This is a genomic window from Kitasatospora sp. NPDC088391 (assembly GCF_044753345.1).
Classification (GTDB): Bacteria; Actinomycetota; Actinomycetes; order Streptomycetales; family Streptomycetaceae; genus Kitasatospora.
The window spans coordinates 441405-669997 of record NZ_JBIVNB010000001.1 but is presented as its reverse complement, the minus strand read 5'-3'; the positions used below and the strand labels follow the sequence as shown (position 1 = coordinate 669997).

The following is a 228593-nucleotide window of genomic DNA, read 5'->3' as shown; positions in this document are numbered from 1 at the left end:
CCCACCTCGACGGCGTCTACTACGACGCCGACTGGAACCCGCTGCCGCAGGAGAAGTTCGCTGCTCTCCAGGAGGATCTCGTCGCCCGACCCCGCTGGGTGATCGACGGGAACTACGCCTCCACCCTCCCGATCCGCCTCAAGCGGGCCGACACCGTCATCTTCCTCGACATTCCCCCGGTCGTCTGCCTGCTCGGCATCCTGCAGCGACGTTGGCGCTACCGCGGTGGCCAGCACACCTCCCAGGGCGTCTTCGACCGCATCACCTGGAGCTTCGTCCGCTACATCCTCGGCTACCGGCGCCAGATGCGGCCCAAGGTCCGCGCGCTGATCGCCGAGCACGCCGGCCACGCCCGCGTGGTCACCCTCACCAGCCGCCGGGCCGCCCGCCGCTTCGTCGCCGCCACCCCTCCACAGACATGACCTGACCCACTTCGCACCGGGAAGGCTCCACCTGTCCATGACCGCCAACCCGTTCCTCGACACCGACCGCGTCCGCCACGACCTGTACGCCGACGCGGGCCGCATCGCCCAACGAACCGGCGTGCTGTCCCGTGCCAAGACCGCCGGTCCCCACCCCGCCACCGTCGTCGCCGACCTCGCCGCCACCGGCCTGCGCGGTACCGTCCTCGACATCGGCTGCGGACGCGGCACGACCACGCTCGCCCTGGCCGAGCGGCTCGCCCCGCCGAGACTCATCGCCTTCGACCAGTCCACCGCCCTCCTCGCCGAGGCCCGGAGCCGGCTCACCGGCCGCCTGGGCGTGGAGTTCCTGCGCGGCGACTTCCACGCCATCGACCTGCCCAACGCCTCCGTGGCCGTCGCGGTGGCCGCGTTCTGTCTCTACCACTCGCCCCGGCCGGCGACGGCGATCGCCGAGATCGCCCGCTGCCTGGCGCCCGGCGGGCTGTCGATCACCGTCACCAAGTCGCCCGACAGCTACCGCGCGCTGGACGAGGTGATCGTCGCCAGCGGCCTCGACCCCGAGGCCACCAGCCGGCCGAGCCTGTACGAGACCTTCCACAGCCACAACCAGGCCGACATCGTCGCCACCTGCCTCGACGTGCAGCAGGTCGTCCACCACGAGCACCGCTTCCGCTTCGCCGACGCCGACCACATCGCGGAGTACGCGGCCACCAACCCGAAGTACCGACTCGGTGGTGACGTCGAGGAGATCGCCCACCGGCTTCGGGAGACCGTCGGCAACGGCCCGCTGGAGACCACCTCCACCGTCACCTACGCCGTGGCCGCCCGCCGATGAAGACCTTCACCAAGACGTACCTGAGCGCCCGGGCCCAGCAGCAATCCCTGGCCCACCACCGGTGGATCGCCCGTGCCAACCCCGACGTGCGCATCCCCCGGATCGTCCAAGTCCGCTCCACCGAGATCGACTTCGAGCACCTCGAAGGACGACACGGCGGTCCCGACGACCTGGTGGCTTTGGCCAACCTCCTCGGGCACCAGCACACCAGCGCCCACACCCGCGAGCTGCACGCAGCCCGCCTCGACACGCCGCACACCCACGACACCATCACCATCACCGGTTTCGCCGACGGCCGCCGCGAACGCCTGCACCAGCTCCTGGCCTCCGGCACCGTGCCGGAGCCGGCCCTGACGCCCGAGGCCGCCGACGACTGGCTGAAGCGGGCCGCGGCCATGCCGGCCGCCTTCTACAAGGACGCCAACCCGCGCAACTTCCTCATCGCCGACGCCGATGTGGCCGTCATCGACTTCGACTCCCTCACCCTCGCACCGTTCGGCTACGACCTCGCCAAGCTCGTCGTCAGCACCGCCATGACCACCGGCCCGCTGTCCGACGACACCGTCCGCCGGGCCGTGGACACCTACAACCACCACCCCCGTCGGCGCGGCCTGCCCGGATGCTCCTGGCGCGAGTTCGCCGCATGGTGCGAGTTCCACCACGTCCTCACCACGCCCTACCTCGGAACCAACGGCTACCGGTTCAGCTGGCACACCACCAGGCCCTCCTGGATCACCGGCATTCTCCGGCACCTCGACAAGGAGTCCGCCCCGTGACACAGAACGACCTGGGCACTCAGGGGGTTTCGTGGCGGGCGCAGAGGGTGGCGCGGGCCAGGGCGTGGAAGGCGAGGGTGCCGCCGATGGCGGCGGCCGGGGTGTCGGGGGACAGGCCGAGGGTGTCGACGGCGAGGGCGTGGACGGTGAAGACGTAGCGGTGCGGGCCGTGGCCCGGGGGCGGGGCGGCGCCGCCGAAGTCGTTGGTGCCGTAGTCGTTGCGGCCGTGCACGGCCTTCGCGGGCAGGCCGGGGAAGGGGACGGTGCCCGCGCCGGCGGGCAGGGCGGTGCAGTCGGCGGGGAGGTCGAACAGGAGCCAGTGCCACCAGCCGCTGCCGGTGGGGGCGTCCGGGTCGAAGCAGGTGACGGCGAAGCTCCGGGTCTCCGCCGGAAAACCGGACCAGGCCAACTGCGGCGAGACGTTGCCTCCTTCGTACGTCTGCTCCGGCAACAGGTCGGCGCCCTCCGACAGTTGGTCACCGGTGACGGTGAACGACGGTACGGGGCGGAGGAATTCGTGCGGCAGCGGCGGCCGGACGGTCATGGCGGGATCTCCCGGGAGGTCGGTGTACGGGGTGACGGGGGAGGACGCTAGCGCGGACGGACCGCGGCACGCCCAGGTCCTTCGAATACCCGTTCCTGCGGGGGCGGGCCGGTAGAGTGGAGACCTGGAAAACCACGGCCCGCCCCCGTCGGCCGCCGGTCAGCCCGTGACCACCTCCAGCAGTGGCGGGAAGGCCGCGTTCTCCCGGCTGTTCAGGTTCACGGCCAGACCCGCCCGGCCCGCCGGCTCACCGACCGTCAGGGTCAGCAGCGGCGCCGCCACCACCGCCGCCGTCACGTCCAGCCCCACCCAGTCCGCCGTCCCGGAGATCCGCCCCGTGCCGAGCGCGGCCCCCGGCGCCGGGCAGCGGTTCCAGGTCGCCGCCGTCTCCTGCCAGGCCGCCGTGCCCGTCCCGAACGCCTGCAGGTCCGTCTCGGTGCCGCCCGAGTCCGCGACCGCCCCGCGCACCCACAGCACCGCCCGCCGCACCGGCCCCGCCAACGCCGAGGTGTCGAACCCCAGCAGCGCCCGCCGCGCGTACCCCGACCCCGACGTCCCGGTCTCCTTCACCGTCAGCACCGACGCCGTCCCGTAGTTGGCGTCCGCGTACGAGCCGTCCCGCACGTACGTGTCCTGGACGGGCGACAGCAGCACCGCCGACCCGCCCACCGCCGGACCGGACGGACGGAGCGTCACCGTCCGGGACGCCCCCTGGGTGCCGCCCAACTCGGCCAGCAACTGCACCGACGGGCCCGCCGCCAGCACCGCCACGCCCTCCGCCGGGTCCGCCGACAGGTACCCCGGACGGTCCACCGTCACCCGCACCGCCGCCACCGTCCGCGCCGGATCGGCCACCGACACCGTCAGCACCCCGCCCGCCTCCCGCACCAGCACCGAGCACGGCGCCGACACGGTGATCCCGCCGACACTCCCCGCCGCGTGGAAGTTCGCCGCCACCACCCCCGAAGCCGCGTCCGAAACCGCCTGCACCGAAGCCGAGTTGGCGAGCACCGTGACCGTCGGCGCGGCCGCCCGGGCCGCCGTCGCCGCCGCGTCCGCCCCCGGCAGCAGCAGGTAGGAGTACGAGGCACCCGCCGGGTCCGTCCCGTGGTCGAACCAGAGCGTCACGTACCGGCGCGTCAACACGTCGGTCGTGCCACCGGAGTTGACGTCGTGCCAGCTCCCGCTGCGCGCCTCCCGCAGCGCCCGCACGTTCGCGCCGCCCGGGAACACGTACCCGCCGAAACCCGCCAGCGCCACCGACCGTGCCCCCGTGAACTGCTGCGACCAGCCCAGCGTCGCCGGCTGCACCACCCCGTCCACCGTCAGCGCGTGCGTGCCCGCCGCCCCCAGGTTCCGGTTGTCCACCACCGTCTCCACCGGCACCCCGTCCGCGCAGGACAGGCCCGCGCCCAGGCAGACCACCGAATCGTCCAGCAGGAACCAGGACTTGCGGCCCGACAGCGTCGAGGACAACCCCCGCACCGCCTGCCCGACCGCCGCGTACCGGCCGTCCGTCGCCCCGCCCGCCCACACCGTGTCCGGCCGGGCCGCACCCCACGCGCCGCCCGCCCCGTCCGCCAGCCGCTTCGTCGACACCGTGGTCCCCGGCAGCCGGTACGGGTCCACCGTCGGCCAGAACGCGTCCGAGTACTGGCCGTTGCCGCTCGTCGCGTTCCACCACGACAGCAGACCGCTGTTCGTGTGCCAGCCCCGCAGGTTCTCCCCGTTGCCGGTCTCGTAGAACGTCGTCCGCGCCGAACACATCGACACCGCCGCCGCCCAGCCCGCCCGACGCACCACCGCCCGGTCCATCGCGAACACCCGCACCCCCGGCGGCTCCGGCGCCGCCACCACCCCGCCGTTCGCCAACAGGGCCTGCGCCCGCGCCAGTTCGGGCACGTCCACGGCCGCGTCCGACAGGTACGGGCGGTACACGTCCCGGGCGATCCAGCCCTTCACCGCCGCCCGCCACGCCGCCGACTGCCCCGCCGGGGCCGCCCCCGACTCCGCCAGCCGCAGCACGTGCCCGATGATCGTGTGCCCGCGCCCGTGGTCGTCCTGCTGCAGCTTCAACAGGTCCGAACGCTGCACGCCCCGACTGATCGCCCGCCCGCTCACCGCGTCCATCACCAGGCCGTTGAACAGGAACGGCGCGTACGCCGCGTCCACCGCGTCGAACACGTTCTGCCGCTGCGGGTCCGACACCGCCCACGCCGACCCCGCCAGCAGCGCGAACAACCGGCTCAACCCGCCCAGCAGCACCTCCCCGTACGAACCCGTGTACGGCACCCAGGTGTGCTGCACGAACGAACCGTCCCGGTACAGGCCGTCCCCCGCCAGCACGAACGGGAACACCGGCGACAGCGCCCCCGCCGCCAGCGCCAGCTTCGCCGAACTCCGGCCCAGCACCCCGCGCAGCGCCAGCACCCGGCACAGGTCCACCCGGTTCGCGCCCGTGCTCGTCCCCGAGTACGCCGCCACCCGCGAATCCGGCACCGAACGGTCCACCGCCGCCCCGTACGACGCCGACTGCGCCGCCGACAGCAACGGGAACACCAGCACCGCCGCGTCCAGCAGCGCCTGCGGCGAACCGATCTGCCAGTCCCACCAGTTGTCGTACGCCGTCGCGGTCGCCGTGTACGCCGTCGCCACCAGGTGGTCCAGGCCCGCCAGCACCGCCGCGCCCAGCGCCGCGTCAGCGGTCAGGCCCGTCCCCGGCTGCGCCCAGGCCAGCGCCATCGTGCGCAGCCGGACGAAACTGCCGGTGATGTTCGCCGACACCGACCCCAGCGGCAGGTCCGGCCAGAGCGAACCCGCCGCCGGGGCCATCGTCTGCTGCTGCGCCCGCGCCCGGTCGCCCAGCGCCCGCAGCGCCCCGGCGAACGGCTCGGCCGCCGGGTCGAAGCCCGTCCCGGTGAGCAGCGCCAGCCAGCGCAGCCGCAACGCGTCGTACGGGTCGGGGTCGGCGGCGGACGCCGGTCCGGCGAGGGTGCTGGTGGCGGCCAGCGCGAGGGCGCCGGCGGTGGTGGCCTGGAGCAGGTGGCGGCGGGACAGTGCGGGCAGGGGCACGACGTCTCCGGGGGGTGGGGGAGGGATGGGGCGGGGTGGGGCGGGGCGAAGGGGCGGGAAAGCGCTTTCCGTGGGCTGACGGTAAGCGCTTTCCGAAGGGGGCGTCAACGGGTCGGACGGCAGTTTGGCAAGCGCTTTCCCGCTGCTCCGGGCAGTCCTCCGGGGTTACCGTGGAGAGAAGACGGAGCCCGGCCCGGGAGAGGGCGCGGCCCGCCCCCGGCCCCGGTCGGCGCGGCCGGGGAAGAACATCGGCCCCCGGAGAGTTGATCACTCGTCAGGACGCACTCGGCTAGGGTGCGTTCGAGTTCGTCGATCTGACGTGGGGATGGAGCAGGAACAATGCGGATCGGAATCATCGGCACCGGAACGGTCGGGCAGACCCTGGGCAGCAAGCTGGTCTCGCTCGGCCACGAGGTGACCCTGGGCTCGCGCGGCAAGGACAACCCGGCCGCCCTGGACTGGGCGCAGCGCGCCGGCGAGGGCGCCCACGCGGGCACCTTCGCCGAGGCCGCCGAGTTCGGCGAGCTGGTCGTCAACGCCACCAGCGGCACGGTCTCGCTCGCCGCCGTCGAGCTGGCCGGCCCGGAGCGGCTGGCGGGCAAGACCCTGCTGGACGTGTCCAACCCGCTGGTGTTCTCCCCCGAGGGCGAGGTCACCCTCAATCCGGTCAACGACGACAGCGTCGGCGAGCAGCTGCAGCGGGCCCTGCCGGAGACCCGGGTCGTCAAGGCGCTGAACACCGTGAACAACGCGATCATGGTCGACCCCGGCAGCGTCCCCGGCCCGCACCAGCTCTTCGTGGCCGGCCAGGACGCGGACGCCAAGGCCCAGGTCAAGGCGCTGCTGGTGGAGTTCGGCTGGCCCGCCGAGGACATCCTCGACCTGGGCGGCATCGACGCCGCCCGCAGCCTGGAGATGCTGATGCCGTTCTGGCTGCGCCTGATGCGCCACTACGGCCACGCCGACTTCAACTACTCGATCCGCACCGCGCGTTGACCCCCGCCGCGCCCCGCCCCGGGGCGCGGCACCCCGCCGGGCGGCCCCGGTGGCCCCGAGCGGCTGCGGGCGGCTGTGGGCGAGGTCGGACGAGAACGAGAGGCAGCACCATGAACGACTCCACCGCAGCGGCCCCGTCCGCACCGGCCCTCTACCTGCCGCTGGACGAGGACTGGGAGAGCGCGCTCGCCGTGGTCGCCCACCCCGACGACATGGAGTACGGCGCGGCCGCCGCCGTCGCCCGCTGGACCGGCCAGGGCAAGCGGATCTCCTACCTGATGGTCACCAGCGGCGAGGCCGGCATCGACGGCATGGACCCCGCCCAGTGCCGCCCGGTCCGGGAGCGCGAGCAGGTCGAGTCCGCGGCGGCGGTCGGCGTCGACACCGTCGAGTTCCTCGGCTACCCGGACGGCATCGTGGAGTACGGCCTGCCGCTGCGCCGCGACCTGTCCCGGGCGATCCGCCGGCACCGGCCCGACATCGTGATCACCACCAACTTCCGCGACACCTACGGCGGCACCTTCCCCAACCAGGCCGACCACATCGCGGTCGGCCGGGCGGCGCTGGACGCCGTCCGCGACGCGGGCAACCGCTGGGTGTTCCCCGAGCTGACCGCCGAGGGCCACCGCCCGTGGAACGGCGTCCGCGAGCTCTGGGCGGCCGGTTCGCCCGACGGGCTGCACGCCGTCGACATCACCGACACCTTCGCCGCGGGCGTGGTCTCGCTGGAGGCCCACCGGGCCTACCTGGCGGGCCTCGGGGGCGAGATGGCCAACGCCGCCGAGTTCCTGGAGTCGATGGGCCGGGAGGCGGGCGCCCGCCTGGGCACCCGGTTCGCCGCCGCGTTCGAGGTGATCTCGCTCCGCTGACGGTCCGTCAAGTGTGGTGCGGTGAGGGCGGGTTGCCGAAGAGTGGACGTCAGTCGGCGGCGGGCGGCGACCCGGGGCCGCCCCCGTCCGCGGCATCGTCCGTGCCGTTCCCGCTGCTGCCGCCGCCCCCGTCGTCCTGGTGCGGGATGCGGGCCGCGCCGTCCCGGGGCGGGCGACGGCGGCGGCGGCGCAGCCAGGCCCGGACGGCCAGCAGCAGCACCAGCGCGGCGACCACCGCGAACAGCAGTACCTGGTAGCGGACGGCCTGCCGGTACAGGGTGTCGATGTTGCTGCCCGCGAAGTACCCGACGGCCGTCCACACCCCCGCCCAGAGGGCCGCGCCGACCGCGTTGGCCAGCATGAAGCGGCGCCACGGCATCCCGGTGGTGCCCGCGACCAGGCCGTTGGTCTGCCGCAGCCCGTCGACGAAGCGGGCGCCGGTGACGACCAGCCCGCCGCGGCGGCGGAAGAACGAGTCGGCGCGCTCCATCCGTTCCGGGGTGAGCCGGACGTACCGGCCCCAGCGGTGGACGAGCGCCAGGCCGCCGGTCCGGCCGATCACGTACGCCAGCGCGTCGCCGGCGGTCGCCGCCGTCACCGCGACCAGCAGCAGGACCGGCAGCGAGAGCTGTCCCGCGCCCGCGTACACCGCCGCCAGCACCAGGATGGTCTGGCCGGGCACCGGGAGCACGCAGTTGTCGAGGAACACCAGCACCCCGACCGCGAGGTACCCGTAGTCGTCGAGCAGCGGGGCGAGCTGGGCCAGCGGGCCGGGCAGGGGCGTGGCCAAGGGCGGCTGCTCCTCGGGTCGGGTGCGTCGGGCGCGTCGGCGGCGGGGGCTTCGGGCAGGTCGGACGGATCGGACGGGTCAGGTGCGGCGGGTCGGGTACGGCGGGTGCGGCGCCCGGGTCAGCGCTGCTCGGTGCCGGTGCCGGTGCCGGTGCCGGTGTGGTGCTCCACCAGGCAGTCGGGGCCGGGGTGGACGAGGCCCTGGTGGCCGTCCTCGAAGCGGACCAGGTACGGCGGTCGGCCGTCGGCGCCGCGGACCTCCAGGATCTCGCCCCGGCGGTCGGGCATGCCGACGGACCTGCTGAACATGTGGACGTGGTCTCCTGCGGTGGCGTGCATCGCTGCTGCTCCCTGTCGACCGGTGGGGCGGAAGGGGCTGCCCTTCCCGTGCTCCTTCCACTGTGCGGCGGGGCCCCGGGCGTGGCAACGGTGGACGGCGTCGGCGTGTCGGGCCACGGTACGGGCGGGGCGGGGGTCAGTCGGCGGCGGGGACCTCGGCGAGGTAGCTGCACACCAGGCGCTTGCATTCGCCGATCAGCGCCGGGTCGCCGTCCGGGTCGGCCCGGAACGCCAGCTTCAGCACGGCGTCCGCGCACTCCATCGCGACCCGCAGGGCCAGCGCGTAGCCGGGCGCGGCGAACAGTCCGCCGCCGATCGTGCGCAGCCGGACGGCGACGGCCGCGTTGTTGTCGAGTTCGGCGTCCAGCAGGTGCAGGTCGTCGACCTCGGCGGGCACGGCGTCGACCAGGCCGAAGTCGAGGTGGCCGAACCCGGCGACGGTGCGCTTCATCGCCACGAACTCCTCGACCGCGAGGTCGGTGAACCCGGCCACGTCCGGGTGCCCGGCGGCCGCGACCCGGCGGGTCAGCCCGTCCAGGAAGCGGGCCAGGTTCCGTTCGGCGAGGGCGGCCAGCAGGCCCTCCTTGCCGGCGAAGAACTGGTACAGGGTGCCGATCGGCACCTCGGCGCGCAGCGCCACCTCCTTGGTGGTCAGCCCCGCCGTCCCGACCTCGTCGAGCAGGCCCGCGCAGGCGTCCAGCAGGCGCTCGTACCGCTCCTGGCTGCGCTGCTGCACCGGTCGGCGGCGCGCACCGGCCGCGGGGGCGCGGGAGGCGGGAGCGGACGGCGCGGCGGGCTGCGGGGTCATGGCGGACACTCTGCCGCATCGGTGCGGGCCGCCGCGAATCCCCGCGCGCACCGGTGTGGTTGGGTGGTCGGCGAAGATCGCGGACGGGACGGCGGCCGCGGCGCGGACCGGTGGAGGTGACGGGCGTGGACGGGTTCCCGATGGCGGTGCGGCGGGCCGGGCGGATCGAGGACGGGGCCTGCCGGCACCTGCTGGTGTGGCGGGCCGGGCCGGGCTGGCGGATGGTCTCCTCGGGCGTCCTCGGCGGCGGCCTGGGCGAGCGGGAGTGGGTGCTGAACGCGCAGGTCCGGGCCGGGTACGGGCGGATGGACCCGGCGGCGCACCTGGCCGAACTCACCGCCGCGCAGGGCCTGTCGGGCCCGGGCGTGGGCCTGATGACGGCCGCCGAGGTCGACCACTGCACCCGGTCCGCGGACGGCGGTGTGCAGGCCCTGGTCACCACCGGCCTGGGCGTCCCGACCTGGGCCGCCGCCCCGGCCGCCCCGGCCGCCCCGGCCGCCCCGGTGCCCGCTGCGGGGCCGGTGGCCCCGTACGTGCCGGGCACGGTCAACATCCTCGCGGTCGTCCCGGCCCCGGTCTCGGACGCCGGGCTGGTCAACCTGCTGGCCACCGCGACCGAGGCCAAGGTGCAGGCGCTGCTGGACGCGGGCCTGGACTGCTCGGGCACCCCGTCCGACGCGGTCTGCGTCGCGGTCCGCACCCCGACCGCCGACGAACCGCCCGAGCCGTTCGGCGGCCCGCGCTCGCACTGGGGCTCCCGGCTGGCCCGCGCCGTCCACCGGGCGGTCCTCGACGGCGCGTCGATCGACCGGGAGCGGCGCGCCGGGTGGGACGGCCCGCCGCTGCACCCGGTGACGGTGCCGGGCTGCGCGGTGGCGGACGTCCGGGGCGCGCGGGCGGGGGCGGACCGAATCTGATTGTTTGTCAGTTTCCTTCTGTGCCTGCCTGGTTGGCCCCGCTAGCCTTCGGCCATGGGGTGGGTGGAGATCCTGTTGGTGTGCCTGGTCCAGGTGGTGGCCCTGGTGGCCCTCTGGTACGCGCTGATCATGATCGCCGACATGATCAGTACCGGGCCGGACGACGAGAACGTCCCCGGCGCCCTGATCCCCATGGCGTTCGTGCTGTTCGACGCCCTCGTGCTCTGGGCGGCCTGGCCGATGGGCGGGCGGCTCGCGCTGGAGATCCTGCTCGGACTGGCCGTGCTGGGGCTCGGCATCGCGTGTGCGTCCCTGGTGAGCGACAGCGAGGGCGGACGGGCGGTCGTGGCGGGCCTGCTGTTCCTCGCCGCGCTGACGCTGGAGATTCTGATGTGGTGCGGCGTGATCTACCCGCACGACTCGACGGACCGCAAGCCGTCGCCCGCGCCGTCCCCCTCGGCGACGCTCTCGCCGTCCGCCACTCCCGCGCCCACGCCCTCTGCCTCCATTTCCCCGTCTGCCGCGATGCGGAGCCCGGCTCCCGTCGTCACGGTGACCGTGACGGCGCCGCCGCCCTCGGCGGCGGCCTCTCCGGGCCTGTCGCCGGCCGCCGGTCAGGTCGTTCCGGCGGCAACGGTGACCGCGACCACCACGGTGACCGCGACCACGACCGTGACGGCGACGGCGACGGTCGGTGCGACCGCGACGGTCACCGCGCCTCCGGTGCAGGTGGCGGGTGGCGACTCGAACGGGCTGGTGGCGCTGGTCGCGGCGATCGGCGGTCTGCTGGCCGGGATCGGGGCGACGGTGGCGGCGTACGCGGCGGTCCGGACGGCGCACCGGGCGGGCAACGGGTGACGGGGCGGCCGGGGCGGGTCAGGTGCCCGGCAGGCAGTCCTGGTCGATGACGTAGACACGGGTGCGTTCGGGGGCGTCGGCGCAGTGGCGGCCGAGCTTCTCCCAGCGCGACTCGGGGGAGTGCAGCGGGCGGTGGCAGCGCCGGCAGCGGACCACCGGGGCGGGGCGGCGGTCGACGGCCGTCCCGGGCAGCGGGGGTTCGGTGCTCTGCTGATCGTTGCTCACGGTCACAGTTCATCATCGGCGCCCGGCGGACGCGCGACGGGGTCACCCCCGGGAGGCCCGACCGGGCGGCGCGGCGCAGGTCGCGGGGTGTTTGACGGGGCGTCAGCCCGGCCGCCCGCGGGGGAGGGGCCCGACACCCGCCGACACCTGCCGACGCCTGCCGACACGTGCCGCGCGGTTCCGTCGGCTGTCGTCCCGGCGCGGCAGACTGCCCGGCATGACAACGATTGATCACGACGTCCCGGACTCCTGGCAGCGGATCGGCGGCTGGCTCGCCGCGCACACCCGGCAGGGCCCGGTGCGGGCGGCGGCGGACGCGGCCCGCCTGGACGCGCTCGAGGCGGAGCTCGGCCTGCCCCTGCCCGCCGATCTGCGCGCCTGGTGGCTGCTGCCCGGCGTCACCAGGGGCGACTGGATTCCGCAGGCGTTCGCCCCGGTCCCGCTGGAGGAGTCGCTGGATACCCGCGGGGTCTGGCTGCTGGTCGCCGAGCAGGAGCAGGAGTGGCGGGAGCAGCAGGAGCGGGAAGGGGACGGGTCCGGTGGGGCCGGGCGGGTCGAGGACCGTTTCCTGCCGGAGTTCCTGCCGATCGCGTCGGACCCCGGTGGCGACGGGCTGTTCGTCGACCTGCGCCCCGGTGGCACCCACGGCGCGGTGTTCCGGTGGGACCACGAGAGCTGGGTCCTGGACGTTCCGCAGTGGGGCTCGGTGGCGGCGATGCTGCGCGACGTCGCGCACGCGTTGGAGGCCGGGGCGCCGGTGCTGCTGGGGCACGCGGCGCTCGGTGGTGCGGAGGAGCCCCGGACCGCCGCGGTCGACGGGGAAGGCGCGCTCGCCTGGCGTTCCGCCGCCGCGGAGGGCTGAGGGGCGCGGCTCGGGGCAGTGTCCGGGTGATCTTCATTCGGTCGTCCGTGCGAGGGCGGCGGTTGTTCATCGGTTGTCTGCGAACGGGTCATCTCGGGGGATGAATCTCCTCCGGGCGAAGGCGAGGTTCCGCTTCCGCATCAGTCGATCGTTCATTGAATGGGGATATCCCGTGGACCTTCCCGGCTTCCGGGTGTCGCGCCGCCGGGCCGACGAGATGACCATCGCCGAGCAGTACGAGTACTGGCAGGACGTCCGCAAGGGCGTCTCGCGGCGCAGCGTGCTGCGGGCCGGGATCTTCGGTGCGGCGGCCGTCGCGGCGGGCCCGATGCTGATGACCCGGGCCGCGTACGCGGACACCCCGGGGTCGGCGGTGGTGCCGTTCGGCCGGCACCTGGCGTTCGGCAACGACCCGGCGACGCAGATGCGGGTCGGCTGGCAGGTGCCGTCCGCGGTGTCCAACCCCGTTCTGCGGCTGGGCACTTCGCCGACCGACCTGAGCCAGACCGTGCAGGCCGAGATCCGCAACCTGCACAGCGACTACGGCACCGGCGCCCCGCTGGAGCAGTACTACGGGCACGCCGCGCTGGACAAGCTCAGCCCCAACACCACGTACTACTACGCGGTCGGCCACGAGGGCCTGGAGGCCGCGTCCGGCCCGGTGAACTCCTTCACCACCGGCCCGACCGGCAGCGGCTCCGCCCTGCAGCCGTTCACCTTCACCGCGATGGGCGACCAGGGCGCCAGCGCCCAGGCCGCGCTGGAGAACGCCCAGATCACCGCGCAGAACCCGAAGTTCCACCTGCTGGCCGGCGACATCTGCTACGCCGACCCGAACGGCCAGGGCAAGCTGACGGACAGCTACAACCCGGCGGTCTGGGACAGCTACCTCAAGCAGATCGAGCCCGTCGCCCAGTCCGTGCCGTGGATGGTCGCCACCGGCAACCACGACATGGAGGCCTGGTACTCGCCGAACGGCTACGGCGGCCACCAGAAGCGCCTGGACCTGCCGACCAGCGGCCCCACCGAGTGCCCCAGCGTGTACGCCTTCACCTACGGCAACGTCGCGGTGCTGTCGCTCGACGCCAACGACGTCTCCTACGAGATCAAGGCGAACCTGAACTACTCGAACGGCGCCCAGACCAGCTGGCTGGAGCAGACCCTCGCCAAGCTGCGGGCCGACCCGACGATCGACTTCGTCATCGTCTTCTTCCACCACTGCGCCTACGCCGTGACGACCAGTCACGTCTCCGACGGCGGCGTGCGGGAGAAGTGGGCCCCGCTGTTCGACAAGTACAACGTGGACCTGGTCATCAACGGCCACAACCACATGTACGAGCGCACCGACCCGATCCGCGGCGGCAACCCGACCCGCGCCGCGGCCGTCGGCGACACCGTCAACCCGGTCGCCGACGGCACCACCTACATCGTGGCGGGCGGCGGCGGCGCGAGCCTGTACAGCCTGCCGTCGAACGGGCCGGAGAGCTACGCGGGCAACGTCAAGGACGTCTCCGGCGTCACGGCCGGCTACTTCGGGGCCGGCGGCAAGGTCAGCGAGGCCGTCAACTGGTCGCGGGTCCGCTACCGCGGGCACAACCTGCTCGCCGTGGACGTCAAGCCCGCCGCCCCCGGCGGCACCGCCACCCTGACGGTGCGCGGCATCTCGGTCGAGGGCGCCAAGGCCGGCACCGAGATCGACCGGATCACCATCAGCCGCACCGCCGCCACCGTCGACACCCCCGCCTTCGGCTCCGGCGCGCTGCTGGCCGGCGCCGCCCTCGCCGCCGGCGCCGGGTACGCGGGCTACAGCGCCTGGCAGAAGCACCGCAGCGGTCTCGAGGTCCCCGCCTCCTGATGAGCGCCGCCCCGCAGCAGGCCCCGGCCGGGACGCCCCGTCCCGGCCGGGCGCCGCAGATCACCGTCTTCGCCGGCACCCGGCCCGAGATCGTCAAGCTCGCGCCCGTGGTGCACGCGCTGCGCTCCGCCGGGGCCGCCGTCCGACTGGTCGCCACCGGCCAGCACCACGACCGGCGGATGGCCGGCGACTTCTTCGCCGACCTCGGCGTCCACCCCGACGAGCGCTGGGAACTCACCGGCGACGAGGCCGCCCGCACCGGCGGCCTGCTCACCCACGCCCTCGGCCACTTCGCCGCCGGGCCGCGCCCCGACCTGGCCGTCGTCCAGGGCGACACCTGGACGGTGTCGCTGGTCGCGCTCGCCGCCCGCCGGCACGGCATTCCCGTCGCGCACGTCGAGGCCGGGCTGCGCTCGCACAACCCGCTCTCCCCGGAGGAGAGCAACCGCACCGTCGCCGCCGACCTCGCCACCGTCCACCTCGCCCCCACCGCCGGGGCCCGCGCCAACCTGCTGCGCGAGGGCGTCCCCGCCGACGGCGTGCACGTGGTCGGCAACACCGTGCTGGACGTGCTGCGCGCCTCCGGCGTCGACCCCGTCCCCGTGGCCCGGCGGCGCGGCGTGCTGGTCACCGCGCACCGCCCCGGCACCGTCGACGCGCCCGGGCGGCTGGCCGCACTGGTCGCCACCGTCCGCGCGCTGGCCGACAGGTGCGGGCCGGTGGTCTTCCCGCTGCACCCGCGCACCGCCGACCGGCTCGCCGCGCACGGCCTCGCCGACGCGCTGCGCCACCCCGGCGTCGAACTGCTCGACCCCCAACCGCACCGCCGCATGCTGGAGTTGATCGCCTCCTCGGCGCTGGTCGCCACCGACTCCGGCGGACTCCAGGAGGAGGCCGGCTGGTTCGGCGTCCCCGCCGTCGTGCTGCGCGAGAGCACCCCGCGCCCCGAGGGCGTCGCCCTCGGCCAGGCCGTCCTGACCGGCCTCGACCCGGACCGCGCGCTCGCCGCGGCCCGCCGCCTGCTGCACCCCGCCGAGCAGGCGCGGATCGCCGAACTCCCCTGCCCCTACGGCGACGGGCACACCGCCGAGCGGATCGCCGACCTGCTGCTGCGCCTGCACGCGGCCGACCGGCTGGCGCTGCGCGAACCCGGCCCAGGTCCGGGCTCCGGCCCCGGCCCCGGCCCGGTGCCCGCTGCGCCGCAGGAGGCCCGGCGATGAGGATACTGGCGATCGGCGCCCACCCCGACGACATCGAACTCGGCTGCGGAGCAACCCTGCTGAAGGCCCGTCAGGACGGTGCGGCCGTCGGCCTGCTGGTGCTCACCGACGGCCGCCTCGGCCCCGGCGACCCCGAACTGCGCTCCCGCGAACAGCGGTCCGCTGCCGACCACCTCGGCGCCACCCTCTACCGGGGCGGCTTCCGGGACGGCGAACTCGTCCACGACGCCGCGCTGACCGGCCGGATCGAGCAGGTCCTCGCCGAGTTCCGGCCCGACCTGGTCCTCACCCACGCCCCCGCCGACTCGCACCAGGACCACCGGGCCGCCGCCGACGCCACCGTCGCCGCCGCCCGCACCCACCCCCACCTGCTGCACTACGAAGGCCCCACCACCTTGGACTTCCACCCCACCGTGTACAGCGACGTCGCCGGCCACGTCCCCGGCAAGCTCGCCCTGCTGCGCCACCACCTCTCCCAGGTGGTCGGCTCCCGCCGGGTCGACCTCGACGCGCTGGCCGCCCAGGCCCGCTTCCGCGGCTTCCAAGGACGGTTGGAAGCCGCGGAAGCGTTCACCGCCACCCGCAGCCTGCTCACCGTCCGTCCGCAGCAAGGAAGTTCGGACGCCGCCGTCGGCGCGGCCGCGACCCGGCAGGTGGGCGCGTGACCCGCCGCCGCCCCGCCGGCCTGATCGTCGACCTGGACGACACGCTCTACCCGCAGGCCGAGTTCCTCGCCGCCGCCTGGGACGCCGTCGCCGACGCCGGGGCCGAACTCGGCCAGGACCGGGCCGCGTTGCGCGCCGCCCTGGACCGGATCTGCGCCGAGGGCAGCGACCGGGGCCGGATCGTCGACCGGGCGCTGGCCGCACTCGGCTGCCACGAACCCGGGACGGCCCGGCAACTGGTGGACGTCTTCCGGGCGTTCCGCCCCCGCACGCTGACCCCGTACCCCGGTGTCGCCGAACAGCTCGCCCGGCTCGCCGAGTCGGTCCCCGTCGTCGTGCTCACCGACGGCAACCCCGAGCAGCAGCGCGCCAAGCTCGCCGCCACCGGACTCGCCCCGCTGGTCTCGCACCTGGTCTGCACCGACGCCCTCCCCGGCGGCCGGTCCGCCCGCAAGCCCGCCCCCGACGGCTTCCGGCACGCCCTCGCACTGCTCGGCTGCCGCCCCGTCGACGCCTTCGTGCTCGGCGACCGCCCCGACAAGGACGTCCTCGGCGCGGCCCGGCTCGGCATCCCGGTCTTCCGGGTCCGGCAGGGCGAGTACCGCGAACTCCCCGACCTGCCCGAGGCGTTGACGGCACGGGAACTGACCGCCGTCCGCGGCGTCGACCGGACCCCGGACGCGCTCGCCCTGCTGCTCGCCCACGTGGAGGGCTTCGCCGCGAGCCGCGCCGAGGAGGAACGGCCGTGAAGCCGGAGCAGCGGAAGCCGGAGCCGGTGAAGTCGGAGCCGGTGGAGGCGGGGCGCGGAGGAGGGGCGGGGGTGTTCGGGCGGGCGGGGGCCGTCCTCCGCCGTGCGCGGGCGTGGCGGCTGCTGCCGCTGCTCGCCGCCGTCGCGCTGCTCTGGCGGCAACCGCAGTGGGCGCACCACGCGCTCGCCGGGTTCCTCGCCGCCGTCTTCGGGCTCTACCTGCTGCGGCACCTGGTGCTGCTCACCAGTGCGCTCCACCCGAAGGCCGAATTCCCTCGCCCTAAAAGGGAGTTGCCAACCGTCACGGTCCTCGTCCCGTGCCACAACGAGGCCCGGGTGGTGGACGGGCTGACCCGGGCGCTGGCCGCGCTCGACTACCCCGCCGACCGGCTCGACGTCGTCTTCGTCGACGACCGCTCCGCCGACGCCACCGGCGACCTGCTGGAACGCGCCGCCGCGGACCGGCCGCGCTGGCGGGTGCTGCGCCGCGCCCCGGACGCCGTCGGCGGCAAGTCCGCCGCCCTCAACGAGGTGCTGGAGTCGGTGCGCGGCGAGATCACCGTGGTCTACGACGCCGACCACCAGCCCCGCCCCGACTCGCTGCGCGCCCTGGTCCGGGTCTTCGACGACCCCGCCGTCGCCGCCGCCCAGGGCCGCTGCGTGGTCCGCAACCCCGGCGACAGCCTGATCGCCCGCCTGGTCGCCGTCGACTACCTGTGCGGCTACCTGGTCAACATGGCCGGCCGCCGGGCCGCCTTCGGACTGCCCGCGTACGGCGGCGCGAACTGCGCCGTGCGCACCTCCGTGCTGCGCGAACTCGGCGGCTGGAACACCGACTCCGTCACCGAGGACACCGACCTGACCGTCCGGGTCTGGCTCAGCGGCCGCAAGGTCGGCTACGCGGAGGACGCCGTCGACACCGAACTCGCCGTCACCACCCTGCGCGGCTACTGGCGCCAGCGCTACCGCTGGGCGCGCGGCCACCAGCAGGTCTGCGCCGACTACCGGGGCGCGCTGCTGCGCTCCCGGCACTTCGGCCCGCTCGGCAAGGTCGAGGCGACGCTGTTCCTGTACCTCTACCACGTCCCCGTGCTGTGCGCGGTCGCGCTGCTGCTGGCCGCGCTGGAAGCCTCCTGGCCCGGCCTGGCGCTGACGGTCCCGCTCTGGCCGGTCGCCCCGCTGATGCTGGCCGGGCCGGTGCTGGAGATCGGCGGCGGCCTGATCCGGGCCGGGACGCGCCGCCGCGAGGTCCTCCTGCTGCTGCTGTTCCCCGCCCTGTTCGTGGTCTCGATGCTGCTGTGCACCCGCGCGCTGATCGACCGCCTGGCCGGCTCCGGCTACTCCTGGGTCAAGACCGAACGGACCGCGACCCGCCCGAACGCGGCCGCCGCGGCAGCGGGGAGCGAACTGTGACGGCCCGTCCGCTCGCCCCGCTGCTGCGGGTCCTCGCCGTGATCGCGGGCACGCTGGCGCTCGGCCACTGGGCGACCGGCCCCGTCACCCGGGCCGAGGCCGCCGCCACCGCGACGATCGCCCGCTGGTGCGGACTCACCATGGTCCGCCAACTCCCCGGCACCGACCTGGTCCACGGCTTCCACGGCCACCAGCCGTTCTTCATCCGGATCAGCCCGTCCTGCTCCGCGCTCACCGTGGCGGCGGCCTGCGCGGGCGTCTCCCTCCTGCTGCTCGGCGGCACCTGGCGCCGCCGCCTGGTCGGCGCGGGCGTCGCGGCAGGGGTCTTCGCCGCCGCCAACCTGCTCCGGCTGGCCGCGGTCCTGTGGGTCGGCAACGACTACGGCATCCCCGCGATGGTCGCCTTCCACGACTGGGGCGGCACGCTCTGGTCGTACCTGATGCTGCTGCTCGTGGTGCTGCTCATGGTCGCCCTGCGCATCCGCCGCAAACCGGAGTAGACCCCCGCCCGGCCCCCGGCCCTGCCGGCCCCCGGGCCCCTGAAGTGTTCCCCCGTCGGTTTCGTTCTTCGAGAGTTGGAGTGGTGATGGTCGACAGCGGGCCCCTGGTGGGGCGGCGGGTCCTGGTGACCGGGGGCGGGGGGCCGGCCGGGGTGGTGGTGGCGCGGGAGGTGGCCCGGGCCGGGGCGGTGCCGGTGGTGGGGGACGTGGACCCGGAGGGGGTGGGGCTGCACCTGGGGTTCGAGTCGGTGCTGCTGCCGGGCGCGGCGGAGGAGGGCTTCGCCGAGCGGCTGCTCGCCCTCGCCGTGGAGCACGCCTGCGCGGCCGTCGTCGTCACGGTCGGCGAGGAGCTCGAACGACTCGCGGGGCGGGAGCGGGAGTTCACCGACAAGGGGATCGCCGCCTGGTTCCCGGAGCCGGCCACCGTCACCGCCTGCCTGGACAAGTGGGCGTTCGCCGAGGCCGTCGCCCACGCGGGCGTCCCCGCGCCGGGGACGGCCCTCGCGGGGCCCGGCGCGCTGCCGGGCCCGTGGATCGTCAAGCCGCGCCGGGGCCGGGGCTCGCGCGACGTGTTCGCCGTCCACGACCCGGCGGACTTCCCGACGCTGCTGCGCCGCGTCCCGGAGCCGATCGTGCAGACCCTGCTGCCGGGACGGGAGTTCACCGCGGACTGCCTGATCGGACGGGACGGCACGGTGCTGGCCGCGGTGCCGCGCTGGCGGACCCAGGTGCGCGGCGGGATCGCCACCCGGGGGACGACGTTCGCGGACGCCCGGGTGGACGCCCTGGTCGGCGTGCTGGCGCGGGCGTTCGGGCTGACCGGGCTGGTCAACGTCCAGGGGTTCCTGGCGGAGGACGGGCCGGCCCGGGTGGTGGAGGTCAACCCGCGGTGCGCGGGCGGCCTGCCGATCTCGCTGGCGGCGGGCGCGGACCTGGTCGGCCAGTACCTGCGGGCGCTGCTGGGCCTGCCGGTGGAGCCCGCCCGGCTGCGGTACGCGCCGGGCGTGACGACGGCGCGCAGCTTCGTCGAGCACCGGGTGACGGTCGGTCCGTAGCCGGGTCCGCCGGTGGTCCCGTCCGCCCGTGGCCCCGTCCGCCGGTAGCCCGGTTCGGGCCAGATCGTCGGACGCGGAAGGTGAGTTGACGAACCGTCGGTCCGGCGGGGGCGCAGGTCGGGGCGGGGGCGGACAGTGGCCCGAACCGGACGGCCCTGACCCGCACTTGGTTGTGTGATGCATCCAACGGGCCTAGCGTCGTGCCGCCGGCGCGGCCGTACGGGAGACGGCCCCGCCCCCGCCACCACCCCCGGGGCGGCGCGGCGCCGGTCCCGTAGAGGAAGGGCCACCCACACATGTGCGGGATCACCGGATGGGTCTCGTTCGACCGGGACCTGAGCACCGAGCACGCCACCCTCGCCGCGATGACCCGGACCATGGAGTGCCGGGGACCGGACGCCGCCGGCGTCTGGCTGGACACCCACGTCGGCCTCGGCCACCGCCGGCTCGCCGTCATCGACCTCGACGGCGGCCGCCAGCCGATGGCCGCCGAGCACGACGGCCGCACCGTCCTGGTCACCACCTACAGCGGCGAGATCTACAACTACCGCGAACTGCGCGCCGAACTGCGCACCCGCGGCCACGCGTTCCGCACCGACAGCGACACCGAGGTCGCCCTGCACGCCTACCTGGAGTGGGGCGAGGACTTCACCGCGCACCTCAACGGCATGTACGCCTTCGCGCTCTGGGACCCGCGCACCGAGGAGCTGCTGCTGGTCCGCGACCGGATGGGCATCAAACCGCTGTACTACTGGCCCACCCCCGACGGCGTCCTGTTCGGCTCCGAGCCGAAGGCGATCCTCGCCCACCCCGCGACCCGCGCCGCCGTCGACGCCGAGGGCTTCGCCGAACTGCTCGCCATGGTCAAGGCCCCCGGCCATGCCGTCTACCGCGGCATGCGCGAACTGAGGCCCGGCCACACCCTGCGGGTCCGCCGCGGCGGCCTCACCGAGCGCCGCTACTGGGCGCTGGAGGCCCGCGAGCACACCGACGACCTGCCGACCACCGTGGCCACCGTCCGCGAGCTGCTCGACGACATCGTGGCCCGCCAGCTGATCGCCGACGTCCCGCTGTGCACCCTGCTCTCCGGCGGCCTCGACTCCTCGGTGATCACCGCGCTCGCCGCCCGCGGCCTGGCCGCCGCCGGACAGGGCCCGGTCCGCTCCTTCGCCGTCGACTTCACCGGCCAGGCCGAGAACTTCACCCCCGACGCGCTCCGCGGCACCCCCGACGGCCCCTACGCGCACGCCCTCGCCGAGCACGTCGGCGCCGCGCACCGCGACATCGTCCTCGACACCGCCGACCTGATCGACCGTCGCAACCGGGACGCCGTGCTCGCCGCCCGCGACCTGCCGATCGGCCTCGGCGAGGGCGACACCTCGCTCTACCTGCTGTTCAAGGCGATCCGCGCACAGTCCACCGTCGCGCTGTCCGGCGAGTCCGCCGACGAGGTGTTCGGCGGCTACCTGTGGTTCCACGACCCGCGGGCCGTCGCCCACGACGGCTTCCCCTGGCTCTACACCCTCGCCCACGCCTTCTCCGGCCGCGGCGCCCCCGGCGGCCCGCAGGCCCTGCTCGCCCCCGGCCTGCTCGACCGGATCGACCTGCCCGGCTACCGCGACGCCCAGTACCGGCAGGCCCTCGCCGACGTCCCCCGACTGCCCGGCGAGGACCCGACGGAACGCCGGATGCGCGAGATCGGCCACTTCCACCTCACCCGCTTCGTCCAACTCCTGCTCGACCGCAAGGACCGCGCCTCGATGGCCGTCGGCCTGGAGGTCCGCGTCCCGTTCTGCGACCACCGCCTGGTCGAGTACGTCTTCAACACCCCCTGGACGATGAAGACCTTCGACGGCCGGGAGAAGTCGCTGCTGCGCGCCGCCACCCGCGACGTGCTGCCCGAGGCGGTCGCCCAGCGGGTCAAGAGCCCCTACCCGTCCACCCAGGACCCGCGCTACGCCGAGGCGCTGCGGGCCGAACTGCGCGACCTGCTGGCCGACCGGGACGCGCCCGTCCGCGACCTGCTCGACCTGCCCGCCGCCACCAAGGCCGTCGCGCACGCCCCGGGCGACGAACTGCGCGGCAGCGGCGAGCTGGTGCTCCTGCTGGACGGCTGGCTGCGGCAGCACCGGGTCACCCTGGAGCTGTGACCCGCCGCCCGGCCCCGGAGCGAACGGTGTGCCGGGTGGGCGGGGTGCCGGGTGGGCCGGGTGCCGGGTGGGCGGGGGCGCCCGACGAGGGCACCGCGCCGGGCGTGCGAGAGTGGCCCGATGAAGACCATCGGACTGCTCGGCGGCATGAGCTGGGAATCCACCGCCGCCTACTACCGGCTGCTCAACGAACTCGTCCGGGACCGCCTCGGCGGCCTGCACTCCGCGAAGTGCGTGCTGTACTCCGTGGACTTCGCCGAGGTCGAGCGGCTGCAGGCGGCGGGGGAGTGGGCGGCGGCCGGCGACCTGCTGGCCGCCGCCGCCCGCGCCGTCGAGGCGGCCGGCGCCGACCTGCTGCTGATCTGCACCAACACCATGCACAAGGTCGCCGGGCAGGTCGCCGACGCCGTCGACATCCCGCTGCTGCACCTCGGCGACGCCACCGCCCGCGCCGTCCTGGCAGCCGGGGTGCGGCGGGTCGGCCTGCTCGGCACCGCGTTCACCATGGAGCAGGACTTCTACCGCGACCGGCTCGCCGCGCACGGCCTCGACGTGCTCGTCCCCGACGCGCCCGGCCGGGCCGCCGTGCACCGGATCATCTACCAGGAGCTGTGCCTCGGCGTGGTCCGCGAGGAGTCCCGCGCCGCCTACCGCGCGGTGATCGCCGACCTGGTCGCCGCCGGGGCGGAGGGCGTGATCCTCGGCTGCACCGAGATCGAGCTGCTGATCGGCCCCGCCGACAGCCCCGTCCCGGTCTTCCCCACCACCCGCATCCACGCCGAGGCCGCCGTCGAAGCCGCCGTCAACCCATAGGGAGAACAAGTCTGTTGACGGGCCGTCAGGAGTTTCCGTCCGCCGCCGGCAGGTCGGTGTCCACCAGCGATGCGGCGCGGGACGGGTCCGCGCCGGCGCGCTGCAGCAGGTGCGGGACCGAGTAGCGGGCCGGGTCCGGCGCGCCGGGCAGCAGCAGGTCGACGTTCGGGGAGAAGCGCTCGGAGCAGAGCGCGGCGGCCAGGTCCGGCCGGAGCGCGTCCAGGGCCTCGACCAGTTGCCAGCCGTCGACGGCCAGTTGCTCCCGGCGCTCCGGGTCGCAGGCCGCCAGGGCCGCCGTGACCAGCGGCTGCGCGGCGGCCGACTCCCGCAGCGCGGGCAGCAGTTCGGGACGGCCGAGGGTGGCGGCGGCCCGCAGCGTGACCGGGTGCGGATCGTCGGCCTCGTCCGCCAGCAACTCGGCCAGCAGCTCCGTCACCGCGCCCTCCTGACGGCGCGCCAGCCCGCGCACCGCCTCGTCGACGACGTCCTCGTCCTCGTCGTCCAGCCGCTCGTGCAGCGCCGCCCGGATCGCCGGACCGTACGCCGTCAGCTGGCTGCCGAGCGCGAACACCGCCCACTCGCGGACCTCCGGGTCGGTGTCCCGGGCCAGCGCCAGCAGGGCCGCCACGTCCGGGCCGTCCGCCCGCTCGGTCTCCAGCGCGGTCAGCGACTCGGCGACCGCCCGCCGGACCGCGGCGTCCGGATGCCTGGCCAGCCCCGTCAGCACCGGCAGCGCCCGCGGGTCGTAGGTGGCCGCGAGGGCCCGTACCAGCGCGGGCAGCACCCGGACGTCCCGCTCCCGCCCGGCCAGGGCCAGCAGCGGGGGTGCGATCAGGGCCTTCACCTCGTCCTCCGCCGGGTCGGCGATCCGGCCCAGCCGGAGGCACGCCGACTCCCGTTCGGCGGCAGAACCGGCCGTCAGCAGGCCGGTCAGGGTGCGGAGTTGGTCGTCCAGGGCGGTGGCGCTCGTCTCGGTCACCCGGCGAGTCTGACCCACCGCGACCGGCCGACGCCACCCGGTTCCGGCAGGCGGATAGGGTACGACCGTTCACGCGGCCGTTCGCACGGCCGTTCACATGGCCGTCCACGCGACCGTTCACGGCGCCGCCCACCGGAACGAGGCGGTGGGCCCGGAGGAAGGAACAGCCCGATGCTGGTGCGGATCGACTGGCGGACCGTCACCGAGGAACACGTCGCCCCCGGCGGCATGCTGCGACTGGACCCGGCCGCCGCGGCCCGGCTCTGGCCGCACCACCCGGACGCCGCCCGGTTCGCCGCCGAGGTTGGAATCCCGCACGCGGACGGCCTGTTCCGGCTCCTCGCCGGACTCGCGGCCGCCCCGTCCGGCCGGACCGGCGCCCCCGCGAGGGCGTTCACCGACCCGTACGGGGACGGCGAACCGGTCGACACCCCGCACGGGCGGCTGCGCCAACTCGGCGAGGTCTACCAGTCCACGGTGTACGTGCACGCCGACGACGGCACCATCTGGATCTCCGACCCCGACCACGAGGTCGAGTACGAGCGGGTGCACGGCGACCTCTCCTCGTTCTCCTACCTGGTCTACAAGACCGCCGTCGAACGCCCGGGCCCCGAGGAGAGCCCCACGCCCTACGACTGGGCCGACATCGACGAGATCATCCGCGAAGGCATGGACCGCTGGGACCCGCTGCCGTTCGGCGGCACCACCCACTTCTGGGAGATGTTCCTCGACTCCTATCCGATGCTCTGACCCGACGCTCCGACCCGGCCCTCCGACCCGACGCTCCGGTCCGGCCCGGTGCCCGCCCGGCCCGTGCCTGCCGGCGGGCTAGACTGGGGCGCGGTCACCGACGCGCCGGGCGCGTCCGGAACGCGAGGAGGTGGGGGCGGTGGAACGCAGCAGTCCGGGTCGAAGTCGGCCCCGCACCGGGACGTCACCCCGCCCTTCCGGCCCCCGGCACCCCCGCCCGCGCACCGCCCGCTGAACCTCCGCGTTCCCCCGGGCCCGCGCGCCGCGCACGGACGCCGCCGGGCCCGCGGCCCGCCCACCGGGCCGCCCCGAACCCTGCGAGAGGTACCGCCGTGTCCGACTGGCGTGTGCGCGCCGTGCGCGCGAGCAAGCGACCCTTCACCCGGACCACCGCCCGGCCCGCCGACCGCGGCTCGGCCCCGGAGCACTCCATGGACCCGCGGTCCGATCAGCACCCCGACGACGGCCCCGCGGACTCCGTCGAGCACTCCGTCGTCGACGCCGCTGTCTACCGCGACGGCCACCGGATCGACAGCCCCGCCACCCTCGCCGAGATCCACCGCGAACTCCCCGACAAGCCCGGCACCATGGCCTGGATCGGCCTCTACCGCCCCGCCGAGTCCCAACTCGTCGAAGCCGCCGAGAAGTTCGACCTCCACGAACTCGCCCTGGAAGACGCCATCGTCGCCCACCAGCGCCCCAAGCTGGAACGCTACGGCGACACCCTCTTCGTCGTGCTGCGCGCCGCCCGCTACCTCGACGACGTCGAGGAGGTCGACTTCGGCGAGATCCACCTCTTCGTCGGCCCCGACTTCGTCCTGACCGTCCGCCACTCCCAGTCCCCGGACCTCTCCGCCGTCCGCAGCCGCCTCGAAGCCGACCCCGAACTCCTCGCCCTCGGCCCCGAAGCCGTCCTCTACGCCGTCCTCGACGCGGTCGTCGACGGCTACGCCCCCGTCATCGCCGGCCTCCAGCACGACATCGACGAGATCGAGACCGAGGTCTTCGGCGGCGACCCCCAGGTCTCCCGCCGCATCTACGAACTCTCCCGCGAGGTCATCGAGTTCCAGCGCGCCACCGGCCCGCTGCTGGAGATCATGCGGGCCCTCGAGTCCGGCTTCCAGAAGTACGGCACCGACGAGGAGCTCCAGCGCTACCTGCGCGACGTCGCCGACCACGCCACCTACGCCGCCGAACGCGTCGACGGCTTCCGCCAGATGCTCCAGAACATCCTCACCGTCAACGCCACCCTGGTCTCCCAGCGCCAGAACGAGGAGATGAAACAACTCGCCGAGGCCGGCCACGCCCAGAACGACGAGATCAAGAAGATCTCCTCCTGGGCCGCCATCCTCTTCGCCCCCACCCTGATCGGCACCGTCTACGGCATGAACTTCGAGGAGATGCCCGAACTCCACTGGGCCTTCGGCTACCCCTTCGCCATCGGCCTGATGGGCGTGGTCTGCGTCAGCCTCTACCTCGTCTTCAAACGCCGCAACTGGCTCTAACCACAATCGGGTTGCGGCCCGGACCCGCAACGGGCCCGGGCCGCCTGCGGAGCGGGGCTGTCACTCCTCGTCGGACGGCAGCAGCGAACGGGCCCGGTCGGCCCACGCGCCGATGCAGGTGATGGCCGATTCCAACTCTTTCGCCGCACCGGACATGTCCTGCAGCGGCTTCCGCAGGTACCGGCTCATTCGAGTCATGTTTCCTGCGGCCGTACCGAAACGGGTGAGCTCAGCCAACCCGGTCGCGGCACTCGTTTTCAGCGTGACGAGCTGATTGAGGAACAAGGCGGTCCTGTCGTCGCGCTTCTCGGCCGGAATGTCCTGCACGAGAGCGAGTGCCGTACGGACACCGCTGTCCGAACGATTCATCCGTTCCACGAAGTCCCGAGTGGTGGAACGTATTTCTCCAGCCGGACGGCCGAGCGCGTGCGCGAACCGCATCATCACTGCGAGTTGTGCGTTCGCCGGTGCGCCGGCCCGCGCGAGATCGAGGGCCTCGGTGTGGTGCTTCTCGGTCAGCGACCCGATGGTCTCGACCGTCTGCACGATGGAGACCAGTTGCGCGGTCAGCTCGCCCAGTCCGTCTTCGACAGCGGCGATGTCGTCCAGCAGGCCCGGGCGATCCTCTTGGGTCTCCTCCGCGGCAGCCGGGTCCGGGGGACGGCGGGTGTCGGGTTGGATCTCTCGCAGGACACGGGCCGGGGTGAGGAGCTCGAAGCCGTCGCGGAAGCCGGCTTCCAACGCACTTTCGATCCGGCGGCGGGCCGTGGCGAGCATGCTGCGCGACCGCTGGTACTTGATCGTTCGCACCGAGGCGATGTCGAAGGGGAGTTGACCGTCCTCCCCGATGTGGATGGTGGGACCTCCGTTGAGATGGCGCAGGCCCAGCTCGTACATCACGTTGGGATTGCCGCCGCTGACATCCGCGATGACCAGGTCGGAGCCGATGACGTGTCGGCAGATCTGTTCGTTGATGTCACCGGCGTCGGCGATGTCGTCCGCCCGCAGCGCGGTGACGTCGAACTTCTCGCAGGCGGGGGCGATCACCTGCTCGAAGATCGTGAGGTGGTGCTCGTACGCATCCCGTTCGGGGCTGCCATGCGCGGCGTACGGGTTTCCGATGGGGCCGATGACGAAGCACTGCCGGGGGGTGTCGGGCCCCGGCGTCCGGAGCGATGCAGTCATGAGCGGCCCTCCCGCCCCGGGGCGTCGGTGCCGTCGAGTCGGGCGGCATGGATGGCGCCGGCCTCCAGATCGTCCGAGTACACCGGGCGTTCCTCGATGCCGAGCGCTCGAAGCAGGTCGGTGGTGGCGACGCGGTACTTCCGGCCGACACGGAGCACGGGACACGGAAAGGCCCCCAGCCGGATCAGCTTGTACGCGGTTCCGGGGCAGACACCGACAGCGCGGGCAGCCGTCCGCAGGTCGATGCTCAGCGGCAGGTCGAAGGCCTCCGCGAATCCCATCGGCGGACCGGACCTGGTGGTGGTCATCGCGGACCTCCGGTCGGACGGAGCGCCAGGATGGCGACTCGACGGTTTCCTTCGTGCCGCCGGGCACGGAAGGCGAGTTCGGGCAGGCCCACGTTGTGGGCGAGCGCGCCGAGCCGTTCTCCCTCGAGGCAGTGCGATGTATCGGCGGGCCGAGGTGTCTCGGCCGACCGGGCAGTCCGTTGCGGCGGGGCGACGCACAGCTCCCACAGTTGGGCCTGGGCCCGGTACGGGACTCCGGACAGCGTGGAGGCGCGGGCCCGGGTGAAGCGGCCGAGGTTCACCCTGGGGACTTCCTTCCTGACCCGGCCGGCGTACATCCACATCTGCCGGATGCCGGCCCCGATCAGCCGTCCGCCGATCTCCGGCGCGTCGGGGTCGGCTTCAACGAGAGCGGCGAGCACGCCCACGACGGCCTCCGACTCCAGATCGGAACGGTCGAGCCGCCAGAGATCCAGGAGCCGGTTCACCTGCCGGTTCATCCCGGGAGCGGCCAGCCAGACGACGAGGAGCGAACGGACGCCCGCGCTGTCCCGGGACTCGCTCCGGGCATCGGAGACGGCCTGCCGCCAGATTGCGCGGCGCAGTGCAGGATCACGCGGCTGCCCGTACAGGGCCGTCCTGCACGCCGAGGGGGAGAGTCGCAGCTCGCACCCGTCGAACTTCAGGTCGAGGTGGGGCTGAGTGTCCTCGGGTGCCGAGAGCAGGGCCCGGCCGAGACGTGTGAATGTGTGGAGCGGGGGTGCGGTGCAACTCATCGCTTCTCCTCCCGGAGCAGATCGGGCCCGGCGCTCTCCAGGGCGCTACTGGTTCGGTCGCAGGCCAAGGTCAGACGCTGGAGTGCCGACCTCAGCGCGCCGGTCTGCAGAGCCGGTGGGGCAAAGGGAGGTGCCGGACGGAAGCCGGAGGGCCCGACCTGGGGCTCCGGCGGGTGGATGTGGATGTCGCCGTACATGGCGTGGCCGACGTTCACGCCCCGGTCCATCCACTGGAGACGGCCCCCGTCGCCGATGCGGGGCGTGCCGTCCTGGGCGGGCGTCATCGGGCGTACCGGAGGCTGTTGCGCGGAAAGTGCGCGGGCGCCCCGATCGTGATCGTGCCGTGCACATCCCGGCCCACGGCGGCACCGTGCTTGACGTGCTGGGTGAGCGGCATCGGAGCTGCGGCCACGGCGATCGCCGTGGCCGCGGCCGGTGGCACGGGCCACGGATTCGTCGGCCCGTCCACGAACTCCCGCATCTCGTCCGGTCCGTGACCCGGCACCAGGATCCAGGCATAACCCAGGAATTCCTTGACCCGGACGTGGACACGCAGGTACTGGCCGGGGTCGAGATCGGGGTGTCCGGACCGGACGACGTCCTGGTACAGCCGATCGGAGATCATGACGGCCAGATCCGCGGTGGGGAGCCCGGTCAGCGTGGCCTTCAATTGGGCCGAGTTGATGTACCGGGCCACGGCCACCGGCGCCGGCCCCGCGTGGCCGAGTGCGGAGCCGGCGGCGATACCGGCGTCGACGGCGAGCCTGAGCCGGATGCGAGGAGCGGCCACACGGGCGTTGAAGACGCGGAGGCAGGCGGTGAGGTGCTGCACGAAAGGGCCGAGGACGGCCGTTTCCGGTGTGCTCTCGGGGAGGACCGCGAACTCGGAATCGCCCTGGGGCTGCCGCTCCCAAGTCGTGCGGTCCAGCCCGGAGAACGCGGCCGCCTCGTCCAGCAGCCGGACCAGGTCGGCCTGCACAGCCGACTGGGCCCGGGTGTCGAGGCAGCTGTACTTCTCGACGTCTGCCCCCATGCAGATCCGCTGCCCCTGGGGACTCTCCGGGTTCCGGAGGGAGACCTGTTCGATCACAACAACTCGCCACCTTCCATCAGTGTTGGGTGCGGTGCACGCCAACTGTGGGAGATTCGGTGGCAGAGAGTCCAGAATCCCGAATTTATGCGGAATACTTGACCGGGCGCAGGCTGGTGTGCCCCTGAGCCACCCTGCGCAGGCCGCTCTTGCTGCGGATGTGAGTCCGTTTTTCGCCAGTTTCGATCAGGCCGTTCCTCCCCAGTTCTGCGAGTGCTTTCTGTACGGTGCCCGTCTTCGCGCCGACGAGTGAGGCCAGCTCGGAATGGGTCATGTTCACATCGATGCGCGCCGTTTCCGCCGTCGATGTTCCATGTGCTTCGGCGAGTTCCAGTAACACCCGGGCCAGTCGAACCAGGACCGGATACCTGCCGAATTCCAGGCGCTGGCGGTCGGACCTCCGCAGACGGTCGCCGACCACCTGGTGCAGGGCGTGCATCGCATCCGGATGGTCGAGGAGGAACGGCTCCAGCGCTCCCCGCGGAATGACACGCGCCGCTCCGTCGGCGCAGGCGGTGACGGTCGCAGAGCGCATCCCGCAGTCCATCGCCGCGATCTCGCCCACCACGTCGCAGGCGCCCTTGAGGTCCACCAGCGACGGTTTGCGGCCGTCGGACAGGCAGGTGACCTTCACTTTCCCTTCCAGGAGGCACCACAGGTCGTGTTGTTCATCGCCTTCCGTGATGAGGACCTCTCCGGTCGAGAAATCCCTTGTCCCGCCGATTCGTTCCAGGGCTGCCCTGGTCCCGGCCGAGAGTGCACACAGGAACGGAGAGCGATCGCTCATGTACGAGGGGTCAGTCATGGGCCCAGGACAGCACGGGCATTCCCGACGCCGGTAGGCGTTTCCCGAGCGCGGGCGTGCGTGCGCCGGGGCGTACGGCAGCGTACGGCCCGGGTGTTGGGCGCATGCGCAAAGCGGAGATCAGTCCCGGTCCGCGTCGGCGATCGCCTCGGCGACACCGAAGGCTCCCAGCATCAGCAGCTTGTCCAGCAGATCGAGGATCTCGGCGCGCAGCGGTTTGGAAGCGGCCCTGGCATGTACCCGAACCAGTAGTTCACCGATGTGGTGCGCATCGGCGGCCGCCCGCGTGCGCATGTCCGCCACATCGGCACCGAACACCCTGAGGAACTGGCGCACACAGTCCAGGACCAACTGTTCGATCCGGTCGTCGGCCTCGTCGAAGGTGATCAGGAGTTGTGGCAGCGCATCCTCGAACGCACGAGAAGCCATCAGCGTGGTCAATGCTTCCTTGACGGGACCGAGCCGTTGCCCGCGCAGAGCGCCGGCGACCTCCGCGGCCGCCTCCCGGACACTTTTCTCGGGGTGATGGAAGAACCGGACCAGTGCACGGTTGGTGAGAGCGGCGTCCCCGGTCCGTGAGAGGCGATGGGCGCACACCACCGCTGCGCCCGCCATCTGCTCGGCATCGTCGTTGTCGAGCACCCCTTCCAGGAGATCGACGGCCCCCCAGTCCATGGCCGCGAGCGCTGCGACCTGGCCTCCGGCCCTTCGCACCTCGGCGACCTCGGAGCGCAGCATGCGTGCGGTCACCGGTCGACCCGCCACAGGATCTCCGTGGCAGAGCGCCACATGCAGCCGCAGGACGTGGTGCGAGGCGAGCAGCGGATCGGGGGCTTGGACCAGGAGGTCGAACGCCGCGGCAACGGCGGCACGGTCGTGGCGCAGCGCCGCATAGAGCACATGCGCCACGCAGGCCCGGACCGCGGGGGAGGGGTCGATTGCCAACTGCCTCAGGTGGGGCAGTACCAGGGTGGCTCGGGCTCCGTCGGGATCGGTGAGGAGCAGATTGCCCAAGCTCTCGGCGACACTGCCACGCACAGTGTTGATGCCCGATGCCAGCAGGTCGCGCTGCCCCTCCGGCATGACAGTGTCTTCGTCGGCCGGGGCGGGGTCGGTGGAGTTCAGGGCACGCTGCAGAATCGCTTCCACCAGATCGAGCGGCACTCTCTCGAGGTGCTTGCGGACGGCCCACCCCAGCCAGCGGTCATGAGCCGGCCTGTTCTGCTCGGCGAGGTGACGTACCGCGGCGAAGAGCGGTTCCGCATCGTCGAACTGCTCGGCGTCGCCGAGGCCGAGCAGGAGGGAGGACCCGTACGCCGGGTAGGTCCCGCCGTCGATCCGCAGGGCGAGTCGGGCGAACCTGACAGGGTCCTCTGCCGTCAGGTTCTGCAGGACATGGGCGAGTTCCCGGGCGCCTCCGGTGCCGGTCGACCAGTCGACCCGGTCCGTGGTGTGCTTCTTCCAGGCAGCGAGCCACTGGTCGTCGCTCATGCGGCGGGCGGAATCCGGGGGGATGGGAGAGGCGGCGAAGTCGACCTTGATTCCTCGCGGTTCCTCGGGCTCGGTCCTGCCGAGCAGTCGGCGGAGCTCGCCCAGCCGACGTCCGGCACGTTCGGAGAGTCGTTGCTCGGGGAGGGCAGAGAGCAGGGGGAACTCGTGCCAGGGAGACAGGCTGCCGTCGTGGGGCAGCCGCAGATGGAGGATCAGGCTTTCCAGATCCGTGAGGGTGCGCCGGGGCAGTGCGTCGCCGATGGCGAGCAGCAGTTCGCGCGTGCCCCAGGTGGAGTGCGACATGTAGCCGACGAAGAGTCGGTGCGGTCCTTCCAGCAGGAGCTCGGCCGACCACGGCGCGAGCTCCCTTCCTCCGACGGAGAGCGCCTGGTAGAGCAGCCAAGTGGCGGCTTCGTACGGCGAATCGGCCAGATCCGTCAGGAACATCCGGGCCCGGACGGGGTCTCGTTCGGTCACCGTCCTCAATGCGCCGGTCGCGCCGTGGAACAGGGCCTCGGCCACCTCGGAGGGCCGCTCCTCGGGATAGCGAGTCGAGAAGTGGAGGTCGTACATGCCGCCCGAGCGCTGCGGCCGGGCTGTCGCCGCCATCGAGCGAAGGAGCAGAGGCAGGACTGTGGCACAGAACTCTTCTGGAGCGCCGGTGGCCGCAGCGGCGATGACCTGTACCGCGTAATTGTCCCTGGAGGTCAGAGCGGTGATCCGGCCCTGGCCGTCCAACTGCGACGCGTCGGGACTGTCCGAGAGCAGCGCCCCGATCAACTCCACCGCCCACGCGGGCTGCTCGTCGGTGAAATCGTCCGCCGCCATCCACAGGAGATGTTCGTGGCCGAGGAGGCGTCCCGTCCGCACGGAACCCAGCAGGAGGTCCAGGAACGGCCTGCTGTCGCCGACCCGGGCGAAGCGGACGATCCAGGCCAGCCACCCCCCGAACCGCGGGTGTGCGGTGTGCGGCTCCAGCAGGCGGGCCACCCGGTCCGGAAAGTCCTGGGCGCCGGCCCCCATCAACTGCACCGCCCACTCCTGCTCCCTGGTGTCGGCACCGGCCAGCCAGTCGCCGATCGTCGAACTGTCGTCCGCGCAGCGGAACCAGGGCGCGCTCCTGACCGCGATCACCAGTTGGTCCATGAACGGGGGGCGCATTTCCAGCACCCGGACGACGGCGTCCCACTCCGCGGCCGTCGGGTCGGCGAGATCGCCGAGTACGGCGAGGGCCACCTGCTTCAGGTGGTAGCGAATGTCCGGACTGGTCAGGAGTGCTTCGACTTCCTCGACGAAGCGTTCCTCGTCCTGGCTCCGCAGGTGCCCGAGAACCTGTCGCACCTGGCCGCGGCGGAACAGCTCCTGCTCGGCACCGGTCAGGAACTCGACCAGGCTCTCGTTCCTCCGGAGCCAGTCCCGGGCGAAGGCGTAGTCGAAGAAGCTCTCGTGGAAGAACGCCAGCTTGTCACCGTCGCGCACCAGGACGTTCTCCGATACCAGGACTTTCGCGCTGGCGGAGAGGTCGTCCGGGTCGAGCACGCTGACCGGGGCGAACAGCCGCTGACGAGAGCTCATGGCGGCGGCCACGATCGAGATCGCTTCGTGGAAGCGGACCTCCGGGAGGCGCAGCTCACACCGGCGCCGTTTGGCTTCCCAGAACTCGTCGAGGAGTTGGCGGTCGGAGTGCACGACCCCTACGGTGGCCCGCCGGTCAGTGAGCTGGGACAGCAGGAACAGGTGCAACGGAGAACGGAACAGCGCACGCTGGGAGGACGTCAGACGTGCGGGATCGAACCCCAAATGATGCACCGCGGGGTCGACTTGATCATCCGCCAGCGGTTCGACCGAGAGGTGTTCCGAGTGGTCGGAGGCCGTGAGTTGCCGGATGCGGGGATCGGCCTGGGCATCGAAGGCCCGACAGACCAGAACGACGCGCATGCCCGGGAACACGGCGGCTTCGGTGATGAGGTCCGCCACCGGACCGAATGCTTCCGAACTGCGTCCGGACACCAGGCTCACCGCGTCGAGCTGATCCACGACCAGGACACAGGGCCGCCCTGCGGCGGCCGCCGCGAGCGCACCGACCGGAGACATGGCCAGCTCGACGCGTAGTCCCAGTTCGTGAGTGGTGGTGAAAGCGGCCAACCGGTCCAGCCGGAAGGCGAGCACCGGCGTACCCGAAGCGATGAGCAGGTCGACGGCCTGGTGCAGTACGGCACTCTTTCCACTGCCTGCGGCTCCCGTCACCACGATGGTCTGCCGATCGGCTCCGGTGGCGAGTTCCAGCAACCGGTCGCTCTCGCTTCGAGCGATGACCGGTTGCAGCAGGCCCATGGCGACCGTGGCCCGCCACTTCCGGGTCACCTCCGCCACCGAATCGGCCGCACCGGCACCTGCCGTCGGAGCGACCGGCTGAAGTCCGTGTGCCCGTAGCCCGGTGAGGATGGCAGAGGCGTCGAGAGTGCTGCCGAGACTGTTCACCAGCACGTCGCCGACCGCCAGGGCGGCGAGGCTGCCGGAGGCACCTGTCAGGACCTGTTCGGCGAGGACGGCGTTGGTGTCGGCCAACTCCCGCTCGTTCGGCCACTCCACCCGGAGCCCGCGCAGCATGCGCCACGCCTCGTCGGCGGAGCCGTAGACGACGTCGGAGGCGAGGACGTCGAACTGCTCCCCGAGTTCGGCGGAGAGCCACTCGCGTCTGAAAACCGTGGCGTTGTCGGCCCGGCGTGCCCGGTCGGTGAGCTCCTCCACGATCCCGGCGGGGATCGTGGATATGAAGTGGAACGTGCGGCCGGCGTCGACATGGAGCCGCAGGTTTTCCCAGATGCCCTTCTCGCGGAGCGAGAGCACGGTCCAGCTGTTCGCGTTCCGATTCTGCCGTTTCACCTGGTGGGCCTGGACGCCGTTGTCCCGGTGACAGACGAACTCGACACCGTCGCCCAAGGGCGAGAGCGGTTCGAGGGTGATCGATCGGGCTTTGCCGAGGAGCACGTCGAGGGCTTGCCGGACGGTCCAGGCCCCCTCGTAGCGGTTGCCGAACTTGTCACTCTCGCCGCCCGGGCGCGGTGCCATGGCTCCCCCTACCGGATCGTCCGGCGGCCGGGAGCCGCGACAGGACTCCTGGGGACGCTACCGCGCGGGTTCGCCGTGTCAGGGAGCTTGATCGAAATCATTCGGTTCCTCATGAAAAGCATTCGATAAGGATCAAATGATGTTCATTCAGCCCAGTCCGGGCAGTACTGGACGTGCAGGAGGCCCGGAGGGAAGGGGCCGCGGGTGGTGGGGAAGGAGCGGGGGGCGGTGCCGATCTCGGCGCACTCGTGGCCGATGGTGCGGGAGGCGCGGCGGTGGTGGTCGGCCGGGCCCTCGGTGCGGAGGGCGGCGAGGTGGCGGCCGTCGTCGCGGAAGGCGGCGGCGCTGCCGGTGACGAAGAGGGTGCGGGCGGCCAGGTCGAAGCGCAGGTGGTCGCGGAACTCCCGGTGGAAGAGGCGCTCGACGAAGCCGGGGACGGCGCGGAAGTCGGCGTCCGGGGTGCCCGTGGTCTGCGGCCGCCCCCGGCCGAGGCGGGAGCGGAGGTCCTTCCAGGCGCTGGGCCGGAACTGGAGCGAGTGGTGGGCCAGGACCAGGTCGAGGGTCTCCGGGGCCGCCGCGCCGTCCCGGAGCGGCGGCAGGCCGGCGGGCGGCGCCTGGGCGCGCAGCGGCAGGTGGAGCAGCGAGTGCGGGGAGCGCGTCGCCAGCGCCCACACGGCCAGCAGCCGCTCCAGGCCCGCGCGGTCCGCGTACAGCGTCAGCCAGTGGTGCTCGTCGCGCAGCGCGAGCCGCCCCGGCCCCGCCGCCGCCCGCAGGACCCGGTACTCCCGGGCGCCGTCGCGCACCCGGTGCACGGTGATCTGCTGCTTCATGCGCCGGACCCTAGCCGCCGGGCGGCGGCCGGTCATCCGGGTTTCGCGGGGTGAGGAGTGCGGGAGGCCGGCGTCGGCCGGCCGGTACGCGGCCTGACGGACCGTCGGAACAGCTGCCGCACACCGTCCGGCGGGGGCCGCACTCCGGGGAGTGGCGCGGCCCCCGCCGGACGGTGGATCTCCATGCTGGTGCGCGGGCGCCGCGCCGTTCCAGGGCCGATGGTCCCGTCGGGGACGGCCGGAGGGTCCTGGTTCCGCGCGCCGATGGGCGGGCCGCGCGGGGGTGGCGGAGACGGCGGCCGTGCGGCGGGGCGGTGGGGAGGCGGGGGTGCATGACAGGTCCGCCGCCCGCGCGGATAGCCTCTGGGACGGGGGCGTGCCGTGAGAGGAGACACCGTGGTGGTCGTGGAACACGAGCTGACGGAACCTTGGGAAGGCGTGCTGATCGAACCCGCGCCGGGGACGGCCACCGGGGCGGGCGTCCTGGTGCTGTCCGGGTCGAGCGGCCGGATCGAACGGGTGCGGGCCCGGCTCCTCGCCGAACGGGGCCTGCTCGCCCTCGCCGTCCGCTGGTTCGGCGGGCCCGGCCAGCCGCCCGGCATCTGCGAGGTGCCGCTGGAGACCTTCGTCGCGGCCGTCGACCTGCTGCGCGAGCGCGGCGCGCACCGGATCGGCATCCTCGGCACCTCCAAGGGCACCGAGGCCGCGCTGCTCACCGCCGTCCGCGACCCCCGGGTCGACGCCGTGGTCGGCCTCTCGCCGACCTCGCTGGTCTGGTGCAACCTCGGCCCCGGCCACGACGGCCGCGAACGCCCCTACCGCTCCTGCTGGAGCTGGCGCGGCGAGCCCGTCCCGTTCGTCCCGATGGACGAGACCTGGTTCGCCGAACTCCCCGACACCGAAGGCCCGGTGGCGGTACGCGGCTCCTACGAGCGCAGCGAGCGGACCTTCGCCGACCGGCTGGAGGCCGCCGCGATCCCCGCCGAACGGGCCGCCGCCGACCTGCTGCTGGTGGCGGGCGGCGACGACGAGATGTGGTCCTCGCTGCGCTACGCCGAGGAGTTGGCCGCCCGCCGCCGGGCCGCCGGCCGGCCCGTCCGGGTGATCGCCCGCCACGACGCCGGCCACCGGGTGTACTTCCCCGGCGAGCCCCTCCCCGTCCCGTCGAAGGTCTTCGACTACGGCGGCACGGCGCGCGGCGACGGGCTGCTCGGCGAGGCCGCCTGGGAGCCGGTGGTCGACCTGCTGACGGGCCGCCGCCACACCTGACGGACCGTCAACTCCCTTTGCCGCTAAGACCGGTCGGCGAGTCGGGCGGGGCGGACCTCGGCCCAGCGCAGCGAGTCCCGGATGCCGTCGGCCAGGGTGAGTGCGGGCTCCCAGCCCAGCAGGGTGCGGGCCCGGTCACTGCGGGTGCGGGCCCCGGCGACGTCGCCCGGGCGGCGCGGCGCCGGGACGGCCGTCACCGGCCGGTCGACGAGGGCGTTGAAGGCGCGCACGAGTTCGGTGACGGTGGTGCCCGTCTCGGTGCCCAGGTTGACGGCGAGCGAAGTGGCGGGGGAGCCGCCCACTGCATCGGCGCCGGCACCGGCCGTGGCGGTGGCGGTCGAGGCGGTGCCGGCCGGGGCGGTGCCGGCCGGGGTGGTGGCGGGCGGCAGGATCAGGTCGAAGCGGGTCAGCGCGGCGACGTGCGCCCGGGCGAGGTCCCAGACGTGGACGTAGTCGCGGAGGCCGGAGCCGTCCCTGGTCGGGTAGTCGGTACCGGTCACCAGGAACGGCTCGCCCCGCTGCCAGGACTGGATCAGCCTGCCCAACGCATGGTTGGGGCGCGGAAGTTGCAGCCCGGTGCGGAGCGCCGGGTCGGCCCCGATCGGGTTGAAGTAGCGCAGCGAGAGCACCCGCAGCGGCTCGGCGGCGGCGACGTCCGCGAGGAGCTGCTCGCAGATCGCCTTGGTGCGGGCGTACGGGCTCTGCGGGTCGAAGGGGCTGTCCTCGTCCACGGTGAAGTCCGCGCCGGGCCGGTACACCGAGGCGGAGGAACTGAACAGCAGCCGACGGCAGTGGTTGCGCAGCAGGTGCCGGACCAGCTCCAGGGTGCCGGTGACGTTGACCTGGTAGTACGCGAGCGGGTCGGCGACGGAGTCCGGGACGACCGCGAGGGCCGCGCAGTGGACGGTGGCCGCGATGTCCGGGTGCTCGGCGAACACCCGGTCGAGCAGCGCCCCGTCGGCGATGTCGCCCCGGTAGAAGATCCGCCCCTCGGCGAACTCGGCGCGGCCGGTGACGGTGTTGTCGAGGACGACCGGGGTGATGCCCGCGTCCAGGCAGGCGGAGGCGACGGTGGAGCCGATGAAGCCGGCGCCGCCGGTGATGAGGACCTTCATGGCGGGGGTGCTCCTGTCTCTTGTCTCTGTGCGCACTGGCCAATCAATCACAATCAAACAGTAATCACCATAATCGAACGAGCGCAAGAGGCGGCCCGAATCCCCGCCCCAGGGGTGTGGGACGCTACGGCCGGAAGCTGCCGGAACGCCTCCGGCGGCACGGAGGCCGGGGGTGGCGGGATGTCGGTGGAGTCGGTGGAACCGGCGGGGTCGATGGAGCCCGTGGAGTCGACGCGGCCGGTGGAACCGGTGGCGCGGGCCGGGGCGGTCGGGCGGTTGGAGGTCGGGCTGGCCCCGGTGCAGGCCGCGGAGCGCCTGCACCGGAAGATCCGCTCCGGCGCGGTGTACGCGCGGGCCCGCAAGGAGCGCTTCCGCTGCTCGTCCTCGCTGCTGAGGGTGCTCACCCTCGGGCTCTCCGCCGCCTCGACGATCATCCTCGGCCTGCAGGACCTCGACTTCTGGGCCGGACTGGGCTTCGCCCTGGTCGCCGTGGTGACCCTGCTCGGCGCGGTCGAGTCCTTCTTCAACTGGCGCTCGCGCTGGGTGCTGATGGAGGAGACCCAGTCCCGCTTCCGCCGCCTCGGCGACGACCTGGAGCACCTGGTCGCCACCACGCCCGCCGCCGAACTCACCCACGAGCAGCTCCGCCCCCTGTACGAGGAGTACCGCCGCACCTGGTCGGACCTCAGCGACCGCTGGCTCCAGGAGCGCCGCGCGGCGGGCCCCGCGGGCGACGGGCAGTGAACCGGCTGTTCGGTTCTGTTCGGTGAGGGCCGGGGAGAAGGGGGCGGGGCTCGGGCCCGGGCGGTGGTGTGGCAGGATGCGGCCCATGATCTGCACCCGAAGGGGCCGTGCCGCGTAGGACGCCCGTCTCGCTCCGCCCGCAGGGGCGCGGCCTCGGCCTGCCGTGGGTCCGCTACCGCGACGTCCCGGGGCTCTCCGGCGCGGCCAACGCCGCCGTCCGGCAGCTCGAACGTGAGCGCCTGTGCCCCGGCCTGGTGGCGGTGGCGGTGAGCGTGTGGTCGGTCCGGGTGCACGGCACCGACCGCCGATGGCGGCCCTGGGAGGCCGAGTTCACCTGCCTGTGCTGCGGCGGGGGCTGGGCCCGGGACACCCTCCGGGACGCGCTCGCCGCGCTCCCGCCACGGGCTGCCGCCGAACTCCGCCGCCGGGTCGAGCACTTGGACGCGGTCCTGCTCCGGCGGACCCACCACGAGCCGACGGCCGACCCGGCGGCGGAGTGGTGGCACCGCCGGAGCTGAGCGTGCCCGCGGCGCCCCGCCACGATCCATGACGGAACGTCAGGCGGCTTTCCTGGCAACGGGGTTGAGGGCGGCGAACTCCAGCGGGGCGGACGGGTCGACGGAGAGGTCGAGCGGGGCGGGCGCGGCGCCGGCGCGGACCAGCAGGTCGCCGATCGCGGCGACCATCGCCCCGTTGTCGGTGCACAGGCGCAGCGGCGGGACGCGCAGGGTGATCCCGGCGGCGGCGCAGCGCTGCTCGGTCAGCGCGCGGATGCGGGAGTTGGCGGCGACACCGCCGACCACGACCAGGGTGTCGATGCCGTGGTCGGTGCAGGCGCGGACGGCCTTGCGGGTCAGGGTGTCGGCGATCGCCTCCTGCACGGAGGCGGCGGCGTCCGGAACGTGCGGCGCGGTGCCGGCCGTGCGGTGCGCCTCGACCCAGCGGGCGGCGGCGGTCTTCAGGCCGGAGAAGGAGAAGGCGTAGGGGTCGTCGCCCGGCCCGGTGAGCGGGCGGGGCAGCCGCACGGCCGCCGGATCGCCGTCCCGGGCGGCCCGGTCGATCGCGGGCCCGCCCGGGTAGGGCAGGCCGAGGACGCGCGCGGTCTTGTCGAAGCACTCGCCGGCCGCGTCGTCCAGGGTGTCGCCGAGGTGGACGATCGGGTCGCGGGCCAGGTCGCGCACCAGCAGCAGGGAGGTGTGCCCGCCCGAGACGATCAGCACGACGCACGGGTTCGGCAGCGGCCCGCCGTCCAGTGTCGCGGCGGCGACGTGCCCCGCCAGGTGGTGCACGCCGTACAGCGGCACGCCCAGCGAGAACGCGTAGCCCTTCGCGGCCGCCACGCCGACCTGCAGCGCGCCGGACAGGCCGGGCCCCGTCGTCACGGCGACCGCGCCGACGTCGGCGAGCGCCAGCCCCGCCCGGGACAGCGCCTCCCGCACCACCGGGGCCATCGCGTGGACGTGGGCCCGGGCCGCGATCTCCGGCACCACGCCGCCGAACCGGGCGTGCTCGTCCATGCTGGACGCCACCGCCGCGCCGAGCAGCACGCCGCCCCGGACCAGCCCCGCCCCCGTCTCGTCGCACGACGACTCGATCCCCAGCACCACCGGCGACTCCGGCATCCCCATGCCCGCCCTCCTTCTTGATTGCTCTATGCAGTTGAAAAGATAGTGCAACAAGGGTGGTCCGGGTGCGGGTCGGCCGGGCGGCCCGGGCGGTTCCCGACTCCATCCGATGGGGGCATCCGGCGGCGCGTCCGACGTTTCCGCGCCGCGGAGTGCGCTGGGGTGGACCCGTGCGGCGGCCCCGTCCGGCGCGCGCCGACCCGCTGACGGAACGTCAGACAAGCCGATGAAGCGACATGTCCGAGGAGTCCCCATGACCAGCACCGCCGTCTTCGCCGTCGAGGGCATGAGCTGCGGCCACTGCGAGCGCACCGTCAGCGCCGGCCTGACCGCCCTCCCCGGCATCACCGAGGTCACCGCGGACGCCAAGGCCGGCCGCGTCACCGTCGCCGGCGAGATCGACGAGGACCGCGTCCGCACCGCCGTCGTCGAGGCGGGCTTCGTCCTCACCGGCCGGATCTGAGCCCCGGCACCGCAGCGGGGCCGGGTCCGGGGTCGGCGGCCCGCCCCGCCGCACTCGGCCACCGGCCCGGACGGGAGGACTGCGCCGACCACCCCGGTGCGAGGAGTCCCTGTGCGGGATCGACCGCCCCACGATGATCGGTGGCGTCGGCCACGCCCGGCAGTACCGGCTCGGGTCTTGGGCCGGCGACTCCCTCCCGGCCGCCGCCGCCGTTCTCGATGCCGACGGACTGTGGGTCGAACCCGGTGACGACGTCGAACTCCACTTGTTGCTGCACGAGTTGACGCCCGTCGCCGGGTGAACGACCCGGCCGGAGGGGTGGTCGGTCCGGCGGGCGGGAGACGTCCTCGCCGAACCCTGCCGCCCTGCGCGCCGTGGCGAGGTTCTGTCGGGTGTTGCGGGTGCTCGGGTGCTCGGGTGCTGGGGGCTCCGCCGCCGAACCGTTCGACGCCGAGATCGACGTCCGCGCAGCCGCGCGGTCCTCCGCGTTCACCACACCCGGTGAGCGGGATGCCCGGTGATCGGTGGGCCCGGGGCTCTGGTCGGCGGCCGGTGGATCTCTCTAACATGAGCACTCCTCGCATTTGCGGGGTTCGTGCCGTGGAAGGGACTCCCATGACGGACCGTCACGACCTGCCCGCCGGGTTCCGGTGGGGCGCGTCCACCGCCGCCTACCAGGTCGAGGGCGCGGTGGACGAGGACGGGCGGGGACGCTCGATCTGGGACGCCTTCTGCGAGCGGCCGGGGGCGGTGAAGAACGGCGAGAGCGGGCGCACCGCCTGCGACCACTACCACCGCTGGCCCGAGGACGTGGAGCTGATGCGCGGACTGGGCCTGGACGGGTACCGGTTCTCGATCGCCTGGACCCGCGTCCGGCCGACCGGGCGTGGCCCGGTGAACGCCGCCGGACTCGACTTCTACGACCGGCTGGTGGACGGGCTGCTCGCGGCGGGGATCACCCCGCTGCCCACGCTCTTCCACTGGGACCTGCCGCAGGCCCTGGAGGACGAGGGCGGCTGGCTGGAACGGGAAACCGCTTTCCGGTTCGCCGAGTACGCGGGCGTCGTCGCCGACCGCCTCGGCGACCGGGTGCCGGCCTGGATCACCCTCAACGAGCCCTTCGTGCACATGGTGTACGGCTACGCGCTCGGCATCCACGCCCCCGGCCGCGCCCTGATGCTGGACGCCCTCCCCGCCGCCCACCACCAGCTCCTCGGCCACGGCCTGGCCGCCGCCGAACTGCGCGGCCGCGGGCTCGACGTCCTGATCGCCAACAACCTGACACCGGTGCGGGCGGCGAGCGACGCCCCCGCGGACCGGGCCGCCGCCGACGCGTACGACGCGCTGCACAACCGGCTGTTCACCGACCCGCTGCTGCTCGGCCGCTACCCCGACCTGTCCGCCTACGGGGTCGGCCCGGACCTGCACGGCGCCGTCAAGGACGGCGACCTCGCCCTGATCTCCGCCCCGACCCTGGCCGGACTCGGCGTCAACTACTACAACCCGACCCGGATCGCCGCCCCCACCGACCCCGGCCTCCCCTTCGCCGAAGCCCCCATCGACGGCGTCCCGCGCACCCACTTCGACTGGCCCGTCGTCCCGGCCGGACTCTACGAACTGCTCCTGACCCTCCAGGAACGCTACGGCGACGCCCTCCCCCCGATCACCGTCACCGAGAACGGCTGCTCCACCGACGGCGCCCTCGACGACACCTTCCGCACCGACTACCTGGCCGGCCACCTCGACGCCCTCGCCCGCGCCGCCGTCCACGGCGTCGACGTCCGCGGCTACTACACCTGGTCCCTCCTCGACAACTTCGAATGGGCCGAGGGCTACAGCCAGCGCTTCGGCCTCGTCCACGTCGACTTCGAGACCCAGCGGCGCACCCCCAGGGCCTCCTACGCCTGGTACCGCGACCTGATCGCCGCGCACCGGGCGAAGCCCGCAATGCAGTGACGGAGGCGAACCGGTGCCGCACAAGGCAGTGTTCGCACTGTTGGCAACTGTGCGAAGGCGCTCACCCTGGACGTGTTCGTTGCGCCGGACGGTGCAGCAGCGGATCGTGCTGTCCTGCGAGGCCTTGTGTCTACCGCTGTGCCCCGCCCACCGTCGGCCAGGGTGTGGCCGAAGCCTGAGCGGCCCGAACTCGCTCAGGCACAGAACGACTTCGGGCTCGCCCCCTCGGGAGCGACCTGGCCCTCAGTGATTGCGTAGAGGCGCTCGACCCTTGCCGTCCTCGTGACGTAGTTCGGGGCGCCCAAGTCTCCACACGCCGAAAAAAGGAGAAGCCCCTTCAGGGAGCAGGACCCCAATGCCCTCATTGCTGATGCCACCGCCCTCTCTCGGCGACCAGAAAAGCCTGCTGGTCCGGCCGGGCTCCAGATCGAGAACGGCAGGCTGTGCTCGGCCTGCTTGAATTTCGCAATCTTCTTGATCTTCCGACGCTTGGTCAGGGTGAACGTCTTCGGTCGGCTGTCCTCGTACTTGAGATACGGGCCAATACTCCAGCCGTAGATCGTGATCTTGCTGGTGGGGACGGCTTGGTCTGGCTGGCGCCGACGGGCGCGGATACCTGTGGAAGGGGCAACTGTCGAGCAGGCATGGTTGCCAGACGGTGATCGACGCTGAGGAGGGGCCATGGCCCGCTGGAAGAAGGATGCTGCCGAACAGCAGCGGTACCGCCACATTTCGGACGACGCGCTGCGCGACGCGCTGCAGAACTCCCAAGCCGGGGAGGCTCGCTCTGTTGCCAACAAGGGTCGGCGCTCTTGGAAGGTCATGCGGCAGGCGATCGAGGAAGAACTCCAGCGCCGGGGTCTTCTTGACTAGCGGGTGGACCGCCGTCCTGCTGGTCGGGGCCGCCGCGGAGACAGGTGCGGCCACCGCTGATCATCGGTGCGTGAAGACAAGTGATCACGCGGTGGCCGTGGGTCACAGCGCAGTGCCTGTCGGTTGGCAGGGGGCATTCGAGGGCTGATGGGGCGGATCGCCGGACGGTTGGGTCGGGTGGAACCCCGCCGTCGGGTAAGGCAGTTGGTGCTCGGGCTGCTGGCGGACCTGCCGCGCAAGAACTGCTGGACGATCGCCGAGCACGCCGGGGACACCACACCGGACGGACTGCAGCACCTGCTCGGGCGCGCGAAGTGGGACGCCGACCTGGTCCGCGACGACCTGTGGGAGTTCGTACTGGAGCACCTGGCGGACGAGCAGGCGGTACTCGTTGCCGACGAGACCGGCGACCTGAAGAAGGGCACCCGGACCGTGGGCGTGCAGCGCCAGTACACCGGCACCGCGGGCCGGATCGAGAACGCCCAGGTCGCCGTCTGCCTCACATGCGCCTCCCGGCTCGAACACGCGGATATCGACCGCGCCCTGTACCTGCCCAAGTCCTGGACCAGTGGACCGGGCCGCTGCGAGCAGGCCGCTGTCCCGGACGAGACCGGCTTCGCGACCAAGCCCTGGCTGGCCTGGCAGAAACTGTCCGCCGAACACGGCGCGAAGGGGCACCGCTGGTACGACTGGGTGCTGATCGCATCACCGCCGACGGCCCGACGGGCCATCGGCACCTGCTGATCCGCCGCAACCGCAGTACCGGCGAACTCGCCTACTACCGCTGCCCTCGAACACCAGGGACGGGCCCCCGTCGACGACGGCACCAGCCCCAACGGGCTGATCCCGCTCACCTGCAACGAGATCCAGCGCCTGTGCACCGCGCTGATCGCCCGATCCACCCGGGACGCGACCCACCTGCTCCGCTGGTCAACCTTGCTGCGACGCCACCAAGCCCGAGCCCGTCACAGCCACTACCGCCGCCAAGCCTCCCTCCACGCATGAAGATCACGATCTACGGCTGGAGTACTACTGGAGTACTAAGGGTTGTTCCATGCTGTCGAGGACGCCGGGGCGCTCGGGAGCGCGGGGCGGTTTCGTGCGTCCGGGCCTGGGCCGCCAGCAGGGACCGGGCTACCCTGGCCCGCATGATCACAGCGGTGGTGTTCGACATCGGCGAGACCCTGACCAGCGACACCCGGTACTGGGCGGACTGGGCCCGCTGGCTCGGCGTCCCCCAGCACACCATGTCCGCGCTCGTCGGCCACGTCCTCGCGCAGGGCCTCGACAACGCCGAGGCGATCAGGCTCGTTCGGCCGGGCTGCGACGTCGGCGCCGAGTGGCGGGCCAGGCAGGCCGCCGACCAGGGCGACCGTCTGGAGGAGTCCGACCTGTACCCGGACGTCCGGCCCGCTCTGCAGCGGCTCCGCGACGCCGGAGTGTGGGTGGGTATCGCCGGGAACCAGAACGCGGACGTGTCGAACCTGCTGCGGGGGCTCGACCTGCCGGCCGATGCGATCGCCACCAGCGGCGAGTGGGGCGTCTCCAAGCCCTCGCCGGGCTTCTTCGCCCGGATCGCCGAGTGGGCGCAGGGAGAGCGGCAGCACATCGTCTACGTCGGCGATCACCCGGCCAACGACATCACCCCCGCGCGGGCGGCCGGGCTGCGGGCCGCGCACCTGCGCCGCGGACCGATCGGCCTCACCACCACCGCGCCGGACGCCGACTGGACCGTCAACTCGCTGACCGAGCTGGCCGATCTCCTCACCCCGTAGTGCGACGAACCGCCCTGCCGCACAGCAGCAGGGCGGTACCGTTCCGAGTGGTCGCACGGAACGGAGTCCAGTATGCGCGGAACCAGCGCTGCCCACCTCGGGTACCGCGTAGCCGCCGCACGCGCAGCAGCCGGTGGCCTGACCCGAGCCGAGGTCGCCGACCGGTCCGGGGTCTCGGTCAGCATGATCCGCCAGGTCGAGGGCGGCACCCGCAACCCCAGCGACGTCGTTCTGACCGCTCTCGCCCGCGCGCTGCACACCACGCCCGAGCACCTGCTCGGCGGCCCCGGGCGCACGAACTCCCGCGTGCACCGGGCGATCCCCGCGCTGCAGGCCGCGATCGCCTCCTACGATCTGCCCGAGGACGGCCCGGTCCGGCCGCTGCACGAACTCACGGCAGTGGTGGAGGAGATGACGCAGGCTCGCGTCAACTCGCAGTACAGCATGCTCGCGGAGGCCATCGCGCCCCTGCTGGAGGAGTTGTTCCGCGCCGTCGATCGGACGACCGGCGCAGAGCGGCACCGCGCTGCGCACCTGCTCGCGCTGGCCCTCCGGTCCGCCGACGCCGCGGCCTACAAATACGGCTACCGCGACCTGTCCGCCCGCCTGGTCGAGCTGATGCGCTGGGCCGCAGGCATCACCGAGGACCCTGCGCTCGCCGCCGCAGCCGCCTACGTCCGCACCGAGACGTTCTTCGCCACCGGGCAGCTCGCCACCGGACTGCGCGCCCTGCAGCAGGCCACCGACCGCATGCCGCCGCCCGTCACTGTGCTGCTGGCCGCTGCCGAGGCCGCCCTGCACATGCGGGCCGCCGTCGTCGCCGGCCGCGCCGGAGACCCGGATGCCGCCCGCCTGCACCTGGCCGAGGCCGAGCGGCTGGCCCGCGACGTGCCGGAGCGCCTGTACGACGGCACCGCGGTCGGCCTTGCCTCGGTCCGCATCCATCAGCTGGCGGTGGCCGTCGAGCTGGCCGATCCCGCAGGCCTGAACCGGGCGGTGGCGGAGGCCGGCCGGTGGGCGCCACCCCGGGACCTCCCGGCGGAACGCCGTTCGCACTACTACATCGACCTCGGGCGCGCGCAGGGGGCGCTCGGCCGCCCGGGCCACGCCCGGGACTCTCTGCTGGTGGCCCGGCAGATCGCCCCGCAACATGTCCGCGAGCACGGCCAGGTCCGCACCGAGCTGGCCACCCTGGTGCGGCTCAGCAGGGGCCGCGACGCCGAGCTGCTGGCGATGGCCCGCTGGGCGCAGGCCGTCTGACGACGAGTGACACAGGCTGTGTCACTTTCGGTGGTTCCGGCCGGGGATCGTGGAGGACGTGACAGCGACACCCTCTGACCAGGGCATCAGCCCTGCGCGCCTCCACGGAGAGGCATGCCTCGTCTGCGGCTCGACCGAGCCCCCGCTCCACCCCGACGGCACCATCACCGTCCCCGGCGAACACGGCGTGGTGCACGACTTCGACACTGTGGTGTGCACGCGGGATCTGGAGGTCGGCCATGGCCGGTAGCCCCTCCCCGCGCCCAGCGCACGACGCCGTCCCGTACCGGCCGTGCACCCGGTGCAGCCGCTGTGTCTCCGGCACCGGCCGCGACCAAGACCCGACCGCGACCGACTGCTGGGACGACTACCTCACCGCCGCCACCACCCGGCGGCCAGCATGAGCAGCCCGTTCGAGGTCGGGGTGTTCGAGACCGCATCGACCTTCGCCACCCGCATCGGCGCCGAGGTCGCCATACGGCACCTGGACTGCGGGTGCTACCGCCTGGCCGCGCCCGCCAGCCCCGACTCCTTGGCGGACTGCCGGGCTGTGCAGGATCTCGCGAGCACCGCCACGGCGCTGATCGCCCGCACCAGGGCGGACGGCAGCGGGCACGTCGAGACGACACTCCACCACCCGGACTGCCGAGTGGGGAGGTCGGTGTGAGCGAGCAGCAGACCGAGGTGTACCGGGCCGTGATGGTGCGGACCGGCTCGGACGGCAGGCCCCGCTGGGGCGTTCAGCGCCCGGGCGCGGGCGGCCTGCTGACGGCCGGGGCCGGATCGAGGAGTGCGTGCGGGAGGAGCAACCCCCGCGCTCGCGGGGATCGCTCCCTCGCCACTGCCTCCATGGCGATGCAGACCTTCTCAGTCCCGCGCTCGCGGGGCTCGTCGTCGTGACTGCTGATCCAGAGCTGGCTTTGCAATCGGGGGATCGTTGCGGAAGGGAGGCGCGATGGTGTTGTCACGAGGTCCGGATGCTGACGTGACGTCAGCCGGAGTCCGTAGAGGGTCGGGGTCTTCGAAGAGCTGAGGGCCACCGCCGGCGCTTCGGCAGGGTCCGCGCCTGCTTCGAGACGCGGCGGTGCACCCCGGGGCCTCCTGCGCCCGGTGGCGCGACCTGATCGCCGCGCCCCGGGGGAGGGGGGTCAGCTGAGGGTGCGGGCGGCGGTGGCTTCGTAGGGGAGGAGGTCGGTGAAGCGGCCGGCGAGGACCTTGGCGGCCCAGTGCGGGTCCTGGAGGAGGGCGCGGCCGACGGCGACCAGGTCGAACTCGTCGCGCTCCAGGCGGTCGAGGAGGTTGTCGAGGCTGCCGACCGGGGCGCCCTCGCCGGCGAAGGCGCGGATGAAGTCGCCGTCCAGGCCGACCGAGCCGACGGTGATGGTGGGCAGGCCGGTGAGCTTGCGGGTCCAGCCGGCCAGGTTGAGGTCGGAGCCGTCGAACTCGGGGAGCCAGTAGCGGCGGGTCGAGGCGTGGAAGGCGTCGACGCCGGCCGCGGCGAGCGGGGCCAGCACCGCCTCCAGTTCCTGCGGGCTCTCCGCCAGGCGGGCGTCGTAGTTGTCGGACTTCCACTGCGAGTAGCGGAAGATCACCGGGAAGTCGGGGGAGACGGCCGCGCGGACCGCCGCGACCAGTTCGGCGGTGAACCTGGTCCGCGCCACCGGGTCGCCGCCGTACCCGTCGGTGCGCCGGTTGGTGCCCGCCCACAGGAACTGGTCGAGCAGGTAGCCGTGCGCGCCGTGCAGTTCGACGCCGTCGAAGCCGATCCGCTCGGCCGCCGCCGCGGCCTCGGCGAACGCGCCGATCACCGCGTCCAGGTCGCTCCGGGTCATCGCCCGGCCGGTCCCCTCGGCGCCGTTCAGCCGGATGCCGGACGGCCCGATCGCCGGGGCGTCCGCGAACGGCGGTTCGCCCTGCTTGCGGACCATGCCGATGTGCCACAGCTGCGGCACGATGGTGCCGCCCGCCGCGTGCACGTCCTCGGCGACCTTCGCCCAGCCCGCCAACTGCTCCTCGCCGTGGAAGCGCGGCACCCGGTCGCTCTGCCCGGCCGACTCGTGCCCGACGTAGGTGCCCTCGGTGACGATCAGGCCGACGCCCGCGGCGGCCCGCCGGGCGTAGTACGAGCGGACGTCCTCGCCCGGCACGCCGCCCGGCGAGAACATCCGCGTCATCGGGGCCATCACGATCCGGTTGGGCACCGTCAGCCCGTTGATCGCGACCGGCCGGGACAGCAGCCCGGCCGCGCGGTCGGCGGCGGGCGCTCCGGTGACGGACGCCTCGGCGGTGGACGGTGCGGCGGCCTCGGTGGGGACGGTGGGACCGGTGGCGGTCATGGGTGCTCCTCGCGGTCGGGTGCCGGTGGCCGCCCGGACGGTGCGGGGCCGCCGGGCGCGGGACGGTCGCCCGTGCCCAACCGCCCCAACCGTCCCGGTGGCCCCCGCATTTCGCCGACCCGGCGCGCACCGCTGTGATCCGCGCCACTGCGCGCGCCTTCGGGGCGCCCGGCGGGCTCGGCGGGCTCGGCGGGCCCCGGGGCGTTCCCCCGTCACGGGTGGAAGAGCATCTCCGGGTCGGCGGCGGTCGGCCCGTCGAGGAGCGGCTGCGGGACGCCCTTCAGTTGGAGGTCGAAGAAGGCGGCCACGTACCGGCGGGTGAGCTGGATGCCGCGTTCGGCGCCGACGGTGGTGCCGGGCGGGCTCGGGACGCCGAACTTCTCGGTGAACAGCGGGTTGTCGGTGAAGGTGCCGTGGTCGGAGCCGGCCATGGTCAGCCAGCGCTTCCAGCCGTCCAGCCGGGGCCAGGCGCCGGTCCAGCTCGGGTCCTCGTCGCCGTCGCCGAGCGGGTGCCCGATCATCAGGAACGGCTTGTGGCCGAGGCCGGTGGCGGGCACGGGGTAGTCCATCGTGCCGTCGAGGTCGACCCCGGCCCTGATCCGGTCGTCGGTGAGCAGTGCGGGCACGGCCGCCGCGCCGCCGGCGGAGTGGCCGCCGGTGCCGATCCGGTCGCGGTCGATCAGCCGGGAGTAGTGCCAGGCGGCGGGCCCGTGCCCGGTGAGCCGGTCGACGACGAAGGAGATGTCGGTGGCCCGGCTCGCGTCCAGGGCCTGCCACTGCTCCTGGGTGGTCAGGGTGTGGCACACCGGGCAGGTGGTGGTGTGCCCGTCCGGGAAGGTCGTCCCGGTGTTCTCGTAGGTGTGGTCGACCAGCGCGACGACGTAGCCGAGGCTGGTCAAGTCCTCGGCCAGGCTGGTCAGTTCGGTGCGCGGCATGGTGAAGCCGGGGGAGAGCACGACCAGCGGGTAGCGGCCCGGCCGCGGGCGGGCGTCGCTGCGGGACCAGGTGGTGGCCCCCGAGACGGCCTCGGTGGGGACGGTGTTGCCGGGCAGCTTGTCGTCCAGCAGCAGCCGGGCCGCCTCGGGCGTCATGTACGGGGCCGGGCCGCCGGTGCCCGGCCGGGCCGGGTAGAAGACCGACACCATCAGCTGGCGCGGCCCGGCCGCGGGCACCCACGGGTCGGTCCGGTCCTGGTCCACCAGGTGCAGGATCTCCCGCCCGACCGCGAACGGCCCGGTGGGGCGCGGCAGTTCGACGTGCAGCCCGGCCGGAGCGGTGGGGGCGGCAGCGGCGGAGGCCGGGACGGCGGTGACGGCGGCGGGGGAGGGCGCGGGCGCGGCCAGGGCGGGCGCGGCGGCGGCGAAGGAGAGCGGCAGGGCGAGCAGCAGCGCGGCTGCCGCGGCGGTGCGGCGGAGTCCGGTCATGTTTCGCAGATTAGGTCGTTCGTACGGGACTTGACGTCCCGTCGGAGGTTTAGGGGATGTCACCGAGCGCGGGTCGGGAAAGGGTCGCGATCCCCTAAGGGGCGGGGCGCGGCGGGTGGCGGTGAGGGGGAGGGGCGGTTGGTCGGGAGGATGAGCGGGTGTCGAAGCGGAGTTCGAGCACTCCGAGTGCCCCGGGGCATACGGTCGGACAAGTCGGAGAAGATGGCGAATCATATTCGTTCACGATGCGACCAATACGAAAAAGTGAGTCCGGCTCGTACTTACCGCACCTTTACCCTGATCGACGGTCCGGCCTGACGACCCGTCAGGACGGCAGCCGATCAGAGGTGGAGAACCAGTGCTGAGAAGCCCGCGTCCCCCCAAGCCGATCCCCCTCCGGAACCGCCGCCCGCTGCGCGCCGCCACGGCCGCCGCCGTCACCTCCGCGCTCCTGCTGCTGGGCCTGGGGAGCACCGCCCCCGGCGCGGGCGCCGCCCCCGCCGACGCCGCCGGGACGTCCGCACTGGTGAAGACCGTGCAGAACGCCACCCACCCGGGCGCCGCCACCGCCGACCACGGCGACACCCTGAACTGGGCCGTCACCTACCGCAGCGGCAGCACCGGCGACACCGCCGGGCCCGCCGTCGTCACCGACCCGATCACCGGCGCCGGCACCTCCCAGACGTACGTGCCCGGCTCGCTCCGGGTGCCGCCCGGGTGGACGCCGTCCTGGTCGACCGACGGCAGCACCTTCGGCGCCACCGACACCGGCACCGCGACCACCGCCGTCCGGGCCGAGAACCCGGTCCTGCGGGGCGTCGGCACCGGCGTCACCCCGCTGCTGCTCGCCCCCGTCCAGCCCACCGCGCAGTCCACCGGCGGCGACGGGTTCACCCCGATCCTGCACCGGACGGCCACCGGCGAGATCCAGTCCTGGAACATCTACCACCACGCCGGACGCACCGCCCCGCAGGTGGTCTGCCTCAGCCTGACGGCCGGACAGCCCTGCACCGGCGGCCCCTGGCCGCGCCCGCTGAACACCGCCGCCGGCCCGCTCGGCACCGGCGCCACCGGCGACATCGGCAGCCCGCTCACCCCGCAGTACGTGTTCGACCCCGCGCACCCGAACCAGGTGCTGTACCCCGGCGTCACCGCCACCGCCGTCGGCGTCGGCTGCCTCGACCTCGACGCCCAGGCGAACTGCGGCTTCACCGCCCTCGCCGCCACCGGCGGCTCGCCCAGCAGCGCCAACAGCCTCGGCGGCCTGGTCCGCTCCGGCGACAACCTGTACGGCGTCGCCACCGACGGCCGGACGCTCTGCCTGGCCCTCGCCACCCGCACCCCCTGCGCCGGGCAGCCCTACGCGCCCGTCGTCCCCGCCAACCACGACCTGCCGAGCACCCCCACCGCGCTCTACCTGGGCGCGCTCACCGCCGTCGGCGACAAGGTCTTCGCCTCCAGCTCGCCGCAGACGGGCGGCTCCACCGTCCCCGGGCCGCCCGCGCTCGGCTGCTTCGACACCGCCACGCTCACCGCCTGCGCGGGCTGGAGCGCCCCGCGCCCCGTCGCGCCGAGCGCCGGCTACTACACCTACAACGCCTACACCGCGTACGACACCGCCGGACACCCCGACGGCGTCTGCGCCAGCACCGTCGGCGGCGCCAACGTCCTGACCAGCTGCTACGGCCTGGACGGCTCCGCGCACGCCGCGCCCGGCACCCTCGGCGCGCTGGCCGGCAACGTGCTGACCTTCAACCCCGAGACCGTCACCACCGACAGCGGCACCCGCAGCTACTTCCCCGCCTGGGGCGGCAGCGTGGCCGGCGCCACCGTCTGCCACGACTGGACCGCCAACGCCCCCTGCGCGGGCTTCCCGCTCCCGGCCGGGCACCCGAACGCCAACGGCGGCGCCACCCGCGACTACGGCTACAGCTACGACTCCACCACCCGCTGCCTGATCGGCCTCGGCGACGGCGGCGTGCTGTTCTCGCTCGACCCCGCCACCGGCGCCAGCCCGTGCGTGCACAGCGGCGCCTCCGTCACCCTCAAGCCCGGCGACTTCTACTGCGACGGCGCGAGCGGCCACGTCCAGGGCTACGACAAGGTCCGGCTGACCGACATCGACCTCTCGCACGTCGTCCTGTCGGCGTCCCGGGTCCTGGTCACCGACCCCGACGGCACGCCCGTCGCCGCCCCCGCGCTCGGCGCGGACGGCACCGTCGACCTGTCCGGCATCTCCGTCACCGCGCACCCCGCGCTCACCGTCACCGCGCAGCTCGTGCTGAACACCTCCGCGGACTTCGCCGACGGCCACCACCCCACCCTGGTCGTCGAGTACCGGGGCGACGGGCCGCAGATCTGCTTCCGCACCACCGTCGCGGCCGCCTGCACCGCCACCGCCGTCACCAACACCGCCAACGGCAGCGACACCACCGGCGCCCTCACCTCCAACACCGTCACCACCGCCGTCGCGCCCGGCACCGGCTGCCAGCCCCAGGTCACCGTCGAGAAGGAGATCTGCGGCTCCGCGAACTCCCACGACTGCCTGCCCGGCGGACCCGGCCCCTGGGCCAAGACCAGCCCCGTCGGCCTGCTGGGCCTGCTCGGCACCGCGCACTGGCGGATCACCGTCAGCAACGCCGGACCGGTCGACGCCGCGTCCGTCACCGTCAACGACCCGAGCACGCCCGCCTGCCGGCAGGCCGCCGGCACCTTCGCCCTCGCGGCCGGCACCAGCCGCGCCGTGTACTGCGACTCCCTGCTGCTGGCGCTCCCGCTGAAGAACACCGCCTCCGCGAGCTTCGTCGCCGCGAACGCGCCCGCCGGCACCACCCCCACCACCAGCGCCCCGTCCGCGGCGGTCGCCTGCTCCCTGCTCTGCATCCTGGCGGTGCCCGGCAAGGACTGACCCCCGCCCCGTCCCCGACACGCAGGACGCCCCGCCCCGAGCAGTTCCGGGGCGGGGCGTTCCGTGACGGTGTCGGCGACGGTGTCCGTGACGGTGGGAGGGAGGACGGGGAGGGAGGAGGGTCAGGCGGCGGCCGGGGCGGCGGCGTCGAGGCCGCGGGTGGTGACCAGCTGGGCGGTGCCGTCGACCAGGCGGTAGGAGAGGCCCACGACCGCGGCGCGGCCCGCCGAGACGGCGTCGGCGAGGATGTGCGAACGCTCCAGCATCAGGGTGGTGGTGTGCCGGATGTGCTCGTCGATGAAGTCCGAGTTGTCGGTGTAGCCGGCGGCGTTCGCGGCCAGCACGCTCGGGGTGACCCGCTCTATGACGTCGCGGACGAAGCCCTCGCCCGAGGTGCCGGCGGCGACGGCCTCGCGGGTCGCGCCGACCGCGCCGCAGGAGTCGTGCCCGAGGACGATCACCAGCGGCGTGCCCAGCACGGCCACGCCGTACTCGATGCTGCCCAGCACCTCGGGGCCGAGCACGTGGCCGGCGGTGCGGACCACGAACAGGTCGCCGAGGCCCTGGTCGAAGATGATCTCGGCGGCGAGGCGGGAGTCGGAGCAGCCGAACAGGACCGCGAACGGGGCCTGGGACGGAGCGGTCTGGGCGCGGCGGGCGGCGTCCTGGTTCGGGTGGGCGGGGGAACCGGCGACGAACCTGCCGTTGCCCGCAAGCAGCGTCTCGAAGGCGGCCCGGGGAGTGAGGTGCGTGGCGTCAGTCATGTTCGCAGACTATGTCCCCGACCTCGGGCAGGTCTCGCCCGGGCCACGAGCTGGACCGATTCCCACCGGTCCCAAAGCATGATCAATCGGGTGATCACGGCCGCGATTGTCCGGATAACGGCGCTATGGCGGCGATAATCACGGCCGATCGGCGCGGATCGTGCGGATACCATCGCACCCGGCCGGTCGCGGGCCGGGGGAGCGGGCCGGGGGAGCGGGAGCGGAACGGGAGGGGCAAAGGGATGGGGAACGGGGCGGGTGCGGACGGCGGCGGTGCGGCGGCGGTCCTGTTCGACGTCGACGGGGTCCTGATCGACTCCCTCGCCGCCTACCGCCGGATCTGGGACGCCTGGTCCGCCCGGCACGCCCTCGACCCCGAGCGCGTCTGGCGGCGCACCTTCGGCCGCCGCCCCGAGGACACCGTCCGCGACGTCGCCCCCGCCCTCGACCCCGCCGCCGAACGCCGCACCCTGAACGCGCTGATGCGCGACCAGGGCGACGCCTTCCCGCCGATGCCCGGCGCCCGCGCCCTGCTCACCGCGCTGCGCCCCGGCAGTTGGGCACTGGTCACCTCCGGCAGCCGGGGCCCGGTGCACCGCCGCTTCGCCCTCGGCGGCCTGCCGCTGCCCGCGGTGCAGGTCTACGGCGAGGACGTCGCGGAGGCCAAGCCGCACCCCGCCCCCTACCTGCTCGCCGCCCGCCGCCTCGGCGTCGCCCCCGAACGCTGCCTGGTGGTCGAGGACGCCCCCGCCGGCGTCACGGCCGGTGCCGCCGCCGGCTGCACCGTCATCGGCCTGACCGGCGCCCACCCCGCCCACGGGCTGCCCGGGGCCGCGCACTTCGTCGCCTCGCTCGCCGAACTTGCGCCGTACGTCAGCAAATTGACGGTCGGTCAGGAAAGGCTTCAGGAGCGGGAGGTGTAGCGGTCGGCGGCGAAGGCGCGCAGCGCCGCCGGGACGCCCTGCCCCTGCTCGGGCAGCCGGTCCAGGCGGATCAGCCCGTACCCGCGGTGCCCGTCGCTGAGGAACGGGGCGGTGAGCGGCAGATCGGCGCCGGGTGCGGCGTACACCGTCAGGAACGGGCGCCGGTCCAGGCTGTCGGGGAGCGGCGCGGTGGTCACCGCGCCCAGGTCCGTCCAGCGCAGGAACACCTCCTCGCCGCCCGGCTCGCGCAGTCCGATCCCGTCCGGGCCGATCCGCAGCCGCAGCGGACGGCGCCAGCGCCGCCCCGCCCGGAAGCTCAACCGGCCGAACAGCAGCGCGAGCAGCGCCCAGAGGACGTACAGCGCCTCCGGCCCGGGCGGCGCGCCGCGCAGGTGACCGACCAGGAACGGGGCGAGGGACGCCGCGGTGGCGGCCAGCAGGAGCAGCAGCCGGGCCAGGTTCCCGTCCTCGACGGTGAACCGGCGCTCCGCGCCGCCCAGGTGCGGGTCGTAGCGGTCGCGCGGCCCCGGCGGGAGCACGCTCCGCGGCGCGCTCTCGAACCGGTGGCCGGCGAACTCGTGCAGGGCGCCGACGAGTTCGGCGAGCGACTGGTCGAGGTCCGCGCAGTTGACCAGGGTGAGTTCGTCGGCCGTCCCGGTGGTGCCGCCGCCGCTCGGGGCGGTCGGGGCGGTCGGCCACGGGAGCGGGCGGCTCCTGCGGGGGGTCGCGTTCGCCGGGCCGCCGGGGCCGCGGAGGTCGCGGGGGCCGCCGGGGCGGTCCGGGTCGGCCTCCGGGGTGAGCCGCAGCACCAGGCGGGGCGGCCGGACGGACGTCTCGGGCTCCTCGGCGGACCGCTCCCGGTAGCGCAGGGCGATCGACTCGACCGCGTCCCAGGGCAGCCGGACGTCGGGCAGGCCCACCCCGTACTCGTCCAGCCGCAGTCGGAACGGCCTGCGCAGGCGGCGCAGTTCGTGGATGCCCAGCAGGAGGACGACGACGCAGAAACCGAGCGCGAACAGGGCGGTGCCGCGCAGTTCGTCCCCCGCCGTGAGCGCCCACGCCGTACTGCCGGCGATGCCCGGTACCGACCAGCCGATCTGGCGCCGGCCACGCTGCCGGATGCGCCCGCTGATGGTGAACTCCACTGTCCTGCCGTTCTGTTGGTCACCGAATGGTCCGCGTTCGAAGTGTGAGGGAATCCTGTCCGAAGCGGGGGTCGAACGGGCCTTCGGCGGCCGGGGTGTGGCCCGACCGTGACGAAGTCGAAGCGTCCGGTCCACATCGGCGAAACCCTTGGTGCCGATGGGGAGTTGAGTGGAGGCGAAGTGAAGGCCGAGCGGACGGAAGGACGGCCGGACGGAATGGTCGAGGCGGTCGAGGGCTGGGAGTGGGACGAGACGCTGTTCGCCGGGGCCGCCGAGCACTACGCGCGCGGACGGCTGCCGTACGCCCCCGGCCTGGCCGCGGCGATCGGCGCCGCGCTGCGACTCGACGGCACGGGGCGGCTGTTGGACGTCGGGTGCGGGCCGGGGACGGTCGTGCTGGGGACTGCGGGCGCGTCGTCCGGGTTGGTGGGGTGGTTCGGTGCGGCGGTCGGGGTCGATCCGGACGCCGGGATGATCGGTGCGGCGGTGCGGGCGGCGGCCCGGGCCGGGGTGGCCGGGAAGACCCGGTGGGAGTGCCTGCGGGCCGAGCAACTGCCGGGCGGTCTGGGCACGTTCGACGTGGTGGTGCTCGCCCAGTCGTTCCACTGGACGGACCGGCCGCGGGTGGCGTCGACCGTCCGCGGCATGCTCCGCCCGGGCGGGGCGCTCGTGCACGTCGCGGATCGCAAGGACGGGACGGGCGGGACGGGCGGGGCCGGTGGTGCGGACGGGCGGGACGGACTGCCGGCCCCCGCCGTGCCGCAGGACGGGATCGCCCGCCTGGTACGGGAGTTCCTCGGCCCGCTCCGGCGTGCCGGGCGGGGCGTGCTGCGGCACGGCACCCCCGGCGGCGAGGCGGAGATCCTCGCCGCGGCGGGCTTCCGGGGCCCGCAGCGGCTGCTCGTCCCCGGCGGGCGGGTGCTGGGACGGGACGAGGACGACGTGGTCGCCGAAGTCCTCTCGATGTCCTTCTCGGCACCGCACCTGTTCGGCACCCGGCTCCCGGAATTCGAGTCCCGCCTGCGCGCCCTGCTCCGGGAGACCTCCCCGGACGGCCGCTTCGCGGTCCGGCAGCCCCACACCGAGGTGGTGATCTGGCGGCCCGACGGCACCTGACGCGGTGGCCCGTTGGAGGCACCAACAGGAGTGACGGGGTGTCAGCAGGTGGAGCGGAAGCGGCCGCCGACCCGCCGGGAACATGCCGGTTCGCCGTGGAGCGCGACGGTGGGGCGGGCGGCGCGGGCGGGGCGGGTTCTAGGATCGCGGGTATGGCTCTGCGACCCGCTCACCTGAACATCAAGGCGCGCGACCATGCGGCGGTCGGCCGGTTCTGGGCGGGGGCCCTGGGGTGGCGGGCATACCCCGCCGGGGCGACCACCTATGTGGGGCCGGAGGGCGGGCCGGTCTGGCCGGACCCGGAGATGTTGGGCATCGACGTGGTGCCCGTGCCGGGGATGAAGACGGCCGTCAAGAACCGGACCCACCTCGACCTGGCCACCACCTCGGCCGGGCACCGGGCCGAACTGGTCGACCGGCTGCGGGAGTCGGGCGCCACCCCGGTCGACGTCGGGCAGGGCGAGGTGCCGTGGACGGTGCTCGCCGACCCGGAGGGCAACGAGTTCTGTGTGCTGGAACCCCGGGACGTCTACCGCGACACCGGGCCGGTCGCCGCCGTCGTGGTCGACTGCGAGGACCCCCGGGTGATGGCCCGGTTCTGGGGTGCGGCCACCGGCTGGACGGTGCACCGGGTGACCGGTGACTTCGCCGCGCTGCGCTCCGCCGCCGGTACCGGCCCCTACCTGGAGTTCCTGCGCGTCCCGCGCCCGGCCGGGGCGCCGACCGCGCCTGACCGCGTCCACCTCGACCTGCTCCCGGCGGGGGCAGGGGCGGGGGCGGGGGACGTGCGGGCGGCCGAGGCGGCACGGCTGCGGGCGCTCGGGGCCGTCGACCTCGACCTCGGGCAGGGCGACGTCCCGTGGACGGTGCTCGCCGACCCCGAGGGGCACGAGTTCTGCGTGCTCGCCCCGCACCCGCACTGACGGGCCGTCGGTTCAGGCCCCGCGGTGGACGGCGAGGGCGGCGGCGGTGAGGGCGGCCGCCGCGACCAGGGCCCAGGCGGCCTGGCCGTGCAGGACCAGGACCGCGCCCGGGACGACGCCCGCCAGCATGGTGAGGGCCGACAGGAGGCGGCGGCGCAGGCGCGGCGAACGGGGGCCGGGCGCGGCGGCGTCGGCGGCCAGGCCGGTGAGCGTCATGGTCAGCACGGTGGTGGTCAGGTCCGGGACGCCCAGGCTGCGGACGGTCGCGTTGCGGATGCCCATCGCCAGGGCCAGCAGCCCGATCACGGTGTACTGGACGTCGCCCGCGGTGCCCGCCGCGAACACCGTGCCCGCCGCCGCCAGGTGCAGGACGACCTCCACCACCAGGGCCGTCCGCAGCCGCCCCGGGCAGAGCCGTCCGGCCAGCGCCGCGCCCAGCAGGAACGCGGCCAGCGAGACGACCGACCCGAGCACCGAGAAGCCGGGCGCGCCCGCCAGCGCGAACCCGACCACGACCACGTTGCCCGTCATGTTGGCGGCGAACACGTGCCCGAGCCCGAGGTAGCTGACGGCGTCGACGACCCCGCTCACCACCGTCAGCCCGAACAGCGCCAGCACCAGCGGGTCGCTGTCCGGGAGGTCGCTCGCGGCCGCGGACGGCGGTGGGGGAGAGGCGGAGGCGGAGGGGGAGGGCGGGGACAACAGGGGTTCCTTCCGTGACCGGTCCGCCGGGCTGGCGGTCCCTCAGTAGTCTGGCCCACCCCCTCCCCGCCGCCGGGACGCACCCCGCCGCCGGGACGCACCCCGCTGGCGGGTCGGCCCCGGCGGCGGGGCGGATGCGGGTCAGCAGCGGTCGGGGAAGCGGCGCGCGAAATCGGTCTGCGGGGCGAGCGCCGGGCCGGCCGCCGGGGAAGGGCAGACCGGGCGTCCGGCCGCGGGTGGCAGGCCGATGGCGTGCCGGGCCTGGGCCAGGGCGGAGATCCAGTCGCCGGTGAAGCGGATCGCCCGGTCGTCGATGTACACCGCCGCGCCCAGCTTCTTGTTCGTCACCAGCAGCGAATCGCCCTGCCAGTACGCGCGCTCCGGGTCCTCGTCGACCAGCGTCTCCAGGCCCGAGTGCTCGCGCAGCCACCCGGCCACCGCCGGGTGGTAGCAGCGCGGACGGGCCGTCATGATGAACACCGACCGGACCTTGTTGAGCGCGTGCAGCGACTCCATCGCCCCCGGGATCGGCTTGCCGTAGATCCGGCCGTCCTGCCAGCCGTCGTCGTGCGCGACCAGGGTCTGGTCGAAGTCGATGCCGACGGCGTGCGAGGCGGGCGAGGCGGGGTCGAGCGGAACGACCGTCATGGACGTGTCCCCTTCCGGGACGGGCGCACCCCGGCGGGGTGGCGCGAACGGGACCGGCTGCTCACCGGTTCGAAGGAGATGAGTCCCACCGGCCCGTCCGCTTACCGCGTTCTCGCACCCAAAGTGATCGATCCACTCCGAAGGGTGACGCCCCGTTGCTCCGCCGGGTCGCCGACCTGCCCCCCGGGCCACCGGTCTGACGCCGGGTCACCGACCTGACGGCAGGCCGCCGGCCTGGCGCCGGGGCGGTTCAGTCGTCGAGCCGGGCCAGGAAGTCCAGCAGGGCCGCGTTCACCTCGGCCGGGCGCTCCTGCTGCGTCCAGTGGCCGGTGTCGGGGAGGCGGACGTGGTCGTGCAGCCGGGGCAGCCGGCCCAGCAGGTGGGACAGCGCCCCGGGCGGGAGCATCGCGTGCACCAGGTCCTGCTCGCCCGCCACGTACAGCGCCGGGACCTCGACCGTCCGGCCGGTGAAAGGCGCCAGCAGTTCGGCGTTCCGGTTCAGGTTGCGGTACCAGTTGAGGCCGCCCGTGAACGCGCGCTCCCCGTGCCGGGCGTAGTCGGCGGCGAACGCGTCGAGGTCCTCCTCGGTCAGCCAGTCCGGCAGCCGCTCGGGCTCGGGGAGGGTGTCGATCAGCCGCCCGCCCGCGGGGACCACCCACGGCCGCGGCACGCCGTCGGGCTGCCTGCCGGACAGGATGCGCCGCAGGCTGGACCGCACGTCGGCCGCCAACTCGGCGTCCGCCCGGCCCGGTTCCTGGAAGTAGACCTGGTAGAAGCCCTCCCCGAACGACTCCCGCAGGGCCTGCAGCGGCGGCGGCCCGCCCACCGGCAGCGGCGGCACGCTCAGCCCCGCCACCCCGCGCACCAGGTCCGGCCGCAGCGCCGCCGTCGTCCAGGCGACGGGTGCGCCCCAGTCGTGCCCGACCACCACCGCCCGCTCCGCGCCCAGCGCCCCGATCAGCGCCGTCACGTCACCCACCAGGTGCAGCAGGGTGTACGCGTCGACCGCCGCCGGCTGCGCACTGCGGGCGTAGCCGCGCTGGTCCGGCGCGACCACCCGGTACCCGGCCTCGGCCAGCGGACCGAACTGGTGCCGCCACGAGTACCAGCTCTCCGGGAAGCCGTGCAGCAGCAGGACCAGCGGCCCCTCGCCCTGCTCGGCCAGGTGCAGCCGCACCCCGTTCACCTCGACCTCGCTGTGCTTGACGCTCTTCACGCTGTCGCTCAACTCCGGCTCCCCGTAAGGTCGGCGGGCCCCAGGCCCCTTCACGGTCACCGGAACGCCCGCACCGGGGGCGGGAGTTCCGGGTTCCGGTTCCGGCGCTTCCCGCGGCGGTCGCGGTCGCGGTCGCGGGCGGTGGGCGGTGGGGCGGCGGGGCGGTCAGTCCTCCGTGGTGACGAGGAGCAGGGTGCCGCCGCTCCCCGCCGCCACCGCGTGCGGCACCCCCGCCGGGACCACGTACAGCTCCCCCCGACGCACCGTCACCGGCTCGCCGGCCACCACCAGTTCCAGCCTGCCGTCCAGCACCAGCAGCGCCTCGGCCTCGGCGTGCGCCTCCTCCACCACCGGCAGCTCGTCCATCCGCAGCACCTTCAGCCGGGCGTCACCGAACCGCCCCAGCAGTCGGGAACGCCAGGTCTGCGGCAACTCGGCCGCCGTCTCGAACACGTTGATCGGGCTCATGGCCGAGGACGCTACCCACCGCGCGCCGCCCGTTGGTCGACCGTTCGGCAAAATCTCCCGGCGAAGGCGTCAGGCGTCAGGCGTCAGGCGTCGGGCGGGAGCGGGGGCGGGAGCGCCGAACCAGCGCTCCAGGGCGGTGGCCGCCTCCGCCGCGTCCTCGCCCAGCCAGGCGACGTGGCCGTCCGGGCGGAGCAGCACCGCCGGGGCGTCCAACTCCGGGACGTCGGCGTGCAGGACGTCGACCCGGTCCGTCCACCCCTCGGCGGAGAGCTTGCCCGTCCGGTCCAGCAGCAGGCCGCGCCCCGCGTGCAGGCGCTCGTACAGCCGGGAGCCGTCCGGCGCGCCGGGGACCGGCCCGAGCGGCAGGTCGCGCAGGCGGCGCCCGAGCAACTCCGGGCCGGGGCCGAAGTCGTAGCGCACGTCCACCGCCGTGATCATGCCGGTGATGTGGCGGTTGACGTCCGGGAACTCCATCAGCCGGGCGAACAGCTCGCGCAGCGCCACCGCGCCCGGCGACGTCCCGAGCAGGGTGAACTGTGCCCGGGTGTTGGCCAGCACCGCCGCCCCCACCGGGTGGCGCTCCGCCTGGTAGCTGTCCAGCAGCCCCGCCGGGGCCCACCCCGCCACCTCGGCCGCCAGCTTCCACCCCAGGTTGAACGCGTCCTGCACCCCGAGGTTCAGGCCCTGGCCGCCCGTCGGCGGATGGATGTGCGCCGCATCGCCCGCCAGCAGCACCCGGCCGACCCGGTAGCGCTCCGCCTGGCGCGTCGCATCACCGAACCGCGACAGCCAGCGCGGCGAGTGCACCCCGAAATCGGTGCCCGCCACCGCCCGCAGCCGGGCCCGGAACTCCTCCAGCGTCGGCGCCGCCCGGTCCTCCGACACCCCCTCCGCCGGAACGATCACCCGGTACACGCCGTCGCCCTCCGGATGCAGCCCGAACCGCAGCTCCGTCCGCCGGACCTCCGCCACCACCTCGGCGATCCGCTCCGGAGCCTCCGTCGCCGCCAACTGCCCCAGCAACGTCTCCGCCGTCGCCGGCTCGCCCGGGAAGGCCACGCCCGCCAGCTTGCGCACCGTGCTGCGCCCGCCGTCGCACCCCACCACCCAGCGCGCCCGCAGCCGCGAGCCGTCCGCCAGTTCGACCTCCGCGCCCTCCTCGTCCTGGGCCAGGCCCACCACCTCGCAGCCGCGCAGGACCTCCGCGCCCAACTCCCCGGCCCGCTCCAGCAGCAACTGCTCCGTCACCGGCTGCGGCGTGGCCAGCCCGTACGGGTGCGCGGTGTCCATCCCCGCCGGCCACTCCTTCGCGACACCCGCGAACAGCCCGCCGACCCGGAACTCCCGACTCACCGCCCGGAACCGCTCCAGCAGCCCGCGCTGATCCATCACCTCCACGCTGCGCGCGTGCAGGCCCTGCCCCCGGGACTCCCCAGTGGGTGCCGTCAGCCGTTCGAGAACCACCACCTCCACCCCGTGCAGCCGCAGCTCGCACGCCAGCATCAACCCCGTCGGCCCGCCGCCGACCACGATCACGTCGATCATCAACTCTCCCGTACCGCCCGGCAAGTGATTTTCCGTCGGTTTTCCGTATCTGTCAGGCCAATCGGACTTCTCGTCCATCCCCGTACCGAGCGGACATTCTGCTGCACCCCCGGGTCCTTGCGGCAAGCCCCCCGCCGCGCGCTACCTTGGAAGTGGCGGGACGGCGGGACGGCAGCGGGACGGGCGCCGGGGGCGCGGTGGGCGCCGGGCGGGTCGGCGAGTCGGTCCGGGCATGCCCCGTGCGCGGTGCGCGCGCGGCCGGGAACTGGACAAAAGCTGGCCGATAACGCTGCGTACACCTGTCGGCAACACACCCGACGTGACGGCCCGGATACGATGACACGACGTCAGTTCCGCTGCGGCCGGGGGAGGTTGGGCATGCGCCGCGTCACGCTGCTGCTCGGCCTGCTGCTGTCCTTGCTGCTCGTCGGCCCCACCCCCGGCCAGGCCGTCGGAGTGCCGGGGCCGGGCTCGCGGGGCGCGACGGCCGCTTCCGCGACCGTCCACGGCCTCGCGCCGACGGGCTCCCCGACCCTTCCCGCCCCGGCCCCGGTCACTCCGGGTGGCCACGGCGAAGGCCCGGAACACCCGGAAGGCCCCGGCGGTACTCCCGTCGGCGGTCGCGGTTCCGGGCGCCCGGGCGGCGGCGGTGGGGCCGGGGGCGGCGTCGCGGAGGAGGAGCACGTCGCCGCGGTGCGCGGGCGGCGGGTCTGCCCCGCCGCCACCGCCACCCCGCAGCCCCGCGGGAACGACCGGTGCCCCATCCGTCCGGCGGTGCGCCGGTTCGGGCCGGCCGTCCGCCCGGCGGCTCCGGCCGGTTCGCCCGGCGGCTCCTGTCCGGCGGCCGGACCGCGCGGCCCCGCCGACCTCCAGGTGTTCCGCTGCTGAGCCACGTCCCCGCCCGCCCGTCGCCCGCCCGTCCGCTCGCCGGGGCCTGAACGCCCACCGCCTCCGAGCGCCGACCTCCGACCCCTGTCGGAACCCGATCCCCGGAGCGCCCGCGCTCCGCCGGACGCCGGACCGCCCGAACCCGACGCACCGTCCACAGGACGCGAGCGGCGCCGGACGGCGGTACCGGGCGCCGCACCGGGCTGCTGCCTGCCCGGAACCCACGGAAGTCCCCGTCACGACGAGTCCGAGGACCCGCCATGCCCTGGAACACCACCGCGCTGCGCAGCGCGCTGCGCACCGACCTGCCCGCCTCGATCACCGTCTTCCTGGTCGCCGTGCCGCTCTGCGTCGGCGTCTCCGTCGCCTCCGGCGCACCCGCCGAACTCGGCCTGGTCACCGGCATCGTCGGCGGCCTGGTCGCCGGCGCCCTGCCCGGCAGCAGCCTGCAGGTCAGCGGCCCCGCCGCCGGCCTGACCGTGCTGGTCCACTCCGCCGTCACCACCTACGGCCTGCCCGCGCTGGGCGTCATCGTGCTGGTGGCCGGCCTGCTGCAGATCCTCCTCGGCGTGCTGCGGCTCGGCCGCTGGTTCCGCGCCGTCTCCTCCGCCGTCGTGGAGGGGATGCTCGCCGGCATCGGGATCGTCCTGATCGCCTCCCAGGCGTACGTGCTGCTGGCCCGGAAAGCCAACGGGAAAGCGCTTGCCGACCTGGCCGGGCTGCCCGCCGCCGCCGTCCGCGCGCTCGGAACCGGCCCCGGCGCGGCCTCGTTCGCGGTCGGCGCGGGCGTGATCGCCGTCCTGGCGCTGTGGAAGCGCGCGCCGCGCCGCCTCGCCCTGCTGCCCGGCCCGCTGGTCGCCGTGGTGCTCGCCGCGGCCGCCGTCCGGCTGCTGCACCTGCCCGTGCCGACGGTCGGCGTCGGCGGCCTGCTCGGGGCCCTGCAGCCGCCCGGCGCCGAGCAGTTCGGGCTGCTCGGCCGGGTCGAGATCTGGGGCGCGATCCTGGCGTTCGCGCTGATCGCCTCCGCCGAGAGCCTGTTCAGCGCCTCCGCCGTCGACCACATGCACGCCGGGCCGCGCACCTCCTACAACCGCGAACTCGTCGCGCAGGGCGTCGGCAACACCGTCGCGGGCGCGCTCGGCGCGCTCCCGATGACCGCCGTGATCGTCCGCAGCGCCGCCAACGTCCAGGCCGGGGCCCGCACCAAGGCGTCCCGCGTCCTGCACGGGCTGTGGCTGCTGCTGTTCACCCTCGCGCTGCCCGGCCTGCTCGAACTGGTCCCGCTGGCCGCGCTGGCCGGTCTGCTGGTGCACGCCGGGGCCAAGCTCGTCGCGCCCCGCGAACGCCTGCGGCTGTGGCGCGCGGACCGGTCCGAGGCGCTGGTGCTGCTCGCCACCACCGTCGGCATCGTCACCACCAACCTGCTGGAGGGCGTGGTCATCGGCCTGGTCGCCGCGCTCGCCAAGACAGCCTGGGACGTCACGCACATCCGCCTGCACGTCGAGCAGACCCCCGAGGCCACCGTGGTCCGGGTGCACGGCAACGCGACCTTCCTCAAACTCCCCACCCTGGTCGACCGGTTGGAGGAGGTCTCGCCCACCGGCCCCGTGGAGCTCGACCTCTCCGCGCTCACCCACCTCGACGCCGCCTGCCGACAGGCCCTGACCGCCTGGGCCGAGCAGCACCGCCGCCGCGGCCTGGCGGTGACCGTCACCCCCGTCGCGGCCCGGCCCGAACTGGCCCGCACCCCCTGACGGTCCGTCGGCAGCGGTGCCGGCGCCGGTACCGGTACCCGTACTGACGCCGGTGCCGCGGACGCCGCCGCCCGGCCGAGCCCTGTACGTGCGACAGGTCGGCCGGGCGGCGGCGTCCGCGGTGGCGCTCGCGGTGGCGTCCGGCGGGGCGGGGCGGGTGTCAGCGGACGACGTCGAAGACGTTCTTCTGGATGCCGTTCGCGTAGACGGCCGACTCCACCAGCTTCAGGTGCTGGGTGTCCTTGTCGGTGCCGCTGAACAGGCGCTTGCCCGCGCCCAGCAGCAGCGGGAACACCAGCAGGTGGTAGCGGTCGATCAGGCCCGCGTCGGACAGCGCGTGGTTCAGCTCCACGCTGCCGTGCACGAGGATCGGTCCGCCCTCGGTCTGCTTCAGCGCCGCCACCTCGTCCAGCGAGCGCAGGATCGTGGTCGGCCCCCAGTCGGAGACCAGGCCGTCCTCGCCGAGCGTGGTCGACACCACGTACTTGGGCAGCTCCTTGTAGCGGGCGAACTCCGCCATGCCCGGCCACACCTGGCTGAACGCCGCGTAGCTGACCCGGCCCAGCAGCATCGCCCCGGCCTCCTCCTGCTCCTGCCCCTTGAGTTCGAAAGCCTCCGGGACGAACTCGATGTCCTTGAACGTCCAGCCCGCGTTCCGGTAGCCCGGCTCGCCACCCGGCGCCTCCATCACGCCGTCGAGGGAGACGAAGGCGGTGCTGATCAACGTGCGCATCTCTGGTACCTCGTTCTGTGCGGTGGCGGCGTCGAGCTGGTGAAGTGAAAGGGCGGGGAAGGGAGTTCAGGCGGCGAGCAGGTCGGACAGCCAGCGCTGCCAGGCCGTTTCGGTGGCGCCGGCCCGGTCGTCGGTCGGGTCGTCGGTCGGGGCAGCGGACAGGTCGTCGAACAGGTGGTGGAACAGCAGCACCACGCCCGGCGGGTGCAGGAAGGTGAACAGCCCGTCGGCGGTGCGGACTTCGTAGCGCTCGCCGTCGGACCACACCAACTCGCCGTCCAACGGCGGGAGTCCGGCAAGGTCGGCGCGCACCCGGGCCCCGGCGGGCGGGTCGGCGGGCAGGCCGAGCGCGGCCGTCAGCGCCGCCCGGACCTCGCCCGCGGGACGCCCGGGCACCGGCTGCACGGCGAACACCGGAACGCCCCGGCGGCCCGCGAAGTGCGTCACGTACTCGCGCAGCGTGTGCAGGTGGAACGGCCAGCCGCTGCGCAGCGCGTCGTACTCGTCCTGCCAGTCGTCGCCGAGCATGCCGCTGTGCACCGCCCGCAGCACCGTGCTCCCGCCGTCGCGGCCCTCGATCAGGTACTCGAAGGCCATGAAGCGGCCGTCGGGGGCCGGGTCCGTCCGGAAGGCGAAGCGCTTGCCGGGCTCGTACGCCGTGACCGTCGAGGTCTCCAGGTGGCCGCCGGTCTCCATCGAGGCCGTCCCGCCGACCCGGGGCTCCACCGCGTTGCGGCCCATGAACCACGAGTCGATGCCGGGGCCGGTGGCGATCGCCTCCCACACCTGCTCCGGGTCGGCGGGCAGCGCCAACTCGAATTCCAGCTCGAAGGGGTGAGGCACGGTCAGTTCTCCTGGGTCGGCGCGGATGAGGGGGAGGGGGAGGGGGGCTGGGACGCGTCGGGCGGGCCGGGGGGACCGGCGGGGGCGGTCGGTACCTGGTGCAGGCCGACCACCAGGCGGTGGGTCCGGCCCTGCGGCGCGGACTCGTCGTGGTAGCGGGCCACCAGGGCGGTGACCGCCTGCGCCAACTCCTCGGCGAACGCGGCCCGGTCGGCCGCCGAGGCGAACCGCACCTGGGCGTCGATCCCGAACGAGGCCACCCGTTGGCCCGCCCGGGCCGCGCCCGTCAGCATCGTGCCGACCTCCTGGACCAGGCGGGAGCCGAGGGCCAGCAGCCAGCGGGCCGAGAGCTGGTCCGGCGAGCGCGCCGGATCGGGGCTGACCGCGGACAGTGCGGTCGGCGAGATCACGTACGACTGCGCCGTGGCCCGGTAGACCCGCTCCGTCACGTTGCCCTTGCGGCGCTCCTCGACCAGTTCCACCAGGCCGTGCCGCTCCAACTCCTTCAGGTGGTAGTTGACCTTCTGCCTCGGCAGGCCCAGGCGGGAGGCCAGCATGGCGGCCGAGCCGGGCTCGGCCAGGGCGGCGAGGAGGCCGGCTCGCATCGGGTCCAGCGAGGCCTCGGCCGCTGCGGCGTCTTCGATCACTGCTACGTCCAGCACGCCTCCAGAGTCACACCGACAAATTTTTTTGTCAAGGAAGGAAATGCTGTCGGCCCGGCCGGTTCGGGATGATGGTGAACCAGGATGGATGGACAGAAAGACTCACGGATTTTTCAGTTTATTCATTGGCCTCGAAGTGCTCGGCGGGACGGCATGGCCGGTGGCCTGCGCTTCCTTCTGGAAGGCGTGAGCCGACCCGGGCTGAGAGCTTCCGCCTCTCTTGACACGGTCACCACACGTTCATCACTCTTGGCTCGTCGTCACCGCTGGTGTGAATACTGAGCCGATCGGCATTCATCTCAGCTAATGGCGTCGCCGAGGAACAGCTACCGAAGGAGGTGTGTGCGATGAAGAAGATCGTCGTCCGCAAGGCCGGCCCGGTTCGCCTGACCAGCGCGGCCCGTGCGCTGTACCTGCCGTGGTCCTGCGTGGTGCAGAACTGATCCATCCCCCCCGGATCGGGGGGCCCGGTGCCGGTCGGCCGTGAGGTCCGGCCGGCACCGCTCCGCCCGGGGCCGCTCCACCCGGTAGTTCCGCCCGGGGACGGCTCCACCCGGCACCGCTCCGCCCGATCAGCCGCCGACCTCACGCAGGAGGAGCCGTGCACTCCGCCACGGACAGCAGCGCCGCCCCCGGCCCGGGCCTCGACCTGGACCGGCCGCTGACGCTCCGTCGGCTCGTCTACCTGCCGGAGGCCGACGAGGTCACCATCGGCAGCCCGGAGACCGACACCTACGCCGTCTTCCCCGCCGACGGCGCCGAACTGGTCCGGATGCTCGCCGAGGGCCTCACGCCCCGCGAGGCCGCCGCCCGGTACCAGGACGCGCACGGCGAGAGCGTCGACATCGCCGACCTGGTCGACGTCCTCGTGGACCTCGAACTGGTGCGCCCCACCGGGGAGTCCGAGGCCGCCGGGCAGTCCGCGCCGGTGCGCTGGCAGCGGCTCGGCCGACTGGTCTTCAGCCCGCCCGCCCTCGTCGGCTACGCCCTCCTGACCGCCCTCGCGGCGGCCGAGATGATCCGGGTGCCCGCCCTCGTCCCCCGGGTCGACAACCTGTTCTTCAGCTCGTCCTACACCCTCGTGGTGCTGATGCTGTTCGTCGGCCAGGTCCCGCTGCTCGCCCTGCACGAAGCCTTCCACGCCCTGGCCGGCCGCCGGCTCGGCCTGCGCTCCCGGCTCTCCGTCGGCCGCCGCCTGGTCTACCTGGTCCTGGAGACCTCCCTCGACGGACTGGTCGGCGTCCCGCGCCGCAAGCGCTACCTGCCGATCATGGCCGGCATGCTCGCCGACACCCTGGTGATCGCCGTCCTCACCCTGGTCGCCGACGCGACCCGGTCCGGCAGCGCGCTGGTCGCCGAACTCTGCCTCGCGATGGCCTACGCCACGGTGCTGCGCCTCGCCTGGCAGGGGTTCTTCTACCTGCGGACCGACCTCTACGTCCTGCTCAGCACCGTCCTGGGCTGCGTGGACCTGCACGCCGCCGCGACCGACGTCCTGCGCAACGCCCTCCGCCGGGCCACCGGCCGGAGCCCGCTGGACCTCTCCGCCCACCACCCGGTCGACCGGCGGACCGCCCGCTGGTACGCCTGGCTGATGCTGGCCGGCTACGCGTTCACCCTCACCATGTTCGCCGGGGTCGTCGTGCCGACGGCCTACCGGATGCTGCACGACATGTGGCTGCGCCTGACCGGCCAGGCCTCGCTGGCCGGCCGGCTCGACTCGCTCGCCCTGATGCTGCTCAGCCTCGCGCAGACCGCCGCCGTGCTCGTGCTCGCCGCCCGCGAGCGCCGGGCCGCCCGGACGGCCTGACCCCCGCCCGCCTCCAGCCCCCGCGCCTCCAGCCCCCGCCCCGCCTCCTCCCGCGCCACCGCACGAAAGGCAGCTGTGTCATGGCCGAGCACCGCCACCACTGGGTCCGCACCGCCGGGCCGGTCGCCCGCGCCGACGCCCGCGAGCGGCTCGACCTGCCGCCGCTGCTCGTCGCGGTGAACGCCGACCGCAGGCTGCGCGGCCCCTACACCGCGGTCGGCTCGATCCTGCGGGCGGTCGTCCCGGACGCGCTCGCCCGCTGCCCCGAGACCGTCGCCGGTCACGACATCGAAATCCTCTCCACCACACCGGAGTTGCGCGACCTGGTGCCCGCCACCCGGGAGACCCTGACCTCCCTGGCGGTGCCGAAGGAACGCACCCGCTTCTACTCCGCGCTGCGCACCCTGCGGATCGCCCACGGCCTGGTCGAGTTCCTGGAGGCGTACCTGCGCGTCCTCGACCCCGGCCCGCGCACGCTGATCGTCGACGACGCCCACCGGGCCGACCCCACCGACGCCGAGTTCCTCGCCGTCCTGCTGCGCCGCATCGACCCCGCCCTGCTCACCGTGGTCGTCACCACCGGCGGCGAGCCGCCGCAGCGCCCGGTCGGCCTCGGCGGCGAGGACCTCCCGACCGCCCTCGCCACCCGGTGCGCCGAGTACGTCGAGGCCGCCGGTGCCGCCACCGCCGAGGCGGGAGCCGCCGACGGGGCCGTGTCCGGCCGGGAGCACATCGACCGCGACGGCGTCGGCGACCGCCCGGAGCTGCTCGCCGCGTACCTGGCCCTGCCGTCCGACGAGCGGGCCCGGCTGCACGACCTGCGGCGGGCCGAGCTGGAGACGGCCGGCGAGTCCTCGCTGCGGCTGGGCGCGATCGCCTGGCACGCGGAGCACGGCAGCGACCCGTCCGGCGCCGGGGCCGACGTCCTGCGCCACGCCCTCGACCACTGCATGGACCTCGGCTACTACCACGCCGTCCTCGACCTCGGCGAGCGCGGCCGCCGCCTGGTCACCCACGAGAGCCACCCGGACCACTGGTGGGCCTTCACCACCAAGATGACCACCTCGTACGCCGCCCTGGGCCTCGCCGACGAGGCGCTGCCGCTGTACGACGAGGCGCGGGCGCTCAGCAGCTCGCCCGAGGTCCACATGCAGGCCGCCTACGCCACGGCGATGCTGCACACCCGGCACTTCGAGGCCGACCGGCGCGACCACCAGTTGGCCCGCAGCTGGGTCAACCAGGCCATCGCCTTCGCCAAGTGGCACCCCGAGCCGAAGGAGCGGGAGGCCCGGGTGGTGTTCAACCGCAACGGCCTCGCCCTGATCGAGGTGCACCAGGGCCGCCTGGACGAGGCGCTGTCCCTGCTGGACGCCTGCATCGCCCGGCTGGACGAGACCCTGGAGGACCACGAGCACACCCTGCACCGGTCCGTGCTGCGCTACAACCGCGCCCAGGTGTACGCGGGCCTCGGTCGGCAGGCCGAGGCGGTGGCCGACTACACGGCCGTGATCGAGTGCGACCCCAACTACGCCGAGTACTACTTCGACCGGGGCATGCTCTGGCGCGAACTGGGCGACCCCGAACGGGCGTTGGCCGACTACGACCGGGCGATCCGGCTCTCGCCGCCGTTCCCCGAGGCGTACTTCAACCGGGCCGACGTGCTGGCCGAGATGGGCGACGCCGAGGCCGCCGCCGCCGACTTCGGCTACGTCCTCCAACTCGACCCGGGGTTCGCCGACGCCCGGCTCAACCGGGCCGCCCTGCTGATCGAGTCGGGCCGGTACCCCGCCGCCCGGGCCGAGATCCTGGCCGGCCTCGACGCCGCCCCCGACAGTGCGCAACTCCTCTCCCTCAAGGGCCAGTTGCTGGCCGCCGAGGGCGAGGCCGCCGCAGCCGCCGCAGCCTGGGACGCCGCCCTCGCCGTCGACCCCGGCTACGCCCAGGCCTGGGCCCTGCGCGGTGAACTCCGGTACCAGGAGGGCGACCTGGACGGTGCGGGCACCGACCTGGCCCGCGCCGTCGAACTCTCCGACGACCCCGGCATGCGGTTCAACCTGGCCGTGGTCCACCACGACGCCGGACGCTACGGGGAGGCGCTGCCGCTCCTCGACGAGGTGCTCGACGCCGTCGAGGACATGGACGCCCGCCTGCAGCGGGCCCGTTGCCTGATCGGCCTGGACCGGGCCGACACCGCCCGGCAGGACCTGCTCGCCTGCCTGGCGGCCGACCCGGACGCCGCCGAACAGGTCTACGCGCTGATGCCGGAGTTGGCCGGGGCCTGACCCGGCCCGGGGGCCACCTGACCCGGTCCGGGGCCCGGCGGCCCCAGCTCCGCGCGGACCCGGCGGCGGACGTGCGCCACCGCCGGTGAACCCGCGTACGCCGCAGCCACTTTGACCAGCCACGCGGTCTCCTCGGGCACTCCGGCCGCCACCGGGTGCGGCCCGCACCGGGCGCCCGGGCCGGCGGCGAAACGCTGCCCGGCCGTCGCCGCCTCCAACGCGGCGGCGATGGCCGCGGCCTCGACCGTGGCCGCCAGCCGCTCCGTCCCGACCGCGCGGACGGGGCCGACGGAACCGGGGGAGCGGAGCAGCCCGGGCGCGCAGAGCGGCCCCAGCGAGCGGACGGCGTCGGGGCCGCCGACGGCCTCGCCGACCCAGAGTGCCACCGCCGGATGCAGGTGCGGCCGGAGCGCCAACTGGCCGTCCCGGATCTCGATGATCCGCCGGTACAGCGCGAACCGGGCGTCCTCGCCGCGCCGACCCGGCCCGTCCGCGAACTGCCCGTCCGGGGCAACGAGTTCGATCTCCGGCAGGGCGGTCCGGAGCGCCGACCAGAGCGGGCCGAGCCGACGGTGGTCGCGCCGGGCCCGCAGCCGTCCGCCCCAGTCGGCCCAGGCCGCCGCCGTCGCACCCGCCAGCCCCAGCGTGACGCAGAACGCCGCCGCCACCGCGGAGACCGCGCTCTCCGCGCCGTTCTCCCGGCCCGTGCCGAGCACGTCCGCCAGGTCGCGCAGGTTGTCCGCCGTCCACAGCAGGCCCGCCAGCGCGCCGAGCGTCATCAGCCGCAGGCCCAGCCGCAGCACCCCCGGCGGCAGGCAGCGCGCACAGCGTCCGATCAGCACGCCGAACACCGTCAGGCACCACGCGGCGTGCAGGGCGAACAGCACGATGTACACCCCCAGCACCGGCCGCCCCGCCTCCGCGACGCCCAGCGCCGACCCCGACCGGACCGGCGCGGCGGCGGTGAAGACGGCGACCCCCAGCGCGACGGCGGCGGTCGTCAGGACGGCCTGCCGCCGCAGGGCGCGCCGCGCCGCCCCGGCGGGCCGGGTGGAGAGCGCCATCATGGCCAGCGCCCCGGCCGCCGCGGTCTTCAACTGGTCGGCCAACAGGGTCAGATGGGCCGGATCGGGAAACCCCCCGGACAGCGCCGCGGCCGTGCCGGGAGCGCTGGCGAGCATCCCCGCCCCGATCAGCGCCCCGCAGGCGTAGCCGTAGCGCAGCGCCCGGTCCGAGCGGCGCCCGTGGTCCAGCAGGACCTTCCAGAGCGTGCCCAGCAGCGCGACCGAGGCGGCGGACCAGCAGAGCGCCGAGACCACCCCGTCACCCACGGCGGGCCGCGCCGAGCCGTAACGGCCGACCGAACAGGTGGCGCAACCGGCCCACCTGGTCGGCCAGTTGCCCCACCGCCGTCGAGCGCGGGCGGTGCACCGCGCGCTGCAGGGCGAGCGAGGCGACGAGTTCCGCCTCCTGCTCCTGCCGCTCCGTGTACCCGGACCGGCCGAGCACCCGGCGCACCAGTTCCTCCGACAGCCCCGGGGTCAGCACCTGGGCCACGGTTCCGCTCAGCCCGGCACCCTCCGAGCACCCGGCGCCACCGGTGCTCCCGGGGCTTCCGGCGTTCCCGGTGTGGCCGCAGAGCAGGTGCCCGATCTCGTGCAGCACGATGTGCTGCTGGTGCAGCGCCGTGGTGTCGGCCGGGTAGCCGATGTAGTCGGCCCGGTCGGTGCTGATCAGCACCCCGCACGGCGAGTGGTCCGGCCCGGAGAGCGGCACCAGTTCGATCGGCCGGCCGCGCCGCAGGGCGAGCGCCCGGGTCAACTCCGTTATGCCGAACGGCTCGGGGAGCGGTATCGACTCCGCGACCCCGCGACATCGCTGCCACAGCAGCGCCTGCTCGACCCCACCCGGATACCCCACGATTCGCCCCCTGGCTGTCGACCGGGAGGTGATACTACGGACGCGGCCACCCGCTGGGAATCCACCCGGCGGGCGACGCCGCGTCACCTGCTGCCGGCCTCGCGGCGGGCGATCGCCTCGATCATGTCGCTGATCGTGCCCAGACCTTCGGGCGACAGCGTCACCGCGCGCAGCGCCACCTCGCGCACCCCCGCGTTGCGCAGCGCCCCGAGCAGCGCCAGCTCCTCGGTGATCCGGGCGCTCTGCCGGTCGTCGAAGAAGTACACCGGCGGGACCTGGAAGAACTGCGCCAGCGCCTCCAGGTGACGCTTCGTCGGGTTGTCCCGGCGGCCGGTCCGCAACTGCCAGACGTACGTCGCCGAGAAGCTCTCGCCGGTCGCCTCCCGGCAGGCCCGGGCCACCTCCTCGTGGCTGTACTGCTCCCGGTCGGGGCGGCGGACCACGTCGAAGAGCCGGTCCAGCTTCGCCGCGAGCGTGGACGCCCCGGCTTCGGGTTCGGACTCGGGCACGGCGCACCTCACCTCTCACCCCGTGCCCACGCTCGGTGCGTGCACAGGTGGACCACTCGCGACGGGCCCTCATCCTAGTTGTTCGCCCGCCCCGCGAGCAGAGGGGACGGCGGTTGCCGGGCGGCGCCGGGCGACGCAGGGCGGGCCCGGTGGACCTGGTGGGCGGGACGGCGTTCGGGACGGCGTGCGAGGTGCTGGGCGAAACCGGTTGCGGGGTCGGCCCGGTGGCTGGGACGGTGCGGGTTCCCGGACAGGCGGCGAGGCTGGAATGACGATTTACTTCTACGGCGAGGACGAGGCCCCCTACGGCTGCTTCTCCAACTTCTCCGCCCACGGGTTCGAGTTGGACGGGCAGTTGTGGCCAACCTCCGAGCACTACTTCCAGGCTCAGAAGTTCCTCGGCACCCGCCACGCCGAGCAGGTCCGCAGGGCCCGGACGCCGTTGCGCGCCGCCGAGTTGGGCCGCGACCCGGCCCGGCCGTTGCGGCGGGACTGGGAGCGGGTCAAGGACGACGCGATGCGCCGCGCGGTGGCCGCCAAGTTCCGCGCGCACGCGGACATCCGCGCGATCCTGCTGTCCACCGGCGACCGGGAGATCGTCGAGGACACCGGCACCGACCACTACTGGGGCCGCGGCCGGACCGGCACCGGGAAGAACATGCTCGGCCGCATCCTGATGCGCACCCGAACCCGGCTCCGCGACGAGGCCGACGAGGCCGACGAGACCCGCGGCCGCGCCGACCGCTGAGCCGGGCGTGGTGGACCGGACGGCCACCCCTCCCGATCCGGGGGCGCAACGGAAGGCGCAGGGGCGCCAACCCGTCACCGTTCGTGGAAGTTGACGTATCGTCAAAAAGCGGGCGTGCCCGGCCCGGACCGGAGTGGCGCCGGGGCCGATTGGGGGAGCGGCCCCCGGGTATGCGCGGTGGACGACGAACAGGGCCGAGGTGGAGTCGTGGCCGCCATGGAGAGTGTGCACGCATACCGGATCGCCGTCCCCGGGCGGCCGGGGGCGCACGCCCCGCAGTCGACGGTGGTGGTGTACCGCTCCGAGGAGACCACCCCGGAGGGCCTGGCCGTCTACCTGGGGGAGGGCGGGCTGCGGGTGGCGGTGCACGGGGCGGTCGCCCGCTTCCTGGAGCCGTACCCGGAGGGCCTGGGCCACCCGTACGGCTACGCCTGTCCCCTGGCCACCGACTGACGGCCACCGACTGACAGCCACCTGTTGACGGCCGACGGCCGGTACGGGGTGCCGGGATGAAGCCGTCGCGGGCGGCGCGGAGTGGCGGGCGCGGCGTACGGCGGGGGCGGGGCGGGTATCCCCTCCGGGGGAGTGCGGAGTCCGGGGAGCGGGGGCGGGATGGGCGCGGGGGGTTCCGGCCGGCGATTCGGCCCGCAGGACTTCTGGGCGGGACTGGCCGTGATGGTGCTGCTGTTCGGCGGGATCGTAGTGTGGGCCCTGCTCTCGCCGCCCAGCGAGTACCGCTGCGACAACTCCAACTACCCGACCGGCGGATGCACGCGCATCCAGCAGGAACCGGCCCCGACGGGCTCGGCCTTCCGGTGCCCGACCGACTGGTGGGAGTACCGTCGCCTCGACCGGGCGGCCGCTGCGGGCTGTGCGATGACCCGGCCGTCTCCGCTGCCGTGCCCGACCACGCCCGACACCTACTGGGTGGCGCAGGGCGAGGAGGCGCTTCCGCCGGGCTGCTCCTACCCGCGGCCGCCGGTGGTGTCGCCGTCCGCGCCCCCGTGGTCGCCCGGTCCGTCGTGACGGCCGACCGGACCTGCAAGGCCGAGGGCCGGATGGGAAAGCGCTTTCCGGCACGCTCTGCGGTCTGACGGCTGTTCAGGTACGGAGGGTCAGGCGGTGTCCGCCCGGCGGCCCGCGAAGGCGTGCACCAGGGCGCGGTCGAAGGCGGGCAGGTCGTCCGGCTTGCGGCTGGAGACCAGGACGTTGGGACCGTTCGAGCAGACCACCACCTTGCGGTCGACCCACTCCGCGCCCGCGTTCGCCAGGTCGGTGCGCAGGCTCGGCCAGGAGGTGAGGGTGCGGTCGCGCACCACGTCCGCTTCGATCAGCGTCCACGGGCCGTGGCAGATCACCGCGACCGGCTTGCCCGCCTCGAAGAACCCCTTGACGAAGGCCACCGCGTCCGGGGCGGTGCGCAGGAAGTCCGGATTGGCGACGCCGCCGGGCAGGATCAGCGCGTCGAAGTCGTTCGCCGAGACGGTCGGGACCGTCGCGTCCACCATGAACGGGTCGGCCCGGTCGAGGTGGTGGAAGGCGCGGATCTGCCCCGGCTCGGTGGAGACCAGTCGCGGGGCTCCACCGTGGTCGAGGACGGTCTGCCAGGGCGAGGTCAGCTCCACCTGCTCGGTGCCCTCGGGGGCGGCCAGGAAGGCGACGGTGAGCCCGGCCAGGTCTTCGGCGCCCGCGCCCGCGCCGGCGCGGGTGTCGGTGTCGGCGCCGCTTCGCGTGGACGGTTCGCTCGGCTGGTTCATGGTGGCTCCCCGCAGGAGTGGCGGATTCCCTGTCGGGGCGCGTCTGACCGGTCATGAATATCGGTAAACCACCATGAAATATGTATATCGGTCAATCGGCCGGAATAGTCTGAAGCTGGGCAAGGGTCAAGGGCGGACGGAACGGAGATGAGGGCACGGTGGAGGACGGGCACGCGGACGAGCGGGCTGCGCTGGAGGCCACCGTCGACCGGATGCGCACCGAGCTGGAGGGCCTGCGCATCGCGATGCGGACCCGCGCCGTGATCGAACAGGCCAAGGGCGTCCTGGTGGAGCGCCTCGGCTGCACCCCCGAGGAGGCGTTCCGGGAACTCGGCCGCCGCTCCCAGCAGGAGAACCGCAAGCTCGCGCAGCTCGCCGCCGACCTGGTCGCTGCGGCCGCCCCGCGCCCGGCCGCCCGCCCCGTCGCGGAGGACGGCCCCGGGGCGGGAGTCGGCTCCGGCCACGACCCCGGCCTTCGGGAGAGCGGCGCTCCCGCGTCCGGCGCCCCGGAGGCGGAGCCGGACGGCACCGCGGCGGAGCGTGCGCCAGGTGTCGGGCCGGACGCCCGGCCGAGTACGGGGGAGGGGGCGGAGGACGACGAGGCCGCGCTCGCCACCAGGTTCCACCTGGCCGCCGCCGCGCTCGCCACCGCCGCCGGGCCCGACGAACTGGCCGAACGCCTGTACCGGGCGGCCCTCGCCCCGCTCGGCGCGCAGGCGCTGGCCCTGGCCGTGCGCGAACCCGACGGGGCGCTGCGGCTGGTCGGCGCGCACGGGGTGACGGCCCGTCGGTTCAGTCAGTGGCAGCGCATCCCGCCGCAGACCGGCCTGCCGATGACCGAGGCGGTCCGCACCGGGCGGCCGGTCTGGGTCGAGGACCGCACGAAGTTCGCCGCCCGCTACCCCGACCTCGGCGGCGACGACCTGGTGCCGGGGACGGCCGTCTGCGCCCTGCCGATGCGGACCGGCAGCCGGCTCCTCGGCGCGCTGAAGATCGGCTGGTTCCGACGCCACCGACCCGGCCCGGCCGTCGAGGCGCACCTGGCCGCGCTCGCCGACCTCGCGGCCGACGCGCTGCTGCGGCTGACGTCCGCCCCGCCCGACGATCCGACCGGCGCTCGGTCCGGGACCGCCCCCGCCCCCGCGCCGCTCGCGGAGGTGCTCGCGGAGGCGCTCGACCCGGCCGGCACGCCCTGGTTCCGGGCCGCGCTGGACGGGCTGCTGGACCCGGTGCTGGTGCTCCGCGCCATCCGGGGGCCCGGGGGCGCGGTCGCCGACCTGCTGGTCGAGCACGCCAACGCCGCCACCGTCGACCTGGCCGACCGGGACGCCGCCGACCTGCGCGGACGGCGGCTGTCCGAGCTGTACCCGGGCATGGTCTCCTCCGGCGTCTTCGACCTGCTGCGCGCCGCCGCGGCCGAGGCCGTCCCCTACCGGGGCGAGGCCGCGCAGCAGCACGTGGAGACCGTCGGCGGCAGCGCCCGGGCCAGCGCGATGACGGTCTGCGCGACCCCGTTCCAGGACGGCCTGCTGCTCACCTGGCGGGCCCACGACGACCAGGACCGGCAGCTCGCCCAGGTCTCGCAGGCCGCCCGGCTGGCCCGGATCGGCACCTGGGAGTGGCGGCCCGGCGAACGCGAACTGTCCTGCTCGGCCGACGTTCCGGCCCTGTTCGGCGCGCCCGGCGGCACCAGCTCCTCCGGCGGCACCGACTCCTTCGGCGGCACCGACTCCTCCGGCGGCATCGGTGCGCCGGGCAGTGCCGGTACCTCCGGCGGCGCCGGACGGATCGACCCGCGCGCCGCGCTCGCCGCCGTCGCCCCCGCCGACCGGGCCGCCGTCCGGGCCGCCGCGGACGAACTGCTGGCCGGCCGGACCCCGGCCACCGTCGACTTCGCGGTCCGGGCCGCCGACGGCTACCGCAGCCTGCGCGTCCTCGGCGAGGCGACCGTCGCCGCGGACGGCCGCCTGCTCGCGGTCGGCGGCGTCGTCCAGGACGTCACTCCGTGGCGGCGCGCCGAGCAGGCCCTCAGCGACACCCGGGGCCGCCTCGCCGACCAGCGCCGCCGCACCGGCGACGAGCAGCGGATCGTCCGCTCCCTCCAGGAAGCCCTGATGAACGCGCCCGGCGGACGCCCCGTCAGGGGAGTGGAAAGCGCTTTCCGCTACCTTCCCGCCGAACGGGAGAGCAAGGTCGGCGGCGACTGGTACGAGCTGCTCGACCTCCCCGACGGCACCCTCCTGCTGGCCGTCGGCGACGTCTCCGGGCACGGCTTGCCGGCCGCCGCCGCGATGTCCCAACTCCGGTACGCCCTGCGGGGGATCGCCTACGACGGTGCCCCGCCCGACCGGGTCCTCGACCGGCTGAACCGGCTGCTCTGCCACCAGCGGGTCGACCACCTCGCCAGCGTCGCCGTCGCCCGGCTGGAACCCCGCACCGGCCGACTCGTCTGGGCCCGGGCCGGCCACCTGCCGCCCGTCCTGCTGCACGCCGGAACCGTCCGCCCCCTCGAACCGCCCCCCGGCATCGTCCTGGGCGTCGCTCCCCGGGCCCGCTACACCACCGCCGAACAGCACCTCGCCCCCGGCGACCGGCTGCTGCTCTACACCGACGGCCTGGTCGAACGCCGCGGCACCGACCTCGGCACGGGCGTCGACCGCCTGCTGCGCGCCTGCGCCGACTACCGCGCCCCCGGGCTGGAGGGCCTGCTCGACCACCTGCTCCGCCGCCTCGACGCCCCCAACCCGTTCGACGACACCTGCCTGCTGGCGATCGGCCTGACGGCGGACGGCCTGACGGCGGACGGGGAACCCGGGGCCCGAGAACCGGCGTAGCTCGCCGGTGAACGGGACGGTGGCGGGGCGGCGTCGTGACGCGGGTGTCGGCGCACCGGAAGCGCCGGTGCGTCCGCTCGCGCCACGGCAGTTCGGAGGTCGACCGCGCCGTCCCTCGGCGGTGGGTGTGGCAGGCTGCCCGGAGCGGCCCGCTCGGTTCGGGCCGGTCCGGCGAACGGGGGGCGGAGTTGTACGTGCGGTTCCAGGCGACGGAGCCCAATCGGCGCGGGACCTTCCCCGGGGTGTTCGCGCTGGTCAACGGGCTGGCGGCGGACGGGGCGCTCACCGCCGGGCAGGAGGCGTTCCGGCGGGCCGGCTACGACTGGTACGACGCGAACCTCGTGAACCCCTCCCACGTCGACCCCGCGGTCTACGACCGCGAGCTCAACCTCGGCGCGGAGGCCTGGTTCAAGGCGTCCGCCCACCGTCATCTCGCCCAGGTCGACGGGTACTTGCAGATCCTGGCCGCGCACGGGGTGGGGTGCGAGACGCTCCGCTCCGCCGACCCGGGGGAGGTCCGCTACGAGGACGAGCACCAAGTGGTCGTCGTCCCGTACGGCCGCCCCGCCTGAGCCGTTCACCTCCGGGAGGTCACGGGTTCCGGCGGTGCTGCTGGGCGAGCCAGGTGTGGTCGGCGATCGCGGCGGTGACCGCGGCGCGGTACTTCGCGGCGTCCGGGCCGGTGTACAGGTTGCGCCGGTGGTACGGGGACTCCTCCCGGTAGGGGGCGCTGTGCTGGATGCGGGCGGCGAGGCGGGACAGGGCGGCGTGGCCGCCGGTGCGGTAGGTCTCGGTCTCGGCGTCGTCGAGGCGGATCAGGACCGAGTCGTCGATCACCGCGCTGTAGCTGTACCGGGCGTCGAGGTGGAGGACGCCCCGTTCCTCGACCAGGAACCAGGCCCCGGGTTCGTGGTCCACGTAGCGCATCGCGTCGCGGGCCCGCGCGACCCGGGCCGGGTCGCCCCACTGCTCGACGGGCGGGACCGGTTCGAGCGGGCGTCGGCGCGCGTCGTTCAGGACGTGGTGGGCGAAGGTCGGGGCGGAGTCGCGGTACAGGGTGAGGCAGACGACCCGTCGGCAGGCCCGGCAGGTGAGTTGGCTCTCCGCCCGCTCCATCAGCCCCGAGGCGTGCAGCGCCAGGAGGTCGGCGAGCGGCACCCGGTGGGCGTCCTCGGTGAGCAGGCCGGCCGTGAGCGCGGCGGTGAGCGCGTCGACGGTGCCGGCCGGGTCGACGGGGCCGGTGGTGGTGCCGGCGGTGGTGCCGACGGGGTCGGGGCCGTCGGCGCTTTCGCGGACCCGGCGGACCAGGAGGTGGCTGCAGGCGGGGCAGTCGTCGTCCTCGGGACGGCAGGCCAGGCCGGGCTGCTCCGGGGTGAAGGTGAGGCCGAGGAGGCGGCCCGGTTCGTTCCAGCCGCGGTCGTCCGCGAAGCGGGGCCGCGCGTACCCGGCGGGGGCGAGGGCGAAGTACGGCGTGCCGAGCCCCGCGAAGCCGGGCCGGGCCCCGAGGGCGGCCGCCAGCACGTCGAGGGTGGCGTCGTCGGCCGCGCCCGCGACCCACTCCGCCAGGTCGAGGCCGCGCGGGGCGGTCGGCGTCGGCGCCAGGTGCAGCAGGACGGCGGCGACCACGTCGTCGTGCAGCACGATCTCGCCGCCGGACGCGAACGCCAACCGCCGTGCCAGGTAGGCGGGTTCGCCGACGGACCGCTCCCGGACCGCCGCCGGGACGCCCCCGAACGCCTCCGCCAGCCGACGGGCGGCCGGCCCGTCGGCGGGGGCGCCGAGCGCGTCGAGGACGAGGGACAGCCGGGCACCCGGTGGTTGCTGAGTCACCGGACCATTGTCGGTCTTACCGGTGTCGGTCGTACCGGTGACGGTCGCGGCGGACCGGTGCGGGGACGGCCGTTCAGGCGTGGGCGGGGGCGGGGGTGCCGGCCGGGACGGGCATCCCGGGGCAGCGGGTGGCCGGTTCGGCGGCGACGTGCTGGAGCCAGCGCACCGCGGTCTCGCGGCCGTTCGCCAGGGTGAACAGCTCCGGCCCCTCGGCCGGGGCCAGCCCGGCGCCCTCCAGGGCCCGGCCGCTCGGCGCGTTCATCCGTTCGTGCCCCGCGCGGAGCACGGGCAGGCCGAGGTGGGTGTGGCCGAAGTGCACGGCGGCGCGGAACAGTTCGCTGCCCAGCCGCTCGCCGCGCGCGTGCGGCGCCAGCCAGCCGCCGAGTTCGCCGTGCTCGGGGTGCACGTGCGCGCACCCCGCGTAGCGCCCGTCGTCGGCGCGTACCGCGACCAGCCAGCCGCCCTCCAGGTCGCCGGGCAGCAGCGGCTCCGCCAGCAGTCGCTGGAACAGGGGTGAGGAGCGCAGCGAACCCGGGTCGCCCGGCCGGACCTGCACCAGCGCCTCGCGGACCCGCGCGTCGGCCACCACGCTCTCCGTCCAGCCGAGCCAGTGCTGCGCGACCGGGTCGGACGCGGCCGCCAGCGCCGCCGCGAGGTCCAGTTTGTTCTCCGGGGTGAACAGCAACAGCCGTTCGGTGCGCAGCGCGTGCCGTCCGGACCCGCACGGGCCGAGCGGCGGTTGGCCGGGCGTGGCGCGCCTGCGGCGCAGTCGTGGCCAGACCATGCGTGTGTCGTCCCCCGCCCCTCGGAGCACTGTGCGGCCGGGTCGGCCGGGTGCCGTGCAGGCGGGATTCTACGGGTCCCGCCGGTTACCGCGGAGTCGGGTCCGGGCGGGTCGTCGACTGTTCGTCGGATCGTCGATCCACCGTCAAGTCCCCTTGTCGGACGTCCCGTTCGGCGGTGCGGTGAACGGCGCGGCCCGCGGCCCGCGCGGCGGGTGCGCGGTGGGCCGCCGGGGGTTCACTCCTCGCCGGAGAAACGCTCCCAGGCGGACTGCCGGGTGATCCCGAGGGCCTCGCCGATCCGGGCCCAGGTGACGCCGCGCCGCCGCAGTTCCAGGACCCAGGTGCGCAGGTCGGCGGCCACCTGGTCGGCGACGGCGGCGACCTGTGGCAGCCGGGACAGCGTCTCGGCGTCCGTCAGCTCGCCCCACCTCGGCATCCGCAGCTCGACGGGCCCGGCCGGTACTCCGCCACGGTGGAGCCGGCCGGGTCGACGCACTCGTCGCAGATGTTCCCGCCGGTCCAGGAGGGTGCCGCCCCGTCCACCGCCCTCACCGCCGCTCCTCGCCTGTCGTCCCGGTGGCGGACCGGCCCGACGGGCCGTCAGCGCCGTCGGCCGGGGCCGCAGGGGCGGCGGTGGGGCCGGCCAGAGCGCCCAGCAGGGTCCAGCACAGGGCCCGCAGCCGGTAGCAGCCGCACTGCACCGCGGTCGGCAGCCGCTTCGCCGACGCCGCTCGCACCGCGGTCACCGCCGGCCCGCCCGGGGCCGGGCGAGCACGCTGTCGTCCAGTTCGCGCAGCAGTTCGTCGACCGAGGCGTGCACCTCCAGGGCGCCCGCTCCGCGCAGCTCCTCCGCGGCGACACCGCCGGTCTCGACCGCCACGCACGGCGTGTCCGCCCGGTGCGCGGCCCGCACGTCCCACACGCTGTCGCCGACGAACACCGCCCGGTCGGGGGCGGAGCCGGCCTGTTCCAGGGCGCTGCGCACCAGGTCAGGGGCCGGTTTCGAGGCCGACACCTCGTCCGCGTCGGTCACCGCGTAGAGGGCGTCCTCGGCGTCCAGGGCCCGCCGCAGCACGTCGAGTTCACGTCCCGACGCGGAGGTGGACAGCACCACCCGCCAGCCGCGCCGGGCGCACTCCCGGAGCAGTTCGGCCGCCCCGGGGAAGGCCCGCAGGGCGGGCCAGTGCGCGGCGTACAGCGCGAGGTGCGCGTCCGACAGGGCCTCGTCCTCGGAACGGTCGCGGTCCGTCCCGAGCAGGTGGTCGAGCAGTTGGTCGCCGCCCATGCCGATGGCCCGGTGGATCGGGGCGGCGTCCACCTCGTGCCCGTACTGCCGCAGGGCCTGCTGCCAGGCGAGGGTGTGCAGGTACACGGTGTCCACCAGGGTGCCGTCCACGTCGAACAGCGCGGCCGCGGCCTCTGCCATGCCGACTCCACCTCCCGCCCCGACCCGCCCGGAGCTCTTCCGGCGCGCCGTCCCGTCTACCCCGGTCGGCGCGCCGCACACCCACCGGGAACCGGACACCACGGGCGGCGGTTTCGCGCCACCCCGGCCGGACAGACGCCCCGGGCGGAAGGAGGGCCCGGACGGAAGGAGGGCCCGTGATGCCCGAGGACGGCCGGGGCCGGCACGAGACCCCGAACGAGCGCGCCGACCGGCGCTGGACCGAACTCCTCCAGGAGGTCCGGGTCGCGCAGACCGGCGCGCAGATCCTGTTCGGCTTCCTGCTGAGCGTCGTCTTCACACCGCGCTTCGCCACCCTCGACCCCTTCGACCGCGACCTGTACGTGGTCACCGTCGTCCTCGGCGCCCTCGCGACGGGCGCGCTGATCGCCCCCGTCGCCTACCACCGGCTGCTCGCCGGTCGCCGTCTCAAGGCCGAACTCGTCGACGCCACCTCCCGGGTGGTCACCCTCGGCGTCGTCCTGCTCGCCCTGACCGTGGGCTCCGCGCTGCTCCTGCTGCTGCACCTCGCCGTCGGCCTGCTGCCGGCCTGCCTGATCGTCGCCGCCGTGATGCTCTGGTTCGCCGTGTGGTGGCTGCTGCTGCCCTGGCTGCTCCGCCACAACGGCCGTCGCCGGCACCGGTAGCCCCGGGCCGTGCCCGCCCGGCCTGCCCGACAACCTGGGGACGACGCTCGACGACGGCGATGACGACGCGGGACGCGGAACGGGGAGGGTCGGGGGGGGGGGGGCGGGGGGGGGGGGGGGGGGCCGCCGCCCGCGCCCGGGGGGGGGGGGGGGGGGGGGGGGGGGGGGGGGGGGGTGGCCCGCGGGGGCCGCGCCGGGGGGGGCGGGGGGGGCCGCCCCCCCCCCCCCCCCCCCCCCCCCCCCCCCCCTCCCCGTTCGGGGTCAGCGCTTGAAGGCGCCCTTGACCTTGTCGACGCCCTCCGCGATCCGGGCCTTCGCCTCGTCCGCGTCCTGCTTGACCTGGGCCTCGGCCTGGTCGCCGCGCCCCTCGTGCTCCAGGCGCTCGTTGCCGGTCGCGGAGCCGGCCTTCTCCTTGGCCGCGCCGACGGCTTCCTCGGCCTTGTGCTTCAACTTGTCGGTTGCGTTGCTCATGGTCGTTCCCTCCAGGGGATCAGCGGACGGGGTGGTCCTGACGGGGTGTCAGTGGGTGAAGCGGTGCCGCGGCCGGGGGCGGGGCGGCTGTGCGGTCGGGAGGCCCGCGGTGGCGTCGAGGTCCGTCGTCCCGCCGCCGCGTTCCGCGACGGTCGGCGCGGCCGTGACCGGCTCGGCCGGGCGGCGGTGACGGCGGTGACGGCGCACCCTGCCGCCCATCAGGGCGATCCCGGCGCAGAACAGCAGGGCGAGGGCGAGTCCGGTGAGGAACGCGCCCAGGGTGCTGACGGTGGCGAGGTGGTGGCCGAGCACGGACACGCCCGTCTCGGGCCCGCCGCCGAGGTTGTCGGCGATCAGCAGCCCCGCGAACGCGCCGGACGCGGCGAACAGCAGCAGTCCGAGCAGCAGCATGGTCCAGGTCCTTTCGCTTGCTCCGTGTCGTGCCCCGGGTCGGACAGCGCCTGCCCGGACGGAAGCGGATCAATCGATGCAATGGAGACCTATTTCCCTGGCCCGCGCTCAGACGTCCACGGCGTCCACGGACAGCGCGGCGGCGGGCCCGCCCGTTCGTCCGGGGCGGGTGCCGGGTCCGGCGGTCATCCGGGCCCGGGCTGCGGCTCCGGGTCGGGGTGGGGGACGGGGTGGTAGGGCGGGCCGTGCGGGTCCGGGGGTTCCGGGGACGGCACCGGGGCGGGCGGCCGGGGATCGTGCGGGATCGGCGGTGCCGGGTCCGGCGGGACGGGGGCGGGGCCGAGCGGCGCGGGCGGGTCGGTGGGCCGGGGCGGGGCGTCCGGCGGGTCCGGCGGGCGGACGTCCGGGTCGGCGGGCATCGGGATCGTCATCGTCCTCACCGCCCCAGGGCGCGTTCGAGCTGCTGCTTGTTCATCGTGGAGCGCCCCTTGATGCCGCGCTGCCGGGCCTCGTTGTACAGCTGGTCGTACGTCGGGCCCTGCGCGCCGCGGTGCGAGCGCTTGCCGCCGCGGTGGCCCGAGGACACGTCGTGGGTCGAGCTGCGGCTGGCGGTGCGGCTCTCGCCGTGCCGGGCGCGCTCCTTGTTCACCGTGCGGGCGGCGATCTCCGCGGCCCGCTCCTCGCTCGCCCCGCGCTGCAGCTCGCTCTCCTTGATGTGCTCGTACTGGCGCTCCCGCTTGGGGCTCGATCCGGCGGGCATGGCGGACTCCTTTCGTCGCCGGACGGTCCGGACGGTCTACGGCGCGCCTACCCGGGTCGAATCGGATGAATCGGGTCGGTCCGGGTGGATTGGGACGCCCGGGGGCGGGTAGGAGGGGAGTGCCGTGTCGAGTGTCCACCGCCGAGTGGGCAGCATCCGGCGCGGTCGACCCGAGAGGTCGCCCAGCACGGCATGCGAGCCGCGTGCCGGGAGCCGTCGCCTGAAGAAGCCGGGTTTCCACGGTTCTCGCCCGCCCCGTCGTCGTTCCGCCCGGGCCGCCGCCGTCCGGACACCGCAGGGTGTCCCGGCGCACGGCACGCCGCCGCGAGGCACGGGGCAGGTCCCCACCGTCACCCGGGAGATGACTCCCCGTGAACACCCTCTCTCCGTACCTGTCCGACACGGGTACGACCGGCGACGCCGCGACCGGTGCCGCCGCGACGCCCTCGAACGCGGACGGCGTCGACCCGACGTACCGGCCGACCCGCCGCGAGATGCGGGCCATGGGCAAGTACGAGGCCCGCGAACTGAGCGACGCGCTGTTCCGCCGGATGGCCCAACTGCCGCGCGAGGACGCCCTGTACGGCTACGTCCGGGGCACCCTGATCGAGCTGAACATGCCGCTGGTGCGGTTCGTCGCCGCCCGGTTCCGGCACCGCCCCGAGGAGTTGGACGACATCCTGCAGGTCGGCACGGTCGGCCTGATCAAGGCCGTCGACGGCTTCGACCCGGAGCGCGGAGTCGAGTTCGTCACGTACGCGATCCCCACCGTCTCCGGCGAGATCAAGCGGTTCTTCCGCGACACCTCGTGGCCGCTGCGGGTGCCGCGCAGCGTGCAGGAACACTACCTGGCCGCGGCCCGCGCCTCCGACCGGCTGGAGCAGGAACTCGGTCGGCTGCCCGAACTCTCCGAACTCGCCGAGGAGTTGCACCTCAGCGAGGCGGAGGCGGCCGAGGGGCTGGACGCCGGGCGGCTGTGCCGGTGCGACTCGCTGGACGCGCTGCGCGACGACGGCTCCGAGGACGCCGGGAGCGCGCTGGTCGACCGGCTCGGCGACTGCGACCCGGCCCTCGAACTCGCCGAACTGCGCGTCACCGCCAAGCCGTTCATCAGCCGGCTGCCCGAACGCGAGCGCACCGTACTGCTGCTGCGCTACTGGGGCGGGCTGACCCAGAGCGAGATCGCCGCCGAGATCGACGTCTCCCAGATGCACGTCTCGCGCATCCTGGCCGCCACCCTGGCCGACCTGCGCGAGCGGATCGAGGGGCGGGCGGGGCCGGAGGGCGAAGGAGAACGGGGAGGGGAGGAGGGAAGGGGGAGCGGTGGGAGTGGGCCGGAGGCCCTGTGCGAGCGGATCGAGGGGCGGGCGGAGTAGGAGGGCGAAGGAGGACGGGGAGGGAAGGCGAGACAGGAACAGGAAGGGGAGAGCGGCGGAGGTGTGGGGCGGGGAGCAGGGTGAGGGGTGGCCGGGCAGGCCCCGTCGATTGGGGCGGGGGCGGTCGGGTAGCCGCACCGGGGTGGGGCTCGCAGGCTGGAGGGGGCCCGTGCCGGACGGCAGGAGGCGCAGGAAGTGGCCGGAACCGTGAATGCCCAGCCCGTTGCGGGCGCACCGCTCACGGTGGTGCTGCGCCGTCTTCCCGGGGCCCTGGTGGTGCGGCCCGAGGGGGAACTCGACCACGACAGTGTCGGTCCGCTCCGGGAGGCCCTGGAGAGTGCCGTCGCCGATCCGCCGGGCCGTCTGGTGGTGGACTGCGCGGGCCTGAGCTTCTGCGACTCCACCGGCCTCAACCTGTTGCTGCGCGCCCACGCCGCCGCCCGGCGGGTCGGTCTGTCCCTGCTGCTGGCGGGGCCCGGGCCGGTGGTGGCCCGGATGCTGGGGATCACCGGTGCGGACGAGGTCCTGTCCGTGCACCCCGGTGTCGACGAGGCGCTCGCCGCCCCCGCGGCGCCGGACGGGGACGGCGGCGAAGACGCGGGGGAGGAGCGATGACCGGCCGCCCCGCCGGTCCGGTCGGCCCGGCCCCGGCCGGCGTCGACCGGCGCGGCCTGCCGCTCCCGGGGACGCCCGGCACCGTCGCCCTGGGCCGGGAGTTCGTCCGCGGCGCGCTGCGCGCCTGGGGCTGGCTGCCCGCGGAGGAGGACGGCTCGGGGGTGGGCGGCGCGTCCCGGCGGCCGGACGACGCCGTCCGGACCGCCGCCGAGGACGTGCTGCTGATGACCAGCGAACTGGTCACCAACGCCTGCCAGCACGCGACCGGCCCCTACCGGCTGGAGTTGAGCCGGCGCGGCCCGCTGGTGCGGGTCGAGGTCCGGGACGGCGACGACCGGCCGCCGGTGCTGCGGTCCCCGCAGGTCAGGGCCCGGCCGGGCGGTCACGGGTTGCGGGTGGTGGACCGGTTGTCGGCCGCGTGGGGGTGCGAGCCCGTGGCGGGGGGTGGGAAGCGCGTGTGGCTGGAGGTCGTCCGTCCTCCGGCGGAACCCTGAGCCGACCGGTGTCGCAGCCGCCCCGAGCTGGACGCCCGGCCGGACCGCGCGCTCGGCCTGAGCGCCTCCGACACCGACGACGACACCTGCCCGATCGCGAGCGAGGTGCTCGGCGGGGAACGCGAAGAGGGCGGCGAAAAGGTTTGGAACGGGACGGATCGGTCAGACGCCCGGCAGGCCCGCAGCGGGCCGTCCGGCCGCCGCCCGTTCCCGTCGGCGGCCGCCCCGGACCGAGGAGGTGCGACCGACATGCTCGCGATGCTGCTGGTACTGCTGCTGATCCTGATCCTGTTCGGCGCCGGATTCGCCGTCAAGGTGCTGTGGTGGGTGGCGATCGCCGTGCTGGTCCTCTGGCTGATCGGCTTCGTCGCCCGCGGCGCCCGTTCGGGGGGCGAGCGCTCCCGCTGGTACCGCTGGTGACGCCGGACACCGCTGACGGCCCGCGGCGCTCCGGGAACGCCCGGAGCGTCCCCGGAGCACGCCTGTGAGCACGCTCCCCGAGAACATCCCCGAGCGCGGAGGAGAACGCACATGAGCACGGTCCAGGAGACCATCGAGGTCGACGTCCCCCTGCACACCGCGTACAACCAGTGGACGCAGTTCGAGGACTTCCCCCGCTTCATGGACGGCGTCGAGGAGGTCACCCAGATCGACGAGCGCCACAACCACTGGCGCACCAAGATCGCCGGAGTGACCCGGGAGTTCGACACCGAGATCGTCGACCAGTTGGCGGACCAGAAGATCGCCTGGCGGACGATCGGCGGTGACGTCCAGCAGAGGGGCGCGGTCAGCTTCGCCCGCCTCGACGACGACCGCTGCGAGGTCCGGCTGGCGATGGACTACGACCCGCAGGGCATCGCCGAACACACCGCCGACACCCTCGGCATGATCGACCGTCGGGTCCGCGGCGACCTGGAGCGGTTCAAGTCCTTCGTCGAGGAACGCGGCCTGGAGACCGGTGGCTGGCGGGGGCGCATCACCCCGTCCTGACCTCGCCGTCCGCCCCGCCGCCCGGCCGCCCCGCCCCGTCCGGCGGGGCGGCCCGCGTGCGCCGGGGGCCTTCCCGGACCCGCTCGCGGAGCGGATCGCCGACCGCGGACGGTGGCGCGGCGGGCGTTCTCGGTCGGGAGGGGGCACGAGTGGTCGGGAAGTGCCCAAACCGTGCCGTTGCCCGTTGCCGGGTGGTGCCCGCCGTTACTGTCGGTCGGGGACGGGTGCCCGATCCGTCCCGCGTACAGGGCCGAGACGTGGGACCGGGGGTCGCCGTGGACCGTCGCAGTTTCGTGGGGTTCGGGGTGGCCTCGCTGGCCGTGCTCGCCGTGCAGTGGGCGTCGGCCGAGCCGCAGCGGCTGGCCCGGGCGTTCGGCGGGGCGCGGGTGGACGGCGCGGTGGTGGACTGGCTGGAGGCGGGCGGCAACGGGCTGGCGGTGCTGCCGACCGAGCAGCGGCGGCACGCGGCCCGCCTGATGGACGCCCAACTCGCCACCGTCACGGGCCTGCTGGCCGACGGGCGGTACGACGAGCGGACAGGGCGGCGGCTGCACCGGCTGGCCGCCTCGCTGGCCTCCACCTGCGGCTGGTACCGGTTCGACCAGGGCCGGCACGCCGCCGCCGGGCGGATGTGGGAGGTCGCGCTGCTGTCCGCGCACGCCGCCGGGGACCGCGACCGGGTCGCGGGCGTCCTCGCCGACACCGCCTACCAGGCGACCTGGCTCGGACGGCCCCGGGCCTCCGCCGACCGGCTCGGCTACGCGCTCACCGGCGTCCGGCACCCCTCGGCCCGGGCGCTGCTGCTGCTCCGGCGGGCCCGCGCGGACGCCGCACTCGGCGAACGGGCCGCCTGCTACCGGGACTTGGCGGCGGCCGAACGCGCCCTGGACGGGGCGGACGCCGGGCCGCCGCCGCCCGGCTGGTGCTGCTGGATGGGCCCCGCGGACCTGGCCGTCGACTCCGGGCGCTGCCTGCTCGACCTCGGCCACCCCGCCGCCGCCCGGGCCCGGATCGCCGAGGGCGTCGCGCTGCTGCCCCCGGCCCGGGACAAGACCCGCGCGGTCTTCCTCGCCTACCAGGCCCACGCCCTGCTGCGCACCGGCGAGGTCGAACAGGCCCTGGCGGCGACCGCCGACGCCCTCGACCTGTCGGCCCGGATCGGCGCCCCGCGCTGCGTGGCCCTGGTCCGCGACCTGGCCCCGGCGCTGGCCCGGCACCGCCGGGTGGACGGCGTCCCGGAGTTCCTGGACCGGCTCACCGCCGTCTGAGCCGCCGGGACAGCCTCCCGGCCCCGGCTCCCGGCTCCCGGTTCCCTCGCCCCCCGGAGCCGTTCGGACGGCCGGGCGGGGGTTTCCGGCGTACGCGCGGCGCTTCGGGGCAGGCGCGGGGGCGGCGCACCCGGAGGGGCCGGGCGCGCGTCCTAGGCGACGGAGGCCGAGATGTCCACACCGCAACGCGAGGCGGCCGGGCCCGGTCCCGGCACGGTGGAGACCGACGTCCCGGGCCGGCTCGACCGCCTGCCGTGGTCGCCCTGGCACTGGCGCATCCTGATCGGCCTGGGAACCGTCTGGATCCTGGACGGCCTGGAGGTCACCGTCGTCGGCAACCTGGCCGCCCGGCTCGCCGAACCGGGCAGCGGGGTCGCGATCAGCACCACCCAGGTCACCACGGTGGCCGCCGCGCTGTACGTGGCCGGCGCGTGCTGCGGCGCGCTGTTCTTCGGCTGGCTGACCGACCGGCTGGGCCGCAAGAAGCTGTTCATGGTCACCCTCGTGGTGTACCTGGCGGCGACCGCCGTCACCGCGTTCTCCTGGACGGCCTGGTTCTTCTTCCTGTGCCGGTTCTTCACCGGCTTCGGCATCGGCGGCGAGTACGCGGCCATCAACTCGGCGATCGACGAGCTGATCCCGGCCCGGGTCCGCGGCCGGGTCGACCTGATCGTCAACGGCAGCTTCTGGATCGGCGCGGCGCTCGGCGCGTTCGCCTCGATCGCCCTGCTGGACACCGCGCTGTTCGCCACCGACGTCGGCTGGCGGCTGGCGTTCGGCATCGGCGTCGTCCTCGGCCTGGTGATCCTGCTGGTGCGCCGGCACGTCCCGGAGAGCCCGCGCTGGCTGTTCCTGCACGGGCGCGGCGACGAGGCGGAGGAGATCGTCGCCGAGGCGGAGCGGATCGTCCGGGAGGAGAGCGGGAAGGAACTGCCGCCGGTCGAGGACCCGCCGATCCGGATCCGGGAGCGCGGCCCGATCGGCTTCGTCACCGTCGCGCGGACCCTGGTGCGCACCTACCCGCGCCGCACCGTGCTCGGCCTGTCGCTGTTCGTCGGGCAGTCCTTCCTCTACAACTCGGTCACCTTCGGGTACGCGGCGATCCTCACCACCTTCTTCGACGTCCCGGCGGGCGACACCGGCTACTACTTCGCGGTGATCGCGGTCGGCAACTTCCTCGGCCCGGTGCTGCTCGGCCACTTCTTCGACTCGGTGGGCCGCCGCCCGATGATCGCCGGCACCTACCTGGGCTCCGGGGTGCTGCTGTTCGGCACCGCCTGGCTGTTCCAGCGCGGCTCGCTGGACGCCCCCACCATGACGGCCTGCTGGACGGCGGTGCTGTTCCTGGCCTCGGCCGGGGCCAGCTCGGCCTACCTGACGGTCAGTGAGATCTTCCCGATGGAGACCCGGGCGCTGTGCATCGCCTTCTTCTACGCGGTGGGCACCGCGGTCGGCGGCATCTCCGGGCCGCTGCTCTTCAACGGCCTGGTCGGCAGCGGGGAGGTCGGCGACACCACGCTGGCGTTCTGCATCGGCGCGGCCCTGATGGCGGCCGCCGGACTGGTCGAGGCGTTGATCGGGATCAAGGCCGAGCGGCGCAGCCTGGAGTCGCTGGCCGCGCCGCTCAGCCAGGTCCCGGACCCGGACCCGGCCGGTCGGGTCTGACGGCCGGGTCTGACGGCCGGTCAGCGGCCCTCGACGGCCTCCGCGAGGTCGGCGGTCTCCGGCTCCCAGCGCAGCAGGTCGCCGGGCTGGCAGGCCAGGACCTCGCAGAGGGCGGCGAGGGTGGCGAAGCGGACCGCCTTGGCGCGGCCGTTCTTGAGGACGGCGAGGTTGGCGGGGGTGATGCCGACCCGCTCCGCGAGCTCGCCGACGGACATCTTGCGCCGGGCCAGCATCACGTCGATGTCGACGCTGATCGGCATCAGATCACCTCGTCCAACTCGGCCTGCAGCCGGTCCGCCTCGACGTCGCGGGCGACGGCCTGGGTGAGCAGGGCGCGCAGCAGCGCCACGATCAGGGCGACGCCCAGGACCGCCAGCCCGATGCCGCCCATGATGACGGTGACGCCCGGATCGTCGCGCTGGCCGGGCGCGTTGACGGCGGTGACGGCGAACCACAGCAGGGCGATCGCGACGATCGCGCCGATGATGCCGTTCACGTACCGGAACGCGGCGGTGGAGAACACCGTCCCGCGCCGCACCATCGCCACCAGCCGCCACACGCAGCCCATCACGACCTGGGCCGCGCCCAGACCCAGCACGGTGATCACCCGGAACGCGGTCAGCGGGAGCGTCCCGTCCTCCGGGTCCTTCCCGCCGACCAGCATCCACAGCATCAGCACCTGGACGAGCACGGTGCCGGCGAGCACCACCACGAGCACGGTGCGCAGGGCGCGGACCGTCAGTTTTCCCATGAGTCGACCTTCCATCGAGCAACGATGGAAATCTATCGAATATCGATAGGCGTAGGCAAGGGGCGGCCGGCGGCCGTCGGCCGACGACCACCCCTCACCGGGCTCAGGAGAAGACGAACCAGTTGAGGTTGACGAAGTCGGCGGGCTGGCCGCTGCTGAAGGTCAGGTAGACGTCGCGGACGCCGGTGATCCGGGCCAGGTCGGCGGGGACGGTGCGCCAGGTCTGCCAGCCGCCGGTGTTGGCGAGGGCGAAGGAGCCGACGGGGGTGGCGGTGGGGCTGCCCAGGCGGACCTGGACCAGGCCGCTGACGCCGGCGGCCGCGCCGGAGGCGACCCGGGCGTCGATCCGGGTGGCGCCGGTGGAGCCGAAGTCGAGGGTGTAGCGCAGCCAGTCGCCGTTGGCGAGCCAGCCGACGTCGGTGCCGCCGCCGGTGTCGGAGCAGGACTCGGTCTGCGCCCCCGACTGGGCGGCGAAGGACTCGGCCTGGACGGTGGCGAACGCCGAGGTGCCGCCGCCCGGCGGCGGGGTGGTCGGGGTGCCGCCGCCGGACAGGCCGCCGACGGTGATCACCCAGCGGGTCGGCGCGCCGGACTGCACCTTGCCCTCGAAGTCGACCCCGGCCGGGTGGACGTCGTCGTACGGGAAGGCGTAGCCGAGGCCGTCGGGCGTGGTGGAGTGCAGGATGCGGGCGTAGTGGTTGGTGCGGGCCTGGGCGTAGAAGGTCGCCGGGTTCTCGCCGGTGGGCTGGTTCGGGTTGCCCAGCAGCGTGGTGCGGTTGAACGCGGCGGCCAGCCGGGCGCTCAGATTGCCCATCAGGTCGTTGCCGGTGGTGAACGGGGCGTCGCTGCAGGAGAAGATCGCCAGCGTGGAGGGCTTGGCGAACGATCCCGCGCCGGGGAAGTTCAGCGTGCCGCCGCTGACCCGGCCGGTGAACGCGCCCCAGGTGTACTGGGTGTCGATCCGCAGGTCGGTGCCCGCGTACTTGCTCCACACCTGGTCGACGTACGGCTCGAAGTAGCCGCCGAACAGGGAGCCGTTGCCGCGGATCGCCAGGTTGGGCGCCAGCACCCGCAGGTCGGCTCCGGAGCGGTTGACCACCAGCCGGCTCCAGTCCGCGCCGTCGGCGGCGGACTGGGCGCGCAGCGCGGCGGCGACCCGGGACAGGCCGTCGGCGGGCAGGCCGCGGACCGTCTGGGTGGGGCCGCCGGAGACCTCCAGTTGGAAGGCGATCGGCAGGCAGACCATGTCGACGAAGGTGATGTTGCCGAACAACTGGTCGTTGTTGAAGGTGAATTCGCAGAAGTCGTGCCGGACGTCGATGTTCGGGTCGGTCGGGTTGACCACCGAGGGCAGCGCGAGCCCGCCGCCGCGGTTCATCAGGAAGGTCAGCTTGCCGCCGACCGAGAAGTAGACCCGCCCGCTGTCCAGGTGCGGCAGCGTGACCCGGCGCGGGGCCGCCCCGGAGGCGTTCAGCGCGATCGCGCAGTCCGTGCCCAGCGGCGTCTGGTCGTTGGCCGGGTTCGGCGGGTGGTACAGGCCGCTGCCGTTGGCCTGCAGGAAGGCCCAACTACCGCCCGCCGCCGGGTCGCGGCCGAGCACGTACGCGTACACGGTGTTGCTGCCGGTGGTGTTGGCCAGGTCGAGGGCCAGCGTGGCCGGGGTCTGCGCCTCGGCCTGGCCGCCGGGGACGAGGGCGGCGGCGGGGAGCGCGAGCGCGGCGGCGGCCAGCAGCGCGCGGCGGGAGAGGCGGCTCCCGGACGAGGGGGCCGGGGGCTGGACGTGACGGGGCGTCATGGCGTGCGGGTGTCCTTCCGGGTGGGGCGGGAGGGAGCGGGGGCGGTGGCGGGAGGGGGCGCGGCCGGTGGCAGGTGCGGGAGCCGACCGGCCGCGCCCGGGGAAGGGGCCGGTGGGGACGGCCCGTGGCCCGGTGGCTCAGCGGCCCGGGAGCGGACGGGGCGTCAGCCGAGCGTCCACTTCTGGGCGCCGGTGCCGTTGCAGGTCCACAGCTGGAGGTGGGTGCCGTCGGCGGCGGAGCCGTTCGGGGAGTCCAGGCACTTGCCGGAGCCCGGGTTGAGGAAGTCGTTGCCGGAGCGGTGCTGCCACTGCTGGGCGCTGGTGCCGTTGCAGGTGTAGAGCTGGATCACCGCGCCGTCGTTGTGCGAGGCGGCGGCCACGTCCAGGCACTTGCCGAGGGCGCGGACGGTGCCGTCGGTGCCGACCGTCCACTGCTGGGCGGCGTTGCCGGTGCAGTTGTGCAGCTGGATGGGCGTGCTGTCGGCGCTGGAGCCGCCCGCGACGTCCACGCACATGCCGCCGGGGCCGGTGATCCGCCCGGTGTAGGGGCCGGTGCTGCCGCCCCAGGTGCTGGTGTGGACGTAGTCGACCACCATGGTCTGCGGGTAGCTGGAGGAGCCGTCGGGGCTGCCCGGCCAGTCGCCGCCGACCGCGAGGTTGAGGATGACGAAGAACGGGTGGTCGAAGACCCAGCGGTTGCCGCCCAGGTCGGCGGGGGTGCGGGTCTGGTAGGCGTTGCCGTCCACCGACCAGGTGACGGAGTTGGGGCTCCAGTCGACCGCGAAGGTGTGGAAGGCGTCGGCGAAGGACTGCCCGGCCGGGAGGCTGTAGGGCGCGCCGATGCCCGCCGCGCCGGAGTAGCCGGGGCCGTGGAAGGTGCCGTGCACGGTGCCGGGTTCGCGGCCGATGTTCTCCATCACGTCGATCTCGCCGCTGTTCGGCCAGCCGACGGTGCCGAGGTCGTTGCCGAGCATCCAGAAGGCCGGCCAGATGCCCTGCCCGCGCGGGATCTTGATCCGGGACTCGAAGTGCCCGTACGCCTGGGTGAAGGTGCGCGAGGTGTTCAGCCGGGCCGAGGTGTACTGGCAGGTGCCGTACCAGCAGGACAGGCCGGGGTCGGTGTTCCGCTTCGCGGTGATCACCAGGTGGCCCTGGCCGTCCAGCGCGGCGTTCGCGGCGCCGCCCGTGTAGTACTGCAGCTCGTGGTTGCCGTTGCCCGAACCGCCGGTCTCCAGCGTCCACTTGGCGGGGTCGGCGGCCGCGCCGGCCGGGCCGTCGAAGTCGTCGCCCCAGTTCGCGGCGAGCTGTCCGGCGGCCGGTGCCGCCGCCGCGGCCGGCACGGCGGCCGCGGCGGGGGCGGTGGCCGAGGTCAGCGGGGCGGCGGCCACCAGGGCGGTGGCGACCAGCAGGGCGAAGCCGCCGAAGGACCAGCGGCGCGTGCGTGGGGGAGCAGCCATGGAAGAACCTTCCCTCGATCTGAGAGCGCTCTCTGCGGCGGTGTCCCGCCGCCGGTAGGGCTGAATCGTACGGAGGTGTTATCGGCATGGCAACGTCAAAGAACCCTTGTTCTGCTAGGCATTTCCGCCCAACTTGCCTTCGGGACTTGAAGGCTGGGTCGTCCATGCCGGTCGGGGGGCGGTGAGAGCGCTCTCCGGCGCAGCGGGCCCAGATCCGTCGAGGCCGGTCCGGGGCGGGCCCGGGGTGTGCTGGGCAGCGCTCCGAGCTGCATGTAAGGTAACCCTTGCCTAAGTGGGCGGGGTGGTGATCGAGGGTGGGAGGCGAACGGTGGACCGACCGCACGCGCAGGAGCCGGGGCTGCTGGACTGGCTGACCGGGCTGGGCGCCCACCGGGGCGCCACCGTGGTGGTCAAGTTCGGCGGGAACGCCATGGTGGAGGAGGAGTTGAAGGCGTCCTTCGCCCGCTCCGTGGTGCTGCTGCGGTACGCCGGGCTGCGCCCGGTGGTGGTGCACGGCGGCGGTCCGCAGATCGACGCGCACCTGCGCCGACTCGGCGTCAGCGCCCCGTTCGCGGGCGGCCTGCGGGTCACCACGCCCGAGGTGATGGGCGAGGTCCGGATGGTGCTGGCCGGGCAGGTGCAGCGCGAGCTGGTCAACCTGGTCAACGCGCACGGCCCGTTCGCGGTCGGCCTGACCGGCGAGGACGCGGGCACCCTGCGGGCCGTCAAACGCCGCTGCCTGGTGGACGGCGAGCCCGTCGACCTGGGCCGGGTCGGCGAGGTCGCCGAGGTTCGCACCGGACTGCTGCGCGCCCTGCTGGCGGACGGCCGGATACCGGTGCTGTCCTCGGTCGCGGTCGGCGACGACGGCGCCGTCTACAACGTGAACGCCGACACCGCGGCCGCCGCCGTGGCCGGCGCGCTGGGTGCGCGCACCCTGCTGATGCTCACCGACGTGCCCGGCCTGTACCGGAGTTGGCCCCCCGCCGGGGACGTGATCGAGGAACTGCCGGCCGCCGAGCTGGCCGCCCTGCTGCCCGGCCTGGCGGGCGGCATGGTCCCGAAGATGACGGCCTGTCTGGCCGCGCTGCGGGCCGGGGTGGGGGAGGTGCGGGTGCTGGACGGGCGGGAGCCCGACGCGGTGCTGCGCGCCTTCGGCCCCGGCGCGCCCGGCACCCGGGTGGTCGCCGACCCGGCGGCCCGTCCCGCCGCCGGCGGGTCGGCGACCACCCGGGTGCCCGCGGCCCGCTGAGCGGCGGCCGGGGGCGTTCGGGGACTTTCGGGGGCGGCTGAGGGGCGTTCGGGGGGTGGTCGGGGGCAAAAGCCCTGGCCGGGGCGGGGGCTGAACTTGACTCAGCCGCCTGTCGTAAGAGAAGTTAGGTAAGCCTAACCAAAGCAGTTGGGGGGCCGGGCGGTTCCGGCCCCGTCGTACCGGTATCGGGAAGAGGGAAGGACGCGCATGTCGCTGGAGAACGAGGCGGTCCGCACGGACGCGGACGTCGACGACCTGGTCGGCATAGGCTTCGGCCCCGCCAACCTCGCCCTCGCCATCGCGATCGACGACCACAACCGGACCGGTGCCGAACCTCCGCTGCGGGTCGGCTTCCTGGAGCGCCAGGAGCGCTTCGGCTGGCACCGCGGCATGCTGCTGGACGGCGCCACCATGCAGGTGTCCTTCCTCAAGGACCTGGTCACCCAGCGCGACCCGCGCAGCCGCTTCACCTTCCTGACGTACCTGCAGGAGCGCGGCCGGCTCGCCGACTTCATCAACCTGAAGACCTTCTACCCGACCCGGCTGGAGTTCCACGACTACTTCGAGTGGTGCGCCGCCGAGTTCGCCGACCGGGTCGGCTACGCCCGCACCGTCACCGGCATCCGCCCGCTGACCGGCCCCGACGGCCGGACCGAGCAGGTCGAGGTGGTCTCCGAGGCGCTCGGCGGCGGCGACGCGCAGGTCCGCCGGGCCCGCAACATCGCCGTCGGCACCGGCCTGACCCCGCGGCTGCCCGCGGGCGTCGAGACCGGCGAGAGCCTCTGGCACACCCGCGACCTGCTGTTCCGTGCACCGGAGTTGGCCCGGCGCGGCCTGCGGCACCGCCGGATCGCCGTGGTCGGCGCCGGCCAGTCCGCCGCCGAGGCCGTCGAGTACCTGCACCGCACCTTCCCCGACGCCGAGATCTGCGCCGTGCTGACCCGGTACGGCTACAGCCCCGCCGACGACAGCCCGTTCGCCAACCGGATCTTCGACCCGGCCGCGGTGGACGAGTTCTACGCCGCCTCCGAGGAGTCCAGGCGGACCCTGCTCGCCCAGCACGCCAACACCAACTACTCCGTGGTGGACGGCGAGCTGATCGAGGCGCTGTACCGCACCGCCTACCAGGAGAAGGTCGCCGGACAGGAGCGCCTGCGGGTGCTCAACACCACCCGCCTGATCGGCGCCGAGCACACCGCCGACGGCGTCCGCGCCCAGCTGCGCTCGCTCACCACCGGCCGCGAACAGGCCCTGGAGTGCGACGCGGTGGTGCTCGCCACCGGCTACGCCCACGTCGACCCGCGCGAACTGCTCGGCGACCTCGCCGCCGACTGCCGCACCGACGAGCAGGGCCGGCTCCGGGTCGACCGCGACCACCGGGTGCTCACCGGGGACCGCCTCGACGTCGGCATCTACCTCCAGGGCGGCACCGAGCACACCCACGGCATCACCTCCTCGCTGCTCTCCACGCTGGCCGTGCGCTCCGGCGAGATCCGCGACTCGATGCTGCTGCGCCGCTCCGGCCGCGACCTGCGGGCCCGCAGCGCCGCCGTCACCGCCTGAACCTCCGTCACATTCCTTGCCAAGAAACGGACTTGACGCCATGACCGCCCCCGCCGGGTTCGACCCGGACACCCTGCGCGCCGAGATCGCCGACCTGCTCGGCGAGGCGCCCGAGGACATCCACGACGAGGACGACCTGCGCGACCTCGGCCTGGACTCGATGCGGCTGATGCACCTGGTGGAGACCTGGCGCGCCCGCGGCGCCCGGGTCGAGTTCGCCGACCTCGCCGACCTGGACGGCCCGCCCACCCTGCTCGCCTGGTCGGCCCACCTCACCCGCGCCTGACCGCCCCGCAGCTCTCGGACTTCCCGCCGAAGACCCCCCACCGAAGAACCCCCGCCGAAGAACCCCCGTTGAGGAGAACCATGAACACCCGCGCGCTGACCTCCCGGACCGCGAGGGCGCTCGCCGCGGCCGCCGCCGTCGTGCTCGCCGCCACCGCCTGCGGCTCCGGCGGCTCCGGCGGCGACGGCAAGGACGCCGCCCCCGCCGCGGGCGGCGCGAGCAAGGGCCCGGTCACCGTCGAGGCCAGCAACGGCAAGGTCACCGTCCCCGCGGGCGTCCAGCGGATCGTCAGCATCTCCTACGCCACCGGCGCGCTGCTCGACCTCGGCGTGCAGCCCGTCGGCACCAGCACCATCGACGAGAACAACCCGATGGAGCTGCTGCCCGCGCAGACCGAGGCCGCCAAGAAGATCGAGCCGATCGGCTCCGGCATCGAGATCAACATCGAGAAGGTCGCCTCGCTCCGCCCCGACCTGATCGTCGTCGAGGGCGCCACCGCCTTCGACTGGGGCGTCAAGAAGCTCGAAGGCATCGCCCCCACCCTGTACTTCGGCATCGACAAGCCCGTCGACCTGCTGAACGCGCAGGAGAAGATCGCCACCGCAGTCGGCAAGGAGGCGGAGTTCAAGAAGCTGAAGTCCGACTACGAGGCCAAGGCCGCGAAGATCAAGTCCACCTACGCGGACAAGCTCAACTCGACCAAGTGGACCATCGCCTCCTCCTACGGCGGCGGCGAGTTCCTGGTCGACACCTCCACCTCCTGGGTCGGCCGGGTGCTGAACGACGCGGGCGCCAAGTTCTCCCAGGCGTCCTCGGACGCCACCGACCACGAGGTCACCTACTCGGTGGAGAAGCTCGACGTCCTCGCCGACGCCGACATCATCCTGATCCCGAGGACCGCCGCCACCGGCGAGGTCCCGCAGGACACCAAGGACCTGGACAAGCAGCCGTCCTGGCAGAACCTGAAGGCCGTCAAGGCCGGCAAGGTCGTTCCGGTCACCTACGCCACCACCGACCGCTACGGCACCTCGATCAACGTGCTCGACCAGATCGAGGCCGTCCTCAAGGGCCAGTAGGCCCCGCGCCGGACCCCGGGCCGCCCGCGGCGGCGGCCGGGCCCCGGCGGCGGCCCCGGCGCCCCCGGCGGCACCCCTCGGCGACCCCCGGGCGGCGACACCCCCGGCACACGTACCTCCGCACCTCGCACCACACTGCGGCCCCGGCCCGCCCCGCACCGGACCCCGGCCGCCGACCTCGGGAAGGGCCCGACCATGGCTGGCACCACGACCACGCAGGCCGCACACGGAGCCGGACCGGAGCTGACGGCGGCCCAGGCCGGCGTCCTCGCCGCGCAACGCATCGACCCCGGCAGCCCCGCCCACAACGTCGGCCAGTACGTGCGCCTGGACGGCCCGCTCCGCCCCGAACTGCTCGAAGCCGCCCTGGCCCGGACCCTCGCCGAGGCCGACGGCCTGCACCTCACCGTCGGCCCGCGCCACGCCCGCCCCGGCCGCTTCGACCCGGACGCCTTCACCCTCGCCCGGCTCGACACCAGCGCCGCCACCGACCCCGTCGAGGCCGCCGTCGACCTGGTCCGCCGCCAACTCGCCCGCCCCGCCGACCTGGAGCGCGGCCCGCTGCACGGCGCGCTGCTGGTCCGCACCGGCGCGGACAGCCACCTCTGGTTCCAGTGGTTCCACCACCTGGTGATCGACGGCTACGGCGTCACCCTGTTCACCCGCCGGGTCGCCGAGGTGTACACCGCCCTCGCCACCGGTGCCGACGTCCCGGCCGGCCCGCTGCGCCCCGCCGCCGTCCTCGCCGACGCCGAACGCGCCTACCTGGCGGGCGAATCCGCCGCCCGGGACGCCGCCTGGTGGCGGCAGCGCTTCGCCGACCGCCCGCAGGCGCACGCCCTCACCGAGCAGCAGGCCGCCGCCGCGCCCGCCGCGCTCCGCCACCGGATCGCCCTCGACGCCGCCCGCACCGCCCCGCTGCTCGCCGCCGCCAAGGCCGCCCGCACCACCTGGGCCGAGGCCGCGCACGCCGCCCTCGCCGCCTACCTGCACCGGATCACCGGCACCGCCGACCCCGTCGTCGGCCTGCACGTGATGGCCCGCACCGCGCCCGGCACCCTGCGCGTCCCCGGCATGGCCGTCAACATCCTGCCGCTGCGCCTCGCCGTCGCCCCCGAGGACGGCTTCGCCACCCTCCTGCGGCGCTCCGCCGCCGAGCTCAAGGACCTGCGCCGCCACCAGCTGCACCGCGGCGAGGAACTGCGCCGCGCCCTCGGCCTGGTCGGCACCGACGAGCGGCTGTACGGCCCGCTGCTGAACATCAAGCCCTTCGACCTCGACCTGGACTTCGCGGGCATCCCCGGCCGCACCGTCAACCTCGCCGCCGGACCGGTCGACGACCTCTCGCTCTCCGTCGCCAAGACCCCCGACCACCGGCTGCTGCTCGACTTCGACGCCAACCCGCGCCTGTACACCGAAGCCGAACTCGCCCTGCACGCCGAGCGGTTCACCGCCCTGCTGGAGCGCCTGGCCGCCGAGCCGGACCGCCCTGTCGGCGACCTCGACCTGCTCACCGCCGCCGAGCGCACCGACCTGCTGGAGCACCGCAACGCCACCGCGCACCCCGTCGAGCCCGGCACCCTGGCCACCCGGATCGCCGCGCAGGCCGCCCGCACCCCCCGCGCCACCGCCGTGATCGCCCCCGACGGCAGCCTCAGCTACGCCGAACTGTCGGAAACCGCCCGGAAGCTGGCCCGGGTGCTGGCCGCCGCCGGGGCCGGCCCGGACCGGATCGTCGCCGTCGCCGTGCCGCGCTCCACCGCCCTGATGACCGCGCTGCTCGGCATCCTCGGCTCCGGCGCCGCCTACCTGCCGCTGGACACCGACCACCCCGCCGAACGCCTCGCCTCGATGGTCGAGGACGCCGACCCCGTCCGGGTCGTCACCACCGCCGCGTTGCTCGACCGGCTCCCCGCCGCCGCCCGCGAACGCGCCCTGCTGATCGACGGGTTGCCGGAGGACGCGGACGGCGCCGAGCCGGTCGCGGCCGGGCCCGACCACGCCGCGTACGTCATCTACACCTCCGGCTCCACCGGCCGCCCGAAGGGCGTCGTCGTCACCCACCGGGCCATCGTCAACCGGCTGGCCTGGATGCAGCACGCCTACCCGCTCGGCCCCGACGACCGGGTCCTGCAGAAGACCCCCGCCGGGTTCGACGTCTCCGTCTGGGAGTTCTTCTGGGCCCTCGCCGAGGGCGCCGCCGTCGTGCTGGCCCGCCCCGACGGCCACAAGGAACCCGGCTACCTCGCCGACCTGATCGCCGAACAGGCCGTCACCACCCTGCACTTCGTCCCGTCCATGCTGCGCGCCTTCCTGGAGGAACCCGGCCTCGCCGACCGCTGCGCCGGCCTGCGCCGCGCCTTCTGCTCCGGCGAGGCGCTGCCCGCCGACACCGTCGGGCGCTGGTACGCCGAACTGCCCGGCGTCCCGCTGCACAACCTGTACGGCCCGACCGAGGCCGCCGTCGACGTCACCTACCACCCGACCGTCCCCGGCGCGGGAACGGTGCCGATCGGCCGTCCCGTGTGGAACACCCGGCTGTACGTGCTGGACGCCGCGCTGCGGCCCTGCCCGGTCGGCGTGGCGGGCGAACTGTACCTGGCGGGCGTGCAGTTGGCGCGCGGCTACCTCGGCCGCCCCGGCCTCACCGCGTCCCGGTTCGTCGCCGACCCGTTCGGCGCGCCCGGCGAGCGGATGTACCGGACCGGTGACCTGGTGCGCTGGGCCGCCGACGGCGGCGTCGAGTACCTCGGCCGGACCGACGACCAGGTGAAGATCCGCGGCTTCCGGATCGAACTCGGCGAGATCGAGGCCGCGTTGGCCGCCCTGCCGGGCGTCGCCCAGGCCGCCGTGCTGGTCCGCCGGCTCCCCGGCGGCGCCGACCAGTTGGTCGGCTACGCGGCCCCGCCGCCCGCCGACCCGCAGGCCCTGCTGGACCGCCTCGCGCTCACCCTGCCCGAGTACTTCGTCCCCGCCGTGCTGGTCGGCCTGGACGCCCTGCCGCTGTCCGTCAACGGCAAGCTCGACCGCAAGGCGCTGCCCGCGCCCGCCACCGGCACCGGCGGCACCGCCGCGCCGCGCACCGGCACCGAGCGGATGCTCGCCGCGCTGGTCGCCGAGGTCCTCGGCCTGCCCGTCGAGCAGGTCGGCGCCGACGACAACTTCTTCTCGCTCGGCGGCGACAGCATCTCCGCCATCCAGCTCGGCAGCCGGGCCCGGCACGCCGGTCTCGCCCTCACCCCCCGCGAGGTCTTCGACCGCCGCACCGTCGCCCGGATCGCCGCCGCCGTCACCGCGACGGCCCCCGGCGGCGCCGCCGCGGGCCCGGCCGTCGACCCCGTCGGCCCGCTCCCGGCCACCCCCGTCACCGAATGGCTGCGCCGGCAGGGCGGCCCGGTCCGCCGCCACGCCCAGACCGTCACCGTCACCGTCCCGCCCGGCCTCGACCACGACCGCCTGGTGGCGGCCCTCGACGCCCTGACGGACCGCCACGACGCGCTGCGGCTGCGGCTGCACGTCGGTGCGGACGCGCTCACGGGGGAGGCGGGCGCCGCTCCGGCCGGGTGGACGCAGGAGGTGCGGCCGGTCGGGTCCGCGCCCGCCGCCGGGGCGGTGCGGCGGACGGCCGTGGCGCCGGAGGGGCTGGTGGCGGCCGCGGCCGTCGCCCGGGAGGAGGCGGCGGACCGGCTCGACCCCGAGCAGGGGGTCGTGCTGCAGGCCGTGCACCTGGACGCCGGGCCCGCGTGCGACGGGCTGCTGGTGCTGGCCGTCCACCACCTGGCGGTGGACGGCGTGTCCTGGCGCATCCTGCTGCCCGACCTGCGCGACGCCTACGAGGGCCGGGCCCTCGCGCCGGTGCCGACCTCCGTCCGGGCCTGGGCGCACGGGCTGGCCGAGGCCGCCGCGAGCCCCGCCGTGCAGGCCGAACTGCCGTACTGGCAGCAGCAGGTGACGCGCGAGGCGGCCCCGCTGCTGGCCGAGCGGGCGCTCGACCCCCGGCAGGACACCGCCGCCCGGCAGCGCCGCCTGCGGCTGACCCTGTCGGCCGGGCGGACCGCCCCGCTGCTGACCGCCGTCCCCGCCGCCCGCCGGGCCGGGGTCGACCACGTCCTGCTGACCGGCCTCGCGCTGGCGCTCCAGGACCGCCGCCGCGCCCTGCACGGCGAGGCCGCCGCCACCGGGCTGCTGCTCCGGCTGGAGGGCCACGGCCGCGAGGACCACCTCGTCCCGGGCGCCGACACCTCGCGCACCGTCGGCTGGCTGACCAGCGAGTTCCCGCTCCGGCTCGACCTGACGGGCGACGAGGAGCCCGGCACCGCCCTCGGCCTGGTCAAGGAGCGGATGCGCGCGCTGCCCGCCGCCGGCACCGGCTGGGGCCTGCTGCGCCACCTCGACGCCGCCGGGGAGCTGGCGCTCGCCGACGCGCCCGAGCCGCGCCTGCTCTTCAACTACCTGGGCCGCTTCGCCGCCACCGGCGAGCCCTGGACGCCCGACCCGCGGGCCGGGGACGCGATCACCGCCACCACCGACCCGGAACGGCCCTGCGGCCACGCCCTGGAGATCGGCGCGTTCGTCCACGACCACCCCGGCGGCGCCGAGTTGACCGTCCAACTCGTCTGGCCCGAAGGGGTGTTCACCGAGGCGGAGGTCGAGGCGCTGGCCGCCGCCTGGTGCGCCCGGCTGGACGGCCTGGCCCGCTGGGCGGCCCGCCCGGACGCCGCCGCGCCCACCCCGTCCGACGTGCCGCTGGCCCCCGTCACCCAGGCCGACCTGGACGCGCTGGCCGCCCGCCACCCCGGCCTGGAAGACGTGCTGCCGCTCTCCCCGCTCCAGGAGGGCCTGCTGTTCCACGACCGGATGCAGCGCCCCGGCGACGACGAGCTGTACACCTCGCTGACCTCGCTCGACCTGCACGGCCCGCTCGACCGGGACGCCCTGGTCCGCGCCGTCGACCTGGTCGTCCACCGGCACGGCGCGCTGCGCGCCGCCTTCGGCCCCACCGCCGCCGGCGAACCCGTGCAGGCCCTCGCCGGGCAGGTCCGCGTCCCGTGGACCGAGCACGACCTGACCGCCCTCGACGAGGAGCGACAGGCCGCCGAGAGCGCCCGGATCGAGACCGCCGAGGCTGCCCGCCGCTTCGACCTGGCCCGGCCGCCGCTGCTGCGCTGCGCCCTGGTCGCGCTCGGCCCGGACCGGCACCGGCTGCTGCTGACCCGCCACCACATCGTGATGGACGGCTGGTCCACGCCCGTGCTGCTGCGCGAGGTGCTGACCGTCTACGCGGGCGGCGAACTGCCCGCCGCGCCGCGCTGGGCCGACCACCTGGCCTGGCTGGCCGGACGCGACGCCGCCGCCGACACCGCCGCCTGGCGCCGCGCCCTGGCCGACCTGGACGGCCCCACCCTGCTCGCCGACGCGCTCGGCGCGCCCGCCGCCCCCGACGGCACCCCGGCCCGCGAACTCGACCTGCCGATCCCGGCCGAACTGGCCGCCGCGCTCACCGCCACCGCCCGCCGCCACGGCCTGACCCTCAACACCCTGGTGCAGGGCGCCTGGGCGGTCCTGCTGGGCCGCCTGACCGGCCGCACCGACGTGATGTTCGGCGCCACCGTCTCCGGCCGCCCCGGCGAACTCCCGGGCGTGGAGCGCGCGGTGGGCCTGTTCAGCAACACCGTCCCGGTCCGTTTCGCGCTCCGCGAGGACGAGCCGGTCGCCGCGGCGCTGACCCGGCTCCAGCAGGCGCAGTCCGCGCTGCTCGACCACCAGCACGTCGGCCTCGCCCAGCTGCAGGCCGACGCCGGGCACGGCACCCTGTTCGACACCCTGCTGGTGTTCGAGAACTACCCGTTCGACCCGGACGCCCTGGCCACCACCGGACTGCGGGTCGCCGCCGTCGGCAACCGCGGCGCCACCCACTACCCGCTGACGCTGCTCACCCTGCCCGGCGAGCACCCGAAGTTCACGATCGAGTACCGGCCCGACACCTTCCGCCCCGGGCAGGCCGCCGCGATCGGCCACCGGCTGCTCCGCCTGCTCGCCGCGATGGCCGCCGAACCGGCCACGCCCGTCGGGCAGTTGGACGTCCTGGCGGCCGAGGAGCGGCACGCCGTGCTGGACGGCTGGAACGCCACCGACCGCCCCGTCCCGGCCGGCACCGTGGTCGACGCGTTCCGCGCCACCGCCGCCGCCCGCCCCGAAGACGTCGCCGTCGTGCACGACGGGCGCACCCTGACGTTCCGTCGGCTCGCCGACCGGGTCGACGCCCACGCCCGCCACCTGGCCGCGCTCGGCGCCCGCCCCGGCACCGTGGTCGCGCTCGCCCTGCCGCGCTCCGCCGATCTGGTCGCCGCCCTGCTCGGCGTGCTCGCCGCCGGCGCCGCCTACCTGCCGGTCGACCTCGACCACCCCGACGAGCGGATCGCCCTGATGCTCGCCGACGCCGAACCGCTGCTCACCCTCACCACGCCCGAACTCGTCGCCCAACGGCCGGTGCTGGCGGACACCCGGCTGGGCGCCGTCCCGCTCGCCGAGCTGGGGACGCTCTCGGCGGACCCCGTCCGCCCCGGGCCCGACGACCTGGCGTACGTCATCCACACCTCCGGTTCCACCGGCCGCCCCAAGGGCGTGCAGGTCCCGCACCGGGGCCTGGCCAACCTGCTGGAGCACCACGGCGGCACGGTCTTCGCCAAGGCCGTCGCGGCGGCCGGCGGCCGGCGGCTGCGCGCCGCGCACACCGCCTCGTTCTCCTTCGACTCCTCCTGGGAGCAGCTGCTGTGGCTGCTGCTCGGCCACGAACTGCACGTCTACGGCGAGGAGTTGCGCCGCGACCCGCAGGCGCTCGCGGCCCGCCTGACCGCCGACCGGATCGACACCCTGGACGTCACCCCGTCGTTCGGCGCGCAGCTCGTCGAGTGGGGCCTGCTGGACGACCCCGCGCACCGGCCGCTGCTGTTCCTGGTCGGCGGCGAGGCCGTCGGCGACGCCCTGTGGCAGCGCATCCGGGCCACCCCCGGCGTGCTCGGCCACAACTTCTACGGTCCCACCGAGTACACCGTCGACACCCTCGGCGCCGACCTCGCCGACAGTCCGACCCCGTTCGTCGGCCGGCCGATCGGCAACACCCGCTGCTACGTGCTGGACGCCCGGCTGCGGCCGGTGCCGCCCGGCACCCCCGGCGAGCTGTACGTCGCCGGGCCCGGCCTGGCCCGCGGCTACGGCAACCGGCCCGGCCTGACGGCGTCCCGGTTCGTCGCCGACCCGTTCGGCGCGCCCGGCACCCGGATGTACCGCACCGGCGACCTGGTCCGGCACCGGGCCGACGGCGGCCTCGACTACCTGGGCCGCGAGGACGACCAGGTGAAGATCCGCGGCTTCCGGGTCGAGCCCGGCGAGGCCGAGGCCGCGCTCGCCGCGCTGCCCGGCGTCGCGCAGGCCGCCGTGGTGGTCCGCCCCGGCCCCGGCGGGGCCAAGCGCCTGGTCGGCTACCTGGTGCCCGCGCCCGGCGCGGACACCGACCCGGCGGCCCTGCGCAAGGCCCTCGGCGCGGCGCTGCCCGAGTACCTGGTGCCCGCCGCCCTGGTGGCGCTGGACGCGCTGCCGCTGAACGTCAACGGCAAGCTCGACCGGCAGGCGCTGCCCGAGCCCGGCGCCGACGCGTACGCCGCCCCCGCCGGGCGGGCCCCGCGCACCGCCCGCGAACAACTGGTCTGCGAAGCCTTCGCGGACGTCCTCGGCCTGCCCGCCGTCGGCGTCGACGAGGACTTCTTCGCCCTCGGCGGCCACTCGCTGCTCGCCACCCGGGTGGTGGGCCGGCTGCGCGCCGCGCTCGGCACCGAGGTCGCGATCCGCGCCCTGTTCGAGGCCCGCACCCCCGCCGCGTTCGCCGCCCGGCTGGACGGCGACGGACCCGGCCGCACCGCGCCCGCGGCCCGGCCCCGCCCCGAGCTGCTCCCGCTCGCCCCCGCGCAGGCCCGGCTCTGGTTCCTGGACCGCCTGCAGGGCCCGTCCACCGCCTACACCATCCCGTGCGCGCTCCGGATCGACGGCGAACTCGACGCCGCCGCCCTGGAGTCGGCGTTCGGCGACGTGCTGGCCCGGCACGAGGCGCTGCGCACCGTCGTCGCCGAGCACGAGGGCCGCCCCTACCAGCGCGTCCTGTCGCCCGAGCGGGCCGGGGTGCCGTTCGAGGTCCGCGAGGTGCCCGGGCACCGGCTGGACGCGGAGGCCGCCGCGGCGGGCGCCCACGCCTTCGACCTGACCGGGGAGCTCCCGGTCCGCGCCGTGCTGCTCAGCGCGGGCCCGCGCCGGCACGTGCTGAGCATCGCGCTGCACCACCTGGCCGGGGACGAGTGGTCCGAGGGCGTGCTGCTGCGCGACCTGGACGCCGCCTACACCGCCCGGCGGGCCGGGCGCGCGCCCGAACTGCCGCCGCTGCCGCTCCAGTTCGCCGACCACACGCTGTGGCAGGCCGAGCAGCCGACGGACCGCCAGGCCGCCTACTGGGCCGAGCGGCTGGCCGGGCTGCCCGCCGAACTCGCGCTGCCCGCCGACCGGCCGCGCCCCGCCGAGGCCACCGGCCGCGGCGGCGCCGTCCGGCTCGCACTGCCCGCCGAACTGCACACCGCCCTCGCCGCGTTGGCCCGGCGCACCGGCGCCACCCCGTTCATGGTGGTGCAGGCCGCCGCCGCGCTGCTGCTCGGCCGACTGGCCGGGACCAGGGACGTGGCGCTCGGCGCCCCCGTCGCCGGGCGCGGCGAGCAGGAGCTGGAACAGCTGGTCGGCTTCTTCGTCAACACCCTGGTGCTGCGGCACGGGTGGGAGGACGGGCAGAGCTTCGAGCAGCTCGTCGCCGGGGCGAAGGAGACCGTGCTGGGCGCGCTCGCCCACCAGGACCTGCCGTTCGACCGCCTGGTCGACCTGGTCAACCCCGAACGGACCCTGGGCCGGCACCCGCTGTTCCAGGTGATGGTCCAGTACCGCAAGGAGGCCGGCGGCCTGGACGCGCTGCTCGGCGCCCGCACCGCGCTGCTGCCCGACCCGGTGCACGCCGCCCGCTTCGACCTGGCGTTCACTTTCGTGGAGTCCGCCGACGGCACCCGCACCGACCTGACCGTCATCCACGCCGAGGACCTGTTCGACCGGGCCACCGCCCGCCTGTTCGGCGCCCGGCTGCTGCGCGTCCTGGAGCAGGCCGCCGCCGACCCGGCCCGGCCGGTCGGCACGATCGAGCCGACCGCCGCCGAGGAGGTCCGCGGCCTGGCCGGGGCCTGGAACGCCACCGCGATCCCGGTCCGCGCGGGCACCCTGGTCACCCGGATCGCCGAGGCCGTCGCCGCTACCCCCGACGCGGTCGCCGTCGAGTTCGAGGACACCGCGCTGACCTACCGCGAACTCGCCGACCGGGCCGACCGGTTGGCCCGCGCGCTGACCGCCGCCGGGGCCGGGCCGGACACCGTGGTCGGCGTCGCCGTGCCGCGCTCCGCCGAACTGATGGTCGCGCTGCTCGCCGTGCTGCGGGCCGGGGCCGCCTACCTGCCGCTGGACACCGAGTACCCGGCCGAGCGCTTGGCCGGGATGATCGAGGACGCCCGCCCCGTCTGCGTGCTCACCCTGCCCGGGGCGGACGCCGCCGTCCCGGCGGTGCCCGGCGTGCCGCTGCTGCCCGTCGACGCCACCGGCCCCGCCGACCTGGCGCTCGCCGCGCCCGGCCCCGACCACGCCGCGTACGTCATCTTCACCTCCGGCTCCACCGGCCGCCCCAAGGGCGTCGTCGTCACCCACCGGGCGATCGTCAACCGGCTGGAGTGGATGCGCGAGATGTACGCGATCGACGCCGCCGACCGGGTCCTGCAGAAGACCCCCGCCGGATTCGACGTCTCCGTCTGGGAGTTCTTCCTCGCCCTGACCGTCGGCGCCCGCGTCGTGCTGGCCCGCCCCGGCGGCCACCGCGACCCCGGGTACCTGGCCGCGCTGGTCGCCCGCGGCGGCGTCACCACCTGCCACTTCGTGCCGTCCATGCTGGTCGCCTTCACCACCGCCGCCGAACAGGACCCCGCCCTGCGAAGGGAGTTCGCGGGCGTCCGCCGGGTCTACTGCTCCGGCGAGGCGCTGCCCGCCGCCGCCGTCGACCGCTTCCTCGCGCTCTGGCCGCAGATCGAACTGCACAACCTGTACGGCCCCACCGAGGCCGCCGTCGACGTCACCCACCACCGCGCCTGGGCCGGTGCGGGCACCGTCCCGATCGGCCGCCCCGCCTGGAACACCCGGCTGTACGTGCTGGACGCCGCGCTGCGGCCCTGCCCGGTCGGCGTGGCGGGCGAACTGTACCTGGCGGGCGTGCAGTTGGCGCGCGGCTACCTCGGCCGCCCCGGCCTCACCGCGTCCCGGTTCGTCGCCGACCCGTTCGGCGCGCCCGGCGAGCGGATGTACCGGACCGGCGACCTGGTGCGCCACCGGATCGACGGCAGCGTCGAGTACCTGGGCCGGACCGACGACCAGGTGAAGATCCGCGGCTTCCGGATCGAACTCGGCGAGATCGAGGCCGCGTTGGCCGCCCTGCCGGGCGTCGCCGCGGCCGCCGCCACCGTCCGGGAGACCGCCGGCGGCGCGAAGCAGCTGGTCGGGTACGTGGTTCCCGCGGCGGGCTCCGGCGCGACCGGCAGCGGCGCCCGGGCCGCGCTCGCCGCGACCCTCCCCGAACACCTGGTCCCGTCCGTGGTGGTGGAGCTCGCCGCGCTGCCGCTGTCCGTCAACGGCAAGCTCGACCGCAAGGCGCTGCCCGCCCCCGAACGCTCCACCGCCCTCGCCGCCGCCGTCCCGGCCGCCGCCACCCCCGCGACCGCGCTCACCCGGGTCTTCGCCGAGGTGCTCGGCCTCGCCGAGGTCGGCCCCGACGAGAACTTCTTCGCCCTCGGCGGCGACAGCATCGTCTCGCTCCAACTCGTCAGCCGGGCCAAGGCCGCGGGCTGGGCGATCAGCGCCAAGGACGTCTTCCAGCACCCCACCCCCGCCGCGCTGGCCACCGCCTTCGGCGCCCCCGCCGCACCCCCGGCCGCCCCGGCCCTCCCGCCGGCCGCTCCGTCCGACGGGCCGGTCCCGCTGCTCCCCGTCGTGCACTGGCTGCGCGAACGCGGCGGCCCGATCGACCGGTTCAACCAGTCCGTCCTGCTCACCACCCCCGCCGACCTGGACCCGACCGCCCTGCGCACCGCCCTGACCGCGCTGATCGAGACCCACCCCGCCCTGCGGCTGCGCCTCGACACCACGGACGGCCTGTGGACCCAGGAGACCGTCCCGGCCGCGGCCGCGTCGTCCGGCGCTCCCGCCGCCGACGGGCTGCTGCGGCGGGTCGCGGCCCCCGGCGGGCCGAGCGCGGCGCAGCTCACCGCGGAGGCGGACCGGGCGGCCGGGGAGTTGGACCCGGCGGCCGGGCGGACGGTGCGCGCGGTGTGGTTCGACGCCGGGGACGGGGCCGAGGGCAGGCTGCTGCTGACGGTCCACCACCTGGCCGTGGACGGCGTCTCCTGGCGGGTGCTGCTGCCCCGGCTCGCCGCCGCCCACCGGGACGCCGCCGCCGGTCGCCGCCCCGCCCTCGCGCCCGAGCTGGTCGGCCTGCGCGAGTGGGCCGAGCACCTGCACGCCCACGCCGGGCAGCGGGTCCGGCTCGCCGAGGCCGCGTACTGGCGCACCGCGACGGCGGGCCCCGCCGGGCCGCTGGCCGGCCTGGCCGCCGACCCCGTCCGCGACACCGTCGCCACCCTGCGCACCCTGCGCCGGGTCGTCCCGGCGGAGCGCACCGCCCCGCTGCTCGCCGGCGCGGGCACCGGCGTCGACGAACTCCTGCTGGCCGCACTGGTCCTGGGCCTGGCCGTGGCCCGGCCGGGCCACGCGCCGAACGTCCAGGTCGACCTGGAGGGCCACGGCCGGGGCGGCCACGACGGCCACACCCCCGACCTGTCCGGCACCGTCGGCTGGTTCACCACCGTCCACCCCGTCCGGCTCGACCTGGCCGGACTCGACCCGGCCGCGACGTCGGACGTCCTGGCCCGGGTCAAGGAGCAGCTGCGCGCCGCCCCCGACAAGGGGCTCGGCCACGGCCTGCTGCGCCACCTCGACCCGCAGACCGCGCCGCTGCTGGCCGCCGCCCCGGCCTCCCCGGTGCTGTTCAACTACCGGGGCCGCACCGACCAGGCAGCGCCCACCGGGGACGGCTGGCCGCTCGCCCCGGCCGAGGAACGCGCCGCGGTCGCGGCCGGGGCCGGACCCGACCCGCGGATGCCCGCGGGCTACCCGCTGGAGATCGACGCGGCCGTCGTCCCCGGCCCGACCGGCCGCCCCGAACTCGCGGTCGAACTCTCCTGGCCCGCCGCGCTGCTGACCGAACCGGAGGCCGCCGCCATCGCCGACGCCTGGCTCACCGCCCTCGACGCCCTCGCCCGCCGCACGGCCCCCCTCACCCCGGCCGACCTCTCCCTGGTCGCCCTGAAGCAGGGCCAGCTCGACCGCCTCCAGTCCAAGCTCCGCACCCGGCGCCCCCGATGACCGCCCTCCCGCCGGGCCCCGGCTCCGCGAACGCCCTCCCGGCGGCCTCCGGGCCGGACGGGCCGGCCCCCGACCGATCCCCCTCCTCCTCCACCACCGAGAAAGCGATCATGAGCAGCGACTCCACCACCTCGCACGACGACGCCCCGCAGCAGAGCGTTGCGGCGCCTTCGGACCTGGAGGACGTGTACCCGCTGTCCTCGCTGCAGGAGGGGCTGCTGTTCCACGCGTTGTACGACGACGGGGCGCGGGACGTGTACGTCGTGCAGTCGTACCTCGATCTCGCGGGGGAGGTCGCGCAGGACCGTCTCGCGGCGGCCGTCGACGCGCTGCTGGCGCGGCACGCGAACCTGCGGGCCGGGTTCTGGTACGAGGACCCGCAGGACGTGCTGCAGTTCGTGCAGCGCACCGTCGACACCCCGCTGCGCACCGTCGATCTGACGGGGCGTCAGGACGCTGACGTGCAGGCCGTGATGGACGAGGAGTGGCAGCGCCGTTTCGACCTGGACGCGCCGCCGCTGCTGCGCTTCGCCCTGCTGCGGCTGGGGGAGGGGCGGCACCGCCTGGTGCTGACCTGCCACCACCTGCTGCTGGACGGCTGGTCGATGCCGATCGTGGTGCGCGAGCTGCTGGCGCTGTACCGGGGCGAGGCGCTGCCGCCGGTGCGGCCGTACCGCGACCACCTGGCGCTGCTGGCGACCCGCGACACCGACGCGGCCGAACGCGCCTGGGCGCGGGCTCTCGCCGGGTTCGAGACGCCGCACCCCGTCGCGCCCGCCGTCGCCGGGGCCGGGGACGTCGAGCCGGGGCTGATCACCCGCCACGCCGGGCCGGAGCTGACGGCGCGCCTCGCGGCGGCCGTCCGGGGGCGCGGTCTGACGCTCGGGAACGTGGCGTACACGCTGTGGGGGGTGCTGGTCGGGGCACTGACCGGCAGCACCGACACGGTCTTCGGCACCACCGTGTCCGGCCGTCCCGCCGACCTGCCGGGGGCGGAGTCGATGGTCGGGCTGTTCATCAACACCGTCCCGGTCCGGGTGCGCCCGGCAGCCACCGCGACCCTCGCCGCGGCGGCGGCCGAAGTGCAGCGCGGCCAGGCCGAGTTGATGGAGCACCAGCACCTCGGCCTGGCGGCGGTCCAGCGGGCGGCCGGGGCCGGGGGAGCGCTGTTCGACACGCTGCTGGTGGTGGAGAACTACCGGGGCGGCGGCGACGGGCTGAAGGAGTCGCTGGCGGGGGCGGGCGGCCCCGTCGTCACCGGGCTGGGGGCCCGCGACGCGACCCACTACCCGCTGGGCCTGACCCTGCTGCCCGGCGAGGACCTCCGGGTCGAACTCGAGTACCGGCCGGACGCGTTCGACCCGGCGCAGGCCGAGGCCGTCGCCGAGCGCTTCCTCGGCCTGCTGGCCGCGTTCGCCGCCGACCCGGACACCCCGCTGGCCCGTCTCGACCTGCTGACGGCCGCCGAGCGCGCCGCCCTCCCGGCCGCCACCGCCGGTCCGGCGCTGCCCGCCGTCCCGGCGCCCGGCGTCGACGACCTGCTGCGCGCCCGCGCCGCCGAGCGGCCCGCGCTGCGCGCCCTGGTCGGCCCGGCCCTGGACGGGGTCCGCGCCGAGCGGAGCTTCGCCGAACTCGACGCCGACACCGACCGGTTGGCCCGCCTGCTGCTGTCCCGGGGGGTGCGGGCGGAGCGGATCGTGGCGCTCGCACTGCCCCGCTGCACCGAGTCCGTGACGGCGCTGCTCGCGGTGCTCCGGGCCGGCGGCGCCTACCTGCCGATGGACCTCGACCACCCGGACGAGCGCCTCGCCCTGCTGCTGGAGGACGCCCGCCCGGCCGTCCTGCTGACCACCTCGGCGGTGCTGTCCCGGCTGCCCGGGCACCCGGCCGCGACCGTCGTGCTGCTGGACGACCCGGCGGTCCGGGCCGAACTCGCCGCCCTGGACGGCGGGCCCGTCACCGACGAGGAGCGCGGCGGCCCGATCGACCCCGCGCAGGCCGCGTACGTGATCCACACCTCCGGCTCCACCGGCCGCCCCAAGGGCGTCGTGCTGGCCCACGCGGGCCTCGCCAACCTGGCCCACGACCACCTGGGCGGCGAGTTCGCGGCGGCCCTCGCCGCCACCGGCGAGCCCCGGCTGCGCGCCCTGCACACCGCCTCGTTCTCCTTCGACTCCTCCTGGGAGCAGCTGATCTGGCTGCTCGGCGGCCACGAACTGCACCTGCTCGGTGAGGACGACCGGCGCGACGCCGAGGCCGTCGTCGCCTACACCCGCGCCGAGCGGGTGCACGCCCTGGACGTCACCCCCAGCTACGCCCGGCAGCTGCTGGACTGCGGCCTGTTGACGGGCGGGCACCGCCCGCCGGTGCTGCTGCTGGGCGGCGAGGCGCTGCCCGAGGCGCTCTGGACGGAGCTGCGGACGGAGCTGCGGGCCGAGCCCGGCACCACCGTGCTCAACTACTACGGGCCGACCGAGTTCACCGTGGACGCCCTGGTCGCCGACCTCGCCGACAGCCCCGCCCCGACGGTCGGCCGCCCGCTGACCGGCGGCCGGGCGTACGTGCTGGACGCGCTGCTGCGGCCCGTGCCGGACGGCGCGCCCGGCGAACTCTTCCTGGCCGGTGTGCAGGTGGCGCGCGGCTACCTGGGCCGCCCGGGCCTGACGGCGTCCCGGTTCGTCGCCGACCCGTTCGGCGAGCCGGGCTCCCGGATGTACCGCACCGGCGACCTGGTGCGCCGCCGCGCCGACGGCGCGCTCGACTACCTGGGCCGGGCCGACGAGCAGGTGAAGATCCGCGGCTACCGGATCGAACTCGGCGAGATCGAGGCCGCGCTGGCCGAGCACCCGGGCGTCGCGCAGAGCGCGGTGCTGGTCCGGCGCGGCCCCGTGGACCGGATCGTCGCCTACCTGGTGCCCGCCGCAACGGAGTTGGACCCCGCCGAGGTGCGGGCGCGGCTCGCCGCCCGGCTGCCCGCGTACATGGTGCCGTCCGCGTTCGCCGTGCTGGACGCGCTGCCGCTGACCGTCAACGGCAAGCTCGACCGGGCCGCGCTGCCCGAGGACGGCCTCGACTACGCGGGCGCGGCCGGCTCCCGGGCCGCCGCCACCGCCACCGAGGAACTGCTCTGCGCGCTCTACGGCGAGGTGCTGGGCCTGCCCGAGGTCGGCGCCGAGGACGACTTCTTCCGCCTCGGCGGCGACTCGATCTCCTCGATCCGGCTGATCGGCGCGGCCCGCGCCGAAGGACTCGCGCTCAGCCCCCGCGACGTCTTCGAGCGCCGCACCCCGGCCGCGCTGGCCGCCCTCGCCGACGGGCGCGGCGCCGCCGACGCCGACACCCGCGCCGAACTGCCCGAACTCCCGGCCGCCACCGAGGCCGAGCACGCCGCCGTCCGGGCCGCCGCCCCGCACCTGGAGATCGCGGAGGTCTGGCCGGTCTCGCCGCTCCAGGAGGGCCTGCTGTTCGAGGCCGACTACGACGACGGCGCCGTGGACGTGTACACCGCCCGCGACGTCATCACCCTGGACCGCCGCCTCCCGGCCGCCACCCTGCGGGCCGCCGTCGCCGCCGTCCTGGACGCCCACCCCAACCTGCGGGCGGGCTTCCTGCAGACCGGCCCCGACCGGCCCGTCCAGTTCGTCCCCCGGGCCGTCGACGTGCCGCTCGCCGAACTCGACCTCTCCCACCTCGACGAGGCCGAGTTCGCCGCCGAAATGGCGGAGTTGACGGCCCGTGAGGCCGCCACCCGGTTCGACCTCGCCGCGCCGCCGCTGCTGCGCCTGGTCTCGGTGCTCGCCCCCGGCGGCGGCCAGCGCATCCTGGTCACCAACCACGCGCTGCTCTGGGACGGCTGGTCCTCCGGCCTGTTCCTGCAGGAGCTGCTGGGCCGCTGCGCCGACCTGCCCGCGCCCGAGCCCGCCCTGCCCTACCGGGACTTCCTGCGCTGGCTGGCCGCCCGCGACGGCGCGGCCGGCACCGCCGCCTGGACGGCCGCGCTGGCCGGACTGGACGGCCCGACCCTGCTCGCCCCGCAGGCCCGCGAGCGCGCCGGGCTGCTCCCGCAGTCCGTCACGGCCCGGCTGAGCGGCGAACTCAGCGGCCGGATCGCCGAGTTCGCGCGGACGCACGGCCTGACCCTGAACACCGTGCTGTCCGGCGCCTGGGCGCTGCTGCTCGGCGGCCTGACGAACCGTCAGGACGTGGTGTTCGGCGCCACCGTCTCCGGCCGCCCGGCCGAACTGCCCGGCATCGACGGCACCATCGGCATGTTCCTGAACACCGTCCCGGTCCGGGCCGTGCTCGACGGCTCGGAGTCCGTCGCCGCCTTCCTGGCCCGCCACCAGGCCGAGCAGGCCGCCCTGCTGCCGCACCACCAGACCGGCCTGGGCGCGATCCAGCGCGGCACCGGCTTCGGCCGGCTCTTCGACACCCTCCAGGTGCTCCGCAACACCCCCGCCGACGCCGACACCCGCGCCGAACTGCGCGAACGCCTGGGCGTCCGGGAGATCGAGGACGTCGACGCCGCGCACTTCCCGCTGATCTTCATCACCAACCCGGGCGAGGCGCTGACCTTCGAGTGGAAGTACCGCCCGGACGTCTTCGACCGCCCCGAGGTCGAGCAGCACGCCCAGCGCCTGATCGTCCTGCTCGACCGGCTCACCGCCGACCCCGACCGCCCCGTCCGGACCCTGGACGTGCTGACCGGCGGCGAGCGGGAGTTGCTGGGGGAGTGGGCCGATACCGGTCGCGGGTTGCCGTCGGCTTCGGTGGCGGAGTTGTTGGCGGAGCGGGCTGCTTCGGTGCCGGGCGAGGTCGCATTGGTGTTCGGGTCCGAGTCGTGGACGTATGCCGAACTGGATGCGCGGGTGGACCGGTTGGCGCGGTTGTTCGTCTCGCGGGGTGCGGGTCCGGAGCGGGTGGTGGCGCTCGGGTTGCCGCGGTCGTTGGACATGGTGGCGGCGCTGTTCGCCGTCCTGCGGGCGGGTGCGGCGTATCTGCCGCTCGAACTCGACTACCCCGTCGACCGGTTGGCGTTCATGGTGGAGGACACCGCGCCGGTGGTGCTGGTGACGGACTCCACGGCCGCCGCCCTGCTGCCGGAGCACCCCGTCACCCTGCTGCTGGACGACCCGGCCGTGGCCGCCGAACTGGCCGCCCTGCCCGCCGAGCCGTTCCGGGTGCCGTACGAGCCGGACGCCGCCGCGTACGTGATCTTCACGTCGGGGTCGACGGGTCGGCCGAAGGGTGTGGTGACGCCCTACCACGGCTTGACGAACATGCAGTTGAACCACCGCGAGGCGATCTTCGACCCGGTGGTGGCGTCGGCCGGTGGCCGTCGGCTGCGGATCGCGCACACCGTGTCGTTCTCCTTCGACATGTCGTGGGAGGAGCTGCTCTGGCTGGTCGAGGGCCACGAGGTGCACGTCCTCGACGAGGCGCTCCGCCGCGATGCCCAGGGGCTGGCCGACTACTGCGCCGAACAGTTCGTGGATGTCATCAACGTGACACCCTCTTACGCCCAGGCGCTGGTGGAGTGCGGCCTGCTGGACGAGGACCGGCACCGCCCGGTGCTGGTGCTGCTCGGCGGCGAGGCCGTGGCCGAGACGCTGTGGTCCAAGCTGCGGGAGACCCCGGGCGTCATCGGCTACAACCTGTACGGGCCGACCGAGTACACGATCAACACGCTCGGCGGCGGCACCCTCGACTCGGCGACCGCCACCGTCGGCCGGCCGATCTGGAACACCGTCGCGCACGTCCTGGACGCCCACCTGCGCCCGGTGCCGATCGGCGTCCCTGGTGAGCTTTACGTCAACGGCGTCGGCCTGGCGCGCGGCTACCTCAACCGCCCCGGCCTCACCGCCGAGCGCTTCGTCGCCGACCCGTTCGGCACGCCCGGCTCCCGGATGTACCGCACCGGCGACGTCGTCCGGTGGCGTCAGGACGGGCTGCTGGACTTCCTCGGCCGCGCCGACGACCAGGTCAAGATCCGCGGCTACCGGATCGAACCGGGCGAGATCGAGGACGCGCTCACCCTGCACCGGGACGTCGCGCAGGCCGCCGTGCTGGTCCGCGAGGACACCCCGGGCGTCAAGCGCCTGGTCGCCTACCTGGTTTCCGCCACAACGGAGTTGGACCCCGCCGAGGTGCGGGCGCAGCTCGCCGCCCGGCTGCCCGAGTACATGGTGCCCTCGGCCTTCGTGGTCCTGGACGCGCTGCCACTGACCGTCAACGGCAAGCTCGACCGCAGGGCGCTCCCCGCGCCGCAGCTCGGCGGCGGGGAGCGGGCCCCGCGCGGGGCCCGCGAGGAGATTCTGTGCGGCGCGTTCGGCGCGGCGCTGGGCCTCGCGGAGGTCGGCCCGGAGGAGAACTTCTTCGACCTCGGCGGCCACTCGCTGCTCGCCGCCCGCCTGGTCGCCAAGGTCCGCGCTCTGCTCGGCGGCGCCCTGACGGTCCGTGACCTGTTCGAGGCCCCGACGCCCGCCGACCTGGCGCTGCGCCTGGACGGCCCGGGCGAGGCCCGCCCCGCGCTGACCCGCCGGGACCGGCCCGCCGACCTGCCGCTCTCGCACGCCCAGCGTCGGATGTGGTTCCTGCAGAACCTGGACGGCGACGGCGCGACCTACAACGTGCCGCTGGTGGTCCGGGTCTCCGGCCCGCTCGACACCGACGCCCTGCGCACCGCCGTGCGCGCCGTCAGCGAGCGCCACGAGAGCCTGCGCACCGTCTTCACCGAGCGCGACGGCTCGGTGTTCCAGCACCTGCTGGACGCGCCCCCGCCCGCCGAGGCGATCGAGCTGCGGCCCGTCACCGAGGCCGGCCTGGACGCGGCGGTGCAGGCCGCCGTCCGGCGCGGCTTCGACCTGGCGACGGAGCGCCCGCTGCGCGTCACCGTGCTCGAACTCGGGCCCGCGGACCACGTGCTGGTGCTGCTGTTCCACCACATCGCGGGCGACGAGTGGTCGATGCTCCCGTTCGTCGAGGACCTGACCGCCGCCTACGCCGGGGAGGCGCTCGCGCCGCTGCCCGTGCAGTACGCCGACTACACCCGCTGGCAGCAGGAGCTGCTCGGGGACCCGGCCGACCCCGACAGCCTGCACAGCCGCCAACTCGCCCGCTGGCGCGAGGCGCTGGCCGGCCTGCCGGAGGAACTGGCGCTCCCGCTGGACCACCCGCGCACCCCCGCCGCCGGGTACCGGGGCGACACCGTGCACGCCCAGGTGCCGCCGGCCGTCTACCGGGGCCTGCGGGCGGCCGCCCGGGCCACCGGCACCACCACCTTCATGGTGCTGCGGGCCGCCGTCGCCACCCTGCTGCACCGCCTCGGCGCGGGCGAGGACATCCCGCTCGGCGCGCCCGTCGCGGGCCGCGCGGACAGCGGACTGGACCGCCTGGTCGGCTTCTTCGTCAACACCGTGGTGCTGCGCACCGACCTGGGCGGCGACCCGACCTTCGCCGAACTCCTCGGCCGGGTACGGGAGTTCGACCTCGCCGGGTTCGCCCACCAGGACCTGCCGTTCGACCGCCTGGTGGAGGACCTGAACCCGCCCCGGGTGCCGGGCCGGCACCCGCTGTTCCAGGTGATGCTGGGCTACCAGCACAACGACGGCCAGGCCGGGCGGCTGCTCGGCCTGGAGAGCCGGATCGTGCCGTTCGAGCTGGGCGCGGCGAAGTTCGAACTCGACTTCAACTTCGAGGAGACCTCCTCGGCCGAGGAGATCGACATCGCCTTCGAGTACGCCGCCGACCTCTACGACCGCAGCACCGCCGAGGCCCTGGTCGAGCGCCTGCTCGCCGTCCTCGCCCAGGTCGCGGCCGACCCGCACCGCCGGATCGGCGCACTGGACGTCCTGACCGGCGGCGAGCGGAAGCTGCTCGGTGCATGGGCTGCCACGGGGCGGGAGTTGCCGTCGGCGTCGGTGGCGGAGCTGTTGGCGGAGCGGGCTGCTTCGGTGCCGGGCGAGGTCGCATTGGTGTTCGGGTCCGAGTCGTGGACGTATGCCGAACTGGATGCGCGGGTGGACCGGTTGGCGCGGTTGTTCGCGTCGCGGGGTGCGGGTCCGGAGCGGGTGGTGGCGTTGGGGCTGCCGCGTTCGTTGGACATGGTGGCGGCGCTGTTCGCCGTCCTGCGGGCCGGTGCGGCCTACCTGCCGCTCGAACTCGACTACCCCGAGGACCGGTTGGCGTTCATGGTCGAGGACACCGCGCCCGTCGTCCTGGTCACCAGCCGGGCCGCCGAAGCACGGATGCCGTTCACCCCGGGTGTGCCCCGCCTGCTGCTGGACGACCCGGTGGTCGAGGCCGAACTCGCGGTGCTCCCCGACACCCCCTACCGGGTGCCGTACGAGCCGGACGCCGCCGCGTACGTGATCTTCACGTCCGGGTCGACGGGTCGGCCGAAGGGCGTGGTGACGCCCTACCACGGCCTGACGAACATGCAGTTGAACCACCGCGAGGCGATCTTCGACCCGGTGGTGGCCTCGGCCGGTGGCCGTCGGCTGCGGATCGCGCACACCGTCTCGTTCTCCTTCGACATGTCGTGGGAGGAACTGCTCTGGCTGGTCGAGGGCCACGAGGTGCACGTCCTCGACGAAGCCCTGCGCCGTGACGCGGAAGCCCTCGCGGCCTACTGCGCCGAACAGTTCGTGGATGTCATCAACGTGACACCCTCTTACGCGCAGGCACTGGTCGACCGGGGCCTGCTGGACGAGGACCGGCACCGCCCGGTGCTGGTCCTGCTCGGCGGCGAGGCCGTCGCCGAGACGCTGTGGTCGAAGCTGCGGGACACCCCCGGCGTGATGGGCTACAACCTGTACGGGCCGACCGAGTACACGATCAACACGCTCGGCGGCGGCACCCTCGACTCGGCCACCGCGACCGTGGGCCGGCCGATCTGGAACACCGTCGCGCACGTCCTGGACGCCCACCTGCGCCCCGTCCCCGTGGGCGTGCCGGGCGAGCTGTACGTCAACGGCGTCGGCCTGGCCCGCGGCTACCTCAACCGCCCCGGCCTCACCGCCGAGCGCTTCGTCGCCGACCCGTTCGGCGAACCCGGCGCCCGGATGTACCGCACCGGCGACGTCGTGCGCTGGCGCCAGGACGGGCTGCTGGACTTCCTCGGCCGCGCCGACGACCAGGTCAAGATCCGCGGCTACCGGGTCGAGCCCGGCGAGGTCGAGGACGCGCTGAGCGCACATCAGGACGTCGCCCAGGCGGCGGTCGTGGTCCGCGAGGACACCCCCGGGGTGAAGCGCCTGGTCGCCTACCTGGTCGCAGGTGAGGGTACCCTTATCGAGGCCGCTGCGATCCGTCGCACGCTGGCCGCCCGGCTGCCCGAGTACATGGTGCCCTCGGCCTTCGTGGTCCTGGACGCCCTGCCGCTGACCGTCAACGGCAAGCTCGACCGCAAGGCGCTCCCCGCGCCCCGGGCCGAGGACTTCACCACCGGCGGCGAACGGCGCGCCCCGCGCTACCCGAGCGAGCGGGCGGTGCACGCGGCCTTCGCCGAGGTGCTCGGCCTGCCCGCGGTCGGCATCGACGAGAACTTCTTCGACCTCGGCGGCCACTCCCTGCTGGCGATGGAACTGCTCCAGCGCCTGCGCGCCGACTTCGAGGGGGACCTGCGCCTGCCCGACCTGTTGACCCGGCCCACCGTCTCGGCCCTCGCCGAGTTCCTGGTCGACCGGCTGGTCGGCGCCGCCCTCGGCGACGCGCCGTCCTGCTCCGCCTGACACCCCGCCACCCACCCCGCCCCACCCCACCGAGGAGAGACCCGATGGCAGCCACCAACCCCTTCGAGGACGACGACGCCCGCTACCTGGTCCTGGTCAACGACGAGAACCAGCACTCGCTGTGGCCCGCGTTCGCCGAGGTCCCGGCCGGCTGGCGGACCGTCCACGGCGAGGACACCCGCGAGGGCGCCACCGCGTGGATCGACGCCCACTGGACCGACCTGCGCCCCGCCAGCCTGGTCGCCCGCACCTCCTGACCCGACCGGCTCGATCGACTCGACCGACCCGACCGCCGGCGGAGGGGACGGCCCGGCACGACCCGGACCGTCCCCTCCGCCGCACCCCGCCGACCGACGGATGGCCAACGCCGTGAGCACCCACCAGCCAGCCCCCGCCGCCGGGCCCCCCGACGGCCCGACCGCCGAGCACCCGACCGCCGGGCACCCGGACGGCGAGCACCCGGACACGGTGCTGCCCGCCGACGAGGACCTGCCGCCGACCGCGCTCTCCCCGGAGCAGCGCCGCCGCGCCAAGGCCCTGCTGCGCGGCGCGCTCCGCCCGCACCGCGGCACCGTCGCCGCCGCGATGACCGCCGCGGGCATCCGGCAACTCGCGCTGCTCGCCGTCCCCTGGTGCGTGCAGCAGGCCCTCGACGAGGGCCTGCAGAAGCACGACGCCGGCGCGCTCGCGCGCTGGGCCGCCGCCACCGCGCTCGCCGCGCTGGTCCAGTTCGCCGGCCTGTACGGCTGGCAGTACTGGGCCGGGTACGCGGACGCCAAGGTCGGCGCCGACCTGCGCGGGCGGCTGCTGCGCCACCTGTCCGGGCTCGACCGGGCCGCGCTCGCCGCCCGCGGCCACGGCGACCTGGCGATGCGCGCCACCCGCGACACCGACCTGGTCCGCGAGTGGGTGCACGGCCTGGCGATCTGGGTGGTGCTCGGCACCACCTTCCTCACCGTGCTGCCCGCCATCGCCGCGCTCGACCTCAGCCTGCTGCTGGTCACCCTCGCCACCCTGCCGTTCCTGGTCTGGGTCAACCTGCACTACCCGCGCCGGTTCGCCACCGCCTCCGCCGACCTGGCCGCCGCGCACGGCGCCCGCGCCGACGCCGTCGCCGACCTGCTCCAGCTCGGCACCGGCCTGCGCGGCACCGGCGGCCACCGCCCGCTGGTCGACCGGCACCACGCCGCCAGCGCCGACGTCACCGGACGGACCCTCACCGCCGCCCGGATCGAGGCGTCCTGGGCCGCCGTCGCCCCGCTCGTCCCGCGGCTCGCCGTCGCCGCGGGCGTCGGCCTCGGCGGCCTCGCCGTCCTGGACGGGCACCTCACCGTCGGCGGACTGGTCGCCTTCACCTCCTGGATGGCCATCGTCACCCTCGCCACCCGGGTCCTGGTCGACCGCCTGCTCGAACGCGGCCAGGCCGACGTCGCCGCCGCCCGGATCGACGAGGCGCTCTCCCTCGGCGCGACCGTCGCCGACCCCGCCGAACCGGTCGGCCTCCCGGCGGGCGGCGCGCTGGAGTTCACCGGCGCACTCGCCCGGCGGGACGGCAAGGACGTCCTCGGACCGGTCGGACTGACCGTCGCCCCGGGCGAGTTCGTCGCCCTCTCGGGCGCCACCGGCGCGGGCAAGAGCACCCTGCTGCGGCTCGGCGTCCGGCTCGACGACCCCGACGCGGGCACCGTCCGCTACGGCGGCGTCGACCTGCGCACGGCCGCGCTCGACCAGGTCCGGACCCGGATCGCGTACGTCGCCCAGCGGCCCGTGCTGCTCTCCGGCACCGTCGCCGACAACCTGCGGCTCGGCCGCGAACTGCCGCAGGCCGCCCTGGAGGACGCCTGCCGCACCGCCGGGCTGCACGACCAGCTCGCCGCGATGCCCGACGGCTACGCCACCGAACTCGGCGAGGGCGGCACCGCGCTCTCCGGCGGCCAGGTCCAGCGCCTGGCGATCGCCCGCGCCCTGCTCGGCGACCCCGCCGTCCTGCTCCTCGACGACGCCACCTCCGCCCTCGACACCACCACCGAGGCCCTCGTCCTCGACCGCCTCCGGGCCTGGGCCGCCGGCCGCCGCACCCTGCTCTTCGCCACCCACCGCACCGCCGTCCTCGCCGCCGCCGACCGCACCGTCCACCTCCACGCCCCGGGCGGCCCCGCCACCCCGTCACCGACCCTCACGGAGGCCACCCATGGCTGAACAGCCGCTGTTGCGCGAGGAGGCCGAGGAGCGCGGGGTGCTCCGCCGGGCCCTGCCGTTCCTGCGGCCGCACCGGGGCCGGCTGGCGGTGGCGCTCGGGGTGGGGCTGGCGGACTCGGCGGCGCTGGTCGCGGTCGCCCCGCTGGTCGGCCTGGCCACCGACGCGCTGCTCGACGGGGACCGGGGGCGGCTGGGCCGGGCCGTCGTCCTGCTCGCCGTCCTCGCCGCCGCCCAACTGGTGCTGGCCCGGGTCGGCGAACTGCTGCTGATCCGCAGCGGAGAGGACGTCGTGCGGACCCTGCGCGAGCGGGCCGTGGAGAACCTCGCCACCGCGCCGCTGCGCTTCCTGGAGACGCACCGCAGCGGCGACCTGCTGCGCCGGGCCACCGGCGAGGTCGCGGCACTGGCCGCGTTCGTCCGGCTGCACCTGCGCAACCTGGTGTCGGCGCTGGCCACCCTCGGGTTCACGCTGACCGTGCTGGCCGGGTACTCCTGGCAGCTGCTGCTGGTCCAGCTGGTGGTGTTCCTGCCGCCCGCGCTGCTGGTCACCCGCTGGTTCCAGCGCGACGCCGCGTCCGCGTTCGGCGGCAAGGCGAGCGCCGAGGCGGCCGTCGCCGCGACCTTCACCGAGACCCTGACGGCCCGTGAGGCGCTGCAGACCTCGCGCGGCCTGGCCGGCTGGACGGTCCGCTTCGACCGGGAGAACCGGCACGCGGTGCGGGCCGCCCGGCGGGCGCTGCGGGTGGAGAACCGGATCGACCTGGTCAGCCTGGTCGAGGGCCTGGCCCTGGTCGCGCTGCTCGCCGTCGGCGGCTGGCTGGTCACCCGGGACGCCGTGGGTGTCGGCACCGTGGTGGTGTTCGTGGTCGCGAGCCGCAACCTGTTCGACTCCTGCACCGACCTGTCCCAGCTGGTCGGCGAGGTCGCCACCGCCCGCACCGGCCTGGCCCGGCTGCTGGACCTGCTGGCCGCGACCGCGCCCGCCGCCGACCCGGCCCCCGTCGCCGACCTGCCGGAACGGGGCGAACTGCGCTGCGAGGGCGTCGACTTCGGCTACCGGGCGGACGGTCGGGCGCTGCACGGCGCCACCCTGGCCTTCCCGGCGGGCAGCCGCACCGGCCTGGTCGGCGAGACCGGCTCCGGCAAGACCACGCTGGCCAAGCTGCTCTGCGGCCTCTACCGGCCGGACGCCGGCGCGGTCCGGTTCGCGGGCACCGCGCTCGCCGCGATCCCGGAGGAGCAGCTGCGCCGCCGGATCGTGCTGGTGCCGCAGGAGGTCCGGCTGGTCACCGGCACCGTCGCGGAGAACCTGGCGCTGGTGCGGGGCGCGCCGGACCGGGCCGCGATCGAACGGGCCGTCGCCCGGCTCGGCCTGACGCAGTGGCTGGACGGGATCGGCGGCCCGGACGCCGAGGTCGGGCAGCGCGGCTCCCGGCTGTCGGCGGGGGAGCGGCAGATCCTCGGTGTGGTCCGCGCCGTCCTCGCCGACCCGGCCGTGCTGGTGCTGGACGAGGCCACCGCCGACATCGACCCCGCCACCGCGGCCCGGCTGGAGCACGCCCTCGACGAGCTGCACGCCGACTGCACGCTGATCGTGGTCGCGCACCGGCCCGCGACCATCGCCCGGCTGCCCCGGGTGGTCCGCCTCGCCGACGGCAGGGTTGTCGCCGACGGCGGCCCCGGCCCGCTCGCTGAGGGAACGTCATCCCCGGTTCGCTCTGGCCACGAAGAAAAGGTTAGGCTAGCCTAAGCTTCAGGCGTTCGCCCGGCGCCGCCGCCACGTCCCGCCCCGGGACGGTGCGGTGGCGCCCGGCTGTTCCGGCCACCACCGACCGAATGGGCTGACCGAGATGACCACCACCGCCGCGCCGCCCCGGATGCGGATCGTCCGCCACCCGCTCAAGTACCGCCTCCTGGAGGTCAAGCGGGTCGAACGGGTCACCCCCGGCACCGTCCGGGTCACCTTCGCCGGCGACGCGCTGGAGGGCTTCTGCGAACAGGCCCCGACCGACCACGTCAAGCTCTGCTTCGCCGCGCCCGGCCACGAGCTGCCCACCGAGCCCGTGGTGGAGAACGACACCTGGATGGACGCCCCGGTCGAGCCGATCACCCGCGACTACACGATCCGGAACTACCGGCGCGAGGCCCGCGAACTCGACATCGACATGGTGCTGCACGGCACCGGCGTCGGCTCCGGCTGGGCCGCCGCCGCCGAACCCGGCATGCGGCTCGGCGTGTTCGGCCCGCGCGGCTCCGAGGAGATCGACCTCGTCCACGACTGGTACCTGCTCGGCGCCGACGAGACCGCGCTGCCCGCCCTGGCCCGCTGGCTGGAGGCCCTCCCGGCGGGCGCGAAGGCGCTCGCCTTCGCCGAGGTCCCCGGGCCCGAGGACGAGCAGCCGCTCAACACCGCCGCCGATGCCACCGTCGTCTGGCTGCACCGCGGCGACGCCGCACCCGGCACCACCGACCACCTCGAACGCGCCGTCCGCGCCGCCGAGTTGCCCCCCGGCCTGGGCTTCGCCTGGATCGCCGGCGAGGCGGGCACGCTCCGCCCGATCCGCCGCCACCTGCGCAACGAACGCGGCCTGGGCCGCGACCAGGTCGACGTGGACGGCTACTGGAAGCGCGGCACCGCCAACCACGACCACCACGAGGACGAGCACACCCCGCACGCATGAGCACCCAGCACCCCCGGCCCGCCCCGAGCACCGGGCGACCCGACGAGACCACCCGAACCGCCCCGGGCGCCGGGCGGCTTGACGAGACTGCCCGAACCGCCGTGAGTACCGGGCGGCCCGAGGAAACCGCCCGAACCGCCCCGAACGGCGGTCGGCTCGACGCGACTGCCCCAAGCACCGTGAGTACCGGGCGGCTCGACGCGGACGTCCGGCCCACCCGGACCGCCCCGGGTGCCGGGCCGCGGGCGGCGGCCGCCGCGGCCGACCCGCCCGCTTCCCGGCGTCGGGCCCCGGCCGCGAGCGCGGGCCGCCGCACCGCCTGGCTGCTCGGGGCCCTTGCGCTGCTCGCCGTCCTCGCCGTCCTGTCGCTCGGCGTCGGCGCCCGCGGGATCGCTCCCGGGCAGGTCCTGCACGTCCTGCTGCACCGCGAACCCGCCTCCGAGGACTGGATCGCCGTCCACCACTCGCGCATCCCGCGCACCCTGCTCGGCATCGCCGTCGGCGCCGCCCTCGGCCTCTCCGGCGCGCTGATGCAGGCACTCACCCGCAACCCGCTCGCCGACCCCGGCCTGCTCGGCATCAACGGCGGCGCCGCCGCCGCGGTCGCCGCCGGCACCGCCCTGCTCGACCTGCGGACCTTCTCGGCGTTCGTCTGGTTCGCGCTGCTCGGCGCCGCCGTCTCCGCCCTGGTCGTGCAGATCCTCGGCGGCGGCGGACGCGCCTCCGCCACGCCCGCCCGGCTCGCGCTGGCCGGCACCGCCGTCACCGCCGTGCTCACCGCCTTCGTCAACGCGCTGGTCCTGCTCGACCCGCTCACCCTGAACCGCTTCCGCTACTGGCAGGTCGGCACCTTCGCGGGCGTCGAGGCCCCCGTCCTCGGCCAGGTGCTGCCCTTCCTCGCCGCCGGCGCCGTCCTCGCCCTGCTGCTCGGCCGCCCGCTCGACGCGCTCGCCCTCGGCGACGACACCGGCCACGCCCTCGGCGCCCGCCCCGGCCGCACCCGCGCCCTCGGCCTGCTCGCCATCACCCTGCTGTGCGGCGCCGCCACCGCCGCCGTCGGCCCGATCGCCTTCGTCGGCCTCGCCGTCCCGCACCTCGCCCGCCGCCTCTGCGGCCCCGACCAGCGCTGGATCATGCTGCTCTCCGGCGTCCTCGCGCCCGTCCTGCTGCTCGCCTCCGACATCCTGGGCCGGCTGCTGCTCCGCCCCGCCGAACTCCAGGTCGGCGTGGTCACCGCCTTCCTCGGAGCCCCGCTCTTCATCGCCCTGGTCCGCGGCCGGAGGATCGCCCAACTGTGAGCACCACCAAGACCCTCGACGCACCGTCGGCGGACCGCGCCCCGGCCGCCGTCCCGCCGCCCTCCCCGTTGCGGGCCCTGCCGCTGCCCGGCGGACGCTCGGTGCGCTGGCACCCGCGCGCCGCCCTGGTCGCCGCCGTCCTGCTGCTCGCCCTGCTCGGCACCGCCGCCTGGACGCTGACCGCCGGCGACTACCCGCTGCCCGTCCGGGACGTCCTCGACGTCCTCGGCGGCGGCGGGCGGCGCGCCGACCGGTACATCGTCATGGAGGTCCGGCTGCCCCGGCTGCTCACCGCGCTGCTGGTCGGCGCGGCCCTCGGCCTGGCCGGGACGCTGTTCCAGACCCTGGCCCGCAACCCGCTCGGCAGCCCCGACGTGATCGGCTTCACCGTCGGCTCCGCGACCGGCGCGCTCACCGTCATCCTGCTGATCGGCGGCGGCGCCGCCACCGTCGCGGGCGGCGCCGTCGTCGGCGGCCTCGCCACCTCGCTGCTGGTCTACCTGCTGGCCCGGCGCGGCGGCACCCACGGCTACCGGCTGGTCCTGGTCGGCATCGGCGTCTCCGCGCTGCTCGCCTCGCTCAACTCCTACCTGATCGCCCGGGCCTCGTTCGGCGACGCGCAGAGCGCCACCGTCTGGCTCACCGGCAGCCTCAACGCCCGCGGCTGGGAGCACTGCACGCCGATGGCGCTCGCCCTGCTGCTCCTGCTGCCCGCCGCCGTGCTGCTCGGCCGGCCGCTGCGGATGCTGGAGATGGGCGAGGACACCGCCGCCTCGCTCGGCGTCCGCACCGAGGCCGTCCAGTTGTGGCTGGTGCTGGTCGGGGTCGGGCTCACCGCCGCCGCGACCGCCGCGGCCGGACCCGTCCCGTTCGTCGCGCTGATCGCCCCGCAGGCCGTCCGCCGCCTCACCCGCACCACCGGGCCCAACCTGCTCGGCTCGGCGCTGCTCGGCGCGCTGCTGCTCGCCCTCTCCGACCTGGCCGCGCAGCGGCTGCTCGCGCCCACCCAGCTGCCGGTCGGCGTCCTGACCGGCGTGGTCGGCGGCGGCTACCTGCTCTGGCTGATCGCCCGTCAGTGGCGGCGCACCGCCTGATCCGCCGGCTCCCCGAGGCCGAACAGCCGGGCCCCGTTGTGGTGGCAGACCGCGCGCAGCCAGTTCGCGCCCAGGTCGAGCCGCTCCAGCGCCCGCAGCTGGTGCAGGTACGGGTAGGGGATGTTGGGGAAGTCGGTGCCGAGCAGCACCCGGTCGCCCTGCGCGGCGAGCCGGGGCAGCAGCCCGGGCGGGAACGGCATGAAGTCCTCGGTGAAGTCGGTGAACGCCATCGTGGTGTCCAGGTGCACCCGCGCGTGGCGCTCGGCCAGGTCCAGGAACTCCCGGTACTCGGGCATGCCGAGGTGCGCGACCACCAGGCACAGCCGCGGGTGCCGGGCCAGCACCCGGGCGACCGGCTCCGGACCGGTGTGCTTCCCCGGCGCCGGGCCCGACCCGCAGTGGATCACCACGGGCGTCCCGGCCTCCGCCAACAGCCCCCACGCGCCGTCCAGTTCAGGGTCCGCCGGGTCGTACCCGCCGACCTGCACGTGCGCCTTGAACACCCGCGCCCCGGCCTCCAGCGCCTCCCGCACGTACCCCTCGACGCCCGGCTCCGGGAACAGCGTCGCGGTGTGCAGGCAGTCCGGCGTCCGGCCCGCGAACTCCGCCGCCCAGCCGTTCAGCCACCGCGCCATCCCCGCCTTGTGCGGATACAGCATCGCGGTGAACGCCCGCACCCCGAACTCCCGCAGCAGCGCCGTCCGTTCCGCCTCCCCCCGCCGGTACGTGATCGGCCACCCGCGGTCCCCGATCAGCGGCCCCGCCGCGTCGAAGTACTCCCACACCTTCCGCAGCACCCGCTCCGGCATGAAATGGGTGTGCACGTCCACCAGCCCGGGCAGCCCCAACCCGCCCCAGAACTCCCGGACCTCCGCCGCCTCGCCCGCATCCACCATCCCCCGATCATGCCGCACCCCGCCCCGCGGAGCGGTCGGCGGGGCGTCAGCGGGGGGTGTTGCGGGGGTGGTGCCGGGCGGTGCGTTCGTTGCCGCGCTTGTAGTTGCCCGTCCAGCGGGCCATCACGAGTTGGGGGTCGCCGGACTCGACCTCGGCGAGGAACCGGTCGGCCCGGTCGCCGCGGAGGGTGCCGGCCGGGCGGTGGCGGTGCAGGATCAGGACGGTGCCGTCCGGGCGCCGCTGGTACTCGAATCCGGAGGGGGTCGGCATGGGTGGGGCGGCTCGCTTTCCGCGGGGGGCCGGGTCGGACCACCACATGGTGGGGGCCGTCCGGGGGGCGGGCAACGGGTTTTCGGCCGTCAGGGGGTGAGGAGGCGGCGGAAGACCCGGGCGCGGCGGGCCGGGTCGAGGGTGGCGGCCCAGGCGGGGGGCGCGGCGGCGGGCGGGATCTCGGTGAAGCCGTGGCGGCGGAAGGGGGTGCCGTCGGTGACGGTCGCGGCGAGGACGGTGCGCAGGCCGGTCCGGCGGGCCTGGGCCAGCACGGCGGTGATCAGGACGCCGCCCAGGCCGAGGTTCTGCCGGTCCGGCCGGACGCACAGGTTGTGCAGGACGCCGGTCGCGGGGTGGCCGGGCTCGGGGGCGAGGACGCGCAGCGCGGCGCACGCGTCGAGCCCGGAGGCGCCGCGGACGACCAGGAAGGTGTCCGCGGCGCACCGGTAGTCGGCGGGGGTGCGGGCCCGCAGCGCCCCGGAGCGGATGAACGGCAGCGAGAGCGCGTACAGCGCCCCGGCGTCCCGGAAGTCGGTGCGGACGGCGGTGACGGCGGGCGCGGCGGTGGGCGTCATCGGCGGCCGGGGGCGAGCGGGACGACCAGCGGGGTGCCGGTCTGCGGGTCGGCGATCACCTGGCAGGGCAGGTCGAAGACCCGTTCGACGAGGTCGGCGGTGACGATCTCGCCGGGCGGCCCCTCGGCGACCACCGCGCCGTCGCGCATCGCGATCAGGTGGGTGGCGTACCGGGCGGCCTGGTTGAGGTCGTGCAGCACGGCGACCAGGGTGCGGCCCTGTTCGTGGTGCAGCCGGGCGCACAGGTCGAGCACCTCCACCTGGTGCGCGAGGTCGAGGAAGGTGGTGGGTTCGTCGAGCAGCAGCAGCGGGGTCTGCTGGGCGAGCGCCATGGCCAGCCAGACCCGCTGGCGCTGCCCGCCGGACAGCTCGTCGACGAAGCGGTCGGCGAGCGCCTCGACGTTGGTGGCGGTCATCGACTCGGAGACGATCCGCCGGTCCTCGGCCGACCACTGCCGCAGCAGCCCCTGGTGCGGGTAGCGGCCGCGGGCGACCAGGTCGGCGACGGTGATCGCGTCCGGCGCGGTCGAGGACTGCGGCAACAGGCCGAGCCGGCGGGCGAGTTGCTTGGCGGGCAGGGCGGAGATCTGCTCGCCGTCGAGCAGCACCCGTCCGGCGCTGGGCTTGAGCAGCCGGGCGAAGGCCCGCAGCAGGGTGGACTTGCCGCAGGCGTTGGGGCCGACGACCACGGTGAAGGAGTGGTCGGGGACGGCGACGGTCAGCTCGCTGGCGATCGGCCGGTCGCCGTACCGGAGGGTGACCTTCTCGGCGAGCAGTCGGGCTTCGGTGCCGGTCACTTGACGGCCTCCAGCAGTTCGGTGGTGTCGAGGACGACGGCGCAGGTGCCGGCCGTCCAGCGCAGCGCCTCGCGGTGCCGCTCGGCGGAGAAGTCGGCGACGGCGTCGGCGACCACGAACGCCTGCAGGTCGCGCTGCCAGGCGTCGGCGGCGGTCAGCTGGACGCCGATGTGGGCGTACACGCCGACGATCACCAGCTGGTCGCGGCCGAGTCCGGCGAGCTGCTCGGCGAGGTCGGTGCGGACGAAGGCGCTGTACTTCCACTTCTGCACGTGCCGGTCGCCGGGGGCGGCCGCGACGGACGCGGGCGAGGACTGGGCGTGCTCGTCGGCGGGCAGGCCGGGGCCCCAGAAGTCCAGTTGCAGGCCGCGCTGTTCGGCGCTCTGGCCGCCCTGCTGGTGCGAGTGGAACACCGGCATCCCGGCGGCCCGGGCGGCGGCCAGGATGCGCGCGGTGTTGGCGAGCACCGGCTCCAGCGGCGGTCCGGCGGCCGGGAACGCGGCCAGGAAGTAGTGCTGCAGGTCGTGCACCAGGACGGCGGCGCGCCCCGGGTCGACCTGCCAGGGCACGCGGCGCGGCGGCAGTTCGGCGGGCAGTTCGTACGGGGCGATGGCGGGCAGGGCCATGGGGGAGGGGAGCCTTTCTCGGCGGACGGGTCCGGCAGGGCTTCAGTCGGCGGTGGCGCGGAGGTCCTTCTTGCTGACCTTGCCGATGCCGGTGGACGGGAACGCGGCCACGAACTCGACCCGGTCCGGGACCTTGAACCCGGCCAGCCCGGCGGCCCGGACGAAGGACTTCAGCTCGACCGGCCGGGGCGGCGGCGCGTCGGGGCGCAGGATCACGTAGGCGCAGGAGCGTTCGCCCAGGTAGTCGTCGGGGACGGCGACCACCGAGACGTCGTGCACGGCGGGGTGGGCCAGCAGGACGTTCTCCACCTCCTCGGCGGCCACCTTCTCGCCGCCGCGGTTGATCTGGTCCTTGGCCCGGCCCTCCACCACCAGGTGGCCGGTCGGGGTGCGGCGGACGATGTCGCCGGTGCGGTAGAAGCCGTCGGCGGTGAAGGAGCGGGCGTTGTGCCCGGGGGCCCGCCAGTAGCCGCGGATCGTGTAGGGGCCGCGGGTGAGCAGGTGGCCGGGCTCGCCGGGGGGCAGGTCGAGGTCCGCGTCGTCGACGATCCGGATCTCGTCGTCGGCGGAGATCGGGCGCCCCTGGGTGGTCAGCACGGTGTGCTCGTCGTCCTCGGGGCGGGTGTAGTTGACCAGCCCCTCGGCCATCCCGAAGACCTGCTGGAGCCGGCAGCCGAGCGCCGGTCCGAGCCGCCGGGCGGCCTCCGCGCTGAGCTTGGCCCCGCCGACCTGGAGCAGTTCCAGGCTGGACAGGTCGTACCGGCCCGGGTCGGCCTCGGCGGCGTGCGCCCAGGCCAGGGCGAGCGGCGGCACCACGCCGGTCAGGGTGACGCGTTCGCGCGCGACCAGGCCGAGCGCGGTGGCCGGGCTCGGGTCGGGGGCCAGCACCACCCGGCCGCCCGCGTGGAAGGTGCCGAGCGTGCCGGGCGAGGACAGCGGGAAGTTGTGCGCCGCCGGGAGCGCGCACAAGTACACGGTGTCCGGGCCGAGTTCGCAGATCTCGGCGGACGCCCGGACGCTGTACAGGTAGTCGTCGTGGCAGCGCGGGATCAGTTTCGGCAGGCCGGTCGAGCCGCCGGACAGCTGGAGGAACGCCAGGTCGCCGGAGTGCGGCGGCGCGGGCACCGGAACGCCCGCGGGGGCGCGGAGTGCGGCCAGCGGCGTGAACGGGCCGGGCTCGCCGACCACGAACACCTCCGGCGGGTGCGGCACCGCGGCCCGCACCTCGGCCGCCAGCTCCCGGTGGTCGAAGCCCTCGTGGCGGTCCGGCACGAACAGCGCCCGGGCCTCGGCGAACTCGCAGAAGTAGCCGATCTCGGCGCGCCGGTGCGCGGGCAGCGCCATCACCGGCACCACGCCGGCCCGCAGCGCGCCGAAGAACACCTCGAAGAACTCGGCGACGTTCGGCAGTTGGAGCACGATCCGGTCGCCGGGGCGCAGGCCGCAGGCGGCCAGCCCGGCCGCCAGCCGGTCGGCCCGGGCGTCCAGTTCGGCGTAACTCCACTGCCGGGCGCGGTCGGTGACGGCGATCCGGTCCGGGGTCGCGGCGGCGTGCCGCCGGACGCCCGCGTCCAGCAGCTCGCCGGTCCAGTACCCGGCGGCCCGCCAGCGGGCGGCCACCCCGGCGGGGTACAGCTCCGCGGGGTGCGGGTCGGCGGGGTGCGGCTCCGCGGGGTGCGGGTCGGCGGGGGAGCCGGGGCCGGTTCCGTCGGGGTGCGGGCTCATCGCGGGTCCTCCGGGCCGTGCGGCGTGATCGGGTGGGTGCGGAACTCCGGCCGTTCGTCGGTGGGTTCGCCGTCGGTGGAGTGCTGGCGCAGGCCGGGCTCCGCCGGGCGGGCCGGCCAGCGGCGGGTCACCGCGGCGTCGGGGTCCGGGATCACCGGTCCCCCGCCATCCCGACGGCCTGCAGGAAGGTGCCGAACTTGGCGGCGGTCTCGGCGAGTTCGAGTTCCGGGTCGGACGCGGCGACGATGCCCGCGCCCGCGAACAGCCGGAGCCGGTCGCCGTCCGCCTCGGCGCAGCGCAGCGTCACCACCCATTCGCCGTCGCCGTGTTCGTCGCCCCAGCCGACCACGCCGGTGTACAGGCCGCGGTCGAACGGCTCCAACTCGCCGATGGCGTCCCGGGCCAGCGCGGTCGGGGTGCCGCAGACCGCGGGGGTGGGGTGCAGGGCGAGCGCCAGGTCGAGGGCGCTGGTGGCCGGGTCGCGCAGGACGCCGGTCACGGTCGAGGACAGGTGCCACATCGCGGCGGTCCGCAGCAGGGTCGGCCGGACCGGGACGGCCAGGTCGGTGCAGTGCGGGGCGAGCGCGGACCGGACGGCGTCGACCACGAAGGCGTGCTCGCCGAGGTCCTTGGCGGACTCCAGCAGGGCCTCGGCGCGCCGCCGGTCCTCGACCGGGTCGGCGCTGCGGGCGGCCGATCCGGCCAGCGGGTTGGAGACCACGCGGCCGCCGCGCCGGGAGACCAGCAGTTCGGGGCTGGCGCCGATCAGGGTGGCGCCGCCGCCGGCCGGGACGGCGAAGGTGTAGCCGTGCGGGTCGCGGTGCACCAGGCGGGCCGCCATCGCGGCCAGGTCGGCGCCGCCGGGCGCGGTCAGCTCCAGGGTGCGGGCCAGCACGACCTTCTCCAGCGGGCCGCTCCCGGCCAGGCGGCGCACCGCCTCGGCGACGGCCGTCCGGTAGCCGTCCGGGCCGGGCACCGGGCGGCGCTGCCAACGCCCGTCCGCGGTGGGGCCGGTGGGCAGCGGCGCGCCGGCCGGCGGCGGCACCGGCCCGGCCTGCCGGACCCGCTCCGGCACGAACAGCCGGGCGGGCGCGCCGGGTGCGAACGGTATGGCGCCGACCAGCAGCCGCCGTCCGCCGTCGGGCCGGGCCGCGGCCAGCAGCCGGGCGGCCTCGGCCGGGTCCTCGACGGCGCGGTGCACGCCCTCGGCCAGCAGGGTGCGGGTGGGCGTGGTGAGGAAGGCCCGGTCGGGCCCGGACCGGTAGGCGGCGAGCAGGTCGCTGCCGGTCACCGCCGCGGGCGTGCGGAGCTCGGGGGCCGTGGTCATCGGAATCCCTTCGTGGGGCGCCCGGCCGGGCAGGGGGCCGGGGCGGTGCGGAACGGGGACGGGGCGTGCGGGGCGGGCCGACGGGGCGTCAGGCGCGCAGGGTGGCCCCGCCGTCGACGTACAGGTCGTGCATGGTGATGTGCCGGGCCCGGTCGCCGGCCAGGAAGGCGACGGCCTCGGCGACGTCGACGGGGTCGGCGATCCGGCCGAGCGGGATGCCGACCCGGTAGCTCGCCGGGTCGCCGGCCAGGACGCGCTGCTCGGCGCCGGGGTCGGTCCACAGCGAGCGCTGCATGGCGGTGTCGGTGGAGCCGGGGGAGACCAGGTTGCAGCGGATGCCGGAGGCGGCCAGTTCCAGGCCCAGGCAGCGCATGAACATGGCGGTGGCGGCCTTGGAGGCGGCGTACGCGGCCATGCCGGTGCGCGGCACCCCGGCCGCGTTGGAGCCGACCGTGACGATGCTGCCCCGGCCGCGCCCGGCCATCCGCCGCCCGACGGAGCGACAGGTGTGGAACACGCCGGTGGTGTTGACGGCGAAGGAGTGCTGCCAGGCGTCGTCGGCGAGCTCCAGCGCGGGGCCGACCCGCAGCACGCCCGCGACGTTCACCAGCACGTCCACCGGCCCGACCGTACGCTCCACCTCGGCCACCAGCGCCTCCACGGCGGCCCCGTCGGTGACGTCCAACTCCTTTACGGGGAAGGCCCCTTCGGTGTCGGAGCCGCGCAGGTCGCAGCCCACCACCCGGGCGCCGCGCCCGGCGAGCAGCGCGGCCACGGCCGCGCCGATGCCCTGCGCCGCGCCGGTGACCAGCGCGACCCGCCCGCCGAAACCGTCCCCGCCGGAACCGTCCCCGCCGGCGTCGGCCGTCACCGGGCGGCCGGGCGCGGGAGGGCGGATGTGCGGATGCGGAACGGCATGGGTGCTCCCGGGTACACGGATGCGCAGGTCGCGGACCTGCGGCCTACTTAGGTTAGGTTAGCCTAATCAATTGTGGGCGGATGCTCCAGGTGCCCGGACCGGCGGACGGGCAGACCGGCGGGGGCGGCCGACGGGTCGGCAGGCCGTCCGGCCTTGCGGTCCGCCGGCGGGGTGCGGAGGCTGGAAGGGGCGAGTGGCGGCGTTCGACCGCCGGGCCCCGGGAGGTCTCCGGTGAAGTTCATCCAGATCATCGAGTACCGGACCGGGCGGATCGACGAGTTCAACGCGCTGCTGGACGAGTGGGCCGCCAGGAACGAGGGCCACCGGCTGGCCGTGCGGGCCCTGCAGACCCGGGACCGGGACGGTGCGGACGTCTACCTCAACATCGTCGAATTCCCGTCCTACGAGGTGGCGATGGAGAACTCGCGCCGCCCCGAGACGGCCGAGTTCGCCGCCCGGGCCGCCGGGCTCTGCGACGGCCCGCCGACCTTCCGCAACCTGGACGTGATCGGGGACCGCACCTTGGCCGACTGAACCGGCGCCCGCGGGTCGCCCCGCGCCCCCGGGCCGTCCTCTGGTCAACGCGCGCCGCGGTGCGCAGCATGGGGGAGTCCCGCCCGTGCACGTCCAGGAGGCACCCGTGCCGCACGACCCGCGTCCGCTGAGCTACTCCTCCGGCCCGTCCGCCGCGCCGCTGCTCGGCGACACCGTCGGAGCCAACCTCGACCGGGCGGTCCGCGCCCACCCGGCCCGGGAGGCGCTGGTCGAGTGCGCGACCGGCCGCCGCTGGACGTACGCCGAACTCGCCGCCGACGTGGACGCGGTGGCGCTGGGCTTGGCCGCGCTCGGGATCGGCCGGGGCGACCGGGTCGGCATCTGGTCGCCGAACCGGGCCGAGTGGATGCTGGTGCAGTACGCCACGGCCCGGCTCGGCGCGATCCTGGTGACGGTCAACCCGGCGTACCGGGCACACGAGTTGGAGTACGTGCTGAACCAGGCCGGCATCCGGCTGCTGGTGGCGGCCGAGCGCTTCAAGGACTCCGACTACGCCGGGATGGTCGCCGAAGTCCGGCCGCGCTGCCCCGGGTTGGCGCGGGTGGTGCTGCTGGACACCCCGGACTGGGCGGAGCTGGTGGCGGCCGGCCGGGCCGGCGACCCGGCGCTGCTGGAGCGGGCGGCGGCCGAACTGGGCGCCGACGACCCGATCAACATCCAGTACACCTCGGGCACCACCGGCTTCCCGAAAGGCGCCACCCTCTCGCACCACAACATCCTCAACAACGGTTACTGGGTGGGGGAGTTGTGCGGCTACACCGAGCAGGACCGGATCTGCGTGCCGGTGCCGTTCTACCACTGCTTCGGCATGGTGATGGGCAACCTGGCGGCCACCTCGCACGGCGCCTGCGTGGTGATCCCGGCCCCGGCCTTCGACGCCTCGGCCACCCTGGCCGCGGTCGCCGCCGAGCGCTGCACCTCGCTGTACGGGGTGCCGACCATGTTCATCGCCGAACTCGCCGACCCGGACTTCGACTCCCACGACCTGTCCAGCCTGCGCACCGGCATCATGGCGGGCGCGCCCTGCCCGACCGAGGTGATGAAGGACGTCATCGGCCGGATGGGCATGGCCGAGGTGTCGATCTGCTACGGCATGACGGAGACCTCCCCGGTCTCCACCCAGACCCGGGCCGACGACTCGGTGGAGCGCCGGGTCTCCACCGTCGGCCGGGTCGGGCCGCACCTGGAGGTCAAGGTGGTCGACCCGGCCACCGGCCGGACCGTGCCGCGCGGCGAGCCCGGTGAACTGTGCACCCGCGGCTACTCGGTGATGCTCGGCTACTGGGGCGAGCCGGCGAAGACCGCCGAGGTGATCGACGCGGCCCGCTGGATGCACACCGGCGACCTGGCGGTGATGGACGCCGACGGCTACCTGTCGATCACCGGCCGGATCAAGGACATGGTGATCCGCGGCGGCGAGAACGTGTACCCGCGCGAGATCGAGGAGTTCCTGCACACCCACCCCGACGTGCTGGACGTCCAGGTGATCGGCGTGCCCGACGAGAAGTACGGCGAGGAGCTGATGGCCTGGGTGCGGATGCGCGAGGGGGCCGAGCCGCTCACCGCGGCGGCGGTCCGGGCCTTCTGCGCCGGGCGGCTGGCCCGGTACAAGGTCCCCCGGTACGTGCGGGTGGTGGACGCCTTCCCGATGACCGTCACCGGCAAGGTCCGCAAGGTCGAGATGCGCGCCGAGGCCACCCGTCTGCTCGGGCTCTGACGCCCCGTCACCGTGCTGACCGGGCACGTTGTCGCGGCCGGGCCCCGACGGGGTCCGGCCGCGGCGCGCGCGGCGGGAACCCGCCTGCCCCGGAGTCTTGACGCCCATTTTTCTCATACGTTAAATCTCGGCGTGAAGTAAGCGGACGGGGTGCGCGGCCGACGTCAGGCCGGCCGGAACCCCGGGCCCCGCCGTCCCCTCCGGAACCCACCAGACGGGTGTGCCCCATGACCAGAGCCACCGGACCGCGCCGCCTCGGCCTCGCCGCCGTCGCCGCCACCGCCCTCGTCGCGGCCCTGCTCGCGCCCACCGCGCAGGCCGCCGAGGCCACGGCCGAGACCACCGGCGGGACCACGGCCGAGGCCGCCGTCCCGCCCGGCGGCGGCAGCCTCGGCGAGCACGTCCTCGTCCTCGACCCGAGCATGCCCAAGGCCGAGATCCAGAGCCGGCTCGACACCATCGCCCGGGCCCAGACCGGCAACGAGTTCGGCGCCGAGCGCTACGCGATCCTGTTCGCACCCGGCACCTACGGCACCGCCGCCGACCCGCTCAACTTCTCGGTCGGCTTCTACGAGTCGGTGGCCGGCCTCGGCCGCAACCCCGGCGACGTGGTCCTCAACGGCTCCGTCGACGTCTACAACCAGTGCGTCGACGGCGACCAGGGCAAGTGCTACGCCACCACCAACTTCTGGCGCTCGCTCAGCAACCTGACCGTCAACGTCGCGGGCAAGAGCGGCTGCTACGCCAACACCGACTTCTGGGCGGTCTCCCAGGCCGCGCCGCTGCGCCGGGTCCAGGTCAACGGCAACCTGACCCTGATGGACTACTGCACCGGCTCGCCCGCCTGGGCCAGCGGCGGCTTCATCGCCGACTCGAAGTTCACCGGCGGCACCGTGATCAACGGCTCCCAGCAGCAGTTCTTCACCCGCAACAGCGACCTCGACGGCTGGACCAACGGCGTCTGGAACCAGGTGTTCTGCGGCACCGCCGGCGCCCCCGCGCAGTCCTTCTCCACCGACCCGGCCGCCGCGCCCTACACCACCCTCGACACCTGCCCCGCCACCCGCGAGGCCCCCTACCTGTACCGCGACCCGGCCGGGGCGTACCGGGTCGCCGTGCCCGCGCTGCGCCGCGACTCGGCGGGCACCGACTGGCAGAACGGCGCGGCGGACGGCGCCTCGCTCGGCCTGGACGGCTTCTACGTGGTCCGGCCCGGCGCGAGCGCCCGGCAGATCAACGCCGCGCTCCGCGGCGGCCGCAACCTGCTCTTCACCCCCGGCGTGTACGAGTTGACCGAGGCCCTGAAGGTCACCCGTCCCGGCACCAAGGTGCTCGGCCTCGGCTTCGCCACCCTGGTCCCCACCCGCGGCGACGCCGCGCTCCGGATCTCCGACGTGGACGGCGTCGACGTCTCCGGCCTGATCGTCGACGCCGGACCGGAGAACTCCCGGGTCCTGGTCCAGGTCGGCGAGCGCGGCAGCCACGACCGCCACACCCGGAACCCGATCGGCCTCTCCGACGTGTTCTTCCGGGTCGGCGGCGCCCGCGACGGCTACGCCACCACCGCGCTGGAGGTCAACAGCGACGACACCCTGATCGACGACGCCTGGATCTGGCGCGCCGACCACGGGGCCGGCGGCGGCAACTGGAACACCGCCCGCAGCGAGACCGGCCTGGTCGTCAACGGCGACCGGGTGGTGGCCACCGGCCTCGCCGTCGAACACTTCCAGAAGACCGAGACGGTCTGGAACGGCGAGGACGGCCGGGTGGTGTTCTTCCAGAACGAGAACCCGTACGAAGTCCCCAACCAGGCCGCCTGGATGGCCTCCCGGGCCCGGAAGGGCTACCCGGCGTTCGCCGTCGGCTCCCGGGTGAGGTCCTTCGAGGGCTGGGGCATGGGCAGTTACTCGTTCTTCAACCAGGGCGTCGACATCCACAACTCCACCGCCTTCGAGGCCCCCGACCGCCCCGGCGTCCGGCTGCACGACCTGCTGACCGTCTTCCTGAACGGCTCCGGCGGCATCGACTCCGTGGTCAACGGCACCGGACGGGCCGTCAATTCCGCTTTCGGCGGCCCCAGTAACGTCCTCTCGCAACCGTGACACCCTCTCACCGGCCCAAGCGCTGAGCCGTCCGGGCACCGGACGCGGCGGGCCGGGCGGCGGCGCTGTCAGGGAACTCCCAGACATGCCCCCGTTCGGCCCAGCCGCCCACTCCCAGGAATGCCGCCGTTCGGCCCAATGACGTGCTGGAACGTCTGACGGATGGTCAGGTGGAAGGACAGTCGACCCCGGCCGTCCCGGCCAGACACGAGGAGTCCGCCTTGTCCCGTCCCCGCACCGCGCGCCGTGCGCTGACCGTCTCCGCCACCCTGGTGGTCGCGGCGTGCACCCTGGCCGCCCCGGCCGCGTACTCGACCGACAGCCGCCCGACCACGCACGGCCGCGCCGCGGCCCAGACCCTCTCCGAGAACCGGCTGCCGTTCACCACCCGCTTCCAGGGCGACTTCCACGGCGGGATCACCCACATCAGCAACACGCTGATGACCTGCGACGAGACCCAGCCCCCCGTCGATCCGGCCCAAGCGCCCTGCGAACAGGCCCGCAACGGCGACGGCGCGCTGCCGATCAACAACAAGTACCAGATGAAGTACATCAACATCGAGGGCCCCGGGAAGGTCGGCCCGCTCGGCGACCCGATCTACTCCTCCAGCTCCGCCGACCTCCAGCTGCCCGAGGGCGCCACCGTCAAGTACGCCCGCCTCTACTGGGGCGGCACCCGCGGCATCGGCAGCACCGTGCTCCCCGAGAGCCAGATCGACGAGATCTACCTGAAGTTCCCCGGCGACGCGGACTACAGCAACATCGCCAACCAGCAGCCCTCGATCGGCTACATCACCACCGACGACGAGAGCAGCTACCAGGCCTCCTCCGACATCACCGAGATGGTCCGCAAGCACGGCTCCGGCACCTACACCGCCGCCGACATGGACTCCGTCGTCAAGCCGCACAGCTGGGGCGGCTGGACCATCGTCGTCGCCTACGAGAACGACTGCGACCCGCTGCGCCACCTGCACATCTGGGACGGCTTCCAGCCCGAACTGCCCAACAGCCCCGCCCTGTCCGGCACCCTGTCCGGCATCCGCACCCCCGCCAGCGGCCCCGTCACCGGCCACCTCGGCTGGGTCGTCTACGACGGCGACCACAAGTGGACCGGCGACACCATGGACCTGAAGTCCACCAACGGCCCGCTCACCCGCTTCACCGACGCCCTGCACCCCGCGAACGACGCCTTCACCTCCAACCTGGACAACGCCGACCCGGCCCAGCGCTTCCCGCGCAACCCCGCCTACCCCAACTCCTTCGGCTACGACGCCAACCGCTGGAACGTCTCCCCGTTCCTGCGCAACGGCGACACCGACGTGACCGTCACCGTCAACACCCAGGGCGACGGCTACAACCTCGGCGTCTTCTACGCCGACATCGACGTCGACCCGGCCTCGCTGCGCGCCGGCCACGCCGCGCCGCGCTCCACCTGGACCACCAACAAGTAGCGCCCCCGCAGGACCGGCCACGGTTCCGCCACCCCGCCCACGAGGCGCGGGCGGCGGAACCGTCCGGCGTCCGGGCACGTCCCTCCCCCCGAACGGATGATCATGCCGGGGCGGGGAGGAGGACGGATGACCGACGGAACGCCGGAGCACACCGCTGTGGAGGGCCGCCGCCCCCGGCTGCGGACGGCCGCCCTCGCCCTCTGCCTGCTCCTGCTGGCCGGGCCCGCCGCCCTCGCCGCCGCCCGGCTCCTCGGACTCGACGACGGCACCCGCTGGGCCCTGCCGATGTCCTTCCTCCCGCACGCGGCCCTGCTCACCGTGCTGCTGCTCGCCGCCCTCGCCGGGCTGCGCCGCTGGTGGGCCGTCGGCCTGGCCGCCGCCCTGGCCGTGCTGCAGCTGTGCTGGCTGCTGCCCCGGGCGCTCCCCGACGGGACGGACGTCCCCGCCGCCGCGCCCCGGCTCCGCGTCGCCACCAGCAACGCCTTCATGGGCGGCATCTCGCCCCGGGCCGTGGTCGACCTGGTGCGCGAACAGCGCGTCGACGTCCTCGCCATGGAAGAGCTCGGCGACTCCGCCGCCGACGCCCTCGACCGGGCCGGCCTGCGCGAACTGCTCCCGCACCGCGAGAAGCCCGAGCACGGCGACACCGTGATCTACACCCGACTGCCCGTCAGCTCCGGCCCCGACCCGGCCTGGCCCACGACCAACCTGGCCGTCGACGTCGGTGGCCGGTCCGTCCGGATCGTCGCCGTGCACACCTACTACCCGCTCGGCGACCCCCGCGCCTGGGCCGACGGCCTGCACCGGCTGCGCGCCGCCGCCCCCGGACGGACCCGCGACGCCGTCCTGCTCGGCGACTTCAACGCGACCCTCGACCACAAGCCGATGCGCGACCTGCTCGCCACCGGCCTCACCGACACCCATGACCAGCTCGGCGCCGGACTCTTCCCGACCTGGCCGCAGGACCACCCCGACTACGCCGCCCCGCCGCTGATCCAGATCGACCACGTGCTGCACGGCCCCGCGCTGACCGCCGTCTCCGTCGACGAGCACGCGATGGCCCGCAGCGACCACCGCGCCGTCGTCGCCGAACTCGCCGTCACCGGCTGAGGTCCGCGACGGCGACGCGGAGCGTCCGAACGGGCAGACTGAGCAGAACAGGAGGTGACCGTGCGAGAACTGGCCAAGGGTGCCAACCTGCCGATCGAGGCCGCCACCGTCCGGATCGACCTGAGCAGGCGCGCCGGGCCCGGCACGCCCGAGGTCGCCGTCACCGCGCTGCTGCTGCTCGGCAGCGGCCACGTCCGCGACCGGGGCGACCACGTCGGCGCGCACCTGCCCCGGCACTCCTCCGGCGCCGTCGCCCACCGGGGCCGCACCGGCACCGCCGACAGCCCCGTGGAACGGCTGGAGGTCGACCTCGGCGCCGTCGAACCCGCCGTCCGGCGCATCGTGTTCGTCGCGGCCACCGTCGGCGACGCCACCTTCGGGCAGGTCCCCGGCCTCACCCTGCTGCTCGGCGACGCGCGCACCGGCGCCCCGCTGGCCCGGTTCCCGATCGAGGCCGGGCGGGAGACCGCCCTGGTCTGCGGCGAGCTCTACCGCCGCGACGGCCACTGGAAGTTCCGCGCCGTCGGCCAGGGCTACGCCGACGGCCTCACCGGCCTCGCCGCCACCTACGGGCTCACCGCCCTCCCGCCCGCCGCCCGGCCGGCGCCGCCCGTCCCCCCGAGGCCCGCCGCGCCGCCCGTGCTGCCGCCCGCCGCGCCCGCCGCGCCCGCCGGGGCGTGGCCGACGGACCATCGGCACGGCCCCGCGGCCGGTACGGCTTCCGGGGCGGGGGAGGAGCAGTTGCCCGTCGACATGCGCAAGCGCCTCTCGCTGCGCAAGCAGCAGGTCGCCGTCAGCCTGCGCAAGCACGGCGCCCAGGACCTGACGGCGCGGGTGGTCCTGGTGCTGGACGCCTCCGGCTCGATGAGCACGCTGTACGCGCGCGGCGTGGTCGCCGACGTGGTCGAGCGGATGGCGGCCGTCGCCGCGCAGCTCGACGACGACGGCGAGATGCAGGCCTGGACCTTCGCCAGCAACCCGGCCCGGCTGCCCGACCTGCGCCTGCCCGAACTCCCGGACTGGCTCCGACTGCACGTCCGGGTCGGCGAGTTGAGCCTGTTCGGCCGCCGCCGCCCGCGCCCGCCGCAGCCCGACGGGCGGATCGACATGAAGGCCGTCGGCATCCAGAACGAGGAGCAGAAGGTCATCGCGGAGGTCCGCGAGTACGTCCGCCGCAACCCGGCCGCCGCCCCCACCCTGGTGCTGTTCTTCTCCGACGGCGGGGTCTACCGCAACGCCGAGATCGAGCGCGAGCTGCGCGCCGCCGTCGAGGAGCCCGTCTTCTGGCAGTTCGTCGGCCTCGGCCGGGCCGGCTACGGCGTCCTGGAACAGTTCGGCGAACTGCCCGGCCGCCGCGTCGACAACGTCGGCTTCTTCGCCGTCGACGACATCAGCACCCTCCCCGACCCCGAACTCTACGACCGGCTGCTCTCCGAGTTCCCCCACTGGGTCACCACCGCCCGCCGGGCCGGCATCCTGCCCTGACCCGGCGGCGGCAGGGTCAGCGGATGCCGCCCTCGGACAGGACGAGCTCCCGCTCGACGGCCGAGCCGTCGCCCGGGGCCGGGTGGGTGAGGCCGCTGGGGGCGAAGCCGATCCGGCGGTAGAACGCCTCGGCACGGGTGTTGTCCTGGTGGACGAAGAGCCGGACCCGGGAGACCGCGGGGTCCGCCAGGCCGTGCACGAACTCGACGGCGGCGGCGAACAGTTCGCGGGCCAGGCCGGTGCCGCGCTGCTCGGGGCGGACGAACACGCCGACCAGGTGCGCCTGGTCGACGTCGGTGGGCTCCCCGAGGACGTCGTTGCCGCCGGCCCGCTCGATCAGCACCGTCACCGAGCCGTCCCAGCCGCCGTCCGCCCGCTCGGCGACGAACTGCCGCGACACCACCTCGCCCCAGCCGCCCGCCGCGCGCTGCTGCCAGAACTCGTCCGGCCGGGCCAGCGCGGCCTCGTAGGTCTCCAGGAAGGCGATCCCGGCCAGCGGGTCCTGCAGCGCGTCCAGCCGCAGGGACTTCACGAGGGCCCAGTCCTCGGCGGCGACGGGGCGGATGATGTGCTTCATGCGCGCATCATCGCCGCAGGTCAGGCCCCACGGCAACCGGTTTTCCCCCGGCGGTCAGACCGCGTGCGGCGAGCACCGGGAGCAGCCCCTCGCCGACCCGGTACGCCTCCTCCAGGTGCGGCACCCCGGAGAGGACGAACTCGTCCACGCCCAGCCGGTGGTACTCCTCGATCCGGTCCGCCACCTCGGTGTGACTGCCCACCAGGGCGGTGCCCGCACCGCCCCGGACCAGGCCGAAGCCCGCCCACAGGTTGGGGTACACCTCCAACCGGTCGACCGCGCCGCCGTGCAGCGCGCGCATCCGCCGCTGCCCCTCCGACTCGCTGCGGGCCAGCGAGAGCTGGGTGTCCCGGATGCGCGCCGGGTCCATCCCGGCGAGCAGCCGGTCGGCCTCCGCCCAGGCCGCCGCCGAGGTGTCGCGGGTGATGGTGTGCAGGCGGACGCCGAACCGCGGGCGGCGGCCGTGCGCGGCGGCCAGCGCCCGGATCCGGCCGATCTTCTCCGCGACCTGCGCGGGCGGCTCCCCCCAGGTCAGGTACACGTCGGCGTGCCGGGCCGCGACCCGCTCCGCGGCCGGCGAGGAACCGCCGAAGTACACCGGCGGCGGCGGGTCCGGCAGCCGGGTCAGCTCCGCCCCCGCCACCCGCAGGTGCGCGCCTTCGTGGTCGACCCGCTCGCCCCGCCACAGCCGCCCCGTCACCGACAGGAACTCGTCGGCCCGCGCGTACCGGCCGTCCTTGTCCAGGAAGTCGCCGTACGCCCGCTGCTCCGCGGACTCCCCGCCGGTCACCACGTTCAGCGCCAGCCGGCCCCCGGACAGGTTCTGGTAGGTCGCCGCCATCTGCGCGGCCAGCGTCGGGCCGACCAGCCCCGGCCGGAACGCGACCAGGAAGGTCAGCCGCTCGGTCAGGCCGGTCAGCATCGCCGTGGTCAGCCAGGCGTCCTCGCACCACGGCCCGGTCGGCGTCAACGCCCCCGCGAAGCCCAGTTGTTCGGCCGCGCGGGCGATCTGCCCCAGGTAGCCCAGGGACGGCGGCCGGTCGCCGCCCGCCGCCCCCGGGACCGCGCCGTGCCCCCCGCCGACCACCAGGCGGCTGTCGCCGGTGGTCGGCAGGAACCAGTGCACCGTCAGTGCCACCGGCCCTCCTCGGCGGAGGGCAGGAAGCCGCCGTACCCGCCGTCGTGGTGCAGCAGCGGCGCACCGCCGGGCGTGTCCGCCGCCACCACCTCGCCCACCACCAGCAGGTGGTCGCCGACCGGGTGCAGGCCCACCCGACGGGCCGTCAGCCGGGCCGCCGCACCCGGCAGCAGCGGGGTGCCGTGCGGGCCGGTGCGCCAGTCGACGCCGGCGAACCGGTCCACGCCGCTGCGCGCGAACGCCGTCGCCAGCTCCTCCTGCTCGCGGCTCAGCACGTGCACGGTGAAGGCGTCGGCCGCGCGGACGGCCGGCGCGGTGGACGCGCCCGACGCCAGGTAGAAGGAGACCAGCGCGGGCTCCAGGCTCACCGAGGTGAACGAGGTCGCGGTGAACCCGGCCGGACCGGGCACGGTGATCACCACCACGCCCGCGGCGTGCCGCCGCAGCGTGCGGCGCAGCAGTTCGGCCGGCGTGGCGGTCGGCCGTTCGTCGACGGCGGTCATCGGGGGAGCCCTTCCTGACGGTGGATCGGATCTGCGGGGGCGGTTCCGGCCGGGGCTGGGCCGCGGTTCTCCCCGGGGCGGGTCGGCCGCGTGCCGGTACCCGGGGTGAGCGGGACGAGCAGGGGCGGCGCGGCGGAGCCGTCGTCGGGGGCGGCCCGCAACTGCTCCAGCCACTGCACCGTGCGGGCGGCGACGCTGCGGTGCGCGGCGTCGTTGAACACGTCGTGCCGGCCGTCGGCCACGGCGACCGCCGTCACGGCGGGCAGCCGCTCCGCGAGCGACCGGAGGGCGGACGCGGGGGCGACCTGATCGGCCAGGCCGTGGAAGGCCAGCACGGGGACGGTCGGCCGGGCCGCCGCGGCGGCCGCCGCGAGGTCGGCGGCCACCGGAGCGAGCAGCGCGCCGGGCCGGAACTCCGGGTCGGCGGCCAACAGCCCCCGGTGCACGGGGCACGCGGTGCGCGCCGAGAGCTCGTCCGCCGCCCACCCGACCGCCACCCCGCCCCCGGCCTCCTCCCGGGCCCGGCCGCGCGGCCCGACCGTGCCGGTCTTCCCGGCGTCGGGGCGGGCGGCTCCGCCGGGCAGGCCGGCGAGGAGGAGGGCGTCGGGGCGGGCGGCGGTGGCGGCGGCCAGGGCGAGCAGGGCGCCGGTGTCGGAGCCGGCCAGGACGACCGGGCCTCCGGCGGATTCCGTCCGGGCCGCGGCGACCAGCCCGGACACCGCCGGGACCGCCGGGGCCGGACGGCCCGTCAGGTCGGCCGCCACCAGCAGGCGGTAGCCGTCGAAGGCCAGCCGGCGTCCGAACCGGGCGTACACGCCGGGGTGCTCGCCGCGTCCGGGCAGCAGGACCACGGTGCCGCGGACGGCGGCGGGCGGGGCGGGTTCCCAGCGGTCGACCGCCACGGGGGCGGCGGTGACCGGGTCGGGGGCGAGCGCGGGCGCGCTCATCGGGTGCCCGCTGCGGCGAGCGGCTGCGCGGCGTCCCGGCGGGCGACCTCCTGGCGGAGCAGCGGCAGCAGTTCCCGGCCGTAGTCGACCGCGTCGTCCAGCGGGTCGTAGCCGCGGATCAGCACGGTGGTCACGCCGATGTCGACGTAGTCGAGCAGGGCCTGCGCCACGGTCTCCGGGGAGCCGACCAGCGCCGTCGAGTTGCCGGCCGCGCCGCTGGCCTTCGCGGTGGCCGTCCACAGCGCCCGGTCGTGCCGGTCGCCCTTCGCGGCGGCGGCCAGCAGCCGCTGCGAGCCGACGTTCGCCGGGACCGCGTCCGGACCGGTCGGCAGCGGCACCCGCCAGCCGCTGTACGCGTTGCCGCGCTCCCGGATCACGCCGAGGATCTGCTCGGCGCGCTCCCACGCCTCCGCGTCGGTGCGGCCCAGGATCGGCCGAAACGAGACGCTGAAGCCGGGTAGGGTGTCCCGTCCGGCGGCCCGGGCCGCCTCCCGGACCCGGGCGATCTGCTCGGCGGTCTCGGCGAGCGGCTCGCCCCACAGCGCGAAGGTGTCGGCGTGCTTGCCGCCGACCCGGTAGGCGGCCTCCGAGGAGCCGCCGAAGAACAGCGGGATGCGCGGCTGCTGGACCGGCCGCACCTCGGAGCGGAAGTCCTCCAGCCGGTAGTGGGTGCCGTCGTGGTCGAACGGCGCCTCCTCGGTCCACGCCTTCTTCAGGACCGTCAGGTAGTCGTCGGTGCGGGCGTAGCGCTCGTCCTTGGACAGGTAGTCGCCGTCGCGGCGCTGCTCGGCGTCGTGCCCGCCGGTGATGACGTGCACCGCGACCCGGCCGCCGGAGAACTGGTCGAGGGTGGCGAAGGTGCGGGCGGCGACGGTCGGGGCGAGGAAGCCCGGGCGGTGGGCGATCAGCAGGCCCAGGCGCTCGGTGTGGGCGGCGGCGAACGCCGCGACCTGGTTCGGGTCCGGGCTGGCCGAGGACTGGGCGATCAGGATGCGGTCGAAGCCGGCCTCCTCGTGGGCGCGGGCGAACCGCCGGGTGTAGTCGACGTCGACCACCGGGCCGGTGGCGGGCCGGGTCTCGGAGACGTCGTGAGTGGAGATCATGCCGATGATTTCGACGGGCACGGTGCGGTCCTCGTTTCGGGTCGGTACGGGGTCACGGGGTCGGGACGGGGTCACGGGGTCGGGACGGGGTCACGGGATCGGACGGGGGAGGGGGTTCAGCGGCGGCGGTCGAGGGCGGTGCGCCCGGCGGCCAGCAGCACCGCGTCGTCCTGCGGGGTGTGGACGCGGGCGCAGAGCACGTCGCGCAGGTGGCGCTCCAGCGGGTGACGGCGGGTCAGGCCGTGGTTGCCGACCAGGGCCACCGCCTGCTGGACGGCGTCGATCGCGGCCCGGGTGGCGAGCAGTTTCGCGCCGCCGGCCTGTTCGGCGGCCCCGGGCTCGCCCGCGTCGACGGCCGCGGCCAGGGCCGCGACCAGGCGGTGCGCCCCGGTCAGCGCGACCTCGATCTCGCCGACCGCGGACTGGAAGCGCGGCAGCGAGGCCAGCGGTGCGCCGAGCGCGGTCGGGGTGCGCTCGTGCAGGAATCCGAGCAGCCAGTCCCGGGCCGCGTCCGCGACGCCCAGGTACAGGGCGCCCAGGCCGAGGCCGTTCCAGGCGCCGGCGGTGTGGTCCCGGCCGCCGTCCGGGCCCGCCGGGGCCAGTCCGGCGACGTGGTCGCCCGGCACCGGCACGGCCGCGAGGCGCACGTCGTCGGAGCGGGAGGCGCGCAGGCCCAGGTGGTCCCAGACCGGTTCGACGGTGACGCCGGGGCTGCCCGCCCGGACCAGGAACGAGCCCACCCGGGGCCGGGGTTCGTCGGTGGCGGCCCAGACCAGCAGCCAGTCCAGCACGTACGCGCCGGTCGAGTAGGTCTTGCGGCCGGTCAGCTCCCAGCCGTCGCCGCGCCGCCGGGCGGTGGTGGCGGGCAGGCCGCCGCGCACCGGGCTGCCCAACTCCGGTTCCACCCGCAGGGAGTTGACCAGGACCGGGCGGCGGGCGGACGCGGCGAGCAGGTCCGCGAGCGGCCCGGCGGGCCAGTGCGGGGCGCGGGCCTCCGCGGCGTGCGTGAACAGCGTCATCGCGGTGATCAGCGCCACCGCCGGGTCGCCCGCGCCGAGGGCCCGCAGGATGCGCACGGTGTCGCCGAGACCGGCCTCCGGGCCGCCGTGCCGGGCCGCCACCGTCGCCGTCAACAGCCCCGCGCCGTGCAGGAGTTCGAAGTCGGCGAGCGGGAGTTCGGCGTCCCGGTCGTGGGCGGCGGCGCAGCCCGCCAGGGCGGCCGTCAGCTCCGGCAGTCGGTCGAGGGCGGGGGCCGGGAGGACGGGTGCGGCGGTGGTGGTCATCGGTCGGCCTCCGGGGTGGTGACGGGCAGGGTGATGGGGTGCTCGGGGTGCAGCGCGGGCGGGCATGGGCAACTCCCCCGGGGAGGAAGTGAACTGATGGACTGTCGGGCAAGGGGCGGGGCGTCCCGGCGGGGGCGCGGCGGTGTCAGGGTGTGGTGGGCGGACGCGTGGTGGCGGGCCACGGTCCGGCGGGAGGTGCGGGCCGCGCCGAGGGGCCGGGAGCACCGGGTGGCGGGGCGTCAGGCGGCGGTGGCGGGGAGCCGGTCGGGGGCGTGGTGGCAGGTGACGGTCCGGTGGTCGGGGAGGGTGCGTTCGGTCGGGCGGGGGGTGCAGGCGGTGTCGGCGAACGGGCAGCGGTGGGCGAACGCGCAGCCGGACGCGGTCGGCGGGGCGGTGGCGGGGGTGCGCAGCAGGGCCAGTTCGGCCCGCCGGGCCGGGCCGCCGCCGGGGGCGGACGCGGCCAGCAGCGCCGTGTACGGGTGCAGCGGGCGGCGCAGCACGTCGGCCGGGCCGCTCTCCACGATCCGGCCCCGGTACAGCACGGCCAGCCGGTCGGCGACGCCCGCGAGCGAGTCCAGGTCGTGCGAGATCAGCACCACCGCCAGGCCCAGGTCGCGGCGCAGCCCGTCCAGCAGGCCGAGCACGTGGTTGCGGTTGGAGGCGTCCAGTGCGGACACCGGCTCGTCGGCGAGCAGCAGGCGCGGCCGGGTGACGATCGCCCGGGCCAGCGCGACGCGCTGGCGCTGCCCGCCGGAGAGCTGTCCCGGCCGCCGGTCGGCCGTCCCGGCGGCCAGGCCGACCTGGTCGAGGGCCTCCAGCACCCGGCGGCGGCGCTCCTCGACGGGCACGCCCGCCACCGCGAGCGGCTGCCCGACCGAGCGGAGCACCGTCAGGTCCGGGTCCAGCGAGCGCAGCGGGTCCTGGAACATGTACTGCACGGCGCCCTCCCGGCGGGCCTGCCGCAGTGCCCGCCCGCGCAGCGCGGTCCGGTCCGCGCCCGCCACGGTGATCCGCCCCGCCGTGACGGGCGCCAGGCCCACCACCGCCCGCGCCAGCGTGGTCTTGCCGGAGCCGGTCTCGCCGATCACCCCGAGGATCTCCCCGGCCCGGACCCGCAGGTCGATCCCGTCCAGCACGGGCGCGCCCCGGCCGAACGCGACCCGCAGGCCCTCGACGGCGAGCAGCGGTCCGGCGGCGGTGCCGGCCGGGGTGTCGGCGGTCATGCGGTCACCTCCTGATGCTTCGTCATGTCACTTTCCGAAAGGACGAGTTCGTCGGAACGGCGGCAGCGGACGGTGCGCCCGTCCGGGCGGGACGTCAGCGCCACCGGGGCGAGCGAGCACGCCTCCACGGCGTAGCCGCAGCGCGGCGCGAACCGGCAGCCGGGCAGGTCCGCGCCGGGGGAGGGCGGTCGGCCCGGGATCACCGGGAACCGGCCGGAGCCCCCGCCGACCAGCCCGGCGACCGTCAGCAGCGCCTCGGTGTACGGGTGGGCGGGCGCGGCGACCACCTCGGCGGTCGGGCCGTCCTCGACCACCTCGCCGGCGTAGAACACCAGCAGCCGGTCGGTGGCCTCGGCGACCACCGCCAGGTCGTGGCTGACCAGCAGCAGGCCCAGTCCGCGCTCCGCGCGCAGCCGCGCCAGCAGGTCGAGGACCTCGGCCTGCACCACGGTGTCGAGCGCGGTGGTGGCCTCGTCGGCGACCAGCAGCTCCGGGTCTCCGGAGACCGCGACCGCGATCAGGACCCGCTGCAGCATGCCGCCGGACAGCTCGTGCGGGTACCGGTCGTACACCGCCTCCGGGTCGCGCAGGCCCACCGAGTCGAACAGCTCGACGGCCCGGCGGCGCGCCGCCGACCGGGACAGCCCGTCCCGCACCCGCAGCGGCTCGGCGAGCTGCCGGCCCACCGTCAGCGCGGGGTTGAGGTACGAGCCCGGGTCCTGGAAGACCGCGCCCAGGCGACTGCCCCGCACCCGCTGCCAGCCGCGGGCGTCCAGGCCGCGCAGGTCCGTCCCGCCGAGCGCCAGCGCGTCGGCGTCGGCGGCGACACCGGGCGCGGGCAGGCCGAGCACCGCCCGGCAGGTCAGCGTCTTGCCGCTGCCGGACTCGCCGACCAGCCCGACCGCCTGCCCGGCGGCCACCGCGAAGGACACCTCGTGCACCGCCTCGGCCCGCCCGTCGCCGACCGTCACCCGCAGGTTCCGCACCTCCAGCGCGGGCGGCGCGGACACGGCAGTACTCATCGGACCACTCCTTCGGGACACGGGGACGGCGGTAGGGGCAGGGACGGCGGTAGGGCCACGGGCGGGCTCGGGCCGGGGCCCGGCGGGGCGGGGCGCGGCGTCAGGCGCGGACGCGGTCGTCGGTGCGGGCATCGGCGTCCTCCCCCGTGGCGGCCGGGCGGGGCCGCGGCGCGGCGGACGGCGTCCCGGACGGCTCGACGGCCGACCGCTCGGCGGCGGGCTGCTCGGCGGGTCTCTCGACGGGCTCCTCCGCGGCGTCCTCCGCGGGCTCCGCCGCCGGGCGGCGCGCCGGGTCGTCCTCGCGCAGCGCGTCGGCCAGCAGGTTGAGCGCGCCGACGGTCAGCACGATCAGCACGGCGGGCAGCGCCGGGGCCCACGGCTGCTGGGCGAGGAAGCCCAGGTCGCTGGCGAGCATGCCGCCCCAGGTCGGCGCGGGCGGCTGCACCCCGATGCCGAGGAAGGTCAGCGAAGCCACCGTCAGCAGGCCGGTGGCCAGCGCGTGCGCGGTCGTCACCGCCACCGTCGGAAGCACCTTGCGCCACACGTGGGTGCGCAGCACCGTCCACCGGCCCGCGCCCATCAGCTCGGCCGCCTCCACGTACTGGGCCCGGTCCAGCCCGAGCGCCGCGGCCCGCGACACCCGGAAGAACAGCGGGGCGAGCAGCACGCCCAGCGCCAGCATCGCCTGGTGCAGGCCGTTGCCGAGGACGCCGACCGCCGCGATCGCGAACAGCGTGAACGGCAGCGTCATCAGGGCGTCCACCGCGCGCAGCGACACCCAGGCCAGCGGGGCCGCGAACCGCACCGAGGCCAGCCCCGGCAGCACGCCCAGCAGCAGGGCGGCGCCGACCGCCTCGACCGCCGCCGCCACCGACAGGCCGGTGCCCGCGAGCAGTCGGCTCAGCACGTCCCGCCCGAGGTAGTCGGTGCCCAACAGGTGCGCGGCGGAAGGGCCTTGGAGCAGGTGCGCGGTGTCCTGGGCGAGCGGGTCCAGCGGGGCGAGCCGGCCGCCGAACACCGCCAGCAGCGCGACCGCGCCGAGCACCGCCAGCGAGGCCCGCACCACCGGGCGGCGCCACGCCCCGGACCGGCCGGCGCTCACCGGGCACCCGCCGGGCGCCGCCGGGCGGCCGGGGCGAGCGCCAGCAGCCCCGCGTCCACCGCCAGGTTCGCGACCAGCACCACGGCGACCGTCACCAGCAGCGTCCCCTGGATCACCGGCACGTCGTGCTGCTCGGCGGCGCGCAGCGACAGTTGGGCGATCCCCGGCAGGTTGAAGATCCGCTCGGTGACGACCGCGCCGCCGATCAGCATCGGCACGCTCATGCCGAGCACCGTCACCGCCGGGCCCGCCGCGTTGCGCAGCACGTGCCCGAACAGCACCCGGCGGCGCGACAGTCCGCGCACCGCCGCGCCGGTCGCCCAGTTCTCCCGCAGCGCGCCGACCAGCGAGGTGCGCAACTGGCGGGCGATGCCCGCCGCCGCGTCCAGGCTCAGCGCCAGCGCGGGCAGCAGCGCGAACCGCAGCCACTGGGCCGGGTCCTGGTCGAGCGGCACGTAGCCGCCCGAGGGCAGCAGCCGCAGCTGCACCGACACCAGCGTGATCAGCCCGATCGCGACCACGAAGGCGGGCAGCGTGCCGAGCAGCGTGCACACCGCGGTGACCGCCCGGTCCAGCCGCCCGCCCGGGCGCAGCGCCGCCGCGATGCCCGCCGCCGCACCCAGCAGCACGGCGAGCAGCAGCGCCAGCCCGGCGATCGACAGGTCCACCGGCAGGGCCTGCGCGATCGAGTCGCCGACCGGCAGGGTGGTGAACCAGGACCGCCCCAGGTCGCCCTGCGCGGCGTGCCCCAGCCAGCTCCCGAACTGCGCCCACAGCGGCCGGTCCAGGCCGAACTCGTGGTCCAGCCGGGCGATGTCGGCCGGTGTCGCGGTCTCGCCGAGCACGGCCGCCGCCGGGTTGGCGTCGGAGACCGCGCCGAGCGCGAAGGTCAGCACCGAGGACAGCAGGAACACCGTCGCCGCCGAGGCCGCCACCCGCCCGAGCGGGCGCGGCGCGCGGGCCGCCCGCCGCACCGCCCACCCCGCGAAGCGGACCGGAGCACCGGCGGGGCCGACCGGAGCACCGGCGGGGCGGACCGCTGCCCCTGGGGACGCCGCGGTGCCGCTCACGAGACGCTCACCCCCTCGAAGCGCTGCACCACCGTGAACGCCGGGATCGCCGACACCGACTTCCGCCGGGCCAGCAGCCGCGGCACGCTGTACAGGAACACGTTCGGCATGGTCCGCACCGCCAGCGCGGTCGCCGCCTGCAGCGCCTTCGGGTAGTCCGGCGAGTCCAGCGGGGTGCGCGACACCTGCTGCACGGCGGCCAGCAGCTCCGGCGGGGTGCTGCGGCCCGGGTTCATCAACCCCTGCTCCCCGAACAGGACCTGGAACGCCTGCGCGGCCGAGTCGCGGCCCGCGAACTGGTCGGTGAACAGCGCCTTGGAGTGCTGCACGTAGACGATCTGGGTGGCCTGCGCGGCCGGGACCACCTCGATGGCGGCCTTGATGCCGACCTGCTTGAGCTGCGCCTGCAACTGCTCCGGCAGGCCCTGCGCGGCCGTCGTGGTCAGGGTCAGCTCGACGCCGTCCGGATGCCCGGCCTTCGCCAGCAGCGCCCGCGCCTTGTCCGGGTCGTAGCGGAACAGGTCCGCCGAGCCCGGGTCGTAGCCGACGTAACCCTTCGGGAACGGCTGGTAGTTGGCCTCGCCGTGGCCGAACAGCTGGGTCTTCACCAGCGCCTCGCGGTCGATCGCGTACTTCAGCGCCTGCACCACGTCCGGGTTGTCGAACGGGGCCTTGGCGGTGTTGACGTCCAGCACCGCCACCACCAGCGACGGGATCTCCTGCACCTCCAGCCCGGCCGCCTTCGCCGCCTCCACCTGGCTGCCCGGGATCTGCGCCACGTCGAACTGCCCGGACTGCAGGCCGCCGACCACGGTGGCGGCGTCCGGCAGCGGGTGGACCTCGAAGTTCTCCAGCTCGATCGACCCGGCGTCCCAGTAGTGCGGGTTGCGCTTGAGCACCGCCTTGGCGTTCTGGGTGTACGACACCAGGCTGAACGGGCCGGCCCCGGCGGGCTTCGAGGCCAGCGCGGCGGCGTCCGTGGCGAACGCCCGCGGATTGACCACCAGTCCGGTCTTGCCGGCCAGCAGGTTCGGCAACTGGTAGTCCGGGCCGGTGAGTTCGATCACCACCGTGGCGGCGTCCGGGGCCGTCACCTGCTTGACCTGGGTGAGCTGCGGGGCCACCAGCGACTTCGGGTCGGTGCGGCCCCGGTCCAGGCTCTGCTTCACCGCGTCGGCGTCCAGCGGCGAGCCGTCCTCGAAGACCAGGCCCGGGCGCAGCGTGAACGTCAGCTTCGTGCCGTCGGCGTTGTACGTCCAGGCGCTGGCCAGCGCCGGTACCGCCTTCCCCGACTCGTCCAGCTTCGTCAGACCGGCGTAGACCAGGGACAGCACGTGCACGTCCCAGCCGGCCGAGGAGAACACCGGGTCCCACGAAGTGGGCAGCGCCCAGCCCCACTTGAGGGTTCCGTTGCGGCCGCCCGCCGGGCCGGAGCCGGCGGTGGTGACGGTGGCGCCGCCGCAGGCGGCGAGGGCCAGGGCGGCGCCGGCGCCGAGGCCGAGCCCGAGGAAGGAGCGTCTGGCGAGGGACGGGAGGCCCGGGGCGGGCCGGGCGTCGGAGGAGGGCAGGTCGGAGCTGGTCATGGGCGTGCGTCACCTTTCGTGGCGCGGCGGATGCCCGCCCGGACCGGTGCCGTCACCGGCCGCCGCGGTGCGGCGGGCAGCGGGGACGGGCGGCGGGCGGGGCACGGCGGCGCGACAGGACACCGGGAAGGGAGGAAGGGCGGCAGCGGCCGGAACCCGCCCGGTCACGGGCGCGGCGATGCCTGGGGGAGGGGGCCCGGAACGGCGGCGCGGGCCGCTCGTCGGGCGCGGACGGGGCCGCGCTCCGGGAATCGCGGGCGGTCGTGCCGCCGGCGGAGAAGGGCACTCAGAGACAGAGGTCGCTGCTGGTGCGCCGGAAGTCCACGTAGCGGCACACCACGTTGGGGTGCGTCGAAAGCATGCCGTCATCCTGTCGGGCGGCGGGGCCCGGTGTCAATGGACACCAAAAGGTGTCTCATTCGACGGGCGGGGGTCGAAGGCCCGCCGGAGGCGTGCGCGGACCGTCAACGGGACTGCGGTGGAACGGAACTGACGGAAGGTCGGGTCGGGGCGGGGCCCGACGGCGGCCGGGCCGAATCGGTCCGGTGCGTGTGCGGACGGCGTCCGGTCCGCGGACTTCGGGGCCGGTCGCGTGCCCGTCCGCAGGCTCGGCCGGGGCTCGGCCGGGGCCCGGCCGGTGGCTCAGGGCCGGTCGGTCGGCGGGTCCGGGAGGACGGCGCGGGCCGCCGCCAGGTAGTCCTCCGGCGGGTGCCACCCCGGCACCACCCGGCACCCCGCCGGGCTGCGGAACAGCACCGTCGGCAGCGCGTACCGGTGGCCGTCGGCGGTCTCCTTCGCCCCGCCCGGGTGCGGGCCCGGTCCGGTCAGGCCCACCACCTCCGGGCGCGGTCGCCTGGTCTCGGCCCGGTCCCGGGACACCCTGGCCCGCACCTCGGGCGAGGCCGCGTCCCGGGTCAGCCGGGCCGCGTCCAGGTCCGGAACCCCGCGGACGGCGACCGCGATCCGCTCCGGGGTGTCCGCGGGCTCGCCGTGGAGGAACATCGACTCCCGCAGCCGCCGCAGCACCCGCTCGGCGACCGCCGGGCCCTGCCGCTCCGCGGCGGCGGCGGCCAGCGAGGCCGGCCAACTGCTCGCCGCGACCCACCGCAGCTCCGCCGGGCGGGGCGCGCCCGTGTGCCCGGAGACCCGCGCCACGAACTCCGCGTACCAGGCGGCCTCCGCCGCCGGGTCGGGCGCCGGCTCCTCGTCCTCGTCGAACAGGATGCCGAACACCCGACGGTGCGTCACCGACCCGGCCAGGGACTCGCGCAGCCGCCGCAGCGTCGGCTCCGAGCCCCAGGCCCACGGACAGAACGGGTCGGTGAACTCGACCATCTCCGCCCCGGACGCCCCGGACGCCCCGGCCTCGGAAGCCCCGGCCCCGGGGGCCGCCCGGCCGCCGGACGTCACACGGCCCCCGCGACCGCGCGGGCCGCCGGTCGGCGCGAGTGCCGCACCAGCGCCTCCACCGTGGTGCGCCCCAGCACCTCGCCGGCCCGCTCCTCGACCTCCCGCCAGATCCCGGGCAGCGCATCGGCCGGTCCGGGGTAGGCCAGTCCCGACAGCGGCTCCCCCCGCAGGGTGATCAACTCGCCGTCCACCGCGCGCACCACGTCCAGCAGGGTGATCTCGGCGGCCGGCCGGCCCAGCCAGTAGCCGCCCTCGCAGCCGCGCTGGCTGCGCACCAGCCCGGCCCGGCGGAGATCGCCGACCACCGACTTGAGGAACCGGAACGGGATCTCCTGGGAGGAGGCGATCGCCTCGCAGGTGAGCGGACGCCCCGTGTCGCAGGCGAGCTCCACCAGCGCGCGGGCGGCGTAGTCCGCCTTCGCGGAAATATGCATACCCCCGAGTATCCACCGGCTCCGGCCCGCATCAAGTACCACCCCGGGCCGCGTCGTTGGGCCCCGGTCGGAAAAGACACCTCTTGACATCCTTTTCCGGCCGCGCCTAGCGTTCCCCCGACCGGGCACCCGGCGGAAGCCGTCCGGCCCCGGCGCCGAGCCATCCCCCCTGCCCGCGGCGCGCCGACCCGCGCGCCCGGACCGGACCGACCACGACCGGGAGCGCCCATGTCCGCCGAACAGCACCGTCCGCCCGTTCCGGAGACCTCCGGGGACGGACGGACCTGTGCGGGCGAGGGCTTCCACCCCCACCTGGGCGCGTCCGCCGCCGACGGCGGACCGCTGCGCGAACGCCTCCACCACGTCCGGGCCGACGCCCTCGACGGCGACACCGCGCAGAGCGGCGGCATGCGCAGGTTCGCCGCGATCAGCGGCCGCACCGTCGGCTCCGAGAAGCTCTGGATGGGCCAGACCCACGTCGCCCCCGCCACCGCCTCCTCCGACCACCACCACGGCGAGTCCGAGACCGCGATCCACGTCGTCAGCGGCCACCCCGAGTTCGTCTTCCTCGACCGCTCCACCGAGCCCGCCACCGAGGTCCGCCTCCGCACCGGGCCCGGCGACTACGTCTTCGTCCCGCCCTACGTCCCGCACCGCGAGGAGAACCCCGACCCCGAGCGCGAGGCCGTCGTGGTGATCGCCCGCAGCACCCAGGAAGCCGTCGTGGTCAACCTGCCGAGCCTGCACGGCGAGCACCCGCCCGCCCGCTGACCGCCGGGGGTGCCGCAGGCCGGTCAGGAGGGCTCCGGAACGACCTCGACGCCCGCGGCGAGCATGGCGGCGACGACCCGGCGGGCCACCGTCTCGTGGCAGATCAGCAGGGTGCTCCCGGTGCCGTCCTTGCGGCGGGGCAGGTGGCCGCCGCCGGACTCCAGGAGCTCCCAGTGGTCACGCCCGGTGGTCCACAGCGGCTCCAACTCGGCCAGGGCGCGGGCGACTTCGGCCTCCTCGGCGGCGGCCCGGGCCCGGCGGCCGACCGGGGGTGCGGCGTGCAGGGTGACGCCCGTCGGGTGGCCCGGGCCGTCGGCGGGGCGCAGCTCAAGACCCGGGCGCGGGCCGAGCGCGGCCCGCACCTCGGCGGCCGGGTACCCGAACAGGTCGATGCCGTCCAGTACGACGGGCGTCCCGCCGGGGGCGTCCCCCGAGCCCTCGTCGCGGGTCAACACCACGGAGCACAGCCGCAGTTCGCCGTCGGTGTGCGCGGTCAGCACCACCTCGCCCCAGCGGGCCCGCAACGCCGACCGGCCCGCCCCGAGCGCCCCCAGCACGGCCGCGGCCGCCACCGGGTCGGACCCGAAGCGGAGGACGCCCGCGCCACCGGGGAGAACGACTCCGACGCCGGTCAGCAGCTCGAACACCCACCGATCGTCCCGCACCGGGCGGGCGTCGGGCAAGCCGCGACCGGCGCCCGCCCAACGCCCTTACCGGTCGGCCGGGTTGCTCGGTGGTCCGGGGAGCCGGCTGTCGCTGCGCGCCCCGGGCCGGGCGGGCCGCGGTTCACCTCCGCCGGGCACCTTTCCCGCCCGGAGGGCAGCCGGCCGGTGGGGTGCCGTTCCCCGCGGTGCCGTTCCCCGCGGTGCCTGGCGGGTCGCTCAGGCGGCCGGGAGCCAGACCACCGCCGTGCCGGCCTGCGACTCGCCGAAGCTCCAGCCCGCCACCAGGGTGCAGCCGGCCGTGTCGAGCAGGTCGGACCAGAGCCAGGGCGCGCTGCCGGAGTAGTGGCCGCCCTCGCTGCGGGCGTCCTTCCGGTCGAGCGAGAGCATCCGCAGGTGGTCGCGCAGGCCCGGGTGGGGGAGGGCGGCGAGGCGCTCCTCCCACGGGTCGGCGGCGGTGCGGGCGTGGCGCAGGTCGCCGGGGGAGACCAGGTGGTCGGGGCCGCGCTCGGTGAAGGTGGCGGCGCGCATCGCGTCGTGCAGGGTGCCGTCGGTGGCGACCCGCAGCAGCACGGTCAGCCAGGTGTTCAGCTTCCCGGCCGCGTCACCGCCCAGGTCGACCCCGTGCCGGGCCAGCAGCGGCCCCAGGTCGGCGCCGGACAGCAGCAGTCCGCCGTCCTCGTCGGCGGTGGCGAGGATGCGCAGCTCGGCGGTGAACCCCGCCCCGAACGGGCTGTCCCCCTTGTGGCCGTCGGGGCCCCACGCGCCGGTGCGGTCCACCAGGTCCGGGTCGAAGCGGAACAGCGAACCGGCCAGGTCGAACCGCCAGGTCCAGGGCGAGAAGGGGTACGGCCCGTCGGTGTCGGGCAGCAGCCGGGGCGCCGGGTCCGACAGGGCGTCGGGCGTCGTCCAGTCGTTGGGGAACAGGAACTCGTCGAGCGTCTCGGAGGCGTGGTACACCCCGTAGCGGGCCCCGGCCGCCGCGGCCCGCTCCGCCTCCCGCCCCGCCAGCAGGACCGCGAAGGCCCGCCCCAACTCGGCCTCCCAGCCGCCCGGTTCGGCGTTCTGCTCGGTCTCGGACATCACGATGGGCACTCCTCGGAATCTCCTGGCTCCCCCGCCACCGGCCACCCGGCGCGCCACACCGTACCGGCCCCCGCCGACGGCGGCCCCGCCCGGCCCCGTCGACCTGCTCCGGCCCGCCGAGGACGCCGAGTCGCGCCAGGGTCGGGGCGACGCCGCGCCGGGACGGCTCCGGTACGGTGGGTCGCCATGATCGAACCCGAGATCGAGGTCACCGAGGAACTGGTCAGGAGTCTGCTGCGGGAGCAGCATCCGGACCTGGCGGGCCTGTCCGTGCGCGAGGTGGCGGGCGGTTGGGGCAATCAGATGTGGCGGCTGGGCGAGGAGTTGGCCGTCCGGGTGCAGCGGATGGACAGCGGGCCGGGGTCGCAGCTCAAGGAGCGCCGGTGGCTGCCGGTGCTGGCGCCGCGACTGCCGCTGCCCGTTCCCGTGCCGGTGCGGGAGGGCGTGCCGTCGGAGCGCTTCCCCAGGATGTGGACGGTGATGACCTGGGTCGGGGGCACGCCGCTGGAGCACGGCGCGATCACCCGGTGCGGGCCCGCGGCCGACGCGCTGGCGGACTTCCTGGCGGCGCTGCACACCGAGGCGCCCGCCGACGCGCCGGACGCCCCGGACCGCGGCGGCCACCCCGGGCAGTACACCGACGGCTTCGAGCACTTCCTGCGGGGCGCCGAACTCCCGCCCGGCGTCGAGGCGGACCTCCGGGCCGTGTGGGCGGACGCGGTCGCGGCCCCCGCCTGGGCGGGCCCGCGGCTGTGGGTGCACGGCGACCTGCACCCGGCGAACGTCGTCGTCACGGACGGCACCCTGGCGGGCGTCGTCGACTTCGGCGACCTCTTCGCGGGCGACCCGGCCTGGGACCTCGCGGCGGCCTGGCTGCTGCTCCCCGAGGGCGGCGCGGCCCGGTTCTTCGAGCGCTACGCGCGGGCGGACGGGGCGGCGGTCCGGCGGGCCCGCGGGCTGGCCGCGCTGAAGGGCCTGTTCCTGGTCGTGATGGGCCTGAACGGCGACCGCGGCCTGCCCGGCGGCAAGGCGCACTGGGGCCCGGCGGGCCGGTCGGCGCTGGAGCGCGTCCGGCGCGAGCCGCCCGGGCCGTCCTGAGCCGCCCGAACCACTCGGGGCGCCCGAACCGCCCGGGGCGCGTGTCGCGGTCCGCGCTCCCGGAAGTCCGGCCGGTGCGGGTTCCTGACGGGTTGTGAGGTCGTACACGGGTATGTGAACGTTCGGTGTGCACGGTCGGGCGGCGGCCGGGGGACGGCAGGGGGGCGGTACGCGTGAGGGTGAAGGCGGCGCGGGGGCTGGCGGTGCTGGTGGCGCTGGGCTCGCTGGGGGCGGCCGGGCCGGCGGGGGCGGCGGGGGCGGCCACCGCGGCGGCGGGGGCGGCGTGCACGGTCGACGCCGGGGTGCAGACCTGCGCCTTCGACTGGACGGGCGGCCCGCAGCTGTGGAAGGTCCCGCCGGGGGTGACCACGGCCACCGTGACGGCGTACGGCGCGTACGGCGGCGGGCAGTCCCCGGTGCTGGGGCGGCTGGGCGGGGCGGGCGGCCGGGAGACGGCGGTGCTGTCGGGCCTGACGCAGGGCCGGCTGCTGCAGGTGAACGTGGGCGGCGCGGGCGTCGACCACACGCCCGGGCCGCTGGGCTGGGGCCCGAGCGCGGGCGGCTGGAACGGCGGCGGCACGGGCGCCTCCGGCGGCGGCGGGGCCTCGGACGTGCGGGCCGCCGACAGCGCCGGGCAGTACCCCGTGCAGAGCCGCCTGGTGGTGGCCGGCGGCGGTGGCGGCAACGGCCGCAGCACGGCGGCGGACGGCACGCCGACGGCCGGCCCGGGCGGCGGCGCGACCGGCGCCCCGTCGCAGGACGCCGGGCACGGGACCTCCGGCGGCACCCAGACCGCGGGCGGCGGCAACGCGGCCGGCGGCATGGCGAACCTGGCCGTGATGGGCGGCACTCCCGACACCTGCCACGACGGCCGGTTCGGCGAGGGCGCATCCTGCTCCTTCCAGTCCCCGTACGGGGTGCAGGTGACGGCCGGCGGCGGCGGGGGCGGCGGCTGGTACGGCGGCGGCGAGGGCCCGCTCGACCCCTACGGCCAGGTGCCGGACGCGGGCGGCGGCGGCAGCAGCCACGCCGGCTCGCAGAACGGCGTGACGGCGGTCGAGACGGGCAGCGCGACGGGCGGCACCTTCGCGGCCCCGGCGGGCGCGGGCGGCAACGGCCGGGTGCTGGTCTCGTACCCGCTGCCGAACTACAACGGCGCGAACTTCACCGTCCAGGCGGGCAGTTGGACGCTGCCCTCCGGGCTGAGCACCAGCGTGGGCAGCGGCGGTACGGCGTACATCCTCACCATGCAGGGCGACGGGAACCTGCTGGTGACCTCGCCGGGCACGACGGGCGCGCTCTGGGCCACCGGCACCTGGAACAGCCCGGGCGCCGCCGCCCGGTTCGCGGCCGACGGCAGCCTCCAGGTGATGGCCCCCGACGGCACGGTGGTGTGGCGCTCGGCCACGGCCGGCGGCGCGGGCTCGACGCTGACCTTCGGCGGCGACGGGGCGCTGCGGATCGCCGACGCGGCGCACGCGGTGCGCTGGTTCACCTCGCTCACCGGGGAGTTCCACACCCTGGCGCTGGCGCCGGGCACCGCGCTCTCGGTCGGCTCCGACCACCAGTTGGTGATGCAGCTGGACGGCAACCTGGTCTGGTACGGCCCCGGCCGCCACCCGCTCTGGGCCTCGGACACCTGGGGCAACGACGGCAAGGGCTACCACTTCGTGCTCGCCCCCGGCGGCGCCCTGACGGTCCGGGACGCCGCCGAGACGGTCGTCCGGTCGTTCGGCCCGGCCTCCGGCGGCTGGTGGCTGGAGGTCCAGGGCGACGGCAACCTGGTGGTGGTGGACACCGCGCACACCCCGATCTGGGCGACGGGAACCTCCGGCTGACGGTCCGTCGTCCCGCAGGGCGCCCTGCGTGGGGCGCCCCGCGCGGAGGAACGGCGCGGAGGAACGGCTACGAACCGGTCACGGTCCGTTCAGTTAATAGAACTGTTTGTATGTTCACCGTCAGGATTCTGGTCGGCTACCCCTCAGCTACCCCGACTGGAGTCCCGAGTGAGCCCCTCCTCCTCCGCGCGCCGTCGCATCCTCCCGACCGCCGCACTGGCCGCCACCGCCGCCCTGCTCCTGACCGGAGTGCAGTACGGCACCGCCTCCGCCGCCACCAGCGGCCGCGACGCGGCGATCGCCCGGGCCCAGGCCAACGTCGCCTCCCACGCCGACCTGTTCGGCTTCGGCCCCGGCCAGGCCCTGGTGGTCAAGGACGTCGTCACCGACGCGGACGGCGCCCAGCACGTCCGCTTCGACCGCACCTACAACGGACTGCCCGTCATCGGCGGCGACCTGGTGGTGCACCAGGACGCCCGCGGCCGGCTCCGCGACTCCTCCCGCGCCAAGGGCCACAACCCCACGGTGAAGACCACCAGGCCCGCCGTCGCCGCGCAGACCAGCGCCGCGAACGCGCTGCGCGAGTCCGAGAACATCGCCGACGCCACCTCCGCGCCGGAACTCGTCGTGTGGGCCGCCGACGGCGGCGCCCGCCTGGCCTGGCAGACCACCGTCAGCGGCACCGGCAAGCAGGGCCAGCCCACCGGCCGGGTCGTCGTCACCGACGCCACCACCGGCGAGGCCATCGAGAGCTACGACTCCGAGCACAGCGCCGCCGGCACCGGCCACTCCGAGTACACCGGCGACATCACCATCGACACCACCCTGCAGGCCAACGGCTCCTACGCGCTGATCGACCCGGTCCGCGGCCACACCACCAAGGACGCCCGCAACCTGTCCGCGAGCAGCGTCAAGGCCAGCTCCGGCACCCTCTACACCGACGCCGACAACGTGTGGGGCGACGGCCGGAAGTTCTCCACCGACCGGGCCACCGCCGCCGTCGACGCCCACGCCAACACCGCCTGGACGTACGACTACTACAAGAACACCTTCGGCCGGAACGGCATCAAGAACGACGGCAAGGGCGCCACCGTCTTCGTGCACGTCGGCACCAAGTGGGACAACGCCCAGTGGTCCGACGCCTGCTTCTGCATGATGACCGGCGACGGCGACGGCACCACCGACCCCGAGCAGGTCGACCTCGACACCATGGGCCACGAGATGACCCACGGCGTCACCAGCGCCACCGCCAACCTCCGCTACAGCGGCGAGTCCGGCGGCCTCAACGAGTCCACCAGCGACATCTTCGGCACCATGGTCGAGTTCTACGCCCACAACGCGGTCGACCGCGGCGACTACCTGTTCTCCGACCAGTCCACCCCGCCGTGGCTGCGCCGCTTCGACAAGCCCTCGCTGGACGGCAGCTCCGCCGACTGCTGGAGCAAGTCGGTCGGCCGGCTCGACGTCCACAACTCCTCCGGCGTCGGCAACCACTGGTTCTTCCTCGCCAGCGAGGGCAGCGGCGCCAAGACCCTCGACGGCGTCAGCTACAACTCGCCGACCTGCAACGGCTCCACCGTCACCGGCATCGGCAACCAGAAGGTCGCCAAGATCTGGTACCGGGCGCTGACCGTCTACATGACCTCCACCACCAACTACGCCGGTGCCCGCACCGCCTCGCTGAACGCCGCCAAGGACCTCTACGGCGCCGGTTCCACCGAGTACAACGCGATCGCCGCCGCCTGGAGCGCGGTCTCCGTCTCCTGACGCCGCACCAGCAGGCCCGACCAGGACGCCCCGCCGGCCACCCCGGCGGGGCGTCCGCGATGACGAGACCCCGCGCACCCAGGCCCTGCTACTGCCCGACGGCCGCCTGCTGCTCTGCCGCAGCACCCCCGGCCGGCACGACCTGCGCACCGCCACCCCCGGCGACGACCGCACCCGCCCGCTCGGCACCCTGCGCCACCACGCGGTGCGCCTGCTGCCCCGGCCCGGCCCCGACGGCCTCGCCGCCCTGGTCGCCACCCCGGACGAACTCTCCTCCGGCGAACGCCGGTCGATCGCCCTGGCCCGGGTCCACCTGTCCCCGGCCCGGCTCACCGTCCTGGACGAGGCCGCCTGCCACCTCGACCCGGCCGCCGAGGCCCGGGCCGAAGCCGCCTTCGCCGCCCGCCCGGGCACCTCGGCGGTGATCGCCCACTGCCCGGCGAGCGCCCGCCGGGCCCGCCGGGTCCTGCACCTGGACGGTACCGACGCCGAGCTGACCGTCAACCGAACCGTCAGCGAGGAGAACTGACGATGGGCCGGTCCGTCAGCCGGGCGTGGACGTGGACGTCGTGGCGGCCGTCGGCCTGCTGCCAGGCGCTGCGCAGGACGCCTTCGGCGGCGAAGCCGGTCTTCTCGGCGACCCGGCAGGAGGCGGTGTTGCCGACCGCGTGCCGGAGACCGAGCCGGTGGAAGCCGGCGCTCCCGAAGGCCCAGGCGGCCACGGCTTCGACGGCGCGCGGGCAGACGCCGCGGCCGCGGGCGGCGGGGGCCGTCCAGTAGGCGAGTTCGGCGGAGCCGTCGGCGAAGGAGAGGCGCTTGAGGGCGGCGCGGCCCAGCAGGGCGCCCGTCCGGGAGTCGGTGACGGCCCAGTGCGCGCCGCTCTCGGCGGCCCAACTGCCGTGCCAGTCGGCGATCCAGGCCGCCGCTTCGGCGAGCGAGTCGGCACGCTGCACGTGCCAGCGCTGGATCTCCGGGTCCTGGTAGACGGCGAGGACGGCGGGGGCGTCGTCCGGGGACCAGGGGCGCAGCAGCAGGTCCCGGCCGGCCCGCAGGGCGGGTTGCGGCCGGGCGGCGAGCGAGCCGGGCGGGACGGCGGGGGCGACGAGGGAGGGCACGGCCCGATTGTCCAAGATCGACGGCCGGGCCGTCCACACCCGTCGGGGGTGCGGACGGCCCGGCCGTCGGGGAGGGGCGGGGTCAGGCGATCGACCAGGTCTGCAGGGTCGCTCCGGTGTCGGTCTGCTGGGTGATCAGGGCGCCGTTGGAGCCGGAGGCGGCCGTGAGGGCCAGGCCGCTGAGGCGGCTGGTGACGCGGTAGCCGCCGGTGACGGGGGTGACGTTCCAGCGCTGGTTGGTGCCGCCGGTGCAGGTCCACTGGATGATCGCGGTGCCGGGGCTGGTGGCGCCGCCGTTCACGTCCATGCAGAGGCCGGACTCGCCGCCGGTGAGGGTGTACGAGCCGTCGGACTGCTGGGCCAGCGTCCAGCTCTGGTTGGCGCCGCCGTTGGGCGTCCAGAGGGCGAGCTGGGTGCCGGCGGTGGTGGAGTGGTTGGGGACGTCCAGCGCCTTGCCGGAGACGGTCAGGCGGCGGGCGCCGTTGAGCACCGAGCCGATCGTCCAGGTGAAGGTGGTGGAGCCGGTCGCGGTGCCGGAGGAGGCGGTCACCGTGACGGTGCCGGAGCCGGTCGTGGTGGGGGTGCCGGAGACCAGGCCGCCGGAGCTGATCGAGAGTCCGGCGGGCAGGCCGGTCGCGGACCAGGTGAGCGCCTTGCCGAGCGAGTCGGTGCCGGTGAACTGGACCGAGACGGCGGTGTTGACGGTGGTGGAGCGGTCGCCCTGGCCGGCGACGGCCACGGTCTCGGGGGCGCTGCCGACGGGGGTGAGGGTCAGGGTCTGCTCGGCCGCGGTGCGGGTCGAGCCGACGCTGTTGCCGGTGGTGTTGGTCCAGGTCCGCACCGGGGTGGTCTCGGCGGTGCGGGCGCTGTCGGCGGACAGGCCGAGCACCAGGCCGCTGTAGCGGTTGACCAGCTGGAAGGTGCCGGTCGCGGTGGTGCCGTTCTTCCCGGCGATCGGGAACCACTGCTGGCCGACCGTCGGGCCGCCCGCCGGGGCCGCGCTGACGGTGGGCTTGGCGCCCCAGGCGCGGCCCGCGTTGGCGGTGGCGTCGACGCCGAGCAGCTGGCCGGTGGAGCCGTTGGTGATCCGGTAGGAGCCGTCGCCGTTGGCGGCGAAGGTCCAGCTCTCCAGGGCGGAGCCGGTCGCGGCGGCGACCGAGGTGGTGGCGGAGGAGCCGGAGACCTGGGCGAGCACCCGGCCGGAGCCGTTGGCGATCCGGTAGCTGCGGGACAGGTCGACCGGCGGCGCGGCGGGCGCGCCGTTGTCGAGGGTCAGGTCGACGTACTGGCCGGAGGCGTTGTTGGCGCAGCCGAAGGCGCAGTAGGAGCGGAAGCTCTTGCCGACGATCGCCGAGGAGGTGCGGTTGGCGCTGTCGAGGAACCAGCGGTACCAGGACGCGGTGTGGTAGCTGCCGCTGTTCCCGATCGGGTACCACTTCTGGGTCGTCAGGTCGTCGGTGGCGTAGTACTGCTGCGGCGCGTTGCCGCTCTGGTCGACGGCCTGCGGCTCGCCGATGTACAGGCCGAGGTAGGCGTTCCAGGTGATGTCCATGACGAACAGCGGCGAGGTCGCCGGGGTCGTCCCGGCGGCGATCTGCTGGGTGGTGGTGCCGGTGTTCGCCGGGTTGTACTCGCCGGCGGCGGGGGTGTAGCCGGTGGTGCTGGAGCCGTCCACGGGCACCATGTTGGACTCGCGGCCGCCCGTGCCGGGCTCGCTCCACGCGCCGTTGTACCACTTCTGCCAGGTGCCGGGCGCCATCTTGCCGGAGATCGGGGCGCGGGCGACGTGCTCGTGGAACGCCTTCCAGCCGCCGCTCTTGTCGACCACCCGGGAGCCGTAGAAGACGTAGAAGTAGCCGGAGGCGGTGTCGACGAACAGGCGCTGGTCGCCGTCGCCGTAGTAGTAGGTCTGGTTCGGGAACGCGGCGGTGTCGTTGCGGGCCGTGCTGTACGGCGAGGTGATGACGTGGTCCAGGATGCTCCAGGTCCGGCCCTGGTCGGTGGAGCGCGCGTAGTCGATGGCGTCGAAGTGCAGGCCGTCGCCGAACGGCTGCGGGGTGAACTCGTTGTGCACCAGGCCGTACCAGTCGCCGGTGTCCGGGTCGATCCAGATGCCCGACAGGTCGCAGTAGTTCTTGTGCGCGTAGCTGGCGCTGCCGACCGCGAGGGTGGACTGCAGGCCGGTCGGCGAGTTGTCGCAGCGCCAGCTGGTGTCGTTGTTGCGGTCCTGGCTGTTGGCCGGGTTGACGTAGTTGCTGACGGTGCTGGAACGGGTCGCGGTGTCGAAGTCCCGCCCGGTGTAGAAGTCCCAGTAGCGCGGGTCGCTCGCGCCGTACAGGGCGGCGGACTGCTGGAACCAGAAGCTGCCGTCCTTGTCGACGAACGGCACGGCCGGGGTGTCGGTCGGGTGGCTGTACGTCACGGGGCTGCCGACCGCGACGGTCCAGCCGGAGGTGGGCGGGGTGGCCGAGGCGGTGGCCGGGGGCAGGCCGGTGAGGACGACGGCCGCGGCCGCGAGGGCCGTGACGATTCTTCCGCGGAGGGCTGGCACTGGTGCGGTCTCCAATTCGCGTGTGGGGGCGCGCGGTTCCCGCGACCGTCGGGGACGGCGGCGGGCGTGCGAGGGCCCCGTGCGGCGGGGATCGCCGGGGGCCCTGAACACGACGGTGTGTTTATTTCTGCTCGGAACCGCCGAGTTTCGAACAAGTTAGAGCTGCCCGGCGGGCATGTCAACGCCTGCGCACCGCCCGGGAGATCGGACCGAACGCAACCCAACACGGACCGGCACGACCGCACGGGGGAGGTGCCGTGCCGAAACCCGGTGGAACGCCGACGGGCCGCCCGACCGAAGTCGGGCGGCCCGTCCGGAGGGCGCGCGGGGGCGGAGGGTGCGAGGGGGCGGAGGGCGCGGGGGAGGTCCGCCCGGTCCGCCCGGCCCGCCTCAGCCGATGAACGCCTCCGCCAGCGTCCAGAGCGCGAGCACGGCCATGCACGCGCCGCCGACCCGCTGCACCGTCTTCAGCGGCACCCGCTTGGCGATGAACCGGCCCACCAGCAGGGCCAGCGCGGAGACCGACATCAGCGCGGCGGCCGAGCCGATCGCGGTCGGCAACCAGCCGTTGGTGGCGGCCAGGTTGGCGGTGGTGATCTGGGTCAGGTCGCCCCACTCGCCGATGAACACCGTCATGAACGCGGTGCCCCAGACCGGCCAGAAGCCGGTCACGGTCTTCGTCCCGCCCTCGTCATCGTCGTCGTCGCCGCCCGAGCGCAGCAGCACGAACGCGCCGAACGCGAACAGCGCGGCCGAGACCAGGCTCACCACCAGGTGGGGCAGCAGACTGAGCAGGCTGCCCGCGCCGACCGCGATCGCCACGTGCACGAGGAAGGCCGCCGAGGTGCCGAACCAGACGTACAGCGGGCGCATCCGGGTGCCCATCGCCAGTGAGGCGAACATCGTCTTGTCGGGGAGTTCGGCGAGGAAGATCAGCCCGAAGGCGGTGAGCATCGCCAGGGGGTCGAAGGACATCGGAGTGCTTTCTGCAGGGGCCGGGCCTCGGGCTCGAACGGCACCTGGAAGGCGACGGGCAAACCTTTCGGCCCGACACGACGGAGCCCGGCGCACGGCAGGTGCGCCAGGGGTCATGCAAGGGCCGAAGGTCTCGTCCACCCCGGCGACACGCCGCGGCCCGCGGGCCGGGACGGAAAAAATCCGTCCAGTATGTCGACCGGCGGTGTTTCGGGACTACTCCCCTTCGCTCCCTCCAGTGTAGGCGACCGCCGGACGGGGCCGGGCCGCACCCCCGCAGCCGGCCTCCGACGGGGCCTTCGGGGCCTCCGGCGCGGCGGTGGCCCGTTCTCGTCCGTGCGGCCGGGCGCGGGCCGGCGACCCCGGGCACGGACCCGACTGGTGGGCGCGGGGGCGGCCCCGGCGAACGGTGATTCGTGGACGGCCGGAATCCGGACAGAATCCGCCGGGCGGCCCCGGCGTCCTTTCCGCCGCCGCGGAACGCGAGTTAGCGTGACGACGAATTGGTTGCCCGAGGCATCGATCTTCGCGGTCCGCCTCGCCGCCGGGTCCGCCCGCGACCCGTCCTCCGGGAAGGGACACCACGATGGCCACCGCCACGCCCGCCTCCCCCCTCCAGCACCCCGCCCCCCGCGGCGGCTGCCCGTTCGCGCCGCCGCCCGCCTACCAGGAGGCCCAGCAGCACGCCCCCGCCGTCCGGGTCGCGCTCTGGGACGGCGCCCCCTGCTGGCTGGTCACCCGCTACGAGGACGCCCGCACCGTCCTCTCCGACCCCCGGTTCAGCGCCGACTCCACCCACCCCGGCTTCCCCTTCATCAGCGCCGGAGCCCGCCAACTCGGCACCAGCAACCCCACGTTCATCCGGATGGACGACCCCGAGCACAACCGCCTGCGGCGGATGCTCACCGGCGACTTCACCCTCCGCCGCACCGCCCGGCTGCGCCCCGCGATCCAGCGGATCGCCGACGACCTGGTCGACCGGATGACCGACGGCCGCGACCGGGCCGACCTGGTCGCCGACTTCGCCCTCCCGCTGCCCTCCCTGGTCATCTGCCTGCTGCTCGGCGTCCCCTACGAGGACCACGCCTTCTTCCAGGAGTGCAGCCGCGACCTGCTCAACCGCGAGGCCGGCCTCGACGAGATCGTCGCCGCCCAGGACCGCCTGGTCGACTACCTCGACACCCTCACCGCGACCAAGCGCGACCACCCCGACGACGGCATCCTCAGCCGCCTGGTCGCCGAGGGCGAACTCCCCGTCGAGGAGATCGGCTCCATGGGCCGCCTGCTCCTGATCGCCGGACACGAGACCACCGCCAACATGACCTCCCTCTCGATCCTCGACCTGCTCCGCAACCCCGCCCAGCTCGAACGGCTGCGCGCCCGCCCCGAGACCACCCCCGCCGCCGTCGAGGAACTGCTCCGCCACCTCAGCATCGTGCACTCCGGACTCACCCGGGTCGCCGTCGAGGACGTCGAACTCGGCGACGTCCTGATCAAGGCCGGCGAGGGCGTCGTCGTCCAGATCAACACCGCCAACCGCGACGAGCACCGCTACCCCGACCCCGACACCCTCGACCTCGACCGCGACACCCGCCGCCACCTCGCCTTCGGCTTCGGCGTCCACCAGTGCCTCGGCCAGCCGCTCGCCCGCCTCGAACTGGAGATCGCCCTGGAGACCCTGCTGCGCCGCCTCCCCGGGCTGCGCCTCGCCGTCCCGTTCGAGGAGATCCGGTTCCGCAACGAGATGCTCATCTACGGCGTCCAGAGCCTCCCCGTCACCTGGTAGCCCGCCGCCGGCTCCTGCCGTCTCCTGCCGTCTTCTGTTGTCCCCTCCGGAAAGGAACCGCACCGTGCGCCTCCACCTCGACCAGGACCGGTGCTGCGGCTCCGGACAGTGCGTCCTCGCCGCCCCCGCCCTCTTCGACCAGCGCGACGAGGACGGCATCTCCGTCCTGCTCGACGCCGAACCGGGCCCGGACCAGCTCCCCGCCGCGTGGGAGGCCGTCGCCGCCTGCCCCGGCGGGGCGATCCGGCTCCGCGAGGACCGACCGCCCACGGAACCCCGGTAGGCTGCCCCACCGTCGGAGCCGGGCCCACCAGGGGGCCCGGCGGGTATGCGAACGGGGCAGCGGTGGAGACGCGCGGCACGGGTGGAGTCGGAACGGCCGGACCCGCCCCGCGCGGAGTCACCGACCTGCGCGGACACGGCGGCCCCGACCTGACGCTCCGTTACCCGCGCACCGCCGCGGTCGTGGTCGGCGGCGTCCCCGGCAGCGGCAAGTCCACCCTGCTGCGCCGCTGGGACGCCCCTGCCCCGGTCGTCGACCCGCGCACCACCCGGCTGGCCTGCCAGGCCCGCGTCCCCGCCCGCGTCCCGTACCCCCTCTACCGCCCGGCCGTGCGGCTGCTGCACCTGCTGCGGACCCGCGCCGCGTTCGCCCGGCCCGGGCCGCTGCTGGTGCACGACTGCGGCAGCCGCCGCTGGATGCGCCACCTGCTGGCCCGCTGGGCCCGCCGCAACGGGCGCGAACTGCACGTCGTGCTGCTCGCCGTCCGCCCCGCCGAGGCCCTCGCCGGGCAGCGCGCCCGGTCCCGCGCCACCGCCCCGCGCACCTTCCGGCTGCACGTGCGCGGCCTGGCCCGGCTGGTCGCCGCCCTGGAACGGCGCGGCCGGGCCGGCTACCCGGGCGCGCACTCCGTCCTGCTCGCCGACGCGCACTCGCGCGGGCGGCTGGCGGGCGTCCGCTTCGAGGACCCGTCCGGCTGACGGTCCGTCAAGCCCCGTCCTGGATACGGCGCCACGGGCGGTCCGCCTCCAGGGCCAGGCCCAGCTCCAGCAGCAGGCGCTCCTGCCCGTGCGCGGCCGACAGGTGGACGCCGATCGGCAGGCCGTCGGCGGTCGCGCCCGTCGGCAGCGCCAGGCCCGGCGCGCCCGTCACGTTGTGCACCGGGGTGAACGCCACGTACGCGTGCAGCCGGGCCATCAGCTCCTCGAACGGCAGGTTCGGGCTGAGGTGCCCGATCGGCGGGGCGGTGTGCGCCAGCACCGGGGAGAGCAGGACGTCGTACTGCCGGAACACGCCCGCGTAGGTCCGCTCGCCGGCCCGCAGCCGGCGCAGCACGCCCGGGGTGCGGAGGAACTCGCGGTGGAAGGTGTCGCGCAGGCCCGAGGTCAGGCCGTCCAGGTCGGCGGCACGGAAGCTGCGGTCCAGCAGCAGGCGGCCGGTGGAGGCGATCAGGAACGCGATGAAACCCCAGTAGAGGGTGAAGTCGCGCCGGAAGTCGGTGCCGAACGGCAGCACGGCGGGCTCCACCCGGTGGCCGAGCGCCTCCAGCCGCCGCGCCGTCGCCTCCACGGCGGCCCGGGTCGGGCCGTCCACCGCCGCCAACGGCGAGTCCAGCACCAGGCCGACCCGCAGCGGACGGTCGCCCGGCCCCTCCACCAGGCCCAGCGGCGGCAGCGCCGGGTCGCGGCGGACCAGCTCGGCGGCGGCCAGGAACGCGGCGGTGTCCCGCACCGTGCGGCTCACCACGCCGTCCGTGACCAGGTCGATCGGCAGCCGCCGCCCCTGCTCGTTCGGCGCCAGCCGCCCCCGGGTCGGCTTCAGCCCGACCAGCCCGCAGCACGCCGCCGGAATCCGGATCGACCCGCCGCCGTCATTGGCGTGCGCCAACGGCACCACGCCCGCCGCGACCAGCGCCGCCGAACCGCCCGAGGACGCGCCGGGGGAGTGGTCCGTCCGCCACGGGTTGCGCACCGGCTCGGCCGCCGCGTACTCCGTGGAGGCGTTCAACCCGAACTCCGGCAGCCGGCTCTTCCCCAGCACCGCCAGCCCCGTCCCGAGGAACTGCTCCACGAACGGCGCGTTCCGCCCGGCCGGCCGCGGCGTGAACGCGGCACTGCCGTGCCCGGTCGGCACCCCCGCCAGATCGACGTTGTCCTTCAGATACGTCGGCACACCGAACAACGGCCCGCCCTCGCCCCGACGACTGCGCGCGGGCGGACCCGGCACCGACGCCGCGACGGGCCGCAACTCCCCGTCCACCCGCGCCGCCCGCTCCAACGCCGCCGCCGCCAACTCCCCGGCACTCACCGCCCCGGCCCGCACCATCCCCGCCAGCGCCACCGCATCGTGCTCCCCCAGCGCATCGTCCCCGAACGCATGCACCCGCCCCACGGCCACCCCGCCCTACTCGTCGGTAATCCCTTCGGCCCGCCCGAGTCTAGGGGCTGCCCCACACCCCCGGACAGAGCCCGAAACCACCCGGAGACCACCCCGCACGTACGGAAAGAACCTCGGACCCGGCCGACCGAAGCCCGGTGGTCCTGGTCCGGCTGACCTCAGCAGTTGCGGAGAGAACCCGTTACTTCGTCCGCGCGTGCGGGCACCGAGCGGCTGACCTCCGCGCTGGCGGAGAGGACCGGGCGAGCCCATCGCCCGCCCCCGCCGCTGACGGCTGACCTCCGTGGTCACGGAGAGGACAGGTCTCCGAGCCGCGCGTTGCCGGGGTACGTCGGCTGACCTCCGCGGTCGCGGAGAGGACGCCGCCCCCGGCTCGGCGGCGAGATGCTGCAGCGGTTGACCTCCGCGGTCGCGGAGATAACGCCGAGTACTGCAGCAGCCCGTCCGCGTTGAACGGCTGACCTCCGCGGTCGCGGAGATAACCGGAACTTCGAGACGGAGGACGAGGCGGTCGCCGGTTGACCTCCGCGGTCGCGGAGAGAACCGGGCGAGGGCCTGGTCGCGTTGCTGGCACGCCGGTTGACCTCCGCGGTCGCGGAGAGAACCAAGCCCGAGTTCACTCGTTGGTGGTCGATTGACGGTTGACCTCCGCGGTCGCGGAGAGAACTCACGACCGCTCACCTAGTGAGCGCCACGCATCGGTTGACCTCCGCGGTCGCGGAGAGAACGAGTTCCCAGGACCGTAGCAGCGTGGCGTCCGCGGTTGACCTCCGCGGTCGCGGAGAGAACGCCGCTCTGGTCGGCAGCGGGGTGGCCGGGGCCGGTTGACCTCCGTGGTCGCGGAGAGAACCTCGTACGAGCGATTCACTCCCCTAAGCAGCCTGGTTGACCTCCGCGGTCGCGGAGAGAACGTTGCGTCGAATTAAGCCACATGCTCCGCTGCTGGTTGACCTCCGCGGTCGCGGAGAGAACGCCGCAGCGTCCGTGTGCAAGAGCATGTGCACCGGTTGACCTCCGCGGTCGCGGAGAGAACACGCGGACGGCGGCGTCGAGGGTGATGGCGTGCGGTTGACCTCCGCGGTCGCGGAGAGAACGCACGTCCTCGCCGAGGCGAAGAAGATCGTTCCGGTTGACCTCCGCGGTCGCGGAGAGAACCGTGGCGTGGGCGCGTTCCAGGCCCCGGTCGGCGGTTGACCTCCGCGGTCGCGGAGAGAACCCTTCTTGACCTGGGGCGTTGTGGCGGCTTTGCAGTTTCTTTGCCCGGCTTGGTTGTGGGGTGTGTTGTGGTGCCAAGAGGCAGTGCAGGTCCATGGTGGCATGCAGGTAGGACGCCGGGGAGCGGGAGTTGACGGTCCGGCGATGTTCTCCTCGGGCTGGACCCGGTCTGCGATGCCCGGGCCCAAACGACAGGGTCTCGCCCCACGTGCTGGCAGGCGAACCTTCCCCGGCAACCGGTCCGACGAGCCTCCGCGGTTGCGGAGAAGACCACGGAGCGTCAGCGGGCTCTCTCCGACCTCAGCCTGCCTCCCTGGGCGAGGTGGCGTGGCCAGGGGTGCGGGTGGGCTCAGGCAGGGGCATGCGCCCGAACTGCTTGCCTCGGCTGACTGTACGGAAAGCACTGGAAGTGTACAGTTGCGTACATGAGTGACACCTTGCCGATCACGGAGGCTCGGGCCTGTCTCGGCTCGCTGGTCCGGCGTGCCTCCCACGCCCGTGAACGCATCACCATCACCGACCACGGCCAGCCGGCCGCAGTCCTGATCAACCCTCAGGAACTCGCCGACCTCGAGGACGCCCTCGCCCTGGCCCAGTACCGTGTAAGGCAGGCGACCGGCGAGACGACCGGTCTGACCCACGAGAAGGTCCGTGCTCAACTCGGCCTGGGACCGACCGCTTGAGCTACACGATCATCTGGGACGAGCCGGCCATCAACGCCGCCGCCCGGTTCCTCAAAGACGACCCCGAAGGTCTACGGCAACTCATGGACGCCGTCGACCTGCTCGCCCACTCCCCGCGCCCGGCGGGCAGCGCGGAGTACGGCTCCGCCGACCTGCGCCGGATGCACGTCGGCCGCTACCGCGTGATGTACGAGATCACCGAGACCACTGTCACCGTCATCGTGATCCACCTCGGTCGAATCGGCTGAACACCCACTACACCTCCGGGAGATCCCGGCCGTCAGGAACCATCCCGCAGCCGGTGACAGGGCAGCGCCGATCTGATCGTGCAGTTCCGCAGCCCTCCGTGTTCGCGGAGGGGACACGGAGAACACCGTGATCCAGGTGGCCGTAGACGGCTGACCTTTGCGGCTGCGCGGAGAGGACTTGAACGTCCTCAACCTCAAGCACAGGTGCGGCGGCTGACCTCCGCACTGGCGGAGAGGACGGAGCTGCTGACCTGACGGGCGGTTAGCTCCTCGGCTGACCTCCGCGTTGGCGGAGCGGACGGCCGCCAGGCCAAGCCGCCTCCCGCGGTCGCCAGCTGACCTTCGCGCTGGCGGAGAGGACTGCTCGTTCGCGTTGATCTCCTCCTGCAGCGCCGGCTGACCTCCGCGCTGGCGGAGAGGACCACGGTCAGGCCGGCCCGGGCGGCGACCGCCGAGGCTGACCTCCGCTCGCGCGGGGAGGACACGCGGACGGCGGCGTCGAGGGTGATGGCGTGCGGCAGACCCCCGCTCGCGCGGGGAGGACGCGCCCCCCGCCCACGGCCCGCAAGGAGAACTCCGGCAGACCCCCGCTCGCGCGGGGAGGACTGGGCGATGAAGTGGATGTCGCCGATGCCGGCCGGCAGACCCCCGCTCGCGCGGGGAGGACGGGAAGCTGATGCCCTTCCCGTTGGACTCCACCGGCAGACCCCCGCTCGCGCGGGGAGGACTGGACTCAGATCGTGGGCTTGGGGACCGCCGCCGGCAGACCCCCGCTCGCGCGGGGAGGACGGTACGACGGCAAGTCGGGTCCTCTCGCGCTACGGCAGACCCCCGCTCGCGCGGGGAGGACACCCTCCCCTCCATGTCGTCGTCGCCGGCCAACGGCAGACCCCCGCTCGCGCGGGGAGGACGCCACCGTGAGCCTCGACGGTCCCGACAAGGACGGCAGACCCCCGCTCGCGCGGGGAGGACACCAGGTCGACCAGCTCGGTGCCGCCGGTCGCCGGCAGACCCCCGCTCGCGCGGGGAGGACACGGGGCGGATCCAGGGCAGGGCGGTGAAGTACGGCAGACCCCCGCTCGCGCGGGGAGGACGTCTCGTCGTCGCCGACCTCGGCCAGGTGCAGCGGCAGACCCCCGCTCGCGCGGGGAGGACAGCTTGGCCTGCGCCAGCTGCTCCTTCATCGCCGGCAGACCCCCGCTCGCGCGGGGAGGACCCTTCGCCACCTGCAACGTTGCGGGGCCTTTGCAATCTCTTTGCGATTCGGGCTGGCGGAGATGTTCAGGTGCCAAGGGCAGCGTAGTAGGTCCAGCTCGGCACTGCGGTGAGACACCTTGAAGCGGCCCTCCTCGGTCGGCCAGCGTGGCACTCCCCACAGGGTGAGCGCGGGTACCCAGCAGTCGGCGATCTGTTCGTGCCGGGTTGTGGCCTGCGGAGGACTTGCCTGGTTGCGAGGCAGTTCAACCGCGGAACGCTCCGGCTTTCTCCTTGTGACTGACCATCAGGAAGTCTTTTGTCAGTGGCAGTTGATATCTACCTGAGCGTGCATGATGTCGCGATGGAGGGCCGCTGCGCCCCCGTGGATTGTCGGTTGTGGGGCAAGCAGCGCGGTCTCTCGCGTGCGTACCCAGTGGTCTGTCACCTGCTGGATACGGCGGCCGTGGCAGGGGCGCTGTGGGACGGGGTGCTGAGCGGCGCAGCGAGGGGGCGGATCGCTCATTCGTTGGGAGCGGACGAGGAGGGAGCTCGTCGGCTGGTGATGCTGTGGGCGGGGCTGCATGACGTGGGGAAGATCGTTCCTGGGTTCCAGGGATCGTCGAAGGCTGCGGCCGCCCCGTTGGCGGATGATCCGCTGTTCACGGAGGCAGGTTCGCGGGAGTGGCTCGCGCACGAGGTGGCCACCCACTGGGGGCTGGTGGAGGTCTTCGAGGCGTGGGGCTACCCGCAGGGTGCTCGGGGGAGGATGCGGGCTTCGGCTGCGCACCAGGTGGCTCAACTGCTCGGTGGGCACCACGGGTGTTTCGGTGCCGTGTTGCAGCGCAAGGAGGTCGACCACGCGGCGAGCTACCAGCCGGGGCTGGGGAGCGCGGAGGGTTGGCACCGTCAGCGGGTGGCGCACGCCGAGGCGGTGCGCAGGGTGGTCGAGGCGTCGGCGGTGCCCGGCGAGGGGTTGCCGGGGTGGGTTGCGGTGCTGGTCGCGGGGCTGGTGGTGGTGTCCGACTGGTTGGCGAGTCAGGTGGAGTTGATCGAGCCCCGGATCCCGGCCGAGGGCTGGGAGGCGACGGACGAGGCGTTGCGGGAGCACTTCGCCGTTGCGTGTGCGGCGGCCCCGGAGTGGATCCGGGGGGCGGGGCTGGGGCGTGCGGGGTTCCCGGAGCGCACGTTCGGCGAGATGTTCGACAAGTTCCCGCCGAACAGTTTGCAGCGGGATCTCGCCGAGCGGCTTCCCTCGCTGGTGGACGGGCCGGGGATGCTGGTGGTGACGGCACCAACGGGTGACGGGAAGACCGAGGCTGCGTTGTTCGGGGCGTCGGTGCTGGCGAGGGCTGCCGGGTCGGGGGGCTTGTACTTCGCGCTTCCGACGATGGCGACGGCGGACGCGATGTACCGGCGGGTCGCGGAGTTCGCCGGAGCCAATGTGACGGGTGACCGGTCGTTGGCGCTGCTGCACGCGATGGCGTGGTTGAGCCCGTGGTACGAGGGCGGGGCGGGCGGCGCCCGTGGCGGGTTCGCCTCCGACGACGCGGTGGCGTTGGTGGCGGGCGAGTGGCTCCGGACGCCGATGCGCGGCCTGCTGGCCCCGTTGGGGGCGGGCACGATCGACCAGGCGCTGACGGGGGTTCTGCCGGTCCGGTACGGGTTCCTGCGCTTGTTCGGTCTGGCGAACAAGGTCCTGGTCGTGGACGAAGCGCATGCGTACGGGCCATGGATGCACAGCCTCCTGGTGCGGCTGCTGGAGTGGATGGGGGCGATGGGTGCCCCGGTGGTCCTGCTGTCCGCGACGCTGACCGGGGCGGCGGCCGGGTCCCTGGTGGCGGCGTACCGCCGGGGCGCGGGTGCGATCGACGAGGTGGACGTGCACCCCCGGTACCCGGGGTGGCTGTACGTGGACGGGAGGACGGGTGCGGTCTCCCCGGCCCGGCCGGTGAAGAGCGACCGAGCCCGGACGTTGGCGGTGGAGCGCCGCCCGGTGCAGTGGGACGTCAAGGAGGAGGGCGTTCCGCGGGCCGGGTCCCGGCGGAAGGCTCTCGTGGAACTGGTGGCGCCCGTCGCGACGGGCGGCGGGTGCGTGCTGGTGTGCTGCACCACGGTGGACGAGGCGCAGCGGACCTACCGCTACCTGCAGCGGCGGTTCCCGGAGTTGGCGGAACGGGAGGGCGGCTTGCGCCTGCTGCATTCGCGGTTCCCCGCAGAGGAGCGGGAGCGGATCTCGGCGGAGTGCGAGCGTGCGTTCGGGAAGCCTGGGGAGGGGGAACCCACCGACGTGGTGCGGGCGGCCGGGGTGCTGGTGGCGACCCAGGTGGTGGAGCAGTCCTTGGACTTGGACTTCGACCTGGTCGTGTCCGATCTCGCGCCGCTCGCCCAGTTGCTGCAGCGGGCGGGCCGCGGGTGGCGGCACAAGCGGAAGGTGCGGCCGGCATGGGCGGACGGCGAGCTGCGGCTGGTGGTGCTGGAGCCCGTCGACGGCGCTCCGGGCAAGCTGGCGGTTCCGGGTTCGTGGGGGCAGGTGTACGACCCGGCGCTGCTGATGCGGACGAGTGCGCTCCTGGCGGGGGTGGACGAGGTGGCCGTGCCGGGCGACGTGCAGCGGTTGGTCGACGAGGTGTACGCGGAGGCGTTCGGGGCGCGGCTGGAGGAGTCGGCCCGGGCGGACTTCGAGCGCCGGGACGCGGCCCGGTTGGCGGCGGAGGCGGCGGAGAAACAGCTGGCCCGTGTCGTGGAGGTCAGGGGGCCGCTCGACCTGGGGGGGTGACTGGTCGAGGCTGTCGTCCACGGTGGAGGGAGCCGAGGATCTGCTGACGACGCGTCTGGGTGCGGACGGAGCACGCGCGGTGTGCGTGTTCGTCGACGCGGAGGGCGGGGCGAGCTTGGACGAGGCGGGCCGGGTGCCGGTGCCGGGCTGGGGGAGCAGCTCCCGGGTGGATCGGGAAGGCGTGGCGGCGCTGATGCGGCGCTCGGTGCCGATTCCCGGCGGATGGGTTCGGGGCAGGACGGAGGAGCACGCCGTGCCGACGGCCTGGGAGCGGTGGGCCGTCCTCGCCGGATCGGTGCTGCTGCCGGTGCGCCAGGGAGGCGACGGACGGTGGACGTGCCGGATCGGAGGGCGGGAGTTGGAGCTCTCGGATGTCGGAGTTTCCTCCAACTAGCCACACAGCCACCAGACTTGTCTCTAGAGTCAGTCCTGACGGCGGCGGGTGGGCGAAGTCCTTCCGTCCACCCGCCGCCTGACCCCCGCTTGCGCGGGGACAGTGCGCTCCGTCCGGCTGTTCCAGCCGCCAGACGGCTCACCCCCGCTCGTCGCGGGGAGCAGCCAGAGCCTATCCGCGCATGTTCGCCCGTTCGAGACGTCACCCCTTGTCGGAGACCTCATGCCGTCCACCGCACCACCGAGTTACAACCTGTTCGACGAACCGTGGATCCCGGTCCGCTGGCGGATCGACAGCCCGGTCGCAGGCGGGCAACCCGCCGCGGTGGGGTTGCGTGAACTCCTGCTCCGCGCAGACGAGATCGAGGCGATCACCGTCGTTCTGCCTCCGGCGCTGTCGGCCCTGTACCGGGTGCTCTACGCGATCACGGTGCGCGTGACGGGACTGGACGAGCAGGGCCCGGGGGAGTGGGGAGAGCGCCGGGCAGACGTCTTCGACGCCGGCCGCTTCGAGACGGCCGACGTCGAGAAGTACGTGAACGACAACCGCCATCGTTTCGACCTGTTCGACCCTCGACGTCCGTTCCTCCAGGACCCCCGGCTGACGGCGCAGTGCGACCCGGGCAACACCGCGGGCGTCGACAAACTGGTGACCACCAGGCCCTCCGGCAACAACCACGCCTGGTTCGAGCACGTCGACGCACGTGCACCGGTGCAGCCGTCCGCGGCGGAGGCGGTCCTGCACCTGCTGGTGTGGCACTACTACGGCCCCTCGGGTCGCTGCTCGAGCCGCACGGTCGGCACGGTGAAGGCGGCCGACGCCAAGGCGGGCCCGCTGCGCAGCACGCTCTCCTACCACCCCGAGGGGGTGAGTATCTTCGAGACCTTGCTGGCCGGCCTGCCGGAGCCTGCGTCCGAGGTCAGACGGGACCGTGACCTGTGCGCCTGGGAACGCGATCCCGGTGACCCGGCTGGACCTCCTCCGGAACTCACCGGCCCTTGTTCGGAACTGACGGCCCGTTCGCAGCACGCACTGCTCCTGGTCCCGGACGCGAGCGGACGGTACGTCACGGACGCGTTCATCACCTGGGCGTGGCGGGACAAGGTGGCACGGGACGGGGACGCCTACCTGATCTGGCAGTTGTCGAAGGAGGGGAACCGCTACCCGCGGCCCGCCGATTCCGGGCGCGCCCTGTGGCGGGACGTGGACGCGCTGCTGCTGAGCGAGCTGCCGGGTGACAGTCGGCCGCAGCGGCCGGAGGTGTTCCGGACCGCGCCGGAGGTCTCGGAGTGGCTGCGGGTGCGGGCGCTCGGGTTCGAGCAGGACGGCCAGGCGAAGGACGTCCAGGTCGTCGACGCGTCGACGCCGCCCGTGCTGGGCCTGTCGGAGCGCCGCTCCCCGGACTCCGCCGTCCTGGTGAGCAAGCTGCGAGCGGTCGGGGAGATGTACGGGCGGCGGCTGGAGCTGGCGGCGAAGAAGGCGTGGCAGCAGTTCACCGACGCCCCGAAACTGAAGGACTGCTCCTGGGCGGTGGACGCGGGCGCCCGGTACTGGCCGGCCGCGGAGGCCGAGTTCTGGGCGCGGTTCGGCAGACGGGACTTCGACGGCGCGGGGGCGGTGTTCCGGCGCCTCGCGGAGGAGGCGTTCGAGGCGGTGACCGCACGGGCGGTCGCCTCGGTGCGGGGCGCGCGGGCCTGCGAGGCGGCCCGGGTCGAGTTGTACGGCGGTCGGCGCAAGGGCGCCGCGGCGGCGGGCGGTCCGGCCCGCCGGAGTGCGAGCAAGGCGGTGGCGAAGTGAGCGAAGCGGTGCTGATCGAGCAGGAACCACCGGGACCGGCGGACGGTTCCGTGAAGGCCGACGAGGCACGCCCGAGCAGGGCGGAGGCGTTCACCGCGTGGGTGGAGCAGCGCTGCGCGACGGACCCGGGCGTGCGGTCGGCGCTGCGACGCGGCGCGGGCAAGGGACTGGACCAAGTGCCCTCGATGCACCGCTTCGTGGCGCGGTGGCTGCCCGCCGGTGCCGGGGAGGACGTGCAGCGGGCCTACTACACGGTGGCGGCGATGATCGCCTCCCAGCGCCGCAGCCAGTACGCGGTGCCCGCGGCCCCGGAGGACGAGGCCGTGGAAGCCCTTGAGGGCACTCCGGACGGTCCGGCCGCGGGGCAGCCGGAAGACCAATCGGCCCCAGCGCGGCGACCTCGGCAGAGCCTGGGCCGGACGTTCGCGGACGCGGTGGAGGCCGACGGGGTGCGAGAGACCTCGGCGGAGACACGGCTGAACCTGCTGACACGACAGAGCGTGGACGGCCTGCACCGGCACCTTCCGGGAGCTGTCAGGCAACTGCGCGAAGCGGGGGCACGGGTGGACTGGGCCCTGCTGCTGGCGGACCTGTGCCGGTGGCGCCGCTACGGAGGCGAAGTGAAGCGGCGCTGGCTGCAGGACTTCTACCGGGAACTCGATCCGGAGAAGGTCAAGCAGGCCCAGCAGGCGGACAGCGCGGCGGGCGACGGCGTCCGCGAGCAGTAGGCGCAAGGCCGGGCGCCGTCCGTCGGGCGGACCCATCCCTACGGATTCACGACGAAAAGCGAGGAGAAGAGCATGGTGACGAAGGCTGACGCGGTCGCGCGGTTCGTGGACGTGCACGTGGTGCAGAGCGTGCCGTTCGCGAACCTGAACCGGGACGACAACAACTCGGTGAAGACCGTCTCCTACGGCGGGACCGAGCGGACCAGGGTGAGCAGCCAGTCGTGGAAGCGTGCCGCCCGCACCTACTTCCAGGAGCAGATGGGGGACGCCGCGCTGCGGACGCGTCGGATCGGCGAGCGGGTGGCGCGGCTGCTTGAGGAGGAGCGCGGCTGGCCGGGCCCCCTGGCCGCGCGGGCCGGACAGCACGTCGCGGCCGGCAGCAGCATCAAGTTCGAGGTCGACAGCGACAGCGCCGCGGTGACCACCAACGCCATGGTGTACGTGCCGCACGGCGCGGTGGCGGAACTCGCCGACCTGGCGGAGGAGTTCCGGGCCGGGCTGGAGACGGCGAAGGACATCAAGAAGTCCAACGACAAGAGCGTGCTGTCCAAGGACCGGATCGACGCGGTGCTGCGCTCGCGCAACGGGGTGATCAACCTGTTCGGACGGATGCTGGCGGAGGTCGACGACGCGGGCGTGGACGGAGCGGTGCAGGTCGCACACGCACTGACCACGCACGGCACCGACATCGAACTGGACTACTTCTCGGCCGTCGACGACGTGACCGACTTCTGGAGCGACACCACCGGCAGCGCGCACATGGGCCACACCGAGTTCTCCGCCGGCGTGTTCTACCGCTTCGCGACGATCGACCTGAAGGAACTGGCGGACAACCTCGGCGGCGACCTGGCCGCCGCCCGGGAGCTGGCGGCCGGGTTCCTGGAGGCGTTCGTGCTGTCGCTGCCGCAGGCGAAGAAGACCGCGACCGCGCCGCACACCATCCCGGACCTGGTGCACATCGCGGTGCGCTCGGACCGGCCGCTGTCGTTCGCCGCCGCGTTCGAGAAGCCGGTCCGGGCCGGCCGGGAGGGCGGCTACTCCGAGCCCTCGCGCACCGCGCTGGCCGAGTACGCGGCGACTGCGAACACGCTGCTCGGCAACCGCGGCGTCATCTCGGCGAGTTGGGCCGGGACCGACGCGAAGAGCCCCAAGGAACTGGGCGAGCGGGCCGCCTCCTTCCCCGCGCTGATCGCCGCGGCCATCGCCGCCGCCTACCCGCAGGCGGACCGGTGAGCGGTGAGGCGGGCCTGCTGCTGCGGCTGGCCGGCCCGCTGCAGTCCTGGGGCGAGCGCAGCAAGTTCAACGAACGCGACACCGCGCCCTTCCCCACTCGCTCCGGAGTGATCGGCCTGCTCGCCTGCACGCTCGGCCGCCGACGCGGCGAGGACATCGGCGACCTGACTCGCCTGTCGCTGACCGTGCGCGCCGACCGGCCCGGAGTGGTGCTGCGCGACCTGCACACCGTCGGCGGAGGACTCCCCGCCCGGCACACCGTCACCACCGCCGAAGGCAAGAAGCGCCCCGCCGCCGCGGCGACGCTGCTCTCCCACCGCTACTACCTGGCGGACGCGGTGTTCACCGCAGCGCTCACCGGCCCCGCCGACGTCCTGGATGCCTGCGTCGCCGCCCTGCGCGCACCGCACTGGCCGCCGTACCTGGGACGGCGCTCCTGCCCGCCCGAAGGACCGCTGCTGCTGGGCGAGTTCGACGACGTCCACCGCCACCTGGTGGAGCTGCCACTGGCCCGGGCCCGCAAGGGGACCGCGGCCACGGTGCCGGTGCTCTTCCACGGCGACCGGCCCCTCACCCACCTGTCACCCGCCGTCGAGGGCACCGACAGCGGCAGCGACGCGGCCGGCCAGGTCAACGACCAGCCGCTGAACTTCCACCCCCAGCGCCGCGTCTACCAGAGCCGCTCCCGCTACCAGCGCACCCTGCACCTGCCCGCCCAGCAGTGCCACGGCCTGGGCGCCGACTACCTCGACGCCCTGGCCGCCCACCTCGCCACCCACCCGCCCCGTTCCGAAGGCTCACCGGCATGACCCTGTGGCTGACCCGCATCATCCCCGACCCGCGGCACCCCGACGTCCGCCACGACGCCGACGAAGCGGTCCGCCTCCACCACCGGATCATGTCGCTTTTCCCCGACGACGTCCCCAGCACCGAACCCCGGCGCCACCTCGGCATCCTCTTCCGCACGGAGACCGGCCGCGACGGCGAACAGATCCTGCTGCAGAGCAACCGCCGACCCGACCCGGCCCAACTCCCCGACGGCTACGGCACCATCGCCGCCAAACCCCTCGCCCCGCTCCTCGACGCCCTGCGCAAGGACCTGCCGGTCCGCTACCGCATCGCCGCCAGCCCCGTCCGCAAACCCGGTGCCACCACCCGCGCCCTCTACCACCTCCCCGAGGTCGTCGCCCTCGGCGGAGCCCACGCCGACGAATGGTGGACCCGCCAGGCCGAAACCTCCGGACTCGCCCTCACCACCCTGCACTCCATCCCTCTGGACGCCGCCACCGGCCACCGCCGCCAGGACCGGCACCGCATCCACCACACCCGCACCCTCTTCGAGGGCACCGCCCGCATCACCGACCCCGACCTGCTGCGCACCCGCATCCGCGAAGGCATCGGCCGCGGCAAGGCCTACGGCTGCGGCCTGCTCAGCATCGCCCCCCACCGAGGACCCCGATGACACCACCGCGCCCGCGCACCGCGACCGGCTCCGGCGCCCGGCGCAGACTCGCCGCACCCACCGTCGCGATGCTCCCCCGCATCGCCGACTCCCTCTCCTTCCTCTACCTGGACATCGTGCGCGTCGTCCAGGACGACACCGGCGTCCGCGCCGAGATCGCCACCACCGACCGCGGCACCGAAACCGTCTACCTCCCCACCGCCGCCCTCAGCTGCGTCCTCCTCGGCCCCGGCACCTCCATCACCGCCCGCGCCCTGGCCACCTTCGCCCGCCACGGCACCACCGTCGTCGCCACGGGCTCCGGCGGCGTGCGCTGCTACGCCGCCGCCCTCCCCGAATCCCTCAGCACCACCTGGCTCGAACACCAGGTCCGCGCCTGGGCGGACGACCGGCAACGCCTGGCCATCGCCGTCGCCATGTACCGGCAGCGCTTCGGCGACACCGCCCTGCCCGCCGACGTCACCCTCGACAAGCTCCGAGGCATGGAGGGCCAACGCGTCAAGGCCCACTACCGCCTCCTCGCCCAGCAACACCGCATCGGACGATTCCGCCGCACCTACGACCCCGACTCCTGGGACACCCAGGACCCCGTCAACCTCGCCCTGTCCGCCGCCAACACCTGCCTGTACGGAATCGTCCACGCCGCACTCCTCGCCCTCGGCTGCTCACCCGCCCTCGGCTTCGTCCACAGCGGCAACCAGCAGGCCTTCGTCTACGACATCGCCGACCTCTACAAGGCCGAACTGACCATCCCCCTGGCCTTCTCCCTCCACTCCTCCACCGACCCCGAAGCAGAGGCACGCCGCAGTTTCCGCGAGGGCCTGCGGCTCTTCAAGCTCCTGCCCCGCATCGTCGCCGACGTCCAACGCCTGCTCGCACCCGGAGCCGGCATCGTGCCCTCCGACCCCGACGAACAACTCGTCGACCTCTGGGACCCCGTCGTCGGGGTTGTACCCGGCGGCGTCAACTACTCCAGGGGGGAAGCGCTTTGAACTATCGTCAGTCAGCTGCGGTCAAGGAGCCGAGATGGCATCCCTGACCGTCCTGTCGATGACCGCCGTCCCCGACCACCTTCGCGGCGCCCTGACGCGGTGGCTGCTGGAAGTCACACCCCACCTGTACGTCGGCACCGTCTCCGCCAAGGTCCGCGAAGAACTCTGGACCTCGGTCAGAGGCTGCCTCGCAGAAGGCGTAGCCGTCCTCATCCATCCCGCCGCCAACGAACAAGGCTTCCAACTCCGCACCGCCGGAACCCACCGGCGCCACCCCATCGACTTCGACGGCCTCCTGCTCATCGCCCAGACCAAACCCCCGACCCCAGAAGGTCAAGAAATGGCAAACCCCTAGAGAAGTCCCAGCTCAAAAAGGGTCCACCCCGCGCGAGCGGGGGTCTGCCGGCGGCGCATCCCCTGGTCGTACGCCTCGTGGTGTCCACCCCGCGCGAGCGGGGGTCTGCCGGAGCGACACCATGCGCCGCCAGCCCCGCATCCGTCCACCCCGCGCGAGCGGGGGTCTGCCGCATGGCCAACCGGGCGAACGGATTCGTCGTCAGTCCACCCCGCGCGAGCGGGGGTCTGCCGAGCGGGCGGAACGGCATCCTCGTCGCGAAGGTGTCCACCCCGCGCGAGCGGGGGTCTGCCGCTGGCGGCCGCGTAGGGGATGGCGATGAGCGCGTCCACCCCGCGCGAGCGGGGGTCTGCCGCGGCACGGGCCGACGAACTCGAACGCCGACCAGTCCACCCCGCGCGAGCGGGGGTCTGCCGCGCGACGACGGACGCGATCGTCAAGTCGGACGGTCCACCCCGCGCGAGCGGGGGTCTGCCAACCGCGATCGACGACACCGGTTGGGGTGAGGAGTCCACCCCGCGCGAGCGGGGGTCTGCCGGATGCACCCGGACGGTACCGGGCGGGAGCAGGGTCCACCCCGCGCGAGCGGGGGTCTGCCGCTGAGCGAGGAGACCGGCGCCACGTACGCGGCGTCCACCCCGCGCGAGCGGGGGTCTGCCGAACGCGCCGACGGTGATGAACGGCAGCGCGAGGTCCACCCCGCGCGAGCGGGGGTCTGCCGTCGATGTCCTCCCAGCGCACGAGGGCCCGGCCGTCCACCCCGCGCGAGCGGGGGTCTGCCGGGCGCCCAGGTCACCCACATCGCCGATGTCCTGTCCACCCCGCGCGAGCGGGGGTCTGCCGGGCCCATTCGAAGTGCGGACCAGCTTGTACGTGTCCACCCCGCGCGAGCGGGGGTCTGCCGCCCGGTGCCGACCTCCCCGAGGAACGCCGCGAGTCCACCCCGCGCGAGCGGGGGTCTGCCGGCTCGGTCGCGGGCGTTGTCGGGGGCTGAGGTGTCCACCCCGCGCGAGCGGGGGTCTGCCGCACTCCGCCGCCAAGGACGCGTCCAGCAGGCCGTCCACCCCGCGCGAGCGGGGGTCTGCCGTCGTCCGCCACCACGAGGTTCGCGCCACGGCCGTCCACCCCGCGCGAGCGGGGGTCTGCCGGGGCCGGCCGGGGATCGAGGGGAACATGTGCGGTCCACCCCGCGCGAGCGGGGGTCTGCCGCCCCGCCGCCACCAGGAGATCTGACATGGCCGGTCCACCCCGCGCGAGCGGGGGTCTGCCGGTCTGGATGGACGAGGACGGCCACCCCCGGGTGTCCACCCCGCGCGAGCGGGGGTCTGCCGTTGCACGGAGCGTGGTTGTCTGGCTACATGTCGTCCACCCCGCGCGAGCGGGGGTCTGCCGGTCATCCTGCGGAACAAGACCGACCTGGGCATGTCCACCCCGCGCGAGCGGGGGTCTGCCGCTGCCCGCGGGCGGCCGGACCGGCGACCCGCTGTCCACCCCGCGCGAGCGGGGGTCTGCCGGTGTCGGCCGCGTTCGACGACCTCAACCCGAAGTCCACCCTGCGCGAGCGGGGGTCTGCCGTTGCCCAACTTTCACAATGGGCATCCTCGGCCGTCCACCCCGCGCGAGCGGGGGTCTGCCGGTGGTGGTGGGGAAGGTCATGGGGCTCAGCGCGTCCACCCCGCGCGAGCGGGGGTCTGCCAGCTGCCGCGGAGGGCTTCGATCATCTGCACGAGTCCACCCCGTGCGAGCGGGGGTCTGCCGCAGTTTCAGTCGTCATGTCGGCCACACTCCCAGTCCACCCCGCGCGAGCGGGGGTCTGCCGCTCATCGCCCGGGGCGTGATCGGCGGTTGCCCATCCACCCCGCGCGAGCGGGGGTCTGCCGGCCGGTCACGGGGTCGAACTCACCCGCCTTGTGTCCACCCCGTGCGAGCGGGGGTCTGCCGGGGAACGCGATCTTGTCTCCGATGCCGGAGAAGTCCACCTCGCGCGAGCGGGTGTCTGCCAGTGCTGGGGCCGAGGGCACGGTGCCGGCTGTGTCAGGTGTTACGGGAGGGCTTTCCGGGTGTGGCGTTCCGGGGTGTGCCGTTCCGCTGGGGTGCCGGTGGTGAGGTCCTGGGTGCCGAGTACGGACAGCAGGTTCAGTTGGTGGGCGCCCGGGGTGCCGGGTGGGGCGGTGAACCAGAGGAGGCGTTGGCGGCCGTCCTCGCTGAGGAGGTTGGAGCAGTCGAGTTCGATCACGCCGAGGGTCGGGTGGACGATTCGTTTGCGGTCGATGCGGCGCACCGCGACGTCGTGGGTGGCCCAGAGGGTGGTGAACTCTTCGCTGCGGCGGCCCAGTTCGGCGATCATGCGGGCGACTTCGCGGTCGCGGCCGCGCCGGGCGGCCACCGCCCGCAGGTCGGCGACGAACACCCGGGAGTGCCGGGGGTGGTCCTCGGGCGGGTAGAGCGCGCGGGCCTGCGGGTCGGTGAACCAGCGGTACACGAAGCTGGCCGTCGGGCCGCGCCGGGCAGGGGAGGGGCCGAGCAGGGAGCGGGCCAGGTCGTTCTCCACCAGGGTCTCGTGCAGGTCGGTGATGACCCGGGCGGGCGTGTCGGAGAGCCGGTCGAGGAGACCGAGCAGCGCGGGTTGGACGTGGGTCGACGGCCCGTGCGCGGACGGGGGGAGCGGACGTTCGGCGAGCCGGAACAGGTGGTCGCGTTCGTCGCCGTCCAGCCGCAGCGCCCGGGCCAGTGCGGCCAGGGTCTGGGCCGAGGGCTGCACCCCGTTCTTCGTGCTGCCGCGCTCGAGTTCCGTGTAGTAGTCGACCGACAGGCCGGCCAGGTGGGCGACCTCCTCGCGGCGCAGCCCCGGGACGCGGCGGCGCGGCCCCGGCGGCAGGCCGACCTCGGTCGGGCGGATGCGGTCGCGGCGGGTCCTCAGGAAGGCGCCCAGTTCGGGAAGGTCCACCCCTCCATGGTCGCCCGCCCGGCCGGGCGCAACCAGGGGGTGGCGACCCCCGGGTGGACGCAGCCCTGGTTGCGCCCGCCGGACCGGCCGAAGCTGGAGGGGACAGCAGGGCGGCGGCAGCACCGCGGCCCGACCCGCACCGAACGCCAGGAGCCCGCCGTGTCCCTCTCCTCTCCCACCACCGCCCCGTCCCGGGTCGCGATCGTCACCGGCGGCTCGCGCGGCATCGGCCGCCGCACCGTCACCCGGCTGGCCGCCGACGGGTACGCCGTCGTGGTCGGGTACGCCGGGAACCGGGACGCCGCCGAGGACGCCGTCCGGGAGGCCGTCGCCGCCGGGGGCCGGGCGGTCGCGGTGCGCGCCGACGTCGCCGACGAGCACCAGGTCGCGGCGCTGTTCGACACGGCCGAGGACGCGTTCGGCGGCGTCGACGCCGTCGTGCACGCCGCCGGGCGGATGCACCTGGCCCCGGTCGCCGAACTCGACCTGGCCGTCCTGGACGAACTGCACCGCACCAACGTCCGCGGCACCTTCGCCGTCGTCCAGCAGGCGGCCCGCCGGGTCCGCCCCGGCGGCGCGATCGTCACCTTCTCCAGCTCCGTGCTGGGGCTGGCCTTCCCCGGCTACGGCGCGTACGCGGCCGGCAAGGGCGCGGTCGAGGCGCTGACCCCGATCCTGGCCCGCGAGCTGCGCGGCCGGGACGTCACCGCCAACACCGTCGCGCCCGGCCCCACCGCCACCGACCTCTTCCTCGACGGCAAGGACGAGGAGACCGTCGCCCGCCTCGCCGCCCAGCCGCCGCTGGAACGCCTCGGCACCCCCGCCGACATCGCCGAGGTCGTCGCCTTCCTCGCCTCCCCGGCCGGCCACTGGATCAACGGCCAGGTCGTCCGCGCCAACGGCGGGATCGTCTGACCCGCCGTCCCCTCCCGTCCCCATCCACCGACCGACCGACCGACCGAACAGGAACGACCCGCCATGCCTTTCGCCAACTTCAAGGTCCTTCAGGGCACTCTCACCCCCGAGCAGAAGGAGCAGATCGTCACCCGCACCACCGACCTGTACGCCGAGATCTACGGCGAACGGGCCCGCGCCACCACCATGGTCCTGGTCGAGGAGGTCCCCGACGGCGGCTGGGGCATCTCCGGCCGGGTCCTGACCCTCGCCGACCTCGGCGCGGCCACCGAAACGGACGCCTGACCGGACCCGCGGCGCGGGGGAGGCCACGCCACCGGTACCCCGACCGCCTGCGGGGCGCGCGGCACGCCTCAGTAGCGGATGGCCACCGGCCGCCCCTCGCCGTCCCGTTCGGGCACCTCGGGGAGCCAGCACGCCCGGGCATCGAGGATCTTCGGCTTCAGCGCCCACATCTGTTGGCTGACCCGGTTGCCCGTTCGGGCCGGTGGCCGAGCCGTGGGGCGCGGCCACCGGTGGGGTGGGGGTCAGTGGCCGCGGGCGATCCAGGCGGGGAGGGCGGGGGATTCGGTGGCGATGGTGGTGGAGTCGCCGTGGCCGGTGTGGACGACGGTCTCGGGCGGGAGGGTGAGGAGGCGGTCGCGGATCGAGTCGATGATGGTGGGGAAGGAGGAGAAGGAGCGGCCGGTGGCGCCCGGGCCGCCGGCGAAGAGGGTGTCGCCGGTGAAGACGGCGCCGAGGTCGGGGGCGTGCAGGCTGACCGCGCCCGGGCTGTGGCCCGGGGTGTGCAGGACGGTCAGGGTGGTTCCGGCGACGGTGAGTTGCCGGCCGTCGGTGAGCGGGGCGTCCGGCTGGCGGTCCGGGTGGGTCTGCCGCCAGAGCACCTCGTCGGCGGGGTGGAGCAGGATCGGGGCGCCCGTCAGGTCGGCGAGGGCCGGGGCCGCGTCGACGTGGTCGTTGTGGGCGTGGGTGGAGACGATGGCGAGCAGGCGGCGGCCGCCCAGGGCGGCGGCGATCGCGTCGGCGTCGTGCGCCGCGTCGATGACCAGGGCCTCCTCGTCGTCGCCGACGATCCAGACGTTGTTGTCGACCTCCCACGTCCCCCCGTCGAGGCTGAACTCGCCGGAGGTGACCAGGTGTTCGATCCGGGCCGCCATCAGAACACCACCACCGAGCGCAGCACCTCGCCGCGCTGCATCCGGGCGAACGCCTCCTCGACGCCGTCCAGCGGGATCGTCTCGCTGACGAACGCGTCCAGGTCGAGCCGCCCCTGCAGGTACAGGTCGATCAGCATCGGGAAGTCCCGGTCCGGCAGGCAGTCGCCGTACCAGGAGGACTTCAGCGCGCCGCCGCGCCCGAACACGTCCAGCAGCGGCAGTTCCAGCGTCATCTCCGGCGTCGGGACGCCGACCAGCACCACCGTGCCCGCCAGGTCGCGGGCGTAGAACGCCTGCTTGTACGTCTCGGGCCGGCCGACGGCCTCGATCACCACGTCCGCGCCGTGACCGCCCGTCAGTTCGCGGATCGCCTCCACCGGGTCGACCGAGCGGGAGTCGACGGTGTGGGTGGCGCCCAGCCGCAGCGCCGTCTCCAGCTTGCGGGCGTCGACGTCCACCGCGATGATCCGGGCCGCGCCCGCCAGCCGGGCGCCCACCACGGCCGCGTTGCCGACGCCGCCGCACCCGATCACGGCGACGCTGTCGCCCCGGCCGACCTGGCCGGTGTTGATCGCCGCGCCCAGGCCGGCCATCACGCCGCAGCCCAGCAGGCCGGCCGCGGCCGGGGAGGCCGCCGGGTCGACCTTGGTGCACTGGCCCGCCGCGACCAGGGTCTTCTCGGCGAACGCGCCGATGCCGAGGGCGGGGGAGAGCGGGGTGCCGTCCTCCAGCGTCATCTTCTGCGTCGCGTTGTGGGTGGCGAAGCAGTACCACGGGCGGCCGCGCCGACAGGCCCGGCAAGTACCGCACACCGCACGCCAGTTGAGGATGACGAAGTCGCCGGGCGCGACCTCGTCGACGCCCTCGCCGACCGCCTCGACGACGCCCGCCGCCTCGTGCCCGAGCAGGAACGGGAACTCGTCGTTGATGCCGCCCTCCCGGTAGTGCAGGTCGGTGTGGCACACCCCGCACGCCTGCACCCGCACCACGGCCTCGCCCGGCCCCGGGTCCGGCACGAGGATCGGCACCACCTCCACCGGTGCGTCCTTCGCACGCGCGATCACACCCCGGACCAGCTGAGCCATCCCGAAACCCCTCTCCGCACACGGCGCGGACGCGCCTGCGCACGAGCGTATGCCGAACGGGGGTGCAGGACGGGGCATTCGCCCCGGCGGGTCAGGTGGGGAGGGGAGGAGAAGGGGTGGGCGGGGGAGTGCGGCGCGGACGCTGCCTGCGGAGCGGCACTTGCCGAACGGGGCCGTAGGGGAGGGACGTTCGCCCCGGCGGGTCAGGTGGGGAGGGAGAAGGGAGAGGGGTGTTCGCCCCGGCGGGTCAGGTGGGGAGGGGCGGGCTCAGGGTTGTGGGGGGACGGTGGGGGTGGTGAGGGTGAAGGGGGCGGTGTCGAAGCGGTGGCCGTTGACCTGGAGTTGGAGGGCGTGTTCGCCGGGGTGGTAGGTGCGGGTGGTGAGGGGGCGGAAGGAGTGGTGGCGGGTGAGGTCGGTGGTGGCGTCGGGGGCGAGGGTGCGGCGGGTGAGTTTGAAGACCTTGGGGGTGGTGCGGCCGTTGGCCTTGCGGTGGTGGACGACGTAGTCGATGACCAGTGAGACGGGGGCGGCGGAGACGTTGGTGACCCGGGCGGTGAAGGTGAGCGTGCCGCCGATCGGGACGGTGGAGCGGTCCAGGAGCGGGCCGACCACCTTCAGGTCCTCGCGGTCGCCGTGGAAGCCGACCAGGGCGAGGGCCGCGGGGTCGCCGTCCTTGATCAGGGTGCGCATCGCGTGCCGGACCACGGAGGCGGTGGCGGCGTCCGGGTCGGCGGCCCAGCGGGCGGCCGTCGCGGTGGCGAGGGCCGGGTCGAGCCGGGAAAGGTCGTTGAGGTGGTTGGCGACCGAGCGGCGGACGACCTCGTCGGGGTCGTGGCGGAGCGCGTCCAGGATCGGGACGGTCACCCCGGGGGCCGCGGTGAGGGCCGGGACCTGGCGGGCCCAGGGGAGCCGGGGGCGGGTGCCCTCGCTGGCGAGGCGGCGGACGGCCGGGTCGGGGGAGGCGGACCAGGCGCGGGCGGCGGCGAGGGTGCGGTCCAGGTCGGCGTCCAGGAAGGCGCGGAGCGCGAACTCGGCGGTCAGCCGGGGCGTCAGGGCGGCCAGCAGGTCCAGGCCGTCGGCGAAGTCGCCGCCGGGGGCGGTCGCGGCGGCCGCCACCGCCTCGGTGACCGGCCAGACCATCCAGCCCGTCAGTTCCGGCCGCCCGAGCAGGGCCCGTACCGCGTCCGCGAGTTCGTCCCAGCCGCCGCCCGCGTCCGCGACCAGCGCGCCGCCGACCGTCCGGGCCCGCTCGCCGGGGCCGAGGCCGGCCAGGGCGGTGGCGGCCCCGGCGACCGTCCGCCAGTCGGACCGGCGGGGCGCGGACTCCCGCAGCAGGCCCGCCAGTTCGCGGACGGTCTCGGCGCTGATCAGCTCGTCGGCGGTGGGCACGGCCGCTCCAGGGTGGGTTCCGGTGGTACGTCCGAACCTACCCCGGTGGCACGGCCGGCGGGCCCCGCCGCGCTACCGCGGCCCGGGCCGGTCCGGTGCGGCGGCGCGCGGGACGGACAGCAGGGCCCGGCCGCGGGCCCGGGTGAGCAGTTCGTCCAGCAGCGGTTCGGCGAGCAGCGAGACGGGCGCCAGGTGGTTGTGGTCGACCGGGCGCCAGAGCGGAAGGGCCGTCAGAAGCTCGGCCCAGGCGGCCTCGGCGAGCGCGTCGGGGAAGCCGGGGTCGGCGCGCAGCGGGACCGGGTGGGACACCGGGTGGGAGGCCGGGCGCGGCGCGGGCGCGGCCTGCAGGTGCCGGACGGGCGGGGCGGCGGGGCGGTCGCGCAGCGCGCAGCGGGCGCCGGGCGGGAGCGGTTCGCCGGGCGGCGGGACGGACAGCACCGACCGCCCGGCCGACGGGGGCGACGGGTGGTGCTGTCCGTCCCGGTACGCGGCCAGGCGGTCGACCACGGCGTGCACGGCGGCGTCGAACGCGGGCGGGCCGAAGCACAGCCGGAAGCCGGGTTCGGCGGAGCGGACGGTGTGCCGGGCGATCAGCTCCCGGACCGGCGGCGGGGCGCACTGGGCGATCCGGGGCAGCGGGCGCAGGGCGCCGGGGCGGGCCTCGCGATCGTGCCGGGCCAGCAGCGGCAGCAGTTCCCGGGCGAACAGCGGGCCGGCCAGCAGCACGTCCCAGTCCCGGATGTTCCAGAACGGGCCGGGCACCCGGTGCCGCCAGTCGCCGAGCAGCAGGTCCAGTTGCAGGCGGAGCAGGCCCGCGCGGGGGCGGCCGAACGCGTCGGCCTGTTCGAACAGGCGCAGCGCCGGGTCGACGTGCCCGGCGAGGGCGGCCCGGCGGCCGCGCTCCACCTCGCGGTCCCAGTGGTCCCGGGTGGGGCCGGGCGGGCGGCGCACCGCGTGGAAGGTCCGCCACTGGGCGCGCATCAACTCGCCGAAGGAGCCGAACCGTTCGGGCCCGGAGCCGGACCAGGAGGCCAGCCAGTGGGCGGCCCACTCGCCGTCCGGGGCGACGTCCTGCGGGTCGAGCACCACGACGGCGGCGTCGCCGGACAGCGAGACCCGTAACGAGCGGGCGAGCATCCGGGCCTCGACCGCCGAGCCGCCGTCGGTCGTCCCGTCGGTCGTCCCGCCGGTCGTCCCGTCGGTCGTTCCGAGGCTCGTCCCGTCGGCCGCTCCCTCGACCATTCCGTCGAGCACCCCGTCAACCACCTCGTCGAGCACCCCGTCAGCCACCCCGTCGAGCAGCCCGCCGAGCAGTCCGGCGGCCGTCCCGTCGGCGGCCTGCTCCCGGGCGGTGATCCAGCCGCGGTCCGGGGTGTCGCGCAGCCAGTCGAGCCCGGCCGGGCCCGCCAGCCGGTAGATGGAGGCCCCGGCGTCCCGCCAGCCGTCCGTGACCAGCAGGAACTCGCGGAGCGAGGGCGGCAGCCGGTGGCCCAGCCGGGCCTCGGCCGCCGTGATCGCGGCCTCGCTCGCGGGCGCGAAGCCGAGCCAGCCCTCCCGGACCACCGCCGGGTCGAGCGGGTCCTGCCGTTCGGGGTCGTGTGCGGCGATCCACTCCGCGCTCCACAGCTCCAGGAACGCCCGCCACTCCACCCGGTCCATGCCCCACCCCGTCCGTCCGCACCCCCGGCCGCCCCCGCGGCCGAGGAGCCCACCCCATCACACCGAGCTGACACGCCGTCAGGGATTCGGCGGGTATCGGGGACGGATCAGGGTCGGCCCCGGGGGGTCGGGGGCGGACGCGGGGCCGGGGGCGGAGGTGGGGGCGCGCGGCGCGGCGGGCGTGCGCCGTTCGGGGTGCGGTCGTGGAGTGGTCGGGCGGCCTCGGTGAAGGTTCTGCGGGGACGTGCAGATTCCCGCTCCGACCGGGTAGCCGGGTGCTGCCCGCACTGTCACCCGGAAGGAAGGCCGCCACGGATGACCGTCGCCACCTGCTGGTCCACCACCGTCACGCTGCCCCGCAGCCCGTACCCGAGGCAGCAGGTCGAAGCGGCGCTGCACTTCGACTCGGCGTTGCCGTACGCGGTGCGCCTGGCCTTCCCCGCGGTCGGCCGGATCGGGGCCACCGAGTGGTACTTCGGCCGGGACCTGCTCAACGAGGGCCGCCACGCTCCCGCCGGGGACGGCGACGTGACGGTGGCCCCGGGCGGGGCGGGCGACGTGCTCGTCACCCTGCGCGGGGCCACGGGGGACGCCGTGATCAGCGTCCCGGCCGGGATCGTCACCGGCTTCCTGCTCGACAGCTACGCCCTCGTCCCGGCGGGCCGGGAACACGCCCACCTGGACCTGGACGGCCTGCTGGCCCGGCTGCGGGGCTGACGGACCGGTCGGTCCGTCAGCCCGTCGGTCCCGCAGCCGGGCCGGCCGGGGTCAGGAGGTCGGCATCAGCACGGTGTCGACGATGTAGACGGTGGCGTTCGCGGTCTGCACGTTGCCGCACAGCACCTTCGAGTTGCCGTTGACGGTGAAGTCCTGCCCGGAGCCGGTGACGGTCAGGTTGCTCCCTTCCAGGGTCTTGTGGCTGCCGGCCAGCGCGGTCGGGGCCAGCCGCTCCGGCGTGACGTGGTAGGTCAGCACCTTGGTGAGCTTGGCCTTGTCGGCGAGCAGCGCGTCCAGGTCGGCCTTCGGGACCTTGGCGAAGGCGTCGTTGGTGGGCGCGAAGACGGTGATGTTCTGCGCCGAGTTCAGGGTGTCGACCAGCCCGGCCTGCTTGACGGCGGTGACCAGGGTGGACAGCAGCGGGTTGTTGGAGGCGGCGGTGGCCACCGGGTCCTGCGCCATCCCGCTGAACGAGCCCGCCCCGTCCTTGGGGACGGCGGCGCAGGCCGCGCCGAACGGCTGGTCACCGGTGGCGCTGCCGGAGGCCATGGCGGCGGAACTGCTGCCGCCCGCCATCGGGGCGGACGCCGAACTCGAAGCGGCGGAACCGGAGTTGTCGGAGCCGCTGCTGCTGCAGGCGCCCAGGGTCAGCGCCAGCGCGCCGGCGGCGAACAGGGCGGTCAGGGTCTGGCGGCGGGTGGAAACGGACATGGTGGAGGTACTCCTCGGTACTCGAAAGGGTGAAAGGGGAGAACGGATTGACGAGAAGTCAGGTGACGGTGACGACGGTGCTGTGCCAGCCCGTCGCGCCCGCCGGGAACGGCGCGGCCCGCTGTTCGGGCTGCACCGCGCCGGTCGCGTCGGTGGCCCGGACCTCGATCCGGTGGGTGCCGGGGGACGCGCCGCTCCACCGGTAGGACCACTGGCGCCACAGGTCGGGCCCGGCGTCGGCGGCCAGCTGGGCCTGCTGCCAGGGCCCGTCGTCGAACCGCAGCTCGACGGCGGCGACGCCCCGGTGGGTGGCCCAGGCGGTGCCCGCGACGTCCACCTCCCCGGCCGGGACCTTGGCGAACGGGGCGGGCACCTCGATCCGGGAGGCGGTGCGGACGGTGCCGGTGCGGTCCCAGCCGCGCCGTACCCAGTACGGGTCGAAGGCGGCGAAGGTGGTCACCTCCAGGTCCACCAGCCACTTGGTGGCGGAGGTGTACCCGTAGAAGCCCGGCACCACCGTCCGGCACGGGAAGCCGTGCGCGACCGGCAGCACCTCGCCGTCCATGGCGACCGCGAGCAGCGCCCGGCGCCCGTCCAGGACGGACTCCAGGGGCGTGCCGATGGTCATGCCGTCCTTGGACCGGCCGACCAGCTGGTCCGCCCCGGCCCGCACCCCGGCCCGCCGCAGCAGCGCCGGGAGCGAGGCCCCCAGCCAGCGGGTGGTGCCGACGTACGGGCCGCCGACCTCGTTGGAGACGCAGGACAGGGTGTGGTCCAGCTCCTCCAGCGGTTCGCGCAGCAGCTCGTCGAAGGTGATCAGCTGCGGGCGGTCGACCAGTCCGTGCACGCGCAGCGCCCAGTCGCGGGGGTCGATCCGCGGCAGGGACAGCGCGGTGTCCACCCGGTAGAAGCCGGCGTTCGGGGTGCGGAACGGGGACAGTCCCGGCACCTGCGGGTGGACGGCGGCGGGCAGCGGCGCGAGCGGGACGGCCGGCGCGGGCAGCCGGACCGCCTCCCGGGCGGCGGACACGTCGAACCGGCGGTTCGTCAGGGCCCGCCCGCCGACGCCCGCGACGGCGCCCGCCGCGAGCGTCCCCACCACCAGCACGGCCCGGCGTGACACCGCCGGGCCGGCGGCGGACGGCGCCGCCGGGGACGGGGCCGCGGCGGGACGCGACAGGAGCAGCAGGACGACCGCCCCGACCGCGCCCGCCAGCAGCGCGGGCAGGCCGTCCGCCCGGGCCGCCGTCGGGCGGGACCAGGCGGCGACCGCGCCCAGCACCCCGAACGCGCCGAACACGGCCGCGCCGGCCCGGGGGAACCGGGACGCCAGCACCCCGGCGGCGGCGGCCAGCAGGGCCGTCGTCAGGCCGATCCCGCCCAGCAGCACCGCCTTGTCCCGGGTGCCGAAGGTGCGGACCGCGTACTCCTTGAGCGGCGTCGGCGTCAGGTCGATCGCCGCCGACCCCACCGCGAGCAGCGGCGAGCTGCCCGGCCCGACCAGGGCGGCGAGCAGTTCGCCCGCGCCCAGGGCGGCCGCTGCGGCCGCCAGACCGGTCAGGGCCGGGAGGGCCGTGCGCCGGAGTGCTCGCCGCAGCGGTCGGCGGGGACGGTTGTCGTTGCTCACACCCGGCATTCGGGCGTACCGGGGGAGCGGATTGGTCCGGGGGGCGAAGAATTTTCACCGGACCTGACGGGACGTCAGCGGGCGGTGCCGGTCAGGCCGACGGCTCCAGGAACTCCAGCCGGTTGCCCAGCAGGTCGGAGGCGTAGAAGCGGCGCATGCCGGGGAAGTCGCCGTCCCAGGTCACCTCGATGCCGTGCTCCGCCAGGCGCCGCGCGACCGCGTCCAGCCCGCGGATCAGGATGCCCGGGTGGGCCTTCGCGGCCGGGCGGAAGTCCTCCTCCACGCCGAGGTGCACCTCCAGGCCGCCGCCGCGGAACCAGCCGCCGCCGCGGGCCGCCAGCACGGCGGGCTTCGCCAGCTCCTCGAAGCCGAGGACGCCGCCCCAGAACTCCCGGCACTTCTCCTCCCCGCCCGGCGGGAGCGCGAGGTGGACGTGGTGGAGACCGAGGAAGGACTCGGACGGCTCGTACCCCATGGGGAACCCCGTTCGTGCGGCGCGGCACCGGGGCGGTGCGCCGACCCGCGGCGCCGTGCCCCCGGCAGGACGACCGGAGCATGGTCGATCGGGTGTGCGCTGTAAACCGAATTTCGCCGAACTGCGCGGAACCCGCGCCAATCCGGGGCGGGCCCCGGTTCCGAACAAGTGGCGTCGTGTTGTCCAGCTATGCGCGGCCGGGCCGCCCGCGGCCCGCCGTGCCCAGGAGGTCCCCGTGCCAGTCGCCCGCCGCAGCCGTACCGTCCGCGGGACGGTCCCCGGATGAGCAGCGTCGTGCCGCTGGGCCTGCCGCGACGGCCCGGACCGGATCTGAAGGAACTGGTGGCGCGGGTGGTCCGCGGCGACCAGGACGCGTTCTCGGCCCTGTACGACGCGCTCGCCGGGCCGGTGTTCGGGCTGGTGCGCCGGGTCGTCCGGGACGCCGCCCAGTCGGAGGAGGTGGCACAGGAGGTGCTGGTGGAGATCTGGCGCACCGCGGCGAGGTACCAGCCGGAGCGCGGGGAGGTGATGTCCTGGGTGCTGACCGTCGCGCACCGGCGGGCCGTCGACCGGGTCCGGTCCGCGCAGGCCGCCGCCGACCGCGACCGGCGGGCCGCCGAGTCCGCGTACACCGCGGCCTACGACGAGGTCGCCGAGCAGGTCGAGGGCCGGCTGGAGCGCGAGCAGGTCCGGCGCTGCCTGAAGACCCTGACCGAACTGCAGCGCGAATCGCTGACCCTCGCCTACTACCGGGGCTACAGCTACCCCGAGGTCGCCCAGGTGCTCGGCGCGCCCCTCGGCACCGTCAAGACCCGGATGCGCGACGGTCTGATCCGGATGCGCGACTGCCTGGGGGTGGGCGCGTGAACACCGCCGACCGGCCCGGCCGGACCGACCCGCACACGCTGACCGGCGCGTACGCCGTGCACGCCCTCGACCCCGCGGAGAACGATGCCTTCGAACAGCACCTGGCCCACTGCCCGTCCTGCGCCCACGAGGTCGCGGAATTCGCCGCCACCCTGGCCCGGCTCGGGGCGGCCGAGGCCGTCCCGCCCCCGCCGGAGCTGAAGCGGCGCGTCCTCGCCGCGCTGCCCGCCGTCCGGCAGGAGGCCCCGGCGGTGCCCCGCCCCGCCACCCGCCGGGTCGGCCGACTCGCCCGCAACGCACCGAAGTTCGCCCTCGCGGCCTGCCTGGCGCTGGCCGCCGGCGCGGGCGCGGTCGCCGTCCGGGAGCACCGGGAGGCCGACCGGGCCCGGGACCGGGTCGTCGCGCTCCAGCAGCAGCGGGACGCCGTCGCCGCGCTGCTCACCGCGCCCGACGCCCGCACCGCCACGGTGCGCGCCGACGGCGGCACCGGCACCGTGGTCTGGTCCGCCGACCGCGGCCGGGCCGGCTTCCTCGCCGCCGGACTCCCCGCACCGGGCCCCGGCCGCACCTACCAGCTCTGGTTCGACGACGCCGGCACCATGCGCCCCGCCGGCCTGCTCCCCGCCGGTGACGGCACCCTGCTGCTCACCGGCCCGCTGAACGCCGCCACCGGCATCGGCCTCACCCTCGAACCCGCCGGCGGCTCCGCCCACCCCAGCGGTCAGCCCGTGCTCCTGCTCCCCTTCACCTGACGCACCGTCAGGTGAGGCCGGTGAACGGGTCCTCGGGGAGGTGGACGGGGGCGCCGAGGGCCCGTTCGTAGGCCGGCCGGGGGAAGGCGAACGGCCCGAGGGCGAGGTCGCCCCAGGCCGGGCGGTGCGGCTGGCGGAAGGAGGACCAGACGACGGACCCGGCGTCGGCCGTGATCCGGGTGAGCAGCGGCCAGCACTGCCACAGGCCGCAGTCGCACCCCAGGACCGCGGTCCGGCCCGCCGGGCCGGCGGCTCCGCCGAGGAAGTGCGCCACCGGGTCGCCCAGGTCGGCCTCCGCCAGTCCGGCGTACTGCCGGAACAGGAACTCCTCGATCTCCGCCGGTTCCTCGGGGCGCTGCTCCTCCTCCCACAGCGGCCGCACCGCGTCGGCGGCGCGGACCCGCAGGTCCGCCCCGTCGATCCGGGCGCCCCACAGCCGGTCGGGCCCGTAGGTGAAGAACTCGATCTGCGCCACGGGCCGCATTCTCGCCCACCCGGCCCCGACGGACCTCCGCCGGGGCCGGGGCGTCAGTGGCGGTGCGGTGTCAGCGGCGGCGCGGCGGCAGCGGGAAGAACCCGCTGGTGCGGGCGGTGTACTCGGCCCAGCCGGGCCGGTCGGGGGAGAGGTGGCGCTCCAGCATCGGCTTGCCGCTGCCGAAGGCCAGCAGCCAGGTCATCAGGAGCGGGGACGGGAGGAAGGCCCAGCCGAGCGGGGTGTGGGCCGCGAACAGGAACAGGCCCCACCAGACGCAGGCGTCGCCGAAGTAGTTGGGGTGCCGGGTCCAGCCCCACAGGCCCCGGTCCATCACCTGCCCGCGGTGCGCCGGATCGGCCTTGAAGCGGGCGAGCTGGGCGTCGCCGACGGCCTCGAAGAACAGGCCGACGGCCCACAGCGCGGTGCCCGCCCAGGCGAGTGGCCCGAGCGGGTCGGGCAGGTACTGGGCGGCCTGCACGGGCAGCGACACCACCCAGACCAGGGCGGCCTGCAGCAGGTACACGATCCGGAACGCGTACCGGGTGCGGGCCGGCCCGGCCGGGGCGCGGGAGAGCATCCGGGCGTAGCGGGCGTCCTCGGGCAGGCCGCGGGCCCGCCACCACAGGTGGACGGCCAGCCGCACCCCCCAGACCACCACCAGCGCGGTCACCAGGGCGCGCCGCCCGCCGTCGCCGTCACCGGCGGACAGCAGGTAGCCGGTGACGGCGACGGCGGCGAAGGCCAGGCCCCAGGCGACGTCCACGCCCCGGTGGCGGCCGGTGCGGACGCCGACGGCGAAGGCGAGCAGCATCACCGCGAGCGCGACCCCGGCGGTGACGGCCAGGTTCAGTCCGAAGGCGGCGCCGTTCACCGCGCGCCGTCCCGGGTCAGCAGGACCTGGTGGACGTTCAGGTAGCCGGTCCGGAAGCCCGCCTCCGAGTACGCCAGGTACAGCTCCCACATCCGGCGGAACACCTCGTCGAAGCCGAGCGCCGCGACCTGCTCGTCCCGCGCGGTGAACCGCTCCCGCCACAGCCGCAGGGTCTGCGCGTAGTGCGGCCCGTACGCGTCGGCGGTGGCGACCCGCAGCCGGGTGTGCCGGGCGGTGGTGTCGGCGATCGCCCGCAGCGAGGGGATCTGCCCGCCCGGGAAGACGTACTTGAGGATCCAGGTGTAGGTGTCGCGGGAGGCCAGCATCCGCTCGTGCGGCATGGTGATCGCCTGCAGGGCGACCCGCCCGCCGGGGGCCAGCAGCCGGTCCAGCGCGGCGAAGTACACCGGCCAGAACGGGCGGCCGACCGCCTCGATCATCTCCACGCTGACGATCGCGTCGAACTCGCCGCGCACCGCCCGGTAGTCGCTGAGCCGGACCTCGACCAGGTCGGTCAGCCCGGCGTCGGCGATCCGGCGGCGGGCCAGCGCGGCCTGCTCGGCGGAGAGCGTCACGGTGAGCACCCGGGCGCCGCGGGCGGCGGCCCGGAGCGCGAGTTCGCCCCAGCCGGTGCCGACCTCCAGCAGCCGGGTGCCCGGGCCGACCGCGGCCAGGTCGAGCAGCCGGTCGATCTTGCGGTGCTGGGCCGGGGCCAGCGCCTCCCACGGGGCCGCGCCGGGCGGCCCGTCGAACAGGGCGGAGGAGTAGCTCATCGTCGGGTCGAGGAAGAGCGCGAACAGCTCGTTCGACAGGTCGTAGTGCCGCTGGATGTTCTGCCGGGCGTTGGCCTCGGTGGACAGTTCGGCGGCCGGGGGCCTGGTCACGTACAGGCGGCGCAGCAGTCCCGCGCCGGGCGGCACCAGGGTCTCCGGGCGGTCGGCCAGCGCCGTCAGCAGGCCGGCCAGGTCCGGGCTGTCCCAGTCGCCCGCCTGGTAGGACTCGCCGAAGCCGATCAGGCCGCCCGCGCCGACCCGCCGCAGGAACGCCCGCGGCCGGTGCAGCCGCAGCACCGGCGCCCCGTCCGGGCCCGCGAACAGCGCCCGGCCGCCCGGGAGTTCGACCCGCAGGCCGCGCCGCGCCGCGATCCGGCGCAGCAGCCGTTCGGCCACCGCGGCGCGCAGCGGGGCGTGCGGCACCCGGGCGACGTCCGGCCAGCGGTCCGGGTCGACGGCCGGGGCGGTCGACGGGCGGGCGGTGGTGATGATGCTCATGCGTGGGGTACCTCTTCCACGGTGGGGGCGGGGACGGCGTCGCGGGGGTGGACGGGCAGGCCGCGCAGCCACAGGCGGACGCCCTGGGCGCGGATGTGCAGGCTGACCGCCCAGGTGGCGAACGGGTGCCGCAGCAGCGAGCGGAGCAGCGCGGCGGGCCCGGCCGGGCGGCCGGTGCCGGAGACGGTCGCGGTGAACGCGGGCCCGTCCGGCAGGTCCAGGTGGACGGTCAGGCGCAGCCGCTCGTCCGGCTCCGGGAGCAGCATCCGGTAGTGGCCCTCGACGGGCAGGAACGGCGAGACGTAGAACTCCTTGGCGGCGCCGGTCAGTCCGGTGGCGTCCGGCCGCAGCACGTAGCGGTGCCGGCCGCCGTAGGTGTTGCGGACCTCGGCGACGGTGCACAGCGGCGCGCCGTCGCGGTCGCGGCACCAGTACACCGTCAGCGGGTCGAAGACGTGCCCGAGCGAGCGGGCCTGGGCCAGCATCAGCACCCGGCCGCCGTCCAACTTCATTCCGTGCCCGGCGAGTTCGCGCTCCAGTTCCTGACGGATCGTCAGGCCGGGCGCACCGCCGTGGTCGACGGCCCGGAAGTCGGCCAACCGGCGGAGCGGGCGGGGGAGTTCGGGGAGGTCGTCGAGGTCGACCAGCCAGAGCGGGGTGTGGTGCCGGAACACCCGGCGGGGCGTGCGGCGGACGTGGGTGATCCGGGCCTCGTAGAGCAGCGCGCCCCACGCCCCCGGCAGTGTCCGGGCGCGGGCGGCGGGGCGGGACGGGTCGTTCACGGCGCCACCGCCACCGCCGCGAGCAGGTGCCGGGCCGCGGCCAGGCCCGCCCGGCAGCCGTCCTCGTGGAAGCCCCAGCCGTGGTAGGCGCCCGCGAACGCCGTCCGGGGGCCCGCCAGTTCGGGCAGCCGGCGCTGCGCGGCGACGCTCGCCGCGGTGTACACCGGGTGCTCGTAGACGGTCCGGGAGACCACCAGTTCGGCGGGGACGGGGCGGTGCCGGTCCTCGTTCAGGGTGACCAGGTAGTCCTCGGCGCCGCCCAGGCCGAGCAGCCGGTTCAGGTGGTAGCTGACCCGGACCTTGTCGGAGGCCGCCGCGCAGCCCGGCATCCGGTAGTTCCAGGAGCCGCGGGCCCAGGCCGCGCGCGGCAGCACCGACGGGTCGCGGTGCAGCACCGTCGGGTTGCGGGAGTAGCCGAACGCGCCGAGCACCTGCCGCTCGTCCTCCGTCGGGTCGGCCAGCAGCCGCAGCGCCTGGTCGGCGTGGGTGGCCACCACCACGGCGTCGACCCGGGTGTGCCGCCCGTCCTCGGTGACCACGTCCACGGCGTCCTCGTGCCGGTGGACGGCCCGGACCGGGGCGGCGCGGTGCACGGCGGTGATCCGCTCGGCGATCCGGTCCACGTAGGTGCGCGAGCCGCCGACCACGGTCCGCCAGGTCGGGGAGCCGGTCACCGACAGCATGCCGTGGTTCGACAGGAAGGCGAACAGGTACCGGGCCGGGTAGTCGCCCGCCATGTCCGGGGCGCAGGACCAGACCGCGGCGACCACCGGCGTCATGAAGTGGTGGACGAAGTACCGGGAGAAGCCGTGCCCCGCCAGGAAGTCGCGCAGGCTCGGGTCGCCCTGCCCGGGGTCGGCGAGCAGGCGGCGGGCCAGCCGGTGGAACCGCGGCACCTCGCCCAGCATCCGCAGGTACCGGCCGCGCACCAGGTTGCCCGGCGCGGCCAGCAGCCCCGAGGGCCCCCGGGAGCCCGCGTACTCCAGGCCGCAGCCCTCGCAGCTCACCGACATGCTCATGTCGCTGTCCCGGGTGCGGACGCCGAGCTCGTCGAACAGCCGGGTCAGCTCCGGGTAGGTCCGGGTGTTGTGCACCAGGAAGCCGGTGTCCAGGTCGAGCGCGCGGCCGTCCCCGGCCACCGTCCGCTGGGTGTGCGCGTGGCCGCCCAGCCGGCCGTCCGCCTCGAACAGGTCCACCCGCACCCCGGCCCGGACCAGCTCGTGAGCGGCCGTCAGACCCGCCACCCCCGCCCCGACCACGGCCACCCGCCGCACCGGCCGCCCCGTGCCGCGCCGCGCGGGCGGCACCGCCCCGTCCGTGGAAATCCCGCCGAGCGCCGTCACGTCGTCCCTCTCCGCCGCCTCCGAACCCTTGCTCCCGCGATTCGGAACCGCCCGCTCACCGGATTGGTCCGAACGGGGTGCGGCGGTGGTGGGACGGGGCGCGACCCCCGCGCGGGGCTGCGCGGGCGGCTCCGGGACGATGGGGCGATGAGCGCCGAGACGCACCGCCTGGACCTCCGGATCGCCGTGCCGCCCGCCGACCGCCCGCACGACCCCGTGGAGTGCCGGCCGGTCGTCGACGGGCGCGACCTGCTGGGCCGGGTGCCGTTCGACGCCCGGGCGGCGGAGCCCGAGCAACTCCTCGGCCCGGACGGGCTGTCGTCCCCGGGGAGGAGCCGCGCGAGACCTTCGAAGTCTGCGGCGGCACCCGCGAGTTCGCCGACCTGCTCGGCTACCCGTGGCCCGGCCCGCGCCGGGCCGCCGGCCCGTCCCCGTCCCCGTCCTGACCGGCCGTCCGGCGCCCGGACGGCGCTACTTCCACCGGACCCAGTAGGTGTGCGCGTCGTCGGTGGCCGGGGTCTCCGCCGTGGACGAGGGCTCCGTCCAGCGGGCCCCGGTGACGGTGAGCGGGCTCCCGGCGGGAACGCTGACGATCACGCCCTGCTCGACCGACTGGCCGACCGCGACCTTCCCGGGGGCGTGCGGGCGGCAGGTGGGCGTGTCGATCACCACCGGAGCCCCGGGGCCCACGAGGTGCGGGGACGTCGTGCTGCCGTCCGAGAGCACCCCTTCCACGAGGAGCGCCGGCCGGCCGTCGACGGTCTGCTGCCGGAGGCCGTTCAGCAGGCCTCCGACGAAGGTCTCGCGCGGGTCGGCGTCCCACGCCTGGCTGCCGTCGGTCCGCAGTTCGGCGGGCATCTCCCCGGTGCCGAGGTTGGTCGTCCTGAAGTGGACGCAGTAGAGGCTGTCGTCGGTCCCCGGCACGTTCGATGCCCTGATCAGGGCGATGGAGGTGACGGTGACGCCCAGGGTGGTCCGGACGGGGGAGGTGTGCTGCCGATCGGGGCCGGTCTCGTGGACGAAGGGAATCCGGGCCGTCTCCCCCTGCGCCAGGACGGTGCCGGAGGCCGTCTCACCCGTGCGCAGCGGACGCACGTCGACGGAAGGGTCGCGCCACCAGCGGTCGCCGGTCATGTAGTAACCGGCGGTGGCGAAAGCGGCGACCGCCGCCAGGGCGGCGGCACCGGTCAGCACGTTCTTCCGCCGGCGGCCGGGCGGGCGGGGGGTCCCGGTCGGCCCGGCGGTGTCCGCCGCGGTGGCGGCCGCCGTGTCCGCCGCCGTGGGGGGTGGAGGAGCCGCCGACTCGACGGGTGCCGGGTCCACCCGCGGCGACTCGGCGGGTGACGGCTCCACGGGCACCGGGTCGGCGGGTGACGCGCTGCCCGGCGCGCTCAGCAGGGCGAGGGCGGCCGCCGCCGTCGGAGGCCGGTCGCCCGGGTCCTTCGCGAGCAGCGCGAGCACGAGCCGGTCGAGGTGCTCGGGTATCTCGGGACGTCGGCTGCTCGGCGCGTCGGGCAGCCGGTCGAGGTGCTGGTACAGCAGCGCGGCGACCCCGGTGCCGGGGTCCACCCAGACCGCCCCGGTGAGCAGTTCGTACAGCACGCAGCCGAAGGAGTACAGGTCGGTGCGCCGGTCGGTGGGCCGTCCCCGGATCTGCTCCGGGGCCATGTAGAGCGGTGTCCCGGTGATGCCGCCGGTCGAGGTGATCCGGGTGGCGTCGGCGAGCCGGGCGATGCCGAAGTCGCAGACCTTCACCCGGCCGTCGGTCAGCAGGAAGAGGTTCGCGGGCTTGATGTCCCGGTGGGTCACGCCCTGCTCGTGCGCGGTGCCCAGCGCCTCCAGGACCTGCCGGCCGAACTCCGTCACCCGCTCGATCGGGACGCCGCCGGGGTGCTGGGCGACCACCGAGTGCAGGTCCCGTCCCCGGAGCAGCTCCATGACGAGGAAGAGCAGGGTGTCGCCGGTCTCGTCGACGTGCTCGTCGATGTCGAACACCGTGGTGATGCCGGGGTGGTCGAGGTTGGCGGCGATCTCCGCCTCCCGGCGGAACCGGGCGACGGCGTCCCGGTCGACCGCGGCGGTCGGCGGCAGCAGCTTCACGGCCACCGGCCGGTGCAGCCGCTCGTCCTGGCCGCGCCACACCTCGCCCATGCCGCCGCGGCCCAGCGGCTCGTGGAGCAGGTACCGTCCGGCCAACCGCATCCCGCTGCGCAAGATCATCCCCCGATGAACAGGCCCTATGACCGATGGACGTTCGGACATTCGGACATCCGGACGTCGGAGGAGAGCATCTCACCCCGCCCCCGCCCCGCGCCGGGAGAGGGCGCACGCTGCGCCGACCACGGCCGACGCCCGCCGGGGACGACCGCCCCCGCGCGGCGCGAAACGCTGCACCGACGATGCGAGTGGGGCCGCCGTCCGGACCGCGCCAGTGTGGAATCCGGGGGCCGGGTACACGCGGGGGCGAGGCGGACGGAGAGGAGCGCGGGCCATGGCCGGGACGTCGCTGACCGCACGGGAACTGGCCCTGCTGGACGGGATCGAGCAGGGGCTGCGCCGGGACGACCCCCGGCTCGGCCGCCTGCTGGACCGGGCGCCGGGGCCGCTCACCCGGCTCGCCCACCGGCCCCGGCCGCTCGCCGCCGCCGTCGCCCTGCTCTGCGTCCTCACCGCGGCCGCCGCCCTCTGCGCGGGGGCCGCCGCCGGACCGACCAGGCTCCCGGCAGCCCTGGCCGCCGGTGCGACCGCCCTGCTCGGCGGCTGGGCGCTGCGCCGGCTGGCCGCGGCCCGACAGGACTGACGGCCGCGCCCGGACCGGCCGCCCGCCGGGGCGGGTGCACCGTGGGGAGGAACCGGGGCGGCGGACCGTGTCCCCGGTGGCGGGCGGGAGTTGGACGAGGTGTGACAGAGCCTGCGCATACCAGCCCGCTGCCCGTCGTCCGGTTCCAGTGGACGCTGCTCCAGCCCCTGCTCGCCGCGCTCTCGGAGGCCGGGGTCCCGCTCGGCCCCGGCGACCTGGACCGGCTCCAGCACGCCGCCGCGCTCGGCCCCGACTTCGCCCAGGCCCTGGCCCGGTGGATCCGCACCGCCCACCACGCCTCCGCCGCCGCCCCGCCGACCACGGCGGCCTGGCCGCTCCCCGCCCGGCCCGCGCTCCCGGACCGCGACGCCGCCCCGGAGCGGCCCGCGCTCCGCGACCGGCACGCCTCCTGACGCCCCGTCGGGGCCGTCGCGCCGCGGCTCGCCGACCACCCGAACGCTCCGTCGGCGTAACCGTCCCGGGTCGCCGTCCGTTGGAACGGACATGCCCGTGATCAACGAACCCCGCCAGGCCCGCGGTGAGAAGTCGTCCGTCCCGTCGGGCGGCCCGTCCGTCCGGCCGGTCGTCACCCGGCCCGCCCCCGCCCAGTCGGTGGGGCACCAGTCGGTGGGGCACCAGGCGGCCGCGCAACTGCTCGGCCTGCGCGAGGTGATGCTGCCCGCCGCCGTGGTGGCCGCCGCCGACCTGCTGCTCAACGCCGCCCTCGACAGCGAGGACCCCGTCACCCGGGAGGCCGCCGCCGCGACCCGGGGCCGGCTCCGGGCCGCCCTCGGCCTGGCGTAGCGGCCGCGCGGACGTCGTGAGCACGGGACACCCGTGGCCGTCGCACCCCGCAGGACGCTCGCGCCCGGCCACGCCCCCGGGGCCCGCTCCGCCGACGCCCGGGACGCCCCGAACGCGGCCACCGGGCCGTGCGCCCCGGCATCCCGAACCGCCCCGGCACCCCGAACCGCCCCGGCGGACCGGTCAGGAATCGAGAAGCCCGCGGGGGCGGGGCGGGCCTAACGTCGTCGGCATGGCAATCATCGACACCATCACCCTCGACGTGGCCGACACCGAGGCCGCCGCCCGCTTCTACTCCGCCGCCTTCGGGCTCGGCGCGGACCGGCTGCGGCTGTGCGCCGCGGCCGAACCCTCCACCGGCTTCCGGGGGTTCACCCTCGCGCTGACGGTGGCCCGGCCCGCCGACGTGGACAGCTTCGCGGCCTCGGCGGTCGCCGCCGGCGCGACCGTGGTCAAGCCCGCCGCGAAGTCGCTGTGGGGGTACAGCACGGTGCTGCGGGCGCCGGACGGGGCGATCTGGAAGCTGGCCACCTCGGCGAAGCGGAACACCGGTCCGGCGACCCGGCGGATCGACGAGTTCGTGCTGCTGATCGGGGTCGCGGACTTCGCGGCGACGAAGAAGTTCTACGTCGGGCAGGGCCTGGAGGTGGCGAAGAGCTTCGGCCGGGTCTACGCCGAGTTCGAGTCGGCGGGCGGCCCGGTGAAGCTGGCGCTGTACCGGCGCAAGGCGCTGGCCAAGGACCTCGGGGTCGACCCGGAGGGCAGCGGCTGCCACCGGCTCACCGTGAACGGCGACGGCGCGGGCGAGGCCGGGTACGCCGACCTGGACGGCTTCCGCTGGGCGGCGGCCGCGGCCTGACCCGCGCGCCGGGCCCCGGCCGTGCTACCTTTCCCTCGGCCGTGCGAGAGACAGTGGAGGTGGTACCCGTGAACGCAGTGACGACATGGGTGCTCCCCTCCGGGGTCACGGTCGGGCGATAGGTCGCCCGGGAGCGCCGTTCAGAGCCCTCCCGAAAGGCACGACCGTGCAGAACGCGCAGCAGACCGAGAACGCGCAGCACACGCAGAACACCCAGGGCGCCGAGAAGATCCGCTTCACCGCCGAGCAGCGGCACGAGGACGGCGTCCTCACGCGCGAGTTCCGGCTCGGCGAGATCCCGGGCACCCTGTGGACGTCCGGCGACGGACCGGCCCCGCTGATCCTGATGTCCCACAACAACGGCCTGCCGAAGGCCGATCCGCGCCTGGTGGCGCGGGCCCGCTACACGGCCGCGCGCGGCTACGCGGTGGCGAGCATCGACGCCGCCGGGTGCGGCGACCGGCCGAGGACGCCGGACGAGGAGCGGGCCCGGGCCGGGTTCCGGGCGGCGATGCAGGCCGGCGGCGCGACCGAGGAGGACTACGAGTCCTTCATCGGGCCGCTGGTCGAGGGGGCCGCCCCGGACTGGCTGACCGCGCTCGACGCCCTGCTCGAACTCCCGGACGTCCAGGGCCCGGTGGGCTACTCGGGCGGCTGGGCCGCGCTCGGCATCCGGCTCGCGGTGCTGGAGCCGCGGATCGCCGCCGCGGGCTTCTTCGCCGGCGGCTACGTCCCGCTCGCCCGGCGCGCGGAGGCCCCGGAGGTCACCGTCCCGCTGCTGCTCCTGCTCCAGTGGGACGACGAGGGCAACCCGCGGCAGCGCGCCCTCGACCTGTTCGACGCCTTCGGCAGCGGGCAGAAGACCCTGCACGCCAACCTGGGCGGCCACACCGGCACCCCGTGGTTCGAACTCGAGGACGGCGTACGGTTCTTCGACCGGCACCTGAAGGGCCGGGACGCCTGACCCCGGCGGCCCGGACCACCTGACCCGGCGTCACCACCGGGGTGAAAAGCGGTGGTTGGGGGCGGTCGGGGGAACCTAGGATCGGCGACCATGGCTGATCTCCATCCCCCGACCGGCCCCTACGACACCGGGTTCCTCGACACCGGCGACGGGAACCGCCTCTACTACGAGCAACTCGGCCACCCCGAGGGCAGACCCGCCCTGTACGTGCACGGCGGGCCCGGCGCGGGCACCCCGGACCGGCCCACCCGGGCCTGGGACCCGCAGCACTGGCGGCTGGTCCGCTACGACCAGCGCAACTGCGGGCGCAGCACGCCGCACGCGAGCGACCCGGCGGCGGACATGGCGCTGAACACCCTGCCGCACCTGATCGAGGACATCGAGCGGCTGCGCGAACACCTGGGCGTGGAGCGGTGGTTGCTGAACGGCGCGTCCTGGGGCTCGACGCTGATCCTGGCGTACGCGCAGCAGTACCCGGAGCGGGTGACCGGGATCATCATCCAGGCGGTCACCACCACCCGGCGGACCGAGACCGAGTGGCTCTACCGGGGCAACCGGCTGTTCCGGCCGGAGGCGTGGGACCGGTTCGCGGCGCTCGTCCCGGCGGCCGACCGGGACGGGGACATCTACCGGTTCCTGCTCCGGTACGCCGAGTTGACGGAGTCCCCGGACCGCGAGGTGCGGGTCCGGGCCGCCGACGCCTGGCTGGCCTGGGAGGACGCGGTGATCTCGGCCGAGCCGAACGGCATCCCGGGCATGTACAGCGCCCGGGAGCAGGACGCCCGGATCGCCTTCGTGCGGATCTGCGCGCACGTCTTCGGCCACGGCGCCTGGCTGGCGGAGGACCAACTGCTGCGCGACGCGCACCGGTTGGCGGGCATCCCGGGCCGGCTGGTGCACGGGCGGCACGACATGGGCAGCCCGGTGCAGACGGCCTGGGAGCTGGCGAAGCGCTGGCCGGACGCCCGGCTGCAGATCTTCGACGACTCCGGGCACGTCGGCGGGGAGGCGATGCGGCAGGCCGCGCTGCAGGCGGTCGAGGACTTCAAGCACCTGACGTAGCGCGGGAGTCGCCGGTCCGCCCCGGCGCGCCCGGGCGGCGCGCGGGGGCGGACCGGGCGGTCACTTCTGCCAGCCGACCGAGGTGATCACGGTGTCGGCGAGGCTGCCGGCGCCGTAGTTGGCCAGGCCCTTGCGGACGGCGACGATGCTGGGGCGCTGGTACAGCTCCAGGGTGTGGCCGAGCTCCCAGATCTTGGCGTCGGCCTGGTTGTACAGCTCGTCGGCCTGCGCCGGGTCGAGGGTGGCGGCGGCCTTGCGCAGCAGGGTGTCGATCTCGGGGGTGCTCAGCTTGGAGTAGTTGCCGAACACGTTGTCGCCCTGCGGGGCGCGGTAGATCGGCACGGTCCTCGACAGCGGGAAGGAGCCGGTGTTGCGCCAGCTGGCCAGGTCGAACTTGCCCTGGTCGATGTACTTGGCGAAGTACTCCTTGCTGGGCACCTTGTCGACGGTGAGCTTGACGCCGACCTGCTGGAGCATGTTCTGCGCGGCGGCGGCGATGTCCAGCTGGGCCTGGTTGGAGCCGTCGCTGAGCACGTAGTGCAGCTCCAGCGGCTGCCCGTCCTTGGCCCGGGTGCCGCCCGCGTCCTTCCAACCGGCCGCGTCCAGCCAGGACTTGGCGGTGGCCGGGTCGTAGGCGGCCCAGTCGGCGGAGTTGTTGCGGTAGCCGTTCTGGTTGGTCATGTAGAGGTGGCTGTCGAGCGGCTTGAACTCCACCGGCACGCCCTTGTTGGCGATCTTGATCAGCGCGTTGCGGTCGAGCGCCTTGGCCAGCGCCTGCCGGACCTTCTGGTCGGCGAGCGCGCCGTTGCCGCCGAAGGAGATGTGCACCTCGTCCCAGGGGGTGCCGGTCCGGATCACGCCGTCCTTGGCGTCCTTGAGCTGGCCGTAGGTGGCGGCGGAGCCGGCGGTGGCGAAGTCGATCTCGTTGTTCAGGAACGCCTGGGTGGTCGCGGCGGCGTCCAGCACCCGGTAGGTGAGCCGGTCGAGCTTGGGCTTGGGGCCCCACCAGCGCGGGTTGGGCGTCAGGGTGATGGTCTGCGCGGTCTTGTCGGCGTTGGCCAGCACGTACGGGCCGCCGAAGACCGGGACCTTCTCCACCCAGCCCTCGTTGAAGTCCTGCGGGGTGGAGATCCCGGAGGCGGGCAGCAGCGGGCTGAACAGGCTCTGCCAGTCCGCGTACGGCTCGCTGAAGGTGACCTTGACCTCGCTCGGGTCGGCGCCCTGCTCGACGGCGGAGATCTGCTCGTAGCCGGAGGAGTCGGCCAGGTTGTACGCCGGGTCCTTGCCGTTGGACGCCTTCCAGACCGCCTGGAAGTCGCGGGCGCCGAGCGCCGTCCCGTCCGACCAGACCGCCTTCGGGTTGAGCTTGTACGTCACCACCTGCGGCGAGGTCGAGGTGACCTGCGCGGAGGCCAGGTACTCGGGGACGGCGTGGTAGACGCCCTTGGCGTCCGAGCGGAACAGCCGGGGCTCCACGTAGCCCATGATCTCGACCGCGTCGCCGTAGGTGCCGTCGACCTGGTACGGGTTCCACTGGGTGATCCACTGCTGGAGCGGCGAGCGCAGCTCCCCGCCGTCCTTGACGTTGTCCAGCGGCTGCGGGTTGTTGTCCTCGGCGCCGACGGTCGGGACCACGGTCCTCGCCACGTCCGTCGAACCGCCGCCCGAGCTGCAGGCGGTCGCGGCGAGCAGGGCGGCGAGGGCCGCCGCGGTGGCGCGGCCGATTCGGCGGGTGGCGGGTGTCGAAGGCATCGGGGGAGTCCTCGGATCTCGAAGAGGGGGCGGCCGCCAGGTGTGGCGACACTTGATGGTGGGCAGCCAAGTCGGTGCCGGCGGGCCGAACGTAACAGCCCGTCAGCCCGTCCACCAGGGGGTCGTGCGCAGAACTGATCGAAGTGAAACGCGGCGCAACACCGCCGCAACACCTCGTCCGTATCCGTCTGATCAGCTGTGACCTGCGGGTTCGTCCGACCGTTCGGACCCGTCGACGCGGCGGGGCCTGGACGGACCGCCCGAGGTGGCGTACAACTGCTGCGCGTCAGTGCGTCAAAGTCCGCTCTAACGAAGGCAAATGACCATGTTCCCCAGGTGTGCGAACCACACCGGAGGCAGGCCGTGACCGCGTACCTCGCCAAACGGCTCGGCTACTACGCCGTGCTGCTGACCGCCGCGGTGTTCCTGTCCTACGCGCTCACCAGCACCGCGCTCGGCCCCCGCGCCTACTTCGAGGCCAAGCAGCCGCGCCCCTCCGCCGCCTCCGTGGACCGGCAGTTGACCGCGCTCAACCTCAACGACCGCACCCCCGTCGTCGAACGCTTCGGCACCTGGGCGGACGGACTGCTGCACGCCGACCTCGGCCGCACCATCCACAACACCGCCGTCAACGACGAGTTCGGCCGCCGGATCTGGGTCTCGCTCCGCCTGCTGCTGGTCGGCAGCCTGCTCGGCATGCTGCTCGGCGTCGCCGCCGGGGCCTGGAGCGCGGTGCGCCAGTACCGGTTCTCCGACCGGGCGTTGACGATCCTGTCGTTCGTGCTGCTCTCCACCCCGGTGTTCCTGCTCGCCCTGCTGCTCAAGAACGGCGCGATCGCCGCCAAGGACGCCGCCGGGCACGAGGTGGTCCCGTTCACCGGCTACGAGACCCCCAACCTGGCCGGCGGCCTCGGCGCCCACCTCGCCGACTGGTCGCTGCACCTCCTGCTGCCCACCCTCTCGCTGGCGCTCGGCGGCCTCGCCACCTACAGCCGCTACCAGCGCGCCACCATGCTCGACGTCCTCGGCGCGGACTACCTGCGCACCGCCGAGGCCAAGGGCCTCACCCGCGGCCGCGCTTTGGTCAAGCACGGGCTGCGCACCGCGATCATCCCGATGACCACGATGTTCGCCTACGCCTTCCTCGGCCTGTTCACCGGCGCCGCCTTCACCGAGACCATCTTCGGCTGGCACGGCATGGGCGAGTGGTTCATCCAGGCCGTCAACGAACAGGACGTCAACTCCGTGGTCGCCGTCAACCTCTTCGCCGCCGTCCTCGTCCTCGCCGCCGGCTTCCTCGCCGACGCCCTGCACGCCGCTCTCGACCCCCGGGTGAGGACCGCGTGAGCGCCGGCGGCTTTCCCGAGACCGGTGGTCCGACCGCCGAGCCCCTGCCCCGTACCGACACCGGTACCCCCGTCGACGGGCGCCCGTTCGCTGCCGACCGTCCGGGTGCTCGACCCGACTCGGTGGCAGTCGCGTCGAACGGTGTCGCGCCGCGCGGGCGGCTGCGGTTGGCGGTGGGGCGGGTGCGGGCCTCGCGCGGGGCGGTGGCGGGGGTGCTGGTGCTGGTGCTGCTGTTCCTGCTGGCGTTCGCCGGGCCCTGGCTGACGCCCTGGGACTACGCCACGCCCGACTACGCCAGCCTGCGCCAACCCCCGTCCGGTACCCACTGGTTCGGCACCAACGGCCTCGGCCAGGACGTGTTCGCGCAGACCGTCCGCGGCCTGCAGAAGTCCCTGGTGATCGGCCTGCTGGTGGCCGTGCTCTCCACCGGCCTGGCCTCGCTGGTCGGCGCCTGCGCCGGCTACTTCGGCGGCTGGACCGACCGCGCGCTGACCTTCCTGGTCGACCTGATGCTGATCTTCCCGGCCTTCCTGGTGATCGCCGTGATCTCGCCCCGGCTGCGCGGCACCGGCTGGATCGCCTTCGTCCTGCTGCTGGCCGTCTTCAACTGGATGGTCACCGCCCGGGTGGTCCGCTCGATGACCCGCTCGCTGCGCGAGCGCGAATTCGTCGCCGCCGCCCGGTTCATGGGCGTCGGCCCGTTCCGGATCATCTGGCGGCACATCCTGCCGAACGTCTCCTCGTTCCTGATCATCGACGCCACCATCACCGTCGGCGGCGCTGTGATGAGCGAGGCCGCGCTCTCCTACTTCGGCTTCGGCGTCCGCCCGCCCGACGTCTCGCTCGGCACCCTGCTCGCCGCCGGTGCCTCCGACGCGCCGGTCTTCCCCTGGCTGTTCTACTTCGCCGCCGGCCTGCTGGTGCTGTTCGTGCTCGCCGTCAACCTGGTCGGCGACGGCCTGCGCGACGCCCTCGACCCGACCGCCGAGGCCGCCCGCCGCCCGCGCCGCCCCCGCCGGAAGAGCCGCCGCGACCGCCGACCCACCGTCAACTCCCCGCGCCGGAGCAGCACATGACCGCCACCGCCACCGACACCCTGCTCGCCGTCCGCGGCCTGACCGTCGACTTCGGCGACCACCCGGCCGTCCGCGGCGTCGACCTCGACCTGCGGCGCGGCGAGACCCTCGGCCTGGTCGGCGAGTCGGGCTCCGGCAAGTCCGTCACCGCGCTCGCCGTCCTCGGCCTGCTCCCCGGCACCGCCCGGATCGGCGGCTCGGTCGCCCTGGACGGCCGCGAACTCGTCGGCCTGCCCTCCCGGCAGCTCGCCGCCGTCCGCGGCCGCCGGATCGCCATGGTGTTCCAGGACCCGCTGTCCGCGTTCACCCCCGTCCACCGGATCGGCGCCCAGATCGCCGAGGCGATCCTGATCCACCAGGACACCGGCCGGGCCGCCGCCCGCAGGCGCGCCGCCGAACTGCTCGACCTGGTCGGCATCCCCGACCCGGTCCGCGCCCTGGACGCCTACCCGCACGAGTTCTCCGGCGGCATGCGACAGCGCGCCATGATCGCGATGGCCGTCGCCAACGACCCCGACGTGCTGCTCGCCGACGAACCCACCACCGCCCTCGACGTCACCATCCAGGCCCAGGTCCTCGACGTCCTGCGGACCGCCCAGCGCGAGACCGGCGCCGCGCTCGTCCTGGTCAGCCACGACCTCGGGGTGATCGCGGGCAGCGCCGACCGGGTCGCCGTCATGTACGCCGGACGGATCGTCGAGACCGCCCCCGTGGACGAGCTGTTCGCCGCGCCCCGCCACCCCTACACCCTCGGCCTGATCGGCGCCGTCCCCCGGCTCGACGGGCGCGGCGGACCGCTCGTCCCGATCCCCGGCCGCCCGCCCGCCGCCGGTGAACCCGCCGGCCCCGGCTGCCCGTTCGCCGACCGCTGCCCGCTGGTCGAGGCCCGCTGCCGCACCGCCGAACCGCCGCTCGCCGGTGCCGACGGCCACCTCGCCGCCTGCGTCCGGGCCGAGCACCTGGCCGCCACCCGGCCCCGGCCCGCCGAGGTCTACCCGGTGCCCGCCGTCCCCGTCGCCGAGGCCCCGCCGCGCGAGGAGCGCGAGAGCGTGCTGACCGTCCGCGGCCTGACCAAGAGCTTCCCCCGGCACGGTGGCGGACTGCTGCGCCGCCGGATCGGCGAGACCCACGCCGTCGACGGCGTCGACCTCGACATCCGACGCGGCGAGACCCTCGGCCTGGTCGGCGAGTCCGGCTCCGGCAAGTCCACCACCCTGTACGAGATCCTGCGGCTGGCCGCCCCCCAGGGCGGCCGGATCGAACTCCTCGGCCGGGACACCGCGACCCTCGACCGGGCCGCCGCGCACGGGCTGCGCTCCCGCCTGCAGATCGTCTTCCAGGACCCGGCCGCCTCGCTCGACCCCCGGATGCCGGTCGGCGACGTGATCGCCGAACCGCTGCTCGCCCAGCGCGTCCCCGGGGCCGAGGCGCGCGGCCGGGTCCCCGAACTGCTCCGCCAGGTCGGCCTCGACCCGGCGCACGCCGACCGCTACCCGCACGAGTTCTCCGGCGGCCAGCGCCAGCGGATCTCGATCGCCCGCGCCCTCGCCGTCCGCCCCGACCTGCTGGTCCTCGACGAACCCGTCTCCGCGCTCGACGTCTCCGTCCAGGCCGGGGTGCTCAACCTGCTCCAGCGGCTCAAGGCCGAACTCGGCCTCTCCTACCTGTTCGTCTCCCACGACCTGTCCGTGGTCCGGCACCTCGCCGACCGGATCAGCGTCATGTACCTCGGCCGGACCGTCGAGACCGGCACCGTCGACCGGGTCTTCGGCGGCCCCCGCCACCCCTACACCCGGGCGCTGCTCGCCGCCGTCCCGCTCCCCGACCCCGCCGCCGAACGGGCCCGCCCCCGCCTGCTGCTGGCCGGCGACCCGCCCTCCCCGACCGTCCGCCACACCGGCTGCCCGTTCCGCGCCCGCTGCCCCGTGCACGCCGCCCTCGCCCCCGAGCGGCGCGAACGCTGCGCCACCGAGACGCCCCTCCCCGAGGCCGCCGCACCCGGCGCCGACCACACCGCCGCCTGCCACTACCCGGAGGGCGCCTGACGGGTCGTCGGCCCGGCCGCGGACCCGGCCGTCGGCACCGGGGGGTAAGGTCCACGGACCCTGTCCCCGTCGGACGAGAGACCCCCGATGACCCGCACCACCCCGCCGCGCCCGGTGGACATCGCCGCGGCCTTCCCCGCACTCGCCCCGCTGGCCCGCCGGGCCGTCCGCCTGCATCCGCGCCCCGGCGCGCCGACCGTCCACGACAGCTCGGTCGGCGGTCCGCTGCTCTGGCCCGCCGACGAGCCGTGGCCGGTCTGCGCCGGGCCGCACGCCGAGCAGGACGAGGGCGGCGACCTGCCGGTCTCGCTCGGCGACGTCCGGCGGCGGCGGGAGCTCTGGAAGGCGGAGCCGGGCCCGGAGCGGAACGCCGCCCTGGACGCCACCTACGACGGCCACCCGTGGAGCCCCGGGCCGAACGCGATGCTCCCCGTCGTCCAGCTGTACGCCCGCGACGTCCCCGCCCTGCCGCGCCCGGACGGTGCCGACCTGCTCCAGGTGCTGTGGTGCCCGCTGGACCACGACCCGGAGTGGATGCCCGCCACCCGCCCGGTGTGGCGCTCCTCGGCGGCGGTCGACCGGCCGCTCGCCGCGCCGCCGGAGCCCGCGGACCTCTCCCACTACGGCCAGTACCTCGCCGAGCCGTGCCTGCTCCACCCCGAGGAGGTCACCGAGTACCCGGCCCCGCTGGAGCTCGACCCCGCCCTCCGGCAGCGGATCGCCGACCACTGCGAGCACGCGCACCCCGGCCTGACCCGGCACTCCTACCAGGAGGAGCTCTCGGTGGCCCCCGGATGGAAGCTCGGCGGCTGGGGCCCCTGGAGCTTCCGCGACCCGGAGCCCCTCGGCTGCGCCGACTGCGGGGCCGCCATGCTCCCGCTCCTGACGATCGCCTCCGGCGGCGTCCGCGACGGCAACAGCTGGGACCCGGTCGAGGACACCGGTCCCGACCGGGACCTCGGCGTCATGATCGGCCGGGGCTACCACCTCCAACTCCACCGCTGCCCGGCCTCCTTCGAGCACCCGCACCGGGAGGTCATGCAGTAGGCCCGCCCGGGGCCGGTGAAACGGATGGGTCATCCGCATGTGCTAGCGTCCAGTCATACGGATGACCCATCCGTTTTTCGGCGAGGGAGGGCACATGACGAAGACGGCCGTGGTCACGGGCGGAACGGGCGGGATCGGCCTGGAGACGGCACGCGGGCTGGCCGCCGCCGGGTACGCGGTCACCGTGGTCGGACGGGACGAGGAGCGCGGGGCCCGGGCGGTCGAACGGATCGGCGCAGGCGCGGGCGCGGGCGCGACGGCCGGTTCGGCGAGGTTCCTGCCCGCCGACCTCGGCTCGCTCGACCAGGTCCGCGCGCTCGCCGCCCGGATCGCCGCCGAGCACGCCGCCCGGGGGGAGGGGCTCACCGTCCTGGTCAACAACGTCGGCGCGATGTTCCCCCGGCGGCGCACCCTGGACGGGATCGAGGCGTCCTTCGTCGTCAACCACCTCTCCCCGTACCTGCTCACCGAACTCCTGCTCCCCACCCTCGCGGCCGGGGCGCCGAGCCGGATCGTCAACGTCACCTCCGGAGCGGTCGGCGTCGCCCGGCGGGTGTTCGACGGCGTCGAGCCGCCCGGCGGCTACTACGGCTTCCACCACTACGGCCGCGCCAAGCTCGCCCACCTCGCCCACACCCTGGACCTGGCCGCCCGGCTGGACGGCACCGGCGTCTCCGTCCTCGCCGCCGACCCCGGCGGCGCCGCCACCGGGATGACCGACGGCACCATGACCGATCCGCGGATCGTCTCCCCGGCGCTGCGCCTGCTCTGGCCGCTGGTGCGTCGCCGGTTCGCCCGCGCCACCTCCGGCCCGGCCTCGGCCGCCGCCCGGTCCTCGATCGCCGCCGCCACCGACACCGCGCTGACCGGCCGCACCGGCCTCGTGATCGGCCCGTCGGCCCGGCCCGTCGCCCCGTTCCGCCCGGCCGCCGACCCCCGCCTCGCCGCCGCCGTCCGCCGCCTGAGCGAGGCCCACGCCCCCGCCCCGGCGCCGTGACCGGCGGCGACGGCCCGGGCCATATGATCGGGCGGCAGTCCCGACACCCGTACGAGCGACCTGGACCCCCGCCACATGACGACCGCACCGCTGCGCAAGGACGCCGCCCGCAACTGGGAGCGGATCGTCGCCGTCGCCCGTGAACTGGTCGACGGGGGAACCGCGTTGCAGCTCAACGACGTCGCCCGCCGGGCGGGCCTCGGGGTCGGCACCGTCTACCGGCACTTCGCCACCCCCGAGGCCCTGCTGGAGACCGTCGCCACCCCCTGCCTGGAGGACCTGGCCGAGCACGGCCGCCGCGCCCTGGCCGACCCCGACCCCTGGCACGCCCTGAGCGGCTTCCTCGCCCGCGTCCTGGAGGCCCAGGTCACCGACGCCGCCCTCCCCCCGGTCGCCGCCGCCCCCGCCGACGCCCTCCCGCGCACCACCGAACTCAAGGCCGCCCTCCGGTCGACCGGCAGCACCCTGCTCCACTGCGCCCACCTGGCCGGAGCCGTCCGCCCCGACCTCACCGCCCCCGACCTCGTCCCCCTCGTGTGCGGCCTCGCCCACGCCGCCACCGTCCACGGCGGCCCCCTCCCCGTCCGCACCGCCACCGCCCACCGCTACCTCGCCACCCTCCTCGACGGCCTGCGCCCCTGACGCGCCGTCGACCGGCCGGTCCGGACCGGGGCGCATGACGGCGGGAGAAGCGGGCAACCGCCTCCCAGACCAGTGAAGTCCCTTCGCGGAGGAGGCAGTTGTGAGTACCAGCAGTTGGGGCTACGACCACGCCGAGGGCTGGACCGAGGGCATGGACCTCACCGGCTTCCGGGTCGAGGCCGAGGACGGGCACATCGGGAAGATCGACAAGCACTCCTACGAGGTCGACCAGGGCCAGATCGTGGTCGACACCGGCCCGTGGATCTTCGGCCGGGAGGTCCTGCTCCCCGCGGGCGTCGTCCAGCGGGTGGAGGAGGAGAGCCGCACGGTGTGGGTGAACCGCACCAGGGAGCAGATCAAGGAGGCGCCGACCTTCCACCACGTCTCGCACCTCGCCGACTCCGACTACCGCCGCGACGCGGGCGGCCAGTACGGCCGGATCTGACCCGCCGTCGGACGCCCCGCCGGGCCCCCGTCGGCGGACGGGGGCCCGGCGGGGACCGGGGCGGCTCAGGGGCAGTGTCATTGCTTTACGACCTCGTGCATGGTTGGCGGTGGGTCGTGCTCGGCGGGGTGGCGACCTTGTTGCTCAGGCGGCCCGTCCGACTGGGGTGGCAAGCAACTGGCTTGTGTGAGTGTCCTGTTGGTCGGAGAGGAGTCCGGCGACAGGTCGGACGGTGTCGGGCAGCCGGTCGCGGCGGCCGTGGTGGCGGGCGAGGGTGCGCCGGTTCCTGAGGTGGGCGATGCCGTGTTCGACCGGCATACGGCGTGGGGAGTGGGCGAAGCGGGCCTGTTCGTGGTGGGCCATGAGCCATTGCACCTGCTCGAGGTGCTTGCCGCGGCGTTTGCGGGGCGGAGTGACCACCTGGCCGCAGGTCCGGGCTCCCAGGCCCTGGCGGCCGGCGTCCGCGAGAATTTCCAAGTGGATCGTGTCGGCCAGCAGGCCGACCAGGCCGGCGTCGCGGGCCTGGGGATGTCGGCGACCGACCCGGCCCGCACCTCGCCGCAGAACAGCATGCGGCCGCGGTCGTCGGTGACCACCAGTGCCTTCATGGCGTTCGTGCGGCTCTTGCCCGGGACGAAGCGGTTGCGGCCAGGCCGGTTGGCAGCCGGTCGGCGGCCCCGGATCTCGGTGGCGCCGAGGTGGCCGATCACGTCGGCGAGGGTGCGGAGCCGAAGGCCGGGTGCGATGCGGCAGCCGCGCTCGGCCGGCAGCGGGCGGATCTCGCCGACGGTGCGGGTGACGGTGGAGCGGTCCACGCCGAACCGGCAGGCCAGGACGTCGTGGGTGACGCCGTGCCGTAGGTGGACAAGGGTCGCAAGGAGCCGGTCGACGAAGACCGGTTTGTACTTCGCACCGGTGCCCACCGACCGCTGCCGCGGCCGGTCGAGGAGCTCGGCCTCGCGCCGGGCCTGCCAAACCGGACCCAACTCGGCCACCAGGTCAGCGATCACGGCCCGCGGCAAGCCGGTGATCCGACGCTCCGAAACGATCAACGCACGTGCCGCTGTCCCCACCACGAACGGTCCAACGAGCCGAGCCCGCGCCAAGCCACGGCTAACCATGCACGAGGTCGTGAGTCAGCCGCGACGTTTTTCAAATTTTGATCTTTGAAGACGGATCCTGGACCTCAGAGCGCTGACGCCCGTTCGTCCAGCTCGGCGACACCGGCTACCCCGTGCAGCCGGGCGAGTCGGGCACGCATGTCGTGTACGGCGTCCTCGACCTTGACGGAACGGATGCCGTCCGAGCAGTCCAGGAACTCGTGCCAGGCGGCGAGGGCGCCGTCTAGGTCGTCCTGCCGGAGGCGGACGGTGCCGAGGTCGGCGAGGACGATCGCTCGGCTGCGGCGGCGGTCGAGGCCGTGGATGTCGAGGGCGTGGTGCAGGTGGTCCTGGGCGGCCTCGTGGTCGCCGAGCTGGGCAAGGATCATGCCGGAGTGGTGGGCCCAGCGGCCAATGCTGAAGTGCGAGGCCCAGGACTCGCCGGGCTCCAGGGCGGAGCGTTCGATGTTGGTCTGGGAGGCGCCCAGGTAGTGGGTGGCGGTACGGCGGTCGCCGTCCTGGGCGGCGGCGTCGGACAGGGTGACCTGGTAGTACGCGAGGGCCTTCGGGTCGCTGAGGTGCTTGGCCTCGTCCACGCAGGCTTCGGAGAGCCGGACGGCGGCGGCGCGGTAGCCGAGGTCGATGGCCTGGACGGCGAGACCGCGCAGGGCGGTGGCTGATAGTTCGGCGTCGCGGGCCTCCGCGGCGAGGCTGTAGGAGTGTGCGTAGTACTGCTGGGCGAGGCCCTGGTTGCCTTCGTCTTGGGCCATCCACCCTGCCAGGTGGACGAGTTGGGCGGTGGCGGCGTACAGCTCGCGTCCGATGGCCTCGGTCCAGGTGCCGTTCAGCCAGCGGTCGACGTCGGCGTTGAGGTAGTGGACGACCAGGTGGCGGGCGTGGCCGCCGCCGAGTTCGGCGGCGGCGTCGCCGAGGGCCCGGGTCATCTGCCGGATCGCGGTGACCTCGCCGCGGCCGACGCGGACGGCGCTGCCGGCCTGGAGGCGTGTCCGACGGGTGATGCTGTCGAGGTCGGGCAGGCCGAGGGCTGCGAGTGCGTATCCGCTGGAGGCCGCGAGAAATTGCCGTCGTTCCACGTCGCTCCTTCCCAGCGCGAGGACTGATGCCACGGTATCGCCAGGAAGGGGATGCCCTTCGCCGGTTGGCGATCCACCTGTTCCGTCTGGTGGTTGGAGATCCAGAACGTCGATCAGGTACGGCATCCAGTACTTCGGGATGCGGTCTCCGCGCTCCCACCGGGAGACCTGGTCCCGCTGCGGGCCGTCCGCGCCCTTGCCTTCGGCGGCGCCGAGCTCCTTCCCCAGTCGGCCCTGTGACCAGCCCTTTTTCGTCCTTGCAGACCGGATCATCGCCCCGATCGCCTTGGCGTCGTCCGACACGGGTTCCCCTCCCCTGGCCGACACGGGTCGACAACTGGCCGACAAGTGGCCTACAGCCTGGCATCTGCCGCCTTTGCGTGCACAGCCGTTGACTGAGAGTCAGCCGCTCGGGGTGGCCGATCCGCCCCCGACCTGACGCCATGTCAGTCTCGCGCGGCCTCCCCCTGTGCTTCGAGGAGAGACCGGTCATGCAGCGACGTTCCCTTACGGACACGGGACGAATCGACGGGTTCGTCACCGGGTCCTGGCTGGCCCTGAACATCGCCGCCGCGACCCTGCTCGGCATCGCCGTGCACCAGGCCGACACCACCGCCGTCAGCTCGCCGCCCGTCGCCGAACTGCCGGACACCGTCCCGGCGGACGCCTGACCTGCTTCCCCGACCGGCTCCACCTCCGCGCCAACGAATCGGATGGGTGTGCCATGAAACGCCGTGCAGCCATGATCGGCCTGGGCCACCAGGCCATCGAAGACCACCTCCCGGGACTCACCGGGTCCAACAACGCCGAGCTGGTCGCGGTCTGCGACAGCAGCCCCGACGCGCTGCGGGCCCAGCAGCAGGTCCACCGGGTACCCGGGTTCACCGACTTCCGGCAGATGCTGGACGAGGTGAAGCCGGACTTCGTGATCGTCGCGGTGCCGCACCACGTCGGCCGCCAGGTCGTCCAGGAGTGCGCCACCCGGGGCGTCCACGTGCTCAAGGAGAAGCCCTTCGCCACCTCCCCGGAGGAGGCCCGGGAGCTGGCGGAGATCTGCAAGCTCGGGCGGATCGAGCTGATGGTCACGCTCCAGCGCCGCTTCAACCCGATCTGCACCAGCACGATCGGCCTCCTCGACCAGATCGGCACCCCGTTCCTGATCGACGGCCAGTACACCTTCCACACCGACCACCCCGAAGCCGGGTGGCGGGGCGACGTCCGGCAGGCCGGCGGCGGCTGCATCATCGACATGGGCTACCACCTGATCGACCTGCTGCTGTGGTACTTCGGGCTGCCCGAGCGGATCATCGCCGAGTTCTCCGCCGCCGCGCTGCCCGACGCCGACTACGACGCGGAGGACACCGCCGTCGTCCAGCTCGGCTACGAAGGCGACCTCTACGGCTCCCTGCTGCTGTCGCGCTGGATGGCACCCAAGACCGAACGCCTCCACGTCGTCGGCACCCGCGGCTCCGTCCTGCTGACCAAGGGCACCGTCCAGCGCCTCAACCTGGACGGCACCGTGGCCGAGGAACTGAGCCGCCCGCACGCCCCGGCCAGCGCCGCGACCGCACTGATCGACCACTTCTGCCGGGTCCTGGACGGCCAGCGCCCCAATGTTTCCGGCCCCGACCAGCACCTCGCCCACGCCGCGTTCATCGCGTCCTGCTACCGCTCCAAGGCGGCCGGACGGTACGTCAACCCGAAGGAGATGCTGTGACCAGCACGCTCGCCCTGCTCGGCGGCAAGCCCGCCGTCACCGCTACCGGCCCGCACTTCGAGTGGCCGCCGATCGACGACACCACCCGTACCAAGGTCGCCGCCCAGCTCGACACCGCGATCTCCATCCCCGGCCGGTCCGGGATCGTCGCCGACCTGGAGAACGGCCTCCAGGAGTACTTCGGCGTCCGGCACGCGATCACCACCAGCTCGGGCACCTCCGCCCTTCACGCCGCGTACTGGGCTGCGGGCGTCCGCCCCGGCGACGAGGTGATCGTCCCGGCCTGGACCTTCCACGCCACCGCCTCCCCGCTGTTCAGCCTCCGCGCGGTGCCGGTGCTCTGCGAGACCGGCCCGGACGGCAACATCGACCCGAACCGGATCGAGGAGCTGGTCACCCCGCGCACCCGCGCGATCATGGTCACCCACCTGTGGGGCCGGCCCGCCGACATGGCCGAGGTCATCAAGGTGGCGAACACCCACAACCTGGTGATCTTGGAGGACGGCTCCCACGCGCACGGCGCGAGCATCGCCGGGCAGAGGGTCGGCACGTTCGGGCTGGCCTCCGCGTTCTCCCTCAACGGTCCGAAGCCCCTGTCCGGCGGCGAGGGCGGCTTCGTCCTCACCGACGACGACGAGACGTACTACCGCACCATCGCCTTCGCGCACTACAACAAGCGGGCCAAGAACGAGATCCCGGAAGGCCATCCGCTCGCGCGGTACGCGGTCACCGGCGCCGGCCTCAAGCTCCGCATCCACCCCTTGGCCGCAGCGCTCGCCCACGACCAGCTCGGCCGCCTCGACGGCTACCTCGCCGGCCGCGCGGAGATCGCCCGCTACCTCACCCAGCACCTGACTGGCGCCCCCGGCCTGGAGATCACGCCCATGCCCGAAGGGGTGATCCCCTCCTGGTACGGGTTGACGATCACCTACAAGCCGGACGAACTGAGCGGCCTGCCGATCGAGAAGTTCCACCAGGCGCTGATCTCGGAGGGCGCCACCGAGTACGACCGGCCCGGGTCCACCTGCCCGATGAACATGCTGCCGTTGTACCAGCAGCCCGGCACGCTCTTCCCGGGCCACCCGCACTCCCACCGCCCCTACCAGGCCGGGGACTTCCCCGTCGCCGAACTCGTCCACGCGCACACGATCAAGCTCCCCGTCTGGCATCGTGAGCAGGATCTCGAACTGGCCGAGCAGTACGTCCGCGCGGCCGTCAAGATCAGCGACCATCACAAGGAGCTGCTGTGAACGTCACCTCCCCTGAATTCGTGGCCGGTCTCGCGGCCGATGCCGAAGCCGCCGGCGTCAGCGGCTTCGGCGCCGCCGCCGTCATCAGCCACGAGGGCCGCAGCCTGTTCGTCCGGCGCAACCCGGACGACTACATGGGCGGCCTCTGGGAGATCCCCTCCGGCACCGTGGAAGACGGCGAGAGCATCACCGACGCCGTCTACCGCGAGACCAACGAAGAGACCGGCCTCACCATCACCGAGATCACCGGCTACATCGGCCACTTCGACTACCAGAACAGCCGGGGCGACACCACGCGGCAGTTCAACTTCTCCGCGACCGTGGAGAAGGCGGAGCCCGTGATCCTCACCGAGCACGACGCCTACCAGTGGGCCTCTCCGGACGACCTCCCCGAGGTCAGCGGCGCCATCCGGAAGCTCCTCAGCTCCTGATCGTCGCTACAGAGGTGGGGGGGGCGGCCCCCCCCCCCCCCGCCCCCCCCCGCCCCCCCCACGGCGGGCCCCCCCCCCCCCCCCGGGGGGGGCCCCCCGGCGCCCGGATGGGGGGGAGC

At 74.8% G+C, this 228593-nt stretch carries 199 protein-coding genes, 1 pseudogene and 3 CRISPR repeat arrays (1 of these 203 only partly in view); of the genes and pseudogenes, 110 read left to right on the top strand and 90 right to left on the bottom strand.

What is annotated here, in order from left to right; all coding sequences use genetic code 11:
- The 3 genes in view from ACIQBJ_RS02870 to ACIQBJ_RS02860 are tightly spaced (at most 37 nt apart) and all read left to right on the top strand, a layout consistent with a single transcriptional unit that may run on beyond the window.
- Nucleotides 1-422 carry the 3' portion of a topology modulation protein gene (locus ACIQBJ_RS02870; protein ID WP_400702364.1) on the top strand. 88 nt of this gene lie to the left of the window's left edge, so the window shows 422 of its 510 coding nt (coding positions 89-510); its start codon lies beyond the left edge, outside the window; it ends in the stop codon at nt 420-422.
- Between the two features lie 37 nt (nt 423-459).
- Nucleotides 460-1260 (top strand): class I SAM-dependent methyltransferase, encoded by an 801-nt coding sequence (locus ACIQBJ_RS02865; RefSeq protein WP_400702361.1) that lies wholly within the window; start codon nt 460-462, stop codon nt 1258-1260.
- A complete protein-coding gene (locus ACIQBJ_RS02860; RefSeq protein WP_400702358.1) occupies nt 1257-2036 on the top strand; it encodes an aminoglycoside phosphotransferase family protein in 780 nt (259 codons plus the stop codon). The genes ACIQBJ_RS02865 and ACIQBJ_RS02860 overlap by 4 nt, the downstream gene beginning before the upstream one ends.
- Before the next feature lie 19 nt (nt 2037-2055).
- On the opposite strand, the gene ACIQBJ_RS02855 is transcribed toward ACIQBJ_RS02860, so the two are convergent.
- Both ACIQBJ_RS02855 and ACIQBJ_RS02850 read right to left on the bottom strand, forming a co-directional pair.
- Nucleotides 2056-2580, bottom strand: coding sequence for a YbhB/YbcL family Raf kinase inhibitor-like protein (locus ACIQBJ_RS02855; protein WP_400702355.1), 525 nt, complete (start codon nt 2578-2580; stop codon nt 2056-2058).
- A gap of 159 nt (nt 2581-2739) precedes the next feature.
- Nucleotides 2740-5652 carry a polysaccharide lyase family 8 super-sandwich domain-containing protein gene (locus ACIQBJ_RS02850; RefSeq protein WP_400702352.1) on the bottom strand — a complete coding sequence of 971 codons (2913 nt, stop codon included), beginning with the start codon at nt 5650-5652 and terminating at the stop codon, nt 2740-2742.
- Nucleotides 5653-5991: 339 nt separating this feature from the next.
- On the opposite strand from ACIQBJ_RS02850, the gene ACIQBJ_RS02845 reads away from it, so the two are divergent.
- On the top strand, nt 5992-6648 hold the full coding sequence (locus tag ACIQBJ_RS02845; protein ID WP_400702349.1) for an NADPH-dependent F420 reductase: 657 nt from the start codon (nt 5992-5994) through the stop codon (nt 6646-6648).
- 110 nt (nt 6649-6758) lie between these two features.
- Nucleotides 6759-7517, top strand: coding sequence for a PIG-L deacetylase family protein (locus ACIQBJ_RS02840; protein ID WP_400702346.1), 759 nt, complete (start codon nt 6759-6761; stop codon nt 7515-7517).
- A gap of 49 nt (nt 7518-7566) precedes the next feature.
- Here the strand turns inward: ACIQBJ_RS02840 and ACIQBJ_RS02835 are convergent, their stop codons facing one another.
- The 3 genes from ACIQBJ_RS02835 to ACIQBJ_RS02825 form a co-directional block, all read right to left on the bottom strand.
- Nucleotides 7567-8307 carry a DedA family protein gene (locus tag ACIQBJ_RS02835; RefSeq protein WP_400702343.1) on the bottom strand — a complete coding sequence of 247 codons (741 nt, stop codon included), beginning with the start codon at nt 8305-8307 and terminating at the stop codon, nt 7567-7569.
- Between the two features lie 119 nt (nt 8308-8426).
- Nucleotides 8427-8645 (bottom strand): DUF1918 domain-containing protein, encoded by a 219-nt coding sequence (locus tag ACIQBJ_RS02830; protein ID WP_400702340.1) that lies wholly within the window; start codon nt 8643-8645, stop codon nt 8427-8429.
- A 136-nt stretch (nt 8646-8781) separates the two neighbouring features.
- On the bottom strand, nt 8782-9453 hold the full coding sequence (locus ACIQBJ_RS02825; RefSeq protein WP_400702337.1) for a TetR/AcrR family transcriptional regulator: 672 nt from the start codon (nt 9451-9453) through the stop codon (nt 8782-8784).
- 140 nt (nt 9454-9593) lie between these two features.
- Here ACIQBJ_RS02825 and ACIQBJ_RS02820 point away from each other — a divergent pair, with 140 nt between their 5' ends.
- Both ACIQBJ_RS02820 and ACIQBJ_RS02815 read left to right on the top strand, forming a co-directional pair.
- Complete coding sequence (locus ACIQBJ_RS02820) at nt 9594-10370, top strand: adenosylcobinamide amidohydrolase (protein WP_400703465.1); 777 nt, start codon at nt 9594-9596, stop codon at nt 10368-10370.
- 54 nt (nt 10371-10424) lie between these two features.
- Nucleotides 10425-11228: a hypothetical protein gene (locus tag ACIQBJ_RS02815; RefSeq protein ID WP_400702334.1), complete on the top strand. Its 804-nt coding sequence runs from the start codon at nt 10425-10427 to the stop codon at nt 11226-11228.
- Nucleotides 11229-11246: 18 nt separating this feature from the next.
- On the opposite strand, the gene ACIQBJ_RS02810 is transcribed toward ACIQBJ_RS02815, so the two are convergent.
- Entirely contained in the window at nt 11247-11453 is a 207-nt protein-coding gene (locus tag ACIQBJ_RS02810) for a DUF6011 domain-containing protein (RefSeq protein ID WP_400702331.1), read from the bottom strand.
- Nucleotides 11454-11670: 217 nt separating this feature from the next.
- On the opposite strand from ACIQBJ_RS02810, the gene ACIQBJ_RS02805 reads away from it, so the two are divergent.
- The 10 genes from ACIQBJ_RS02805 (at nt 11671) to ACIQBJ_RS02760 (ending at nt 22734) form a co-directional block, all read left to right on the top strand.
- Nucleotides 11671-12315, top strand: a complete 645-nt coding sequence (locus ACIQBJ_RS02805; protein ID WP_400702328.1) for an SMI1/KNR4 family protein — start codon at nt 11671-11673, stop codon at nt 12313-12315.
- 172 nt (nt 12316-12487) lie between these two features.
- Nucleotides 12488-14170: a purple acid phosphatase family protein gene (locus ACIQBJ_RS02800; protein ID WP_400702325.1), complete on the top strand. Its 1683-nt coding sequence runs from the start codon at nt 12488-12490 to the stop codon at nt 14168-14170.
- A complete protein-coding gene (gene wecB, locus ACIQBJ_RS02795) occupies nt 14170-15390 on the top strand; it encodes a non-hydrolyzing UDP-N-acetylglucosamine 2-epimerase (RefSeq protein ID WP_400702322.1) in 1221 nt (406 codons plus the stop codon). Before ACIQBJ_RS02800 ends, wecB begins: the two co-directional genes overlap by 1 nt.
- Entirely contained in the window at nt 15387-16055 is a 669-nt protein-coding gene (locus tag ACIQBJ_RS02790; protein WP_400702319.1) for a PIG-L deacetylase family protein, read from the top strand. The genes wecB and ACIQBJ_RS02790 overlap by 4 nt, the downstream gene beginning before the upstream one ends.
- Nucleotides 16052-16804: an HAD family hydrolase gene (locus ACIQBJ_RS02785; protein ID WP_400702316.1), complete on the top strand. Its 753-nt coding sequence runs from the start codon at nt 16052-16054 to the stop codon at nt 16802-16804. The genes ACIQBJ_RS02790 and ACIQBJ_RS02785 overlap by 4 nt, the downstream gene beginning before the upstream one ends.
- Nucleotides 16801-18216, top strand: a complete 1416-nt coding sequence (locus ACIQBJ_RS02780) for a glycosyltransferase (protein WP_400702313.1) — start codon at nt 16801-16803, stop codon at nt 18214-18216. The genes ACIQBJ_RS02785 and ACIQBJ_RS02780 overlap by 4 nt, the downstream gene beginning before the upstream one ends.
- Nucleotides 18213-18716 carry a hypothetical protein gene (locus tag ACIQBJ_RS02775; RefSeq protein ID WP_400702310.1) on the top strand — a complete coding sequence of 168 codons (504 nt, stop codon included), beginning with the start codon at nt 18213-18215 and terminating at the stop codon, nt 18714-18716. The genes ACIQBJ_RS02780 and ACIQBJ_RS02775 overlap by 4 nt, the downstream gene beginning before the upstream one ends.
- A gap of 86 nt (nt 18717-18802) precedes the next feature.
- Nucleotides 18803-19771 (top strand): ATP-grasp domain-containing protein, encoded by a 969-nt coding sequence (locus tag ACIQBJ_RS02770; protein WP_400703462.1) that lies wholly within the window; start codon nt 18803-18805, stop codon nt 19769-19771.
- A gap of 296 nt (nt 19772-20067) precedes the next feature.
- Nucleotides 20068-21921 (top strand): asparagine synthase (glutamine-hydrolyzing), encoded by a 1854-nt coding sequence (gene asnB, locus ACIQBJ_RS02765; protein ID WP_400702307.1) that lies wholly within the window; start codon nt 20068-20070, stop codon nt 21919-21921.
- A gap of 120 nt (nt 21922-22041) precedes the next feature.
- Entirely contained in the window at nt 22042-22734 is a 693-nt protein-coding gene (locus tag ACIQBJ_RS02760) for an aspartate/glutamate racemase family protein (RefSeq protein WP_400702304.1), read from the top strand.
- Nucleotides 22735-22759: 25 nt separating this feature from the next.
- Here the strand turns inward: ACIQBJ_RS02760 and ACIQBJ_RS02755 are convergent, their stop codons facing one another.
- Nucleotides 22760-23713, bottom strand: coding sequence for a HEAT repeat domain-containing protein (locus ACIQBJ_RS02755; RefSeq protein WP_400702301.1), 954 nt, complete (start codon nt 23711-23713; stop codon nt 22760-22762).
- A gap of 171 nt (nt 23714-23884) precedes the next feature.
- Between ACIQBJ_RS02755 and ACIQBJ_RS02750 the strand changes: the two genes are divergently transcribed.
- Together ACIQBJ_RS02750 and ACIQBJ_RS02745 are read left to right on the top strand one after the other, a co-directional pair.
- Nucleotides 23885-24463 (top strand): SUKH-4 family immunity protein, encoded by a 579-nt coding sequence (locus ACIQBJ_RS02750; protein ID WP_400702298.1) that lies wholly within the window; start codon nt 23885-23887, stop codon nt 24461-24463.
- Nucleotides 24464-24795: 332 nt separating this feature from the next.
- A complete protein-coding gene (locus tag ACIQBJ_RS02745; protein ID WP_400702295.1) occupies nt 24796-25968 on the top strand; it encodes a magnesium and cobalt transport protein CorA in 1173 nt (390 codons plus the stop codon).
- Between the two features lie 60 nt (nt 25969-26028).
- Here ACIQBJ_RS02745 and ACIQBJ_RS02740 read toward each other — a convergent pair whose 3' ends face one another.
- The 7 genes from ACIQBJ_RS02740 to ACIQBJ_RS02710 all read right to left on the bottom strand — a co-directional run bounded on the left by ACIQBJ_RS02740 (nt 26029) and on the right by ACIQBJ_RS02710 (nt 35504).
- Complete coding sequence (locus ACIQBJ_RS02740) at nt 26029-27153, bottom strand: hypothetical protein (RefSeq protein ID WP_400702292.1); 1125 nt, start codon at nt 27151-27153, stop codon at nt 26029-26031.
- Complete coding sequence (locus ACIQBJ_RS02735) at nt 27150-27461, bottom strand: helix-turn-helix domain-containing protein (RefSeq protein WP_400702289.1); 312 nt, start codon at nt 27459-27461, stop codon at nt 27150-27152. The genes ACIQBJ_RS02740 and ACIQBJ_RS02735 overlap by 4 nt, the downstream gene beginning before the upstream one ends.
- On the bottom strand, nt 27458-28216 hold the full coding sequence (locus ACIQBJ_RS02730; RefSeq protein WP_400702286.1) for a hypothetical protein: 759 nt from the start codon (nt 28214-28216) through the stop codon (nt 27458-27460). Before ACIQBJ_RS02730 ends, ACIQBJ_RS02735 begins: the two co-directional genes overlap by 4 nt.
- Before the next feature lie 280 nt (nt 28217-28496).
- On the bottom strand, nt 28497-29306 hold the full coding sequence (locus tag ACIQBJ_RS02725; protein ID WP_400702283.1) for a hypothetical protein: 810 nt from the start codon (nt 29304-29306) through the stop codon (nt 28497-28499).
- Between the two features lie 85 nt (nt 29307-29391).
- Complete coding sequence (locus tag ACIQBJ_RS02720; RefSeq protein ID WP_400702280.1) at nt 29392-30111, bottom strand: Crp/Fnr family transcriptional regulator; 720 nt, start codon at nt 30109-30111, stop codon at nt 29392-29394.
- Between the two features lie 120 nt (nt 30112-30231).
- The gene (locus ACIQBJ_RS02715) at nt 30232-34674 is read right to left on the bottom strand and encodes a hypothetical protein (RefSeq protein WP_400702277.1); all 4443 of its coding nucleotides are present in this window, start codon (nt 34672-34674) and stop codon (nt 30232-30234) included.
- 143 nt (nt 34675-34817) lie between these two features.
- Complete coding sequence (locus tag ACIQBJ_RS02710; RefSeq protein WP_400702274.1) at nt 34818-35504, bottom strand: hypothetical protein; 687 nt, start codon at nt 35502-35504, stop codon at nt 34818-34820.
- Nucleotides 35505-35900: 396 nt separating this feature from the next.
- On the opposite strand from ACIQBJ_RS02710, the gene ACIQBJ_RS02705 reads away from it, so the two are divergent.
- Nucleotides 35901-36773, top strand: coding sequence for an acyl-CoA thioester hydrolase/BAAT C-terminal domain-containing protein (locus tag ACIQBJ_RS02705; RefSeq protein ID WP_400702271.1), 873 nt, complete (start codon nt 35901-35903; stop codon nt 36771-36773).
- Nucleotides 36774-36796: 23 nt separating this feature from the next.
- Here the strand turns inward: ACIQBJ_RS02705 and ACIQBJ_RS02700 are convergent, their stop codons facing one another.
- The gene (locus ACIQBJ_RS02700; protein ID WP_400702268.1) at nt 36797-37888 is read right to left on the bottom strand and encodes an NAD-dependent epimerase/dehydratase family protein; all 1092 of its coding nucleotides are present in this window, start codon (nt 37886-37888) and stop codon (nt 36797-36799) included.
- A 180-nt stretch (nt 37889-38068) separates the two neighbouring features.
- Between ACIQBJ_RS02700 and ACIQBJ_RS02695 the strand changes: the two genes are divergently transcribed.
- A complete protein-coding gene (locus ACIQBJ_RS02695) occupies nt 38069-38632 on the top strand; it encodes a DUF4231 domain-containing protein (RefSeq protein ID WP_400702265.1) in 564 nt (187 codons plus the stop codon).
- A gap of 107 nt (nt 38633-38739) precedes the next feature.
- Nucleotides 38740-39150: a hypothetical protein gene (locus ACIQBJ_RS02690; protein WP_400702262.1), complete on the top strand. Its 411-nt coding sequence runs from the start codon at nt 38740-38742 to the stop codon at nt 39148-39150.
- Between the two features lie 39 nt (nt 39151-39189).
- On the opposite strand, the gene tsaD is transcribed toward ACIQBJ_RS02690, so the two are convergent.
- Complete coding sequence (tsaD, locus tag ACIQBJ_RS02685; RefSeq protein WP_400702259.1) at nt 39190-40260, bottom strand: tRNA (adenosine(37)-N6)-threonylcarbamoyltransferase complex transferase subunit TsaD; 1071 nt, start codon at nt 40258-40260, stop codon at nt 39190-39192.
- A gap of 250 nt (nt 40261-40510) precedes the next feature.
- Between tsaD and ACIQBJ_RS02680 the strand changes: the two genes are divergently transcribed.
- The 8 genes and pseudogenes from ACIQBJ_RS02680 to ACIQBJ_RS02645 all read left to right on the top strand — a co-directional run bounded on the left by ACIQBJ_RS02680 (nt 40511) and on the right by ACIQBJ_RS02645 (nt 47251).
- A complete protein-coding gene (locus tag ACIQBJ_RS02680; RefSeq protein WP_400702256.1) occupies nt 40511-40720 on the top strand; it encodes a heavy-metal-associated domain-containing protein in 210 nt (69 codons plus the stop codon).
- Nucleotides 40721-40853: 133 nt separating this feature from the next.
- Entirely contained in the window at nt 40854-41021 is a 168-nt protein-coding gene (locus ACIQBJ_RS02675; protein ID WP_400702253.1) for a hypothetical protein, read from the top strand.
- Between the two features lie 314 nt (nt 41022-41335).
- Complete coding sequence (locus ACIQBJ_RS02670) at nt 41336-42676, top strand: GH1 family beta-glucosidase (RefSeq protein ID WP_400702250.1); 1341 nt, start codon at nt 41336-41338, stop codon at nt 42674-42676.
- A 681-nt stretch (nt 42677-43357) separates the two neighbouring features.
- Nucleotides 43358-43549, top strand: coding sequence for a hypothetical protein (locus tag ACIQBJ_RS02665; RefSeq protein WP_400702247.1), 192 nt, complete (start codon nt 43358-43360; stop codon nt 43547-43549).
- A gap of 147 nt (nt 43550-43696) precedes the next feature.
- Nucleotides 43697-44554, top strand: a pseudogene (locus ACIQBJ_RS02660) (IS701 family transposase).
- Nucleotides 44555-44697: 143 nt separating this feature from the next.
- A complete protein-coding gene (locus ACIQBJ_RS02655) occupies nt 44698-45324 on the top strand; it encodes an HAD family hydrolase (RefSeq protein ID WP_400702244.1) in 627 nt (208 codons plus the stop codon).
- Nucleotides 45325-45396: 72 nt separating this feature from the next.
- Nucleotides 45397-46584, top strand: a complete 1188-nt coding sequence (locus ACIQBJ_RS02650; RefSeq protein ID WP_400702241.1) for a helix-turn-helix domain-containing protein — start codon at nt 45397-45399, stop codon at nt 46582-46584.
- A gap of 400 nt (nt 46585-46984) precedes the next feature.
- Nucleotides 46985-47251, top strand: a complete 267-nt coding sequence (locus tag ACIQBJ_RS02645) for a hypothetical protein (RefSeq protein ID WP_400702238.1) — start codon at nt 46985-46987, stop codon at nt 47249-47251.
- A gap of 481 nt (nt 47252-47732) precedes the next feature.
- Here ACIQBJ_RS02645 and ACIQBJ_RS02640 read toward each other — a convergent pair whose 3' ends face one another.
- Nucleotides 47733-48920: an NADH:flavin oxidoreductase gene (locus tag ACIQBJ_RS02640; protein ID WP_400702235.1), complete on the bottom strand. Its 1188-nt coding sequence runs from the start codon at nt 48918-48920 to the stop codon at nt 47733-47735.
- A gap of 212 nt (nt 48921-49132) precedes the next feature.
- Nucleotides 49133-50344, bottom strand: a complete 1212-nt coding sequence (locus ACIQBJ_RS02635; RefSeq protein ID WP_400702232.1) for an alpha/beta hydrolase family protein — start codon at nt 50342-50344, stop codon at nt 49133-49135.
- Nucleotides 50345-50702: 358 nt separating this feature from the next.
- Here ACIQBJ_RS02635 and ACIQBJ_RS02630 point away from each other — a divergent pair, with 358 nt between their 5' ends.
- Entirely contained in the window at nt 50703-53252 is a 2550-nt protein-coding gene (locus ACIQBJ_RS02630) for a hypothetical protein (RefSeq protein WP_400702229.1), read from the top strand.
- A 122-nt stretch (nt 53253-53374) separates the two neighbouring features.
- Here the strand turns inward: ACIQBJ_RS02630 and ACIQBJ_RS02625 are convergent, their stop codons facing one another.
- Nucleotides 53375-54016, bottom strand: coding sequence for a carbonic anhydrase (locus tag ACIQBJ_RS02625; protein WP_400702226.1), 642 nt, complete (start codon nt 54014-54016; stop codon nt 53375-53377).
- A gap of 242 nt (nt 54017-54258) precedes the next feature.
- Here ACIQBJ_RS02625 and ACIQBJ_RS02620 point away from each other — a divergent pair, with 242 nt between their 5' ends.
- Nucleotides 54259-54939, top strand: a complete 681-nt coding sequence (locus ACIQBJ_RS02620; protein WP_400702223.1) for an HAD family hydrolase — start codon at nt 54259-54261, stop codon at nt 54937-54939.
- Here ACIQBJ_RS02620 and ACIQBJ_RS02615 read toward each other — a convergent pair.
- Nucleotides 54921-56084, bottom strand: coding sequence for a hypothetical protein (locus ACIQBJ_RS02615; RefSeq protein ID WP_400702220.1), 1164 nt, complete (start codon nt 56082-56084; stop codon nt 54921-54923). The two genes, ACIQBJ_RS02620 and ACIQBJ_RS02615, sit on opposite strands and share 19 nt — an antisense overlap.
- 216 nt (nt 56085-56300) lie before the next feature.
- Between ACIQBJ_RS02615 and ACIQBJ_RS02610 the strand changes: the two genes are divergently transcribed.
- Together ACIQBJ_RS02610 and ACIQBJ_RS02605 are read left to right on the top strand one after the other, a co-directional pair.
- Nucleotides 56301-57200 carry a class I SAM-dependent methyltransferase gene (locus ACIQBJ_RS02610; RefSeq protein ID WP_400703459.1) on the top strand — a complete coding sequence of 300 codons (900 nt, stop codon included), beginning with the start codon at nt 56301-56303 and terminating at the stop codon, nt 57198-57200.
- Between the two features lie 152 nt (nt 57201-57352).
- Nucleotides 57353-58123 carry a VOC family protein gene (locus ACIQBJ_RS02605; RefSeq protein ID WP_400702217.1) on the top strand — a complete coding sequence of 257 codons (771 nt, stop codon included), beginning with the start codon at nt 57353-57355 and terminating at the stop codon, nt 58121-58123.
- A 12-nt stretch (nt 58124-58135) separates the two neighbouring features.
- On the opposite strand, the gene ACIQBJ_RS02600 is transcribed toward ACIQBJ_RS02605, so the two are convergent.
- The 5 genes from ACIQBJ_RS02600 to ACIQBJ_RS02580 all read right to left on the bottom strand — a co-directional run bounded on the left by ACIQBJ_RS02600 (nt 58136) and on the right by ACIQBJ_RS02580 (nt 62702).
- Complete coding sequence (locus tag ACIQBJ_RS02600) at nt 58136-58825, bottom strand: YoaK family protein (protein WP_400702215.1); 690 nt, start codon at nt 58823-58825, stop codon at nt 58136-58138.
- Between the two features lie 141 nt (nt 58826-58966).
- Entirely contained in the window at nt 58967-59473 is a 507-nt protein-coding gene (locus ACIQBJ_RS02595) for a hypothetical protein (protein WP_400702212.1), read from the bottom strand.
- A 250-nt stretch (nt 59474-59723) separates the two neighbouring features.
- A complete protein-coding gene (locus ACIQBJ_RS02590) occupies nt 59724-60701 on the bottom strand; it encodes an alpha/beta fold hydrolase (protein ID WP_400702209.1) in 978 nt (325 codons plus the stop codon).
- Between the two features lie 153 nt (nt 60702-60854).
- Nucleotides 60855-61157 carry a cupin domain-containing protein gene (locus ACIQBJ_RS02585; protein WP_400702206.1) on the bottom strand — a complete coding sequence of 101 codons (303 nt, stop codon included), beginning with the start codon at nt 61155-61157 and terminating at the stop codon, nt 60855-60857.
- A 69-nt stretch (nt 61158-61226) separates the two neighbouring features.
- On the bottom strand, nt 61227-62702 hold the full coding sequence (locus ACIQBJ_RS02580) for an FAD-dependent monooxygenase (RefSeq protein ID WP_400702203.1): 1476 nt from the start codon (nt 62700-62702) through the stop codon (nt 61227-61229).
- 378 nt (nt 62703-63080) lie between these two features.
- On the opposite strand from ACIQBJ_RS02580, the gene ACIQBJ_RS02575 reads away from it, so the two are divergent.
- Entirely contained in the window at nt 63081-63590 is a 510-nt protein-coding gene (locus ACIQBJ_RS02575; RefSeq protein ID WP_400702200.1) for a hypothetical protein, read from the top strand.
- A 260-nt stretch (nt 63591-63850) separates the two neighbouring features.
- The gene (locus ACIQBJ_RS02570) at nt 63851-65344 is read left to right on the top strand and encodes a SulP family inorganic anion transporter (protein ID WP_400702197.1); all 1494 of its coding nucleotides are present in this window, start codon (nt 63851-63853) and stop codon (nt 65342-65344) included.
- 160 nt (nt 65345-65504) lie between these two features.
- On the opposite strand, the gene ACIQBJ_RS02565 is transcribed toward ACIQBJ_RS02570, so the two are convergent.
- The 3 genes from ACIQBJ_RS02565 to ACIQBJ_RS02555 all read right to left on the bottom strand — a co-directional run bounded on the left by ACIQBJ_RS02565 (nt 65505) and on the right by ACIQBJ_RS02555 (nt 67582).
- On the bottom strand, nt 65505-66077 hold the full coding sequence (locus ACIQBJ_RS02565; RefSeq protein ID WP_400702194.1) for a dihydrofolate reductase family protein: 573 nt from the start codon (nt 66075-66077) through the stop codon (nt 65505-65507).
- 66 nt (nt 66078-66143) lie between these two features.
- The gene (locus ACIQBJ_RS02560; protein WP_400702191.1) at nt 66144-66920 is read right to left on the bottom strand and encodes an SRPBCC domain-containing protein; all 777 of its coding nucleotides are present in this window, start codon (nt 66918-66920) and stop codon (nt 66144-66146) included.
- A gap of 2 nt (nt 66921-66922) precedes the next feature.
- Nucleotides 66923-67582 (bottom strand): ArsR/SmtB family transcription factor, encoded by a 660-nt coding sequence (locus ACIQBJ_RS02555; RefSeq protein ID WP_400702188.1) that lies wholly within the window; start codon nt 67580-67582, stop codon nt 66923-66925.
- Between the two features lie 601 nt (nt 67583-68183).
- Between ACIQBJ_RS02555 and ACIQBJ_RS02550 the strand changes: the two genes are divergently transcribed.
- Nucleotides 68184-69392 (top strand): hypothetical protein, encoded by a 1209-nt coding sequence (locus ACIQBJ_RS02550; protein ID WP_400702185.1) that lies wholly within the window; start codon nt 68184-68186, stop codon nt 69390-69392.
- A gap of 80 nt (nt 69393-69472) precedes the next feature.
- Nucleotides 69473-71674 carry a tetratricopeptide repeat protein gene (locus ACIQBJ_RS02545; protein WP_400702182.1) on the top strand — a complete coding sequence of 734 codons (2202 nt, stop codon included), beginning with the start codon at nt 69473-69475 and terminating at the stop codon, nt 71672-71674.
- Here ACIQBJ_RS02545 and ACIQBJ_RS02540 read toward each other — a convergent pair.
- The 3 genes from ACIQBJ_RS02540 to ACIQBJ_RS02530 all read right to left on the bottom strand — a co-directional run bounded on the left by ACIQBJ_RS02540 (nt 71641) and on the right by ACIQBJ_RS02530 (nt 74103).
- Nucleotides 71641-73005 (bottom strand): MAB_1171c family putative transporter, encoded by a 1365-nt coding sequence (locus tag ACIQBJ_RS02540; protein WP_400702179.1) that lies wholly within the window; start codon nt 73003-73005, stop codon nt 71641-71643. The two genes, ACIQBJ_RS02545 and ACIQBJ_RS02540, sit on opposite strands and share 34 nt — an antisense overlap.
- The gene (locus ACIQBJ_RS02535) at nt 72998-73594 is read right to left on the bottom strand and encodes a ParH-like protein (protein ID WP_400702176.1); all 597 of its coding nucleotides are present in this window, start codon (nt 73592-73594) and stop codon (nt 72998-73000) included. Before ACIQBJ_RS02535 ends, ACIQBJ_RS02540 begins: the two co-directional genes overlap by 8 nt.
- An 83-nt stretch (nt 73595-73677) precedes the next feature.
- On the bottom strand, nt 73678-74103 hold the full coding sequence (locus ACIQBJ_RS02530; protein ID WP_400702173.1) for an XRE family transcriptional regulator: 426 nt from the start codon (nt 74101-74103) through the stop codon (nt 73678-73680).
- Nucleotides 74104-74371: 268 nt separating this feature from the next.
- On the opposite strand from ACIQBJ_RS02530, the gene ACIQBJ_RS02525 reads away from it, so the two are divergent.
- The 3 genes from ACIQBJ_RS02525 to ACIQBJ_RS02515 all read left to right on the top strand — a co-directional run bounded on the left by ACIQBJ_RS02525 (nt 74372) and on the right by ACIQBJ_RS02515 (nt 75877).
- Nucleotides 74372-74851 (top strand): NADAR family protein, encoded by a 480-nt coding sequence (locus tag ACIQBJ_RS02525; protein ID WP_400702170.1) that lies wholly within the window; start codon nt 74372-74374, stop codon nt 74849-74851.
- A gap of 216 nt (nt 74852-75067) precedes the next feature.
- The gene (locus ACIQBJ_RS02520; RefSeq protein WP_400702167.1) at nt 75068-75304 is read left to right on the top strand and encodes a DUF6296 family protein; all 237 of its coding nucleotides are present in this window, start codon (nt 75068-75070) and stop codon (nt 75302-75304) included.
- A gap of 159 nt (nt 75305-75463) precedes the next feature.
- Nucleotides 75464-75877, top strand: a complete 414-nt coding sequence (locus ACIQBJ_RS02515) for a hypothetical protein (RefSeq protein WP_400702164.1) — start codon at nt 75464-75466, stop codon at nt 75875-75877.
- Between the two features lie 89 nt (nt 75878-75966).
- Here the strand turns inward: ACIQBJ_RS02515 and ACIQBJ_RS02510 are convergent, their stop codons facing one another.
- Nucleotides 75967-76608, bottom strand: a complete 642-nt coding sequence (locus ACIQBJ_RS02510) for a type 1 glutamine amidotransferase domain-containing protein (RefSeq protein WP_400702161.1) — start codon at nt 76606-76608, stop codon at nt 75967-75969.
- Between the two features lie 158 nt (nt 76609-76766).
- On the opposite strand from ACIQBJ_RS02510, the gene ACIQBJ_RS02505 reads away from it, so the two are divergent.
- A complete protein-coding gene (locus tag ACIQBJ_RS02505; protein ID WP_400702158.1) occupies nt 76767-79442 on the top strand; it encodes a SpoIIE family protein phosphatase in 2676 nt (891 codons plus the stop codon).
- Nucleotides 79443-79636: 194 nt separating this feature from the next.
- Nucleotides 79637-80014, top strand: coding sequence for a hypothetical protein (locus ACIQBJ_RS02500; protein ID WP_400702155.1), 378 nt, complete (start codon nt 79637-79639; stop codon nt 80012-80014).
- Between the two features lie 19 nt (nt 80015-80033).
- Here ACIQBJ_RS02500 and ACIQBJ_RS02495 read toward each other — a convergent pair whose 3' ends face one another.
- The 5 genes from ACIQBJ_RS02495 to ACIQBJ_RS02475 all read right to left on the bottom strand — a co-directional run bounded on the left by ACIQBJ_RS02495 (nt 80034) and on the right by ACIQBJ_RS02475 (nt 83483).
- Nucleotides 80034-81272 (bottom strand): hypothetical protein, encoded by a 1239-nt coding sequence (locus ACIQBJ_RS02495; RefSeq protein ID WP_400702152.1) that lies wholly within the window; start codon nt 81270-81272, stop codon nt 80034-80036.
- Nucleotides 81273-81345: 73 nt separating this feature from the next.
- Nucleotides 81346-82056 carry a GNAT family N-acetyltransferase gene (locus tag ACIQBJ_RS02490; protein WP_400702149.1) on the bottom strand — a complete coding sequence of 237 codons (711 nt, stop codon included), beginning with the start codon at nt 82054-82056 and terminating at the stop codon, nt 81346-81348.
- Nucleotides 82057-82292: 236 nt separating this feature from the next.
- A complete protein-coding gene (locus tag ACIQBJ_RS02485) occupies nt 82293-82493 on the bottom strand; it encodes a hypothetical protein (RefSeq protein WP_400702146.1) in 201 nt (66 codons plus the stop codon).
- A 112-nt stretch (nt 82494-82605) separates the two neighbouring features.
- On the bottom strand, nt 82606-82794 hold the full coding sequence (locus ACIQBJ_RS02480) for a hypothetical protein (RefSeq protein WP_400702143.1): 189 nt from the start codon (nt 82792-82794) through the stop codon (nt 82606-82608).
- Nucleotides 82795-82799: 5 nt separating this feature from the next.
- Entirely contained in the window at nt 82800-83483 is a 684-nt protein-coding gene (locus ACIQBJ_RS02475) for an HAD family hydrolase (RefSeq protein ID WP_400702140.1), read from the bottom strand.
- 179 nt (nt 83484-83662) lie between these two features.
- Between ACIQBJ_RS02475 and ACIQBJ_RS02470 the strand changes: the two genes are divergently transcribed.
- Entirely contained in the window at nt 83663-84148 is a 486-nt protein-coding gene (locus ACIQBJ_RS02470) for a DUF6328 family protein (protein ID WP_400702137.1), read from the top strand.
- Between the two features lie 261 nt (nt 84149-84409).
- Here the strand turns inward: ACIQBJ_RS02470 and ACIQBJ_RS02465 are convergent, their stop codons facing one another.
- From ACIQBJ_RS02465 to ACIQBJ_RS02450, 4 genes are all read right to left on the bottom strand, one after another.
- Nucleotides 84410-84619 (bottom strand): CsbD family protein, encoded by a 210-nt coding sequence (locus tag ACIQBJ_RS02465; RefSeq protein ID WP_400702134.1) that lies wholly within the window; start codon nt 84617-84619, stop codon nt 84410-84412.
- Between the two features lie 48 nt (nt 84620-84667).
- Nucleotides 84668-85030 carry a hypothetical protein gene (locus ACIQBJ_RS02460; RefSeq protein WP_400702131.1) on the bottom strand — a complete coding sequence of 121 codons (363 nt, stop codon included), beginning with the start codon at nt 85028-85030 and terminating at the stop codon, nt 84668-84670.
- A 185-nt stretch (nt 85031-85215) separates the two neighbouring features.
- Nucleotides 85216-85461, bottom strand: a complete 246-nt coding sequence (locus tag ACIQBJ_RS02455; protein WP_400702128.1) for a hypothetical protein — start codon at nt 85459-85461, stop codon at nt 85216-85218.
- A 5-nt stretch (nt 85462-85466) separates the two neighbouring features.
- Nucleotides 85467-85790: a plasmid stabilization protein gene (locus ACIQBJ_RS02450; protein WP_400702125.1), complete on the bottom strand. Its 324-nt coding sequence runs from the start codon at nt 85788-85790 to the stop codon at nt 85467-85469.
- Nucleotides 85791-86161: 371 nt separating this feature from the next.
- Between ACIQBJ_RS02450 and ACIQBJ_RS02445 the strand changes: the two genes are divergently transcribed.
- The 7 genes from ACIQBJ_RS02445 to ACIQBJ_RS02415 all read left to right on the top strand — a co-directional run bounded on the left by ACIQBJ_RS02445 (nt 86162) and on the right by ACIQBJ_RS02415 (nt 92198).
- Nucleotides 86162-87166 carry a SigB/SigF/SigG family RNA polymerase sigma factor gene (locus ACIQBJ_RS02445; RefSeq protein WP_400702123.1) on the top strand — a complete coding sequence of 335 codons (1005 nt, stop codon included), beginning with the start codon at nt 86162-86164 and terminating at the stop codon, nt 87164-87166.
- A gap of 195 nt (nt 87167-87361) precedes the next feature.
- Entirely contained in the window at nt 87362-87781 is a 420-nt protein-coding gene (locus ACIQBJ_RS02440; protein ID WP_400702121.1) for an STAS domain-containing protein, read from the top strand.
- A complete protein-coding gene (locus ACIQBJ_RS02435) occupies nt 87778-88275 on the top strand; it encodes an ATP-binding protein (protein ID WP_400702118.1) in 498 nt (165 codons plus the stop codon). The genes ACIQBJ_RS02440 and ACIQBJ_RS02435 overlap by 4 nt, the downstream gene beginning before the upstream one ends.
- A gap of 249 nt (nt 88276-88524) precedes the next feature.
- Nucleotides 88525-88695: a hydrophobic protein gene (locus tag ACIQBJ_RS02430; RefSeq protein ID WP_400702115.1), complete on the top strand. Its 171-nt coding sequence runs from the start codon at nt 88525-88527 to the stop codon at nt 88693-88695.
- A gap of 111 nt (nt 88696-88806) precedes the next feature.
- Entirely contained in the window at nt 88807-89265 is a 459-nt protein-coding gene (locus ACIQBJ_RS02425) for an SRPBCC family protein (RefSeq protein WP_400702112.1), read from the top strand.
- Nucleotides 89266-89540: 275 nt separating this feature from the next.
- On the top strand, nt 89541-90533 hold the full coding sequence (locus ACIQBJ_RS02420; protein ID WP_400702109.1) for an XRE family transcriptional regulator: 993 nt from the start codon (nt 89541-89543) through the stop codon (nt 90531-90533).
- A gap of 171 nt (nt 90534-90704) precedes the next feature.
- Entirely contained in the window at nt 90705-92198 is a 1494-nt protein-coding gene (locus ACIQBJ_RS02415) for an MFS transporter (RefSeq protein WP_400702106.1), read from the top strand.
- Between the two features lie 20 nt (nt 92199-92218).
- Here the strand turns inward: ACIQBJ_RS02415 and ACIQBJ_RS02410 are convergent, their stop codons facing one another.
- From ACIQBJ_RS02410 to ACIQBJ_RS02395, 4 genes are all read right to left on the bottom strand, one after another.
- On the bottom strand, nt 92219-92458 hold the full coding sequence (locus ACIQBJ_RS02410; RefSeq protein ID WP_400702103.1) for a helix-turn-helix domain-containing protein: 240 nt from the start codon (nt 92456-92458) through the stop codon (nt 92219-92221).
- Entirely contained in the window at nt 92458-92949 is a 492-nt protein-coding gene (locus tag ACIQBJ_RS02405) for a DUF2975 domain-containing protein (protein ID WP_400702100.1), read from the bottom strand. Before ACIQBJ_RS02405 ends, ACIQBJ_RS02410 begins: the two co-directional genes overlap by 1 nt.
- A 103-nt stretch (nt 92950-93052) precedes the next feature.
- A complete protein-coding gene (locus ACIQBJ_RS02400; RefSeq protein ID WP_400702097.1) occupies nt 93053-94744 on the bottom strand; it encodes a beta-1,3-glucanase family protein in 1692 nt (563 codons plus the stop codon).
- Between the two features lie 164 nt (nt 94745-94908).
- Nucleotides 94909-96201 carry a ricin-type beta-trefoil lectin domain protein gene (locus tag ACIQBJ_RS02395; protein ID WP_400702094.1) on the bottom strand — a complete coding sequence of 431 codons (1293 nt, stop codon included), beginning with the start codon at nt 96199-96201 and terminating at the stop codon, nt 94909-94911.
- A gap of 328 nt (nt 96202-96529) precedes the next feature.
- Between ACIQBJ_RS02395 and argB the strand changes: the two genes are divergently transcribed.
- The 12 genes from argB (at nt 96530) to ACIQBJ_RS02335 (ending at nt 129921) form a co-directional block, all read left to right on the top strand.
- Complete coding sequence (argB, locus tag ACIQBJ_RS02390; protein WP_400702091.1) at nt 96530-97453, top strand: acetylglutamate kinase; 924 nt, start codon at nt 96530-96532, stop codon at nt 97451-97453.
- Nucleotides 97454-97660: 207 nt separating this feature from the next.
- A complete protein-coding gene (locus tag ACIQBJ_RS02385) occupies nt 97661-99016 on the top strand; it encodes a lysine N(6)-hydroxylase/L-ornithine N(5)-oxygenase family protein (RefSeq protein ID WP_400702088.1) in 1356 nt (451 codons plus the stop codon).
- A gap of 40 nt (nt 99017-99056) precedes the next feature.
- Complete coding sequence (locus tag ACIQBJ_RS02380; RefSeq protein WP_400702085.1) at nt 99057-99302, top strand: phosphopantetheine-binding protein; 246 nt, start codon at nt 99057-99059, stop codon at nt 99300-99302.
- Between the two features lie 80 nt (nt 99303-99382).
- Nucleotides 99383-100378: an ABC transporter substrate-binding protein gene (locus ACIQBJ_RS02375; RefSeq protein WP_400702081.1), complete on the top strand. Its 996-nt coding sequence runs from the start codon at nt 99383-99385 to the stop codon at nt 100376-100378.
- A gap of 195 nt (nt 100379-100573) precedes the next feature.
- Nucleotides 100574-112918: an amino acid adenylation domain-containing protein gene (locus tag ACIQBJ_RS02370; protein WP_400702078.1), complete on the top strand. Its 12345-nt coding sequence runs from the start codon at nt 100574-100576 to the stop codon at nt 112916-112918.
- Between the two features lie 110 nt (nt 112919-113028).
- Nucleotides 113029-122649 (top strand): amino acid adenylation domain-containing protein, encoded by a 9621-nt coding sequence (locus tag ACIQBJ_RS02365; RefSeq protein ID WP_400702075.1) that lies wholly within the window; start codon nt 113029-113031, stop codon nt 122647-122649.
- A 44-nt stretch (nt 122650-122693) separates the two neighbouring features.
- A complete protein-coding gene (locus ACIQBJ_RS02360) occupies nt 122694-122906 on the top strand; it encodes an MbtH family protein (protein ID WP_400702072.1) in 213 nt (70 codons plus the stop codon).
- 112 nt (nt 122907-123018) lie between these two features.
- Nucleotides 123019-124848: an ABC transporter ATP-binding protein gene (locus tag ACIQBJ_RS02355; protein WP_400702069.1), complete on the top strand. Its 1830-nt coding sequence runs from the start codon at nt 123019-123021 to the stop codon at nt 124846-124848.
- The gene (locus tag ACIQBJ_RS02350; RefSeq protein ID WP_400702066.1) at nt 124841-126598 is read left to right on the top strand and encodes an ABC transporter ATP-binding protein; all 1758 of its coding nucleotides are present in this window, start codon (nt 124841-124843) and stop codon (nt 126596-126598) included. Before ACIQBJ_RS02355 ends, ACIQBJ_RS02350 begins: the two co-directional genes overlap by 8 nt.
- Nucleotides 126599-126698: 100 nt before the next feature.
- On the top strand, nt 126699-127529 hold the full coding sequence (locus ACIQBJ_RS02345; RefSeq protein ID WP_400702063.1) for a siderophore-interacting protein: 831 nt from the start codon (nt 126699-126701) through the stop codon (nt 127527-127529).
- A gap of 179 nt (nt 127530-127708) precedes the next feature.
- Nucleotides 127709-128827, top strand: coding sequence for a FecCD family ABC transporter permease (locus ACIQBJ_RS02340; protein ID WP_400702060.1), 1119 nt, complete (start codon nt 127709-127711; stop codon nt 128825-128827).
- Entirely contained in the window at nt 128824-129921 is a 1098-nt protein-coding gene (locus tag ACIQBJ_RS02335) for a FecCD family ABC transporter permease (RefSeq protein WP_400702057.1), read from the top strand. The genes ACIQBJ_RS02340 and ACIQBJ_RS02335 overlap by 4 nt, the downstream gene beginning before the upstream one ends.
- Here ACIQBJ_RS02335 and ACIQBJ_RS02330 read toward each other — a convergent pair.
- The 9 genes from ACIQBJ_RS02330 to dhbA all read right to left on the bottom strand — a co-directional run bounded on the left by ACIQBJ_RS02330 (nt 129900) and on the right by dhbA (nt 137009).
- Complete coding sequence (locus ACIQBJ_RS02330; RefSeq protein ID WP_400702054.1) at nt 129900-130817, bottom strand: amidohydrolase family protein; 918 nt, start codon at nt 130815-130817, stop codon at nt 129900-129902. The genes ACIQBJ_RS02335 and ACIQBJ_RS02330 overlap by 22 nt on opposite strands.
- Nucleotides 130818-130863: 46 nt before the next feature.
- Nucleotides 130864-131088, bottom strand: coding sequence for a hypothetical protein (locus tag ACIQBJ_RS02325; protein WP_400702051.1), 225 nt, complete (start codon nt 131086-131088; stop codon nt 130864-130866).
- Between the two features lie 89 nt (nt 131089-131177).
- Entirely contained in the window at nt 131178-131663 is a 486-nt protein-coding gene (locus tag ACIQBJ_RS02320) for a GNAT family N-acetyltransferase (protein ID WP_400702048.1), read from the bottom strand.
- Nucleotides 131660-132460, bottom strand: a complete 801-nt coding sequence (locus tag ACIQBJ_RS02315; protein WP_400702045.1) for an ABC transporter ATP-binding protein — start codon at nt 132458-132460, stop codon at nt 131660-131662. Before ACIQBJ_RS02315 ends, ACIQBJ_RS02320 begins: the two co-directional genes overlap by 4 nt.
- Nucleotides 132457-133086 carry an isochorismatase family protein gene (locus ACIQBJ_RS02310; protein WP_400702042.1) on the bottom strand — a complete coding sequence of 210 codons (630 nt, stop codon included), beginning with the start codon at nt 133084-133086 and terminating at the stop codon, nt 132457-132459. The genes ACIQBJ_RS02315 and ACIQBJ_RS02310 overlap by 4 nt, the downstream gene beginning before the upstream one ends.
- Nucleotides 133087-133128: 42 nt before the next feature.
- On the bottom strand, nt 133129-134811 hold the full coding sequence (locus ACIQBJ_RS02305) for a (2,3-dihydroxybenzoyl)adenylate synthase (protein WP_400702039.1): 1683 nt from the start codon (nt 134809-134811) through the stop codon (nt 133129-133131).
- The gene (locus ACIQBJ_RS02300; protein ID WP_400702036.1) at nt 134808-134966 is read right to left on the bottom strand and encodes a hypothetical protein; all 159 of its coding nucleotides are present in this window, start codon (nt 134964-134966) and stop codon (nt 134808-134810) included. The genes ACIQBJ_RS02305 and ACIQBJ_RS02300 overlap by 4 nt, the downstream gene beginning before the upstream one ends.
- Nucleotides 134963-136138: an isochorismate synthase gene (locus ACIQBJ_RS02295; protein ID WP_400702033.1), complete on the bottom strand. Its 1176-nt coding sequence runs from the start codon at nt 136136-136138 to the stop codon at nt 134963-134965. Before ACIQBJ_RS02295 ends, ACIQBJ_RS02300 begins: the two co-directional genes overlap by 4 nt.
- Nucleotides 136139-136226: 88 nt before the next feature.
- Nucleotides 136227-137009, bottom strand: a complete 783-nt coding sequence (dhbA, locus tag ACIQBJ_RS02290; protein ID WP_400702030.1) for a 2,3-dihydro-2,3-dihydroxybenzoate dehydrogenase — start codon at nt 137007-137009, stop codon at nt 136227-136229.
- A 279-nt stretch (nt 137010-137288) separates the two neighbouring features.
- Between dhbA and ACIQBJ_RS02285 the strand changes: the two genes are divergently transcribed.
- From ACIQBJ_RS02285 to ACIQBJ_RS02260, 6 genes are all read left to right on the top strand, one after another.
- Nucleotides 137289-137591: a hypothetical protein gene (locus ACIQBJ_RS02285; protein WP_400702027.1), complete on the top strand. Its 303-nt coding sequence runs from the start codon at nt 137289-137291 to the stop codon at nt 137589-137591.
- A 106-nt stretch (nt 137592-137697) separates the two neighbouring features.
- Nucleotides 137698-139329, top strand: a complete 1632-nt coding sequence (locus ACIQBJ_RS02280) for an AMP-binding protein (RefSeq protein WP_400702024.1) — start codon at nt 137698-137700, stop codon at nt 139327-139329.
- A 227-nt stretch (nt 139330-139556) separates the two neighbouring features.
- Nucleotides 139557-141431 carry a hypothetical protein gene (locus tag ACIQBJ_RS02275; RefSeq protein ID WP_400702021.1) on the top strand — a complete coding sequence of 625 codons (1875 nt, stop codon included), beginning with the start codon at nt 139557-139559 and terminating at the stop codon, nt 141429-141431.
- 221 nt (nt 141432-141652) lie between these two features.
- Nucleotides 141653-142882, top strand: coding sequence for a hypothetical protein (locus ACIQBJ_RS02270; RefSeq protein ID WP_400702018.1), 1230 nt, complete (start codon nt 141653-141655; stop codon nt 142880-142882).
- 126 nt (nt 142883-143008) lie between these two features.
- Nucleotides 143009-143992: an endonuclease/exonuclease/phosphatase family protein gene (locus ACIQBJ_RS02265; RefSeq protein WP_400702015.1), complete on the top strand. Its 984-nt coding sequence runs from the start codon at nt 143009-143011 to the stop codon at nt 143990-143992.
- 54 nt (nt 143993-144046) lie between these two features.
- Nucleotides 144047-145477: a VWA domain-containing protein gene (locus tag ACIQBJ_RS02260; RefSeq protein ID WP_400702012.1), complete on the top strand. Its 1431-nt coding sequence runs from the start codon at nt 144047-144049 to the stop codon at nt 145475-145477.
- 16 nt (nt 145478-145493) lie between these two features.
- Here the strand turns inward: ACIQBJ_RS02260 and ACIQBJ_RS02255 are convergent, their stop codons facing one another.
- The 13 genes from ACIQBJ_RS02255 to ACIQBJ_RS02195 form a co-directional block, all read right to left on the bottom strand.
- Nucleotides 145494-146054, bottom strand: coding sequence for a GNAT family N-acetyltransferase (locus ACIQBJ_RS02255; protein WP_400702009.1), 561 nt, complete (start codon nt 146052-146054; stop codon nt 145494-145496).
- Between the two features lie 7 nt (nt 146055-146061).
- Complete coding sequence (locus ACIQBJ_RS02250) at nt 146062-147192, bottom strand: LLM class flavin-dependent oxidoreductase (protein WP_400702006.1); 1131 nt, start codon at nt 147190-147192, stop codon at nt 146062-146064.
- Entirely contained in the window at nt 147183-147695 is a 513-nt protein-coding gene (locus ACIQBJ_RS02245; protein ID WP_400702003.1) for a flavin reductase family protein, read from the bottom strand. Before ACIQBJ_RS02245 ends, ACIQBJ_RS02250 begins: the two co-directional genes overlap by 10 nt.
- Nucleotides 147692-148642, bottom strand: a complete 951-nt coding sequence (locus ACIQBJ_RS02240) for an alpha/beta hydrolase (protein ID WP_400702000.1) — start codon at nt 148640-148642, stop codon at nt 147692-147694. Before ACIQBJ_RS02240 ends, ACIQBJ_RS02245 begins: the two co-directional genes overlap by 4 nt.
- Complete coding sequence (locus ACIQBJ_RS02235; RefSeq protein WP_400701997.1) at nt 148639-149766, bottom strand: LLM class flavin-dependent oxidoreductase; 1128 nt, start codon at nt 149764-149766, stop codon at nt 148639-148641. The genes ACIQBJ_RS02240 and ACIQBJ_RS02235 overlap by 4 nt, the downstream gene beginning before the upstream one ends.
- Nucleotides 149767-149861: 95 nt before the next feature.
- Nucleotides 149862-151028: an acyl-CoA dehydrogenase family protein gene (locus ACIQBJ_RS02230; protein ID WP_400701994.1), complete on the bottom strand. Its 1167-nt coding sequence runs from the start codon at nt 151026-151028 to the stop codon at nt 149862-149864.
- 239 nt (nt 151029-151267) lie between these two features.
- Nucleotides 151268-152251 (bottom strand): ABC transporter ATP-binding protein, encoded by a 984-nt coding sequence (locus ACIQBJ_RS02225; RefSeq protein ID WP_400701991.1) that lies wholly within the window; start codon nt 152249-152251, stop codon nt 151268-151270.
- Nucleotides 152248-153273 carry an ABC transporter ATP-binding protein gene (locus tag ACIQBJ_RS02220; protein ID WP_400701988.1) on the bottom strand — a complete coding sequence of 342 codons (1026 nt, stop codon included), beginning with the start codon at nt 153271-153273 and terminating at the stop codon, nt 152248-152250. The genes ACIQBJ_RS02225 and ACIQBJ_RS02220 overlap by 4 nt, the downstream gene beginning before the upstream one ends.
- A gap of 100 nt (nt 153274-153373) precedes the next feature.
- Nucleotides 153374-154375 carry an ABC transporter permease gene (locus ACIQBJ_RS02215; RefSeq protein WP_400701985.1) on the bottom strand — a complete coding sequence of 334 codons (1002 nt, stop codon included), beginning with the start codon at nt 154373-154375 and terminating at the stop codon, nt 153374-153376.
- Nucleotides 154372-155445 (bottom strand): ABC transporter permease, encoded by a 1074-nt coding sequence (locus ACIQBJ_RS02210; RefSeq protein ID WP_400701982.1) that lies wholly within the window; start codon nt 155443-155445, stop codon nt 154372-154374. Before ACIQBJ_RS02210 ends, ACIQBJ_RS02215 begins: the two co-directional genes overlap by 4 nt.
- Complete coding sequence (locus tag ACIQBJ_RS02205) at nt 155442-157028, bottom strand: ABC transporter substrate-binding protein (protein ID WP_400701979.1); 1587 nt, start codon at nt 157026-157028, stop codon at nt 155442-155444. The genes ACIQBJ_RS02210 and ACIQBJ_RS02205 overlap by 4 nt, the downstream gene beginning before the upstream one ends.
- A 642-nt stretch (nt 157029-157670) precedes the next feature.
- A complete protein-coding gene (locus ACIQBJ_RS02200; protein WP_400701976.1) occupies nt 157671-158363 on the bottom strand; it encodes a DsbA family protein in 693 nt (230 codons plus the stop codon).
- Between the two features lie 71 nt (nt 158364-158434).
- Nucleotides 158435-158872, bottom strand: coding sequence for an RrF2 family transcriptional regulator (locus ACIQBJ_RS02195; protein ID WP_400701973.1), 438 nt, complete (start codon nt 158870-158872; stop codon nt 158435-158437).
- Between the two features lie 228 nt (nt 158873-159100).
- On the opposite strand from ACIQBJ_RS02195, the gene ACIQBJ_RS02190 reads away from it, so the two are divergent.
- Nucleotides 159101-159643, top strand: a complete 543-nt coding sequence (locus ACIQBJ_RS02190; RefSeq protein WP_400701970.1) for a cupin domain-containing protein — start codon at nt 159101-159103, stop codon at nt 159641-159643.
- A gap of 23 nt (nt 159644-159666) precedes the next feature.
- Here ACIQBJ_RS02190 and ACIQBJ_RS02185 read toward each other — a convergent pair whose 3' ends face one another.
- Both ACIQBJ_RS02185 and ACIQBJ_RS02180 read right to left on the bottom strand, forming a co-directional pair.
- On the bottom strand, nt 159667-160290 hold the full coding sequence (locus ACIQBJ_RS02185) for a hypothetical protein (RefSeq protein ID WP_400701967.1): 624 nt from the start codon (nt 160288-160290) through the stop codon (nt 159667-159669).
- Between the two features lie 234 nt (nt 160291-160524).
- Nucleotides 160525-161388, bottom strand: coding sequence for a hypothetical protein (locus ACIQBJ_RS02180; protein ID WP_400701964.1), 864 nt, complete (start codon nt 161386-161388; stop codon nt 160525-160527).
- 189 nt (nt 161389-161577) lie between these two features.
- On the opposite strand from ACIQBJ_RS02180, the gene ACIQBJ_RS02175 reads away from it, so the two are divergent.
- The 4 genes from ACIQBJ_RS02175 (at nt 161578) to ACIQBJ_RS02160 (ending at nt 166623) form a co-directional block, all read left to right on the top strand.
- Entirely contained in the window at nt 161578-162489 is a 912-nt protein-coding gene (locus ACIQBJ_RS02175) for a phosphotransferase (RefSeq protein ID WP_400701961.1), read from the top strand.
- A 173-nt stretch (nt 162490-162662) separates the two neighbouring features.
- On the top strand, nt 162663-164327 hold the full coding sequence (locus ACIQBJ_RS02170; RefSeq protein WP_400701958.1) for a hypothetical protein: 1665 nt from the start codon (nt 162663-162665) through the stop codon (nt 164325-164327).
- 168 nt (nt 164328-164495) lie between these two features.
- Nucleotides 164496-166094, top strand: coding sequence for a M4 family metallopeptidase (locus ACIQBJ_RS02165; RefSeq protein ID WP_400701955.1), 1599 nt, complete (start codon nt 164496-164498; stop codon nt 166092-166094).
- 205 nt (nt 166095-166299) lie between these two features.
- On the top strand, nt 166300-166623 hold the full coding sequence (locus tag ACIQBJ_RS02160; protein WP_400701952.1) for a hypothetical protein: 324 nt from the start codon (nt 166300-166302) through the stop codon (nt 166621-166623).
- Here ACIQBJ_RS02160 and ACIQBJ_RS02155 read toward each other — a convergent pair.
- The 3 genes from ACIQBJ_RS02155 to ACIQBJ_RS02145 form a co-directional block, all read right to left on the bottom strand.
- Entirely contained in the window at nt 166607-167209 is a 603-nt protein-coding gene (locus ACIQBJ_RS02155) for a GNAT family N-acetyltransferase (RefSeq protein WP_400701949.1), read from the bottom strand. The genes ACIQBJ_RS02160 and ACIQBJ_RS02155 overlap by 17 nt on opposite strands.
- An 82-nt stretch (nt 167210-167291) precedes the next feature.
- Nucleotides 167292-169760: an RICIN domain-containing protein gene (locus ACIQBJ_RS02150; protein ID WP_400701946.1), complete on the bottom strand. Its 2469-nt coding sequence runs from the start codon at nt 169758-169760 to the stop codon at nt 167292-167294.
- A gap of 390 nt (nt 169761-170150) precedes the next feature.
- Nucleotides 170151-170735: a TMEM165/GDT1 family protein gene (locus ACIQBJ_RS02145; protein WP_400701943.1), complete on the bottom strand. Its 585-nt coding sequence runs from the start codon at nt 170733-170735 to the stop codon at nt 170151-170153.
- Nucleotides 170736-171321: 586 nt separating this feature from the next.
- Between ACIQBJ_RS02145 and ACIQBJ_RS02140 the strand changes: the two genes are divergently transcribed.
- The 3 genes from ACIQBJ_RS02140 to ACIQBJ_RS02130 all read left to right on the top strand — a co-directional run bounded on the left by ACIQBJ_RS02140 (nt 171322) and on the right by ACIQBJ_RS02130 (nt 173502).
- Entirely contained in the window at nt 171322-172521 is a 1200-nt protein-coding gene (locus tag ACIQBJ_RS02140; protein ID WP_400701940.1) for a cytochrome P450, read from the top strand.
- A gap of 64 nt (nt 172522-172585) precedes the next feature.
- A complete protein-coding gene (locus tag ACIQBJ_RS02135; protein WP_400701937.1) occupies nt 172586-172804 on the top strand; it encodes a ferredoxin in 219 nt (72 codons plus the stop codon).
- Between the two features lie 62 nt (nt 172805-172866).
- Nucleotides 172867-173502, top strand: a complete 636-nt coding sequence (locus tag ACIQBJ_RS02130; protein ID WP_400701934.1) for an AAA family ATPase — start codon at nt 172867-172869, stop codon at nt 173500-173502.
- Between the two features lie 7 nt (nt 173503-173509).
- On the opposite strand, the gene ACIQBJ_RS02125 is transcribed toward ACIQBJ_RS02130, so the two are convergent.
- Complete coding sequence (locus ACIQBJ_RS02125; RefSeq protein ID WP_400701931.1) at nt 173510-174919, bottom strand: amidase; 1410 nt, start codon at nt 174917-174919, stop codon at nt 173510-173512.
- 149 nt (nt 174920-175068) lie between these two features.
- A CRISPR array of direct repeats spans nt 175069-176135; the repeat unit is 28 nt; unit sequence GGTTGACCTCCGCGGTCGCGGAGAGAAC.
- Between the two features lie 424 nt (nt 176136-176559).
- Between ACIQBJ_RS02125 and ACIQBJ_RS02120 the strand changes: the two genes are divergently transcribed.
- The 11 genes from ACIQBJ_RS02120 (at nt 176560) to cas2e (ending at nt 187999) form a co-directional block, all read left to right on the top strand.
- Entirely contained in the window at nt 176560-176817 is a 258-nt protein-coding gene (locus tag ACIQBJ_RS02120) for a type II toxin-antitoxin system Phd/YefM family antitoxin (RefSeq protein WP_400701928.1), read from the top strand.
- Complete coding sequence (locus ACIQBJ_RS02115; protein ID WP_400701925.1) at nt 176814-177065, top strand: type II toxin-antitoxin system RelE/ParE family toxin; 252 nt, start codon at nt 176814-176816, stop codon at nt 177063-177065. The genes ACIQBJ_RS02120 and ACIQBJ_RS02115 overlap by 4 nt, the downstream gene beginning before the upstream one ends.
- A 147-nt stretch (nt 177066-177212) precedes the next feature.
- A CRISPR array of direct repeats spans nt 177213-178281; the repeat unit is 29 nt; unit sequence CGGCAGACCCCCGCTCGCGCGGGGAGGAC.
- A 303-nt stretch (nt 178282-178584) separates the two neighbouring features.
- Nucleotides 178585-181038: a CRISPR-associated helicase Cas3' gene (gene cas3, locus ACIQBJ_RS02110; RefSeq protein ID WP_400701921.1), complete on the top strand. Its 2454-nt coding sequence runs from the start codon at nt 178585-178587 to the stop codon at nt 181036-181038.
- Nucleotides 180998-181432: a hypothetical protein gene (locus ACIQBJ_RS02105; protein ID WP_400701918.1), complete on the top strand. Its 435-nt coding sequence runs from the start codon at nt 180998-181000 to the stop codon at nt 181430-181432. Before cas3 ends, ACIQBJ_RS02105 begins: the two co-directional genes overlap by 41 nt.
- Nucleotides 181433-181654: 222 nt before the next feature.
- Complete coding sequence (gene casA / locus ACIQBJ_RS02100; protein WP_400701915.1) at nt 181655-183229, top strand: type I-E CRISPR-associated protein Cse1/CasA; 1575 nt, start codon at nt 181655-181657, stop codon at nt 183227-183229.
- Entirely contained in the window at nt 183226-183957 is a 732-nt protein-coding gene (gene casB / locus ACIQBJ_RS02095; RefSeq protein ID WP_400701912.1) for a type I-E CRISPR-associated protein Cse2/CasB, read from the top strand. The genes casA and casB overlap by 4 nt, the downstream gene beginning before the upstream one ends.
- A gap of 72 nt (nt 183958-184029) precedes the next feature.
- The gene (cas7e, locus tag ACIQBJ_RS02090; RefSeq protein ID WP_400701909.1) at nt 184030-185190 is read left to right on the top strand and encodes a type I-E CRISPR-associated protein Cas7/Cse4/CasC; all 1161 of its coding nucleotides are present in this window, start codon (nt 184030-184032) and stop codon (nt 185188-185190) included.
- Nucleotides 185187-185999, top strand: a complete 813-nt coding sequence (gene cas5e, locus ACIQBJ_RS02085) for a type I-E CRISPR-associated protein Cas5/CasD (RefSeq protein ID WP_400701906.1) — start codon at nt 185187-185189, stop codon at nt 185997-185999. The genes cas7e and cas5e overlap by 4 nt, the downstream gene beginning before the upstream one ends.
- Nucleotides 185996-186652: a type I-E CRISPR-associated protein Cas6/Cse3/CasE gene (gene cas6e / locus ACIQBJ_RS02080; RefSeq protein WP_400701903.1), complete on the top strand. Its 657-nt coding sequence runs from the start codon at nt 185996-185998 to the stop codon at nt 186650-186652. Before cas5e ends, cas6e begins: the two co-directional genes overlap by 4 nt.
- Entirely contained in the window at nt 186649-187644 is a 996-nt protein-coding gene (gene cas1e / locus ACIQBJ_RS02075; protein ID WP_400701900.1) for a type I-E CRISPR-associated endonuclease Cas1e, read from the top strand. Before cas6e ends, cas1e begins: the two co-directional genes overlap by 4 nt.
- Nucleotides 187645-187678: 34 nt before the next feature.
- Nucleotides 187679-187999 (top strand): type I-E CRISPR-associated endoribonuclease Cas2e, encoded by a 321-nt coding sequence (gene cas2e / locus ACIQBJ_RS02070; RefSeq protein ID WP_400701897.1) that lies wholly within the window; start codon nt 187679-187681, stop codon nt 187997-187999.
- Nucleotides 188000-188020: 21 nt separating this feature from the next.
- A CRISPR array of direct repeats spans nt 188021-190001; the repeat unit is 29 nt; unit sequence GTCCACCCCGCGCGAGCGGGGGTCTGCCG.
- 39 nt (nt 190002-190040) lie between these two features.
- Here cas2e and ACIQBJ_RS02065 read toward each other — a convergent pair.
- On the bottom strand, nt 190041-190946 hold the full coding sequence (locus ACIQBJ_RS02065; protein WP_400701894.1) for a helix-turn-helix domain-containing protein: 906 nt from the start codon (nt 190944-190946) through the stop codon (nt 190041-190043).
- A 159-nt stretch (nt 190947-191105) separates the two neighbouring features.
- Between ACIQBJ_RS02065 and ACIQBJ_RS02060 the strand changes: the two genes are divergently transcribed.
- Nucleotides 191106-191861: an SDR family oxidoreductase gene (locus tag ACIQBJ_RS02060; protein ID WP_400701891.1), complete on the top strand. Its 756-nt coding sequence runs from the start codon at nt 191106-191108 to the stop codon at nt 191859-191861.
- A gap of 63 nt (nt 191862-191924) precedes the next feature.
- Nucleotides 191925-192146, top strand: coding sequence for a 4-oxalocrotonate tautomerase family protein (locus ACIQBJ_RS02055; protein WP_400701888.1), 222 nt, complete (start codon nt 191925-191927; stop codon nt 192144-192146).
- Between the two features lie 242 nt (nt 192147-192388).
- On the opposite strand, the gene ACIQBJ_RS02050 is transcribed toward ACIQBJ_RS02055, so the two are convergent.
- From ACIQBJ_RS02050 to ACIQBJ_RS02035, 4 genes are all read right to left on the bottom strand, one after another.
- Nucleotides 192389-193018 carry an MBL fold metallo-hydrolase gene (locus tag ACIQBJ_RS02050; RefSeq protein ID WP_400701885.1) on the bottom strand — a complete coding sequence of 210 codons (630 nt, stop codon included), beginning with the start codon at nt 193016-193018 and terminating at the stop codon, nt 192389-192391.
- Nucleotides 193018-194103: an S-(hydroxymethyl)mycothiol dehydrogenase gene (locus ACIQBJ_RS02045; RefSeq protein ID WP_400701882.1), complete on the bottom strand. Its 1086-nt coding sequence runs from the start codon at nt 194101-194103 to the stop codon at nt 193018-193020. The genes ACIQBJ_RS02050 and ACIQBJ_RS02045 overlap by 1 nt, the downstream gene beginning before the upstream one ends.
- A 267-nt stretch (nt 194104-194370) precedes the next feature.
- Nucleotides 194371-195492 (bottom strand): DNA alkylation repair protein, encoded by a 1122-nt coding sequence (locus ACIQBJ_RS02040; RefSeq protein WP_400701879.1) that lies wholly within the window; start codon nt 195490-195492, stop codon nt 194371-194373.
- Nucleotides 195493-195564: 72 nt separating this feature from the next.
- Nucleotides 195565-197151 (bottom strand): SMI1/KNR4 family protein, encoded by a 1587-nt coding sequence (locus ACIQBJ_RS02035; protein WP_400701876.1) that lies wholly within the window; start codon nt 197149-197151, stop codon nt 195565-195567.
- 315 nt (nt 197152-197466) lie between these two features.
- Here ACIQBJ_RS02035 and ACIQBJ_RS02030 point away from each other — a divergent pair, with 315 nt between their 5' ends.
- Nucleotides 197467-197868, top strand: coding sequence for an SsgA family sporulation/cell division regulator (locus tag ACIQBJ_RS02030; protein WP_400701873.1), 402 nt, complete (start codon nt 197467-197469; stop codon nt 197866-197868).
- A gap of 51 nt (nt 197869-197919) precedes the next feature.
- Here the strand turns inward: ACIQBJ_RS02030 and ACIQBJ_RS02025 are convergent, their stop codons facing one another.
- From ACIQBJ_RS02025 to ACIQBJ_RS02015, 3 genes are all read right to left on the bottom strand, one after another.
- Nucleotides 197920-198579 carry a fasciclin domain-containing protein gene (locus tag ACIQBJ_RS02025; protein WP_400701870.1) on the bottom strand — a complete coding sequence of 220 codons (660 nt, stop codon included), beginning with the start codon at nt 198577-198579 and terminating at the stop codon, nt 197920-197922.
- 58 nt (nt 198580-198637) lie between these two features.
- Nucleotides 198638-200215, bottom strand: a complete 1578-nt coding sequence (locus ACIQBJ_RS02020) for a molybdopterin-dependent oxidoreductase (protein WP_400701867.1) — start codon at nt 200213-200215, stop codon at nt 198638-198640.
- 82 nt (nt 200216-200297) lie between these two features.
- The gene (locus ACIQBJ_RS02015) at nt 200298-200681 is read right to left on the bottom strand and encodes a glyoxalase (RefSeq protein WP_400701863.1); all 384 of its coding nucleotides are present in this window, start codon (nt 200679-200681) and stop codon (nt 200298-200300) included.
- Between the two features lie 282 nt (nt 200682-200963).
- On the opposite strand from ACIQBJ_RS02015, the gene sigK reads away from it, so the two are divergent.
- Nucleotides 200964-201548 carry an ECF RNA polymerase sigma factor SigK gene (sigK, locus tag ACIQBJ_RS02010; RefSeq protein WP_400701860.1) on the top strand — a complete coding sequence of 195 codons (585 nt, stop codon included), beginning with the start codon at nt 200964-200966 and terminating at the stop codon, nt 201546-201548.
- On the top strand, nt 201545-202300 hold the full coding sequence (locus ACIQBJ_RS02005) for an anti-sigma factor domain-containing protein (RefSeq protein ID WP_400701857.1): 756 nt from the start codon (nt 201545-201547) through the stop codon (nt 202298-202300). The genes sigK and ACIQBJ_RS02005 overlap by 4 nt, the downstream gene beginning before the upstream one ends.
- 7 nt (nt 202301-202307) lie before the next feature.
- Here the strand turns inward: ACIQBJ_RS02005 and ACIQBJ_RS02000 are convergent, their stop codons facing one another.
- The 6 genes from ACIQBJ_RS02000 to ACIQBJ_RS01975 form a co-directional block, all read right to left on the bottom strand.
- On the bottom strand, nt 202308-202775 hold the full coding sequence (locus tag ACIQBJ_RS02000; protein ID WP_400701854.1) for a hypothetical protein: 468 nt from the start codon (nt 202773-202775) through the stop codon (nt 202308-202310).
- Between the two features lie 70 nt (nt 202776-202845).
- Nucleotides 202846-203586, bottom strand: coding sequence for a DUF1295 domain-containing protein (locus ACIQBJ_RS01995; protein ID WP_400703456.1), 741 nt, complete (start codon nt 203584-203586; stop codon nt 202846-202848).
- Between the two features lie 56 nt (nt 203587-203642).
- A complete protein-coding gene (locus tag ACIQBJ_RS01990) occupies nt 203643-204917 on the bottom strand; it encodes a class I SAM-dependent methyltransferase (protein WP_400701851.1) in 1275 nt (424 codons plus the stop codon).
- Nucleotides 204914-205660, bottom strand: a complete 747-nt coding sequence (locus ACIQBJ_RS01985) for a DUF1365 domain-containing protein (RefSeq protein WP_400703454.1) — start codon at nt 205658-205660, stop codon at nt 204914-204916. The genes ACIQBJ_RS01990 and ACIQBJ_RS01985 overlap by 4 nt, the downstream gene beginning before the upstream one ends.
- 35 nt (nt 205661-205695) lie before the next feature.
- Nucleotides 205696-206964, bottom strand: coding sequence for an NAD(P)/FAD-dependent oxidoreductase (locus ACIQBJ_RS01980; RefSeq protein ID WP_400703451.1), 1269 nt, complete (start codon nt 206962-206964; stop codon nt 205696-205698).
- 549 nt (nt 206965-207513) lie between these two features.
- A complete protein-coding gene (locus tag ACIQBJ_RS01975) occupies nt 207514-209262 on the bottom strand; it encodes a serine/threonine-protein kinase (protein WP_400701848.1) in 1749 nt (582 codons plus the stop codon).
- A 271-nt stretch (nt 209263-209533) separates the two neighbouring features.
- Between ACIQBJ_RS01975 and ACIQBJ_RS01970 the strand changes: the two genes are divergently transcribed.
- The 6 genes from ACIQBJ_RS01970 to pip all read left to right on the top strand — a co-directional run bounded on the left by ACIQBJ_RS01970 (nt 209534) and on the right by pip (nt 213531).
- Nucleotides 209534-209842, top strand: a complete 309-nt coding sequence (locus ACIQBJ_RS01970; RefSeq protein WP_400701845.1) for a DUF3040 domain-containing protein — start codon at nt 209534-209536, stop codon at nt 209840-209842.
- A 101-nt stretch (nt 209843-209943) separates the two neighbouring features.
- The gene (locus ACIQBJ_RS01965) at nt 209944-210255 is read left to right on the top strand and encodes a hypothetical protein (protein ID WP_400701842.1); all 312 of its coding nucleotides are present in this window, start codon (nt 209944-209946) and stop codon (nt 210253-210255) included.
- Between the two features lie 97 nt (nt 210256-210352).
- Nucleotides 210353-210646, top strand: a complete 294-nt coding sequence (locus ACIQBJ_RS01960) for a hypothetical protein (protein WP_400701839.1) — start codon at nt 210353-210355, stop codon at nt 210644-210646.
- A gap of 232 nt (nt 210647-210878) precedes the next feature.
- A complete protein-coding gene (locus tag ACIQBJ_RS01955) occupies nt 210879-211505 on the top strand; it encodes a VOC family protein (RefSeq protein ID WP_400701836.1) in 627 nt (208 codons plus the stop codon).
- A 229-nt stretch (nt 211506-211734) separates the two neighbouring features.
- Entirely contained in the window at nt 211735-212469 is a 735-nt protein-coding gene (locus ACIQBJ_RS01950; protein WP_400703448.1) for a dienelactone hydrolase family protein, read from the top strand.
- A 90-nt stretch (nt 212470-212559) separates the two neighbouring features.
- Nucleotides 212560-213531, top strand: a complete 972-nt coding sequence (gene pip / locus ACIQBJ_RS01945; RefSeq protein WP_400701833.1) for a prolyl aminopeptidase — start codon at nt 212560-212562, stop codon at nt 213529-213531.
- A gap of 60 nt (nt 213532-213591) precedes the next feature.
- On the opposite strand, the gene ACIQBJ_RS01940 is transcribed toward pip, so the two are convergent.
- Nucleotides 213592-215283 (bottom strand): ABC transporter family substrate-binding protein, encoded by a 1692-nt coding sequence (locus ACIQBJ_RS01940; protein ID WP_400701830.1) that lies wholly within the window; start codon nt 215281-215283, stop codon nt 213592-213594.
- A gap of 363 nt (nt 215284-215646) precedes the next feature.
- Here ACIQBJ_RS01940 and ACIQBJ_RS01935 point away from each other — a divergent pair, with 363 nt between their 5' ends.
- From ACIQBJ_RS01935 to ACIQBJ_RS01905, 7 genes are all read left to right on the top strand, one after another.
- On the top strand, nt 215647-216630 hold the full coding sequence (locus ACIQBJ_RS01935) for an ABC transporter permease (protein ID WP_400701827.1): 984 nt from the start codon (nt 215647-215649) through the stop codon (nt 216628-216630).
- A 122-nt stretch (nt 216631-216752) separates the two neighbouring features.
- Nucleotides 216753-217706, top strand: a complete 954-nt coding sequence (locus tag ACIQBJ_RS01930; RefSeq protein WP_400701824.1) for an ABC transporter permease — start codon at nt 216753-216755, stop codon at nt 217704-217706.
- The gene (locus tag ACIQBJ_RS01925; protein WP_400701821.1) at nt 217703-219751 is read left to right on the top strand and encodes a dipeptide ABC transporter ATP-binding protein; all 2049 of its coding nucleotides are present in this window, start codon (nt 217703-217705) and stop codon (nt 219749-219751) included. The genes ACIQBJ_RS01930 and ACIQBJ_RS01925 overlap by 4 nt, the downstream gene beginning before the upstream one ends.
- Nucleotides 219752-219838: 87 nt before the next feature.
- Nucleotides 219839-220798, top strand: coding sequence for a hypothetical protein (locus ACIQBJ_RS01920; RefSeq protein ID WP_400701818.1), 960 nt, complete (start codon nt 219839-219841; stop codon nt 220796-220798).
- Between the two features lie 94 nt (nt 220799-220892).
- On the top strand, nt 220893-221795 hold the full coding sequence (locus tag ACIQBJ_RS01915; RefSeq protein ID WP_400701815.1) for an SDR family NAD(P)-dependent oxidoreductase: 903 nt from the start codon (nt 220893-220895) through the stop codon (nt 221793-221795).
- 75 nt (nt 221796-221870) lie between these two features.
- Nucleotides 221871-222437: a TetR/AcrR family transcriptional regulator gene (locus ACIQBJ_RS01910; RefSeq protein WP_400701812.1), complete on the top strand. Its 567-nt coding sequence runs from the start codon at nt 221871-221873 to the stop codon at nt 222435-222437.
- A gap of 100 nt (nt 222438-222537) precedes the next feature.
- Nucleotides 222538-222882 (top strand): PRC-barrel domain containing protein, encoded by a 345-nt coding sequence (locus ACIQBJ_RS01905; protein WP_400701809.1) that lies wholly within the window; start codon nt 222538-222540, stop codon nt 222880-222882.
- A gap of 77 nt (nt 222883-222959) precedes the next feature.
- Here ACIQBJ_RS01905 and ACIQBJ_RS01900 read toward each other — a convergent pair whose 3' ends face one another.
- Together ACIQBJ_RS01900 and ACIQBJ_RS01895 are read right to left on the bottom strand one after the other, a co-directional pair.
- On the bottom strand, nt 222960-223892 hold the full coding sequence (locus ACIQBJ_RS01900) for a transposase family protein (protein WP_400701806.1): 933 nt from the start codon (nt 223890-223892) through the stop codon (nt 222960-222962).
- Between the two features lie 176 nt (nt 223893-224068).
- Nucleotides 224069-225076 carry a tetratricopeptide repeat protein gene (locus tag ACIQBJ_RS01895; RefSeq protein WP_400701803.1) on the bottom strand — a complete coding sequence of 336 codons (1008 nt, stop codon included), beginning with the start codon at nt 225074-225076 and terminating at the stop codon, nt 224069-224071.
- 491 nt (nt 225077-225567) lie between these two features.
- Between ACIQBJ_RS01895 and ACIQBJ_RS01890 the strand changes: the two genes are divergently transcribed.
- Genes ACIQBJ_RS01890 through ACIQBJ_RS01875 form a run of 4 tightly spaced genes read left to right on the top strand, consistent with a single transcriptional unit; the run spans nt 225568 to nt 228474 of the window.
- Nucleotides 225568-225747: a hypothetical protein gene (locus tag ACIQBJ_RS01890; RefSeq protein ID WP_400701800.1), complete on the top strand. Its 180-nt coding sequence runs from the start codon at nt 225568-225570 to the stop codon at nt 225745-225747.
- A gap of 53 nt (nt 225748-225800) precedes the next feature.
- The gene (locus ACIQBJ_RS01885) at nt 225801-226793 is read left to right on the top strand and encodes a Gfo/Idh/MocA family protein (RefSeq protein WP_400701797.1); all 993 of its coding nucleotides are present in this window, start codon (nt 225801-225803) and stop codon (nt 226791-226793) included.
- A complete protein-coding gene (locus ACIQBJ_RS01880) occupies nt 226790-228043 on the top strand; it encodes a DegT/DnrJ/EryC1/StrS family aminotransferase (RefSeq protein WP_400701794.1) in 1254 nt (417 codons plus the stop codon). The genes ACIQBJ_RS01885 and ACIQBJ_RS01880 overlap by 4 nt, the downstream gene beginning before the upstream one ends.
- Nucleotides 228044-228063: 20 nt before the next feature.
- Complete coding sequence (locus tag ACIQBJ_RS01875) at nt 228064-228474, top strand: NUDIX hydrolase (protein ID WP_400701791.1); 411 nt, start codon at nt 228064-228066, stop codon at nt 228472-228474.
- The last annotated feature ends 119 nt before the right edge of the window (nt 228475-228593 follow it).

Excerpts from the sequence above, each read along its gene's own strand:
- ACIQBJ_RS02700 (WP_400702268.1), bottom strand. The coding sequence starts at position 37,888 with ATGAAGGTCCTCATCACCGGCGGCGCCGGCTTCATCGGCTCCACCGTC.
- ACIQBJ_RS01975 (WP_400701848.1), bottom strand. The coding sequence starts at position 209,262 with ATGATCTTGCGCAGCGGGATGCGGTTGGCCGGACGGTACCTGCTCCAC.
- ACIQBJ_RS02435 (WP_400702118.1), top strand. The coding sequence starts at position 87,778 with ATGACCGGCCGCCCCGCCGGTCCGGTCGGCCCGGCCCCGGCCGGCGTC.
- ACIQBJ_RS02820 (WP_400703465.1), top strand. The coding sequence starts at position 9,594 with ATGGCGGTGCGGCGGGCCGGGCGGATCGAGGACGGGGCCTGCCGGCAC.
- ACIQBJ_RS02370 (WP_400702078.1), top strand. The coding sequence starts at position 100,574 with ATGGCTGGCACCACGACCACGCAGGCCGCACACGGAGCCGGACCGGAG.
- ACIQBJ_RS02525 (WP_400702170.1), top strand. The coding sequence starts at position 74,372 with ATGACGATTTACTTCTACGGCGAGGACGAGGCCCCCTACGGCTGCTTC.
- ACIQBJ_RS02190 (WP_400701970.1), top strand. The coding sequence starts at position 159,101 with ATGTCCGCCGAACAGCACCGTCCGCCCGTTCCGGAGACCTCCGGGGAC.
- ACIQBJ_RS01970 (WP_400701845.1), top strand. The coding sequence starts at position 209,534 with ATGGCCGGGACGTCGCTGACCGCACGGGAACTGGCCCTGCTGGACGGG.
- ACIQBJ_RS02490 (WP_400702149.1), bottom strand. The coding sequence starts at position 82,056 with ATGGTCTGGCCACGACTGCGCCGCAGGCGCGCCACGCCCGGCCAACCG.
- ACIQBJ_RS02325 (WP_400702051.1), bottom strand. The coding sequence starts at position 131,088 with ATGCCGACCCCCTCCGGATTCGAGTACCAGCGGCGCCCGGACGGCACC.
- ACIQBJ_RS02400 (WP_400702097.1), bottom strand. The coding sequence starts at position 94,744 with ATGACGCCCCGTCACGTCCAGCCCCCGGCCCCCTCGTCCGGGAGCCGC.
- ACIQBJ_RS02395 (WP_400702094.1), bottom strand. The coding sequence starts at position 96,201 with ATGGCTGCTCCCCCACGCACGCGCCGCTGGTCCTTCGGCGGCTTCGCC.
- ACIQBJ_RS02180 (WP_400701964.1), bottom strand. The coding sequence starts at position 161,388 with ATGTCCGAGACCGAGCAGAACGCCGAACCGGGCGGCTGGGAGGCCGAG.
- ACIQBJ_RS02580 (WP_400702203.1), bottom strand. The coding sequence starts at position 62,702 with ATGATCGACGTGATCGTGGTCGGCGGCGGGCCGACGGGGTTGATGCTG.
- ACIQBJ_RS02275 (WP_400702021.1), top strand. The coding sequence starts at position 139,557 with ATGACCAGAGCCACCGGACCGCGCCGCCTCGGCCTCGCCGCCGTCGCC.
- ACIQBJ_RS02740 (WP_400702292.1), bottom strand. The coding sequence starts at position 27,153 with ATGACTGCATCGCTCCGGACGCCGGGGCCCGACACCCCCCGGCAGTGC.
- ACIQBJ_RS02230 (WP_400701994.1), bottom strand. The coding sequence starts at position 151,028 with ATGACCACCACCGCCGCACCCGTCCTCCCGGCCCCCGCCCTCGACCGA.
- ACIQBJ_RS02020 (WP_400701867.1), bottom strand. The coding sequence starts at position 200,215 with ATGCCGGGTGTGAGCAACGACAACCGTCCCCGCCGACCGCTGCGGCGA.
- ACIQBJ_RS02665 (WP_400702247.1), top strand. The coding sequence starts at position 43,358 with ATGGCCCGCTGGAAGAAGGATGCTGCCGAACAGCAGCGGTACCGCCAC.
- ACIQBJ_RS01925 (WP_400701821.1), top strand. The coding sequence starts at position 217,703 with ATGACCGCCACCGCCACCGACACCCTGCTCGCCGTCCGCGGCCTGACC.
- ACIQBJ_RS02195 (WP_400701973.1), bottom strand. The coding sequence starts at position 158,872 with ATGCATATTTCCGCGAAGGCGGACTACGCCGCCCGCGCGCTGGTGGAG.
- ACIQBJ_RS02455 (WP_400702128.1), bottom strand. The coding sequence starts at position 85,461 with ATGACGATCCCGATGCCCGCCGACCCGGACGTCCGCCCGCCGGACCCG.
- tsaD (WP_400702259.1), bottom strand. The coding sequence starts at position 40,260 with ATGGGGATGCCGGAGTCGCCGGTGGTGCTGGGGATCGAGTCGTCGTGC.
- ACIQBJ_RS02475 (WP_400702140.1), bottom strand. The coding sequence starts at position 83,483 with ATGGCAGAGGCCGCGGCCGCGCTGTTCGACGTGGACGGCACCCTGGTG.
- ACIQBJ_RS02625 (WP_400702226.1), bottom strand. The coding sequence starts at position 54,016 with ATGACTGACGCCACGCACCTCACTCCCCGGGCCGCCTTCGAGACGCTG.
- ACIQBJ_RS01990 (WP_400701851.1), bottom strand. The coding sequence starts at position 204,917 with ATGAGCATCATCACCACCGCCCGCCCGTCGACCGCCCCGGCCGTCGAC.
- ACIQBJ_RS02805 (WP_400702328.1), top strand. The coding sequence starts at position 11,671 with ATGACAACGATTGATCACGACGTCCCGGACTCCTGGCAGCGGATCGGC.
- casA (WP_400701915.1), top strand. The coding sequence starts at position 181,655 with ATGCCGTCCACCGCACCACCGAGTTACAACCTGTTCGACGAACCGTGG.
- ACIQBJ_RS02510 (WP_400702161.1), bottom strand. The coding sequence starts at position 76,608 with ATGAACCAGCCGAGCGAACCGTCCACGCGAAGCGGCGCCGACACCGAC.
- cas7e (WP_400701909.1), top strand. The coding sequence starts at position 184,030 with ATGGTGACGAAGGCTGACGCGGTCGCGCGGTTCGTGGACGTGCACGTG.
- ACIQBJ_RS02025 (WP_400701870.1), bottom strand. The coding sequence starts at position 198,579 with ATGTCCGTTTCCACCCGCCGCCAGACCCTGACCGCCCTGTTCGCCGCC.
- ACIQBJ_RS02375 (WP_400702081.1), top strand. The coding sequence starts at position 99,383 with ATGAACACCCGCGCGCTGACCTCCCGGACCGCGAGGGCGCTCGCCGCG.
- ACIQBJ_RS02815 (WP_400702334.1), top strand. The coding sequence starts at position 10,425 with ATGGGGTGGGTGGAGATCCTGTTGGTGTGCCTGGTCCAGGTGGTGGCC.
- ACIQBJ_RS02790 (WP_400702319.1), top strand. The coding sequence starts at position 15,387 with ATGAGGATACTGGCGATCGGCGCCCACCCCGACGACATCGAACTCGGC.
- ACIQBJ_RS02485 (WP_400702146.1), bottom strand. The coding sequence starts at position 82,493 with ATGCCGAGGTGGGGCGAGCTGACGGACGCCGAGACGCTGTCCCGGCTG.
- ACIQBJ_RS02015 (WP_400701863.1), bottom strand. The coding sequence starts at position 200,681 with ATGGGGTACGAGCCGTCCGAGTCCTTCCTCGGTCTCCACCACGTCCAC.
- ACIQBJ_RS02845 (WP_400702349.1), top strand. The coding sequence starts at position 5,992 with ATGCGGATCGGAATCATCGGCACCGGAACGGTCGGGCAGACCCTGGGC.
- ACIQBJ_RS02140 (WP_400701940.1), top strand. The coding sequence starts at position 171,322 with ATGGCCACCGCCACGCCCGCCTCCCCCCTCCAGCACCCCGCCCCCCGC.
- ACIQBJ_RS02430 (WP_400702115.1), top strand. The coding sequence starts at position 88,525 with ATGCTCGCGATGCTGCTGGTACTGCTGCTGATCCTGATCCTGTTCGGC.
- ACIQBJ_RS02405 (WP_400702100.1), bottom strand. The coding sequence starts at position 92,949 with ATGGGAAAACTGACGGTCCGCGCCCTGCGCACCGTGCTCGTGGTGGTG.
- ACIQBJ_RS02860 (WP_400702358.1), top strand. The coding sequence starts at position 1,257 with ATGAAGACCTTCACCAAGACGTACCTGAGCGCCCGGGCCCAGCAGCAA.
- ACIQBJ_RS02595 (WP_400702212.1), bottom strand. The coding sequence starts at position 59,473 with ATGACGGTCGTTCCGCTCGACCCCGCCTCGCCCGCCTCGCACGCCGTC.
- ACIQBJ_RS01920 (WP_400701818.1), top strand. The coding sequence starts at position 219,839 with ATGACCCGCACCACCCCGCCGCGCCCGGTGGACATCGCCGCGGCCTTC.
- ACIQBJ_RS02570 (WP_400702197.1), top strand. The coding sequence starts at position 63,851 with ATGCCCTGGAACACCACCGCGCTGCGCAGCGCGCTGCGCACCGACCTG.
- ACIQBJ_RS02715 (WP_400702277.1), bottom strand. The coding sequence starts at position 34,674 with ATGGCACCGCGCCCGGGCGGCGAGAGTGACAAGTTCGGCAACCGCTAC.
- cas1e (WP_400701900.1), top strand. The coding sequence starts at position 186,649 with ATGACACCACCGCGCCCGCGCACCGCGACCGGCTCCGGCGCCCGGCGC.
- ACIQBJ_RS02610 (WP_400703459.1), top strand. The coding sequence starts at position 56,301 with ATGGTCGAGGCGGTCGAGGGCTGGGAGTGGGACGAGACGCTGTTCGCC.
- ACIQBJ_RS02410 (WP_400702103.1), bottom strand. The coding sequence starts at position 92,458 with ATGCCGATCAGCGTCGACATCGACGTGATGCTGGCCCGGCGCAAGATG.
- ACIQBJ_RS02730 (WP_400702286.1), bottom strand. The coding sequence starts at position 28,216 with ATGAGTTGCACCGCACCCCCGCTCCACACATTCACACGTCTCGGCCGG.
- ACIQBJ_RS02415 (WP_400702106.1), top strand. The coding sequence starts at position 90,705 with ATGTCCACACCGCAACGCGAGGCGGCCGGGCCCGGTCCCGGCACGGTG.
- ACIQBJ_RS02750 (WP_400702298.1), top strand. The coding sequence starts at position 23,885 with ATGCTGGTGCGGATCGACTGGCGGACCGTCACCGAGGAACACGTCGCC.
- ACIQBJ_RS02350 (WP_400702066.1), top strand. The coding sequence starts at position 124,841 with ATGGCTGAACAGCCGCTGTTGCGCGAGGAGGCCGAGGAGCGCGGGGTG.
- ACIQBJ_RS02265 (WP_400702015.1), top strand. The coding sequence starts at position 143,009 with ATGACCGACGGAACGCCGGAGCACACCGCTGTGGAGGGCCGCCGCCCC.
- ACIQBJ_RS01885 (WP_400701797.1), top strand. The coding sequence starts at position 225,801 with ATGAAACGCCGTGCAGCCATGATCGGCCTGGGCCACCAGGCCATCGAA.
- ACIQBJ_RS02225 (WP_400701991.1), bottom strand. The coding sequence starts at position 152,251 with ATGACCGCCGACACCCCGGCCGGCACCGCCGCCGGACCGCTGCTCGCC.
- ACIQBJ_RS02465 (WP_400702134.1), bottom strand. The coding sequence starts at position 84,619 with ATGAGCAACGCAACCGACAAGTTGAAGCACAAGGCCGAGGAAGCCGTC.
- ACIQBJ_RS01910 (WP_400701812.1), top strand. The coding sequence starts at position 221,871 with ATGACGACCGCACCGCTGCGCAAGGACGCCGCCCGCAACTGGGAGCGG.
- ACIQBJ_RS02380 (WP_400702085.1), top strand. The coding sequence starts at position 99,057 with ATGACCGCCCCCGCCGGGTTCGACCCGGACACCCTGCGCGCCGAGATC.
- ACIQBJ_RS02575 (WP_400702200.1), top strand. The coding sequence starts at position 63,081 with ATGCGCCGCGTCACGCTGCTGCTCGGCCTGCTGCTGTCCTTGCTGCTC.
- ACIQBJ_RS02055 (WP_400701888.1), top strand. The coding sequence starts at position 191,925 with ATGCCTTTCGCCAACTTCAAGGTCCTTCAGGGCACTCTCACCCCCGAG.
- ACIQBJ_RS02345 (WP_400702063.1), top strand. The coding sequence starts at position 126,699 with ATGACCACCACCGCCGCGCCGCCCCGGATGCGGATCGTCCGCCACCCG.
- sigK (WP_400701860.1), top strand. The coding sequence starts at position 200,964 with ATGAGCAGCGTCGTGCCGCTGGGCCTGCCGCGACGGCCCGGACCGGAT.
- ACIQBJ_RS02645 (WP_400702238.1), top strand. The coding sequence starts at position 46,985 with ATGAGCAGCCCGTTCGAGGTCGGGGTGTTCGAGACCGCATCGACCTTC.
- ACIQBJ_RS02640 (WP_400702235.1), bottom strand. The coding sequence starts at position 48,920 with ATGACCGCCACCGGTCCCACCGTCCCCACCGAGGCCGCCGCACCGTCC.
- ACIQBJ_RS02710 (WP_400702274.1), bottom strand. The coding sequence starts at position 35,504 with ATGAAGCAGCAGATCACCGTGCACCGGGTGCGCGACGGCGCCCGGGAG.
- ACIQBJ_RS02680 (WP_400702256.1), top strand. The coding sequence starts at position 40,511 with ATGACCAGCACCGCCGTCTTCGCCGTCGAGGGCATGAGCTGCGGCCAC.
- ACIQBJ_RS02295 (WP_400702033.1), bottom strand. The coding sequence starts at position 136,138 with ATGACCACGGCCCCCGAGCTCCGCACGCCCGCGGCGGTGACCGGCAGC.
- ACIQBJ_RS02450 (WP_400702125.1), bottom strand. The coding sequence starts at position 85,790 with ATGCCCGCCGGATCGAGCCCCAAGCGGGAGCGCCAGTACGAGCACATC.
- asnB (WP_400702307.1), top strand. The coding sequence starts at position 20,068 with ATGTGCGGGATCACCGGATGGGTCTCGTTCGACCGGGACCTGAGCACC.
- ACIQBJ_RS02520 (WP_400702167.1), top strand. The coding sequence starts at position 75,068 with ATGGAGAGTGTGCACGCATACCGGATCGCCGTCCCCGGGCGGCCGGGG.
- ACIQBJ_RS02145 (WP_400701943.1), bottom strand. The coding sequence starts at position 170,735 with ATGTCCTTCGACCCCCTGGCGATGCTCACCGCCTTCGGGCTGATCTTC.
- ACIQBJ_RS02695 (WP_400702265.1), top strand. The coding sequence starts at position 38,069 with ATGTCGGTGGAGTCGGTGGAACCGGCGGGGTCGATGGAGCCCGTGGAG.
- pip (WP_400701833.1), top strand. The coding sequence starts at position 212,560 with ATGGCTGATCTCCATCCCCCGACCGGCCCCTACGACACCGGGTTCCTC.
- ACIQBJ_RS01995 (WP_400703456.1), bottom strand. The coding sequence starts at position 203,586 with ATGCTGCTCGCCTTCGCCGTCGGCGTCCGCACCGGCCGCCACCGGGGC.
- ACIQBJ_RS02310 (WP_400702042.1), bottom strand. The coding sequence starts at position 133,086 with ATGGCCCTGCCCGCCATCGCCCCGTACGAACTGCCCGCCGAACTGCCG.
- ACIQBJ_RS02205 (WP_400701979.1), bottom strand. The coding sequence starts at position 157,028 with ATGACCAGCTCCGACCTGCCCTCCTCCGACGCCCGGCCCGCCCCGGGC.
- ACIQBJ_RS02515 (WP_400702164.1), top strand. The coding sequence starts at position 75,464 with ATGGGCGCGGGGGGTTCCGGCCGGCGATTCGGCCCGCAGGACTTCTGG.
- ACIQBJ_RS02245 (WP_400702003.1), bottom strand. The coding sequence starts at position 147,695 with ATGACCGCCGTCGACGAACGGCCGACCGCCACGCCGGCCGAACTGCTG.
- ACIQBJ_RS02365 (WP_400702075.1), top strand. The coding sequence starts at position 113,029 with ATGAGCAGCGACTCCACCACCTCGCACGACGACGCCCCGCAGCAGAGC.
- cas2e (WP_400701897.1), top strand. The coding sequence starts at position 187,679 with ATGGCATCCCTGACCGTCCTGTCGATGACCGCCGTCCCCGACCACCTT.
- ACIQBJ_RS02545 (WP_400702182.1), top strand. The coding sequence starts at position 69,473 with ATGGCCGAGCACCGCCACCACTGGGTCCGCACCGCCGGGCCGGTCGCC.
- ACIQBJ_RS01955 (WP_400701836.1), top strand. The coding sequence starts at position 210,879 with ATGGCAATCATCGACACCATCACCCTCGACGTGGCCGACACCGAGGCC.
- ACIQBJ_RS02825 (WP_400702337.1), bottom strand. The coding sequence starts at position 9,453 with ATGACCCCGCAGCCCGCCGCGCCGTCCGCTCCCGCCTCCCGCGCCCCC.
- ACIQBJ_RS01940 (WP_400701830.1), bottom strand. The coding sequence starts at position 215,283 with ATGCCTTCGACACCCGCCACCCGCCGAATCGGCCGCGCCACCGCGGCG.
- ACIQBJ_RS02830 (WP_400702340.1), bottom strand. The coding sequence starts at position 8,645 with ATGCACGCCACCGCAGGAGACCACGTCCACATGTTCAGCAGGTCCGTC.
- ACIQBJ_RS01890 (WP_400701800.1), top strand. The coding sequence starts at position 225,568 with ATGCAGCGACGTTCCCTTACGGACACGGGACGAATCGACGGGTTCGTC.
- ACIQBJ_RS02635 (WP_400702232.1), bottom strand. The coding sequence starts at position 50,344 with ATGACCGGACTCCGCCGCACCGCCGCGGCAGCCGCGCTGCTGCTCGCC.
- ACIQBJ_RS02030 (WP_400701873.1), top strand. The coding sequence starts at position 197,467 with ATGACCGTCGCCACCTGCTGGTCCACCACCGTCACGCTGCCCCGCAGC.
- ACIQBJ_RS02855 (WP_400702355.1), bottom strand. The coding sequence starts at position 2,580 with ATGACCGTCCGGCCGCCGCTGCCGCACGAATTCCTCCGCCCCGTACCG.
- ACIQBJ_RS02045 (WP_400701882.1), bottom strand. The coding sequence starts at position 194,103 with ATGGCTCAGCTGGTCCGGGGTGTGATCGCGCGTGCGAAGGACGCACCG.
- cas6e (WP_400701903.1), top strand. The coding sequence starts at position 185,996 with ATGACCCTGTGGCTGACCCGCATCATCCCCGACCCGCGGCACCCCGAC.
- ACIQBJ_RS02650 (WP_400702241.1), top strand. The coding sequence starts at position 45,397 with ATGCGCGGAACCAGCGCTGCCCACCTCGGGTACCGCGTAGCCGCCGCA.
- ACIQBJ_RS02605 (WP_400702217.1), top strand. The coding sequence starts at position 57,353 with ATGGCTCTGCGACCCGCTCACCTGAACATCAAGGCGCGCGACCATGCG.
- ACIQBJ_RS02175 (WP_400701961.1), top strand. The coding sequence starts at position 161,578 with ATGATCGAACCCGAGATCGAGGTCACCGAGGAACTGGTCAGGAGTCTG.
- ACIQBJ_RS02220 (WP_400701988.1), bottom strand. The coding sequence starts at position 153,273 with ATGAGTACTGCCGTGTCCGCGCCGCCCGCGCTGGAGGTGCGGAACCTG.
- wecB (WP_400702322.1), top strand. The coding sequence starts at position 14,170 with ATGAGCGCCGCCCCGCAGCAGGCCCCGGCCGGGACGCCCCGTCCCGGC.
- ACIQBJ_RS02840 (WP_400702346.1), top strand. The coding sequence starts at position 6,759 with ATGAACGACTCCACCGCAGCGGCCCCGTCCGCACCGGCCCTCTACCTG.
- ACIQBJ_RS02865 (WP_400702361.1), top strand. The coding sequence starts at position 460 with ATGACCGCCAACCCGTTCCTCGACACCGACCGCGTCCGCCACGACCTG.
- ACIQBJ_RS02735 (WP_400702289.1), bottom strand. The coding sequence starts at position 27,461 with ATGACCACCACCAGGTCCGGTCCGCCGATGGGATTCGCGGAGGCCTTC.
- ACIQBJ_RS02565 (WP_400702194.1), bottom strand. The coding sequence starts at position 66,077 with ATGCGCACGTTGATCAGCACCGCCTTCGTCTCCCTCGACGGCGTGATG.
- ACIQBJ_RS01915 (WP_400701815.1), top strand. The coding sequence starts at position 220,893 with ATGACGAAGACGGCCGTGGTCACGGGCGGAACGGGCGGGATCGGCCTG.
- ACIQBJ_RS02255 (WP_400702009.1), bottom strand. The coding sequence starts at position 146,054 with ATGAAGCACATCATCCGCCCCGTCGCCGCCGAGGACTGGGCCCTCGTG.
- ACIQBJ_RS02360 (WP_400702072.1), top strand. The coding sequence starts at position 122,694 with ATGGCAGCCACCAACCCCTTCGAGGACGACGACGCCCGCTACCTGGTC.
- ACIQBJ_RS02720 (WP_400702280.1), bottom strand. The coding sequence starts at position 30,111 with ATGACTGACCCCTCGTACATGAGCGATCGCTCTCCGTTCCTGTGTGCA.
- ACIQBJ_RS02655 (WP_400702244.1), top strand. The coding sequence starts at position 44,698 with ATGATCACAGCGGTGGTGTTCGACATCGGCGAGACCCTGACCAGCGAC.
- ACIQBJ_RS02200 (WP_400701976.1), bottom strand. The coding sequence starts at position 158,363 with ATGGTCGAGTTCACCGACCCGTTCTGTCCGTGGGCCTGGGGCTCGGAG.
- ACIQBJ_RS02670 (WP_400702250.1), top strand. The coding sequence starts at position 41,336 with ATGACGGACCGTCACGACCTGCCCGCCGGGTTCCGGTGGGGCGCGTCC.
- ACIQBJ_RS02675 (WP_400702253.1), top strand. The coding sequence starts at position 40,854 with ATGATCGGTGGCGTCGGCCACGCCCGGCAGTACCGGCTCGGGTCTTGG.
- ACIQBJ_RS02305 (WP_400702039.1), bottom strand. The coding sequence starts at position 134,811 with ATGAGCCCGCACCCCGACGGAACCGGCCCCGGCTCCCCCGCCGACCCG.
- ACIQBJ_RS02320 (WP_400702048.1), bottom strand. The coding sequence starts at position 131,663 with ATGACGCCCACCGCCGCGCCCGCCGTCACCGCCGTCCGCACCGACTTC.
- ACIQBJ_RS02585 (WP_400702206.1), bottom strand. The coding sequence starts at position 61,157 with ATGAGCCCGATCAACGTGTTCGAGACGGCGGCCGAGTTGCCGCAGACC.
- ACIQBJ_RS02035 (WP_400701876.1), bottom strand. The coding sequence starts at position 197,151 with ATGGACCGGGTGGAGTGGCGGGCGTTCCTGGAGCTGTGGAGCGCGGAG.
- ACIQBJ_RS02620 (WP_400702223.1), top strand. The coding sequence starts at position 54,259 with ATGGGGAACGGGGCGGGTGCGGACGGCGGCGGTGCGGCGGCGGTCCTG.
- ACIQBJ_RS02470 (WP_400702137.1), top strand. The coding sequence starts at position 83,663 with ATGCCCGAGGACGGCCGGGGCCGGCACGAGACCCCGAACGAGCGCGCC.
- ACIQBJ_RS02760 (WP_400702304.1), top strand. The coding sequence starts at position 22,042 with ATGAAGACCATCGGACTGCTCGGCGGCATGAGCTGGGAATCCACCGCC.
- ACIQBJ_RS02385 (WP_400702088.1), top strand. The coding sequence starts at position 97,661 with ATGTCGCTGGAGAACGAGGCGGTCCGCACGGACGCGGACGTCGACGAC.
- ACIQBJ_RS02460 (WP_400702131.1), bottom strand. The coding sequence starts at position 85,030 with ATGCTGCTGCTCGGACTGCTGCTGTTCGCCGCGTCCGGCGCGTTCGCG.
- ACIQBJ_RS02050 (WP_400701885.1), bottom strand. The coding sequence starts at position 193,018 with ATGGCGGCCCGGATCGAACACCTGGTCACCTCCGGCGAGTTCAGCCTC.
- ACIQBJ_RS02120 (WP_400701928.1), top strand. The coding sequence starts at position 176,560 with ATGAGTGACACCTTGCCGATCACGGAGGCTCGGGCCTGTCTCGGCTCG.
- ACIQBJ_RS02770 (WP_400703462.1), top strand. The coding sequence starts at position 18,803 with ATGGTCGACAGCGGGCCCCTGGTGGGGCGGCGGGTCCTGGTGACCGGG.
- ACIQBJ_RS02240 (WP_400702000.1), bottom strand. The coding sequence starts at position 148,642 with ATGAGCGCGCCCGCGCTCGCCCCCGACCCGGTCACCGCCGCCCCCGTG.
- ACIQBJ_RS02330 (WP_400702054.1), bottom strand. The coding sequence starts at position 130,817 with ATGGTGGATGCGGGCGAGGCGGCGGAGGTCCGGGAGTTCTGGGGCGGG.
- ACIQBJ_RS02425 (WP_400702112.1), top strand. The coding sequence starts at position 88,807 with ATGAGCACGGTCCAGGAGACCATCGAGGTCGACGTCCCCCTGCACACC.